This window comes from Sphingomonas hylomeconis (assembly GCF_025370105.1).
Lineage (GTDB): Bacteria > Pseudomonadota > Alphaproteobacteria > Sphingomonadales > Sphingomonadaceae > Sphingomonas > Sphingomonas hylomeconis.
The window spans coordinates 228,588-457,605 of record NZ_JANQBK010000003.1 but is presented as its reverse complement, the minus strand read 5'-3'; the positions used below and the strand labels follow the sequence as shown (position 1 = coordinate 457,605).

General features: G+C 66.9%; 210 protein-coding genes and 1 riboswitch (2 of these 211 only partly in view). Of the genes, 100 read left to right on the top strand and 110 right to left on the bottom strand.

Translation table 11 applies throughout. The features are described 5' to 3' along the window. The 4 genes from NV401_RS05935 to NV401_RS05920 all read left to right on the top strand — a co-directional run. Positions 1-699, top strand: the 3' portion of a protein-coding gene (locus tag NV401_RS05935) for an RluA family pseudouridine synthase (protein ID WP_261293468.1). It extends 507 nt beyond the left edge of the window; the window shows 699 of its 1,206 coding nt (coding positions 508-1,206); its start codon lies beyond the left edge, outside the window; it ends in the stop codon at positions 697-699. 144 nt (positions 700-843) lie between these two features. Then, positions 844-1,500 (top strand): HAD-IA family hydrolase, encoded by a 657-nt coding sequence (locus NV401_RS05930; RefSeq protein ID WP_261293467.1) that lies wholly within the window; start codon positions 844-846, stop codon positions 1,498-1,500. 1 nt (position 1,501) lies between these two features. Beyond that, a complete protein-coding gene (locus NV401_RS05925; RefSeq protein WP_261293466.1) occupies positions 1,502-1,720 on the top strand; it encodes a hypothetical protein in 219 nt (72 codons plus the stop codon). Positions 1,721-1,724: 4 nt separating this feature from the next. After that, entirely contained in the window at positions 1,725-2,408 is a 684-nt protein-coding gene (locus tag NV401_RS05920) for an ATP12 family chaperone protein (protein WP_261293465.1), read from the top strand. 120 nt (positions 2,409-2,528) lie between these two features. Here the strand turns inward: NV401_RS05920 and gmk are convergent, their stop codons facing one another. The 5 genes from gmk to NV401_RS05895 all read right to left on the bottom strand — a co-directional run bounded on the left by gmk (position 2,529) and on the right by NV401_RS05895 (position 5,941). After that, positions 2,529-3,131: a guanylate kinase gene (gmk, locus tag NV401_RS05915; RefSeq protein WP_261293464.1), complete on the bottom strand. Its 603-nt coding sequence runs from the start codon at positions 3,129-3,131 to the stop codon at positions 2,529-2,531. A gap of 150 nt (positions 3,132-3,281) precedes the next feature. Then, positions 3,282-3,488 (bottom strand): hypothetical protein, encoded by a 207-nt coding sequence (locus tag NV401_RS05910; protein WP_261293463.1) that lies wholly within the window; start codon positions 3,486-3,488, stop codon positions 3,282-3,284. Continuing rightward, the gene (locus NV401_RS05905; protein WP_261293462.1) at positions 3,485-3,712 is read right to left on the bottom strand and encodes a hypothetical protein; all 228 of its coding nucleotides are present in this window, start codon (positions 3,710-3,712) and stop codon (positions 3,485-3,487) included. The genes NV401_RS05910 and NV401_RS05905 overlap by 4 nt, the downstream gene beginning before the upstream one ends. 218 nt (positions 3,713-3,930) lie before the next feature. After that, a complete protein-coding gene (fumC, locus tag NV401_RS05900; RefSeq protein WP_261293461.1) occupies positions 3,931-5,316 on the bottom strand; it encodes a class II fumarate hydratase in 1,386 nt (461 codons plus the stop codon). A gap of 142 nt (positions 5,317-5,458) precedes the next feature. Further along, on the bottom strand, positions 5,459-5,941 hold the full coding sequence (locus tag NV401_RS05895) for an SspB family protein (RefSeq protein WP_261293460.1): 483 nt from the start codon (positions 5,939-5,941) through the stop codon (positions 5,459-5,461). A 71-nt stretch (positions 5,942-6,012) separates the two neighbouring features. Between NV401_RS05895 and hisB the strand changes: the two genes are divergently transcribed. From hisB to NV401_RS05855, 8 genes are all read left to right on the top strand, one after another. Continuing rightward, positions 6,013-6,600, top strand: a complete 588-nt coding sequence (hisB, locus tag NV401_RS05890) for an imidazoleglycerol-phosphate dehydratase HisB (RefSeq protein ID WP_261293459.1) — start codon at positions 6,013-6,015, stop codon at positions 6,598-6,600. A gap of 100 nt (positions 6,601-6,700) precedes the next feature. Then, a complete protein-coding gene (hisH, locus tag NV401_RS05885; RefSeq protein WP_261293458.1) occupies positions 6,701-7,306 on the top strand; it encodes an imidazole glycerol phosphate synthase subunit HisH in 606 nt (201 codons plus the stop codon). Then, the gene (gene hisA / locus NV401_RS05880; RefSeq protein ID WP_261293457.1) at positions 7,294-8,031 is read left to right on the top strand and encodes a 1-(5-phosphoribosyl)-5-[(5-phosphoribosylamino)methylideneamino]imidazole-4-carboxamide isomerase; all 738 of its coding nucleotides are present in this window, start codon (positions 7,294-7,296) and stop codon (positions 8,029-8,031) included. The genes hisH and hisA overlap by 13 nt, the downstream gene beginning before the upstream one ends. Before the next feature lie 111 nt (positions 8,032-8,142). After that, entirely contained in the window at positions 8,143-8,913 is a 771-nt protein-coding gene (gene hisF, locus NV401_RS05875) for an imidazole glycerol phosphate synthase subunit HisF (RefSeq protein WP_261293456.1), read from the top strand. A 111-nt stretch (positions 8,914-9,024) separates the two neighbouring features. Next, complete coding sequence (locus tag NV401_RS05870; RefSeq protein ID WP_261293455.1) at positions 9,025-9,240, top strand: hypothetical protein; 216 nt, start codon at positions 9,025-9,027, stop codon at positions 9,238-9,240. A 31-nt stretch (positions 9,241-9,271) separates the two neighbouring features. Continuing rightward, positions 9,272-9,592 carry a phosphoribosyl-ATP diphosphatase gene (locus NV401_RS05865; RefSeq protein WP_261293454.1) on the top strand — a complete coding sequence of 107 codons (321 nt, stop codon included), beginning with the start codon at positions 9,272-9,274 and terminating at the stop codon, positions 9,590-9,592. Positions 9,593-9,704: 112 nt separating this feature from the next. Beyond that, a complete protein-coding gene (locus NV401_RS05860; protein ID WP_261293453.1) occupies positions 9,705-10,082 on the top strand; it encodes a histidine triad nucleotide-binding protein in 378 nt (125 codons plus the stop codon). Positions 10,083-10,201: 119 nt separating this feature from the next. Continuing rightward, positions 10,202-11,767 (top strand): amino acid permease, encoded by a 1,566-nt coding sequence (locus NV401_RS05855; RefSeq protein WP_261293452.1) that lies wholly within the window; start codon positions 10,202-10,204, stop codon positions 11,765-11,767. A 178-nt stretch (positions 11,768-11,945) separates the two neighbouring features. Here the strand turns inward: NV401_RS05855 and NV401_RS05850 are convergent, their stop codons facing one another. After that, positions 11,946-12,941 carry an adenosine kinase gene (locus tag NV401_RS05850; protein WP_261293451.1) on the bottom strand — a complete coding sequence of 332 codons (996 nt, stop codon included), beginning with the start codon at positions 12,939-12,941 and terminating at the stop codon, positions 11,946-11,948. 252 nt (positions 12,942-13,193) lie between these two features. Between NV401_RS05850 and NV401_RS05845 the strand changes: the two genes are divergently transcribed. Beyond that, positions 13,194-13,874, top strand: a complete 681-nt coding sequence (locus NV401_RS05845; RefSeq protein ID WP_261293450.1) for an EI24 domain-containing protein — start codon at positions 13,194-13,196, stop codon at positions 13,872-13,874. After that, the gene (locus NV401_RS05840; RefSeq protein ID WP_261293449.1) at positions 13,871-14,242 is read left to right on the top strand and encodes a hypothetical protein; all 372 of its coding nucleotides are present in this window, start codon (positions 13,871-13,873) and stop codon (positions 14,240-14,242) included. Before NV401_RS05845 ends, NV401_RS05840 begins: the two co-directional genes overlap by 4 nt. Before the next feature lie 23 nt (positions 14,243-14,265). Here NV401_RS05840 and NV401_RS05835 read toward each other — a convergent pair whose 3' ends face one another. Together NV401_RS05835 and queG are read right to left on the bottom strand one after the other, a co-directional pair. Then, positions 14,266-14,850: a hypothetical protein gene (locus NV401_RS05835; RefSeq protein ID WP_261293448.1), complete on the bottom strand. Its 585-nt coding sequence runs from the start codon at positions 14,848-14,850 to the stop codon at positions 14,266-14,268. 49 nt (positions 14,851-14,899) lie between these two features. Then, entirely contained in the window at positions 14,900-15,955 is a 1,056-nt protein-coding gene (gene queG, locus NV401_RS05830; RefSeq protein WP_261293587.1) for a tRNA epoxyqueuosine(34) reductase QueG, read from the bottom strand. Positions 15,956-16,063: 108 nt separating this feature from the next. Here queG and NV401_RS05825 point away from each other — a divergent pair, with 108 nt between their 5' ends. The 4 genes from NV401_RS05825 (at position 16,064) to msrB (ending at position 20,174) form a co-directional block, all read left to right on the top strand. After that, entirely contained in the window at positions 16,064-17,005 is a 942-nt protein-coding gene (locus NV401_RS05825; RefSeq protein WP_261293447.1) for an ABC transporter ATP-binding protein, read from the top strand. Continuing rightward, complete coding sequence (locus tag NV401_RS05820; RefSeq protein ID WP_261293446.1) at positions 17,002-18,246, top strand: ABC transporter permease; 1,245 nt, start codon at positions 17,002-17,004, stop codon at positions 18,244-18,246. The genes NV401_RS05825 and NV401_RS05820 overlap by 4 nt, the downstream gene beginning before the upstream one ends. Before the next feature lie 89 nt (positions 18,247-18,335). Then, positions 18,336-19,571, top strand: coding sequence for a cytochrome P450 (locus tag NV401_RS05815; RefSeq protein ID WP_261293445.1), 1,236 nt, complete (start codon positions 18,336-18,338; stop codon positions 19,569-19,571). A 114-nt stretch (positions 19,572-19,685) separates the two neighbouring features. Next, on the top strand, positions 19,686-20,174 hold the full coding sequence (msrB, locus tag NV401_RS05810; protein ID WP_261293444.1) for a peptide-methionine (R)-S-oxide reductase MsrB: 489 nt from the start codon (positions 19,686-19,688) through the stop codon (positions 20,172-20,174). A gap of 89 nt (positions 20,175-20,263) precedes the next feature. Here the strand turns inward: msrB and NV401_RS05805 are convergent, their stop codons facing one another. The 3 genes from NV401_RS05805 to NV401_RS05795 all read right to left on the bottom strand — a co-directional run bounded on the left by NV401_RS05805 (position 20,264) and on the right by NV401_RS05795 (position 22,758). Then, positions 20,264-20,821 carry a CHAP domain-containing protein gene (locus NV401_RS05805; RefSeq protein ID WP_261293443.1) on the bottom strand — a complete coding sequence of 186 codons (558 nt, stop codon included), beginning with the start codon at positions 20,819-20,821 and terminating at the stop codon, positions 20,264-20,266. A 169-nt stretch (positions 20,822-20,990) separates the two neighbouring features. After that, positions 20,991-21,245 (bottom strand): DUF6356 family protein, encoded by a 255-nt coding sequence (locus NV401_RS05800; RefSeq protein ID WP_261293442.1) that lies wholly within the window; start codon positions 21,243-21,245, stop codon positions 20,991-20,993. A 91-nt stretch (positions 21,246-21,336) separates the two neighbouring features. Continuing rightward, the gene (locus NV401_RS05795; RefSeq protein ID WP_261293441.1) at positions 21,337-22,758 is read right to left on the bottom strand and encodes a UDP-N-acetylmuramate--L-alanine ligase; all 1,422 of its coding nucleotides are present in this window, start codon (positions 22,756-22,758) and stop codon (positions 21,337-21,339) included. A gap of 46 nt (positions 22,759-22,804) precedes the next feature. Here NV401_RS05795 and NV401_RS05790 point away from each other — a divergent pair, with 46 nt between their 5' ends. The 6 genes from NV401_RS05790 (at position 22,805) to NV401_RS05765 (ending at position 31,428) form a co-directional block, all read left to right on the top strand. Further along, positions 22,805-23,620, top strand: coding sequence for an LD-carboxypeptidase (locus NV401_RS05790; protein WP_261293440.1), 816 nt, complete (start codon positions 22,805-22,807; stop codon positions 23,618-23,620). A gap of 93 nt (positions 23,621-23,713) precedes the next feature. Next, positions 23,714-25,048 carry a methyl-accepting chemotaxis protein gene (locus tag NV401_RS05785; protein ID WP_261293439.1) on the top strand — a complete coding sequence of 445 codons (1,335 nt, stop codon included), beginning with the start codon at positions 23,714-23,716 and terminating at the stop codon, positions 25,046-25,048. Between the two features lie 159 nt (positions 25,049-25,207). Then, a complete protein-coding gene (thrS, locus tag NV401_RS05780) occupies positions 25,208-27,199 on the top strand; it encodes a threonine--tRNA ligase (RefSeq protein ID WP_261293438.1) in 1,992 nt (663 codons plus the stop codon). A gap of 13 nt (positions 27,200-27,212) precedes the next feature. Then, on the top strand, positions 27,213-27,782 hold the full coding sequence (locus NV401_RS05775; RefSeq protein WP_261293437.1) for a Uma2 family endonuclease: 570 nt from the start codon (positions 27,213-27,215) through the stop codon (positions 27,780-27,782). A 73-nt stretch (positions 27,783-27,855) separates the two neighbouring features. Next, positions 27,856-28,380 carry a translation initiation factor IF-3 gene (gene infC / locus NV401_RS05770; protein ID WP_261293436.1) on the top strand — a complete coding sequence of 175 codons (525 nt, stop codon included), beginning with the start codon at positions 27,856-27,858 and terminating at the stop codon, positions 28,378-28,380. Between the two features lie 252 nt (positions 28,381-28,632). Next, the gene (locus NV401_RS05765; RefSeq protein WP_261293435.1) at positions 28,633-31,428 is read left to right on the top strand and encodes a TonB-dependent receptor; all 2,796 of its coding nucleotides are present in this window, start codon (positions 28,633-28,635) and stop codon (positions 31,426-31,428) included. A gap of 160 nt (positions 31,429-31,588) precedes the next feature. Here NV401_RS05765 and NV401_RS05760 read toward each other — a convergent pair whose 3' ends face one another. The 3 genes from NV401_RS05760 to NV401_RS05750 form a co-directional block, all read right to left on the bottom strand. Beyond that, positions 31,589-32,209 carry a glycine-rich domain-containing protein gene (locus NV401_RS05760; protein ID WP_261293434.1) on the bottom strand — a complete coding sequence of 207 codons (621 nt, stop codon included), beginning with the start codon at positions 32,207-32,209 and terminating at the stop codon, positions 31,589-31,591. A 124-nt stretch (positions 32,210-32,333) separates the two neighbouring features. Next, a complete protein-coding gene (locus tag NV401_RS05755) occupies positions 32,334-32,717 on the bottom strand; it encodes a VOC family protein (RefSeq protein ID WP_261293433.1) in 384 nt (127 codons plus the stop codon). A gap of 13 nt (positions 32,718-32,730) precedes the next feature. Beyond that, a complete protein-coding gene (locus NV401_RS05750) occupies positions 32,731-35,475 on the bottom strand; it encodes a [protein-PII] uridylyltransferase (protein ID WP_261293432.1) in 2,745 nt (914 codons plus the stop codon). Positions 35,476-35,581: 106 nt separating this feature from the next. Here NV401_RS05750 and NV401_RS05745 point away from each other — a divergent pair, with 106 nt between their 5' ends. Together NV401_RS05745 and NV401_RS05740 are read left to right on the top strand one after the other, a co-directional pair. Then, positions 35,582-36,262 (top strand): GNAT family N-acetyltransferase, encoded by a 681-nt coding sequence (locus tag NV401_RS05745; protein ID WP_315369057.1) that lies wholly within the window; start codon positions 35,582-35,584, stop codon positions 36,260-36,262. 84 nt (positions 36,263-36,346) lie between these two features. Continuing rightward, positions 36,347-36,907: a glycine zipper 2TM domain-containing protein gene (locus NV401_RS05740; RefSeq protein ID WP_261293430.1), complete on the top strand. Its 561-nt coding sequence runs from the start codon at positions 36,347-36,349 to the stop codon at positions 36,905-36,907. Positions 36,908-36,919: 12 nt separating this feature from the next. Here NV401_RS05740 and mutS read toward each other — a convergent pair whose 3' ends face one another. Continuing rightward, on the bottom strand, positions 36,920-39,496 hold the full coding sequence (gene mutS / locus NV401_RS05735; RefSeq protein WP_261293586.1) for a DNA mismatch repair protein MutS: 2,577 nt from the start codon (positions 39,494-39,496) through the stop codon (positions 36,920-36,922). A gap of 210 nt (positions 39,497-39,706) precedes the next feature. Here mutS and NV401_RS05730 point away from each other — a divergent pair, with 210 nt between their 5' ends. Together NV401_RS05730 and NV401_RS05725 are read left to right on the top strand one after the other, a co-directional pair. Next, entirely contained in the window at positions 39,707-41,965 is a 2,259-nt protein-coding gene (locus NV401_RS05730; RefSeq protein WP_261293429.1) for an NADP-dependent malic enzyme, read from the top strand. 185 nt (positions 41,966-42,150) lie between these two features. After that, on the top strand, positions 42,151-42,768 hold the full coding sequence (locus NV401_RS05725) for a retropepsin-like aspartic protease family protein (RefSeq protein ID WP_261293428.1): 618 nt from the start codon (positions 42,151-42,153) through the stop codon (positions 42,766-42,768). A 133-nt stretch (positions 42,769-42,901) separates the two neighbouring features. Here the strand turns inward: NV401_RS05725 and NV401_RS05720 are convergent, their stop codons facing one another. Together NV401_RS05720 and NV401_RS05715 are read right to left on the bottom strand one after the other, a co-directional pair. Continuing rightward, positions 42,902-43,690, bottom strand: coding sequence for an SDR family oxidoreductase (locus NV401_RS05720; RefSeq protein ID WP_261293427.1), 789 nt, complete (start codon positions 43,688-43,690; stop codon positions 42,902-42,904). A 52-nt stretch (positions 43,691-43,742) separates the two neighbouring features. Then, entirely contained in the window at positions 43,743-44,888 is a 1,146-nt protein-coding gene (locus NV401_RS05715) for an acyl-CoA dehydrogenase family protein (RefSeq protein WP_261293426.1), read from the bottom strand. 227 nt (positions 44,889-45,115) lie between these two features. Here NV401_RS05715 and NV401_RS05710 point away from each other — a divergent pair, with 227 nt between their 5' ends. Both NV401_RS05710 and NV401_RS05705 read left to right on the top strand, forming a co-directional pair. Further along, positions 45,116-45,937, top strand: coding sequence for an SDR family NAD(P)-dependent oxidoreductase (locus NV401_RS05710; RefSeq protein WP_261293425.1), 822 nt, complete (start codon positions 45,116-45,118; stop codon positions 45,935-45,937). Further along, on the top strand, positions 45,934-47,394 hold the full coding sequence (locus tag NV401_RS05705; protein WP_315369056.1) for an MFS transporter: 1,461 nt from the start codon (positions 45,934-45,936) through the stop codon (positions 47,392-47,394). Before NV401_RS05710 ends, NV401_RS05705 begins: the two co-directional genes overlap by 4 nt. Before the next feature lie 4 nt (positions 47,395-47,398). Here NV401_RS05705 and NV401_RS05700 read toward each other — a convergent pair whose 3' ends face one another. Further along, entirely contained in the window at positions 47,399-47,857 is a 459-nt protein-coding gene (locus NV401_RS05700; protein ID WP_261293424.1) for a hypothetical protein, read from the bottom strand. A gap of 188 nt (positions 47,858-48,045) precedes the next feature. Between NV401_RS05700 and NV401_RS05695 the strand changes: the two genes are divergently transcribed. From NV401_RS05695 to NV401_RS05680, 4 genes are read left to right on the top strand one after another with little or no spacing between them, the layout of a single operon-like run. Continuing rightward, on the top strand, positions 48,046-49,128 hold the full coding sequence (locus tag NV401_RS05695) for a YjgN family protein (protein ID WP_261293423.1): 1,083 nt from the start codon (positions 48,046-48,048) through the stop codon (positions 49,126-49,128). Positions 49,129-49,132: 4 nt separating this feature from the next. Further along, positions 49,133-50,182 carry a M48 family metallopeptidase gene (locus tag NV401_RS05690; RefSeq protein ID WP_261293422.1) on the top strand — a complete coding sequence of 350 codons (1,050 nt, stop codon included), beginning with the start codon at positions 49,133-49,135 and terminating at the stop codon, positions 50,180-50,182. Positions 50,183-50,221: 39 nt separating this feature from the next. Beyond that, positions 50,222-50,962, top strand: a complete 741-nt coding sequence (locus NV401_RS05685; protein WP_261293421.1) for an alpha/beta hydrolase — start codon at positions 50,222-50,224, stop codon at positions 50,960-50,962. Then, on the top strand, positions 50,959-51,702 hold the full coding sequence (locus tag NV401_RS05680) for a tetratricopeptide repeat protein (RefSeq protein WP_261293420.1): 744 nt from the start codon (positions 50,959-50,961) through the stop codon (positions 51,700-51,702). The genes NV401_RS05685 and NV401_RS05680 overlap by 4 nt, the downstream gene beginning before the upstream one ends. Positions 51,703-51,734: 32 nt before the next feature. Here NV401_RS05680 and NV401_RS05675 read toward each other — a convergent pair whose 3' ends face one another. After that, a complete protein-coding gene (locus NV401_RS05675) occupies positions 51,735-52,337 on the bottom strand; it encodes a hypothetical protein (protein ID WP_261293419.1) in 603 nt (200 codons plus the stop codon). Positions 52,338-52,491: 154 nt separating this feature from the next. Here NV401_RS05675 and NV401_RS05670 point away from each other — a divergent pair, with 154 nt between their 5' ends. From NV401_RS05670 to NV401_RS05640, 7 genes are all read left to right on the top strand, one after another. Continuing rightward, positions 52,492-52,926, top strand: coding sequence for a VOC family protein (locus tag NV401_RS05670; RefSeq protein ID WP_261293584.1), 435 nt, complete (start codon positions 52,492-52,494; stop codon positions 52,924-52,926). Next, positions 52,920-53,975 carry an NAD(P)H-dependent flavin oxidoreductase gene (locus NV401_RS05665; protein WP_261293418.1) on the top strand — a complete coding sequence of 352 codons (1,056 nt, stop codon included), beginning with the start codon at positions 52,920-52,922 and terminating at the stop codon, positions 53,973-53,975. The genes NV401_RS05670 and NV401_RS05665 overlap by 7 nt, the downstream gene beginning before the upstream one ends. Then, on the top strand, positions 53,972-54,706 hold the full coding sequence (gene gloB / locus NV401_RS05660; RefSeq protein ID WP_261293417.1) for a hydroxyacylglutathione hydrolase: 735 nt from the start codon (positions 53,972-53,974) through the stop codon (positions 54,704-54,706). The genes NV401_RS05665 and gloB overlap by 4 nt, the downstream gene beginning before the upstream one ends. Before the next feature lie 40 nt (positions 54,707-54,746). Then, positions 54,747-55,169 carry a DUF6491 family protein gene (locus tag NV401_RS05655; protein WP_261293416.1) on the top strand — a complete coding sequence of 141 codons (423 nt, stop codon included), beginning with the start codon at positions 54,747-54,749 and terminating at the stop codon, positions 55,167-55,169. 36 nt (positions 55,170-55,205) lie between these two features. Beyond that, complete coding sequence (locus NV401_RS05650) at positions 55,206-55,814, top strand: hypothetical protein (RefSeq protein WP_261293415.1); 609 nt, start codon at positions 55,206-55,208, stop codon at positions 55,812-55,814. Between the two features lie 105 nt (positions 55,815-55,919). Next, on the top strand, positions 55,920-56,201 hold the full coding sequence (locus tag NV401_RS05645; protein ID WP_261293414.1) for a type II toxin-antitoxin system Phd/YefM family antitoxin: 282 nt from the start codon (positions 55,920-55,922) through the stop codon (positions 56,199-56,201). Further along, positions 56,110-56,601, top strand: coding sequence for a type II toxin-antitoxin system PemK/MazF family toxin (locus tag NV401_RS05640; protein ID WP_261293413.1), 492 nt, complete (start codon positions 56,110-56,112; stop codon positions 56,599-56,601). Before NV401_RS05645 ends, NV401_RS05640 begins: the two co-directional genes overlap by 92 nt. 15 nt (positions 56,602-56,616) lie before the next feature. Here NV401_RS05640 and NV401_RS05635 read toward each other — a convergent pair whose 3' ends face one another. Continuing rightward, complete coding sequence (locus NV401_RS05635; protein ID WP_261293412.1) at positions 56,617-58,278, bottom strand: anti-phage dCTP deaminase; 1,662 nt, start codon at positions 58,276-58,278, stop codon at positions 56,617-56,619. A 53-nt stretch (positions 58,279-58,331) separates the two neighbouring features. Next, a complete protein-coding gene (uvrA, locus tag NV401_RS05630) occupies positions 58,332-61,214 on the bottom strand; it encodes an excinuclease ABC subunit UvrA (protein WP_261293411.1) in 2,883 nt (960 codons plus the stop codon). A 268-nt stretch (positions 61,215-61,482) separates the two neighbouring features. On the opposite strand from uvrA, the gene NV401_RS05625 reads away from it, so the two are divergent. Continuing rightward, positions 61,483-62,337, top strand: coding sequence for an energy transducer TonB (locus NV401_RS05625; protein ID WP_261293410.1), 855 nt, complete (start codon positions 61,483-61,485; stop codon positions 62,335-62,337). Here the strand turns inward: NV401_RS05625 and NV401_RS05620 are convergent. From NV401_RS05620 to NV401_RS05610, 3 genes are read right to left on the bottom strand one after another with little or no spacing between them, the layout of a single operon-like run. Then, positions 62,334-62,882, bottom strand: a complete 549-nt coding sequence (locus tag NV401_RS05620; RefSeq protein ID WP_261293409.1) for a cytochrome b — start codon at positions 62,880-62,882, stop codon at positions 62,334-62,336. The genes NV401_RS05625 and NV401_RS05620 overlap by 4 nt on opposite strands. A 28-nt stretch (positions 62,883-62,910) precedes the next feature. Further along, the gene (locus NV401_RS05615; RefSeq protein ID WP_261293408.1) at positions 62,911-63,690 is read right to left on the bottom strand and encodes a SapC family protein; all 780 of its coding nucleotides are present in this window, start codon (positions 63,688-63,690) and stop codon (positions 62,911-62,913) included. A gap of 55 nt (positions 63,691-63,745) precedes the next feature. Beyond that, positions 63,746-65,194, bottom strand: a complete 1,449-nt coding sequence (locus tag NV401_RS05610; RefSeq protein WP_261293407.1) for an FAD-binding oxidoreductase — start codon at positions 65,192-65,194, stop codon at positions 63,746-63,748. Between the two features lie 106 nt (positions 65,195-65,300). Between NV401_RS05610 and NV401_RS05605 the strand changes: the two genes are divergently transcribed. The 6 genes from NV401_RS05605 (at position 65,301) to NV401_RS05580 (ending at position 70,275) form a co-directional block, all read left to right on the top strand. Next, complete coding sequence (locus NV401_RS05605) at positions 65,301-65,783, top strand: hypothetical protein (RefSeq protein WP_261293406.1); 483 nt, start codon at positions 65,301-65,303, stop codon at positions 65,781-65,783. A gap of 211 nt (positions 65,784-65,994) precedes the next feature. Then, complete coding sequence (locus tag NV401_RS05600; RefSeq protein ID WP_261293405.1) at positions 65,995-67,536, top strand: DEAD/DEAH box helicase; 1,542 nt, start codon at positions 65,995-65,997, stop codon at positions 67,534-67,536. A gap of 8 nt (positions 67,537-67,544) precedes the next feature. Beyond that, on the top strand, positions 67,545-67,745 hold the full coding sequence (locus tag NV401_RS05595; protein WP_261293404.1) for a DUF1289 domain-containing protein: 201 nt from the start codon (positions 67,545-67,547) through the stop codon (positions 67,743-67,745). A 99-nt stretch (positions 67,746-67,844) separates the two neighbouring features. Further along, positions 67,845-68,984, top strand: a complete 1,140-nt coding sequence (locus NV401_RS05590) for a sensor histidine kinase (RefSeq protein WP_261293403.1) — start codon at positions 67,845-67,847, stop codon at positions 68,982-68,984. After that, complete coding sequence (locus NV401_RS05585; protein ID WP_261293402.1) at positions 68,981-69,781, top strand: LytR/AlgR family response regulator transcription factor; 801 nt, start codon at positions 68,981-68,983, stop codon at positions 69,779-69,781. Before NV401_RS05590 ends, NV401_RS05585 begins: the two co-directional genes overlap by 4 nt. Positions 69,782-69,813: 32 nt before the next feature. Continuing rightward, the gene (locus NV401_RS05580) at positions 69,814-70,275 is read left to right on the top strand and encodes a hypothetical protein (RefSeq protein ID WP_261293401.1); all 462 of its coding nucleotides are present in this window, start codon (positions 69,814-69,816) and stop codon (positions 70,273-70,275) included. 35 nt (positions 70,276-70,310) lie between these two features. On the opposite strand, the gene NV401_RS05575 is transcribed toward NV401_RS05580, so the two are convergent. Both NV401_RS05575 and NV401_RS05570 read right to left on the bottom strand, forming a co-directional pair. Then, on the bottom strand, positions 70,311-70,589 hold the full coding sequence (locus tag NV401_RS05575; RefSeq protein WP_261293400.1) for a DUF3297 family protein: 279 nt from the start codon (positions 70,587-70,589) through the stop codon (positions 70,311-70,313). A 90-nt stretch (positions 70,590-70,679) separates the two neighbouring features. Next, positions 70,680-71,093, bottom strand: coding sequence for a hypothetical protein (locus NV401_RS05570; protein ID WP_261293399.1), 414 nt, complete (start codon positions 71,091-71,093; stop codon positions 70,680-70,682). A 275-nt stretch (positions 71,094-71,368) separates the two neighbouring features. Here NV401_RS05570 and NV401_RS05565 point away from each other — a divergent pair, with 275 nt between their 5' ends. The 3 genes from NV401_RS05565 to NV401_RS05555 are packed head-to-tail and all read left to right on the top strand — an operon-like array spanning position 71,369 to position 73,009. Further along, entirely contained in the window at positions 71,369-71,599 is a 231-nt protein-coding gene (locus NV401_RS05565) for a hypothetical protein (RefSeq protein ID WP_261293398.1), read from the top strand. After that, positions 71,596-72,813 carry a radical SAM/SPASM domain-containing protein gene (locus NV401_RS05560; RefSeq protein ID WP_261293397.1) on the top strand — a complete coding sequence of 406 codons (1,218 nt, stop codon included), beginning with the start codon at positions 71,596-71,598 and terminating at the stop codon, positions 72,811-72,813. The genes NV401_RS05565 and NV401_RS05560 overlap by 4 nt, the downstream gene beginning before the upstream one ends. After that, positions 72,806-73,009: a hypothetical protein gene (locus NV401_RS05555; RefSeq protein ID WP_261293396.1), complete on the top strand. Its 204-nt coding sequence runs from the start codon at positions 72,806-72,808 to the stop codon at positions 73,007-73,009. Before NV401_RS05560 ends, NV401_RS05555 begins: the two co-directional genes overlap by 8 nt. 137 nt (positions 73,010-73,146) lie before the next feature. Here NV401_RS05555 and typA read toward each other — a convergent pair whose 3' ends face one another. Further along, a complete protein-coding gene (typA, locus tag NV401_RS05550) occupies positions 73,147-74,988 on the bottom strand; it encodes a translational GTPase TypA (protein ID WP_261293395.1) in 1,842 nt (613 codons plus the stop codon). Positions 74,989-75,134: 146 nt separating this feature from the next. After that, a complete protein-coding gene (locus tag NV401_RS05545; protein ID WP_261293394.1) occupies positions 75,135-77,522 on the bottom strand; it encodes a TonB-dependent receptor in 2,388 nt (795 codons plus the stop codon). Between the two features lie 182 nt (positions 77,523-77,704). Here NV401_RS05545 and NV401_RS05540 point away from each other — a divergent pair, with 182 nt between their 5' ends. Together NV401_RS05540 and NV401_RS05535 are read left to right on the top strand one after the other, a co-directional pair. Further along, entirely contained in the window at positions 77,705-78,910 is a 1,206-nt protein-coding gene (locus tag NV401_RS05540; RefSeq protein ID WP_261293393.1) for a toxic anion resistance protein, read from the top strand. A gap of 1 nt (position 78,911) precedes the next feature. Continuing rightward, positions 78,912-79,619 carry a hypothetical protein gene (locus NV401_RS05535; protein ID WP_261293392.1) on the top strand — a complete coding sequence of 236 codons (708 nt, stop codon included), beginning with the start codon at positions 78,912-78,914 and terminating at the stop codon, positions 79,617-79,619. Positions 79,620-79,742: 123 nt separating this feature from the next. Here the strand turns inward: NV401_RS05535 and NV401_RS05530 are convergent, their stop codons facing one another. From NV401_RS05530 to NV401_RS05480, 11 genes are all read right to left on the bottom strand, one after another. Continuing rightward, a complete protein-coding gene (locus NV401_RS05530; RefSeq protein WP_261293391.1) occupies positions 79,743-80,516 on the bottom strand; it encodes a 3'(2'),5'-bisphosphate nucleotidase CysQ in 774 nt (257 codons plus the stop codon). Beyond that, positions 80,509-81,855 carry a TldD/PmbA family protein gene (locus tag NV401_RS05525; protein ID WP_261293390.1) on the bottom strand — a complete coding sequence of 449 codons (1,347 nt, stop codon included), beginning with the start codon at positions 81,853-81,855 and terminating at the stop codon, positions 80,509-80,511. Before NV401_RS05525 ends, NV401_RS05530 begins: the two co-directional genes overlap by 8 nt. Positions 81,856-81,887: 32 nt before the next feature. After that, on the bottom strand, positions 81,888-82,811 hold the full coding sequence (gene ubiA / locus NV401_RS05520; RefSeq protein ID WP_261293389.1) for a 4-hydroxybenzoate octaprenyltransferase: 924 nt from the start codon (positions 82,809-82,811) through the stop codon (positions 81,888-81,890). A 50-nt stretch (positions 82,812-82,861) separates the two neighbouring features. Then, on the bottom strand, positions 82,862-84,415 hold the full coding sequence (locus NV401_RS05515) for a family 43 glycosylhydrolase (RefSeq protein WP_261293388.1): 1,554 nt from the start codon (positions 84,413-84,415) through the stop codon (positions 82,862-82,864). Between the two features lie 2 nt (positions 84,416-84,417). After that, positions 84,418-86,187, bottom strand: a complete 1,770-nt coding sequence (locus tag NV401_RS05510; RefSeq protein ID WP_261293387.1) for a DUF885 domain-containing protein — start codon at positions 86,185-86,187, stop codon at positions 84,418-84,420. Continuing rightward, on the bottom strand, positions 86,187-87,218 hold the full coding sequence (locus NV401_RS05505) for an Ldh family oxidoreductase (protein WP_261293386.1): 1,032 nt from the start codon (positions 87,216-87,218) through the stop codon (positions 86,187-86,189). Before NV401_RS05505 ends, NV401_RS05510 begins: the two co-directional genes overlap by 1 nt. Beyond that, complete coding sequence (locus tag NV401_RS05500; RefSeq protein WP_261293385.1) at positions 87,215-89,587, bottom strand: glycoside hydrolase family 127 protein; 2,373 nt, start codon at positions 89,585-89,587, stop codon at positions 87,215-87,217. The genes NV401_RS05505 and NV401_RS05500 overlap by 4 nt, the downstream gene beginning before the upstream one ends. Before the next feature lie 52 nt (positions 89,588-89,639). After that, positions 89,640-90,563, bottom strand: coding sequence for a Gfo/Idh/MocA family protein (locus tag NV401_RS05495; RefSeq protein WP_261293384.1), 924 nt, complete (start codon positions 90,561-90,563; stop codon positions 89,640-89,642). Between the two features lie 2 nt (positions 90,564-90,565). Further along, positions 90,566-91,549, bottom strand: coding sequence for an AraD1 family protein (araD1, locus tag NV401_RS05490; RefSeq protein ID WP_261293383.1), 984 nt, complete (start codon positions 91,547-91,549; stop codon positions 90,566-90,568). Between the two features lie 43 nt (positions 91,550-91,592). Continuing rightward, on the bottom strand, positions 91,593-93,170 hold the full coding sequence (locus NV401_RS05485) for an aldehyde dehydrogenase (NADP(+)) (RefSeq protein ID WP_261293382.1): 1,578 nt from the start codon (positions 93,168-93,170) through the stop codon (positions 91,593-91,595). A gap of 188 nt (positions 93,171-93,358) precedes the next feature. Then, complete coding sequence (locus tag NV401_RS05480) at positions 93,359-94,687, bottom strand: sugar MFS transporter (RefSeq protein ID WP_261293381.1); 1,329 nt, start codon at positions 94,685-94,687, stop codon at positions 93,359-93,361. A 148-nt stretch (positions 94,688-94,835) separates the two neighbouring features. On the opposite strand from NV401_RS05480, the gene NV401_RS05475 reads away from it, so the two are divergent. Both NV401_RS05475 and NV401_RS05470 read left to right on the top strand, forming a co-directional pair. Beyond that, positions 94,836-95,939, top strand: a complete 1,104-nt coding sequence (locus NV401_RS05475) for an aldose epimerase family protein (RefSeq protein WP_261293380.1) — start codon at positions 94,836-94,838, stop codon at positions 95,937-95,939. 17 nt (positions 95,940-95,956) lie between these two features. Continuing rightward, a complete protein-coding gene (locus NV401_RS05470; RefSeq protein WP_261293379.1) occupies positions 95,957-97,756 on the top strand; it encodes an IlvD/Edd family dehydratase in 1,800 nt (599 codons plus the stop codon). Between the two features lie 54 nt (positions 97,757-97,810). Here NV401_RS05470 and NV401_RS05465 read toward each other — a convergent pair whose 3' ends face one another. Then, positions 97,811-99,490: a class I adenylate-forming enzyme family protein gene (locus tag NV401_RS05465; RefSeq protein ID WP_261293378.1), complete on the bottom strand. Its 1,680-nt coding sequence runs from the start codon at positions 99,488-99,490 to the stop codon at positions 97,811-97,813. A 38-nt stretch (positions 99,491-99,528) separates the two neighbouring features. Between NV401_RS05465 and lgt the strand changes: the two genes are divergently transcribed. From lgt to NV401_RS05430, 7 genes are all read left to right on the top strand, one after another. After that, on the top strand, positions 99,529-100,428 hold the full coding sequence (gene lgt / locus NV401_RS05460) for a prolipoprotein diacylglyceryl transferase (RefSeq protein WP_380816178.1): 900 nt from the start codon (positions 99,529-99,531) through the stop codon (positions 100,426-100,428). Positions 100,429-100,544: 116 nt separating this feature from the next. Continuing rightward, positions 100,545-101,651 (top strand): class I SAM-dependent methyltransferase, encoded by a 1,107-nt coding sequence (locus tag NV401_RS05455; protein WP_380816181.1) that lies wholly within the window; start codon positions 100,545-100,547, stop codon positions 101,649-101,651. Beyond that, complete coding sequence (locus NV401_RS05450) at positions 101,648-102,157, top strand: GNAT family N-acetyltransferase (RefSeq protein WP_261293376.1); 510 nt, start codon at positions 101,648-101,650, stop codon at positions 102,155-102,157. The genes NV401_RS05455 and NV401_RS05450 overlap by 4 nt, the downstream gene beginning before the upstream one ends. Then, positions 102,154-102,915, top strand: coding sequence for a peptidoglycan editing factor PgeF (pgeF, locus tag NV401_RS05445; RefSeq protein WP_261293375.1), 762 nt, complete (start codon positions 102,154-102,156; stop codon positions 102,913-102,915). Before NV401_RS05450 ends, pgeF begins: the two co-directional genes overlap by 4 nt. A 78-nt stretch (positions 102,916-102,993) precedes the next feature. Then, positions 102,994-104,319, top strand: coding sequence for a cystathionine gamma-synthase family protein (locus NV401_RS05440; RefSeq protein WP_261293374.1), 1,326 nt, complete (start codon positions 102,994-102,996; stop codon positions 104,317-104,319). A gap of 75 nt (positions 104,320-104,394) precedes the next feature. Further along, positions 104,395-105,408, top strand: a complete 1,014-nt coding sequence (locus NV401_RS05435; protein WP_261293373.1) for an adenosine deaminase — start codon at positions 104,395-104,397, stop codon at positions 105,406-105,408. Next, positions 105,405-105,920 (top strand): phosphoribosyltransferase, encoded by a 516-nt coding sequence (locus tag NV401_RS05430; protein ID WP_261293372.1) that lies wholly within the window; start codon positions 105,405-105,407, stop codon positions 105,918-105,920. Before NV401_RS05435 ends, NV401_RS05430 begins: the two co-directional genes overlap by 4 nt. 150 nt (positions 105,921-106,070) lie before the next feature. Here the strand turns inward: NV401_RS05430 and NV401_RS05425 are convergent, their stop codons facing one another. Beyond that, the gene (locus NV401_RS05425) at positions 106,071-108,140 is read right to left on the bottom strand and encodes a catalase (protein WP_261293371.1); all 2,070 of its coding nucleotides are present in this window, start codon (positions 108,138-108,140) and stop codon (positions 106,071-106,073) included. A gap of 91 nt (positions 108,141-108,231) precedes the next feature. After that, positions 108,232-109,515, bottom strand: a complete 1,284-nt coding sequence (gene murA, locus NV401_RS05420) for a UDP-N-acetylglucosamine 1-carboxyvinyltransferase (RefSeq protein WP_261293370.1) — start codon at positions 109,513-109,515, stop codon at positions 108,232-108,234. Between the two features lie 165 nt (positions 109,516-109,680). On the opposite strand from murA, the gene NV401_RS05415 reads away from it, so the two are divergent. Beyond that, positions 109,681-110,379: a Crp/Fnr family transcriptional regulator gene (locus NV401_RS05415; protein ID WP_261293582.1), complete on the top strand. Its 699-nt coding sequence runs from the start codon at positions 109,681-109,683 to the stop codon at positions 110,377-110,379. Between the two features lie 88 nt (positions 110,380-110,467). On the opposite strand, the gene clpS is transcribed toward NV401_RS05415, so the two are convergent. From clpS to NV401_RS05400, 3 genes are all read right to left on the bottom strand, one after another. Continuing rightward, a complete protein-coding gene (clpS, locus tag NV401_RS05410) occupies positions 110,468-110,803 on the bottom strand; it encodes an ATP-dependent Clp protease adapter ClpS (protein WP_261293581.1) in 336 nt (111 codons plus the stop codon). A gap of 308 nt (positions 110,804-111,111) precedes the next feature. After that, complete coding sequence (locus NV401_RS05405; RefSeq protein ID WP_261293369.1) at positions 111,112-112,068, bottom strand: phasin family protein; 957 nt, start codon at positions 112,066-112,068, stop codon at positions 111,112-111,114. 593 nt (positions 112,069-112,661) lie between these two features. Then, a complete protein-coding gene (locus NV401_RS05400) occupies positions 112,662-114,398 on the bottom strand; it encodes a PHA/PHB synthase family protein (RefSeq protein WP_261293368.1) in 1,737 nt (578 codons plus the stop codon). 140 nt (positions 114,399-114,538) lie between these two features. Between NV401_RS05400 and NV401_RS05395 the strand changes: the two genes are divergently transcribed. From NV401_RS05395 to NV401_RS05385, 3 genes are all read left to right on the top strand, one after another. Next, positions 114,539-115,744 carry an LL-diaminopimelate aminotransferase gene (locus NV401_RS05395; protein WP_261293367.1) on the top strand — a complete coding sequence of 402 codons (1,206 nt, stop codon included), beginning with the start codon at positions 114,539-114,541 and terminating at the stop codon, positions 115,742-115,744. A gap of 19 nt (positions 115,745-115,763) precedes the next feature. Then, entirely contained in the window at positions 115,764-116,225 is a 462-nt protein-coding gene (locus NV401_RS05390) for a RidA family protein (protein WP_261293366.1), read from the top strand. Positions 116,226-116,386: 161 nt separating this feature from the next. Further along, positions 116,387-117,523, top strand: coding sequence for a GNAT family N-acetyltransferase (locus NV401_RS05385; protein ID WP_261293365.1), 1,137 nt, complete (start codon positions 116,387-116,389; stop codon positions 117,521-117,523). Positions 117,524-117,526: 3 nt separating this feature from the next. Here the strand turns inward: NV401_RS05385 and NV401_RS05380 are convergent, their stop codons facing one another. Both NV401_RS05380 and NV401_RS05375 read right to left on the bottom strand, forming a co-directional pair. Beyond that, positions 117,527-119,164, bottom strand: coding sequence for a hypothetical protein (locus NV401_RS05380; protein ID WP_261293364.1), 1,638 nt, complete (start codon positions 119,162-119,164; stop codon positions 117,527-117,529). Between the two features lie 30 nt (positions 119,165-119,194). Continuing rightward, positions 119,195-120,988 (bottom strand): hypothetical protein, encoded by a 1,794-nt coding sequence (locus tag NV401_RS05375; protein WP_261293363.1) that lies wholly within the window; start codon positions 120,986-120,988, stop codon positions 119,195-119,197. Between the two features lie 100 nt (positions 120,989-121,088). Between NV401_RS05375 and NV401_RS05370 the strand changes: the two genes are divergently transcribed. After that, on the top strand, positions 121,089-122,312 hold the full coding sequence (locus NV401_RS05370) for a glycosyltransferase family 2 protein (protein ID WP_261293362.1): 1,224 nt from the start codon (positions 121,089-121,091) through the stop codon (positions 122,310-122,312). A gap of 72 nt (positions 122,313-122,384) precedes the next feature. On the opposite strand, the gene NV401_RS05365 is transcribed toward NV401_RS05370, so the two are convergent. Then, on the bottom strand, positions 122,385-122,975 hold the full coding sequence (locus NV401_RS05365; protein WP_261293361.1) for a class I SAM-dependent methyltransferase: 591 nt from the start codon (positions 122,973-122,975) through the stop codon (positions 122,385-122,387). A 69-nt stretch (positions 122,976-123,044) separates the two neighbouring features. Further along, the gene (locus NV401_RS05360) at positions 123,045-124,262 is read right to left on the bottom strand and encodes an argininosuccinate synthase (protein ID WP_261293360.1); all 1,218 of its coding nucleotides are present in this window, start codon (positions 124,260-124,262) and stop codon (positions 123,045-123,047) included. Between the two features lie 71 nt (positions 124,263-124,333). Here NV401_RS05360 and NV401_RS05355 point away from each other — a divergent pair, with 71 nt between their 5' ends. Beyond that, on the top strand, positions 124,334-124,765 hold the full coding sequence (locus tag NV401_RS05355) for a DUF1801 domain-containing protein (protein WP_261293359.1): 432 nt from the start codon (positions 124,334-124,336) through the stop codon (positions 124,763-124,765). Positions 124,766-124,795: 30 nt separating this feature from the next. Here the strand turns inward: NV401_RS05355 and NV401_RS05350 are convergent, their stop codons facing one another. The 3 genes from NV401_RS05350 to NV401_RS05340 are packed head-to-tail and all read right to left on the bottom strand — an operon-like array spanning position 124,796 to position 127,541. Continuing rightward, a complete protein-coding gene (locus NV401_RS05350; RefSeq protein WP_261293358.1) occupies positions 124,796-126,022 on the bottom strand; it encodes an SAM-dependent methyltransferase in 1,227 nt (408 codons plus the stop codon). A 17-nt stretch (positions 126,023-126,039) separates the two neighbouring features. Beyond that, positions 126,040-126,798: a molybdopterin-dependent oxidoreductase gene (locus NV401_RS05345; protein ID WP_261293357.1), complete on the bottom strand. Its 759-nt coding sequence runs from the start codon at positions 126,796-126,798 to the stop codon at positions 126,040-126,042. After that, positions 126,795-127,541, bottom strand: a complete 747-nt coding sequence (locus NV401_RS05340) for a cytochrome b/b6 domain-containing protein (protein WP_261293356.1) — start codon at positions 127,539-127,541, stop codon at positions 126,795-126,797. The genes NV401_RS05345 and NV401_RS05340 overlap by 4 nt, the downstream gene beginning before the upstream one ends. Before the next feature lie 66 nt (positions 127,542-127,607). On the opposite strand from NV401_RS05340, the gene NV401_RS05335 reads away from it, so the two are divergent. The 3 genes from NV401_RS05335 to NV401_RS05325 all read left to right on the top strand — a co-directional run bounded on the left by NV401_RS05335 (position 127,608) and on the right by NV401_RS05325 (position 133,438). After that, positions 127,608-128,216 (top strand): flavin reductase family protein, encoded by a 609-nt coding sequence (locus tag NV401_RS05335; RefSeq protein ID WP_261293355.1) that lies wholly within the window; start codon positions 127,608-127,610, stop codon positions 128,214-128,216. 132 nt (positions 128,217-128,348) lie between these two features. Then, positions 128,349-130,679, top strand: coding sequence for a S9 family peptidase (locus tag NV401_RS05330; RefSeq protein ID WP_261293354.1), 2,331 nt, complete (start codon positions 128,349-128,351; stop codon positions 130,677-130,679). An 8-nt stretch (positions 130,680-130,687) separates the two neighbouring features. After that, positions 130,688-133,438 carry a DUF5695 domain-containing protein gene (locus tag NV401_RS05325; RefSeq protein ID WP_261293353.1) on the top strand — a complete coding sequence of 917 codons (2,751 nt, stop codon included), beginning with the start codon at positions 130,688-130,690 and terminating at the stop codon, positions 133,436-133,438. 398 nt (positions 133,439-133,836) lie between these two features. Here the strand turns inward: NV401_RS05325 and NV401_RS05320 are convergent, their stop codons facing one another. Then, positions 133,837-136,584, bottom strand: coding sequence for a TonB-dependent receptor (locus NV401_RS05320; RefSeq protein ID WP_261293352.1), 2,748 nt, complete (start codon positions 136,582-136,584; stop codon positions 133,837-133,839). A 299-nt stretch (positions 136,585-136,883) separates the two neighbouring features. Between NV401_RS05320 and NV401_RS05315 the strand changes: the two genes are divergently transcribed. Then, entirely contained in the window at positions 136,884-138,176 is a 1,293-nt protein-coding gene (locus NV401_RS05315) for an Hsp70 family protein (protein ID WP_261293351.1), read from the top strand. Between the two features lie 52 nt (positions 138,177-138,228). Then, positions 138,229-139,101, top strand: a complete 873-nt coding sequence (locus tag NV401_RS05310; protein ID WP_261293350.1) for an ImmA/IrrE family metallo-endopeptidase — start codon at positions 138,229-138,231, stop codon at positions 139,099-139,101. Positions 139,102-139,121: 20 nt separating this feature from the next. On the opposite strand, the gene NV401_RS05305 is transcribed toward NV401_RS05310, so the two are convergent. The 6 genes from NV401_RS05305 to NV401_RS05280 form a co-directional block, all read right to left on the bottom strand. After that, entirely contained in the window at positions 139,122-141,569 is a 2,448-nt protein-coding gene (locus tag NV401_RS05305) for a TonB-dependent receptor (protein WP_261293349.1), read from the bottom strand. Between the two features lie 159 nt (positions 141,570-141,728). Next, a complete protein-coding gene (locus NV401_RS05300; protein WP_261293348.1) occupies positions 141,729-143,309 on the bottom strand; it encodes an alkaline phosphatase D family protein in 1,581 nt (526 codons plus the stop codon). Positions 143,310-143,384: 75 nt separating this feature from the next. Then, the gene (locus NV401_RS05295; RefSeq protein ID WP_261293347.1) at positions 143,385-144,512 is read right to left on the bottom strand and encodes a TonB-dependent receptor domain-containing protein; all 1,128 of its coding nucleotides are present in this window, start codon (positions 144,510-144,512) and stop codon (positions 143,385-143,387) included. Continuing rightward, positions 144,512-145,609, bottom strand: a complete 1,098-nt coding sequence (locus tag NV401_RS05290) for an endonuclease/exonuclease/phosphatase family protein (protein ID WP_261293346.1) — start codon at positions 145,607-145,609, stop codon at positions 144,512-144,514. Before NV401_RS05290 ends, NV401_RS05295 begins: the two co-directional genes overlap by 1 nt. 185 nt (positions 145,610-145,794) lie before the next feature. Then, positions 145,795-147,084 carry an OmpP1/FadL family transporter gene (locus NV401_RS05285; protein ID WP_261293345.1) on the bottom strand — a complete coding sequence of 430 codons (1,290 nt, stop codon included), beginning with the start codon at positions 147,082-147,084 and terminating at the stop codon, positions 145,795-145,797. Positions 147,085-147,130: 46 nt separating this feature from the next. Further along, complete coding sequence (locus tag NV401_RS05280) at positions 147,131-147,547, bottom strand: DUF2147 domain-containing protein (protein WP_261293344.1); 417 nt, start codon at positions 147,545-147,547, stop codon at positions 147,131-147,133. 334 nt (positions 147,548-147,881) lie between these two features. On the opposite strand from NV401_RS05280, the gene NV401_RS05275 reads away from it, so the two are divergent. Together NV401_RS05275 and NV401_RS05270 are read left to right on the top strand one after the other, a co-directional pair. Further along, the gene (locus tag NV401_RS05275) at positions 147,882-148,325 is read left to right on the top strand and encodes a MerR family transcriptional regulator (RefSeq protein WP_261293343.1); all 444 of its coding nucleotides are present in this window, start codon (positions 147,882-147,884) and stop codon (positions 148,323-148,325) included. A 327-nt stretch (positions 148,326-148,652) separates the two neighbouring features. Next, positions 148,653-149,960, top strand: a complete 1,308-nt coding sequence (locus NV401_RS05270; protein ID WP_261293342.1) for a sulfatase-like hydrolase/transferase — start codon at positions 148,653-148,655, stop codon at positions 149,958-149,960. A gap of 15 nt (positions 149,961-149,975) precedes the next feature. Here the strand turns inward: NV401_RS05270 and nudC are convergent, their stop codons facing one another. The 3 genes from nudC to NV401_RS05255 are packed head-to-tail and all read right to left on the bottom strand — an operon-like array spanning position 149,976 to position 153,320. Beyond that, positions 149,976-150,845: an NAD(+) diphosphatase gene (gene nudC, locus NV401_RS05265; RefSeq protein WP_261293341.1), complete on the bottom strand. Its 870-nt coding sequence runs from the start codon at positions 150,843-150,845 to the stop codon at positions 149,976-149,978. Continuing rightward, positions 150,842-152,257 (bottom strand): serine hydrolase domain-containing protein, encoded by a 1,416-nt coding sequence (locus NV401_RS05260; protein ID WP_261293340.1) that lies wholly within the window; start codon positions 152,255-152,257, stop codon positions 150,842-150,844. The genes nudC and NV401_RS05260 overlap by 4 nt, the downstream gene beginning before the upstream one ends. 1 nt (position 152,258) lies before the next feature. After that, complete coding sequence (locus NV401_RS05255) at positions 152,259-153,320, bottom strand: A/G-specific adenine glycosylase (protein WP_261293339.1); 1,062 nt, start codon at positions 153,318-153,320, stop codon at positions 152,259-152,261. 26 nt (positions 153,321-153,346) lie between these two features. Between NV401_RS05255 and NV401_RS05250 the strand changes: the two genes are divergently transcribed. From NV401_RS05250 to NV401_RS05235, 4 genes are read left to right on the top strand one after another with little or no spacing between them, the layout of a single operon-like run. Continuing rightward, positions 153,347-153,874, top strand: coding sequence for a DUF721 domain-containing protein (locus NV401_RS05250; protein WP_261293338.1), 528 nt, complete (start codon positions 153,347-153,349; stop codon positions 153,872-153,874). Beyond that, positions 153,871-154,566, top strand: coding sequence for a DsbA family protein (locus tag NV401_RS05245; protein ID WP_261293337.1), 696 nt, complete (start codon positions 153,871-153,873; stop codon positions 154,564-154,566). The genes NV401_RS05250 and NV401_RS05245 overlap by 4 nt, the downstream gene beginning before the upstream one ends. Positions 154,567-154,585: 19 nt before the next feature. Beyond that, positions 154,586-155,326 (top strand): DsbA family protein, encoded by a 741-nt coding sequence (locus NV401_RS05240; RefSeq protein WP_261293336.1) that lies wholly within the window; start codon positions 154,586-154,588, stop codon positions 155,324-155,326. A gap of 33 nt (positions 155,327-155,359) precedes the next feature. Beyond that, positions 155,360-158,761 (top strand): chromosome segregation SMC family protein, encoded by a 3,402-nt coding sequence (locus tag NV401_RS05235; protein WP_261293335.1) that lies wholly within the window; start codon positions 155,360-155,362, stop codon positions 158,759-158,761. Here the strand turns inward: NV401_RS05235 and NV401_RS05230 are convergent. Continuing rightward, positions 158,706-159,941, bottom strand: a complete 1,236-nt coding sequence (locus NV401_RS05230) for a hypothetical protein (protein ID WP_261293334.1) — start codon at positions 159,939-159,941, stop codon at positions 158,706-158,708. The genes NV401_RS05235 and NV401_RS05230 overlap by 56 nt on opposite strands. Positions 159,942-160,151: 210 nt before the next feature. Between NV401_RS05230 and NV401_RS05225 the strand changes: the two genes are divergently transcribed. From NV401_RS05225 to NV401_RS05210, 4 genes are all read left to right on the top strand, one after another. After that, positions 160,152-160,286 carry a hypothetical protein gene (locus tag NV401_RS05225; protein WP_261293333.1) on the top strand — a complete coding sequence of 45 codons (135 nt, stop codon included), beginning with the start codon at positions 160,152-160,154 and terminating at the stop codon, positions 160,284-160,286. Positions 160,287-160,369: 83 nt separating this feature from the next. Continuing rightward, positions 160,370-161,617: a putative DNA modification/repair radical SAM protein gene (locus tag NV401_RS05220; RefSeq protein WP_261293332.1), complete on the top strand. Its 1,248-nt coding sequence runs from the start codon at positions 160,370-160,372 to the stop codon at positions 161,615-161,617. Positions 161,618-161,682: 65 nt separating this feature from the next. Then, complete coding sequence (locus tag NV401_RS05215) at positions 161,683-162,168, top strand: hemerythrin domain-containing protein (protein ID WP_261293331.1); 486 nt, start codon at positions 161,683-161,685, stop codon at positions 162,166-162,168. Positions 162,169-162,285: 117 nt separating this feature from the next. Next, positions 162,286-163,683 (top strand): UdgX family uracil-DNA binding protein, encoded by a 1,398-nt coding sequence (locus NV401_RS05210; RefSeq protein ID WP_261293330.1) that lies wholly within the window; start codon positions 162,286-162,288, stop codon positions 163,681-163,683. A 128-nt stretch (positions 163,684-163,811) separates the two neighbouring features. Here NV401_RS05210 and NV401_RS05205 read toward each other — a convergent pair whose 3' ends face one another. Further along, positions 163,812-164,528 carry an energy transducer TonB gene (locus NV401_RS05205; RefSeq protein ID WP_261293329.1) on the bottom strand — a complete coding sequence of 239 codons (717 nt, stop codon included), beginning with the start codon at positions 164,526-164,528 and terminating at the stop codon, positions 163,812-163,814. 114 nt (positions 164,529-164,642) lie between these two features. Here NV401_RS05205 and NV401_RS05200 point away from each other — a divergent pair, with 114 nt between their 5' ends. Further along, positions 164,643-165,278, top strand: coding sequence for a DedA family protein (locus NV401_RS05200; protein WP_261293328.1), 636 nt, complete (start codon positions 164,643-164,645; stop codon positions 165,276-165,278). Here the strand turns inward: NV401_RS05200 and NV401_RS05195 are convergent. The 11 genes from NV401_RS05195 to NV401_RS05145 all read right to left on the bottom strand — a co-directional run bounded on the left by NV401_RS05195 (position 165,259) and on the right by NV401_RS05145 (position 174,643). After that, on the bottom strand, positions 165,259-165,963 hold the full coding sequence (locus NV401_RS05195) for a DJ-1/PfpI family protein (protein ID WP_261293327.1): 705 nt from the start codon (positions 165,961-165,963) through the stop codon (positions 165,259-165,261). The two genes, NV401_RS05200 and NV401_RS05195, sit on opposite strands and share 20 nt — an antisense overlap. A 21-nt stretch (positions 165,964-165,984) precedes the next feature. Then, positions 165,985-166,065, bottom strand: a riboswitch (ZMP/ZTP riboswitch). Next, positions 166,052-167,530, bottom strand: coding sequence for a hypothetical protein (locus NV401_RS05190; protein WP_261293326.1), 1,479 nt, complete (start codon positions 167,528-167,530; stop codon positions 166,052-166,054). It overlaps the preceding riboswitch by 14 nt. Before the next feature lie 79 nt (positions 167,531-167,609). Next, positions 167,610-168,017 carry a hypothetical protein gene (locus NV401_RS05185; protein ID WP_261293325.1) on the bottom strand — a complete coding sequence of 136 codons (408 nt, stop codon included), beginning with the start codon at positions 168,015-168,017 and terminating at the stop codon, positions 167,610-167,612. A 58-nt stretch (positions 168,018-168,075) separates the two neighbouring features. Then, on the bottom strand, positions 168,076-168,612 hold the full coding sequence (locus NV401_RS05180; RefSeq protein ID WP_261293324.1) for a demethoxyubiquinone hydroxylase family protein: 537 nt from the start codon (positions 168,610-168,612) through the stop codon (positions 168,076-168,078). Then, a complete protein-coding gene (locus NV401_RS05175; RefSeq protein ID WP_261293323.1) occupies positions 168,609-169,094 on the bottom strand; it encodes a disulfide bond formation protein B in 486 nt (161 codons plus the stop codon). Before NV401_RS05175 ends, NV401_RS05180 begins: the two co-directional genes overlap by 4 nt. Before the next feature lie 7 nt (positions 169,095-169,101). Beyond that, complete coding sequence (locus NV401_RS05170) at positions 169,102-170,418, bottom strand: S41 family peptidase (RefSeq protein ID WP_261293322.1); 1,317 nt, start codon at positions 170,416-170,418, stop codon at positions 169,102-169,104. A gap of 92 nt (positions 170,419-170,510) precedes the next feature. Next, the gene (locus NV401_RS05165; RefSeq protein ID WP_261293321.1) at positions 170,511-171,731 is read right to left on the bottom strand and encodes a murein hydrolase activator EnvC family protein; all 1,221 of its coding nucleotides are present in this window, start codon (positions 171,729-171,731) and stop codon (positions 170,511-170,513) included. Continuing rightward, on the bottom strand, positions 171,700-172,122 hold the full coding sequence (locus NV401_RS05160; RefSeq protein ID WP_261293320.1) for a 23S rRNA (pseudouridine(1915)-N(3))-methyltransferase RlmH: 423 nt from the start codon (positions 172,120-172,122) through the stop codon (positions 171,700-171,702). Before NV401_RS05160 ends, NV401_RS05165 begins: the two co-directional genes overlap by 32 nt. 207 nt (positions 172,123-172,329) lie before the next feature. After that, positions 172,330-172,770: a ribosome silencing factor gene (gene rsfS, locus NV401_RS05155; protein ID WP_261293319.1), complete on the bottom strand. Its 441-nt coding sequence runs from the start codon at positions 172,768-172,770 to the stop codon at positions 172,330-172,332. Positions 172,771-172,778: 8 nt separating this feature from the next. Then, positions 172,779-173,417: a nicotinate-nucleotide adenylyltransferase gene (locus NV401_RS05150; RefSeq protein WP_261293318.1), complete on the bottom strand. Its 639-nt coding sequence runs from the start codon at positions 173,415-173,417 to the stop codon at positions 172,779-172,781. Beyond that, positions 173,381-174,643 carry a glutamate-5-semialdehyde dehydrogenase gene (locus tag NV401_RS05145; protein WP_261293317.1) on the bottom strand — a complete coding sequence of 421 codons (1,263 nt, stop codon included), beginning with the start codon at positions 174,641-174,643 and terminating at the stop codon, positions 173,381-173,383. The genes NV401_RS05150 and NV401_RS05145 overlap by 37 nt, the downstream gene beginning before the upstream one ends. Positions 174,644-174,722: 79 nt before the next feature. Here NV401_RS05145 and NV401_RS05140 point away from each other — a divergent pair, with 79 nt between their 5' ends. After that, positions 174,723-175,781 (top strand): DUF3667 domain-containing protein, encoded by a 1,059-nt coding sequence (locus tag NV401_RS05140; protein WP_261293316.1) that lies wholly within the window; start codon positions 174,723-174,725, stop codon positions 175,779-175,781. Here the strand turns inward: NV401_RS05140 and NV401_RS05135 are convergent. The 13 genes from NV401_RS05135 to NV401_RS05075 form a co-directional block, all read right to left on the bottom strand. Further along, the gene (locus NV401_RS05135) at positions 175,771-176,190 is read right to left on the bottom strand and encodes a hypothetical protein (protein WP_261293315.1); all 420 of its coding nucleotides are present in this window, start codon (positions 176,188-176,190) and stop codon (positions 175,771-175,773) included. The genes NV401_RS05140 and NV401_RS05135 overlap by 11 nt on opposite strands. Before the next feature lie 68 nt (positions 176,191-176,258). Beyond that, a complete protein-coding gene (gene ftsH, locus NV401_RS05130) occupies positions 176,259-178,220 on the bottom strand; it encodes an ATP-dependent zinc metalloprotease FtsH (protein WP_315369055.1) in 1,962 nt (653 codons plus the stop codon). Positions 178,221-178,301: 81 nt separating this feature from the next. After that, positions 178,302-179,264: a tRNA lysidine(34) synthetase TilS gene (gene tilS / locus NV401_RS05125; RefSeq protein WP_261293314.1), complete on the bottom strand. Its 963-nt coding sequence runs from the start codon at positions 179,262-179,264 to the stop codon at positions 178,302-178,304. A gap of 63 nt (positions 179,265-179,327) precedes the next feature. Further along, complete coding sequence (locus NV401_RS05120) at positions 179,328-180,314, bottom strand: tetratricopeptide repeat protein (RefSeq protein ID WP_261293313.1); 987 nt, start codon at positions 180,312-180,314, stop codon at positions 179,328-179,330. Between the two features lie 61 nt (positions 180,315-180,375). After that, on the bottom strand, positions 180,376-181,377 hold the full coding sequence (locus NV401_RS05115) for a helix-turn-helix domain-containing protein (protein ID WP_261293312.1): 1,002 nt from the start codon (positions 181,375-181,377) through the stop codon (positions 180,376-180,378). A 111-nt stretch (positions 181,378-181,488) separates the two neighbouring features. Next, the gene (gene ptsP / locus NV401_RS05110) at positions 181,489-183,759 is read right to left on the bottom strand and encodes a phosphoenolpyruvate--protein phosphotransferase (RefSeq protein ID WP_261293311.1); all 2,271 of its coding nucleotides are present in this window, start codon (positions 183,757-183,759) and stop codon (positions 181,489-181,491) included. Positions 183,760-183,847: 88 nt separating this feature from the next. Next, entirely contained in the window at positions 183,848-184,870 is a 1,023-nt protein-coding gene (gene ruvB, locus NV401_RS05105; RefSeq protein ID WP_261293310.1) for a Holliday junction branch migration DNA helicase RuvB, read from the bottom strand. Between the two features lie 72 nt (positions 184,871-184,942). After that, positions 184,943-185,539 (bottom strand): Holliday junction branch migration protein RuvA, encoded by a 597-nt coding sequence (gene ruvA / locus NV401_RS05100; RefSeq protein ID WP_261293309.1) that lies wholly within the window; start codon positions 185,537-185,539, stop codon positions 184,943-184,945. Between the two features lie 41 nt (positions 185,540-185,580). Then, positions 185,581-186,066: a crossover junction endodeoxyribonuclease RuvC gene (gene ruvC / locus NV401_RS05095; RefSeq protein ID WP_261293308.1), complete on the bottom strand. Its 486-nt coding sequence runs from the start codon at positions 186,064-186,066 to the stop codon at positions 185,581-185,583. Positions 186,067-186,214: 148 nt separating this feature from the next. Continuing rightward, positions 186,215-186,958 carry a YebC/PmpR family DNA-binding transcriptional regulator gene (locus NV401_RS05090; protein WP_261293307.1) on the bottom strand — a complete coding sequence of 248 codons (744 nt, stop codon included), beginning with the start codon at positions 186,956-186,958 and terminating at the stop codon, positions 186,215-186,217. A 71-nt stretch (positions 186,959-187,029) separates the two neighbouring features. Beyond that, complete coding sequence (locus NV401_RS05085) at positions 187,030-187,269, bottom strand: DUF2312 domain-containing protein (protein ID WP_260597666.1); 240 nt, start codon at positions 187,267-187,269, stop codon at positions 187,030-187,032. Positions 187,270-187,330: 61 nt separating this feature from the next. Beyond that, the gene (locus NV401_RS05080) at positions 187,331-188,650 is read right to left on the bottom strand and encodes an amidohydrolase family protein (RefSeq protein WP_261293306.1); all 1,320 of its coding nucleotides are present in this window, start codon (positions 188,648-188,650) and stop codon (positions 187,331-187,333) included. A gap of 112 nt (positions 188,651-188,762) precedes the next feature. Further along, positions 188,763-189,059, bottom strand: a complete 297-nt coding sequence (locus NV401_RS05075; RefSeq protein ID WP_261293305.1) for a DUF1244 domain-containing protein — start codon at positions 189,057-189,059, stop codon at positions 188,763-188,765. A 70-nt stretch (positions 189,060-189,129) separates the two neighbouring features. Between NV401_RS05075 and pyk the strand changes: the two genes are divergently transcribed. Then, on the top strand, positions 189,130-190,587 hold the full coding sequence (gene pyk / locus NV401_RS05070) for a pyruvate kinase (RefSeq protein WP_261293304.1): 1,458 nt from the start codon (positions 189,130-189,132) through the stop codon (positions 190,585-190,587). On the opposite strand, the gene NV401_RS05065 is transcribed toward pyk, so the two are convergent. Genes NV401_RS05065 through ykgO form a run of 4 tightly spaced genes read right to left on the bottom strand, consistent with a single transcriptional unit; the run spans position 190,584 to position 192,049 of the window. Next, the gene (locus NV401_RS05065; protein WP_261293303.1) at positions 190,584-190,970 is read right to left on the bottom strand and encodes a type II toxin-antitoxin system VapC family toxin; all 387 of its coding nucleotides are present in this window, start codon (positions 190,968-190,970) and stop codon (positions 190,584-190,586) included. The genes pyk and NV401_RS05065 overlap by 4 nt on opposite strands. After that, complete coding sequence (locus NV401_RS05060; protein WP_261293302.1) at positions 190,967-191,254, bottom strand: type II toxin-antitoxin system Phd/YefM family antitoxin; 288 nt, start codon at positions 191,252-191,254, stop codon at positions 190,967-190,969. The genes NV401_RS05065 and NV401_RS05060 overlap by 4 nt, the downstream gene beginning before the upstream one ends. 52 nt (positions 191,255-191,306) lie before the next feature. Beyond that, positions 191,307-191,909 carry an HAD family hydrolase gene (locus NV401_RS05055; RefSeq protein WP_261293301.1) on the bottom strand — a complete coding sequence of 201 codons (603 nt, stop codon included), beginning with the start codon at positions 191,907-191,909 and terminating at the stop codon, positions 191,307-191,309. Positions 191,910-191,923: 14 nt separating this feature from the next. Further along, positions 191,924-192,049 carry a type B 50S ribosomal protein L36 gene (gene ykgO, locus NV401_RS05050; protein WP_003046794.1) on the bottom strand — a complete coding sequence of 42 codons (126 nt, stop codon included), beginning with the start codon at positions 192,047-192,049 and terminating at the stop codon, positions 191,924-191,926. A 153-nt stretch (positions 192,050-192,202) separates the two neighbouring features. On the opposite strand from ykgO, the gene NV401_RS05045 reads away from it, so the two are divergent. From NV401_RS05045 to NV401_RS05025, 5 genes are all read left to right on the top strand, one after another. Continuing rightward, entirely contained in the window at positions 192,203-192,811 is a 609-nt protein-coding gene (locus NV401_RS05045; protein WP_261293300.1) for a DUF4136 domain-containing protein, read from the top strand. Continuing rightward, positions 192,808-193,926 carry a M14 family metallopeptidase gene (locus NV401_RS05040; RefSeq protein ID WP_261293299.1) on the top strand — a complete coding sequence of 373 codons (1,119 nt, stop codon included), beginning with the start codon at positions 192,808-192,810 and terminating at the stop codon, positions 193,924-193,926. The genes NV401_RS05045 and NV401_RS05040 overlap by 4 nt, the downstream gene beginning before the upstream one ends. A 42-nt stretch (positions 193,927-193,968) precedes the next feature. After that, on the top strand, positions 193,969-194,655 hold the full coding sequence (gpmA, locus tag NV401_RS05035; RefSeq protein ID WP_261293298.1) for a 2,3-diphosphoglycerate-dependent phosphoglycerate mutase: 687 nt from the start codon (positions 193,969-193,971) through the stop codon (positions 194,653-194,655). A 199-nt stretch (positions 194,656-194,854) separates the two neighbouring features. After that, positions 194,855-195,337 (top strand): 5-(carboxyamino)imidazole ribonucleotide mutase, encoded by a 483-nt coding sequence (gene purE / locus NV401_RS05030; protein ID WP_261293297.1) that lies wholly within the window; start codon positions 194,855-194,857, stop codon positions 195,335-195,337. An 8-nt stretch (positions 195,338-195,345) separates the two neighbouring features. Next, entirely contained in the window at positions 195,346-196,410 is a 1,065-nt protein-coding gene (locus NV401_RS05025) for a 5-(carboxyamino)imidazole ribonucleotide synthase (RefSeq protein ID WP_261293579.1), read from the top strand. A 207-nt stretch (positions 196,411-196,617) separates the two neighbouring features. Here the strand turns inward: NV401_RS05025 and NV401_RS05020 are convergent, their stop codons facing one another. The 3 genes from NV401_RS05020 to NV401_RS05010 form a co-directional block, all read right to left on the bottom strand. After that, on the bottom strand, positions 196,618-196,920 hold the full coding sequence (locus tag NV401_RS05020; protein WP_261293296.1) for a hypothetical protein: 303 nt from the start codon (positions 196,918-196,920) through the stop codon (positions 196,618-196,620). Further along, entirely contained in the window at positions 196,920-199,754 is a 2,835-nt protein-coding gene (locus NV401_RS05015) for a M16 family metallopeptidase (RefSeq protein ID WP_261293295.1), read from the bottom strand. The genes NV401_RS05020 and NV401_RS05015 overlap by 1 nt, the downstream gene beginning before the upstream one ends. A 218-nt stretch (positions 199,755-199,972) precedes the next feature. Next, positions 199,973-202,120 carry a penicillin acylase family protein gene (locus NV401_RS05010; RefSeq protein ID WP_261293294.1) on the bottom strand — a complete coding sequence of 716 codons (2,148 nt, stop codon included), beginning with the start codon at positions 202,118-202,120 and terminating at the stop codon, positions 199,973-199,975. Positions 202,121-202,277: 157 nt separating this feature from the next. Between NV401_RS05010 and clpB the strand changes: the two genes are divergently transcribed. After that, the gene (clpB, locus tag NV401_RS05005; protein WP_261293293.1) at positions 202,278-204,860 is read left to right on the top strand and encodes an ATP-dependent chaperone ClpB; all 2,583 of its coding nucleotides are present in this window, start codon (positions 202,278-202,280) and stop codon (positions 204,858-204,860) included. A gap of 47 nt (positions 204,861-204,907) precedes the next feature. After that, positions 204,908-205,177, top strand: a complete 270-nt coding sequence (locus tag NV401_RS05000) for a hypothetical protein (RefSeq protein ID WP_261293292.1) — start codon at positions 204,908-204,910, stop codon at positions 205,175-205,177. Positions 205,178-205,276: 99 nt separating this feature from the next. Here the strand turns inward: NV401_RS05000 and NV401_RS04995 are convergent, their stop codons facing one another. The 3 genes from NV401_RS04995 to NV401_RS04985 form a co-directional block, all read right to left on the bottom strand. Continuing rightward, entirely contained in the window at positions 205,277-207,154 is a 1,878-nt protein-coding gene (locus tag NV401_RS04995) for a tetratricopeptide repeat-containing sulfotransferase family protein (protein ID WP_261293291.1), read from the bottom strand. A 2-nt stretch (positions 207,155-207,156) separates the two neighbouring features. Next, positions 207,157-208,701, bottom strand: a complete 1,545-nt coding sequence (locus NV401_RS04990; RefSeq protein ID WP_261293290.1) for a putative 2OG-Fe(II) oxygenase — start codon at positions 208,699-208,701, stop codon at positions 207,157-207,159. A gap of 84 nt (positions 208,702-208,785) precedes the next feature. Beyond that, entirely contained in the window at positions 208,786-211,914 is a 3,129-nt protein-coding gene (locus tag NV401_RS04985; protein WP_261293289.1) for a TonB-dependent receptor domain-containing protein, read from the bottom strand. 175 nt (positions 211,915-212,089) lie between these two features. Between NV401_RS04985 and NV401_RS04980 the strand changes: the two genes are divergently transcribed. Then, on the top strand, positions 212,090-212,623 hold the full coding sequence (locus NV401_RS04980) for a hypothetical protein (RefSeq protein ID WP_261293288.1): 534 nt from the start codon (positions 212,090-212,092) through the stop codon (positions 212,621-212,623). A gap of 5 nt (positions 212,624-212,628) precedes the next feature. Further along, positions 212,629-213,774, top strand: coding sequence for an aspartyl/asparaginyl beta-hydroxylase domain-containing protein (locus NV401_RS04975; RefSeq protein ID WP_261293287.1), 1,146 nt, complete (start codon positions 212,629-212,631; stop codon positions 213,772-213,774). Between the two features lie 12 nt (positions 213,775-213,786). Here NV401_RS04975 and NV401_RS04970 read toward each other — a convergent pair whose 3' ends face one another. The 3 genes from NV401_RS04970 to xseA are packed head-to-tail and all read right to left on the bottom strand — an operon-like array spanning position 213,787 to position 216,302. After that, a complete protein-coding gene (locus NV401_RS04970) occupies positions 213,787-214,668 on the bottom strand; it encodes a M23 family metallopeptidase (protein WP_261293578.1) in 882 nt (293 codons plus the stop codon). A gap of 47 nt (positions 214,669-214,715) precedes the next feature. Beyond that, positions 214,716-214,919, bottom strand: coding sequence for a DUF2093 domain-containing protein (locus NV401_RS04965; RefSeq protein WP_261293286.1), 204 nt, complete (start codon positions 214,917-214,919; stop codon positions 214,716-214,718). A gap of 15 nt (positions 214,920-214,934) precedes the next feature. Next, entirely contained in the window at positions 214,935-216,302 is a 1,368-nt protein-coding gene (xseA, locus tag NV401_RS04960) for an exodeoxyribonuclease VII large subunit (protein WP_261293285.1), read from the bottom strand. Between xseA and purD the strand changes: the two genes are divergently transcribed. Together purD and NV401_RS04950 are read left to right on the top strand one after the other, a co-directional pair. After that, the gene (purD, locus tag NV401_RS04955) at positions 216,301-217,563 is read left to right on the top strand and encodes a phosphoribosylamine--glycine ligase (protein WP_261293284.1); all 1,263 of its coding nucleotides are present in this window, start codon (positions 216,301-216,303) and stop codon (positions 217,561-217,563) included. The two genes, xseA and purD, sit on opposite strands and share 2 nt — an antisense overlap. A gap of 119 nt (positions 217,564-217,682) precedes the next feature. Next, positions 217,683-218,291: a hypothetical protein gene (locus tag NV401_RS04950; protein ID WP_261293283.1), complete on the top strand. Its 609-nt coding sequence runs from the start codon at positions 217,683-217,685 to the stop codon at positions 218,289-218,291. A 48-nt stretch (positions 218,292-218,339) separates the two neighbouring features. On the opposite strand, the gene NV401_RS04945 is transcribed toward NV401_RS04950, so the two are convergent. Further along, positions 218,340-219,650: a hemolysin family protein gene (locus NV401_RS04945; protein ID WP_261293282.1), complete on the bottom strand. Its 1,311-nt coding sequence runs from the start codon at positions 219,648-219,650 to the stop codon at positions 218,340-218,342. Positions 219,651-219,807: 157 nt separating this feature from the next. On the opposite strand from NV401_RS04945, the gene NV401_RS04940 reads away from it, so the two are divergent. Then, positions 219,808-220,479 carry an OmpA family protein gene (locus NV401_RS04940; RefSeq protein ID WP_261293281.1) on the top strand — a complete coding sequence of 224 codons (672 nt, stop codon included), beginning with the start codon at positions 219,808-219,810 and terminating at the stop codon, positions 220,477-220,479. 57 nt (positions 220,480-220,536) lie between these two features. Here NV401_RS04940 and NV401_RS04935 read toward each other — a convergent pair whose 3' ends face one another. Together NV401_RS04935 and NV401_RS04930 are read right to left on the bottom strand one after the other, a co-directional pair. After that, positions 220,537-220,968, bottom strand: coding sequence for a nucleoside deaminase (locus NV401_RS04935; protein ID WP_261293280.1), 432 nt, complete (start codon positions 220,966-220,968; stop codon positions 220,537-220,539). Between the two features lie 75 nt (positions 220,969-221,043). Continuing rightward, a complete protein-coding gene (locus NV401_RS04930) occupies positions 221,044-221,319 on the bottom strand; it encodes a hypothetical protein (RefSeq protein ID WP_261293279.1) in 276 nt (91 codons plus the stop codon). Between the two features lie 162 nt (positions 221,320-221,481). Here NV401_RS04930 and rpmB point away from each other — a divergent pair, with 162 nt between their 5' ends. Then, positions 221,482-221,775: a 50S ribosomal protein L28 gene (rpmB, locus tag NV401_RS04925; protein ID WP_261293278.1), complete on the top strand. Its 294-nt coding sequence runs from the start codon at positions 221,482-221,484 to the stop codon at positions 221,773-221,775. A 254-nt stretch (positions 221,776-222,029) separates the two neighbouring features. Here the strand turns inward: rpmB and NV401_RS04920 are convergent, their stop codons facing one another. Continuing rightward, entirely contained in the window at positions 222,030-223,013 is a 984-nt protein-coding gene (locus NV401_RS04920; RefSeq protein ID WP_261293277.1) for an esterase-like activity of phytase family protein, read from the bottom strand. A 152-nt stretch (positions 223,014-223,165) separates the two neighbouring features. Between NV401_RS04920 and NV401_RS04915 the strand changes: the two genes are divergently transcribed. Further along, a complete protein-coding gene (locus NV401_RS04915) occupies positions 223,166-223,555 on the top strand; it encodes a glycine zipper 2TM domain-containing protein (RefSeq protein ID WP_261293276.1) in 390 nt (129 codons plus the stop codon). A 363-nt stretch (positions 223,556-223,918) separates the two neighbouring features. Here NV401_RS04915 and phbB read toward each other — a convergent pair whose 3' ends face one another. The 5 genes from phbB to rlmN form a co-directional block, all read right to left on the bottom strand. Next, positions 223,919-224,641, bottom strand: coding sequence for an acetoacetyl-CoA reductase (phbB, locus tag NV401_RS04910; RefSeq protein WP_261293275.1), 723 nt, complete (start codon positions 224,639-224,641; stop codon positions 223,919-223,921). A 37-nt stretch (positions 224,642-224,678) separates the two neighbouring features. After that, entirely contained in the window at positions 224,679-225,686 is a 1,008-nt protein-coding gene (hemH, locus tag NV401_RS04905; RefSeq protein ID WP_261293274.1) for a ferrochelatase, read from the bottom strand. After that, positions 225,683-227,920 (bottom strand): xanthine dehydrogenase family protein molybdopterin-binding subunit, encoded by a 2,238-nt coding sequence (locus NV401_RS04900; RefSeq protein WP_261293273.1) that lies wholly within the window; start codon positions 227,918-227,920, stop codon positions 225,683-225,685. The genes hemH and NV401_RS04900 overlap by 4 nt, the downstream gene beginning before the upstream one ends. 87 nt (positions 227,921-228,007) lie before the next feature. After that, the gene (locus NV401_RS04895) at positions 228,008-228,772 is read right to left on the bottom strand and encodes a sulfite exporter TauE/SafE family protein (protein WP_261293272.1); all 765 of its coding nucleotides are present in this window, start codon (positions 228,770-228,772) and stop codon (positions 228,008-228,010) included. Continuing rightward, positions 228,765-229,018 carry the end of a 23S rRNA (adenine(2503)-C(2))-methyltransferase RlmN gene (rlmN, locus tag NV401_RS04890; RefSeq protein ID WP_261293577.1) on the bottom strand. Its footprint extends 931 nt past the window's final position, so only the last 254 of its 1,185 coding nucleotides appear in the window; its start codon lies beyond the right edge, outside the window — the gene reads right to left on this strand; its stop codon occupies positions 228,765-228,767. Before rlmN ends, NV401_RS04895 begins: the two co-directional genes overlap by 8 nt.

Sequence of the window (229,018 nt, the reverse complement as noted above, 5' to 3'; positions counted from 1 at the left end):
GCCAAGGCCTTCTCGTCGCGCACCGCCAAGAAGATCTATTGGGCGCTGATCGTCGGCGTGCCCTCGATCGAGGACGGCACGATCGACCTGCCGATCGGCAAGCAGCCGGGCAGCGGCGGCGAGAAGATGCATGTCGACGAAGCGGAAGGCTCCCCTGCCCGCACGCGCTACCGCGTGATCGAGCGCGCCGGCAACAATACCGCCTGGGTCGAGCTGATCCCGCATACCGGGCGGACGCACCAGTTGCGCGTGCATATGGCGGCGATCGGCCATCCGATCGTCGGCGATGGCAAATATGGCGGCCAGGCGGCGTTCCTGACCGGCGGCATCTCGCGGAAAATGCATCTGCACGCGCGGCGGCTGCGCATCGATCATCCCGATGGCGGCGAGATCGACGTGCAGGCCGAACTGCCGACGCATTTCGCCGAGAGCCTCAAGCATCTCGGCTTCGACGAGATGCTCGGCAACATGATGCCGCTCGACACGCCCCCGCCGCCCTCCAAGGCGGTGAAGAAGCAGCAGGCCAAGCAGCACGCCAAGAACGTGCGCAAGGATCGCAAGGGCGAGCGGCGCAACCGCGGCACCGAAGCGGCGGCGCGGCCGGGGGCGAAGCCGCCGCTCAAGGCGAAACCCAAGCCCAAACCGAAGACGCCCGGGGCGAAGCCTGCCCCCAAGTCCCGGCCGCGGACGCAATATTGATGCGCGACAGGGGGCACCACCCCGGCGGACGCCGGGGCCCAGGGGCGGAACGGCTGAGATCGTGCGTTGCGCGTCGTTACGGCAACCTTCGCGACTGGGCCCCGGCGTTCGCCGGGGTGGTCGGCGGTTCATGAGGTGGGCGCCATGAACAAGCTCGCCCTGTTCGATTGCGACGGCACGTTGGTCGATAGCCAGGCGAACATCTGCCAGGCGATGGAGACGGCGTTCGCGCTGCATGGGCTGGCGCCGCCGGTGCGACCGGCGATCCGGCGGATCGTGGGGCTGAGCCTGGTTGAGGCGATGCGCGGGCTGCTGCCCGATGCCGAGGAGGCGCAGCACCACGCGCTGGCCGAGGATTACAAGGCCGCGTTCCGCCGCATGCGCGAGAGCGGCACGATGACCGACGAGCCGCTGTTCGACGGCATGATCGCGGCGCTCGATGCGCTGGCGGCGGACGGCTGGCTGTTCGGCGTGGCGACGGGCAAGTCCGATCGCGGTCTGGCGCACGTGCTCGACGTGCACAATATCACCGCGCGCTTCGTGACGCTGCAGACCGCCGACCGCCACCCGTCCAAGCCGCACCCGTCGATGATCGAGACGGCGATGGCCGAGGCCGGCGCGGTGCCGGCGACGACGGTGATGATCGGCGATACGAGCTACGACATGCTGATGGCGCGGGCCGCGGGCGCGCGGGCGCTGGGCGTCGCCTGGGGCTATCATCCGGCCGACGAACTGCGCGCAGCGGGCGCGCATGCCGTGGCCGAGGACGTCGCCGATCTGCCCGCGCAGATGGAGCCGTGAGATGAGCGAGCCGGACCAGGCGCGGAACCGCTATTTCCTGATGACCGGCAGCCGGCTGCTCGGCGTGGCCGGCGCGTTGCTCGGGCTGGTGCTGATCGGGCGCGCGGTGGCGATGGAGCAGAAGCTGATCGGGCTGGCGCTGGTGCTGGCGGCGATGCTGTTCATCGCGGTGGTGCCGCGCGCGCTGGCGCGCCGCTGGCGCACCCCGCCCGAGGCGTGACGGCATGAAACGATTCTGGAGCGCGGTCGGCGTGGATGCCGCGGGGGTGGTGACGCTCGACGGCCGGCCGGTGCGCACGCCGGGGCGCCTGCCGCTGGCGATTCCCTATCCCGCGCTGGCCGAGGCGGTGGCGGACGAATGGCGCGCGGTAGAAGGGGAGATCGATCCGCGCACGATGCCGCTGACAGGCCTGGCCAATGCCGCGATCGAGCGTGTGCCGCAGGATCAGGCGCGCTTCGCCGCCACGCTGGCGCGGTTCGGCGAGACCGATCTGCTGTGCTACCGCGCCGACGCGCCGCCGGCCTTGGTCGCGCGCCAGGCCGAATTATGGGATCCGCTGCTCGCCTGGGCGCGGCGCCGCTATGACGTGCATGTCGAGGTGATCGCCGGGGTGATGCACCGCGCGCAGCCGGCGGCGACGATCGCGCGGCTGAGCGACGCGATCGCGGCGCGATCGGCATGGGAGCTGGCCGGCCTGTCGCCGGTGGTGACGATCGGCGGATCGCTGGTCGCCGGGCTGGCCCTACTCGAGCGCGCGGTGGATGCCGAGACGGCGTGGCGCGCGGTCGAGGCGGACGAGGACTGGCAGACCGAGCAATGGGGCCGCGACGAGGTGTCGCTGGCGGCGCTGGAGGCGCGGCGGCGAGACTTTTTCGGCGGGGCGGGGTTTCTGGCGCTGCTGGGCTAGGGGCGGACGCCCTTCCCCGCTGCCGTCATCCTGAACTTGATTCAGGATCCATTTCGCCGCTCGGGCGATCGAACGTGAGGCGCGATGGATCCTGACGTTCGTCAGGATGACGGGGGTGAATTAGCGCAGCAGCTTACGGATGAAGCCGATGATGCCGGTCTGGCGCGAGCGTTTCAGCCGTTCCGCAGCGAGGATCGTCTTGACGCAGTCGAAGCAGGTTTCGACATCGTCGTTGACCAGCACGTAATCATAGCCATCCCAATGGCTGACTTCGTTCGCGGCGCGATCCATGCGCGCGTTGATCACCTCGATCGAATCGGTGCGGCGGCCGATCAGCCGGTCGCGCAGGATCGGCATCGACGGCGGCAGGATGAACACGCGGACCACGTCGCCACCGGCCAGCTGGTGCAATTGCTGCGCGCCCTGCCAGTCGATGTCGAACAGGATGTCGTGCCCTTGTTCGAGCGCGTGCCACACCTGTGCCTTCGGCGTGCCGTAGCGATGATCGAAGACATGCGCCCATTCGAGAAATTCGTGGTTCGCGACCATCGCGCGAAACGTCTCGAGATCGGTGAAATGGTAGTGCACGCCGTCTACCTCGCCGGGGCGGATCGGACGCGTCGTATAGGAGACCGAGACCTGCAGCTCGGGATTGGATTCGAGCAATTTGCCGGCGATCGTCGACTTGCCCGCGCCCGACGGCGAGGACAGCACGAACATCATGCCGCGGCGCTTGAAGCCGTGGGGGTCGTCAGCGTTTTGGGGCGTTTCGGGCGTCGGCATGCGCGCTAGTGGCGTGGCGACGCCCGCCGCGTCAAGTCGCGGCAGGAGAATCGTGCGCGCCGGACGCCTTGCGCCCGGCCCGCGCCTGCCTCAGATGGACGTACCACGCTTCGCGTTGCGGCGCCGATCATAGGCCTTTTTCGCGACATAGGCGCCGCCGAGCGCCATGCCGAGCGGCCCCATGCGACTCAGCACGCGGCTGGCGACCAGCCCGATCGCCGCGCCCTTGACGCCGCCGCTGCCGTCACGGCGATCGATTTCACGCCCGACCAATGCACCGATAATACCGCGAATCATGCTCGTTCTCCGTCTGTGTTGTCGCTGCCAAATACGGCTGTCTTGAGTTCCGCCGCGCCGCGCAGCACGGCCCAGCCGACCGCGTAGGTGACGACCAGCGGGAGCGTGATCTTGAGCACGTTGGCGACGATCGCGCCCTTGATCGCGCCATCCGCCGCACCGTCGTCGCCGCTCATCGAATCGATCGCGCCACCGATCAGCGCGCCTATCGTCGTTGCACCCACGTCACGTCTCCCTGGTTCGAGGGCATAAAGCGGGACCGGCGATGTTGTTCCGCGATCCCCTGCGGTGCCGCTCTGGGTGAGACGCGGCACCTTCCCGCGGAATCGTCATCCTGAACTCGTTTCAGGATCCATCGTGCCTCATGGCCGATCGTCCGAGGGGCGACGTGGATCCTGAATCGAGTTCAGGATGACGGCGGCTATTAGGGTTGGGTCGCCCCTCAGACCATGTCTTCGGCGCGGACCAGGCGGTCGAAAGTGGGTTCGTCGACCAGACCGAGCGCGAGGCCGGCCTCTCTCAGCGTGAGCCCTTCGGCATGCGCGTGCTTGGCGATCTTGGCGGCATTGTCGTAGCCGATTGCGGGCGCGAGCGCGGTGACCAGCATCAGCGAGCGCGCGACGAGTTCGTCGATCCGCGCGCGGTTCGGCGCGATGCCATCGACGCAGCGCTCGGCGAAACTCGTCATGCCGCCGCTGAGCAGATGGATCGAACGCAGCACGTTCGCCCCGATCAGCGGCATGAACACGTTCAGCTCGAAATGCCCCTGCATCCCGCCGGCGGTCACCGCGCCGTTATTGCCGATCACCTGCGCGGCGACCATCGTCAGGCTCTCGCACTGCGTCGGGTTGACCTTGCCCGGCATGATCGAGCTGCCCGGCTCGTTCTCGGGTAGCGACAGCTCGCCCAGCCCCGAGCGCGGGCCGGAGCCGAGGAAGCGGATGTCGTTGGCGATCTTGGTTAGCGCCACCGCCAGCGTGGTGAGCGCGCCGTGGAAAAATACCAGGCCATCCTTGGCCGCGAGCTGCTCGAACTTGTTCGGCGCGCTTTCGAACTTTGTGCCGGCGATGTCGCTGATCGCGGCGGTCATGTCCTCCGCCCAGCCCGACGGCGCGTTCAACCCGGTGCCGACCGCGGTGCCGCCGATCGCCAGCTGGCGCAGATCGCCGTTCATGGCAGCGAGGATGCGGCGGCGGCAGCTCGCAATCTGCGCGGTATAGCCGCCGAATTCCTGCCCGAGCGTGATCGGCGTGGCATCCTGCGTGTGCGTGCGGCCGATCTTGACGATATCCGCCCAGCTCGCCGCCTTGGCGGACAACGCCGTTTCCAGCCGGTCGAGCGCGGGGAGCAGCGCCTGCTCGGTCGCCAGCACCGCCGCGACGTGCAAAGCGGTCGGGAAGCTGTCGTTGGACGACTGGCTCATATTGACGTGGTCGTTGGGGTGGACGGGTGCCTTGCCGCCGCGCGTGCCGGTGAGCGATTCGTTCGCGACGCCGGCGATGACCTCGTTGACGTTCATGTTGGTCTGGGTGCCCGAGCCGGTCTGCCAGATGACCAGCGGGAACTGATCGTCGAGCTTGCCGCTCGTTATCTCGCCCGCCGCGGCCTCGATCGCGTCGACGATCTCGCCGGCCAGGCCATGCTTGCGGTTCACCCGCGCCGCCGCCTGCTTCACGATCGCCTGGGCGTGGACGATGCCGAGCGGCATCCGTTCCCGCTCGCCGAACGGGAAATTCTCGATCGAACGCTGGGTCTGCGCACCCCAATAGGCAGTGGCGGGGACGGCGATGGGGCCGAACGAATCGGTTTCGGTGCGCGTGTCGGTCATGCAGCCTCCTTTACCCCTCTCCCATCGGGAGAGGGAGGGGCCCGCTTGGCGCAGCCAAGTGGGAGGGTGAGGGCGATGCGGCCGGTGTCGCCCTCACCCTTCCGCGCTTCGCGCTCCCTCCCTCTCCCGGTGGGAGAGGGAATTATTTCTTCCGTTTGAAATCGACCGCGACGACGTTCGAGCCGTCTTCGACCGGCACGGCGGTCGGGCCGTCATTCTCCGCTTCGTCATGCGGATCGGGGCCCTCGGGGCCGTCCTGCGCCTGGAAGCGCAGCTCGAAATTGACGCTGGGATCGTGGAAGCCGGTGACCGCCGAATAGGGGATGACGAGCTTGGAGGGCACCTGGTTGAAGCTCAGGCCGACCGAGAAGCGCTCGTCGTCGACCAGCAGATCCCAATAGCGGTTCTGCATGACGATGGTCATTTCGTCGGGGAAGCGCTCGATCAGGCGCTGCGGGATATCGACGCCGGGATTCTGCGTCTTGAACGTGATGTAGAAATGATGGTCGCCGGGCAGGCCGCCGTTTTCCGCGACCGAGCCGAGGACGCGGCCGACCACGGCGCGCAGGGCTTCCTGCACGATCTCGTCGTAAGGAATCAGGCTATCGGGCAGACCATCGCTCATGGCCCCTTGGGTAGCGCGCTTTGGGGGCGGGTCAAGATTGCATGCGCAGGGCAGCACGCTATTGGGAGGCGATGCGCACCGCCACGATCAACCGTTCGACCAGCGAAACCAGCATCGCTGTCTCCGTCAACCTCGACGGGACGGGGGCCTATACCGTCTCCACCGGCGTCGGCTTTTTCGATCACATGCTCGAGCAGCTCTCGCGCCATTCGCTGATCGATCTCGACGTGAAGACGGTCGGCGATCTGCATATCGACCAGCACCACACGGTCGAGGATACCGGCCTGGCGATCGGCGAGGCGATCGCCAAGGCGCTCGGCGACAAGCGCGGCATCCGGCGCTACGCCGACGCGCTGAGCCCGATGGACGAGACGCTGGCACGAGTCGCGATCGACATTTCCGGGCGGCCGTACCTCGTGTGGAAGACCGAGTTCAGCCAGAAGAAACTAGGCGAGATGGACACCGAAATGTTCGAGCATTTCTTCCATTCCTTCGCGCAGACCGCGGGCGTCACGCTGCACATCGAGACGCTGTACGGGCAGAACAACCACCATATCGCCGAGGCCGCATTCAAGGGCGTCGCGAGAGCGCTGCGCGAGGCGGTCGAGATCGATCCGCGCAAGGCCGGGGTCATCCCGAGCACCAAGGGGGTGTTGTGACCAACTCCCCTCCCGCTTGCGGGAGGGGTCGGGGGAGGGCCTGTCTCGGCCGCCCCTCGACATGCCCTCCCCTAGCCCCTCCCGCAAGCGGGAGGGGGATTTGAGCCTCGCCCTCATCGATTACGGCGCGGGCAACCTGCATTCGGTGCACAATGCGCTGAAGGCCGCGGGCGCCACCGATGCCGTGATCGCCGCGGATGCCGATGCGGTGGCGCGCGCCGATCGCATCGTGCTGCCCGGCGTCGGCGCGTTCGGCGCCTGCGCCGCGGCGCTGCGCGCGGTGCCCGGGATGATCGAGGCGCTGGAGCAGCGCGTGCGCATCGAGGGCGCGCCGTTTCTCGGCATCTGCGTCGGCATGCAGTTGATGGCCGAGACGGGCGAGGAGCACGGCGTGCACCAAGGGCTGGGCTGGATGCAGGGCACGGTCGCGCTGCTCGAGCCGGCCGATCCCGCGGCCAAGGTGCCGCATATGGGATGGAACGACGTGACCGCCCCCCTGCCCCACGCGCTGATCGAGCCGGGCGAGGCCTATTTCCTGCACTCCTATGCCTATCGCGGGCGCGACGTGATCGCGACCACCGATCACGCTGGCGCGGTCACCGCGGCGATCGGGCGCGACAATATGCTCGGCGTGCAATTTCATCCCGAAAAGAGCCAGCGCTACGGGCTGGCGCTCCTCGAAAGGTTTCTCGCATGGCGTCCCTGATCGTATTTCCCGCCATCGACCTCAAGGGCGGGCAGGTCGTGCGGCTGGCCGAGGGCGATATGGACCGGGCGACGGTCTATGGCGATGATCCCGCGGCACAGGCGATGCTGTTTTCAGGACAGGGCGCGGACTATCTGCATGTCGTGGATCTCGACGGGGCGTTTGCCGGCGCGTCGGTCAACGGCGATGCGGTGCGCGCGATCGTCGACCAGTTTCCCGGCCATGTGCAACTGGGCGGCGGGATCCGCGATCGCACCGCGATCGAGAAATGGTTCGATCTCGGCGTCTCGCGCGTGGTGATCGGCACCGCGGCGCTGGAAAATCCCGAACTGGTCAAACAGGCGGCGAACGATTTCCCCGGCGGGATCGTCGTCGCGGTCGACGCCAAGGACGGCATGGTCGCGACGCGCGGCTGGGCCGATGTCTCGACCGTCCCGGTAATCGACCTGGCGCGCCGCTTCGAGGATGCCGGCGTGGCGAGCCTGTTGTTCACCGATGTCGGGCGCGACGGGATGCTGAAGGGCTGCAACGTCGAGGCGACCGTCGATTTGGCGCGCGCGGTGCGCATTCCGGTCATCGCCAGCGGCGGCGTGGCCGGGATCGGCGAGATCCACATCCTCGCGCTGCACGCGCAGGATGGCGTGGAGGGCGTTATTACCGGACGCGCGCTGTATGACGGGCGGCTGGATCTGGCGGCGGCGATCAGCGTCGCGGCGGCGGCTTAGGCTTCTCCCCTCCCGCTTGCGGGAGGGGGCGGGGGAGGGCATGTCCCAAACGATGACCTGTTCTACGCTGACACGCCCTCCCCTAACCCCTCCCGCAAGCGGGAGGGGGATTTGACCGTCCGTGCCCGCGTCATCCCGTGTCTCGACGTGGCCAATGGCCGGGTCGTCAAAGGCGTCAATTTCGTCGATCTCAAGGATGCCGGCGATCCGGTCGAGCAGGCGCGCGCCTATGACGCCGCCGGGGCGGACGAATTGTGCTTCCTCGACATCACCGCGACGCACGAGGCGCGCGGGACGATCCTCGACGTCGTGCGGCGCACAGCAGAAGTGTGCTTCATGCCGGTGACGGTCGGCGGCGGGGTGCGCTCCGCCGAGGATGCGCGCGCGCTGCTGCTGGCGGGGGCGGACAAGGTGGCGGTCAATTCCGCTGCCGTCGCGCGGCCCGAGCTCGTCGCCGAGATCGCCGATCGCTTCGGCAGCCAGTGCTGCGTTGCCTCGGTCGATGCGCGGCGCAACGGCGAGCGCTGGGAGGTGTTCACGCATGGCGGCAGGCGGGCGACGGGGATCGATGCGATCGAGCATGCGCTCAATCTCGTGCGCCTGGGCGCGGGCGAATTGCTGGTCACCTCGATGGATCGCGACGGGACGCGCGGCGGCTACGATCTCGCGCTGATCCGCACGATCGCCGACCAGGTCGCGGTGCCGGTGGTCGCGTCGGGCGGGGTTGGCGGGCTGGACGATCTGGTCGCCGGCGTGATCGACGGCCATGCCAGCGCGGTGCTCGCGGCGAGCATCTTCCATTTCGGCGAGGCAAGCATCGCGGATGCGCATGCCGCGCTGGCGCAAGCGGGGGTGGCGGTGCGGCGGCCGTTGCCGCAATAATTGCCGTCATCCTGACGAAGGTCAGGATCCATTTCGCCTCGAGGGCGACGGGATTGCGGCGCGATGGATCCTGACTTTCGTCAGGATGACGGTGGGGGGTGAGGTTGCGGAATGTTAACCACTGCCGCCTATCGCCGCCCGATGCGCACGCTGTTCCTGCTTCTCCTGCTCATCGTGCCGACGGCGGTGTTCGCCGCGCATAGCGGCGTGACCAAGGTGCGGACCGGGCCGGAATGGTCCGACATCGCCTTGTTCGTGCTCGCCTGTATCGGCGTGTTCATCGTCCGCCGGGCGCTGCGCAAGCGCTTCACGTCGCGCAAGGATTGACCTCGGCGCGCGGCTGCGCCAGCGCGGGTGCATGGCCGAAGATTTCCTGAACACGCTGGAAGCGACGATCCGCGAGCGCCGCGGCGCCGATCCCACCACGTCCTATACCGCCAAATTGTTCGCCCGCGGCCGCGCCAAGATCGCGCAGAAAGTGGGCGAGGAAGCAGTCGAGACGGTGATCGCGGCGGTGGCCGACGATCGCGACGAACTGGTGTCCGAGGCGACCGACCTGCTGTTCCACCTGATGGTGCTGCTCGCCGATGCCGGGCTGAGCCTGGACGATATTCGCGCGGAAATGGTGCGGCGCGAGGGCGTTTCGGGGATCGACGAGAAGGCGGCACGCAAGCCATAACTCCCCTCCCGCTTGCGGGAGGGGCTGGGGGAGGGCATGTAACGCGACGACCGCCGGACGCTGGGACAGGCCCTCCCCTAGCCCCTCCCGCAGGCGGGAGGGGAATATTGCAATGCCGATCGACGCAACCAAGCCGTATGACGACCAGAACATCTTCGCCAAGATCCTGCGCGACGAGATCCCGTCGAGCCGCGTCTACGAGGACGAATGGGCGATCGCGTTCCACGACATCAACGCGCAGGCGCCGATCCACATCCTGGTGATCCCGCGCGGCCGCTATGTCTCATGGGACGATTTCAGCGCGCATGGCTCGGCCGAGGAGATTGCCGGCTTCATCCGCGCGGTCGGCACGGTGGCGCGCGATGCGGGGCTGGTGCCGCGCGGCTATCGCCTGCTCGCCAATACCGGGCGCCAGGCCGGGCAGGAAGTGCCGCACCTGCACGTCCACCTGTTCGCCGGCCAGCCGCTCGGGCCGATGCTGGCGCGGTAAACCGCGGCGATCCGCGCGATCCCCGCCCGATAAGGGATTGCACGTCTCCGTTTTGTCATTAGGCTCCGCCCCATAACGAGCCGGCCCATGCGCCGGCCGCTTTCGGGGAAAAGCACTACATGATATTTGGCCGTATCAAGCCACTCGACGCCATCCTGGCGACGGCGGAGAAGAAATCACTGCACCGATCACTCGGCTGGTTCCAGCTGACCCTGTTCGGCATCGGTTGCGTCATCGGCACCGGCATTTTCGTATTGACCGCGGCGGGCGCGCAGAAAGCGGGCCCCGGCCTGCTTCTCGCCTTCGCCATCGCCGGCGGCATCTGCATCATCGCCGCGCTCTGCTATGCCGAGATCGGCTCGATGATCCCGGTCGCCGGCTCCGCTTATACCTATACCTATACGACGATGGGCGAATTGCTCGCCTGGACGGTCGGCTGGGCGCTGATCCTCGAATATGCCGTTGCGGCGAGCGCGGTGTCGGTCGGCTGGTCCGGCTATTTCACCGGCACGATATTGAACCAGACATTGGGGATACATCTGCCGGCCTATCTGACCACCGCGCCGCTGGCGCTGGGCGGATCGCCGGGCGGGTTCATCAACCTGCCCGCCGTGGTGATCGCGCTGCTGGTCACCTGGCTGCTGATCATCGGCACCAGCGAGAGCGCCAAGGTCAATGCCGTGCTGGTGCTGATCAAGGTCACCGCGCTGACCGCGTTCATCGCCCTCACCCTGCCGTCCGACCAGTTCAATGCCGATAATTTCAATCCCTTCCTGCCGGCCGGCCTGTTCGGCGGGTTCGGCACCGGGGTCGGCGCGGTCGGCGCGGCGGCGACGATCTTCTTCGCCTATGTCGGCTTCGATGCGGTCTCGACCGCGGCCGAGGAAACCAAGAACCCGCAGCGCAACGTGCCGATCGGGCTGATCGGGTCGCTGCTGTTCTGCACCGTCTTCTACATGCTGGTCTCGGCCGGCGCGGTCGGCACGATCGGCGGCCAGCCGATCATGGGCCCGGGCGGCGTGCCCTTCCCGGCCGGTTCGGAAGAACTCGCCCGCCAGTGCGCGATGCCGCAATATGCCCAGCAGCTGGTCTGCTCGAACGAGGCGCTGGCGCATGTGCTGCGCCAGATCGGCTTCGGCACGATCGGCAATTTCCTCGGCTATGCCGCGTTCATCGCCCTGCCCTCGGTGATCCTGATCCTGATGTTCGGCCAGACGCGCATCTTCTTCGTGATGAGCCGTGACGGCCTGCTGCCGGAGCGGCTGTCGGCGGTGCATCCGAAATGGAAGACGCCGTATATCGTGACTGCGCTGACCGGCGCGGCGGTGGCCTTCGCAGCGGCGTTCCTGCCGGTCGGCAAGCTGGCCGACATCGCCAATGCCGGCACGCTCTACGCGTTCATGATGGTCGCCATCGCGGTGATGATCCTGCGCAAGACGGCGCCGAACGTGAAGCGCAGCTTCCGCACGCCGATCCTGTGGCTGATCGGGCCGGCGACGATCTTCGGCTGCGTGTTCCTGTTTTTCAACCTGCCGCTCGAGGCGATGCTGGTGCTGCCGGCCTGGGGCGTGATCGGGCTGGTGATCTATTATGCCTATAGCTACCGCGCGAGCCATGTCGGGCGCGGCATCATCGAGACGAACGAGGATCTGTCGGCCGACATGACGGGGATCCACCCGAACTGAGCCGGGCGAAACCGTCGGACAAAGAAAAGGCCGGGGAGCGATCCCCGGCCTTTTTCTATTCGGCACCCCGGACTTGGTCCGGGGTCCCCCGGGCCGCACGTGCGACGATGGGCCTCGGTGGGTATCGAAAGCCGCTTGGTGGACCCCGGACCAAGTCCGGGGTGACGACCTCGTTCTGTTACCCCAGCTTTGCCGCCAGCGCCTTCAGATCGACCTGCGGGCGGGCGCCGACATGGCTGATGATCTCCGCCGCACACAGCGCGCCGAGCTTGAGCGACTGTTCGACGCTCTTGCCGTTCGCCTGGCCCGACAGGAAGCCGGCGGCGAACAGATCGCCTGCGCCGGTCGTGTCGACGACGCGCTCGACCGGTGCGGCGGGCACCGCGACGGTCTTGCCGCCCGACACCGCGATCGCGCCCTGCTCGCTGCGCGTCACCACCAGCATCGGCACCTGCGCCGCTGCTGCCGCCACCGCCGCATCGAAATCCTCCGTCTCCATCAGCGCGAGGATTTCCGCTTCGTTGGCGAACATGATGTCGATCAGGCCGTCGGCCATCAGGCGGCGGAAATCGGCGCCGTGGCGCGAGATGCAGAACACGTCGCTCAGCGTGAAGGCGACCTTGCGCCCGGCCTTGCGCGATACCTCGATCGCCGCGCGCATCGCCTGGCGCGGTTCTTCCGGATCCCACAGATAGCCCTCGAGATAGAGGATCGCGGCATCGGCGATCAGATCGCGGTCGAGCGCCGCCTCGGGCAGGAACTGCGACGCGCCGAGAAAGGTGTTCATCGTGCGCTGGCCATCGGGGGTGACGAAAATCAGGCAGCGCGCGGTGGTCGGCTCGCCGTCACGGGCGACCGTGCCGAACGTCACGCCCATCGCGCGGATATCGTGCGCGAACACGTCGCCGAGCTGATCCTTGGCGACCTGGCCGATAAAGCCGCATTTGCCGCCCAGCGCCGCGATGCCGGCGACGGTGTTGGCCGCCGAGCCGCCCGACGCCTCGATGCCCGGGCCCATCTTGTCGTACAAAGCGTCGGCTTCTTCGGGCGAGAACATCAGCTGCATCGAGCCCTTGGCCATGTTCTCGGCGGCGAGGAAGGCGTCGTCGGAATGCGACAGGACATCGACGATGGCATTGCCGATCGCGACGACGTCATAAGTGGGGCTGGTCAAAGAATGCGCTCCTGAGCGGGAAATGTTGGCGTTGGCCGTAATGGGGCCAGACACGCGGCGCAACCAATGCCGAGTGCGGCGCCCCCCGCCCCACTGCCGTCATGCTGAACTCGTTTCAGCATCCAGCGTGCAACAACTCCTGCCCTTCCGGGTGGAGGGATGGATCCTGAAACGAGTTCAGGATGACGGTTGGCGAGAGGAGCCGCACAATACGCAGGTGGACTTGATGGCGGCACGCGATACACGTCGCGCATGATCCGCGCCTTCTTCCTCTCGCTTGCGCAACTCGGCGACCGGCGCATCATCGGCGTGTTCCTCAAATCGCTCGCGCTGACGCTCGTGCTGCTTGCCGCGCTCGGCGTGGGCGCGTGGTACGCGCTGACCTGGGCGGTCGCCTATTGGGGATTCGGCAGCGGGGCGCAGGGGATTGCCGGCGTCGCGGCGGTGATCCTCGCGCTGGTCACTGCCGGCGTGCTGTTTCGCGGTGTCGCGGTGCTGGTGATCGGCCTGTTCGCCGACGAGGTGGTGCAGGCGGTGGAGGCGAAACACTATCCACAGGCGCTGACGACCGCGCGCGCGGTGCCGCTGGCGCGCTCGATCGGCATGGGGCTCGGCTCGGTCGCGCGGTTCGCCGGGATCAACCTGCTGCTGGTGCCGGTCTATCTGCTCCTGCTGGTCACCGGGATCGGCCCGGCAATCCTGTTCTTCATCGTCAACGGCTGGCTGCTCGGGCGCGATCTCGGCGACATGGTCGCGGTGCGGCACATGGGCATGGCGGAGCTGAAGGGGTGGCGCGGCGCGACTGCGCTCAGCCGGTTCGTGCTTGGGCTGATCGGCACCGGATTGTTCGTCGTGCCGTTCGTCAATCTCGCCGCGCCGGTTATAGTCGCGGCGATGGCCACGCACTGGTTCCATCAGGGACGACGCAAATGAACCGTATCATGACGATCCTGGCACCGGGCCTGCTGCTCGCCGGCTGCGCCGCGGGCGGCACGACGGGCCCGGCGCGCGCGCCGTTCGTGCCGATCCCGACCGGCACGCTGGGGCTGGAAGGCGTGATCGGCCAGAATGCGCGCGGGCTGGTCGCTCGGCTCGGCACGCCGGTCGCCGACCTGACCGAGGGCAATGCGCGCAAACTGCAATTCGCCAGCGGCACCTGTGTACTCGACGCGTACCTCTATCCCAAGGGCAATGCCGAGCCGACCGTCACCTATCTCGACGCACGGCAGAGCGACGGCAGTCCGATCGACCGCGCAAGCTGCGTGTCGGCGCTGCAGATGAAGGCGCGCGGGGGGAAGTAATTCTAACGCAGTTGCCGTTTTGGCTAATGCGCTCGCGCGTACAGGATTTTCCGAATGGCGCGCGCTTGATCGCTGTCGACGTTAAAGATGAACGCACTCGAACAAGGTGCTTGGAGAATTGTCAGGGCATTGCGGTCCGGGCTGGGTATGATCGTGGCGCTCGGACCGCGAAGCGGAGGGCTGAGCGAGCCCGGCCGGCGCAGCGCGATCAGGTATTGCCCCGGCGCCATTCGGTCCGGTTCTCCAAAGGTGGAATTGTCCCAGGTGACCGAAATCCTAGCCCCTGCTTTGCCGAGGAGCACCTCGTCGACCTGAATGTCGAAATGCGCATAATCGGACAATAGCCCCTGCTTTGGATCTGCATACATCTTGCGCATGTCGGGCGACAAATGGGGCGACAGGAGCATCCGTCGGCGGGACGACTCGTCACGGATGATCCGGTACTTGTCGATACGACCTATCACTACGACATCCGCATAGCGCACGTCTTCAAGCGTTGGCGCGACGGTCATGCGGCAGGCATGCGCAGGGCCGGCGACCATCGTCGCCAATGCAGCCAAGGCCGCGCTCCAATGGCGCAGTGGACGAACCTTTGTGATCTGCTGCATCGAGTTTCAGCCAAGCAGTTCCTGTCGACCAAAAATAGCGCGGAACACCTTAACCGGTGGTTTCGAATGACAATTGGCGCTTGATTCGCGTTAGCGCCCAGCCCGCCGCATCGCGCACCACCGCCGACTCATCCTCCAGCAAGCGGGACAGCGGCGCGATCAGCGCCGCCGCGCCGCTATTCCCGGCCGCGATCGCCGCGTTGCGCACCATGCGATCGCGGCCGATGCGCTTGATCGGGGAGCCGGCGAACACCTGGCGGAAGGCGGCATCATCGAGCGCGAGCAGATCGGCCAGCGCCGGCGCGGCGAGCTCGGCGCGCGGGGCGAAGGCGAGGTTGGCGCTGGCCGCGGCGGCGAACTTGTTCCACGGGCAGACCGCCAGGCAATCGTCGCAGCCATAGATGCGGTTGCCGATGGCCGCGCGGAATTCCTCCGGGATCGGGCCGGCATGCTCGATCGTGAGATACGAGATGCAGCGCCGGGCATCGAGCCGGTAGGGCGCGGGGAAGGCGTCGGTCGGGCAGGCGCGCTGGCAGGCGTCGCACGAGCCGCACGTGTCCTGGCCCGGCGTATCGGGCGCCAGCTCGAGCTCGAGCGTGGTGTAGATCGCGCCGAGGAACAGCCAGCTGCCATGCGCGCGGCTGACGAGATTGGTGTGCTTGCCCTGCCAGCCGAGCCCCGCCGCCTCGGACAGCGGCTTTTCCATCACTGGTGCTGTATCGACGAACACCTTCAAGTCGTGCGGATAATCCCTGGGCAATTCGGCGACCAGCCAGCGCGCGAGCGCCTTCAGATTGCGCTTGATCACGTCGTGATAATCGCCGCCTTGCGCATAGACCGAGATGCGGCCCACCTCCCCCGCCCCGGCCAAGGCCAGCGGATCGGTCGCCGGCGCATAGCTCATGCCCAAAGCGATCACGCTCTTCACCTCGGGCCACAGGCCGGCGGGCGATTCGCGGTGATGGGCGCGTTCCTCCATCCAGATCATGTCGCCGTGTCGCCCCTCGGCCAGCCATTGCCGCAGCCGTGCCGCGGTCTGCGGCGCGGCATCGGCGCGCGCCACGCCGCACGCGACGAAGCCCAGTTCCGCCGCTTTCGCCTTCATTCGATCGGTGAGTGACTTGTCCTGATGCACCACAGCCCGCTACCACGTTCGCGAAGCGCCAACACCTCTGCCGTGCGGCCGGGGCGCAGGCGGCTATAAGGGACGCACGTGACGAGCGACACTCTGGCCATCAGCGCCACCGGCCTGATCAAGAATTTCGGCGGCCGCCGCGTCGTCGACGGGATCGACATCGCCGTGCCCAAGGGCGCGATCTACGGCGTGCTCGGGCCCAATGGCGCGGGCAAGACGACCACGCTCAGGATGCTGCTCGGCATCATCGAGCCCGATGGCGGCCACCGCACCCTGCTCGGCCACGAGCGGCCGCGCGAGGCGAGCGACCAGGTCGGCTATCTGCCGGAGGAACGCGGCCTCTATCCGGCGATGAAGGCCAAGGACGCGATCGCCTTTCTCGGCGCGCTGCGCGGGCTCGATCTCAAGACCGGGCGCAAGCGCGCGATCGACCTGCTCGAGGCCGCCGGGCTCGGCCATGCGGTGGATACCAAGATCCGCAAACTCTCCAAGGGCATGGCGCAGCTGGTGCAGCTGCTCGGCTCGGTCGTGCACCGGCCCGATCTGCTCGTGCTCGACGAGCCATTTTCCGGGCTCGACCCGGTCAACCAGGAGCGGCTCGAGGCGCTGATCGTCGCCGAGCGCGATCGTGGCGCGACGATCCTGTTTTCGACCCATGTGATGGCGCATGCCGAGCGGCTGTGCGACCGATTGTGCATCATCGCCGGGGGCAAGCGCCGATTCGAGGGCACGGTGGCGGATGCACGCGGCACGCTGCCGATGAAGGCGCATTACGTGCCGCACCATGACGGAGACGGCATCGCCGCGCTGCTGCCGGCGGATGCGGTGCGCGACGCCGACGGCTGGCGCTTCACCGTGCCCGAGGACGGCGCCGAGGCGATCCTGAAGCGCCTGATCGATGCCGGATTCGGCATTGCCGGCCTGTCGATCGAGCGGCCCGGGCTGCACGAGGCGTTCGTGCGCATCGTCGGCGCGGCGGCCCAGGACGACGAAGCGGACTCGCTGGAGCAGGCAGCATGAGCGCGCAGCAGAGCAATACGCGGCGGCTGATCCGCCAGACGCTGACCATCGCGCGGCGCGATTTCATCGCCACGGTGTTCACCCCCACCTTCCTGATCTTCCTGTTCGCGCCGCTGATCATGGGATCGTTCGGCGCGATCGGCGGCCTGGGCGCGTTGAGCATGAAACAGGGCAACGACACCAAGGACCGGATCGTCGCGATCGTTCCCCCCGCCGAGGCGGCGGCGATGGCCGCGATCGACACGCGGCTGCGCCGGATCTTCCGCGGCCGCGACGAACGCCCGCCGGCGCTGGTCACCGAAGCGCCGCGCGGCGATGCGGCGGCGCGCGCCCGCGCCGAGCTGCAGGCCAAGGATTACGACGTCTCGGCCGTGCTGTACGGCCCGCTCGCCACGCCGACGATCCTGTACGGCGCGCAAGGCGCGCGCACCGCCGACTATCTCGCCGAACTGGCCGAGGCGACCTTGCGTGCCGAACGCAGCGGCGGCAGCGCGGCGCTGAGCCGGCCAACCAAGCAATCGGTGGCGCGCACCAAGGTCTCCAATGGCGGCAAGAACCAGGCGGCGTTCTTCACCGTGTTCGGCATCTTCTTCCTGACGCTGCTGCTCGCCGGCCAGGCGGTCGGCACGATGGCGGAGGAGCGCAGCAACAAGGTGATCGAAGTACTCGCCGCCGCGGTGCCGCTCGAATCGGTGTTCCTCGGCAAATTGCTCGGCATGTTCGGCGTGGCGGTGCTGTTCGTCGGCTTCTGGGGCACGCTGGTGAGCCAGATCGCCGCGATCGCCCCGCCGGGGCTTGCCGCGGCGTTGGCGACGATCGGCCCGGCGGTCGGCATGCCCGTCTATGTCGTGCTGTTCTTCGCCTATTTCACCATGGCGTACATGCTGCTGGGCGCGGTGTTCCTGAGCGTCGGCGCGCAGGCCTCGACAATGCGCGAGATCCAGATGCTGTCGCTGCCGATCACCATCGTGCAGGTGGCGATGTTCGGCCTGGCCTCGGTCGCCGCGGCGCAGCCGGGCACCGCAGTGGCGACGTTCGCGGAATGGTTTCCCTTCTCCTCGCCGTTCGCGATGGCCGCGCGCGCCGCGAACCGGCCCGAGCTGTGGCCGCATCTGCTGGCGCTGGCATGGCAGTTGTTGTGGGTCGGCATCGTCATCACGATCGGTGCGCGCGCCTTCCGCCGCGGCGTGCTGCAATCGGGCAGCGGGAAGTTCAGCGTGAAGGCGTTGTTCGGGCGGTAATCTCATTCCCCCTCCCGATGGGAGAGGGAATTATCACTATTGACCTTGGTGTCAGTTAGCGCTCTTCTCCCCGCAAAGGAGAGGCAATCATGGCCACGATGCTGCACCCGGTGGAGTCGCGCGCGGATCCGCTCGACGTGAGCCGCGCCGAACTGTACCGCGACGATATCTGGCACGACCCGTTCCGTACGCTGCGCGCCACCGCCCCGGTCCACCGCGTGGAGGACAGCAGCTACGGCGCTTATTGGTCGATCTCCGCCTACAAGCCGATCATCGAGATCGAATCGCTGCCCGAAATCTTCTCCAGCGAGGCCGGCGGGATCACCATCGCCGACTTTATCGAGAGCGACGATACGGTGAAGATGCCGATGTTCATCGCCATGGACCGGCCCAAACATACCGGCCAGCGCCGCACCGTCGCCCCGGCCTTCACGCCCAGCGAAATGGTGCGGATGAGCGACGATATCCGGCGACGGACGGGCGAGATCCTCGATGGACTGCCGTGGGGCGAGGAGTTCGACTGGGTCGATCGCGTGTCGATCGAACTGACCACGCAGATGCTGGCGATCCTGTTCGATTTCCCGTGGGAGGACCGGCGCAAGCTGACCTTCTGGTCCGACTGGGCGGGCGACATCGAGCTGGTCAAGGACGAGAGCAAGCGCGCCGAGCGGCTCGGCTACATGTACGAATGCGGCGCCTATTTTAAGAAATTGTGGGACCAGAAGGTCGGCCAGCCGCCGACGCCCGATCTCATTTCGATGATGATCCATTCGGATGCGATGCGCGAGATGGATCATCTCGAATTCCTCGGCAATCTCATCCTGCTGATCGTCGGCGGCAACGATACGACGCGCAACACGATGACCGGCCTGGTCTATGCGCTCGACAAATTCCCCGACAGCCGCGCCAAGCTCGAGGCCGATCCGTCGCTGATCGGCAATACCGTGCAGGAGATCATCCGGTGGCAGACGCCGCTGGCGCATATGCGCCGCACCGCGACGCAGGATGCAATCGTCGGCGGGCAGCAGATCCGCGCCGGCGAGAAGCTGATCCTCTGGTATCTCTCGGCCAATCGCGACGAAAGCGTGTTCGAGGATGCCGATACGCTGCTGGTCGACCGGCCGAATGCGCGGCGGCACCTGGCGTTCGGGCACGGCATCCACCGCTGCGTCGGCGCGCGGCTGGCCGAGCTGCAGATCGCCACGCTGCTCGAGGAAATGGCCAAGCGACGGATGCGGGTCAACGTCATGCGCGAGCCGCAGCGCGTCGCGCAATGTTTCGTGCACGGCTACAAGTCGCTGCCGGTGACGCTCTCGAAATATTGACGCGCGTCGCCCCGGCGGTGGCCCCGGCCGCTGCGGGGCGGCACGACGCCTGCATCTCGCAACCGCCCCTCCGCGTACTTACATCCGAACCAGATGCCCGACGCGAGGACGCCCATGACCCACAATCGCCGCCATTTCCTGACGCTCGCCGGCACCGGCGCCGCCGCGTTCGCGCTGTTCGGCTGCCGTGGTGCCACCGCCGCGCCGGAAAAGTTCGACTATGTGCTGAGCGATGCGCAGTGGAAGGCCAAGCTGTCGCCGGCGGCCTATCAGACGCTGCGCCACGAGGCGACCGAGCGGCCGTATAGCAGCCCGCTCAACGCCGAGCATCGCGCCGGCACGTTCAGTTGCGCCGGCTGCGCGCTGCCGCTCTATGCGTCTTCCACCAAGTTCGAGAGCGGGACGGGCTGGCCGAGCTTCTGGCAGCCGCTGCCAAACGCGGTGCGCACGCGGCGCGACGGATCGTTGGGCTTCACGCGGACCGAAGTGCATTGCCGCAAATGCGGCGGGCATCTGGGCCATGTGTTCGACGACGGGCCGAAGCCGACGGGGAAGCGCTATTGTATGAACGGCGTGGCGATGACGTTCAGGCCGAAGGGGTGAAACCACGGCTCCCCGGCCTTGAGCCGGGGTCCGGCTTCTTCTTACCGGCGGTAAGCGGGCCCCGGCTCAAGGCCGGGATGACGAAGGGTTTAGAACGCCACCCGATCGACCATCGACAGCACGCCGACGGTCTTGCTCTTGGCGGCGGCCATCGTGACGGTCGGCAGCGGCGCGACATCGTCCGTCGCGGCGGCGCCGTCGGCATAGATGAAGCCGTTGGCCGGATAGGCCGAGGTGCCGAGATCGTGGTTGGCGGCATACCAGACCTTGACCATCGACCAGTCGCCTGCCGCCGAGACGTCGACCGCGCGCACATCGCGTTCGATCCCGCCGCGACGCGACCAGTTGGCATGGGTCAGCGTGACTTCACGGTCGCTGATCACACCCGAGACCATCGCGACATGGCCGAGCCGCATGCGGCCGCTCGACTGGAGCGAGAGGACCGCGCCGACCTTGGGCGCCTTGCCGCGGGCATAGCGGCCGGCGGCCTGCGCCCACCAGGTATTGGCATTGCCGTGGATGTTGATGCCGGAGATCGAGCGGGCATAGGGCGCGCACTGCCAGAACTGCGCTGCGGCTGGGGTCGCCCCCATCAGGACGCACGATACTGCCAGTGCACAACGCACTGCAAAAGCCCGGAATTTCATATGACCCCCTCAGGTCCGCTCGTTCAGTGAGGGTCACAAAGCAGGTCGGCGGCGGGGTGGAAACCCCCGCGCAGGTTTGTGCGGAACCTTTCAGGACGAAGTGAGTTGACCGTACGACGAGCCCCCTCACCCGTCCCGCGGACCGCCCGCCCCAGCCTCAGATCCAGCTTCAGATGACGTATTCGACCGTCAGCATCTGCGTCAGATCGGCGCGCTTGGCGGCGCGCTTGGCCAGCATCTCCTGGTGCAGCGCCTTGACCGTGTCACTGCCTGCGGTCTTGAAGGCGAACGGCAGCCAGGCGTGCAGCGCACAGCGCACGCCGCCCCAAATCATGCGAAAACCGAAACTGGAGGCGACGCCGAAATGCTCGGTGAAGCTCTCGCCGACGGATTTGGGGTGATCGAGAAACAGGCGGCGGATCATGGGCTTACTCTCGTGGCTGGTGCGGGGCTGGTCTATCACGGGAGGCGGCGGGTGTCAGCCGTGCGTCTGCTGCCTGCCCGGCAGAATGGCGTCAGGCCAGCTTTGCCAGCATCTCCGCGGCGAGCTGGCTCAGCGTATCGTCGCGCGCGCCCATCACCACGATGCGATCGCCCGGCCGCGCCAGCGCCACGAGGTGCGCCGCCGCGCCCGCCCGATCGGCGATATGCACCGCCTGCGCGCCGGTCGCGGCGATTTCGGCGACGATATCCGCGCTGGTCACGTCGCGCGATACCGTGCCGCCCTGATAGACCGGATCGGGCAGCACCAGCACGTCATCGGCGGCGAGCCGTTCGGCGAACATCGCCACCAGATCGTGCCGCATCACCTTCAGCGGGCCATAGCCATGTGGCTGGAACAGCACGAGCAGCCGCCCGGGAAAGGCGTGCAGCGTCTCCAGCGTGGCGGCGATCTTGTCCGGATTGTGCCCGAAATCGTCGATCACCGCGACGCCTCCGGCCGTGCCGACGCGCTCGAAGCGCCGCTTGAGGCCGACAAAACCCTCGATCGCCTGGATCGCCTCGGCCAGCGGCACGCCCGCCGCGCGCGCCGCGCCGAGCGCCGCCAGCGCGTTGGCCACATTGTGCCGCCCCGGCACCGACAGCCGCACCTTGTGACGCTCGCCACCCTTCACGAGATCGAAGCTGATCGCGAACGGCTCCGGCGCCAAATTCTCGGCGCGCAGATCGGCCGAGGCATCGATCGCGAAGGTGACGAGCCGGTCGCGCGGCAGGCTCATCGCCAGCGCGGCGGATTCGGCATCGCCGACATTGACCACCGTGGTCACCGCCTTGGCGGCGAAGGTGCCGAACAGGCTGCGCAATTCCTCGAGGCTCTTGTGATCGAGGCTGACATTGTTGAGCACCGCGATCTTGGGATGATAAAGCGCGATCGAGCCGTCGCTCTCGTCCACTTCCGAGACGAACGCCTCCCCCTCGCCGACCAGCGCGCTGGCGAAGGGCGCGTCCGGCGCCGCGAAATTCTTCATGACCGCGCCGTTCATTACCGTGGGCGCGCGCCCGCAGGCGTGCAGGATCCAGCCGATCATGCCCGTGACGGTCGATTTGCCGCTCGTCCCCGCGACGCCGATCGGCAGCACGCTGGCGTTGAACAACTGGCTGAGCAGTTCGGCCCGGCTCATCCGCGGCGCGCCGAGCGCGTCCGCCGCGACGATATCCGGCACGGTCGATTCGATTGCCGCGGAGGCGACGACGATCTGGTCCGCCGAGGTGACGCCCGATCCGTCCTGCGGAAACAGCGTCACGCCCTTGGCGGCGAGATCATCGAACTTGGCCGGCAGCCGCCCGGCATCGAGCGTCCGATCCGATCCCGCGACGGTCGCGCCGCGCCCGGCGAGTATCATCGCCAGTGGCATCATGCCGCTGCCGCCGATGCCGACGAAGAAATAGTGCGATGAGGCGTCGGGGGCGGGGAAGTAAGGTTTGCCGTTGGTCATTGCGCGGGGCTATCGCGGGTCAGCGCAAACCGCCACGGGAAATGTGATGAAGATCGGAGTGGTCGCCCCCGCGCGGGGGATTGACGAGGCATTGGCGGCACGCGCGCAGGGACTGGCGGCGATCATCGCGCCGGAGGTCGATCTGGTGATCGATCCGCAATGCTTCCTGGCCGAGGGGCATTTCGCGGGATCGGATGCGGTGCGCACCGCCGCGTTCGTCACGATGGCGAACGATCCGACGATCGACGCGATCTGGTTCGCGCGCGGTGGCTATGGCTCCAACCGCATCCTGCACGCGGCGATCCCCGCGCTCGGCGCGGCGGCGCGGCGCAAGACCTATCTCGGCTTTTCCGACATGGGGTTCGTGCTCGGCGCGCTCTATGCCGCGCGGATCGGGCAACCGGTGCATGGCCCGATGGTCTCGACCGCGGGCAGCGGCGACGGCGGGATCGGTTTCAGCCGCGCGCTGCTGTGGCTGACCAAGAAGGATCGCGCGGTGCTCGAACCGGGGCTCGACGGCCGCCCGGCGGCGGCGTTCAACCTCGCGATCCTGACCGCGCTGATCGGAACGCCCTGGCTGCCCGATTTGACCGATCACGTGCTGATCGTCGAGGACGTGTCCGAGCCGCTCTACCGGATCGACCGGATGCTGTTCACCATGGCGCACGCGACGCAGCTCAAGGGCATTGCCGGCGTCCGCCTGGGCCAGATCAGCGACGTCCAGGCGAACGAGCCGGAATGGGGCGAGACGATCGAGACGATGATCCAGCGCTGGTGCGGCGAGATGCGCGTGCCCTATCTGGGGCGCGCCGAGATCGGCCATACCCGCAGCAACCGCGTGGTGCCGTTCGGCATCGCCTGACGCGAATTCGTCCCCGTGGCGCCCCGCCCCCTCGGCCGCCGTCTATAATGGACAGCGCGTCATCGCACGCGATCCATAGCGCGGGGAAGATCGATGAACTGGTTTCGGGCCGATGCGCCCATTCGCTTGAAGATGCTGGTGTCCTACGGCAGCCTGGTCGGGCTGCTGGGCATCGTGACGCTGGCCACGCTATTGTCGCCCGCGGCAGCGCCGTGGGTCGCGCTGGGCGCGACCGGCCTGGGCGTCGTGCTGGCGCATCTGTTCCGCGAGGCGGTGTGCGTCCCCTATGTCACCACCGTGGTGCGGATGGAGGGGCTCGCGGCGGGCGATCTCGACAGTCCGATCCACTTTACCGACTATAAGGATTGCGTCGGCCGGATGACCAAGGCGATGTTCGCGTTCCGCGCGACCGCGCAGGAACAGATCGCGCTCAACGAACAATCGGCGCGCCATTCGGCGATCATCAAGCGGATGGCGGAAAATTTCGACTGCCTGTCCAATTGCGATCTGACTGCCGACATCACGGAGGATTATCCGGCCGAATATGCGCCGCTCAAGGCGAGCTTCAACCAGGCGCTAGCCAGCCTGCGCGGGCTGCTCGGATCGGTGATGGCCGGCACGAGCAACATCCGCAGCGGATCGAGCGAGATCGCGCAGGCCTCCAACGACCTCGCGCGGCGCACCGAAAGCAATGCGGCAAGCCTGGAGCAGACCGCCGCCGCGATCCAGCAGGTCGATTCCCGGCTGAAGGCGACCGCGCACGCCGCGACACAATCGGTCGAGACGTCGGAACAGGCCAAGACCGCGGTGCAGGCCGGGCGCGAGCGCACCGACGATGCGGTCAAGGCGATGACGCGCGTGCTGGAAAGCGCCAAGGGGATCGACGACGTGATCGAGGGGCTCGACAAGATCGCGTTCCAGACGCGCGTTCTGGCGATGAACGCCGCGGTCGAGGCGGGGCGCGCCGGCGATGCCGGGCGCGGCTTCGCGGTCGTCGCGGATCTGGTCAGCGCGCTGGCGATGCGCGCCGAGGAGGAAGCCAAGCGCGCGCGCGACCAGCTGAGCGTGACCCGGCTGGACATCGGCGCGGCGGTCGACGCCGTCCAGGAAGTCGACGATGCGTTCGGCGTGATCCTGACCTCGGGCGAACAGGCGGCGCGGCTTGCCGAGCAGATCGCCAACGACAATGCCGCGCAGGCCAGCGCGATCAGCGAGGTGAGCAGCGCGGTGCACGAAATGGATACGTCGACCCAGCAGAATGCGGCGATGGTCGAACAGACCTCGGCGGCGGCACGCAACCTGACCCACGAGGTGGCGCAGCTCGCCGCGCAGGCCGATCGCTTCCGGGTCGAGCGCACCGAGCGGACCGAGCGAGCCGAGCGAACCGGGCGGGCCGAGCGACTGTACGAGGCCGTCGGCCATTGCTGAGCGGCCGACGCGGCTGAACGGAGGCGGGTCGCTGGCCCGCCTCTTTGCCACGCGACTCATGCCCGTGCACGACAGGGTGACGGAACGGACGCGCTTGCCTATATCGGCGCACCCGGCTTAAGCCGGCCGTCCACTCCTCCACGGAAAGACCCTGTCCTCATGTCCGCGCTGTTCCGCATCTCGCTGCCCGACGGTTCCGTCCGCGAGGTAGCCCCGGGGACTACCCCGGCGGACATCGCCGCGGCGATCGGCCCCGGCCTCGCCAAGGCGGCGATCGCCGCGCGCGTCGATGGCGAGCTGCGCGATATCATGCGCCCGTTCGAGCGCGATTCGCAGCTTGCCCTGGTTACCGCGCGCGACGAAGCCGATGCGCTGGAGCTCGCGCGGCACGATTTCGCGCATGTCATGGCCGAAGCGGTGCAGCATCTGTTCCCCGGCACGCAGATCACCTTCGGCCCGGCGACGGACGACGGCTTCTATTACGATTTCGCGCCGAAGGACCGGCAGTTCACGGAAGAGGATTTGCCCGCGATCGAGGCGGAGATGCGCCGCATCATCGCCAAGAACGAGCCGTTCGTCCGCGAAGTGTGGAGCCGCCAGCAGCTGATCGAGACCTGGACCCGGCAGGGCGAGACGTTCAAGGCCGAATGGGCCGCCGAACTGCCCGAGGGCGAGGAACTGACGATCTATCGGCAAGGAGCCTGGCTCGACATGTGCCGCGGGCCGCACATGGTCTCGACCGGCAAGCTCGACCCGAACGCGTTCAAGCTGACGCGCGTCTCTGGCGCCTATTGGCGCGGCGACCAGAACAACGCGATGCTGAGCCGGATCTACGGCACGGCGTGGCTTAACAAGAAGCAGCTCGATGCGCATCTGACGATGCTCGAGGAGGCAGCCAAGCGCGACCACCGCAAGATCGGTCAGGAAATGGACCTGTTCCATCTCCAGTCCGAGGCGCAAGGGTCCGTGTTCTGGCACCCCAAGGGCTATATGATCTGGCGCCAGCTGGAGGCCTATATGCGCCGCCGGCTCGATGCCGCGGGCTATGAGGAAGTGAAGACGCCGCAGCTGATGGACGCGCGCCAGTGGGAGCAGTCCGGCCACTGGGGCAAATATCGCGAGAACATGTTCGTCGTGCCAGACGAGATTCCGAACACCGACGATGCGGCGGCGATCTTCAGCGGCACCGCCGACCTGATGGCGCTGAAGCCGATGAACTGCCCGGCGCACGTGCTGATCTTCCGCCAGGGGATCAAGAGCTACCGCGACCTGCCAATGCGCATGGCCGAATTCGGCTGCTGCCACCGCAACGAGCCGCACGGCGCGCTGCACGGCATCATGCGCGTGCGCCAGTTCACGCAGGACGACGCGCATATCTTCGTGCGCGAGGACCAGCTGGTCGCGGAAGTGCAGAGCTTCTGCGAACTGCTCGACAGCGTGTACCGCGATCTCGGCTTCGAGGATTATGCGGTCAAGCTGGCGCTGCGCCCCGACAAGCGTTTCGGCAGCGAAGAAATGTGGGACAAGGCCGAGCACGAGCTGCGCGAGGCGGTGCTGACCTCGAAGCTCAGCGATTCGATCAAGGCCAAGTTCGAGGAACTGCCGGGCGAAGGCGCCTTCTATGCGCCGAAGCTCGAATTCCACCTGACCGACGCGATCGGGCGGACCTGGCAGGTCGGCACGATCCAGTCCGATCGCGTGCTGCCCGAGCGGCTCGACGCCAGCTATGTCGGGCAGGATGGCGAGCGCCACCGCCCGGTGATGCTGCACCGCGCGATCCTCGGCACGTTCGAACGCTTTCTCGGCATCCTGATCGAGCATCATGCCGGGCGCTTCCCGCTCTGGCTGGCGCCGGTGCAGGCGGTGGTCGCGACGATCGTGTCGGATGCCGACGATTATGCGCAAGAGGTAGCCGAGAAGCTCAAGGCGGCGGGGATCCGCGTCGAGACCGACCTGCGCAACGAGAAGATCAACTACAAGGTACGCGAACATTCGCTCGCCAAGGTGCCCAATTTGCTGGTGGTGGGCAAGCGCGAGGCCGAGGAAGGCACCGTGGCGCTGCGCCAGTTGGGCAGCGAGCGGCAGCAATTCCTGTCGCTCGACGACGTGATCGCCAAGCTGGTCGAGGATGCCAAAGCGCCGGATTTGTGATATTTCACAGGCAATGACCGTCTTTCAGAATATCCGGAAGGGACTGATCCCGGCGCGACTGACCGTCGATGACGTCTACGCGCTGACGGAATCGGGCGTTTTGGCGGAAAGCGACAATTTCGAGCTGATCGACGGGGAGATCGTGCCGATGGCTGCGGCAAAGGCCAATTGCCACGAGATCATGAAATCGCGGTTGACCCGCATTCTGGTGCTTTCCCTTGCCGATGATGTCCGTCTGTTCGTCGAACCTTCGGTCAGCCTGGCACCAGACATTCTGGTTGAACCGGACCTTGCTGTCTGGCGCAAAGACGGCCTGCCGCGAGAAATGCGCGGCCCCGATCTGTCGATCGTCATCGAAGTGGCGGACAGTTCGCTCGGCTACGACCTGCGCATCAAATCACCGCTATACGCCAAGTACGGCGTCCGTGATTATTGGGTCGTCGATGCCGTTCGCCAGACGATCCGCGTCCACCGCCTGCCGGTCGATGGCCGCTATACCGATGTCGAGGAATATGAGGCGCACGACGCCGTAGCTGCCCTGCTGCTGCCCGGCGTCGTGATCCAGCTAGATTCATTGGACTGAACTTTCAATTTCACCGCTTCGGTATTATATCCGACCGTCAACAACCACAGGAGCTACACCTATCCGACCCCCAATGACCCGCCAGGCGCCGCCGATGAACGGCCCTCGCTTCAACGAATTCATCCTGTCGCCCAAGGTCCGCGTGATCGACGGAGAGGGCGAGAATCTCGGCGTGATGTACACCCGCGAAGCGATGGAGCAGGCGCGCGAGGTCGGTCTCGACCTGGTCGAGGTGTCGCCCAACGCCGATCCGCCGGTGGCCAAGTTCCTCGATGTCGGCAAGTTCAAGTACGAGGCGCAGAAGAAGGCGAATCTCGCCCGCAAGAGCCAGAAGACGCAGGAGATCAAAGAGATCAAGATGCGTCCGAACATCGACGACCACGATTACAACACCAAGATGAAGAAGGTCGCCGAGTTCATCGACGAGGGCGACAAGGTCAAGATCACGCTGCGCTTCCGCGGCCGCGAGCTGAGCCACGGCCAGCTCGGCATGGCGCTGCTGCAGCGCGTGCAGGCGGACATTGCCGAGACCGCGAAGGTCGAGGCCTATCCGCGCATGGAAGGCCGTCAGATGCTGATGGTGCTCTCGCCCAAATAATATCCCGCGGTCGGGCCGGTTGCAAAGATGACAATCATCATTGTTGCCGGCCCGTTGCTTCTCGCGCTTTCCGTAACGGAAAATGCGCTGACGATTGCGTAAAGCGCAATCACACCCTTCGACATAGAACCGATCCGGCCAAGAATGGCCGATTTCTAGTCATTTATTGGCTTTACCTCACGCGTTTGCGCTCTATGACACCGAGCCCCAATGGCAAATATGCCGGGCACGAAATTCCAGGAGAGGCTCGCTATGCGCAAAACCGCGTTACTGTTGTCCGTCGCTACGATGGCGATCACGTCCCCCGCTCTGGCGCAGGACGCCACCGCCAGCACGACCACCACCGAGACGACGACGCAGGACGCGCAGGTCGCCTCCGAAGCCACCGCCCCCGCCGATACCGCCGCCGACACGACCGAAGAGGTCTCCAGCCAGGGCGACATCATCGTCACCGCCACGCGCCGCAGCGAGCGCCTGTCCAACGTGCCGATCGCGGTGTCCGCGGTCAGCCAGGAAGCGCTGCAGAATTCCGGCGCGACCGATATCCGCCAGCTCAGCCAGCTCGCCCCGTCGCTGCTGGTCAGCTCGACCGGTAGCGAATCAAACGCCTCGGCGCGTATCCGCGGCATCGGCACGGTCGGCGACAATCCCGGCCTGGAAAGCTCGGTCGCGACGTTCATCGACGGCGTCTATCGCAGCCGCACCGGCTCCGGGCTCAACGATCTCGGCGAAGTCGATCGCATCGAAGTGCTGCGCGGCCCGCAGGGCACGCTGTCGGGTCGCAACGCCTCTGCCGGCACGATCAGCGTGATCACCAAGGCACCGGATCTGAACAAGTTCGGCGGCTATGCCGAGGGCACGTACGGCAATTACAACAATATCCGCCTTGCCGGCGCCATCACCGGCCCGATCAGCGAGACGCTGGGCTTCCGCATCGACGGCATCTACGCCAAGCGCGACGGCTATTATTACGACGTCGTCAACGACACCGATTACAACGATCGCAACCGCATCTTCGGGCGTGCGCAATTGCTGTGGGAGCCGTCGAGCGACATTCGCGTCCGCCTGATCGGCGATTACAGCCATCGCGACGAGAAGTGCTGCGGCGCGGTCTACACCGATCTGAACGAGAAGATCGATCCGACCCCGGGCGTTCCCGGCGACTATACCGTCAATCCGGCCGGCAACCGCATCGTCGATATCATGAAGGGCCTGGGCGCCGTGTTCCCCAGCGCCGGCGATCCGTATAACCGCCGCATCGCCAACTCCCCCGGCCGCGCCTATAGCAACAAGACGGTGGATTATGGCGGCTCGGGCCAGATCGACATCAATCTCGGCGGCGCCTCGCTGACCTCGATCACCGCGTATCGCGAATATAACGCCGAAGGCGCGGCGGACATCGATTATGGCAGCCTCGACATCGGCTACCGCCCCGACGACGGCAACAATTACCGCCAGTTCCACACCTTCACGCAGGAAGTGCGGCTGAACGGCGAAGCGCTCGGCGGCAAGCTCGACTGGCTGGTCGGCGGCTATTACAGCAACGAGCAGCTGCAGGTCGTCGACAACCTCAAGTTCGGTACGCAGTACGGCCAGTTCGCCGCGTGTCGCGTCGTCTCCGGGATCAGCGCGTCGCCGGCGCTGCGCGATCTCTCCGCCCCGGGCTGCCTGAGCGCGACCGGCATCGCGGCCGTCAATGCGACGTTCGGCGCCGCTGCGCCGCTGATCACCGGCAATCTGCGCCGTCTGAGCACGCTCAACGATCTCGGCAGCAGCCGCGACGTCTATAACCAGACGAGCAACAACTACGCCTTCTTCACGCACAATATCTTCAAGCTGACCGACCGGCTGAGCATCACCGCCGGCCTGCGCTACACGCGCGAGAAGAAGGATTTCGACGCCAGCTTCCAGAACAACAACACGGTCTGCCCGGCGCTGCAGGCCGGCTCCGCCGCGGGCGGGCTGGGCGGGCTGCTCGCCAACCCGGCGCTTGCCTCGGTCGCAGCCGGGATCATCACGCTGGGCTGCACGGGCAATTCCAGCTCGAACCTCAACAACGTGAAGCTCAACGACAGTCTGAGCGAAGGCGAGTTCACCGGCACCGGCGTGCTTTCCTGGAAGCCGGTCGATGCGCTGCTGACCTATGCCAGCTATTCGCGTGGCTATAAGGCCGGCGGCTACAATCTCGACCGTTCGGATCTCGGGCCGGCATTCCTTGCCTCGACGCTCGCCAACCCGGATGCGTCGCGCCTGCGCTTCGACGCCGAGACGGTGAACGCCTATGAGATCGGCCTGAAGTACAGCTCGCGCCAGTTCACCTTCAACGCCGCCGCGTTCCGCCAGGAATTCGCCAACTTCCAGCTCAACACGTTCAACGGCACCAACTTCGTCGTGCAGAACATCCAGTCGTGCAAGACCAGCCTGAACGGCGGCGATACCGATGCGAGTGCGACGACCGGGGCGTGCGCCAATGGCGATACGCAGTACGGCGTGGTCTCGCAGGGCGTCGAGCTGGAAGCGGGCTTCTATCCGGCGCGCAACTTCTCGGTGGCGATGGGCTATACCTTCTCCGACACCAAGTTCCGCAACAACCTGGTCGGCAGCAATTCGGGCGAGGCGCTCGACCCGGCCCTGTTCCTGCTCGCTGGCAAGCAGTTGTCGAACGCGCCGCGCAACGTGGTGACGAGCTCGGTCAGCTGGACGCCGGACATCGGCAGCAGCGGCCTCAGCGCATTGTTCTATGTCGATGGCCGCCTGTCGTCGGACTACAACACCGGCTCGGATCTGTTCGTCGAGAAGGAGCAGGACGCGTTCTTCGTGATGAACGCACGCGTCGGGCTGCGCGGCGCCGACAAGAAATGGGCGCTCGAGCTCTGGGCGCAGAACCTGCTCGACACCAACTATCAGCAGGTCGGCTTCAACGCCCCGTTCCAGGGCGCCGGTTCGCAGGCGCAGGTCCAGGCGTTCGGCGGCGTGGGCAACCAGATCTTCACCTCGTATCTGGCCGAGCCACGCACTTACGGCCTGACGCTGCGCTCGCGCTTCTGAGCCGAACCAGCTGACCCCAAAGCGGCCCGTCTCCGACCAGGAGGCGGGCCGTTTTCGTTATCACGACGCGCTTTCACCGGCGCAGGCCGGGCCCCGGCCGCGCAACGACCATGGAGTATTGCGGCGCCGCCTTACCGGGGCCAGCGCGACTGACGGACGTTCAGTCCCCGCCCCCGCCACAGCCGCCGCCGTGCCCGCCGCAGCCCGAATCGCCATGATGTCCGCCGCTGTCGCTGCTGCTGCAGCCGGATCCGCACCCGTCGCCCTCGCTCTGGCCGCGCCGGGTACGCCGGCCGTGCCGCCGACCGAAACCCACCGCCGCCGCGCCGATCGCCAGCACCACCAGCGGCACGAGGACTCCTGCGACAGTGCCACCGGTGGCGGCGATCAGCGCAACGCCTGCCGCCGGCGCCGCGACGCTGATCAGCGCCGCCCGCTTCGGCACCAGCCAGAGCGTCGCGCGATCGGCCCGCACGAACCGCGCCGCGAAGCGCCGTTCGACCGGCGGCCAGATCGCCGGCGGCGGCGGCGTGCCGAAGGCGGCCTCATACGCCACCAGCGTCGCGACATATTGTGCCTGGTAGCGCGTCTGCTCCTGCGCGCCGCCGGCGGTCGGCCCGTGATGCAGCGGCCGGCCCAGCACGCCGCCGCACAGATCGTCCCAATAGCTGCGCGTATAGGCCAGATGCAGGTGCCACGCCTGATCGACCGCATCGGACGGCGTTACCGCGCCCGCCGCCGTTGCCGCGAGGAACAGGAAGCGGCGATATTCCTGCACCACCGCGGCGGCATAGGCCGGATTCCAGTCATTCTCGCGCGCCAGCCGTGCGACGAAGGTCAGCCGCGCGCCTGGCGGATCGATCGCCAGCGCGGCGATCCTGGTCCACAGCGGGCATGGGCCGGCGTCATGCCACCGGCGGCTCCCACAGTTCGATCTCGTTGCCCTCGGGATCGTGGATGCGCGCGAACTGACCCGTCGTCGGGTCGTTCCATTCCGGCTTGGTGATCACCGCGATCCCCGCGGCGTGCAGCTGCTCGAGCAGCGAATCAAGATCGCGCACGCGCAGGTTGAGCATGAACTGCTTGTCCGCCGCGAAATAGTCGCTGTCCGCCTTGAACGGCGCGAACACCACCGGCCCGCCTTCCGCCTGCCAGCTCCATTCGTCCGGGGTTGCGCCCTCGGTCGCCACGCAACCGGCGCCGATGCCGAGATGCTCGCGGTACCAGGCGCTCAGCGCGTCCGGATCCGCCGCGCGAAAGAACAATCCCCCAATACCCAGTACCGGCATGTCGTATCCCCCCTCAGGCAGCCTCGATCATATCGATCCCTGCCGCAGCATCAAGCAGGCGCCGCTCGAGCGCCTTGAGCCGGGCAGCACTCTGGATCTTGTCGCCGGTCAGATCGGTCAGATAGAAGGTATCGACCGCGCGCTCGCCGTACGTCGCGACGTGCGAGGAATGGATCGTCACCTTCGACTGGAACAGCGTGTGCGCCAATTGGTGCAGCAGCGCCGGCCGGTCGCGCGCATTGACCTCGATCACGGTGAAGCGGTTCGAGGCCTTGTTGTCGATCAGCACGTTGGGCGCGATGTCGAACGCCTCGGCGCGCATCCGGGGCAGCGGCTTGGCGCGCAGGCGATCGGCCAGCCGCCCGCGATTGGCCAGCGCATCCTCGATCCCGGTGTGCAGGCGCTGCAACTGGCCTTCGTCGTCGAACGGGCGGCCGAGCGGATCCTGAACCAGGAAATTGTCCAGCGCCATGCCGTCGCGCGTGGTGTGGATGCGCGCGTCGATGATATTGCCGCCCGCCGCATGGATCGCGCCGGCGATGCGGTAGAACAGGCCGGGGTGATCGGCGGCATAGACCGTGACGAGCGTCGCGCCGCGCTCGGGATAGACCTGCGCGGCGATCGACAGCTGCGCCGCCCCCGCGGCGACGATCTGCCGCGCGTTGCGCGCCAGCACGTCGTCCGGCTCCGCTACCCAATAGGGCTCTGGCAGGCGCCGTACGAGATCGGCAAAGGTCGCATCGTCCCAGCCGAGCGTTGCCTGCAGCGCTTCCTGCTTGGTGGCGATGCGCTCGCTGCGGCCCTTCTGCTTGTGCCCCAGCCGCAGCACTTCCTCGGCCAATTCGTACAGATCGGAGAGCAATTGCCGCTTCCAGCCATTCCACACGCCAGGCCCGACCGCACGGATATCCACCACCGTCAGCGCGAGCAGCAGCCGCAGCCGCTCCGGGCTCTGCACGACTTCGCAGAAATCGAGGATCGTCTTGAAGTCGGACAGGTCGCGCTTGAACGCAGTGGCCGACATCAGCAGGTGATAGCGCACCAGCCACGCCGCCGTCTCGGTCTCGGCCGGCGTCAGCCCGAAGCGCGGGCCGAGCCGTTCCGCGACCTCGGCGCCGAGGATCGAGTGATCGCCGCCGCGCCCCTTGGCGATGTCGTGCAGCAGCACCGCGACATAGAGCACGCGGCGCGACACGATCTGCTTGCAGATCGCGGTGACCAGCGGATGGTCCTCGACCAGCGTGCCATGTTCGATCTTGCTAAGCAGTCCGAGCGCGCGGATCGTATGCTCGTCGACGGTATAATGATGATACATGTCGAACTGCATCTGCGCGACGATGCGGCCGAAATCGGGCACGAAGCGCCCCAGCACGCCGGCCTCGTTCATCCAGCGCAGCACGATCTCCGGATCGCGCGGGCTGGTCAGGATATCGAGGAACAGCGCGTTGGCCGCGGGATCGCGGCGCAGCTCGTCGGCCAGCTTGGCATCGCGCGCGGCGATGCGCATCGCCAGCGGATGGATTTCCAGGCCATGCTTGTCCGCCAGCGCGAACAGTTCGATCAACCGCAGCGGGTTTTGCGCCAGGAAATCGTCCGCCGGCAGCGCGAGCCGCCCGCGCACCAGCATGAAGCCGTTGAGCTTGCGCGGCGAGCGGCGCAGCATCGGCAGGCCGAAGCGCCGCCCGCGCGCGGCGAACTTCTCGTCGAGATGCGCGAGGAACACGCCGCTCAAATTGCCGACCGTCTTCGCCTGCAAAAAGTAGTATTGCATGAAGCGCTCGACGCTCGATTTGCCCGGCCGGTCGGCGAAACGCATGCGCTCGGCAATGTCACGCTGCAGATCGAAGGTCAGGCGATCCTCGCCGCGGCCAGCAAGGCTGTGCAGGTGGCAGCGCACCGCCCAGAGGAAATTGTCCGCGCGGTGGAACTGGCGATATTCGTTGGCGGTGAGCAGCCCGGCATCGACCAATTCGGCGGCGCGTTGCACGTTATAGGCGTATTTGCCGATCCAGAACAAAGTATGCAGATCGCGCAGGCCGCCCTTCCCTTCCTTGACGTTGGGCTCGACGACATAGCGCGTATCGCCCATCTTCTTGTGCCGCACCTCGCGCTCGGCGAGCTTGTCGGCGACGAAGCCCGCCGTATCGGTCTGCACCTCGGCCTTGAAGCGCCGCGACGCCTCTTCGTACAGGCCGGTATCGCCGCAGACGTAGCGCGCCTCGAGCAGCGCGGTGCGGATCGTGATGTCGCTCTTGGCCTGGCGCACCATATCGTCGAGCGAGCGGCTCGAATGGCCGACCTTGAGCCCCAGATCCCACAAGGTGTAGAGCATGGTCTCGATCATCTGCTCGGCCCAGCCGGTCTGCTTCCAGGGGGTGAGGAAGCCGATATCGAGATCGGAATAGGGCGCCATCTCGCCGCGCCCATAGCCGCCGACCGCGATCAGCGTGAGCCGCTCGCCGGTCGTGGCATTGCCCACCGGATAAAGCCGTTCGAGCGTGAAATCGTAGATCAGGCGCAGCAGCCGATCGGTCAGGAACGCCTGGCTGGCGGCGGATTCGAGCCCGCGCGAGGGATGCTCGATCAGCCGCCGCTCGATCTCGACGCGCCCGGCATCGAGCGCGGCCTTGAGGATCGGCACCGCGGCGCGGCGCAGCGCGACGCGATCCTCGCCGTCGATCGCCGCGAGTTGCTCGGCGATCCGGCCCCGATCGATGATCGCGCGGCGCTGCGGGAGGGTGTCGAAACGGTTGTGCATGCAATCAGCAGATAGGGGGTCGCGGCCATCGCGTCACCGCCCATCGTTCCGAAACAGGAAACGGGATGATCGTGCCGCCCGATCGGTCCAGTATCGGCACATGACGATGCGCGCCCATCCACTCGACCGCCCGATCTGGCATTCGCTGACCGGCGCCCATGCGCCGCTGGCGCTTGGCGACGACAGGGCGCGGCGCTACCAGCCCGCGGTCCACTTCTTCGCCGCCACGCCGGACGACAGCCCCGCCAGCCGCGCCGCGCTCGCCCGCCTGATGCCGTCCGACGGCACGCTCGGCCTGTTGCAAGCCGACGCGATCGCCGCCCCGCCCGGCACGCAAGTCCGGTCCTGCGCGACGATCAACCAGATGGTGCTCACCGCGCTGACGTCCGACGGTGCCCCAATCGAGTTCCTCGAGCTGACGGACACCGACGCTCCCGACATGCTCGCGCTCGCCACGCTGACTGCGCCGGGTCCGTTCTTTCCCGAGACGCATCGCCTGGGCGCGTTCATTGGCATTCGCCACGACGGCCAGTTGATCGCGATGGCCGGCGAGCGCACCCGGCCGACAGCTTTCACCGAAGTCAGCGCGGTCTGCACGCACCCCGATCATCGCGGCCGGGGCTATGCCCGCGCGCTGATGCACATCGTGATCGCCCGCATCCTGGCGCGCGGCGAGGCGGCGTTCCTGCATGTCTATGCCAGCAACACCGGCGCGATCGCGCTGTACGAAGCACTCGGCTTCCGCTTCCGCCGCGAGATGATCTACACCATTCTCGAACGTGCCTGAGGCGGCGCTGGCCAGCAATCTCCGGTTCACGCAACGAAGTGCAACAAGCGGTCGTTACGCTGCCATCATCACCGGAGAGTTGCCATGAAAACACGTGCTCTGTTGCCCGCCCTCGCCGCCGGTCTGGTGGCGCTCGCCGCACCGGCCGCCGCGCAGACCGCGCAGGAAAGCCAGCGTTTCGCCGCCGCGCAGAACCGCTTCAACAGCGAGATGCAGGTGTTCCGCGCCGAATTCGATCGCTACCAGGCGGCGGTGCAGCGCCGCGGCGGCAATGGCGGCTATCGCGATGCACCGTATATCGATCCGCGCAACGATCCGCGCTACAACGATTCCCGCTATAACGACGACGATTACTCGCGCCCCGAGCCGAATTATGACCCGCAACGCTATTACCGCGAGGGCAATTACCAGGAACGCACGCTGCGCGCCGACGAGCGCGTCTATGCCGGCAATGACGGGCGCTATTATTGCAAGCGCAGCGACGGCACGACCGGGCTGATCCTCGGCGCGGCCGGCGGCGGGATCCTCGGCAACGTGATCGACGGCGGCCGCTCGCGTGTCGTCGGCACGCTGCTCGGCGGTGCCTTGGGCGCGGTCGCCGGCAAGGCGGTCGACCAGAACCAGAGCCAGGTGCGCTGCCGCTAAGCCGATCGGCGCTCAGCCCGCGCGGCTGAGCGCCTTCAGCTTGTAGAGCACGTCCAGCGCCTCGCGCGGGGTGAGCGCATCGACGTCGATCGTTTCGACCTCGGCGCGGATCGCATCGCATTCCTCCTCGGTCGCTTCCTGCAACGCGGCGAACAGCGGCAGATCGTCCAGCCCGGCGGCGAGCCCACCGGTCTTGGCGCGGCCCGCCTCGAGCTTGGCGAGCACCGATTTGGCGCGCGCAATCGTCACTGGCGGCAGGCCGGCGAGCCGCGCCACCGCCAGGCCATAGGAGCGATCCGCCGGCCCTTCCGACACCTCGTGCAGCAGGACCAGTTCGCCCTTCCATTCGCGCGCACGGACATGGTGCAGCGTCAGCGCGTCGCAGCGCTCGGCAAGGCGGGTCAACTCGTGATAATGCGTCGCGAACAGGCAGCGGCAGCGATTGTCCTCGTGGATCGCCTCGACCACCGCCCAGGCGATCGCCAGACCGTCATAGGTGCTGGTGCCGCGCCCGACCTCGTCGAGGATGACGAACGATCGGGGCGTGGCCTGCGCCAGGATCGCCGCCGTCTCGACCATCTCGACCATGAAGGTCGAGCGCCCGCGGGCGAGATTATCCGACGCGCCGACGCGGCTGAACAGCCGGTCGACCAGACCGAGCGTCGCCGCGGTCGCCGGCACATAGGCGCCCGCCTGCGCCAGCACCGCGATCAGCGCATTCTGGCGCAGGAAGGTAGATTTACCGCCCATGTTCGGCCCGGTGACCAGCCACAGCCGCGAGTCCTCCGACAGGCGGCAGTCATTGGCCACAAACCGCTCGCCGCGCTTGGCCAGCGCATCCTCGACCACGGGATGCCGCCCGCCGACGATATCGAAACAGGCATGATCGACCAAAGCGGGCCGCGCCCAGCCGCCCTCGACCGCGCGTTCGGCGAGGCCCGCGGCGACATCGAGCCGCGCCAGCGCATCGGCCGTCGCGGCGATATTCTCGCGCTTGTCGAGCGCCGCAGCGATCAGATCCTCGAGATGCGCCGCCTCCGCCGCCAGCGCATGCGCCCCCGCCTGCGTCACCTTTGCGGCGACCTCGTGCAGTTCAGGCGCATTGAAGCGCACCGCGCCGGCCATCGTCTGGCGATGCGTGAAGCCGCTTTCCGGCTTCATCAACACGTCGGCATTCTTGGCCGCGACCTCGATATGATAGCCGAGCACATTGTTGTGGCGAATCTTGAGCTGCGCGATGCCGGTGCGCGCGCGATAGTCCGCCTCTAGCGCTGCGATCGCCCGCCGCCCGCCCGCACCGGCATCGCGCAGATCGTCGAGCGCCGCGTCATAGCCTTCGGCGATATAGCCCCCCGCACTGGCATCAATCGGCGGCGCCGGCACCAGTGCGCGGTTGAGCAGATCGATCAGCGCGCCGTGCCCGCGCAATTGCGGCGCCAGTCCGACGAGCAGGACCGGCGGCGTCGGGATCTTCTCCAGCCGCTCGCCCAGCCGCCAAGCGCCGTCGAGCCCGTCGCGCAATTGCCCGAGATCGCGTGGGCTCCCGCGCCCCGCCGCCAATCGCCCGAGCGCGCGGCCGATATCGGCGAGGCCACGCAGCGTCGTGCGCAGGGCATCGCGCAATGCCGCATCCTCGACCAGCAACTGCACCAGATCGAGCCGCGCCTCGATTTCCGGGCGCTGCATCAGCGGCGCGCCGAGATCGGCGGCGAGCAGGCGCGCGCCCGCGCCCGTTACGGTACGATCGACCGCATCGAGCAGGCTGCCCTTGCGTGCGCCCTGCGCGGTCTGCGTCAGTTCCAGGCTGTCGCGCGTCGCCGCGTCGATCGCCATGGCGTGCGCCGCCTGGTGCAACCGCGGCGGGCGCAGGAACGGCAGCGCGCCCTTGGCGGTATGCGCGAGATAGGCGATCAGCCCGCCTGCCGCGGCGAGCCCGGCGCGGCTGAACTGGCCGAACCCGTCGAGCGTGGCGACGCCGTACAGTTCCTTGATCCGCCGCTCGGCCGCCCCGCTGTCGAAATCCGCGCGCGGCCGGAGCATCGTCGCGGCGTCGGCAAAGGCGCTGCCGTCGGCGGCGATCGTCTCGGCCGGCGCCAGCCGCGCCAGTTCCGCGCCCAGCCCTGCCGCGCTGCACTCGATCAGTTCGAACCGCCCGGTCGAGACATCCGCCGCGGCGATCGCCACGCCGCCCGCCGCCTCGCCCAGCGCGACGCACCAGTTGGCGGCGCGCGCGTCGAGCAGCGCCTCCTCGGTCAAGGTGCCCGCGGTGACGAGCCGGACGATGCCGCGTTCGACCAGCGTCTTGCCGCCGCGCTTCTTGGCCTCGGCCGGGCTTTCGGTCTGCTCGGCGATGGCGACCCGATGCCCGGCCTTGATCAGCCGCGCGAGATAGGCCTCGGCCGCATGCACCGGCACGCCGCACATCGGGATCGGCACGCCTTCATGCTCGCCGCGCGCGGTGAGCGCGATATCGAGGCAGGCGGCGGCGACCTTCGCGTCCGCAAAGAACATCTCGAAGAAATCGCCCATCCGGTAGAACAGCAGGCAATCCTGCGCCTCGGCCTTGAGCGCGAGATATTGCGCCATCATCGGAGTCGGTGCGGAGGACATTGGCGGGGGTTAGCGAAAAGGTGCGCGACGTCAAAGCCCTGCAGCGCGCAGGCATGCCCCGCCGACGGTCGATTTGATACGCCGGCGCCGCCCCCGCCGCACCACTCCGACGCACAACAGCATGCCAAGCCGGTTCACTTCTTGGCCGCCACGCCGTAAGGGCAAGCGCGTAACGAGAAGGCCCTCCCCATGTCCGAAGATCTCAATCTGCAATTCTCCGAGCGCGAGGCGCTGCTGTTCCATTCGGAAGGCCGCCCGGGCAAGATCGAGATCATCGCCTCCAAGCCGATGGCGACGCAGCGCGATCTGGCGCTGGCCTATTCGCCCGGCGTCGCCGTGCCGGTGCAGGCGATCGCCGACGATCCCGCGATGGCGTACGATTATACCGCCAAGGGCAATCTCGTCGCGGTGATCTCCAACGGCACCGCGATCCTCGGCATGGGCAATCTCGGTGCACTGGCGTCCAAGCCGGTGATGGAAGGCAAGGCCGTCTTGTTCAAGCGCTTCGCCGATGTCGATTCGATCGATATCGAACTGAAGACCGAGGACGTGAACCGCTTCATTGACGCGGTCGAGCTGATGGAGCCGACGTTCGGCGGAATCAATCTCGAGGATATCAAGGCGCCGGAATGCTTCATAATCGAGCAGACCCTGCGCGAGCGCATGAACATCCCGGTGTTCCATGACGATCAGCACGGCACCGCGATCATCTGCGCCGCGGGCCTGATCAACGCGTGCCTGATCACCGGTCGCAAGCTCAGCGAGATCAAGCTCGTCGTCAACGGCGCGGGCGCCGCCGCCATCGCCTGCACCGAGTTGATGAAGGCAATGGGCGTGCGCCCCGACAACGTCATCATGTGCGATCGCACCGGCGTGATCTATCAGGGCCGCGACGATGTGAACCAGTGGCAGTCGGCACATGCCACCACGAGCGAAGCGCGCACGCTGACCGAGGCGCTGGTCGGCGCCGACGTGTTCCTCGGCCTGTCCGCCGCCGGCGCGTTGAAGCCCGAGATGGTCGAGCATATGAAGCCGGCACCGATCATCTTCGCGATGGCCAATCCCGAGCCGGAGATCCGCCCCGAACTGGCGATGGCCGCGCGCCCCGACGCGATCGTCGCCACCGGCCGCTCGGATTATCCCAACCAGGTCAACAACGTGCTGTGCTTCCCGTTCATCTTCCGCGGCGCGCTCGACGTGCGCGCGACGGGCATCAACGACGAGATGAAGATCGCCGCCGCCAACGCGATCGCCGAACTGGCGCGCGAGCGCGTGCCGGAGGAAGTCGCGCTGGTCTACGGCGTGCACCACAGCTTCGGCCCGACCTATATCATCCCCACCCCGTTCGATCCGCGGCTGATGGAGATCGTGCCGGTCGCGGTTGCCAAGGCGGCGATGGAATCGGGCGTGGCGACCAAGCCGATCCTCGACATGGAAGCGTATCGCCAGTCGCTGCGCGCGCGGCTCAACCCGACCACCTCGGTGCTGACGATGGCCTATGAAGGCGCACGCGCGCATCCCAAGCGCGTGATCTTTGCCGAGGGCGAAGAGGAAGTCGTGCTGCGCGCGGCGATCGCGTTCCGCGAGGGCGGCTACGGCACGCCGGTGCTGGTCGGGCGCGACGACGTACCCGATCGGCTGCGCGCGCTCGGCGTCACCGACCCGGAGAATTTCGAGCTGCACAACAGCCGCGTCTCGCCGCTCGTGCCCAAGATGGTCGATTTCCTCTACAGCCGGCTGCAGCGCCGCGGCTATCTGCGCCGCGATTGCGAGCGGATGGTCAACCAGGATCGCAACATCTTCGGCGCGCTGCTGCTGCAGCTCGGCGAAGGCGATGCGATGATCACCGGCATCACCCGCACGTACGGCGAGACGATGCGCCAGATCTACCGCGTGATCGATCCGGCGGCGGGCAAGACGCCGTTCGGCATCCACCTGCTGGTCGGGCAAAGCCATACCGTGTTCATCGCCGACACCACGGTCAACGAGCGTCCCACCGCCGAGCAGCTCGCCGATTTCGCCGAGCAGACCGCCGCCGTCGCCCGCCTGATGGGCCATGAGCCACGCGTGGCGTTCCTCAGCTATTCGAACTTCGGCAATCCCAAGGGCGAATGGCTCGACAATATCCGCGACGCCGTGACGGTGCTCGACGGCCGCCAGGTCGGCTTCGAATATGAAGGCGAAATGGCCCCCGACGTCGCGCTCAACCCCAAGCAGCTGGCCAACTATCCGTTCGCGCGCCTCTCCGGCCCGGCCAATGTGCTGATCATGCCGGGCCTTCAGTCCGCGCACATCTCGGCCAAATTGCTGCGCGAACTGGGTGGCGATTCGGTGATCGGGCCGATGCTGATCGGCATGGAAAAGCCGGTCCAGGTCGCGCCGATGACCAGCACGGCGAGCGAACTGGTGACGCTGGCGGTGCTCGCCGCGGGCGGCATCGCGCGGTAATCTAAACTACCTATAAGCAGATACTTCCCCGGCGGACGCCGGGGCCCAGTTGGAAAGGTCGAGGTAACGAGGCGCAACGCCCAAAACCTGCTGTCCGGCGACTGGACCCCGGCGTCCGCCGGGGAAGTGTCTTTGATGACTCGCCCTAGCAACGCCGCGCATCACACATACATATCGTTCGTCTCATGACCGATATCGTCACCCGCCTCACCGACATTCCCAACTTCTGGCTGATCGTGGCCGGCGTCGCGATCCTCGTCGTGCTCGCGCGCCGTATCCGCATCCTCGGCGCGCTGATGACCATCGGGCTGATCGCGATCTCGGTGGCGGTGTTCACGCAGCGCGCGAGCTTCGATCCTGGGCTGGACGGCGTTGCCAAGGCGCTCAACCTCGGCGATCAGGGCCAGCAGGTGGTCGGCAAGGAAATGCGCGTGCCCATGGCGCGCGACGGCCATTTCTGGGTGCGCGTCAAGGTCGGCGATACCGAGCAGCGCATGCTGGTCGATAGCGGCGCGACGGTCACCGCGCTGTCGAGCGCGGCGGCGCAGGCGATGCGCCTCAAGATCGAGACGCCGCTGTTCCCGGTCGTGCTGCAAACCGCGAACGGATCGATCAACGCGCAAACCGCGGTCATCCCCGAACTGCGCATCGGCAATGTCGTCGCGCGCGACCTGCCGGTGGTGGTGTCGCCCGCATTCGGCGAAATGAGCGTGGTGGGGATGAACTTCCTGTCGCGCCTCAAGAGCTGGCGCGTCGAGGGCAGAACGCTGATCCTCGAGCCGCATCACCCGCAGGCGACCTGATCCTCCCCGGAACGGGGAGGGGGACCAGCGCAGCTGGTGGAGGGGGTGTGCCGGCAACACGACGGTTGCGTTACTGGCCCGCCCCCTCCGTCATGCTGCGCATGCCACCTCCCCGTTCCGGGGAGGATATTCATCAAGCGTCGATGCTGGTTCCCAGCGCGGCGTTGACCAGCCCGCCGTCGACCGTGATCGTATCGCCGATCACATAATCCCCGGCGCGGCTGGCGAGGAAAATCGCCGCGCCCGCCATGTCCTCGTCGACGCCGATCCGGCCGGCCGGAATACCCTTGGCGATCGTCTCGCCATGATCGCGCGCAGCCTTGTTCATCTCGCTGGCGAACGCGCCCGGCGCGATCGAGGTGACGTTGATCGCATCCTTCACCAGCCGCGCCGCCATCCGCTTGGTGAGATAGATCAGCGCCGATTTGGACGCGTGATAGCTGTACGTCTCCCACGGATTGAGCCGCTGCCCGTCGATCGAGGTGATCATTATTACCTTGGACGGCCGATCGCGCCGCGCGGCAGTCTTGAGCGCGCCGTGCAGCGCCTGGGTCAGGAAGAAGGGCGATTTGACGTTGAGGTCCATCACCTTGTCCCAGCCCTTTTCGGGGAAATCCTCGAACGGCTCGCCCCAGGCGGCGCCGGCATTGTTGACCAGGATGTCGAGGCTGTCGGTATGTTCGGCGAGCTGCGCGGCGAGCGCCTTGCAGCCGGCGACGGTCGATACGTCCTGCGGCAGCGCGATGCACCTGTCGCCCAGTTCTTCCGCGGTGGCGAAGCAGACATCGGCCTTGCGCGCGGAAATATACACGGTCGCGCCCTGCGCGATGAAGCCGGCGGCGATCATCTTGCCGATCCCGCGCGAGCCGCCGGTGACGAGCGCGGTGCGCCCGTCGAGGCGGAAGAGGTTGGTCGTATCCATTATTTTCTCTCCTGTTGTTTCTCCCCCTCCGCAAGCGGGAGGGGGATTTCAGTCACCCGCCCCGCTTGATCGTCTCGCGCGCAATGATGATCTGCTGGATCTGGCTGGTGCCTTCGTAGATGCGGAACAGGCGCACGTCGCGGTACAGCCGCTCGATCCCGTAATCGGCGATATAACCCGCGCCGCCGAAGATCTGCACCGCGCGGTCCGCCACGCGGCCGACCATCTCGCTCGCGAAATATTTCGCCGCCGCCGATTCCATCACGACGTCCTTGCCCGCGTCCTTCGCCGCTGCCGTCTCCAGCACCATCGCCCGCGCGACGAGCGCCTCGGTCTTGGAATCCGCGATCATGCCCTGAATCAGCTGATGCTCGGCGATCGGCTTGCCGAATTGCTTGCGCTCCGTCGCATAGGCCACGCAGTCGGCGATCAGCCGCTCGGCCACGCCGACGCACACGGCGGAAATGTGCAGCCGCCCGCGATCGAGCACGCGCATCGCGATCTTGAACCCCTCGCCTTCCGCGCCGAGCCGGTTCTCCGCCGGCACCACGACATCGTCGAAATTGACGTCGGCGACCTTGGCGCCCTTTTGCCCCATCTTCTTTTCGGGCTCGCCGATCGACACGCCGGCGAGATCGCGCGGCACGAGAAACGCCGAGACGCCGCGCGCGCCGGGATCCTCGCTGGTCCGTGCCATCACGGTGAACAGATCGGCCTTGTCGGCATTGGTGATATAGCGCTTGGTGCCCGACAGCCGATACGACTGGCCGTCTAACGTGGCCCGCGTCTTCACCGCGCCCGAATCGCTGCCGACGTCCGGCTCGGTCAGCGCGAAGCTGGTGATGATCTCGCCACTGGCAATGCGCGGCAGCCACGCCGACTTTTGCGCGTCGTTGCCGGCCATCACCAACCCTTGCGAGCCGATCCCGACATTGGTGCCGAACGCGGAGCGGAATGCCGGCGTCGTGCGCCCGAGCTCGATCGCGACCCTGGCTTCCTCCGACATGGTCAGGCCAAGCCCGCCATAATCCTCGGCGATCGACAGGCCGAACAGGCCCATGTCGCGCATCTCCTGGATCACGTCGGCGGGAATCGCATCGGCTTCCTCGACCGCGCCTTCCAGCGGCCGCAACCGTTCGCTGACGAAGCGCCGCACCGTCTCGATCAAAGCGTCGAAGGTTTCCGGGTCGAGTGCCATTCTATCCTCTCCGTCATGCCGGAATTGGTCCGGCATCCAACGTGCCGCAAACGCATCCGCCGAGGCACTTGCGGCCCGGTGGATCCCGGATCAAGTCCGGGATGACGGGTAATGGCGGCAGCGCGGCACGGCAAGCCTCCAGCCTACCCGATTTTCAAAAATGGGCGGATTGACCAGCCGCAGCCCCATACTATGCTGTGCAAAACAGAGTGATCAGGAGAAACAGGATGCGCTTCCAGGGCAAACGCGCCGTCGTCACCGGCGGCGCTTCCGGAATCGGCAAGGCCACCGCGCTGCGCCTCGTCGGCGAAGGCGCCGAGGTGTGGATCGGCGATATCGACGAAGCCGGCGGGCGCGACCTTGCCGAGACCTCCAACGGCCGCATTCACTTCGTCCGCACCGATGTCACGCAAGCGGCCGATATCGAAGCGCTGATGACCACCGCCGATGCGCATGTCGTGTTCAACAATGCCGGCGGTGGCGGCTCGCGCAGCCCGATCCAGGAGATCAGCCCGGACGACTGGGACCGGACGCAGAGCCTGTTGCTGCGCTCGGTCGCGCTCGGCATCCGCTATGCTGCGCCGCTGATGATCGCGCGCGGAGAAGGCGGTGCGATCGTCAACACCGCCTCGATCGCCGCGTTGCAGACCGGCGCCGCGCCGACCGCTTACTCCGCCGCCAAGGCCGGCGTGCTGCACCTGACGACGATGGCCGCGGCGGACCTGGCGCGCTACGATATCCGCGTCAACGCGGTGTGCCCGGGCTTCATCACCACGAACATCTTCACTGCCACACTCGGGATCGACGGCGAGAAGCGCGACATGGCAAACGGCGCGATCCGCAAGATGGCGGCGCAGGCCCAGCCGCTGCAGCGCGCCGGCCGCGCGGAGGACATCGCTGCGGCGGTCGCCTATCTCGCCAGCGACGATGCGAGCTTCGTCACCGGCACGCACATCACGGTGGACGGCGGCATGACGATCGGCCCGCGGCACAGCTGGGATCCGACCGTGCCCTCGCTATTCGGCGCGCTGGAGGCCTTCACGGCGTGACCGCCGCCCCCGCCGGCGCCGCGCCCGCGCAACGCCGGCTCGCGCCGCGCACGATGCTCAGTTACGGGTTCGGCGCGGTCGCCTACGGGGTGAAGGACAACGGCTTCGGCACGTTCCTGCTGCTGTTCTACAACCAGGTGCTGGGGCTTCCCGCCGCCACGGTCGGCCTGGTCATCATGATCGCCTTGGTGGCCGATGCGGTCGTCGATATCTCGATCGGCTTCCTGTCCGATCGCACGCGCAGCCGCTGGGGCCGGCGCCATCCCTGGATGTACGGCTCGGCCGTGCCGATCGCGGTCGGCTGGCTGCTGATCTGGAACCCGCCCGCGCTATCGGAACCGCTGACGCTATTATGGCTGTTCGTCACCGCGGTGATCGTGCGCAGTGCGGTATCCGCCTATGAAGTGCCGAGCCAGGCGCTGACTGCCGAACTCACTTCCGATTATGACGAGCGCACGCGGATCACCGCCTATCGCTATCTGTTCGGCTGGGCCGGCGGGCTCGCCATGCTGCTCGCGGCCTATACGATCTTCCTGCCGACCGATGCGTCGCATCCCAAGGGGCTTCTCGAACGCGCGGGCTATACGCAGATGGCCTGGGTCGCCGCGCTGGTCATGCTGATCGCCATCCTCACCTCGGCGATCGGCACGCATCCCGAGATCAGGCGCCTGCCCAAATCCCCCGCCAACGGCACGCTGGGCGCCAGCCTCGGCGAGCTCGGCGCGACGCTGCGCAACCGCGGCTTCATCATGCTGATGGGGGCGGGGCTGATGGTCTATACCAATCAGGGAATCAGCTTCGCGCTCTCAAACTATCTCTACACCTATGTCTGGCAGTTCCAGAAGCTGGCCTTCGTCCTGCTGATCTTCGCGCTGTTCGCCGGCGCCACGCTCGCCTTCATCATGGCGCCGCGGATCGGCCGCCGGCTCGGCAAGCCGCGCGCCGCGGCGGGCGCGATGGTCGGCGCGGTGCTGCTGCTCACCCTGCCCTATTGGCTGCGGCTGGCCGGCTGGTTTCCGGCCCCGGGCGATGCGCGCATGTTGCCGGTGCTGCTGTCGATCTTCGTGCTCAACAACGCCTGCAGCGTCTCGTCTATGATCCTCGGCGCATCGATGATGGCCGATGTGGTGGAGGATTCCGAAGCCCGCACCGGGCGCCGTTCGGAAGGCGTGTTCTTCGCCGGCGGCTTCTTCATCCAGAAATGCACTAGCGGCTTCGGCATCGCGCTCGCCGGGCTGATCCTGGCGATCGCCAACTTCCCCGCCGCCGCGCGACCCGGCCAGGTGCCGCTCGCCGCGGTCGACCGGCTGACGATCGTGTTCATCCTGGCCTATACCCTGTTCGGCCTGACCGGCGCGTTCCTCTACAGCCGTTTCCCGTTCGGGCGGACCGAACATAATGCGCGGCTGGCGGGGCTGGCGGCGGCCGAGCGCGAGGGCGCGCCGCACGCGCCGTAATCGGCTAGTTCGCGGTCAGACGCACGAACGCGCTCGCCACCCAGCCGCTGCGACACGGCCCGTCATAGTCCCGCGCCGAGGCGACCGGCGCACGCACGCCGCAATCCGTGTCCGGCGCATCCGCAGGCGGCACGACCACGCCCTGCCAGCGCTGGTCGATCGAGCGCGAGCAGGCGAACAGGCGGGCGTCGTTCGGCAATTGCAGCACGACGTCCGCCTCCTGGAACGGCGCCTGGCGCACCGGCAGCGTCGGCTGCTCGGTGCTGCCGACATTTACCACGCGCGCGGTATAGGCACAGGCCTGGAACCCCGGCCCGCCTTCGCCGATGCGCACCGGTCGCACCCCGGGCCGCATCGGCTCGCCGCCCTGTTGCGCGGCAGTGGCGGCCAGATCGTTGCCCATGCCCTGATCGTTGGAACAGGCGGCAAGGAGCAGGCACAGCGCCGGAAGCAGGAGTTTCATGGCCGCGACAGTAAGCCGGGCGCGGGCCGTTGGCGAGGAGATACGACGCGCGCGCCGGCCGCGCCGACGGGAACTGCCGCCGCGTCGCGGCCCCGCCCCCGGGCAACAACCTTCGCGCCCGCGATGAGCGCGCTTGACCCGACCCGCGTCATCGGCTCCACAGCGTAAAACCGGGGGGCCGCAGACACGTGAACAAACAACCAGACAATAGCGGCGCGTTCGCCTTTCATGGCGACTGGCGGCAATTCGCGCCGATCGCGTTCACGAACCTTTTGCTGACCATCGTCACGCTGGGCCTCTATTCCTTCTGGGCACGGACGCGCGTGCGCCGCTATCTGTGGAGCGAGACGCGCTTCATCGACGATCGGCTGGAATGGACCGGCACGGGACTCGAACTGTTCATCGGCTATCTGCTCGCCTTCGTCCTGTTCGTGATCCCGTTCGGCGTGCTCAACCTAGTGCTGCAGGGCGTGCTGCTGCGCGGCCATCCGGGCGCCGCGCTCGCGATCTTCATTACCGTTTATCTGCTGCTGATGTATCTTGTTGGCATCGCGATCTTCCGCGCGCTGCGCTACCGGCTCAGCCGGACCTTCTGGCACGGCATTCGCGGCGGCAGCGACGATCAGGGCCTGGCCTATGGTTGGCAATATCTGTGGCGCACGATCGCCGGCACGCTGGCGCTGGGCCTGCTGATCCCCTGGTCGATGACCAGCCTGTGGAACGAGCGCTGGAACAAGATGAGCTTCGGCCCGCTGCGCTTCGAGGCCGCGGCGACCGCGGGATCGCTGACGCTGCGCTTCCTGCTCTTCTATCTCGTCCCGATCCTGATCCTCGTGCTTGGCGTGGTGATGGGCGTCATGTTCGGCGCGACCGGCTTTCGCGGCGGCGCGGGGCTGCCGCCGCCTGGCGGGATGATCGCCTTCCTGTTCGTCTTCGTCCTGCTCTTCTACGGCGTGCTCGGCGTGATCGCCCTGTTCTTCTATTCGGCCTATTTCCGCGAGGTCATCGGCACGCTCCGCCTGGGCGGGCTCGAATTCGAGTTCACCGCACGGACGATGGACTGGGTGAAGTTTGTGCTCGGCACGGTCGCGCTGGTCGTGTTCACCTTCGGCATCGGCTACATCTTCGTCGCCTATCGCAACTGGGCGTTCTTCATCCGCCATCTCAAGGCCTATGGCAGCGTCGACCTGCTCGACCTGACGCAATCGACCACGCGCGAACCCGGCCAGGGCGAAGGCCTGCTCGACGCGTTCGACATCGGCGCGTTCTGATCCCGTGACGTACCCGGTGTGGCATTATGACGGCGTCACCGCGGTGCGCCAGATGGCCGATCTGGTGATCGAGGGCGATCGCTTCCGCCTGTCGGACGGGGCGGACAGCCATGCCCTGGCCGATCTCGAGCCGCGCGACACCGTGGGCGGCGACGTGGTCTACGGGCTGCGCCGACGCCCCGGCTGGCGCATCGGCTTTGCCGGCGGCGTGCCCGACGAGCTCGCCCGGCTGCTGCCACGGCAATATCGCTACGGCCGCATCATCGACCGCTACGGCCTGTGGCCCTCGCTTGCCGTGTTCGCGCTGCTGGCGGCGGTCGCGGTCGTCGTGTTTCTGCGCACGCCGGCGCTGGTCGCGCGCGCCGTGCCGCCATCGGTCGAGCGGCAATTGGGCGATCTGATGGTCGGCGATCTCGGCGGGCGCACCTGCAACGGCGGCGACGGCCCCGCCGCGCTCGCCGCCTTGGTGCAGCGGATCGACGCCGACGACGCGGCGATCGACGTGCGCGTCGTCAACCTGCCGGTGGTCAACGCGGTGACCCTGCCCGGCGGCCGGATCGTGATCTTCGATGGCCTGCTGCGCGCCGCCAAATCGCCGGACGAACTCGCCGGCGTGCTCGGCCACGAGATCGGCCATGTGAAGAATCGCGACGTGATGGAATCGCTGCTGCGCCAGATGGGCCTCAGCGTCCTGCTCGGCGGGCTCGACGGCAATGTCGGCGGCTATACCCATGCGCTGCTCGCCTCGAGCTATTCGCGCAGCGCCGAATCCCGCGCCGACGACTTCGCCATCGGCATGCTGCGCGCGGCGACCGTTTCGCCGCTGCCGACCGCCGGTTTCTTCCGCCGGCTGGGCGGCAAGGAAGGCAAGGACGGCGTTGCGCAGGCATTGTCGTATCTCGCCAGCCATCCCGTCTCCAGCGGCCGTGCCAAGGCGTTCGCGGAATCGGCCAAGGGCACCTACCGCCCGGCGCTGACGCCGGAGCAATGGCGCGCGCTGCGCGGCATCTGCCCGTCCGACAAGGATGTCGAGAAGCCCGAATTCCGTTTCTAGGGCTGTAAAGTTCGCGCCCCATTGCCTAAGTCCGGCGCCATGACCGACACCGCCGCACCGCCGCCCGCCGCCCGCCCCGGGCTGGCCTATCACCTGACCGAGGGTACCGGCCCGACGATCGTGTTCCTGCCCGGCTATGCCAGCGACATGCAGGGCACCAAGGCACTGGCGCTGGAAGCCTGGGCCAAGGCCGCAGGGCGCGCGTTCCTGCGCTTCGATTATGGCGGCTGCGGCCAGAGCGAGGGTAATTTCGAGGACCAGACGCTGGCCGGCTGGCAATCGGATGTGGTGACGATGCTCGAGCATCTCGCGAACGGCCCGGCCGTGCTGGTCGGCTCGTCGCTGGGCGGCTGGCTGATGCTGCTCGTGGCGCGCGATCGCCCCGAGCTGGTCGCCGGGCTGGTCGGCGTGGCGCCGGCGCCCGATTTTACCGATTGGGGCTTCACCACCGACGAGAAGCTGGCGATCCTCTCCGCCGGCCGGCTCGAACGCGTGTCGCCTTATGGTCCTGCGCCGACCGTCTATACCAACGCCTTCTGGGCGTCGGGCGAAGCCAATCGGCTGATGTTCGGGCAGATCGCGGTCGATGGCCCGGTGCGGCTGGTACAGGGCCAGCTCGACAAGGACGTACCCTATCCGCGCACCACGCGGCTCGCCGAACTATTGCGTTCAGCCGACGTGCAGACGGTATTGATCAAGGACGGCGACCACCGCCTGTCGCGCGATGCCGATATCGCGGTGATCATCCGGGCGGTCGAGGATGTGATACACCGCTTATGATCCTGCCCCTGCTGTTGCTCGCCGCCCAGGCCGGCCCACCCGCCCCCTCGCTGCAGGAGCGGTTCGACGCCTGCGTCGATCTCGCCACCAAGGATCCGCGCGCGGCGGCCGCCGAGGCGGGCCGCTGGCGGCTGAACGGCGGTGGTGCGCTGGCGCGGCAATGCCTCGGCATGGCCTATGCAAATGACGGCAAATGGGCGGCGGCCGCCGGCGAATTCGAAGCCGCGGCGCGCGCGGCGGAACTGGCCAAGAACAAGCGCGCCGCTTTGTACTGGGCGCAGAGCGGCAATGCCTGGCTTGCCGCCAAGGACGCGACCAAGGCGCGGGCCGCGCTGGATGCGGCACTCGCCAGCAATACGCTGGAGGGGCTCGACCGCGGCGAGGCCCTGCTCGATCGCGCCCGCGCGCAGGTCGCCGCAGGCGATCTTGCCGGCGCGCGCAGCGATATCGATCCGGCGTTGCTCGACGCCGCCGCCGATCCGCTCGCCTGGCTGCTATCGGCGACGCTGGCGCGCCGGATGGACGATCTGCCGCGCGCGCGAAAGGACATTGCCGAGGCATTGCAACGCTCGCCCGACGATGCCTCGGTGCAGCTCGAGGCCGGCAATATCGCCGCCGTCGCCGGCGACGAGGCCGGTGCCAAGGCAGCGTGGCAACAGGCCGCGACCCGCGCGCCGGCGAGCGAGGCGGGCAAGCGCGCACAGGCCGCGCTGGCGCAGTTCGACACCGCCAAGCCGTAACGCGGCGCCGATGATCGGCACGGATGGGCTGGTTATTTGCGCACGAAGTACAGCGTGAAGGTCGAGCTGGCCGAACCGCCGCCAAACACCGCCGCTTCGTTCGACAGACCCTGCTTGCTCAGCGGATCCCGTAGCTGCGGGCCCTGCAGCGCTTGCATCGCGACGTTGACATTGGCCATGCTGGCGTCGCGCACCGTCTCGCCATAAAGTTCGCACAGGCTGGAGCGGCAGACGATCCGCGACGCGCCGGTGGCGACATAGGGGATCGGGACCAGCGCGGCCTTGATCGCCTGCTCCATGCGCGGCGCCCATTCGCTGTCGCGCGGCTCGGCGCGGATGCGCTCGTAGAAATCGCGCGGGGTCAGCCCCCTGGGCGGGAGCGACGCACCGATCGCCGGATCGTCTGGAAACGGCGCCACGGCCGTCACGGCCGGCGGCGCGGAGGAGGCGATCCGATCCTGAACCGGGCGCGCCACCGGCGGCATGGCCGGCGTCGTCGGTGCGGCAACCACATCGACCGCATTGCCGGGCGCGGCAGCCGGCGGGGGGGCAGGTTGCGACAGGAAGATGCCGGCCAGGACCGCGATCGAGGCGAACGCCACCGCTACCGCCACTATCGATCGGATGCGCATCATTGGTCCCCCTGCCCGGAACGATCGGCCACCCGCCCAGCGTTTCACGAATAGGACGCGCGCGCCATCATAATCGCCGCGGACTGGCGGCCGGGCGTGCCGGCCCCTATCTTGCGGCTATCATCTGCAGGAGCATCCCTTGATCTATCTCCACACCATGATCCGCGTGACCGATCCCGACGCGACGATCCGCTTCTTCGAGCTGCTCGGCCTCAAGGAAGTGCGCCGCATGGACAGCCAACAGGGCCGCTTCACGCTGATCTTCCTGGCGACGCCCGAGGACATGAAGGGTCCTGGCGAACGCGCGCGCGCCGAAGTCGAGCTGACCTACAACTGGCCGCCCGAGGACGGCAGCAGCGCCGAAACCTATAGCGGCGGGCGCAATTTCGGCCATCTCGCGTACCGCGTCGAGAATATCTACGAGACGTGCCAGCGGCTGATGGATGGCGGCGTGACGATCAACCGCCCGCCGCGCGACGGCCATATGGCGTTCGTCCGCAGCCCCGACAATATCTCGATCGAGCTGCTGCAGGACGGCGTGCTCGAGCCGGCCGAACCGTGGAAGTCGATGCCGAACACCGGCGAATGGTGACGGCGGCGATCGGCGCGTTCCTGGACCTGAGCGGCGCGCGGCTGCCGCTGGTCCAGGCGCCGATGGCAGGCTTTGGCGGCCGCGACCTGGCGATCGCCGCGATCGGCGCCGGCGCGGTCGGGTCGCTCGGCTGCGCGCTGCTCGATGCGGCGACGGTGATCGCCGAGGTAAAGGCGATCCGCGCCGCGGCGACCGGGCCGCTCAACCTCAACTTCTTCTGCCACACGCTGCCGCCGCCGCCCGACGAGACGGCGTGGCAGCAGGCGCTGGCGCCGTTCTACGCCGCGGAGGGCGTATCGCCGCCGACCGCCGCCGCGCCGCTGCGCCGGCCGTTCGATGCGGCGATGGCCGCGGCGGTCGAGACGATACGCCCCGAGATCGTCAGCTTCCATTTCGGCCTGCCCGACGAACCGCTGCTGGCGCGCGTGAAGGCGAGCGGCGCGCGGGTGTTTGGCAACGCCACCAATGTCGACGAGGCGCAGGCGCTGGCCGCGCGCGGCTGCGACGCGATCATCGCGCAGGGGCACGAGGCGGGCGGCCATGCCGGCTATTTCCTCGCCGGGCACCAGCCGATCGGGCTGGCGGCCCTGGTGCCGGCGATCGTCGATGCGGTCGACGTGCCGGTGATCGCGGCGGGCGGCATCGCCGATCCGCGCACCGTGGCCGCGGCGATCGCGCTCGGCGCCGCTGCGGTGCAAATCGGCACCGCCTATCTGCAATCGCCCGAGGCACTGACCGGCGCGGTCCACCGTGCGCGCCTGGCCGCGGCGATCGCCGACGACAGCGTATTCACCACGCTGTTCTCCGGCCGCCCGGCGCGGGCGCTGCGCAACCGGCTGATCGAGGCACTGGGGCCGAGCAACCCGGCAGCACCCCCCTTCCCCTATGCCAGCGCCGCGCTCGCCCCGTTGCGCGCCGTGGCCGAAGCGGACGGGCGCGGCGACTATTCCCCGCTTTGGGCCGGGCAGAGCGTGGCGCTCGCCCGCGCCGACCCCGCCGCCACGATCACCGCGCGGCTCGGCGCCGCCGCTTTAGGAACCCTGTCATGACCGACCTCGAGATCGTCCGCATCCCCGCGCTCAGCGACAATTACATCTGGCTGGTGCACGATCCCGTCGCCGCCGCGACGGTGGTGATCGACCCGTCCGAGGCGGCGCCGGTGCTGGCCGCGGCGGCGACGCGCGGCTGGACGATCGGGCAGATCTGGAACACGCACTGGCACCCCGATCACACCGCCGGCAATGCCGAGATCAAGGCGGCGCACGGCGCGATCGTCAGCGCCCCCGCCGCCGAAGCCGCGCGCATCCCGACGCTCGACGTCGCGCTGGCCGAGGGCGACACGGTGACGCTCGGCCGGCACGTCGCCACCGTGCTGGAGACGCCGGGCCATACCGCCGGCCATATCACCTTCACGCTGGCCGAGGACGGGCTGCTCTTCCCCGGCGACACGCTGTTCGCGATGGGCTGCGGGCGGCTGTTCGAAGGGACCGCCGCGCAGATGTTCGCCAACATGCAGCGCTTCGCCGCGCTGCCGCCCGAAACGATCGTCTACGGTGCGCACGAATATACCCAGAGCAACGGCCGCTACGCGCTGACCGCCGAGCCGGACAATGACGCGATCCGCGCGCGCATGACCGAGGTGAACGCGGCGCGCGCGGCGGGCCAGCCGACGCTGCCGACGACGATCGCCAAGGAACTGGCGACCAACCCGTTCCTGCGCGCCGCCTCGGCCGAGCAACTGGCCGAGCGGCGCGCGGCAAAGGATGCGTTTCGCGGCTAGCCGCAATCGGCTATGTCGATGAGACAATAGGAGAAAGACGATGCGTGCGCTGATCCTGCTGCCCCTGATCGCCGGCATCGCCGGGTGCAGCTCGCTGCCCGCCGACCCGTCGCGCGCGGATCGCGCGATGGCCGAGGCGCTGGCCGGGCGCAGCGCCGGCGCGCCGCAGCGCTGCATCGACCGATCGACCGTCAGCGGGCCGCAGATCGTCGACGATCATACGCTGATCTATACCCAGTCCGGGCGCCGCGTGTGGGTCAACACGCTGGCCAGCGCCTGCCCGTCACTGCGCACCGACTCGGTGCTGGTGGTCCGCGCGTTCGGCACGCAGATGTGTGAAAACGACCAGTTCCAGGCGCGCCAGCCGGGCGAACTGATCGGCGGCGCGATCTGCCGCCTGTCGACCTTCACGCCATATGACAAGCCGCGCCGGGAGAAGGAGCGCGCGACGCCGGCCGGATAGCCGCGCGGCCCGGGGGGGCGGCGCCACAGGGGGGAAATGATGAGTCCATTCGAACTGGTCTTCGCGGTTTACGGCCTGCTGCTCGGCCTCGCCTTTGCCGAGGTGCTGGGCGGCTTTTCGCGCACGGTGAAACTGAAACGCGGCAGCAAGCCGGTGCGGGTCGGCTGGATGACGCCGCTGCTCGGGCTGCTGGTGATGCTCGATCTGACCAGCTTCTGGCTGCTCGCCTGGGACGCGCGCGAGCAGATCAGCGCCAATTACATCACGCTGATCGGCGTGCTGGCGATGGTCGGCGTCTATTATCTCGCCGCGACGCTGATCTTCCCCGACGCGCCGGAGGAATGGCCCGATTTCGACGACTGGTACGACAAGCAGAACCGGCTGGTGATCGGCGGACTACTCGCGGCCAATGTGGCGAGCTGGATCGGCGGGATCGTGCTGGATGAGGTACATCCGCTGCCGGAAGTGCCGGCGACGGCGGGCGCGGACACGATGACGCTGATCTACCTGATCAGTGGCCTGACGATCATCGGCCTGTTCATCGCGCTGCTGCGGGTGGACGGGCGCAAGTGGAACGTGGCGCTGCTGGCGATGACGTGCGCGCTGCTGCTGGTGAGCGGGGTGGTGGAGCCTTGGGTGGTGTGAGAAAGCCCACTGACAGCTAGACAATCCGCGAAAGCCGTATTATGGCCAATTTACAGCTTTGCTGTCGTAACGTCAACCGACGAACCGTAACTCGGGATAACCGCCATGACCGAAACTCTTCTGGAGGTTTCGGCGAAAGAGGCCGCTAGCCGTTTTGGCTATTACACCGACGAGGCCATGCTTCGCCCGGTGGGTATCCAGCGGCACGGGCAGACGCGGATCGTGATGATCTCGCTGAACGAGTATGAGCGCCTTCTTCGCCGCGACCGTCAGGTAATCCGTACGGAGGACCTTGATGACGACACCCTCGACGCCATCCTCACCGCCGAACCCGGCGAGCGCTCGCGCGAGGCCGGGCGGCGGCTGGCCGATCCCGCAGCCGGGTGACGTCCTGTCCTTCGCCTATCTGTGGGCGCGCGAGGCGGCGGCGGGGCAGGAAGAAGGACTGAAGGACCGCCCGGCGGTAGTCGTGCTGGCGACGCAGGAGACGGGCGACCGGGTGCGCGTGCTGGTCGCACCCTTGACGCACAGCGCGCCCGAGCGCGCGGCGATGGCGGTGGAGATGCCGGCGACCGTCAAGCGCGACCTCGGGCTGGATCGCGACCGGAGCTGGATCGTGACCAGCGAGGTCAACAGCTTCCGCTGGCCGGGGCCGGATGTGCGCGTGCTGGACGATGGCACGCCGTTTTACGGAGCGATCCCGGATTGGCTGTTGTTGCGGGTGCGGGAGAGCGTTGGGGGCTGGTCCAGGCGCGGCGCGCTGCGGACTGCGCGCCGCACCGAGTAATCAGCGGTCATTACATCACGTTTCCGCCGGCAGAGAAATATCCTCTATCGCATCGTCATCAGCCTCATCACGTCTAATAACAAGCTTTTCGTAATCCAAGTAGGCGGGGGAAGACACTTCAACCATCGGCGCAGGTCCTCCATGCTGCCATCTCACAGCAACCCCGTCTCGTTTGCGCTTTGATTTTTGGAAAACGCTCTCATAGCGAGCCGGGGTAATTCCTAAAAATGGAACGAAGTTTACTTTGTCTCTGGATGAACCTTCGATTTCTATTTCGTTATTATGGAGTTCTTTTGCTTTACTTTTCGGATACGGCTCTAGAAAAACCACTTCCTTAATACCTGCCGCTAGAATATGCTTTGTGCAATTATGACAAGGAAATGTAGTCGTAAACAACTTTGAGGAGCGGAGCGCCACTCCAGTCCTCGCAGCGTCGCAGATAGAGTTCATTTCGGCATGAACAACTCGACCGTACTCGGTCAAATCCATCACTTTTGAGTTTTTGAGTGCGCCCCTAATACTCTCAAACTCTGGGATTCCAGCCTCTCGCCCTATCAAAAATCTAACAATTTGCATCGGCGACCCAGCTTTAGAGATTTTCTCGGACAAAAGACCGTGCTTTTTCATTATTTCAACTAAATCTGTTAGAACGTCCACCTTAAGTATATCGTTCGAGTCCTGCCCAATTTTTATATCTCGGAAATCGGGGCTTTCGCCATCCCAGTACGTACCGCCAAACGCTTTTGGAACTTCGTTGCACCCTTGAGCAATCAATTCTCCGGCATCTGTTAAAACGGCAGCCCCTACCTGCCTGGACAAATCGCTAGATCGCAACGAAGCCATGTAAGCAGCATTCATTCCGAACTCAGATTTTGTAGGAGCTATTTCGTTCAAGCCAAATACTGCGTTTATAAATCGTTCGGTATTGTTTTGCATTTTAGCTTTATTAACACCGTCGATCACAACATCAGCAAGATGAAATGCTTCTCTTGTATGCTGCCCAAATGAGTCTTGATCCTCGCTCATGTCCTGCTCAATAAGCTGACCGGCAAGATATGCCTCTCGGGCGTCGGTGAGCGTAGCAGAATCAGTCTGTTTTATCTTTGCTCTGAGAATCTTAGCGCGACTCTTCTCGCCACCGTACGCTGATATTAAAAAGAACTGCGCACCATACACCTTACGTAGCAATGCTACTTCTTCAGGTCTTTTAATTTGCCTGATTATATATGCAGATCTGTAAGATATCTCGTGACCTTCTCCCGACAACTGGATAAACGTCGATGGTAAATTTTCATCAATGTGGCTGACGACGCTCTTTTCTTCATCATCGTCGTTTTCGAGGTATTTTTCGGAGGTCTCAATCAACCGCGAACGCTCTCGAATGATCGCCGAAATGGCGAGACGCATCAAATAAGCGGGATCAGAATTATCGCGACATATGGCGCTTGCGTGAGCCATCTTGTAACGCATCATATTATAAAATGTAGGGTTTACCGGCTTCCCTACCTCTGATTCAATCGACGTAATTTCATCGGTTATTCGTATCAGTGCACTTCTGTACGCGACCGTGCTCAAAACGTCCTTAAGGGTTCTTACGATCGCATCGATATCTATACCGATCGGACCAGCAATACCAAATACAAGTTCTGGATACTTTAGCGCATGAATATCTTGCATCGCTCATCCCTAGAAATTTGCGATATCAAGCTACTTCATTACAATTTTTTACGCTACCTCTTCCCCAACAACGGCTTCAAATACCGCCCGGTAAAGCTCGCCGCGACCTTGACCACCTGCTCCGGCGTGCCCTGCGCGACGATCTCGCCGCCCTTTACGCCCCCCTCCGGCCCCAGATCGAGCACCCAGTCGGCCGTCTTGATCACATCCAGGTTATGCTCGATCACCACCACCGTATTGCCCTGCTCGACCAGCTGGTGGAGCACTTCGAGCAGCTTGCGCACGTCCTCGAAATGCAGGCCGGTGGTGGGTTCGTCGAGGATGTACAGCGTCTGGCCGGTGGCGCGGCGCGACAGTTCCTTGGCGAGTTTCACGCGCTGCGCCTCGCCGCCCGACAAAGTCGTCGCCTGCTGGCCGACCTTGACGTAGCCGAGGCCGACCTCGACCAGCATCGCCATCTTGTCGCGGATCGGCGGCACCGCCTTGAAGAATTCGACCGCATCCTCGACCGTCATGTCGAGCACGTCGGCGATGCTCTTGCCTTTGAACTTCACCTCCAGCGTCTCGCGATTGTAGCGCTGGCCGTGGCACACGTCGCAGGTGACGTAGACGTCGGGGAGGAAGTGCATCTCGATCTTGAGCAGGCCGTCGCCCTGGCACGCCTCGCAGCGGCCGCCCTTGACGTTGAAGCTGAAGCGGCCGGGCTTGTAGCCGCGCGCGGCGGATTCGGGGAGCCCCGCGAACCAGTCGCGGATCTGCGTGAAGGCGCCGGTATAAGTGGCGGGGTTGCTGCGCGGGGTGCGGCCGATCGGCGACTGATCGATGTCGATCACCTTGTCGAGATATTGCAGCCCGGTGATCTTGTCGTGCTTGCCCTGCACGATGCGCGCGCCGTTCAGCTCGCGCGCGGCGGCGGCGTATAGCGTGTCGATCGTGAAGCTCGATTTGCCGCTGCCGGAGACGCCGGTGATGCAGGTGAAGGTGCCGAGCGGCAGGCTGGCGGTGACGCCGCGCAGATTGTTGGCGACGGCATTGTGCACGGTGAGCTTCTTGCCGTTGCCCTTGCGGCGCGTCTTGGGGACGGCGACTTCGCGGCGGCCCATCAGATAATCGGCGGTGATGCTGCCTTCGGTATTGAGCACTTCCTCGAGCGTGCCCTGGGCGACGACCTGGCCGCCATGGACGCCGGCGCCCGGCCCCATGTCGATCACGTAATCGGCGGTGCGGATCGCGTCCTCGTCATGCTCGACGACGAGCACGGTGTTGCCGAGATCGCGCAGCCGGCGCAGCGTCTTCAAGAGCATGTCGTTGTCGCGCTGGTGCAGGCCGATGCTGGGCTCGTCGAGCACGTAGAGCACGCCCGACAGGCCGGAGCCGATCTGCGACGCGAGCCGGATGCGCTGCGATTCACCGCCCGAAAGCGTGCCGCTGGTGCGGTTGAGGTTGAGGTAATCGAGGCCCACGTTGTTGAGGAAGCCGATCCGCTCGAGGATTTCCTTGAGGATACGTTCGGCGATCGCGTTCTGCTGGTCGCCCAATTGGCTGGGCACCTGCTCGAACCAGGCGAGCGCATCGACCACCGAGAGGCGGGTGACCGACGAGATGTCGCGCATGCCGATCTTGACCGCCAGCGCCTCGGGCTTGAGGCGGGCGCCGTGGCACACTTCGCACGGGGCGCTCGACTGATACTTGCTCAGTTCCTCGCGCATCCAGGCGGATTCGGTCTGCATCAGGCGGCGGTTGAGATTGCCGATCACGCCTTCGAACGGCTTCTTGACGTCATACGACTTCTTGCCGTCGATGAAGGTCAGCGTGACGGGCTTGCCCTTGGTGCCGTAGAGGATCGCATCCTGCACCTGCGCGTCGAGATCGGCCCAGGCGGCGTCGAGATCGAACTTCAGTTCGCGCGCGAGGCTACCCAGCACCTGCATGTAATAGGGGCTCGGCGGATTGGACTTGGCCCAGGGGACGACCGCGCCCTTCTTGATGCTGAGGCCGTGATTGGGGACGACGAGATCGGCGTCGAACAGCATCTTCTCGCCCAGGCCGTCGCAGGCCGGGCAGGCGCCCTGCGGCGCGTTGAACGAGAACAGCCGCGGCTCGATCTCGGCGATGGTGAAGCCCGAGATCGGGCAGGCGAACTTCTCGCTGAACACGATGCGGCCCGGCGGCGCATTGTCGCCGAGCACTTCCTGCTTGGGCGTGTGCGCCTCGACCGGATCGGCCGGGTCGACATAGGCCAGACCTTCGGCGAGCTTCAGCGCCGCCTCGAAGCTCTCGGCCAGGCGCGTGGCGACGCCCTCGCCGACCACCAGGCGATCGACCACCACCTCGATGTCATGCTTGTATTTCTTGTCGATCGCCGGCGCCTCGTCGATCTCGTAGATCTCGCCATCGATGCGCACGCGCGTGAAGCCGGCTTTCTGCCACTCGAGCAGTTCCTTCTTATACTCACCCTTGCGGCCGCGCACGACCGGCGCGAGCAGGTACAGCCGCGTGCCCTCGGGCAGCGCCATGACGCGATCGACCATCTGGCTGACGGTCTGCGCGGCGATCGGCAGGCCGGTCGCCGGACTGTACGGAATGCCGACGCGCGCCCACAGCAGGCGCATGTAATCGTAGATCTCGGTGACGGTCGCCACCGTGGAGCGCGGGTTGCGGCTGGTCGTCTTCTGCTCGATCGAGATGGCGGGCGACAGACCCTCGATATGATCGACGTCCGGCTTCTGCATCAGCTCGAGGAACTGGCGCGCATAGGCCGAGAGCGATTCGACGTAGCGGCGCTGGCCCTCGGCATAGATCGTGTCGAATGCGAGGCTCGACTTGCCGCTGCCGGACAGGCCGGTGATCACCGTCAGCGTATCGCGCGGGATGTCGATCGAGACATCCTTGAGGTTATGTTCGCGCGCGCCGCGCACGGAGATATGGGTCAGCATGCGGGGACGTGTTCCATATTTGTTCGGATCGGGCAAGATCGCGATCGGTCCAGTGCCAAGTCGGCAGGCACCCCGACGATTGCAACCCCGGGGTGGCGAGAACGATCGATCGCCGCTTGCGTTGCGTCGCCGCGTACCATCGTTCGACCAGCCGCCGCGACGGGCGCGAAAACCCTCTGCCTGACGCAAGATACCGTATACCATCGGGCATCATGGCGGGGGCCATGGGGGAAAGACAATGTGGCGACACGCAGCTTCACTGTTGGCGATGATCGGCGCCGCCGACGCTGCGCCGGCGGCCGACGCCCCCGTGCTCGAGCCGACGGGCAAATGGCTGGTGATGTTCGTCGGCGATCGCTGCCTGCTGACGCGTGATTACGGCACGGGCGCGGACGCAGTGACGCTGGCCTATCGCCCCCTGCCGCTCAGCGATTCCGCCGAATGGCGCTTGCTGACCAATACTCAGAAGAAGAGCTATGTCGTCGGCGAGGGCAAGGTCCGGCTGTTGCCCGGCGGCACCGAGGCGGTGGGCACGTCGTTCGGCCGGCGCTTCGACGATGGCGCGAGGCGGGCAACCACGATGGGGGTGCGGCAAAGCGAAATGGCCGCATTGCTGCACGCCAGCGAACTCGAAATGCGCGTTAGCGGCGAGCGCATGGTGCGCGTCCGGCTGGTGCGCATCGCGCCGGCGTTACGTGCGCTCAAGACCTGCAACGATGAAGTGATCGAAACCTGGGGCGTGGATCTGGCCGTGCAGGCCCGCGTCGCGACACCGGCCGACGGCAGTACCGGTGGCTTCATCAAGTCGGAAGATTTTCCGGCGGCGGGCAGAATGGCCGCTGCCGGCGCCAACAGTACCTACCTGTTCAAGGTCGATATCGACGGCCGCGTGACGGACTGCAAGGTGATCAACGGCGAAGATGCCCTGTTCGATGAAGCAGGACGCGCGGCCATTCTCAAGCGCGGGCGCTACAGACGGCCGGCGCTGGATGCTGCCGGCGTGCCGATCGCGTCATACCAGACGGTCAACGTCAAATGGCGCTCGCTCCAAGTCTATGAGGGCCGCCCGCTGCCGACCGCGGCGGACATACCGCTGACGCAGCCCGTGCCCTATCCCTATTAACGGCGAGGCGCGAGCCCTGGCACCATCCCCGCCAGCACGCCATCGCGCAGCAGGAAGTGATGGCGCAGCGCGGCGCCGACGTGGAGCAGGACGAGCGCCAGCATGACCCAGCCGAGCAGGCCGTGGGCATTGCCCGCGGCGCTGCCGACCGAAGGGCCGACCGGCAAATACGGCACGTCGAACAGGCCGAAGAAATCGAGCGGGCGGCGCTTGGCCGAGCCCGAGACCATCGCCCAGCCGCTGAGCGGCAGCGCCAGCATCAGTACGTAGAACAGGAAGTGCGTGGTGCCGGCGGCGGTGCGCTCCCACGCCGGCATGGTCGAGGGATGCGCCGGCGCGCGGTGCGTGAGGCGCCAGGCGATCCGGCCGAGCGTCAGCGCGAGTACGGTGAGGCCGATCGACTTGTGGATCGGCATCACCCAGCGCAGCCCCTCGAACAGGCTTTCGTGCAGCAGCCCGAGCGCGAGATTGGCGAGCACGAGCAGCGCGATGCTCCAGTGGAACCAGATCGCCACCCGGTTGTAGCGTTCGACCTGCGCGCTCATGCTCCCGTCTCCCTGTTGCCCCGGTTGATTACTGGAGCGCGATTTCCGGCTTGGGCATCTTGCCCTGCGCCATCTGCCGGCCGAACACGTCGCGCATCAGCGACAACGAGAAGAGATGCGCGTAGATCAGCGGCAGCATGCCGTTCTTGTGGATCTTGCGCAATTGATCGCCGCGCAGATCGGCCAGCTTCTCCTCATTGACCATCTGGAAGCCGCGATAGACGAACGGCTGCTCGGCGCCCTCCGGCTGGATCGTGATTTCGCCGTCCATCAACAGCCCCATTTCCTTGAGGTCGTTCATGAAATTGCCGGTGCGCACGCCGGCTTCCTCGAACGATTCGTTAAAGCTCAGGATGTTGGTGACAATTTCGGTCGGCTTGCCATCGGCGAACAGCGGAATGCCGTCTTCGAACGCGCCGAGCGTCTCGGTCGTCGGATCGAAGCACAGCGACAATTCCTGCGCCTCGGGGCGCAGCTTGGCGAGCAGATAGGGATAGCGGCGGATATAAGCGGGGAGATAGATCGTCCCGTCGAGCAGGCGGCCGTTCTCGTCGAAGAACACGTTGACGCCCTCGTTCATGCCCATCAGCGCGATCGGCACGGCTTCATCGCCGAGCGTGAAGACGATCGGCATGTGCCGCTGGACCAGCGGGAATTCCTCGACCGTGACGGGCACGGCATGCTGATCGACGACGAACGGCGCGCTGTCCGCCTCGCGGACCTTGAAATTGGCATGTGCCTCGGACGAGAGCGGCTCGAGCGCCTTGTAGAAAAGCGGGAGCTGGACGTTCTGCGGCGCGCTGGCCATCGGTATCTCCATCGACAAACAGCCGCCCCCCCGGCGGCCTAACAGGTGTGCCGCTCTATGGCGTGGCGGGGCCACGCGCAAGCGCGAGCAACTTGCCGGGATTGAGCAATCCGTGCGGATCGAGCCCGGCCTTGATCGCGCGGAGCGCGGCCATGCGCGCCGGCGCGGCCAGCCGCTGCAGCTCGGCCAGCTTCATCTGGCCGATGCCGTGTTCGGCCGATATCGAGCCGCCCGCCGCGGTGACGAGATCGTGGACGTAAGACGTGACGACGGGGGCGAGATCGCCGTACCATTCCGCCGCGTCCATGCCGGCGGGGGCGCGGACGTGGAAATGCACGTTGCCGTCGCCGAGATGGCCAAAGCCGCTGGCCTGCGTGCCGGGAAAGCGCGCGTCGCAGGCGGCGGCGGCATCGAGCATGAAATCGGGCATCCGCTCGACCGGGACGGAAATGTCGTGCTGCGCGGCGGGGCCGAGCGCGCGTTCGGATTCCGACAGCGAATCGCGGATGCGCCAGAACGCCTCGGCCTGCGCTTCGCTGGCGGCGATCACCGCATCGGCGGCGAGGCCCGCGGCAAGCGCGGGGGCGAGCAGCCGTTCGAGCAATTGCGCCGGTGGTTCGGCGCCGGCATCGCTGGCCACCGCCTCGATCAGCACGTGCCAGCGATGCGCGCCGGCGAGCGGCGCGCGGGTGGCGGGGATATGGCGCAGCACCGCGGCGAGCGATTCGGCGGGGAGCAGCTCGAAGCTCTCGATCGCATCGGTGGTGGATTCCAGCGCGTGCAACAGGCGCAGCGCATCGTGCGGGCTGCTCAGGCCGACCCAGGCGACAGCACGGGCGGCGATCGCCGGGACCAGCCGCACGGTGACGGCGGTGATGACGCCCAGCGTGCCTTCGGCGCCGACCAGCAGATGATCGAGGTCGTAGCCGCGATTGTCCTTCTTGAGCGCGGCCAGGCCGTCATGGATCTGGCCGTCTGGGAGCACCGCCTCGATCCCGGCGACCAGGCTGCGCATCGTGCCGAAGCGCAGCACCTGCGTGCCGCCGGCATTGGTCGAGGCGAGCCCGCCGAGCGTGGCGCTGCCGCGCGCACCGAGCGTGAGCGGGAAGCGGCGCCCCTGCGCCAGCGCCGCATCGTGCAGATCGGCGAGGATCACGCCGGCCTCGGCCACGGCGAGATTGGCGGTAGGATCAACGTGGCGGATGCGCTTCAGCCGACGCAGCGACAGGATCAGCGCGCTGCCATCCGCCGGCGGGGTGGCGCCGCCGACCATCGAGGTGTTGCCGCCCTGCGGCACGAGCGGGACGCCGTGTGCGGCCGCCAGCGTGATGATCTGCGCGACGCCGGCGGTGCTGTCCGGCGCGAGGATGGCGGGTGTCGCGCCGTGGTAGCGGCCGCGCCAATCGTGCAGCCAGGGCTCGATATCGTGCGCGTCGTCGATCACCGCCTTGTCGCCCAAGGCGGTGCGGACGGCCTGGATCATGCTGGATTGCGCCGGTGTCATGCACGCCGCGCTACCACGCACGCGTCCGGCACGACAGGTTCGATGACGATCCGGCCGTCAACAATTCATCGCGCGTTCAACCGTTTCGGCTAGGCTGCCCGGATCGATGCCGAATCCCCTGCCCCCCGCACTGCTGCTGATGCTCGTGGCGCCCGGCGCCGCCGATCCGCCGCGCGGCAGCGCGCCCGCGCCGCGCGGCTGGGGCATGACGCAACTCACCATCCGCCAGCGCATCATCATCCGCACGCAGAAAGCACCGGCGCGCGTCAGCCGCCCGCTCGACGCCGCGCCGACCACCTTCCCGGTGTCACCGCGCGTGAGCGAAAAGAAGGGCCCCAAATGCGTGCCGATCGAGCGGCTGGCCGGGACCGGCGTGGCGCGCAAGGACAATGTCGATCTGCTGCTGACCGACGGCACGATGCTGCGGGCGCGATTGGGCGGCGATTGCCCGACGCTGGATTTCTACGCCGGCATCTATCTGCGGCAGACGCCCGATGGGCAGTTGTGCAGCGACCGCGACGTGATCCGCGCGCGATCGGGGCGTGCCTGCCCGATCTCCACGTTCAAGCGGCTGAAGCCGAAGAAATAGCAATCGAGCTCTGCCCCGGCGCAGACCGGGGCCCGTTGTGCAGGCCACCCCGACGAGGCGGCAGCCGGCAAGCTTCCCTTCCCCCTGCCCCCGGCCCGGATCGGCGCAGGGCCCAAAACGCCCTTTACCTTGACATTTGGCCGCCAATCCGCAAGCGCTTTGCCGGTTGGCACGGTGGCTTCCCCCCTGCCCCTTTATATCCGGATACTGCATGACCTTCGCCGATCTCGGCCTTTCCGACCCGCTTTTGAAAGCCATCGGCGAATCCGGCTACACCGAGCCGACGCCGATCCAGGCGAGCGCGATCCCCAGCGTGCTGATGATGCGCGATCTCGTCGCGATCGCGCAGACCGGAACGGGCAAGACCGCCGCGTTCGTGCTGCCGATGATCGACATCCTGGGTGAGGGCCGCAGCCGCGCCCGCATGCCGCGCAGCCTGATCCTCGAGCCGACGCGCGAACTCGCCGCACAGGTGGCGGAGAATTTCGAGAAATACGGCAAGTATCACAAGCTGAGCATGGCGCTGCTGATCGGTGGCGTCTCGATGGGTGACCAGCAGAAGGCGCTGGAAAAGGGCGTCGACGTGCTGATCGCCACGCCCGGCCGGCTGATGGACCTGTTCGGGCGCGGCAAGATCCTGCTCACCGGCTGCGAATTGCTGGTGATCGACGAGGCCGATCGCATGCTCGACATGGGGTTCATCCCCGACATCGAGGAAATCTGCACCAAGCTGCCCAAGACGCGCCAGACGCTGCTGTTCTCGGCGACGATGCCGCCGCCGATCAAGAAGCTGGCCGACAAGTTCCTCAGCAACCCCAAGACGATCGAAGTGGCGCGGCCGGCGACGGCCAACGTCAATATCAAGCAGTGGATCGTGCCGGTATCCGGCGCGAAGAAGCGCGACAAATTGACCCAGCTGCTGCGCGCGGAAGACGTGAAGACCGCGATCATCTTCTCCAACCGCAAGACGACGGTGCGCGAGCTCAACAAGTCGCTGCAGAAGATGGGCTTCCGCTCCTCCGAGATCCACGGCGACATGGAGCAATCGCAGCGCATCGCCGAGCTCGAGCGGTTCAAGGCCGGCGACGTCAACATCCTGGTGGCGAGCGACGTCGCGGCGCGCGGATTGGACATCAAGGGTGTCAGCCATGTGTTCAATTTTGACGCGCCCTGGCATCCCGACGATTACGTGCACCGGATCGGCCGCACCGGCCGGGCCGGCGCGACGGGCGTCGCCTTCACGCTGGTCACGCCAGACGATGCCGAGAATATCGAGAATATCGAAAAGCTGACCGGCATGAAGATTGAACGCTACGGCGCGGTCGACGCGCCGGTCGATGCGGTCGACGACAGCGCGCCGGCTGCGGACGCACCGCGCGAGGAGCGCAGCCCGCGCGGTCGTCGTCGGCCGGCGGCACGCGACGCCGTGGCAGCCACGCCCGAACCGGCACGCGCGCCACGCGCCGCGCGTGACGAGCGGCCGGCCCGTGATGAGCGGCCGGCACGCGAAGAACGGCCAGCACGCGAGGCACGCCCGGCGCGGGAAGAGCGGCCCGAGCGCGAGGCACGCCCTGCGCGCGACGAGCGGCCGCAGCGCGAGGAGCGCGCCGCCCGCCCGCCACGCGACAGCCGCCCGCCGCGCAACGAGCAACCGCGCAACGATCCGCCGCGCGCGCCGCAGGACGAGCCGGACGATGGCGGCTGGAACGGCCCGCTGCCGAGCTTCCTCAACGCCCGGCTGACCGTCGACTGAGCAGCCCGGTGCGCGGCGGGGACGAGGGGTTCGAGACGGTACCGCTGGTACGGATCGACAGCCCGTGCATCAATATCTGCGATATCGATGCGGCGAGCGGCCGGTGCGCCGGATGCCGGCGGACGCTGGACGAGATCGCCGGCTGGAGCAGCGGCACGCCCGAATGGCGCGCGGCGGTGATGGCGTCATTGCCCACGCGCCGTCCCTGATCGGCAGGCGCCGCCGCACGATCATCCGCGCGCGACGATCCACGATACCGCGCCCGCCGTGCTTTGCGCTGTATGGGCACTCCCTGTAAGGCCTGGGGGATGGCCACCCCGCACCCACCCGCCCGCGCGATCAAGAAGCCCGACATCTTCTCGCGCCCCTTCTTCGAAGAGAAGAGCCGCGCCTTCTGGACGCTGCAGGCGGCGGGCTGGAGCGGCTATCTGATCCTGCGCAGCGTCTCCAGCATCTCCAACGGCCCGTCGCTCGACGTGCTGATCCCGGTGATCATCGAATCGATCGTCGGCTATTGCATCACGCTGCTGCTTTCCACGCTGTACGGCTATTATCGCGGCCTGCCGCGGATCAGCGGCGTGCTGCTCACCATCATCACGCTGGCGGCGGCGACCCTGCTCTATTCGGTGCTCAACGCCTTCTCCTTCTCGTTCATCAAGCTCGACAATCCCGGGCTCAACCTGAACCTCGTGCTGGGCACGATCTTCCTCAGCTTCACCGTGCTCGCCGGCTGGTCGGCGCTGTATTTCGGGATCAATTTCTATCTGATCGTCGAGGAGCAGATCGATCAGCTCGAAACGCTCGGCAACCAGGCCAGCTCGGCGCAGCTGGCCATGCTGCGCTACCAGCTCAACCCGCATTTCCTGTTCAACACGCTCAACTCGATCTCCACCCTGGTGCTGCTCAAGCAGACCGAGCGCGCCAACACGATGCTCAGCCGCCTGTCCTCGTTCCTGCGCTATACGCTGGCCAACGAGGCGACCGCCAACGTCACGCTGCAGCAGGAAGTGGAGACGCTGAAACTGTATCTCGAGATCGAGAAGATGCGCTTCGAGGACCGGCTGCGCCCCACCTTCGAGATCGACATGCGCGTCGAAAGGGCCCGCCTGCCGTCGCTGCTGCTGCAGCCGCTGGTCGAGAATGCGATCAAATATGCCGTCACGCCGAAGGAGGAAGGCGCGGAAATCTGCGTTGCCGCGCGGCTCGCCGGAGATCGCGTGCAGATCAGCGTATCCGATACCGGTCCGGGCTTGCATGAAATGAAAGCGCGTCCAAGCCTTTCAACCGGGGTCGGGCTTGCCAATATCAGAGAACGTCTGGCGCAGGCGTTCGGGCCTGACCACAGCTTCGAAGCAAGGAGCCGGCCGCAAGGCGGGTTCGAAGTGGAGATCGAAATACCGTTCCAGCTCGACGAGCCGTCGAGAGGGTTGGCAAGAGAGGTTTCATGACGATTAGAACGATTTTGGTGGATGACGAGTCACTGGCGATCCAGGGCTTGGAACTCCGCCTCGCCGCGCACGAGGATGTCGAGATCATCGACCGCTGCCAGAATGGCCGCGAGGCGATCCGCAGCATCAAGACGCACAAGCCGGATCTGGTCTTCCTCGACATCCAGATGCCCGGCTTCGACGGCTTCTCGGTCGTCCAGGGCCTGATGGAAGTCGAGCCGCCCCTGTTCGTCTTTGTGACCGCATATAGCGATCATGCGCTCAAGGCGTTCGAGGCGCAGGCAGTGGATTATCTGCTCAAGCCGGTCGAGGAATCGCGCCTGGCCGACACGCTGGACCGCGTGCGGCAGCGGCTGGCCGAGAAACGCGGCGTGGAGGAAGTGGATCGGCTGAAGGAAGTGCTGGCCGAAGTCTCGCCGGATACCGTCACCGAGCTCGGCGAGGGCGGCGAGCAGGTCTCCGCCAACCGCTTCGAGAAGCTCATCAACATCAAGGATCGCGGGCAGATTTTCCGCGTCGACGTCGACACGATCGAGCGCATCGACGCGGCCGGCGATTACATGTGCATCTATACCGGCGACAACACGCTGATCCTGCGCGAGACGATGAAGGATCTGGAGAAGCGGCTCGATCCGCGCCGTTTCCAGCGCGTGCACCGCTCGACGATCGTCAATCTCGACCTGGTGAAAGAGGTGAAGCCGCACACCAACGGCGAATGCTTCCTGGTGCTGCAGTCGAACGCGCAGGTGAAGGTGTCGCGCAGCTATCGCGACGTCGTTGCGCGGTTCGTGCACTGAAGCCGCTGACGCTGCTTGCGCTGGCCGCGCCCTTGACGCTGGCGCCGCTCCACGCGGCGCCGGTGGCCAAGCCGGTAAGCTTGTGCACGCCCGCCGAGACGGTCATTTTCGAATGCCGCACCAAGCGGCGGCTGGTCGCGGTCTGCGCCGGCCAAGGCGGCACGCAGTATCGCGCCGGCCTGCCGGGCAAGCTCGAACTTGTCTCGCCCGCCGGCTCCGCCGGATTGACCTATGCCAATCGTGCTTATTCTGGCGGGGGCGAAAGCCAGGTGCGGTTTGCCAGCGGCGATTATGGCTATGTCGTCTATAGCAGCACGATCCGCACCCGCTTCGGCGACGGGCCGAACGATCCGGCATTCGGCGCGGGCATCATAGTGACGAAAGGCGGCACCGCGGTGTCGCAGGACCGCTGCATCGCGCCTGCCGACGCGATCCTCGACCTCACCACGGCGCAGCAGCGCCTGCCGGAAGGCGAATTCGTCGATCACGATTGACCCCGACAGGATTACCGCCTGCCGGGACCGGTCGATCAACTCTCGTCGACGGCGACCGCATCGCCCGCGCCATCGGCGGGGCGCTCGTACCAGGCCTCGACCGGGCCGCTATATTTGATCGTCAGCGGATTGCCCTTGCGATCGACCTTCTTGCCGAGCGCGACGCGGATCCAGCCTTCGGACAGGCAATATTCCTCGACGTCATGGCGCTCGCGCTCCTTGAAGCGGATGCCGATGCCGCGGGCCAGCTTCTCCTCGTCGAAGAACGGGCTGCGCGGGTTGGAGGACAGGCGGTCTGGGGGCGTATCGGTCATGGGCCGAGCCTTTGGCGCAAAATCCCCGCAATTGCCAGACACGAAAACGGCGCCGGATCGCTCCGGCGCCGCTCCCGCACGATCATCGGATCAGTAGCAGACGCGCACGCGCACGCGTTGCCCGTAATACGGATCCCAGCGCCGCTCGACCCGGCACCCGCCATAGCCGCGCCCGCGATAGCGCTGCGCATAATAGCCGTCATTGGGGTAATAGCCGCGCCGCTGATAGTAATTGTAATCGTAGTTCCGCGGATAGCCGCGATCGCGGTAATAATCGTCACGGTAGCGATCGCGCCCGTTGGAGGCGATCGCCGCGCCGATCGCGAGACCGGCAATGCCCGCGACGATCGCCGGCCCGGCGCTGTCGTGGTGGCGATCATAGCCGCGGCCATAGCCACCGCCCCAGCCGCCGCGATAGCGCTGCGCATCGGCCGGCGCCGCCGCCGTGAGCGCCGTGGCGGCGAGTGCCACGCCCAGACCCGCTTTCTTCATCAAGCTGTTCATGTTCATACTCCTCATGCCAGCAAGCCCAATCCGCTTCGGTCCGATAAACGCGCACCCTGCCGAGCTTGTTTCCTCGGATTAAGCGAGTCGGCCTTAACCCACTTGGAATGCGCCATTTAGCCGCCGTTCAGCTGCGCCTTCCGGCAGCCTTCACCTGCTCCGCGAATACTATGCCTATAGTTTATCCCCGGGCAATATATCCGCATTTTGCACAGACGTATATTTATAGTATTGTTTTACAGCGACTCGACTGTCGCACGATGGGGAGACAGGAAATGGCAATTCCTAAGGTACGCCTCGAAGCATTGACCCTCGATCGACTGCATCGCCTTCTTGATCCGGGCCGTGTATACTATCGCCCCGTTGTATTCGACATTCTCGAGCGCGCCGACACCGTAGAACTTAATGCGCTGATCAAGGGTGCGCAGGAGCTCAAGGCCGAATATGGCGACTTTGACGGCCTGATCAAAGCGGCCCAGGGCGTGGCGCGGAAAGCGAGCGCGTGATCGAGGGGCAGCACGACATCGCGCTGCCCGTTCGCTATTCGGGGCTGGACGACATCCTGCGACGCGTTCCGGTGAGCGTGGTGTGGGAGATCACGCTGGCCTGCGACCTGGCCTGCACGCACTGCGGATCGCGGGCCGGGCGGCGCCGGCGCGACGAGCTGTCGACCGAAGAGGCGCTCGATCTGGTCGATCAGATCGCCGAGCTGGGCGCCCGCAGCGTCGGGCTGATCGGCGGCGAAGCCTATCTGCGCAAGGACTGGCTGCAGATCATCGCCGCAATCCGCGCCAGGGGGATGGAATGCGATCTGCAGACCGGCGGGCGCAACCTGAGCGACGCGCGCGTCGCACAGGCGGCGGCGGCGGGGCTCAACGCGGTGGGCATCTCGATCGACGGGATCGGCGCGACGCACGATCGGCTGCGCGGCGTGATCGGCTCGTTCGAAATGGCACTGACGGCGATGGCGAATGTCCGCCGGCACGGGCTGGAGGTCGGCGTCAACACGCAGATCAACGCCCATACGCTGCCGGAACTGCGCACGCTGATGGACATCATCATCGATGCCGGCTGCCACAATTGGCAATTGGCGATCACCACGGCGATGGGCAACGCCGCCGACCACCCGGACATGTTGCTGCAACCCTGGCAGATGCTGGACGTGATGCCGCTGCTCGCCGAGCTGGCGGTCGAGGGGCGCGAGCGCGGGCTGTTCATTCAGCCGGCGAGCAATATCGGCTATTTCGGGCCGCACGAATCCGCGCTGCGCAACGTGATGAACGACGAGATCCACTTCCACGGCTGCAATGCCGGCGATACCGTGATGGGGATCGAGGCGGACGGCACGATCAAGTCCTGCCCCGGCCTGCCCAGCCCCTATGCCGGCGGCAATATCCGCGCACGGCGCCTGCGCGACATCTGGGAAAATGCCGAGCCGATCGCGTTCAATAGGCGCCGCACGGTAGACGACCTATGGGGCTATTGCCGGGGCTGTTATTATGCCGAAACGTGCCTGGCGGGCTGCACCTGGACAGCGCATGCGCTGATGGGGCGCGCGGGCAACAATCCGATGTGCCATCATCGCGCGCTCGATTTTGCCGCACGCGGCCTGCGCGAGCGGCTGGTCAAGGTGAAGGATGCGGACGGGCGTTCGTTCGATCACGGCGAGTTCGCGATCGTCGTGGAGGCGGCCATGCCCGCCGTCTTGGCCGATGCCTGAGCCCGGGCGCATTCCGGTGCCGCTGCGCCTGTGTCGCGGCTGTCGCCGCTTCGTGCGGATCGAACATGCTGATTGCGACTTTTGCGGCGGTGATCTGGCGGCGCTGGAGGCGGCGCATGCCGAGTCCGCGGCGGCCGTGCGCGCGGCGACGGCCGAGCTGCGCACGGCGATGGGACGGCTGCTGGGGCTGCCGTGACCTGCACGCCGGACGGTGCCGCATACCGGAACGGCGCAGCCTAGACCGCCGTCGATCCTCGCCCGAGCGAGGCTGGCCGGGCGGGCGTCAGGCGCGCCGCAGCTTGCGCTGCGGCTCGCCCGACCCGCCCATCCGCCTTACGACTGCTTCGCGCGGCTCGCGCGCTTGCGCTCGTTGGCGTCCAGATAGCGCTTGCGCAGGCGGATCGACTTCGGCGTCACTTCGACCATCTCGTCGTCGTCGATATAGGCGATCGCCTGCTCGAGCGTCGCGCGCTTCGGCGGCGACAGGCGGACCTGATCGTCCTTGCCGCCCGAGGCGCGGAAGTTGGTCAGCGCCTTGGTCTTCATCGGGTTGACTTCGAGATCGTCAGGCTTGGCATTCTCGCCGACGATCATGCCCTCGTACAGCGCCTCGCCATGGCCGACGAACAGGATGCCGCGCTCCTCGAGCGGACCCAGTGCGTAGTTGTTCGCTTCGCCCGCGCCGTTCGAGATCAGCACGCCGTTCTTGCGGCCTTCGATCTGGCCCTTGTGCGGGCCGTACTTCTCGAACAGCCGGTTCATGATGCCGGTGCCGCGCGTGTCCGACAGGAACTCGCCGTGATAGCCGATCATCCCGCGCGACGGCGCCGAGAAGGTGATGCGGGTCTTGCCGCCGACCGACGGACGCATGTCGGTCATCTCGGCCTTGCGGATGTTCATCTTCTCGACGACCGTGCCCGAATATTCATCGTCGACGTCGATGATGACGGTTTCGTACGGCTCGGTCTTCTTGCCCTCTTCGTCCTCACCGAACAGCACGCGCGGACGCGAGATGCCGAGTTCGAAGCCCTCGCGGCGCATCGTCTCGATCAGCACGCCGAGCTGGAGCTCGCCGCGGCCGGCGACTTCGAAGCTGTCCTTGTCAGCCGCCTCGGTGACCTTCACGGCAACGTTGGATTCGGCCTCGCGGAACAGGCGCTCGCGGATCATGCGGCTGGTCACCTTGGTGCCCTCGCGGCCGGCCATCGGCGAATCGTTCACCGCGAACCGCATCGACAGCGTCGGCGGATCGATCGGCTGGGCGTGCAGCGGCTCGGAGACGGTCACGTCGGCGATCGTGTCGGCAACAGTCGCGACCGAAAGCCCGGCCAGGCTGATGATGTCGCCGGCCTTGGCTTCGTCGACCGGCACGCGATCGAGCCCGCGGAACGACATGATCTTGGAGGCGCGACCCGTCTCGATGATCTTGCCATCGTTATCGAGCGCGTGGATCGGCTGGTTGAGCTTGACCACCCCCGAATTGACCCGGCCGGTGAGGATGCGGCCGAGGAACGGATCGCGGTCGAGCAAGGTCACGAGGAAGGTGAACGGCACACCGGCGACTTCCACCTTGGGGGCGGGAACATGGCTGACGATCGTCTCGAACATCGGGATCAGCGTGCCTTCGCGCGCGTCCATGTCGGTCGAGGCATAGCCGTTGCGGCCCGAGGCATAGAGCACGGGGAAGTCGAGCTGCTCGTCATTCGCGTCGAGGCTGACGAACAGATCGAACACTTCGTCGAGCACTTCCTGAATGCGCGCATCCGAGCGATCGACCTTATTGACGACGACGATCGGCTTCAGGCCCAGCGCCAGCGCCTTGCCGGTGACGAACTTGGTCTGCGGCATGGCGCCTTCGGACGAATCGACCAGCAGCACGACGCCGTCGACCATCGACAGGATGCGCTCGACTTCGCCGCCGAAATCGGCGTGGCCTGGCGTGTCGACGATGTTGATGCGGATGCTCTCGGATTCGCCCGGCGGCGTCCAGTCGACCGAGGTCGGCTTGGCGAGAATGGTGATGCCACGCTCTTTTTCGAGATCGTTCGAATCCATCGCGCGCTCTTCGATGCGCTGGTTGTCGCGGAACGTGCCGGACTGACGGAACAGCTGATCGACGAGGGTCGTCTTGCCGTGATCGACGTGCGCGATGATCGCCACATTGCGGAGGGCCATGAGTGTATCCGGTGCTTTAGCTTGGGGAATGATTAGCGCGCGCCCCTAGCCTACTTGTCGCAGCGCAACAAGGGCGGCGCGAAACAAGACCGGCGCGCGGGTCATGTCCACCCGCGCGCCCGGCCTCTGTTCGTCTTCGCCGTGGATCAGAATTTGCCGCCGATTTCCACGCCATACATGCGCGGCTCACCCGAAATGTAGGTCGGGACGCCAAAGCCGCCGCCGGTATTGCCGGCATCGATCAGATAGCGTTCGTTGGTCGCGTTGCGCACGAAGCCACCGATCCGGTAGCGACCTTGCGCAAACTCGACGCCGGCGCGGGCGTTGACCAGCGTGTAGCCGCCCTGGCTGATCGCATCGTTGTTGGGCAGTTCGAAGAACACCTTGCTCTGATAGGTCGCCGAGGGAACGGCATAGAGCGTGACGCTGTCGTTCAGCGGCACGCGGACGTTGATGCCGCCCGAGGCGCTGATCTTCGGCTGCAGACGGAAACGATCGCCCGAGAAATTCCCGAACGCCGCGTCTTCGTTCAACTTGCCGTCGATATAGGCGAAGTTGCCGAACAGGGAGACCATCTGCCCGAGCCGCAGATTGGCCTCGGCCTCGACGCCCAGATTCTTGGCATCGGCGCTTTGCGTGGTGGTGACGGCGTTCTGCGTGACCGAGAACTGGAAGCCCTTGTAGGTCTGATAGAACACGCCGAGCGAGCCGGTGAACGGACCGGCGCTGCCCTTGATGCCGCCTTCATAGTTCCACACGATTTCGTTCGGAATGATCTGCAGATTGGGAACGACCGTGCCGCCGACCGATGCTGCGGCGAGCTGGACCACCGGCGAGCGGCGTCCCTTGCTGACCGTGCCGTAGATGTTGACGCGATCGGTGACGCGGTACAGCACGTTGAAGCGCGGCAGGAAGGCCGAAAAGCTGCGCTCAGCCTCGAGCTTGCGCCCGCCGGTGCTGACCGTGCCAAGCAGGCTGGTGTTGATGCCGAGCCCGGCGAGCAGCACCGAATTGGGCTGCACCGAACTATAGCCCGACTGGCGATCCTCGATCAGCACGCGCGCACCCGCCGTGACCTCGAGCGCGGGCACCGGCGTCCAGGTCGCGTCGGCGAATACCGAATAAGTGTCGTTGTTACCGAAATTGGTGAATTCCGAGGCATAGGCCTGCTGCGTGAGACGGCCGCCGCTGAGCAGCCGGGTGGCGAGCGTGGCGGCAGGGATCGTGCCGTTGGCGGCGACGCAGCCCGTGCCGGTCGGCACGCCAGCGGCGGTCAGGCCTGCGCGCACCGGGGCATAGGCGCCGGCGACCGAGCAGGCGATGTATGTGCCCTCTTCGGTCGAGAAGGGCACGCGCTGGCTGTTATTCTCGAAGAAAGCGTTCCAGCCGAACGAGGCGCGGAGCTTGTCGCCGGTGAAGTTGAAGCGGCCTTCGTGGCTCCACTGGTCGCCCTTCGCATCCTCGGCGAATTCGAGATACCAGGCCGGGCCGCCATCGGCGTCGAACACCTCGTTGGCGTCGAAGCGGCGATAGCCGTTGACCGTGGTGAAGGTGACGCCCGGCGCGACGTCGATCGCGACGGTCAGATTGGCGTCATACACGTTGCGCTTGAGGCCCAGCTTGCGGTCACCGAGCACCTGTTCGCTGAACGGCGAGCCCGACAGTTCAGCATCGCCATAATCGCCGGTCTGCCCGCCGGTCGGCGCGAAGGCACGACTCTTGAACGCGGTGCCGGGATTGCGCTGCCCGTCATAGGTCAGCACGAGATCGGCGGTGACGCTGTCCGACGGCGTGAAGCGCAGCGAACCGCGCACGCCGCGCTGGTCCTGCCCGTTGAGATCGTCCTGGTCGATGCGGCCCTGGTTCTGGTTGGCGCGATCCGGATCGCCGGCGATGTTGCGGACATAGCCGTCGCGATATTTGTAGGCGAACGCCAGGCGACCGGCGAGCACGTCGTTGCCCGCGTTGAGGAAGCCCGACACCTGTGTGCGGTTGTAATTGCCGTACGACGCGGTGATCCCGCCCGACGTGCCGGCGACCGGGCGCGCCGAGATGATCGAGACCGCGCCGACCGCCGAGGCGGTGCCGAACAGCGTCGCCTGCGGGCCCTTCACCACCTCGACGCGCTCGAGATCGTAGAGATCCTGGTACGCGCCGCGCGTGCGCGAGATGTCCACGCCGTTATAATAGAGCGTGACGCGCGCGCCCTGCTGCGAGGAGCCGCTGTCCGAGGTGATGCCGCGGATCACGAAGCCCGGATTGTTCGCGCTCTGCTCCTGAATACGCAGGCCCGGAATGTACATCGCCACTTCGGTCAGCGAATTGACGCCCAGCTCGGCCATCCGCGCGCCGGTCACCGCGGTGACGGTCAGCGGCACGTCCTGGATGCGCTGCTCGCGCTTCTGGGCGGTGACGACGATATCCTCGCTGCCGAGTTCGGCCTGATCGGGCTGGACATCGGCTTGCGCCATCGCGACGTTCGACGTGCAGGCGAGCAGCGCGGCAACCGTGCCGCGGATGAATAGGTTTTGCATGAGACCCCCTTGTTTGCTGCGCCGCAGCTAGGCGGACTCCGTTGCGGCTTCGCGTCGGTACCGTGCGATTCGTGTGACAATCGTCCCCGCCGGTTCGTTTTTCGCGTGTTATTTGCATAACACACTTGAACGCATCGGCGTTCGCGCCCAAAATCGGGATCACTGTTCTGGAGATCCTGACGATGGCGACCGCTTCCGATGCTGCGATTGAAGAACAGGGCCTGGTGCTGACCCCGCCCGAGCCCGTCCCGGTTGTGGCGGCGGAAAAGGCGGTCGGGCTGGTGCCGGTCGACGACGCCAAGCGCAGCGAGCTGCAGAAGCGCGTCGAGAGCTTCATCGACGATCTCGTCGCGCAGGACGTCAACAGCCCCGAATTCGGCAAGCGCGTCGATGCGATCAGCGCGATGGGGCAGAAGGAGATCCGCGAGGCGGCCGGGCAGTCCAATCGCTTCCTCGATCGCCCGACCCGGGCGATGGATCAGGAGACGGGCGTGGGCAAGGATCTCGCCGAGCTGCGCCGCACGGTCGAGGATCTCGATCCGGGCAAGCGCGGCAATCTGACCGCGCCCAAGAAGCTGTTCGGGCTGATCCCGTTCGGCGGCGGCCTGCGCAACTATTTCGACAGCTACAAGTCGTCGCAGACGCATATCGCCTCGATCCTGAAATCGCTGACCAGCGGCAAAGACGAGCTGCTGATGGACAATGCCGCGATCGACGTGGAGCGCGCCAATCTGTGGAGCGCGATGGGGCGGCTCGAACAGATGATCGTGCTGTCCAAGGAAATGGATACGCGGCTCGAGGACAAGGCCAACGAGCTGGATCACAGCGATCCGGCAAAGGCCAAGGCGATCCGCGAGAGTGCATTGTTCTACGTGCGCCAGCGCACCCAAGACCTTCTTACCCAGATGGCGGTGACGGTGCAGGGCTATCTCGCGCTCGATCTGGTCAAGAAGAACAATGTCGAGCTGGTCAAGGGCGTGGATCGCGCGTCGACCACCACCGTATCGGCGCTGCGCACCGCAGTGACGGTGGCGCAGGCGCTGACCAACCAGAAACTGGTGCTCGAACAGATCACCGCGCTCAACACGACCACCGCGAACATCATCGATTCGACCGGCAAGCTGCTCCGCAGCCAGACCGCGACGATCCACGAACAGGCGGCGAGCGCGACGATCCCGATCGAGGTGCTGCAGCGCGCGTTCCAGAACATCTACGACACGATGGATGCAATCGACACGTTCAAGCTGAAAGCGCTCGACAGCATGAAGACCACCGTCAACACGCTCGGCAACGAGGTCGAGAAGTCGCGCGGCTATATCGCGCGGGCGGAAGGCGCGACGCAGAATGCCGGCGCCGGCGCCGAGACGTTCAAGCTGGAGGCGCTGTAGCGTGACCGACGTCGATCGCCAGATCGCGCGCAGCACCGAATATCTCGATCGCACGCGCGAGCGCAGCAAATCGCTGAGCGCCAGGCGGCGCAAGCGGCAAGGCACCGAGATCATCACGCGACTGACGCGGATCGGCTTCGCGCTGTTCGCGATCCTGATGAGCGCGATGGTGCTCGGCTGGTTCGCGCCGCTCGGGATCGGCGGCGCGATGCTGGTGATGGCGGCGCTGATTGCGGCAACGCTGATCCTGGCGATCTTCCCGCTCACCCCTGAGGTGAAGCCCGAGGCGCTGGTGCAGGTGCCGCTCAAGCACTTGTCGCTCAAGACCGAACAATGGCTGGAGACGCAGCGCCCCGCCCTCCCCGCCCCGGCACAGACATTGGTCGATGGGATCGGCGTGCGGCTGGAGGGGCTGGCACCGCAACTGGCGACGCTGAACGAGGCCGAACCGGCCGCGGCGGAAGTGCGCAAGCTGGTCGGCGAACAACTGCCCGAACTGCTCAAAGGCTATGCGCGCGTGCCGGTCGCGCTGCGCGGCGTGGAACGCAACGGCAAGACGCCCGATGCGCAACTCGCCGACGGGCTCAAGGTGATCGACGAGCAGATCGCCGGCATGTCGGCGCAACTGGCGGAAGGCGATCTCAATCTGCTCGCCACGCGCGGGCGCTATCTGGAGATCAAGTACCGCGAGGATGGGTTGGGCGGCTGATCCTCCCCGGCACGGGGAGGGGTACCATTGGCTTCTTCAGCAAATGGTGGAGGGGGCTCCGCACAGGCGATAGCGCTGCCGCCCCCAGGCTTCGCCTGCCACCTCCCCGTTCCGGGGAGGACGTTATTGGGAAAGGCGGAGCGCCCTTTCGCTCAGTCGGTCGATGCCGGCCTGATGGATTCCCGGCGTCGAGATCAGCACCCCGAACGCTTGGGCACTCGGCGTGTTGAACGCCAGTTTCTGGCCAAGCGCGTCGCTGACCGTCGCCCCGGCTTCGGCGGCGATCAGCACCGCAGCGGCGATGTCCCATTCGTGCCCCCAGCGCAGCGTGGCGACGAGATCGGCCTGGTCGGCGGCGACCATCGCGATGCGCAGCGCGATCGAATTGGGCTTGTCGACGGGAACCAGATCGCTGTCGATCTTGGGCAGCGCGTCGGTCGGCACGCGCGCGCCGGAGAAATCGCGGCGATCGCCGACACGGATCGGTGCGCCGTTCAGCGTCGCCCCCTGCCCCGCCCCGGCCAGCCACACTTCGCCGCGCGCCGGCGCATCGAGCACCGCGATCACCGGCTGGCCCCTTTCGACCAGCGCGATCGAGATCGCCCAGCCGGGGCGGCCGCGGATATAATCGCGCGTGCCATCGATCGGATCGACCACCCACACGCGATCGGCGCCCAGGCGATCGGCATTGTCGGCGGTTTCCTCGGACAGCCAGCCGGCGTCGGGCACCAGCGCCTCGAGCCGCCGGCGCAGCAACGTATTCACCTCGAGATCGACGTCGCATACCGGATGGCCGGGCACCTTTTCCCAGCGCGCGAAATCGGTGCGCCATTTGCCCAGTGCGAGCGCGCCGGCCTCGGCAGCGATCGCGGCAATGGCGCCGGGCAAATCAGGCACCGGCGACCATCATCCCGTCGATCCGCAGCGTCGGCACGTTGCTGCCATAGCGGAATTCGAGGTCGTTGGCCGGGGTCAGCGCCAGGAACATGTCCTTGATGTTGCCGGCGATGGTGAATTCCGCGATCGGCGTGGTGATCTCGCCCTTCTCGATGCGGAAGCCGGCCGCGCCGCGGCTGTAATCGCCGGTCACGCCATTGGCCCCGCCGCCGAGCATCTCCGTGACGTAGATGCCGTCGGCAATATCCTCGATCAGCGTCGCCACGGGCAGATGCCCCGCCGCCATGAACAGGTTGCTGGTCGCGACGCCGGGATTGCCACCGACGCCGCGCGCGGCATGGCCGGTCGGCTCGAGACCCAGCTGCCGCGCCGAGGCGCTGTCGAGCAGCCAGGTCTCAAGCATACCATCGCGCACGAATTCGGTCGGCGAGACAGGCAGGCCCTCGCCGTCGAACGGCCGCGAGCGCAGCCCGTGCGGGCGGTGCGGATCGTCGGCGATCGTCACGCCCTCGGCGAAGATGCGCTTGCCGAGCGAATCGAGCAGGAAGCTGGTCCGGCGGGTGATCGACGAACCCGAGATCGCGCCGATCAGATGGCTGAGCATCGACGAGCCGACGCGGGGATCGAACACGATCGGCATCGCACCGCTCTTCACCATGCCGGGATTGACGCGCGCGACGGTGCGCTCGCCGGCGCCGCGCCCGATCTCGGCCGGCGACATCAGCCGGTGGCGATGCCGCGCGCCATGATGGTCGTAATCGCGGACCATCTGCCCGCCCTCGCCCGCCAGCACGCTGGCCGAAATGCCGTAGCCGGTCGCGGCATAGGCGGCGGCAAAGCCGTGGCTGGTGGCGAGTGCCCAGATGCTGCGCGAGGCGGAAGCGCTGCCGCCTTCGCTGTTGGTGACGCCGGACACGGCGCGCGCGGCATCCTCTGCTTCCAGCGCCGCTTCCTTGAGCGCAGCCGGCTCCACGTCGCCGCCGTCATCGAGATCGAGCTGCGGCGGCGCGCCGTGCAGCAGCCGCTCCTGCGGAGCGAGCCCGGCCCATTCGTCCTCCGGCGCCTCGCGCGCCATGGCGATCGCGCGGTCGACCAGGGCGGCAAGCGCATCGACCGACAGATCGGAGGTCGAGACGCTGGCGGATTGCTTGCCGACGAACACGCGCAGGCCCAGCTCGGCGCTTTCCGAGCGACCGACATCCTCCAGCGCGCCGAGGCGGACGGAGACGTCGAGCGCGGTATCTGCGGCATAAACGGCATCGGCGGCGTCGGCCCCGGCGGCGGTCGACAGGGCGACGATATCGGCGGCGCGCATCTGCGCCTGTTCGGTGGTCAGCATGGGAGAGGACTTAGGTACGCCAAGCCCCAAGGTCAAAGCGTCGCTGCGGTTCCCACCACGAAACAGGCGGCAAACATCAGCAGCCCGGCAAAGCGGTTGCTGCGGAACCGGTGCAGCGCGCTGGCGCCGTCCGCCAGATCGAGCGTGGCGATCTGCCAGGCGAAGTGCAGCGCCAGCGGCAGCAACGCAAGCAAGGCGAGCACGTCCGGCCGCACCAGCCAGATGGCCGCGACCCAGAAGGCCAGGGCGATCGCATAGAACGCCCCCACGCCGCCCTTTACATGCGCGCCCAGGCGCAGCGCCGACGACCGCACGCCGATCAGGGCATCATCCTCGCGGTCCTGCAGCGCGTAGATCGTGTCATAGCCGATCACCCAGGCGATCGATCCGGCATAAAGCAGCAGCCCCGGCAGCGTCAGCGCGCCCGCCACCTCGCTCCAGCCGACCAGGGCGGCCCAGCTGAACACCAGGCCGAGCCATGCCTGCGGCCACCAGGTGATGCGCTTCATGAACGGATAGGCCGCGACCAGCGCGATGCTGAGCACGGCGACCACCGCGGCATAGACGCGCAATTGCAGCAGCACCGCCAGCCCGACCAGGCACAGCAGCAGCAGCCAGGCCCAGGCCGCCTTGAGCGACACCGCGCCGCTCGCCAGCGGCCGGCTGCGCGTGCGCGCGACCTGCGCGTCGAGATCGCGATCGACGATGTCGTTATACACGCAGCCCGCGCCGCGCATCGCGATCGCCCCGGCGAGCAGCCACAGCAGCAGATCCCAGCGCGCGATCGCGCCGCCGGCCAGCGCCACCGCCCAGGCGCCGGGCCAGAACAGCAGCCACCAGCCGATCGGCCGATCGAACCGGGCAAGCAGCGCGAACGGGCGGATGCGCGGCGGGAGCGCGCCGATCGCCCCGCGATGTTCGGTGTCCGGCGTGGCAGCGAGGTTGTCAGCGTTCATCGCCGTTTCGTAGCGCCATCGGCCGCCGCGGAACAGCGCTCGATCGCGCCTCAGTCGCAGCCCGCTTTGCCGCCGCCCTGCGCCGGCACCGGCACCCGCGCGACGGGCGCTAGCACTTCCCATTCCTGCACCGCGACACCGGCATAGCTGCCGGCGTGCGACGCATCGAACGTCGCGCGCAGGCAGCGCGTGGTGACCGGCGCGAAGCGCGTCTCCTGGAACACATTCGGCGCGGTGCCATAGCCGCTGGCCTTGGGCACCGGCTTCCAGCCCTTATGCCAATATTCCAGCCGCCAGCGCGCCGGCGGGGCGACGCCGACGCCCGACCCGGCCGGCTGATCACCCCAGAACATGATCCGCGAACCGTTGACCGTCACCGGCTTGGCCCAGCGATATTCGATCCATTGCTGCGGCGGATTGTTGCCCGTCCAGCTGCCCCACAGATCGGGCGGCAGCGGCGCGCCGCGGACCTTGCCGTCGTTGAGTGCCCTGATCCAATATTGCAGCGGGATCGGCTCGTTCGACGCGCTCGGCACGGCGGCGGCGGCGATGTTGCGCGTCGGCTTCGGCGCCGGCTGCGGCGAGCGGGTCGGCGTGACGACGCGCATTCGCGCCGGGCTGACGCTGTCGTCCCATTCGATCCGGTCGAGCGCCACGCTGCGGCGGAAATGCCCGCCGCCCGCCGCATCGGCGGTGTGATAGGCGAGATACCATTGCCCCTTGAATTCCACCGCGCCGGAATGCGACGTGGTCGAGGATACGGGCTTCAGCACCACGCCGCGATAGGTCCAGGGGCCAAGTGGCGACGTCGCCGTGCCGTAGGCGATGCAGGCATAATAGACCGCCGGCGTGCACTCCGATGTCGGCCCGGCGCGGTTGCCGGCATAGAGCATGTAATAGACGCCCTTGCGCTTCATCAGCCATGGCGCCTCGAAGAAGCCGGGCAAGGTGGTGACGCTGACCGGCTTGCCCTTGGGCGTGACCATGTCGCGCTCCAGCTCGATGCCGCGCAACTGCCCGAACGTGCCCCAATAGAGAAACACGCGGCCGTCATCGTCGACCAGCACGGTGGGATCGATATTCTGGATCTCGTTGGGCACCGGCGTGCGCTGCGAGACGATCGGGCCGGCAGGATGCGCATCGACCCACGGCCCGGTCGGGCTGTCCGCCACCGCGACGCCGATCGAGAAGCGATCCTTGGCCGGGCTGTCGGCCTCCATCACCGGGGCATACATATAGAGCCGTTTGTCCGCGCCCTTCACGATCTGCGCGGCATAGGCGCGGTTGGGCTCGGCCCATTTGAACAGCTGGTTCGAGGTCGCGATCGTCGGATAATGCGTCCATTTGCCGGATGCCGGATCGGCCGTTTCGAGCAATTGCCATTCGCCCATGACGAAATCGTTGACGTCGGGCGGCGCCGCATCGCGCCCGGCCAGAATCCACAATTTGCCGTCGATCACCACCGGCGCCGGATCGGTCGAGTAATAGCGTCCATCGGCCAGGATCGGATTGCCCGTGCTGTGGATGGGCTCGCCCTTCGGCGTATCGGCCAGCGCGGCAAACGGCAGCGCGGCGAGCGCCGCGCCGGATAGCAGGTGCTTCATCGTCATTCCTCGTCCGGATAGGGGCCCTTGCCGCCCGCTGCGATCAGCCGATCGATCCGCGCGTCGATCACCGGCAGCGGCACCGCGCCCAGTTCGAGCACGGCATCATGGAAGGCGCGGATGTTGAACTTCGGTCCCAGCGCCTGTTCGGCCCGCGCGCGGGCGCGCTGGATCGCCAGCTGGCCCATATAATAAGACAGTGCCTGGCCCGGCCAGGCGATGTAGCGATCGACCTCGGTGGTGATCTCGTGATCCGACAGCGCGGTGTTGTCGCGGAAATATTGTTGTGCGCGCTCGCGGCTCCAGCCCTGCGTGTGGATGCCGGTATCGACCACCAGCCGCGCCGCGCGCCACATCTGGTAACTCAGCATGCCGAAGCGATCATAGGGCGTCTCGTACATCCCCATTTCCTCGCCCAGCGCCTCGCAATACAGCGCCCAGCCCTCGCCATAGGCCGAGAGATAGCCGTCGCGGCGGAACTGCGGCAGATCCTTGTTCTCCATCGCCAGCGGCATCTGCATGGCATGGCCCGGCGCGCTCTCGTGCAGCGTCAATGCGATCTGCGAATAGAAGGGCCGCGCGGGCAGATTGTACGTGTTGACCAGATAGATACCGGGACCGCCGCGCCCGCCGGTATAGAAAGGCGCGATATCGTCCGGCACCGGCACGACCTTGAAGCGGCTGCGCGGCAGACGGCCGAAATATTGCGATGCCTTGCCGTCGAACGTCTTGGCGATCCACGCCGCGCGGTACAGCAGCTCCTGCGCGGTCTTGGGATAGAATTGCGGATCGGTGCGCAGATGCTCGAGAAAGGCTTTCAGATCACCCTTGAAGCCGACCTCCTTCATCACGTCCAGCATCCGAGCGCGGATCTTGGCCACCTCGGCGAGGCCGGTGGCATGGATCTCCTCTGCGCTGACATCGAGCGTGACGAATTCGCGGATCTTGGAGCGGTAATAGGCCTTGCCGTCGGGCAGGTCGTACGCCGCCAGTCCGGTGCGCGCGCCGGGCATGTAGTCGGTGCGCAGGAAAGCGAGCAACTTGGCGTGCGCCGGCGTCGCCGCCTCGGCGATCGCGGCCAGCCCTTCGGCGCGCAAGCGCGCCTGGGTCGCCGCGGGGATCACCGCCGGGAAGGTCTTGAACGGCGCATAGAAGGGCGAATCCGCCGGCGTCTTGGCCTCAGCGACCTGCGCCACGCCGATGTCACGGCCTGCGAGCGTGACACGCGACGGCGTGAAACCGCGCTTCAGCCCGGCGCGCATATTGACGATCTGCTGATCGAAATAGCGCGGCACTTCGCGCAGCATGGCGATATAGTTGCGGTAATCGGCCTCGGTGCGGAACGTGCCGCGCGACCATTCGGTCACGTCGCCCCAAAAGCTCGTGTCCGAATTGAGCGGCTTTTCATATTCGCGGTAGCGCTGCTCGGCGAGCAGGCTGTCGATCTGCTGGCGATAGACGGCGAAATCGATCTGCACCTTGGGCGACAGCGTGGTGGGGTTGATCGCGGCCAGTTGCTTGTCCACTGCGGTCCAGCGCGCCAGCTTGGCCGCCTGCGTCGCCGGCCCGACATCGGGCAATTTGCTGCCTGCGTCCTTTGGGCTGTCCTCGCCGGGTGCCTGCTGATGCTGACGCCAGGCGTATTCGGACGTGTAGATCGCCTTGAAACGCGCATCGGCGCTCTTTGCCGCGCTGATCTTCGCGGGTGCGGCGACCGCAACGCTGCCTGCCGTCGTCGTCAGCAGTGCCATCACCAAAAGGCTGCGTTTCATCATTTCTCTCCACCCGGCAGCGCCAGGATATCGGCATATAAGGCGCCCGGAATAATCACGCCTTCGGCCAGGCTGCGCTGCCGGGCATCGTAGCGGCGCTGCGATGGGAGGCGCGCGCCCTGCCCTTCGATCGCGTCGAACAAGGCTTCGGCGCGCTGCAGATGGCCCGCGACGCCGAGCCCGAGGAACCCGGCGGGATCGATCGCCACGATCAGTTCACCGCCGATCGGGGATCCGCCGCGGCCATCGTCGAGCGCGATCGATTCCCGGCTGGTCATGTCGCCGATCAGCGGCCCGGCGAGCAATTCGACCATCGCCGCCAGCGCCGATCCCTTATGCCCGCCGAACGTGCGCATCGCCCCCGCCAGCACGGCCTCGGCATCGGTCGTCGGTGCGCCGGCTGCGTCATAGCCCCAATCGTCGGGAACCGGTTTGCCGGCGCGGCGGTGCAGCTCGATCTCGCCGCGCGCCACCGCGCTGGTCGCGAAATCGAACACGAACGGGTGCGCGCCGGGCCGCGGCCAGCCGAACGCGATCGGATTGGTGCCGAACACCGGCTGCGTGCCGCCGGTCGGCGCGACCCAGGCATGGCTCGGCGTAAACGCCAAAGCGACCAGCCCGTCCTCGGCCAGTGCCTCGACCTCCGGCCACAAGGCGGCGAAATGCACGACATGGTTCAGCGCCAGCGCAGCGATGCCATAGCGGCGCGCTTTCTCTGCCAACAGCGGCCGCCCGGTCTCGAACGCCAGCTGCGCGAAACCGCCACCGCCATCGACCTGCACCAGCGCGGGCGCCGGCTCGCTGACGGCCGGCACGGCATCGGTCACCACCACGCCGGCGGCAATGCTGCGCGCCGCGACGAGCAGGCGATAGATGCCGTGCGAGGCGCAACCGTCGCGCTCGCCCGCCACCATCGTCTCCGCGACGGCGAACGCGTGCGGCGCGGCGAGACCGGCGGCGAGCAACACGCGCCGCGCGAGCGCGCGCACCTCTTCCAGCGTCAGCCGCACATCGGCCGGCGCACCGCTCACTTCGCGGCGGGCTTGGCCGTGAACAGGCGCACGCCGAACACCGGCCCGGCGGAGCTGCGATCATGCGGCACGAAGCGCACCTTGAGCGCGTCCTTCTTGCTGGTCAGCGCCTGTGGCAGGACATATTCGACATCGAAGAACTTGCCCGGGCGATCCTCGCCGAGATGCTGCGTGGCGATCTTGACGTTGTCGACCATGATGTCGAAATCGCGGCCGCGCTCCCCGCCCCAATAGGTCGCCTGCAGGATCAGCGGGCCGGGCTTGGCCTTCAGCGTGAATTCGAAGAAGCCGCCCGAGCGCGCGTCGCGGCCGCTGCGGCCGCGATAATTGGTCGGGAAGGATATCTCAGACACGAGGTTGTGATCGCGCTCGGGCTGCATTTCGCCGAGATACATGACGTCGACCGAGCGGCTGGCGATATCCTTGATCCGCGCCTGCTCGAGATTGAACGCCGCCTCCTCGGTCTTCCAGGCGCTTTCGCTGAAGCGCTTGAAATAGACCGCGCTGCGCCGATCATATTGACGATAGAACGGCACGAAGCCGAGATCCGCCGGGCGCACCACGCCGCGGGTGGCGAAGCTGGCATCGCCCGCCACAGGCGTGAACGAGGCGAGCAGATTTTCGCCGACCAGCGCGGGATCGGCGCTGGTCCACGGGGTCTCCTTGGACCCGAGATCGGCGGCCAGCACCAGCGGCCCGCGCAGGATCGCGATCGTGTCGGCATCGCCCGGCGTGGATTCGATGCGCAGCTCGAGCGGCAGGCTGATCGCCAGCACGTCGCCCGTCTTCCACTTGCGCGTCACCACCGCATAACCGCCGGCATATTGCGGCTCCAGCGGTTGTCCGTTCAGGGTCAGCACGGCCTTGCCCGTAGCCCAGCCGGGCACACGCAGGGCGACGGGGAACTTGCCCGCGCGGCCGAGCCTGGCGAAGGTCAGCCGCGATTCCGGCTCGAAGGGATAGTTGGTGTCGAGCTTGAGCTCCGCGCCGCGCGTCTTCCAGGTCGCGCTGGCCGGAATGTAGAGATTGACGATCAGCGTCCCCTCACCTTCCCAGAAGATCGCCTCGCCATGCTTCGAATGGCTCTCCATGCCGGAGCCGACGCAGCACCAGAAGGCATCGTCATCGACGGTGGAGAAGCCGCGCGCCGATCCGGTCATCAGCGGCGTCATATAGGTGAAGCCGCCGGTCTTGGGATGTTGCGCCGACAGCGTGTGGTTGAGATGCGCGCGCTCGTAGAAATCGAACAGCGCGCCATCCGGCTGCCAGCTGTACAGTTTCTGCGTCAGCTTGAGCATATTGTACGTGTTGCAATGCTCGCAGGTCTGCTCGGTGATGTGATCGGCGAGCGTATCGGGCGCAGAGAAATATTCGCGATCGGCATTGCCGCCGATCGCATAGGAATGATGCTGCGTCACCGTATCCCAGAAGAAGCGCGCGGCGGTCGCCTGTGCGGGCTTGCCGGTCAGCTCGTGCAGCCGTGCCAGGCCGATCAGCTTGGGCACCTGCGTGTTGGCGTGGAAATTGGCCAGCTTGTCCTCGCGCGCGACGAGCGGATCGAGCACCTTGTTGTCGTACAGCCGCTCGGCCACCACCAGCCAGCGCTTGTCGCGCGTGCGCGCGTACAGTTCGGCGAAGCTCTCGTTGAGGCCGCCATATTCGCACGACAACAGCTGCTGCATCTGCTTGTCGTCCAGCGCGGCGAACACGCGCTCGAAATAGGTCGCCAGGCCGAGCGTGACCTGCAGCGCCTGCGTGTTGCCCCAGGCCTGATGAACGTCGAGCAGGCCGGCGAACAATTTGTGCACAGTGTACAGCGGCGACCAGGCGCCGTTGAGATCGAACCCGCCCGAGCGGATTTCGCCGCGCATCACTTCGGGGAAGATTTCCTCGCCGTCGACGACGGTGAGATCCTTCCGCTTGCGCTGCAGCGCGCCGACATAACCGGTGCCGCGCTTGGCCTGCGCGGTCGCCAGTTCGCCGACGATGTAATCGGCGCGGCGGCGGCATTCGGCATCGCCGGTTTGCGCGTTCATCAGCGCCAGCGCGGTGAGATAATGGCCGAGCGTATGGCCGGCGATCGTATCGCCTTCCCAGCCGCCATAGATCGGCGCCTTCGGCTCCATGCCGGCGAATTTGACGAAATTATGCAGCAGCCGATCGGGCTGAAGGCGCAGCAGATAGGTGCGATTGACCTCGACGGCGTTGGCGAAGTCGGACGGGGCCAGGCGCACTGCCGACAGCGGGAGCGGCTGCGCGGTGCGCGGCAGGATCGTCGATCCCTTGGCGGCCATTGCCGCGGGCGCCCGCGCCGCGACCGCGATCGCCGCCGCGCCAAGCATTAGTTCGCGCCTATTGGCCTGAAACATAATATCGATCCTCTTCGAATACGGTATACGATATGAAGGCCCCCAGGCGAAGTCAATCCATGAACGGTGCCGTCGCGATATGGCGGCTGCGCAGGAAGGCGTCCGCCACCAGCCGCAACGGGCTGCGATCGGTATCGCTCTTGCCGGTGCGGATCAGCTGCGCGAAATCCGCGTAGACCGCCGGATATTCGCTGCGTTCGGGCAATGGCTGTGCCACCCCGTCGATCACCAGAGCGCTACCGCCCCTGGTCAGCAGCAGCGTGCCCGTGGTGGTCGTCACGCTGATTTCCCAGCTTTGCGGGCCGGTCTGGCGCCAGTCGAACTCGGCGGTGATCTTCGCCCCCTGCGTATCGGCCAGCGTCATGCGCGCAGCGATCGGCGCGGCGCGATTGCTGGGAATTTCCATTTCGCCATCGGCGAGATGGATGAAATCGGGCATGATCCTGGTCAGGATCGACAGGCCGTTAATGCCCGGATCGAATACGCCCAGCCCGCCCGGCTGCCAGATCCATTGCTGGCCGGGATGCCAGCGCCGGACATCCTCCTTCCAGATCATCTCCGCAGACACGACCTGTTGCCCGGCGAGCCAGGCGCGTGCCGGTTCGACGGCCGGCGCGTAACGCGAATGCCAGGCGGCGAACAATGTCGTGCCGTGCTCGTCGGCGAAGCGCACCAGCCCTTCGACCTCCGCCAGCGTCGCGCCGGGCGGCTTTTCGAGCAGCACGTGCTTGCCCGCCCGGATCGCCTTGGCGGCCGTGATGTAGCGCACCTGCGGCGGCTGGCACATCGCGATGGCATCGAACGCGATGCCCGACGCCAGCAAGCCGTCGATATCCTTGAACACCGGTACGCCTTCGGCGGTGCCTTCCGGGCTCGCCGCGGCGACAAGCGTGAAATCATCGGATGCGGCGATCGCCGGCAGATGCTGGTCGTGCGCGATCTTGCCGAGCCCGACCACGGCAATGGTAATCGCCACGCTCAGAGCGCCCGCACGGCGACGGGGGCCGGCGCCGCGATGGCGATCGGGTTGCTAACGGGCAGGCGGAACGGCGCCGCGGCGATCTCGAACACGTCACCCGCCTCAGTGCGCACCTCGTCGCTGAACGACAGCGTGGCGGTGCCGAAGAAATGCACGTGCACGTCGCCCGGGCGGCGGAACAGCGCGTATTTGAAGTGGTGATGTTCGAGATTGGCGATGCTGTGCGACATGTTCGCCTCGCCGGAGACGAACGGCTTCTCCCAGATCGTCTCGCCGCCGCGCACGATGCGGCTGGTGCCCTCGACGCTGGCGGGCAGATCGCCGATCAGCAGCTCGGGGCCGAGCGCGGCGGGGCGCAGCTTGGAATGCGCGAGCCACAGATAATTGCCGCGCTCCGTCACGTGATCGGAGAATTCGTTGGCCAGTGCAAAGCCGATGCGGACCGGCGCGCCATCGGCATCGATCAGATAGATGCCGGCAATCTCCGGCTCCTCGCCCGCATCGAGCGCGAAGGCCGGCGATGGCAGCGCGTCGCCGGGCGCGATCAGCGCGCTGCCGTCGCCCTTGTAGAACCATTCCGGCTGCGCGCCGGGCTGGCCATCGGCGGGCTTGCCGCCCTCGACGCCCATCAGGAACATCTTCATCGAATCGGTCTGCGTCGCGGCGGAATCGATCGCGCGGTGCATCTTGTCGCGCCCCTCGGCCGAGCCGAGATGCGTGAGGCCGGTGCCGGTCATCAGCAGATGCGCGCTATCGGCGTGGTCGATCGGGGCGAGCAAAGTGACCGTGCTCAGGTCGATCGCCTGGCCCTGCCCGGCATTCGCCACCACGTCGCGCAGCGACCGGCGATCCGCGATCGCCTGTTGTGCCAGCGCCAACGTCGTCGTCGCACCGGGCACGACCCGTACCGCATCGTCGTCGCCAATGACTGCCACGCCGCGCGCGCCATCGGCACCGCGGAACTGAACCAGGGATATCGTCACGTGAATTCCTTGTCTGCACGCCGCCAGCGGCGCGGTTAATGGCTCAGCCGCGCTCGATCGTGCCGTCGACGCGGCGCGCGAGCTGCCACGGATTGCCCGACTGGATCGCCGCCGGCAGCAGCGATTCCGGCAGGCCCTGATAGCAGACCGGGCGGAGGAAGCGGTCGATCGCCAGCGCGCCGACCGAGGTCGTGCGCGAATCGCTGGTCGCCGGGAACGGCCCGCCATGCACCATCGCATGGCTGACCTCGACGCCGGTCGGCCAGCCATTGGCGAGGATCCGTCCCGCCTTGCGGGCGAGGATCGGGATCAGCGGCGCGACCAAGGCTTCGTCCGAGTCGTCGAACAGGATCGTCGCGGTCAGCTGGCCTTCCAGCCCTTCGAGCAACGTCGCCACCTCGGCCATGTCGCGCGCCTGGACCAGGATCGAGGATGAGCCGAACACTTCGTGCCCGAGCGCAGGATCGGCCAGGAACTTGTCCACGGTGGTGCAGAACAGGGCGCCTTGCGCTTGGCTTTGCCCCTCGCCGACCAGCCCGCGTGCGAGCAGCTCGACCGAGGGATGCGCGGCGAGCGCGCCGACGCCGTGCTTAAAGCTGCCATGGATTCCCGGGGTCAGCATCTGCTGTGCCGGGCTGACCGCAAGCGCCGCCTTGGCAGCGTCGATAAAGGCATCGAGTTCGGGGCCTTCGAGCGCGATGACCAGGCCGGGATTGGTGCAGAACTGCCCCGCGCCCATCGTCAGCGAGCCGATGAACGCCGTGCCGAGCGCCGCGCCGCGCGCTGCCGCCGCGCCGGGGAACAGGATCACCGGGTTGATGCTGCTCATCTCGGCATAGACCGGGATCGGCTCGTCGCGATTGGCGGCGATGCGCACCAGCGCCAGGCCGCCGCCGCGCGAGCCGGTAAAGCCGACCGCCTTGATCCGCGGATCGGCGACCAGCGCGCCGCCGAGATCGTTGGTCGTGCCGGGCAGATAGGAAAAGACGCCCTCGGGCAGGCCCTCGGCCGCCACCGCGGCGCGGATCGCGCGCGCGACAAGCTCGCCGGTGCCGGGATGCGCCGGATGGCCCTTCACGACCACCGGGCAGCCGGCCGCGAAGGCCGATGCGGTGTCGCCGCCGGCAACCGAGAAAGCGAGCGGGAAGTTGGATGCGCCGAACACCGCGACCGGGCCGACCGCGATATTGCGACGGCGCAGATCGGGCCGGGGCAGCGGCGCGCGATCGGGCTGCGCCGGGTCGATCGTCGCGTCGATCCAGTCGCCCTGCCGGACGACTGCGGCGAACAGCTTCAGCTGACCGATCGTACGGCCCCGCTCGCCTTCAAGCCGCGCGCGCGGCAGACCGCTTTCGGCCATCGCGCGTTCGATCAGTGCATCGCCGAGCGCGGTGATTTGCTCGGCCACCGCTTCGAGGAAGCGGGCGCGCTTTTCGGGTTCCAGATCGCTGAACACCGTGAAGGCATCGGCGGCGAGCGCGCAAGCGGCAGCAACGTCGTCGGCGCCGGCCTCGGCAAAGGCGGGCGCGAGCGCCACGCCGGTGGCGGGATTGATTGCGTCGAACGTCGCCCCGTCGTTGCGGTCGGCAGCGCCGATCAGGATTGCTCCGATGATATCCATCGCCCTGTGATCCTTTAGTCTGACAGTATACTATTCGTCTGGCGCGGTCGGTTGGCAAATCCCCTGCGCAAAAGCAAGGGCGGGCAGGACCGACGCCCGCGCCGATATCGATACGCAAACGCCCGCCGCCATGCGGCGACGGGCGCTCTTGAAACCGGCGTACCGCCCGTCGTGCATCGCGACCGGCGTCAGCCGGCGGTGCTCGTCTCGGTCGTGACGAGCTTGCCGTTGACCACCGGCTTCGAGCCCCACACGGCATAGAACAGCACGTACAATTCACACGCCGCGGTGAGCAGGAACGACGCCTGCAACCCGTATTGATCGGCCAGCCAGCCCTGCACGATGACCAGCGCGCCACCGGCGATCGCCATGATCAGCAGGCCAGAGCCTTCCTCGGTGAGCGGGCCCAGACCGCGGATGCCCAGCGTGAAGATCGTCGGGAACATGATCGAGTGGAACAGGCCAACCGAGATCAGCGCCCACATCGCGACATGGCCGGTGGTGGAGGCGGCGATCAGCATCACGATCGTGGCACCGATGCTGGCGAACGCAAGCACCTTGCTGGCATCGACCTTCTGCATGACGAACGCGCCGATCAGCCGGCCGACCATCATTCCGCCCCACAACAGGAACAGATAGTCCGAGGCCTGCTGGTGCGTCAGATTGCCGATATCCGGCTGCGACACGAAGTTGATGAACAGGTTACCCACGCCGATTTCGGCAATCAGGTAGATGAAGATCGCCGGGATGCCGAACACCAGGTTGCGGTGCGCCCAGAGCGAATGGCCCTTGCGCTCTTCCTTGGCATGACGCTGCGTCGCCGCGCCCATGGCAGGAAGCGGGAAACGCGCGATGACGATCGCAAGCACCGCCAGCACGACGGCGACGATGACATAGGGCAGCACGACCGACTGTGCGTCGGCGAGGCGCTCGGCCGGGGTCAGCGCCGCGGCGCCGGCAGCCGCCGTGCCCGAGGTTGTACGGCCGAGGATGAGATAGCCGCCGAACAAGGGCGCCAGCGTCGCGCCGGCCGAATTGAATGCCTGTACCAGGTTGAGCCGCGACGACGCCGTTTCCGGCTTGCCGACCACCGCGACATACGGATTGGCCGCGACCTGCAGCAGCGTGATGCCGCTGGCGATCACGAACAGCGCGAACAGCGTCACGCCGTAGGACGGCAACCTCGCCGCCGGCACCATGACCAGCGCGCCGACCGCCATCATTGCCAGACCGATGACCATCGAGCGCTGATAGCCGACCCGTTCGATCAGCTTGGCCGAGGGAATCGAGGCGAAGAAATACGCGATGAACCAGACGGATTCGATCAACGTGGTCTGCGTGTAGGAGAGTTCGAACACGCTGCGCAGATGCGGCAGCAGCGTGCCGTTGATGACGGTGATGAAGCCCCACATGAAGAACAGGCTGGCGAGCAAGGTCAGCGCGGCGCGGTAGTTGGTGGCGGGTCCGCCGTCCGATTGGCTATGGGACGTGGCGCCGGCGCCGGGGGGCAATGCCATTTCAAAACTCTCCCTCGAGCCGGGCGAACCGGCTATCATTTGTCTATTGTCTGACTATATATGGAAACAGATCGGGTCAACGACGTAAGGATTCTGGGGGATGGATAGCGTTAGGAAGACGGGCGGGGCAATCGCCATCGGCATTACCATGACATTGATCGCAGCCCAGCCGGCAAACGCCGCGACCGCGAAGCGCGAGCAGTTCGGCACAATGACCGACGGCACGATGGTCGATGCGGTGACGCTGAGCAACGGCAAGGGCATCAGCGCGCGGATCATCGCTTATGGTGCGACATTGCAGTCGCTGTCCGGCCCGGACAAGACCGGCCGGATCGCCGATGTCATGCTCGGCTATGACGATCTCGCGAGCTTCGTCGATCACCCCAATTATTTCGGCGTGACCGTTGGCCGCTATGCCAACCGGATCGCCGGCGGGCGCTTTCTGCTGGACGGGAAGACCTACAAACTGCCGCTCAACGACAAGACCAATTCGCTGCATGGCGGCCTCAAGGGCTTCGACAAGCGCGTGTGGCGGATCGTCTCGGTCAAGCAGGGCCCGACGGCCAGTGTCACGCTCGCCACCACCAGCATCGACGGCGACCAGGGCTATCCCGGCAAGCTCGAGGTCCAGGTGACCTACTCGATGGACGACAAGGGCGCGCTGGCGATCGATTTCGACGCGACCACCGACAAGCCGACCGTCGTCAACATGACCAACCACGGCATCTTTAACCTCGCCGGCGAGGGCTCCCCGCTCGGCGTGCTGGCGCACCGGCTGACGATCCCGGCATCGCGCTACACGCCGGTCAACGCCGCGCTGATCCCGACCGGCGCCCTGACGCCCGTCACCGGCACGGTGTTCGATTTCACGCGCGGCCGGCAGATCGGCAAGGATCTGCGCGACGGCCGCGATCCGCAGATCGTCGCCGGGCTCGGCTATGATCACAATTTCGCGATCGATGCGGGCCTGACCGCGCAGCCCAAGCTCGTCGCCCGGCTCAGCGACCCCGCCTCGGGCCGCGTGCTGGACGTGCTTTCCACAGAGCCCGGCGTGCAGGTCTATACCGGCAACTTCCTCGACGGCAGCTATATCGGCAAGCAGGGGCATCGCTATCGCATGGGCGACGGCATCGCGCTCGAACCACAGAAATTCCCGGATTCGCCAAACCAGCCGGCGTTCGCGTCGGCCCGGGTCGACCCGGGCAAGCCTTATCACCATCGCATGGTCTATCGTCTGACCGTCGCGCGTTAATCCGGAGCCACAACTATATGTCAGCCCCCACTGCCGCCCCCAAGCTGCGCAGCCGCGCCTGGTTCGACAACCCGGCCAATATCGACATGACCGCGCTGTATCTCGAGCGCTATCTCAACTTCGGCCTCAGCCTCGACGAGCTCCGCTCGGGCAAGCCGATCATCGGTATCGCGCAGACCGGCAGCGATCTTTCCCCCTGCAACCGTCATCACCTCGTCCTGGCCGAGCGGCTGCGCGACGGCATTCGCGAGATGGGTGGCATCCCGCTCGAATTCCCGGTCCACCCGATCCAGGAAACCGGCAAGCGGCCGACCGCCGGGCTCGATCGCAACCTCGCCTATCTCGCGCTGGTCGAAGTGCTGTACGGCTATCCGCTCGACGGCGTGGTGCTGACGATCGGCTGCGACAAGACCACCCCGGCCTGCCTGATGGCCGCCGCCACGGTGAACATCCCGGCGATCGCCTTGTCGGTGGGCCCGATGCTCAACGGCTGGCACAAGGGCGAGCGCACCGGTTCGGGCACGATCGTGTGGAAAGCGCGCGAACTGCTCGCGACCGGCGCAATCGATGACGAGGGCTTCATCAAGCTCGTCGCCTCTTCCGCGCCGTCGACCGGCTATTGCAACACGATGGGCACCGCGACGACGATGAACTCGCTCGCCGAAGCGCTCGGTATGCAGCTGCCCGGCTCGGCCGCGATCCCGGCGCCGTACCGCGATCGCCAGGAAGTCGCCTATTTCACCGGCAAGCGCATCGTCGAGATGGTCGCCGAGGATCTGAAACCCTCGGACATCATGACGCGCGAAGCGTTCCTCAACGCGATCGTGGTCAATTCGGCGATCGGCGGCTCGACCAACGCACCGATCCATCTCGCGGCGATCGCGCGCCATGTCGGCGCCGATCTCGCGCTCGACGACTGGCAGACGCACGGCCACAAGGTGCCGCTGATGGTCAACCTGCAGCCGGCCGGCGAATATCTCGGCGAGGATTTCTATCATGCCGGCGGCGTGCCCGCGGTGGTCGCAGAACTGATGAAGCAAGGTCTGATCCACGAGGACGTGATCACCGCCAACGGCAAGACGATCGGCGACAATTGCCGCGACGCGACGATCGAGGACGACAAGGTCATCCGCCCGTTCGCCACGCCGCTCAAGGAAGAAGCCGGCTTCATCGTGCTGCGCGGCAATCTGTTCGATTCGGCGATCATGAAGACCAGCGTGATCAGCCCCGAATTCCGCGCACGCTATCTCTCCAACCCCGACGATCCCGAGGCGTTCGAGGGCCCGGCCGTGGTGTTCGACGGCCCGGAAGATTATCATCACCGTATCGACGATCCATCGCTCGGCATCACCGACAGCCATTTGCTGTTCATGCGCGGCGCCGGGCCGATCGGCTATCCGGGCGCCGCCGAAGTCGTCAACATGCGCGCACCAGCCTATCTGATCCGCGAAGGCGTGCATGCGCTGCCGTGCATCGGTGACGGCCGCCAGTCGGGCACGAGCGGTAGCCCGTCGATCCTCAACGCTTCACCCGAAGCGGCGGCAATGGGCGGTCTCGCTTTGCTCAAGACCGGCGACCGCGTGCGCGTCGATCTCAACAAGGGCTCGGCCGACGTGCTGATCGACGATGCCGAACTGGCCGAGCGCCGCCGCGTGCTGACCGAAGCGGGCGGCTATGCCTATCCCGCGTCGCAGACGCCGTGGCAGGAAATCCAGCGCGCCACGGTCGGCCAGCTGCAGACCGGCGCAATCCTCGAGGGTGCGGAAAAGTACCAGCGCATCGCCCAGACGATGGGCCTGCCGCGCGACAACCACTGAGACCCGGCGGGGCGGCGCCCAAACGGCACCGCCCCGCCCCCGCACCCCGCGCGATCAGGCCAGCGCGCGATATTTGGCTTTCAGCGTCACCTTGTCGATCTTCTCGGTGCCCAGTCGCGGCAAGGGCTCGGTCGAGGTCCAGATGCGCTGCGGCACCTTGAACGCGGCGATATGTGCGAAGAGATAGGCGCACAGGTCGTCCGCACTCATCTCCTCGCCCGGGCGAAACACGACCACGGCGCCGGGAACCTCACCGAACCGCTCGTCGGCGAGACCGAACACTGCGGCTTCGGCGACGCGCGGGTTCTGGTAGATCGCGGCTTCCACTTCCAGACAGGAGATATTCTCGCCGCCGCGGATGATGATGTCCTTCTTGCGATCGACGATGAACAGATAGCCCTCGTCATCGAGATAGCCGATATCGCCGGTGAGGAAGTAGCGATCGGGCGTGAACGCCGCTTCGGTGGCGTCAGGCCGTCCCCAATATTCCTTGAAATTGCACACCGAGCGGATGCCGACCTCGCCGCGTTGCCCAGCTTCGACCGGGTGGCCGGCCGCATCGAGGATGGCGAGATCGACCAGCGGCGCCGAGGCGCGGCCAGTGGAATTGGGCTTGGCGAGATAATTGCTCCGCCAATTGCCGCAGCCGACGCCGTTGGTCTCGGTCAGGCCATAGCCAAGCAACGGCGCACCCCCGCCCATTTCCTCGTTAAGCCGGCGGACATGCTCGACCGGCCGCGGCGCGCCGCCGGCGGCGAAATCGGTGACGGTCGAGAGATCGTACTTCGCCCGGTTCGGATGCGTGAGAATCTCGAAGCTCATCAGCGGCACGCCGACGAAATAGGTCACGCCCTCCGCCTGGATCAGCCGCATCGCTTCCTCCGCATCCCATTTCGGCATCAGCACCAATTTGCGGCCCATGGCGAAGCTCTGCAGGAAGACCGGCACTTCGGCGGTGACGTGGAACAGCGGCACGTTGAGCAACGTCGCCGGCTGCGTCGTCGGCGGATTGCCGTCCTCGGTCGAGATGCCGAGCATCACCAAGGCCTGAGCGAGATAATTGAACACCGCCTGGATCACCGCACGATGATCGCTGAGCGCGCCCTTCGACTGTCCGGTCGAGCCGCTGGTGAACAGGATCGTCGCCGCATCATCGGGCCCGATCTGGGGCAAGGCGATATCGGCCCAGCGATCGGTGACCTCCGACAACGCATCGGCCAGGGGCCTGGTGTCGTCGACCTCGATCACCGGTACGGCGAATCCGTCGATCGCAGCCAACCGCCTGGCGCGGGGCGGATCGGCGAAGATCAGCCCGCAATCGACCTCGGCGATGGCATCGGCCAGTTCCTCCGATTGCCACCAGCCGTTGAGCAGGCAGGCGATTCCACCGGCCATGGTGATGCCCATGTACAAGGTGATCCAGCTCGGCGAATTGCGCATCGCGATGCCGACGCGATCGCCCTTGGCCAGCTTGCCCGCGCTCGCCAGGGACTGGGCAACCTTGGTCGCTTCCGCATAGACCTGGGCAAAGGTCAGCCGCTCGTCGCCGGCGACGAGGAAGGTCTTGTCGCTGTGCTCGTTGCTGTAATGCGCGAAATAGCCGGGCAGGCTGGGCGGCGCGGCGGCGATCATCGGCAGCGTCACGCCGTTGAGCGTGATCGATCCCAGCGGCAGCGCGGTGCCGGCAAGCGCGGCAAGGCCGTCGTCCATCCGCTGGTCGAGCTCGGTGCGCATTTATCTCTCTCCGCTTGGTCTTGTGCCTTGTCCCCCTTATGGAGGCGACAAAGCCTGGGGAAAAGCCTTTGATCCTGTCCGCCATCACGGCCGCAACGCCGCACCTTCGTTTCACCGATCTCGGGCTCGATCCGATCGCGCTCGATCTCGGCTTCTTCCAGATTAAATGGTATTCGCTCGCCTATATCACCGGCATCCTGCTCGGCTGGTGGTATCTGCTTAAACTGCTCGCGCAGCCCGGCGCACCGATGGCGCGGCGCCATGCCGACGATCTGGTCTTCTACGCCACGCTGGGCATCATTCTCGGCGGGCGGATCGGCTATGTGCTGTTCTACGCCACCGACATGCTGGCCAATCCGCTGCGCATCCTGCGCCTGTGGGACGGCGGCATGTCGTTCCATGGCGGGGTGATCGGCACCAGCCTGGCGCTCATCCTGTTCGCCAGGAAGCACAAGCTGAACTGGTTGCGGGTGCACGATTATGTCGCGTGTGTGGTGCCGTTCGGCCTGTTCTTCGGCCGGCTGGCGAATTTCGTGAACGGCGAATTGTGGGGCAAGCCGAGCAACGTCGCCTGGGCGATCATCTTCCCGCGCACCGGCGAGGATGTCGCGCGCCATCCGAGCCAGCTGTACGAGGCCGGGCTGGAGGGACTGCTGCTGTTCGCCCTCCTGTGGTTCGCCTTCTGGAAAACCAAGGCGCGCTATGCGCCGGGCCGCCTGGTCGGCCTGTTCGTGCTCGGCTACGGCATGGCGCGCTTCGTGGTCGAATTCTTCCGCGAGCCGGATTCGCAGCTGGTCGAGTTCGCGCAGGCGACCGGGCTGCACATGGGCCAGTGGCTGTGCGTGCCGATGATCCTGGGCGGCGCCTATCTCGTCGCCACCTCGGCCGGGCGCCGCCAGCGGATCGAGCCGATCGCCGGATCGGAAAGCGTGGCCTGACTCCTCCACCCTCCCGCTTGCAGGAGGACACCTAACTCCTCCCGCTTGCGGGAGGACACCTGACTCCCCCCTCCCGCTTGCGGGAGGGGCTGGGGGAGGGCATGTGAGCACCGCCCATGACCAACGCCAATCCCACTCCTGCCGACACGCCCTCCCCCAGCCCCTCCGGCACGCGGGAGGGAAGTGGCGACGCCCCGCTTCCCGAACGCCTCGCGCGCGCGATCACGCTCGCCGGGCCGATCCCGATCGCGCATTATATGGCGGCGGCGAACGCGCAGTATTATGCGACGCGCGATCCGCTGGGCGCTGCCGGCGATTTCACCACCAGCCCCGAGATCAGCCAGATGTTCGGCGAATTGATCGGCCTGTGGTGCGCCGATCTGTGGGATCGCGCCGGGCGGCCGGACGTCGCCTGGGTCGAGCTCGGCCCCGGCCGCGGTACGCTGGCGGCCGATGCGTTGCGCGCGATGGCCAAGGCAGGCCTCACCCCGGCAGTCCATTTCATCGAGACCAGCCCGACGTTGCGCGCGGCGCAGGCCGAGCGCGTGCCCAACGCCACCTGGCATGACGACACCACCAGCCTGCCCAGCGACCTTCCCCTGATCGCCGTCGCCAACGAATTCTTCGACGCGCTGCCGATCCGGCAATTGGTGCGCACGGCCGGCGGCTGGCACGAGCGGCTCGTCGCCTGCCAGGACCTGCTGTTCCTGCCGATCGCGGGCAAGCCGGTGCCGGACGATCTGCTGCCGCCGCACCTGCACGACGCGCCGCCGGGATCGATCGTCGAGACCTCGCCGGCGAGCGTCGCGATCATGCGCGATCTCGCCACCCGCATCGCCGCGCAGGGCGGCGCCGCGCTGGTGATCGATTACGGCTATATGGGGCCGGCGATCGGCGACACGTTCCAGGCGATGCGCGCGCACGCCTTCGTCAATCCGTTCGAGCATCCCGGCGAGCACGATTTGACCGCGCATGTCGACATGGCGACCTTGCTGGCGGCGGCGATCACCGCGCGCGCCACGCCGCACGGCCCGGCGACGCAGGGCGCGTTCCTGACCGCGCTCGGCATCGATGCGCGGGCCGCCGCGCTCTCCAGCGCAGCGGCCGAGCGGGCGACCGCCGTCGCCGCCGATCGCGACCGGCTGGTCGCGGCGATGGGCGATCTGTTCAAGGTGATCGCCATTACCGCCCCCACCTGGCCGTCGCCGGAGGGCCTGGCATGATCACCTATCGCGATGCGCGCACGATCGACGGGCCGGCGCTCTCGGCGATGGCCCGGCGCAGCTTCACCGAGACGTTCGGCACGCTCTATCGCCAGTCCGATCTCGCCGCGTTCCTCGATCAGGCGTTCGGCGCGAACGGGCTTGCCGCGCAGCTCTCCGAGCCCGATTTCGCGATCCGCCTCGCGCTGGCGGACGACCAGATCATCGGCTTCGTCAAGATGGGGCCGGTCACCTTCCCCGGCGAATGGCGCCCCGACGCGATCGAACTGTATCAATTCTACGTGCTCAGCCCGTGGCATGGCAGCGGCGTCGCGCAGGAAATGATGGCCTGGGCGCTCGAGCATGCACGCAGCCACGGCGCGCGCGAGGTCATCCTCAGCGTCTATGTCGACAATCACCGCGCGCACCGTTTCTACGAGCGTTACGGTTTCCGCGACATCGGCCGTATCGCCTTCCGCGTCGGCGAGACGGTCGACGACGACAATCTTATGCGGCTCGTGTTGTGAGCGGCATCGAGGCGATCCGCGCGCGCGCGCTCGGCGATGTTGCGCACGGCTTTCTCGGGCGCCGTGGCGGCGTGTCGACCGGTATTCTCAGCGGGCTCGACATGGGGCGGCGGGGGCAGGAACCGACGCCGGAACTGATCGAAAACCGCGCCCGCGCGATTGCGGCGGTGCGGCCCGGCGCACGGTTGCTGACCGTGCATCAGGTGCATTCGGCGCATGTCGCCACGGTGACCGAAGCCTATGACGAGAATGCGCGCCCGCATGCCGATGCGCTGGTCACCGATCGCCCCGGCCTTGCGCTCGGCATCCTGACCGCGGATTGCGCGCCCGTGCTGTTCGCCGATGCGCAGGCGGGGGTGATCGGCGCGGCGCATGCCGGGTGGAAAGGCGCGCTGGCCGGCGTGACCGATGCGACGATCGCGGCGATGGAGCAGCTGGGCGCGAGGCGCGAACGCATCGCCGCCGCGATCGGCCCGTGCATCGCGCGCGCCAGCTACGAGGTCGATGACGGGTTTGCGCGCACGTTCGGCGCGCAGGATCCCGCCAACGAGCGTTTCTTCGCGCCCGGCAAGCCCGGCCATCACCAGTTCGATCTCGAAGCCTATGTCGTCCACCGCCTTGCCGGTGCCGGGCTGACGCGGATCGAAGCGCTGGGGCTCGACACCTATGCCGATGCGGCGCGCTTCTTCAGCTTCCGTCGCGCGACGCACGCCAATGAGCCGGATTACGGCCGGCAGATCTCGATCATCGCGCTTTAACGCCTACTCTACGGTCCGAGATAGTATAGAACGATACCAGTTGGCCTGCGTCAGACAGGCGCCTCGTAGGAGTTTCTCATGCCCGATTTTCCCACCGAAGACGATCTCACCGGCGGCGCGCCCGTCCCCGCCGGCCGCAAGAGCGTCGAGAAGATCGGTGATCGCAAGCTCAAGCCCTCCACCATGATGATGGGGCACGGCTATGATCCGATGCTGTCCGAAGGCGCGCTGAAGCCGCCGATCTTCGCCACCTCGACCTATGTCTTTCCCAATGCCGCGGCGGGCAAGCGCCACTTCGAAGGCGTGACCGGCAAGCGCCCCGGCGGCTCGGCCGGCCTGGTCTATTCACGCTTCAACGGCCCCAATCAGGAAATCCTCGAGGATCGCCTCGGCGTGTGGGAAGAGGCCGAGGATGCTTTGGTCTTCTCCAGCGGCATGTCGGCGATCGCCACCCTGTTCCTGTCGATGGTCAAGCCCGGCGACACGATCGTCCATTCCGGCCCGCTCTATGCCGCCACCGAAACGCTGATCGCCCGCATCCTCGGCAAGTTCGGCGTCAACTATCTCGATTTCCCGGCCGGCGCGACGCGCGCGGAAATCGATGCGGTGCTGACGCAGGCCTCGGCCGCCGGCAACGTCGCGCTGATCTATCTTGAAAGCCCGGCCAATCCGACCAACGCTTTGGTCGATATCGAGGCCGTGGCCGCCAGCCGTGACGCAATCTTCACCGGCGAGGAAAAGCCGCCGATCGCGATCGACAACACGTTTCTCGGTCCGCTCTGGCTGCAGCCGCTCAAGCATGGCGCGGATCTGGTCGTTTACAGCCTGACCAAATATGCCGGCGGGCATAGCGACCTCGTCGCCGGCGGCCTGCTCGGTTCGAAGGCGCACATCAACACGATCCGCTCGATGCGCAACACGATCGGCACGATCTGCGATCCCAACACCGCCTGGATGCTGATGCGCAGCCTGGAGACGCTGGAACTGCGCATGAGCCGCGCCGGCGAGAATGCGGTGAAGGTATGCGAGTATCTGCGCACGCATCCCAAGGTCGAGCGCGTCGGCTATCTCGGCTTTCTTGCCGACACGCCCGGCATGGAGCGCCAGGCCGATATCTATCGCCGCCACTGCACCGGCGCGGGCAGCACCTTCTCGCTGATCGTCAAGGGCGGCGAGACGGAAGCGTTCGCGTTTCTCGACGCGCTCAAGATCGCCAAGCTGGCGGTCAGCCTGGGCGGCACCGAGACGCTGGCCTCGCATCCGGCGGCGATGACGCATCTGTCGGTGCCCGAAGAACGCAAGCAGGCCTTGGGCATCACCGACAATCTGGTGCGCATCTCGATCGGTGTCGAGGATGCCGACGATCTGATCGCCGACTTCACCCAGGCGCTCGATTCGATCTGACCTTCCCGTCGCCCCGGCCGCCGCCGGGGCGACGACTCGCTTGCCCGCCGCCGCGTATGTCGCGATGATAGGGGCATGACCGATAGCGACTTTATCTCGGGCCTGCCCAAGGCCGAACTCCACCTGCATATCGAAGGCAGCCTCGAACCCGAACTGATGTTCGCGCTGGCCGAGCGCAACGGCGTGGCGATCCCGTTCGCCAGCGTGGAGGACGTCCGCGCGGCCTATGACTTCTCGAACCTGCAGGACTTCCTCGACATCTATTATGCCGGTGCCGACGTGCTGCGCACCGAGGCCGATTTCCGCGATCTGGCCGTCGCCTATTTCGATCGCGCGGCCGCCGATGGGGTGGTCCATGCCGAGATCATGTTCGATCCCCAGACGCATACCGCGCGCGGCATCGCGTTCGGCACGGTGATCGAGGGGCTGCTGGCCGGCATGGCCGAGGCTGAGGCGCGCCACGGCATGACCAGCAAGCTTATCATGTCGTTCCTGCGCCATCTCGACGAGGACGACGCCTTCGCCACGCTGGAGGCGGCGCGGCCGTGGCTCGACCGGATCGACGCGGTCGGGCTCGATTCGTCGGAAATGGGTCACCCGCCGAGCAAGTTCGCGCGCGTCTTCGCCGCCGCCCGCGCCGAGGGGCTCAAGCTCGTCGCGCATGCCGGCGAGGAAGGGCCGCCGGAATATGTCTACGAAGCGCTCGATCTGCTCGATGTCGACCGGCTCGATCACGGCAATCGCAGCCTGGAGGATCCGGTGCTGACCGCGCGGCTTGCCCGCACCTCGATGACGCTGACGGTGTGCCCGCTGTCCAACCTCAAGCTGTGCGTGGTCGACGACATGAACGATCACCCGATCGACCGCATGCTGCGCGAAGGGCTGCGCGCGACGATCAATTCGGACGATCCGGCCTATTTCGGCGGCTATATCGCGGACAATTACCGCGCCGCCGCGGCCGGCCGCGCGCTGACGCGCGCCGATCTGGCGTTGCTGGCGCGCAATTCGTTCCTTGGTTCGTTCCTGCCCGACGATACGGTTGCCCAGCATCTGGCGACGCTCGACGCCTATGTGGCGCAAGCGGCATGACGGTCTTCACGCACATTCCGCATGACGACTTCGTCGCCGCGATCCGCACGCTCGCCGACTTGCTGGCAGCGGACACGTGGAAGCCGGATTTCATCATCGGCGTCGGCCGCGGCGGGCTCGCGCCCGCGGTCTATCTCAGCCATGCCACCGGGCTGCCGATGTTGTCGGTGGATTATTCGAGCCAGGTGAAGGATTTTGCCGATGCGCCGCTGGAGCGATTGGCGGCACGGACGCAGGATGGCGCGCGGCTGCTGTTCCTCGATGACATCAACGATTCGGGGCGGACGATCGCGCATCTGCGCGAGAAGCTGGCAGCCGGCGGCGCCGCGCAGGGAAGCATCCGTTTCGCCACGCTGATCGACAATGTCAGTTCGGTGCAGACGGTCGATTACCGCGCGCGGACGATCGACCGGACGGTGACCAAAGACTGGTTCATCTTCCCCTGGGAAGCGGTGGCCCCAGACTTGGCAATCCAAGCCGACGCCGCGGCGGTGCCGGAGCGGATTGCGTAAGCTGGAAGCACCGTCATCCTGACGAACGTCAGGATCCATCTAGCGGCTTGGTTCGACGCCCATAATGAGCGCCGCCCGTGCGGCATGATGGATCCTGAATCGCGTTCAGGATGACGGGACTGGGGGAGGGCATCGCCCTCCCCCCTCGCCTCAGGCCAGCGTGCGCAAGCCCGGTTCGCGCGCGTAGAAGCGCTTCTTGGCCGCGGCGATGAAGTCGTCGCCGATCCCGGTCACGCCCTCGTCATCCTCGACGCCGGCCTTGTCGAGCAACGGCTGTGCGGCATCGGTCGCGCCGATCGCCTTGAGATGGCCGAAGGCGTTCATCACGAAATCGACCGCGGCAGCTTCCTTCAGCAATGCCGCGCAGCCCTCCTCGGACAGCAGGATCGCCACTGCGTCGAAGATCTGCGACGGCGATCCGGCAAGCTGCCCGTCGGCCTTGAACATGTCGCCGTCCGACAACCGCGCGCCGCCGACCTTGGGCGCCACGATCACTGCCTTGGCATCGGCCGCTTCGATCGCCTCGATCAGCGCATCGAGCTCGTCGGCATCGGTGCCGTCGGCAATAAGGATGCCGATCGCACGCCCCTCCAGCGTGTCCTTCATGTTCTTGTGGATCGACAGTGCATCGGATGCCGGCATGTCGACGGGCTCCTTAGCCGCCTCGGCCTTTTCCGGCAGATCGAGGCCGAGCCCGTCGGCGACGCGCTGCGCCAGATCCTCGTCGACGTTCCGCAGATTGGCGAGCATCCGCGGCGGCACCTGATCGAGCAGCCCGACCTTGGACAGTTCGAACACGAACGACGAGGCGATGTGCGCCTGCTCGTTCTCAGTCTGCGACTTATAGAAGAGCCGCGCCTGGCTGTAATGGTCCGCGAACGTGCCTGCGCGGACGCGGAGCTTGTCGCCCTGCTCGTCCGGCCCGGTCGCGGCGTTGGTGGTGGCAAAGCCTGCCTTGCTTTCGCGTGGGCCGCCTTCCTCGCCATGATCGGCGAGGCTGTTGGGCTCGTAATTGGCGCGGCCCTTGGGCACCATCGTCTGCATCAGCCCGTCGCGCTGGAAATTGCCGAACGGGCAGCGCGGCGTGTTGATCGGAATCTGATGGAAGTTGGTCGTGCCGAGCCGCGACTTCTGCGTGTCGAGATAGGAGAACAGCCGCCCCTGGAGCAGCGGATCGTTCGAGAAATCGATCCCCGGCACGATGTTGGTCGGCAGGAAGGCGACCTGCTCGGTCTCGGCGAAGAAATTGTCGACGTTGCGATTGAGCGTCAGCTTGCCGATGATGCGGACGGGCACGTCCTCTTCCGGAATGAGCTTGGTCGCATCGAGCACGTCATACGGCTGCGCCTCGGCAAATTCCTGGTCGAACACCTGGATCCCCAGTTCCCATTCGGGAAACGCGCCGGTATCGATCGCTTCGAACAGATCGCGGCGATGATAGTCGTTGTCGGCCGCCTGCAGCTTGAGCGCCTCGTCCCAGATCGTCGATTGCAGCCCGAGCTTGGGCTTCCAATGGAACTTCACGAAGCTCGATTTGCCGGCGTCGTTGACCAGCCGGAAGGTGTGAACTCCAAAACCTTCCATCATCCGCAGCGAGCGCGGCAGGGTACGATCGGACATCGCCCACATCAGCATGTGCGTGGTTTCGGGCATCAGCGACGCCCAGTCCCAGAACGTATCGTGTGCGCTGCCCGCCTGCGGATAGCCGCGATCGGCCTCCATCTTCACCGCATGGACGAGATCGGGAAACTTGATCGCGTCCTGGATGAAGAACACCGGGATATTGTTGCCGACCAGATCCCAATTGCCTTCGCGCGTATAGAATTTCACCGCGAAGCCGCGCACGTCGCGCGGCGTATCGACCGAACCGGCGCCGCCCGCGACGGTCGAGAAGCGCACGAACACTTCGGTCTTCTCGCCCTTGGTGAACACCGCGGCCGAACTGAGATCGGAAATGTCGTCCGTCGCTTCGAACACGCCGTGCGCGCCCGAGCCACGCGCGTGGACGATCCGCTCCGGAATGCGCTCGTGATCGAAGTGGAAGATCTTCTCCCGCAGCACAAAATCCTCGAGCAGCGTGGGGCCGCGCGCGCCGGATTTCAGGCTGTTCTGGTTGTCGGAGACGGGGACGCCGTGATTGGTCGTCAGCACCGGCGTGTCGTCGCCGGCCTGCTGATGGGTCTCGCCACCGTTGCCGGGGTTACGCGTGGTATCGGTCATCTTGGATCCTTCGGGTGGAGGCGTTAGCGCTCCAACGGCCGGGATCGGGAGTGGGTCCGTTCGTTGATCGGGATCAGTGCTAAATACGGGCTCAGCCGTCGCCGGCGCGCTCGATATCCGCGCCGACCGCGCTCAATTTCTCTTCGAGCCGCTCGTATCCGCGATCGAGATGATAGACCCGACCGACCTCAGTCTCGCCGTCCGCGACCAGCCCGGCGATGATCAGGCTCATCGACGCACGCAGATCGGTGGCCATCACCGGCGCGCCGGTCAGCCGCTGCACGCCGCGCACGATCGCGGTGCGCCCGCTGACCTGGATGTCCGCCCCCATCCGCGCCAGTTCCGGCACGTGCATGTAGCGATTCTCGAAGATCGTCTCGGTCAGCACGCTGGCGCCGTCGGCCATCGTCAGCATCGCCATGAACTGCGCCTGCATGTCGGTGGCGAAGCCGGGGAACGGGGCAGTGGAGAGCGTCAGCGGGCCGAGACGATCGGGCGCGTCGACGAACAGGCTGCCGCCGCGTTCCTCGACCTTGACACCCGCCTCGATCAGCCCCGCGACGGTGGCGCGCATGTTATCCATGCCGACCCCGACCAGCTCGACCGAGCCGCCGGTGATCGCCGCGGCGCAGGCATAGCTGCCGGCCTCGATCCGATCCGGCATGACGGCATAAGTCGCGCCGTGCAGCCGATCCCGGCCTTCGATCGTCAGCGTCTCGGTGCCGATGCCATCGATCTTGGCGCCCATCGCCACCAGGCAATTGCACAGATCGACGATCTCCGGCTCGCGCGCGGCATTCTCGATCACCGATGTGCCGCGTGCCAGCACCGCCGCCATCACGACATTCTCGGTCGCGCCGACCGAGACGATCGGGAAGGTATAATTGCCGCCCGGCAGTCGCCCGCCCGGCGCCGTCGCCTTGACGTAACCCGCCGCCAGCTCGATCTCCGCGCCGATCGCTTCAAGCGCCTTGAGGTGGAGATCGATCGGGCGATTGCCGATCGCGCAGCCACCCGGCAGCGACACCGTCGCCTCGCCGGCGCGCGCGACCAGCGGCCCGAGCACCAGGATCGACGCGCGCATCTTGCGCACGATGTCGTACGGCGCCTCGGTCGAGCTGAGCTTGCCGGCGCGGATCGTCATCACCCGGCCGAAATCTTCCGGTCGGCTCCCCTCGATCTGCGTCGACGCACCGAGCTGATTGAGCAGATGCCCGAAACTGTCGACATCGGCGAGCCGCGGCAGGTTGCGCAGCGTCAGCGGCTCGTCGGTCAGCAAAGCGCACGGCATCAGCGTGAGCGCGGCATTCTTGGCTCCTGAGATCGGCAGCCGGCCGGAAAGGCGATTGCCACCGCGAATGAGAATTCTATCCATCGGATGGCTTTATCGCTTGGGCGGGGGCGCGCAAGTATGTGCGTATCACCGAACGGTGCTTGATCGACTTTAATGCAGTGATTTCCGAGCGATGCTCTGGGTGTGCGCTACCTGGGGGGGAAGTGCTGCGTGACAGTAAGTTGTTTTGCCGAGCGCTTAAATAGCCTGGTTCCGTTGACACCAGGCGAACGGGCAGCGCTGGACCGCCTCGAGGAGCGCGAGCGATCGCTGCGCCGCGGGGCGACATTGGTCCGCGAAAAGGACCATGGCGGCGAAATGTTCGTGCTGCGCAAGGGCACGGTGATGAGTTCGGTGCTGCTCGATGACGGCAGCCGGCAGATCCTGCGCTTCATGTTTCCGGGCGACCTGCTCGCGGGCTCTGCGCTGGTCTATCGCGAAGCCACCGAGACGCTGACCGCGCTGACCGACTGTACGGTGAGCCCGTTCGAGCGGCCCTTGCTCGCCAAACTGATTACCGACCATCCGCGGCTCGCCGCCGTGATCATGGTCTATAGCCAGATCGAACGCGCCGCGCTGACCGACCGGCTCGCTGCATTGGGCCGCACCTCGGCCAAGGCGCGCGTCGCCGCGATCCTGATCGAGATCCGCAACCGCCAGCGCATGATGAACCCGGCGCTCGGCAGCAGCTTCGTGCTCGGGCTGACGCAGGAGGAGATCGGCGACGCGACGGGCCTCACCGCGGTGCATGTCAACCGCATGCTGCGACAGCTCGAAGAAGAGCATCTGATCGCGCGCGAAACCGGCCGGATGATCCTCAAGGACGAACGCGCGCTCAGCCGCGCGGCGAACTACGTCGATCGCTATACCGGGCTCGACCTGGCTTGGCTGCCCGATCCGCGCTGACGCCACTCACCCTCTTTCGCCACGGCGGGAGAGGGTGAGACCCGGGGCCGACGCCAAACCGCACGCGCGGCCTAACGAGTCCCGCCGCTCAGGCCTTCTCCAATGTGCATTGCAGCGGATGCTGATGCTGGCGGGCGAATTCGGTGACCTGCGCCACCTTGGTCTCGGCGACCTCGTAGCTGAACGTGCCGCACACGCCGACGCCCTTCTGATGGACGTGAAGCATCACCCGCGTCGCCGCCTCCATATCCATGCGAAAGAAACGCTGCAGCACCAGCACGACGAATTCCATCGGCGTGTAATCATCGTTGAGCAGCAGCACGCGGTACGGCGTCGGCTGCTTGGTCTTGGCGCGCGTGCGGGTGGCGATGCCGAGACCGGTGCCGTCTTCATCGCTGCCCTCGCCATTGCGGCGGTCGGCCATGGCCGTGGGGTTGTGCTGTTCGATCATGTGTCCGCAAAATATGGCATGCCGGGGCGTCAGGGCAAGGGGTGTGTCGGGGGTGGCGGCGGATAAGTGGCAACTTATCGCATGCCTGGCGCCACGGCCGAGCCTTGCCGGCAGGCCCCGCCCCCCAGCGGTGCGGGCCGACCGTGGCGGTCGTCGCGCATCGGTACCGCAGCCGGCCCGGCGCAAACCCGGCGCGCGCCCGCGGCACCGCCGTGCATGCTAAACGAAAAGGGCGGCGCCTTGCGGCACCGCCCTCTCGCTACGCTTGACCGTATCGACGCTTATGCGGCGACCTTGGCCTTTTCGACTGCCACCGCGACGCGGTTCTGGATCGGCTGGGCGACCTCGCCGGCCAGCTTGAGCATCGTCTCGGTGTTCTTCGAGGTCTGCGCGACGAGCGAGTCGAACGACGCGCGGATATAATCGCTCTGCAGCTTGAAGAAATCGGTCGGCGACTTGACGCTCGACAGGCTCTTCAGCGCGGCGGTCGCGCTTTCGATCTGGCGACGGCCATAATCGGCCGTATCCTGGCCGAATGCCTCGACGCCCTTGACGGCGATCTTGCTGCTTTCGACGAGCGCTTCGATGTTGCCCTTGCCGAAATCGTTGATGTCGGCGAACGCCTGCTGGCTCTTGGTGCCGGCTTCGGCGAACATCGTCTTGGCCTTGTCGGCGAACTGCGTGGCGCCGGCATTGGTGAACGGAGTTTCCATTTTCTTTTCCTCGACTGGCGCGGCCGGCGTCATGATGACGGGCGGCACGCTGGGTTTCACTGCGGTGATAGTGGCGACGTCAGGGGCCGCCTTCGGTGCGACCCTCTTCTTGGCCACCGGCGCGGGCGCCGGGGCGGCAACGGGACGGGACTTGGCAATCTTGGCCGGCTTGGCCGTGATCGGCGCGGCGGCGAACGGCGCCACGACGTCGGGTGCGGCGGGCTTTTTCGTCACCGCCTGAGTCGGCACGAAGGCCGGCGGGGCGTCGGCGACGACCGCGGCGGCAGGCAGATCAACGGCCACGGATTCAGCCTTCAAGGGCTTCGGTTCGGCAGGAGTCTTGCTGGCCATAATGGCCTCCTCGATCGGTTCGTTGTGCACTGCAATATAATGCATATCAAACGGCTCGCAAGACTTTTCTTGCTGCACTGCAACATGACGGTGCGCGACCGCGCTGCGCAGGTCATGTGGCTGCTTTCCCGAACAATTTCGGCGGTTTGCGGTCAGGCGAGACGGCAGCGCCAACGCTCTTACAGCCGTGCAAAAGCCAATTTTCAGGCGGCCGGATATCGCGTGCTGAGCTAACCTGCGCGGTTCGCAATTGGCTCCGTCAGCTTATTCGGGCGATTTGTATTCGTACTTCCCTGGCTTCGGTTTGGCGAAACTGCCGCGACGTGGATTGGAGATCGCTTTCCCCCTCGATTGGCTCGTTACGACGGTATCCGGCTGCGCGCCTTGCGATGGGGCCTCCGGCTGTCGACTGCACGCCGTCAATGCCAGCGCGGCAACGATGCTGATGTGAAGCACGGGAAGCATGAGGCGAGCTGTCAGCATTTTTTCGGTTCTCGAGTCTGCCTGGGTTTCCGCTGCGTCGGTATGTCAGTCGCGATCCGGTCCGTGCAACCGATTGATTGATTGCCGGAATTCGGGCCGCCTCCTTTTTCGACCGTATTGCCGGTCGCTTTCGAGGGCATAGCCAGCCCCCGCTTAAGGCATGGTTTCGGCGTGAGCGCACAGACAGCGCTCACCCCGGCTTGGGGTAAAAGCGGGCACCCTAATCATTCCCGGATGATCAAAGCCGGGCAGGATCAAGTCTACCCTGAGACGAGACCGGATGATCAGCGGGCGCGGACATAGCTCCCCGGGGCATCCTCGATCGCGGCCAAAGCGCCCTGGCCGGGCACGCGGTTCGCGCTGGCCGGGACCATCGCTTCATCCTGCTGGCGCAGCCACTCGATCCAGTCCGGCCACCAGCTGCCCTTGGTCTCGGTCGCGCCGGCGACGAAGTCGGCGAGTGTTTCGACCGGGTTCGGATTGAGCCAATATTGGTATTTCTGCTGCGACGGCGGATTGACCACGCCGGCGATATGCCCGGAGCCCGCGAGCACGAACTTGATCGGCCCGGTGAAATGCCGCGTGATCTGCCACACGCTTTCGACCGGCGCGATATGATCCTCCTTGCCGGCCTGGATATAGGCCGGAGTCGCGACCCTGGTCAGATCGATCGGCGTGCCGCCGACCGACAGCGCGTTCGGCGTGGCCAGCAGATTGTCGCGGTACAGATCGGTAAGATAGGACAGGTGCCATTTGGCCGGCAGGTTGGTGGTGTCGCCGTTCCAGTGCAGCAGATCGAACGGCACATAATCCTGACCCAGCAGGTAATTGTTGGTGACGTAGTTCCAGATCAGATCGCGACCGCGCAGCATGTTGAAGGTCAGCGCCATGTAGCGCCCGTCGAGGAAACCGTCGGGCGACAATTTGGCGATCGAGGCGAGTTGCTCGTCGTCGATGAAGTTGAGCAGTTCCCCGGCGTTCGCGAAATCGACCTGCGCAGTGAAGAAGGTCGCGCTCTTGACCTTCTCGGCCTCGCCTTTCGCGGCCAGCACGGCAAGCGTCGCGGCGAGCGTGGTGCCCGCGACGCAATAGCCGATCGTGTGCACCGCAGGCACGTCGAGCGCGGCGCGGATCACGTCGATCGCCTCGATCTGCGCGGCGACATAATCGTCCCACTGCACGTCCTTGAGGCTGGCATCGGCCGATTTCCACGACACCATGAAGACGGTGACGCCCTGCTCCACCGCCCAGCGGATGAAGCTCTTTTCGGGCGTCAGATCGAGGATGTAGAAGCGGTTGATCCAGGGCGGGAAGATCACCAGCGGCACGGCAAGCACGCTCTCGGTGGTCGGCGTATATTGGATCAGTTCGTAGAGCGGGGTGCGGTGGACGACCTTGCCCGGCGTCATCGCGAGGTTGCGCCCGACCTCGAACGCATTGGGATCGGTGTGCGTCAGCTGGCCCTTGGCGATATCGGCGAGCATGTTCTGCAGGCCCTTGAGCAGATTCTCGCCGCCGGTCTCGAGCGTCTTTTCGAGCACCACCGGGTTGGTGGCGGGGAAGTTGCTCGGGCTCATCGCTTCGAGGAAACCGCGCGCGGCGAAGCGCATGCGCTCCTTCTGCTTTGCGTCGACGCCGTCGAGCGCGTCGATCCCCTGCAGCAGGTGATCCGAGATCAGGAAATAGCTCTGCCGGATCCAGTCGAACAGCGGGTTTTCCCAGGCCGAATCCTTGAAGCGCTTGTCGCGGGCGTGCGCCGGCGCCACGTCCGCGGCTGGCGCCTTGGCGGGATCGAGAAAGCGCTGCCACAGCGCCAGATTATCGCTCCAGAAGCTTTGCGCGCGGGCCAGAGTGGCGGGATCGGTCAGGCCGGGAATGGCAGGCAGCGCGGCAGCCTGCGGCGCCATCGCGCCGAGGCCCTGTTCCAGCATCATCTGCTGCGTGCGGCCGAGCACCCAGGTCCAGTGCTGCATGTCCTCGAGGCTGGGCAGCGTCGGGATCGCGGGGTCGGGCTTAGCCATCTGCATCCTCACTCTTTTTGCCAACCTAGCGCATCCCGGCGGCGCTTTCACCCCTCTCGCCCCCAAGGACCGGGAAAGTAGGGATGACGACGGGAGGTCGGTGACGTAAGGATAAAGCTTCCTCAAACCGGAAACGCCCCATGTCCGAAGAATTCTACCGCATGAAACGCCTGCCCCCCTATGTGATCGCGGAAGTGAACGCGATGCGGGCGGCGGCGCGCGCGGGCGGGGAGGACATTATCGATCTCGGCATGGGCAATCCCGATCTGCCGCCGCCGCCGCACGTGATCGAGAAGCTGATCGAGGTCGCGCGCAAGCCCGATGCGCACGGCTATTCGCAATCGAAGGGCATTCCCGGGCTGCGCCGCGCGCAGGCGAATTATTACGGCCGCCGCTTCGGCGTCGACATCGATCCCGAGACCGAAGTCGTCGTGACGATGGGCTCGAAGGAAGGGCTTGCCAGCCTGGCGACGGCGATCACCGCACCGGGCGACGTCGTGCTCGCGCCCAACCCGTCCTACCCGATCCACACGTTCGGCTTCATCATCGCCGGCGCGACGATCCGCGCCGTGCCGACCACCCCGGACGAGCATTATTTCGAATCGCTCGAGCGCGCGATGGCGTTCACCGTGCCACGCCCGTCGATCCTGGTGGTGAACTATCCGTCCAATCCGACCGCCGAGACGGTCGATCTCGCTTTCTACGAGCGGCTGGTCGCCTGGGCGAAGGAGAATCAGGTGTGGATCATTTCCGATCTGGCCTATTCGGAACTCTATTATGACGGCAAGCCGACGGTTTCGATCCTGCAGGTGAAGGGCGCGAAGGACATTGCGGTGGAATTCACCTCGCTCAGCAAGACCTATTCGATGGCCGGCTGGCGGATCGGCTTCGCGGTCGGCAACAAGACGTTGATCGCCGCCATGAGCCGGGTGAAGTCGTATCTCGATTACGGCGCGTTCACGCCGATCCAGGCGGCGGCCTGCGCCGCGCTGAACGGCCCGCAGGATATCGTCGAGACCAACCGGCTGCTCTACCACAAGCGCCGTGACGTGCTGGTCGAGAGCTTCGGCCGTGCGGGCTGGGATATTCCCAGCCCTCGCGCATCCATGTTCGCCTGGGCGCCGCTGCCGCCGGCACTGGCGCATCTCGGCAGCCTCGAATTCTCCAAGCAGATGCTGCAGCACGCCAAGGTCGCGGTCGCGCCGGGCGTCGGCTACGGCGAGAATGGCGAAGGCTTCGTGCGCATCGCGATGGTCGAGAACGAGCAACGCCTGCGCCAGGCGGCGCGCAACGTGCGCAAATATCTGCAGAGCAGGGGCGTCAACACGCCTGCCCGCTCTGCCTGACCCCAAGAGAGAGACTGACATGACCGACCGCGTCGATACCAAGCTGGCCGAACTGGGCCTTACCCTGCCGCAGGCCGCCGCGCCGATCGCTTCCTATGTCCCGGCGGTGGAAGCCGGTGGCCTGCTGCACGTTTCCGGGCAGCTGCCGTTCAAGCAGGGCGCGGTGATGACCGGCCGTCTCGGCGACGACCGCGATGTCGCGTTCGGGCAGGAGGCAGCGCAGGCCTGCGCGCTGATGGTCGTGGCGCAGGTCAAGGCGGCGCTCGGCGACCTGTCGCGCGTCAAGCGCATCGTGAAGCTTGGCGTGTTCATCAATTCGGCCGGCGATTTCACCGACCAGCCGAAAGTGGCGAACGGCGCGAGCGATTTGATGGTCGCCCTGTTCGGCGACGCCGGCAAGCATGCGCGTGCCGCCGTCGGCGTGCCGGCGCTGCCGCTCGGCGCGGCGGTTGAAATCGACGCGATCGTCGAGATTGGCTGAACTCGCCCCATCTACCGTCATCCTGACGAACGTCAGGATCCATCCCTCCGCTCGGACGATCGCACCTGAGGCGCGATGGATCCCGGATCAAGTCCGGGATGACGGCAGCTTATGTGGGTGACGCCTTGGCCTACGTCCCCGGCCACCCTACCTGTACGGCAATGACCGCCGTCACCGCCCGAATCGCCGACGGCGTCGCCGCCATTCCCGCGGGCGATTGGGACGCCTGTGCCGGCGCGGACAATCCGTTCCTCAGCCACGCCTTCCTCTCGATCGTCGAGCAATCCGGCAGCGCCAGCCCGCGTACCGGCTGGCAGCCGATCCCGATCGTGATCGACGGCGCCGATGGCCGCCCGGCGGCGATCGCGCCGGCCTATGCCAAGAGCCACAGCCAGGGCGAATATGTCTTCGATCATGGCTGGGCCGATGCGTGGGAGCGCGCCGGCGGGCGCTATTACCCCAAGCTGCAGATCGCCGCGCCGTTCACCCCCGTGCCCGGGCCGCGGCTGCTGCTGCGCGATCCGGCGATGGCCGCACCGCTGCTTGCCGCGATCGAGGCGGTCACCGACCAGCACGGCCTGTCCTCCGCGCACGCCACGTTCATCGCGCCCGATCAGGTGCCGCTGTTCGAGGCGGCAGGCTGGCTGGTCCGCGCGGGCACGCAATTCCACTGGCACAATGACGGCTACCGGAGCTTCGACGACTTCCTCGCGGCCTTGGCCAGCCGCAAGCGCAAGGCGATCCGCAAGGAGCGCGCCGCCGCGGTCGAGGGGCTGACGATCCGCCACATCAGCGGCGCCGACATTACGGAGGCGGATTGGGACGCGTTCTGGGTATTCTACCAGGACACCGGCAGCCGCAAATGGGGCAAGCCGTATCTCACCCGCGCGTTCTTCTCGCTGCTCGGGCAGCAGATGGCCGATCGCGTGCTGCTGATCATGGCGGAGCGCGACGGCGTACCGATCGCCGGCGCGCTCAACCTGATCGGCGCGGACACGCTCTACGGCCGCTATTGGGGCTGCACCGAGGACGTGCCGTTCCTGCATTTCGAACTGTGCTATTACCAAGCGATCGACGCCGCGATCGCGCGTGGCCTGGTAACGGTCGAGGCCGGCGCGCAGGGCGAACACAAGCTCGCGCGTGGCTATGCCCCGGTCACCACCTGGTCGGCGCATTATATCCCGGACCCGAACTTCCGCCGCGCGATCGCCGATTTCCTGGAACGCGAGCGGGAGTCGGTCGCTTCGGACCAGGATTATCTGGCGGAACTGACGCCGTTCAAGAAGGCTGCGACCTAGCCCTTAGAATGGCGCGCGCCAGATGATCTTGGGGTGGATCTCCGCATCGCTGACGAACACGCCCGGCTTCGTGTGATCGATGCGGTAGAGCACGCTGGTGCCGTCGCGCCATACCTCGACCAGCCCCTGGTTGAACTTCGGGTCATAGGCCGGCGGCGCGACCAGCCAGACATAGTCGAACGCGTTGCGCGGGAAGCGCGCCAGCGCACGGTTGATCGGACGCCACCATTCGCGCGGACACTGGATGCTGGTGACGATCTGCGACGGATCGTGCGCGAAACGCCCGGCGGGGAGATATTTCGCGGTAAGCAACTGCGCGCCGGCCATCGACCATTGATCGTTCGAATAGGCCAGCCGCCGCTCCAGCGCGAGTGCCGGGAAATGCTCGACGCGGGTCATCAGCCACTTGTTGCCGCATGTCTCGCCGACAAAGGTGATCAGCCGCGCGCCGATCGGTACGTGCTCCAGTGCCTTGAGTTCGCGATCATAGCGCTGGTCGAACATCCAGTAGCTCACTGTGCCCGCGCCGATGCGGACCAGGAAGAAGGCGCAGCCCAGCACCGCCAGCATCGTCGCACCGCGCACCGACAGGCCAGGGCGCGGGCGCAGCGCGATCACCGCAACCGCGATCATGAACGGCACGAGCCGCATATCGGCATAGGCCGAGCCGAACACGATCCGCGGCAGCGCGATGAACACGGCAAGCAGGAACAACGCCGACAGCGCCAGATTGCGCGAATAGCCGATCGTCGGACTGCGCAGGCCCTTTGCGAGGATCACCAGCAGCAATGCGATCGACGCGATGTCGAACGTCTGCCAGCGATCCTTGAGCACCATCGTCACCCAGCCGAACTTGGCGCGCCAGTTGAACCAGTCGCCGGTCTGCCCGGTAACGTGATCGCCCGAGCGCCACACGATCATCAGCACCATCGGTAGCGCCAGCGGCAGGCAGTGCAGCCCGGCCTTGCACCAGGCGGCGATCCAATGGCCGCGACGAATCCGCTCCCACAGCGTGGCATCGCCGCGCCGCTCGGTCATCAGATCATGCTGGCGGATCATCTCCGCCGAGAAAGCGAGCACGCCGAGCACGCCCCAGCCGAACGTGTGGCACAGCCAGACGAGGCAGGAGAGCGGCACGAACAGGATCGCGCGCAGCCTGAGCCGGCCCAGCCGCGCGAGCCGCAGCCACAAGGCGAAGGCGTTGAGCGCGAGCGCCATCGACAGCGCGAAATTGACGAAGCCGAACTGGAACGGGAAGCTGTAGGCCAAGGGCAGCGCGAACAGGGCGGTCGGCGGGATGCGCCCGTGCACCTCGCGCGCGATCCACAGCAGCCCGAGCACGGTGAGCGCAGGAATGGCGATGACGATCAGCTTGACCGCCAGTTCAAGCCCGAACACCGGCGCCAGCGGAATGATCAGCAGATCGACGCCGAGATTGCCGATCAGCGACCAGTTGAAATCATACCAGTCGCCGAGCCACGGCACCTGCCCGATCTCGAGCTGGACCCGGTACCGGCCCATATGGCCGGGCAGATCGACCAGGGGCGGGATATCCGGCTTGAGCAGCGGGATGATCGAGACGAGCACCATCAACGCCACGAACCAGCGCGTCTGCCACCAGTGAACTGTATCGCCGGTCATCCACGCTTACCCTGTTCGCCACGTCGGCATTCAATATCGTTTGATCCGATAAAGCCGTAAGCGGGCTCCATGCAAGGGAAGTCGTTCGAGCCAGGGCGGCGGGCGATCATTCTGCAACCGAGTTGCCAGGCTATTGGGAAAGCGGCGAAAGGCATCCATCTCGCCGAAATCGTCCGGGCAGAACATCACGTAATCGGCCTGCCACTTCGCCGCGATCGGCCTGCCCCGTCCAGGATCGCTGAGGAAATAGCGATACATGTCCATATTGGCGGCGTCGTTGCGATGATAGCCCGCCCCCACCGTCGCCATGTGCGTCGCACCGATCGAATAGGACGCCAAATTGGTCGGCGACAGGATGATGCCGCGCGGATAGCGGTCGAGCTGCTGCCAAACGTCGCCATTCTGACAACTGCCGACCGGCGGCACGGCGTGCTGCTGCGCCGGGGTCACGGTGGCGAGTGCCGCGACCGTGGGTGCCACGCCATAGGTCACCCCGGCCGAGACCAGCCAGGCGCCGATCAGCGTCGGCGCGCGCCACGTGGTGCGTGCGCGCGCCGCGAGCACCAGCCCGGCGAGGATCGGTGCGCTGAGCGGCGTGCCGATATAGGTGCCGCGGATCTGGAACAGCGTGATGATCCCGGACACCAGCACGATCGCCGCGGCCGGCGCGAGCAGCGGCCATTCCCGCGGCCGGCGCCACAGCATCCACAGGCTGGCCGCCACGCCGGCCGCCATCAGCCCCCCCATGGCAATGCGGCGTGTGACCAACACCTGTTTGAACAGCCCGTTCGCCTCGTCGATATGGGTCAGGAATTCGCGTTGCAGGAACGGGCTCATCGCACCGTACGGCCCCGACAGGCAGGCCGGAAAGGCCAGCAGCACGCCGCCCACCGCCACGCCGCCAATCACTGCGCCGACGCCGAGCCGGATGCGCCAGTCGTGCAGATGCGGTGTGGCCAGCGCCATTGCCGCCAGCGCGGCGGCGACCGCCAGCGCGGCGCTCGCCGATGCCGGGGTGAAGGCATCGCACAAGCCGGCCGACCAATAGGCCGGGCGTAGAAAGGCAAGACACAGAAACGTGCCCGCCGCGATCCCGCCGGCGAACCCGGCCAAACGGACGCGCTCGTCCATCCCGCGCCATGCCCAGATTGCCCCCATCACCGCAACCAGCACCGCGACATGCGGCGCGGTTTCCAGGCCGATCACCAGGCTGATCGCGATGGCGAGCCCGGCACCGACGCCGCTCGCCAAGCTCGGGCACCGCACCATCGCCAGCACCGCCAGTTCGATTACCACAGTCTGCAGCGCATGATGATCGATCCGCCCGGGCGCGAACAATTTGTCGCCGGGATAGGCCAGCGCGGCGATCACCGCCGCGACCCAGGCGGCCTCCGCCGACCATAGCCGGCGCGCGATCCGCGCGGCCAGGAACAGGCACAGCACGAACAGGATCGCGGGATAGCTCAACACCGCAGCCATCTCGGCACCGTGCCGGCCAACCACCGGCGTGGCGGCAAGGATGATCGCCGCAAGGCCGAAATCGTTGATGCGCGACCAGTGCATCGGCGCGCCGTGCGGCGGGGCCATGCGATATTGCGTCCAATCATTGAACGCCTGCCCGTTAAGCCAGTCGCGCACCTGCGCCAGGCGCATCATGTCGTCGGCATCGGGCAGCGTGAGATAGTGCAGACGCCCCCAATCCTGCACCGTCCAGGCGATGGTCAGCAGCGCGGCCAGCACGAAGGCCACGAGCAGATCCGGCAGCATGCCGCGCCGCGCAGCGACGGCGCGCTCGATCGGAGCCGGGGGCGTTGGCGGCAGCATGCAGGAGGGCTCCTCGGGAAATGACCAGGGGGGCCTAGCAGGCAATGGTTAACCTTCTTTTCAAGCTTGGATCGTAGCACGGTGTCGAGGAGGGCCATCGATGCACATGTCCACGGCTGTCGATCTGAGTAACGTCCACGACGTGACACCGGCTGATCGGCGTCCGCTCGCGCTGCCCGCGATCGAATTGTCGATAGTCATGCCCTGCCTCAACGAGGCGGAGACGCTGGCGGTGTGCATCCGCAAGGCGCAGCGCTTTATCCAGGACAGCGGCATCAGCGGCGAAGTGGTGATCGCCGACAATGGCTCGACCGACGGATCGCGGCAGATCGCCAACGCGCTCGGCGCGCGGATCGTCGCGGTCGAGGCGCGCGGCTATGGCGCGGCGCTGATCGGGGGGATCGCCGCGGCGCGCGGCACCTATGTGATCATGGGCGATGCCGATGACAGTTACGATTTCCTGTCGCTGCAGCCGTTCGTCGATGCACTGCGCGCCGGCGGCGAGCTGGTGATGGGCGATCGCTTTCTCGGCGGGATCGCCAGCGGCGCGATGCCGCCGCTGCACCGCTATCTCGGCAATCCGGTGCTCAGCTTCCTTGGCCGACTGTTGTTCGACAACAAGATCAGCGACTTCCATTGTGGCCTGCGCGGATTTCGCCGCGACGCGATCCTCGATCTCGGACTGCGCTCGACCGGCATGGAATTCGCCAGCGAGATGGTCGTCAAGGCAGTGATGCACCGGCTCGACGTGCGGCAGGTCGCCACCACCTTGTCGCCCGACGGCCGCAGCCGCGCGCCGCATCTGCGCACCTGGCGCGACGGCTGGCGCCACCTGCGCTTCCTGCTGACCTATGCGCCGCGCTTCCTGTTCGTCTATCCGGGCATGGCCTGCGCCGCGATCGGCACGATCGGCGTGGCGACGCTCGCCTCGGGCAGCGTCACGCTCGGCCGCGTCGAGCTGAGCATCACGACCATGTTGTTCGCCGCGATGCTGCTGCTGCTGGGCTGCCAGCTGGTCAGCTTCGGAATCGTCGCGCGCCTTTACGGCGTCGCCAGCAAGCTGTGGCCGACCAGCCGCCGGGTCGAGCTGTTCCGCGCGCGCTTCAGCGTCGAACGCGGCGCGATCGCCGGCGGCCTCTTGTCGCTACTGGGCGTGGTTGGCATCGTCCTGCTGGTCGGCGGCTGGGCGACGACCGGCTTCGGGGCGATGGACGGCATCGCGCTGATGCGGCTCGCCATTCCGGCCATGGTCGCCACGCTGCTCGGGCTGCAGGCCGTGTTCACCAGCTTCCTGATCGGGCTGGTCGATACGCGCACCGGCTGAAGCTGCCACAGCCACGAACGACAAAAATGGCGCGCCGCGAGGCGCGCCCTTTTTGTTTGACGATCGGGCCGCTTAGCGGGACAGGATCGTGACGAAATGAAGCTGGCGGTCGAACAGCCAGCTGAATGGCCGCGGATAGAGCGCCAGCCTGGTGGTGAACTGCCGCGTGTGCAGCCCCAATTTCCCCCAGATGCCGGTCCATTCGCGCCGCGACAGATAATTGTACGGCAGCCGCACGCCGTGCGCGGCATTGCCGACCCAATCCATGAAACTGAGCGTCAGGTTCGCGGCGATGCCGTCGCGCAGGTGATCCTTGATGATCACCACCGGGGCGACCCGCGCGATCTCCCGCATCACCGCCGCCGGATCGTCGGTATGATGCAGCACGTCGACGACGATCGCGGCATCGAACGCATTGTCGCCGAACGGGATCGTCTGCCCGTCATATTCGTGCACGACGATCGCAGTGCCGGGGCGAACGAGCACGTCGATCCCCTCGATCGTCACGTCGGGGCGCAATTGCATCAGCAGCGCGGCGAGATCGCCGCTGCCGCAGCCGACATCGAGCACGCGCGCATTGGCGGGCAGGCGTTCGGCGATCACGCGCCCCAATGTGCGGATGCGCCGGCCGAAGACCAGTTTGTCGTGAACAGCACCAAGCATCGTTTCGTACCCCAAGGATCGGACCGGCCGACCTTGGGGGCATCCGACTGATATTTGGTTAACGCAAGGTCACCGGTCCCGCCGCCCCAGCAGCCGCAGCCTGAGCGCCTGCAGCTTGATGAAGCCCGCCGCGTCGCGCTGGTCGTAGGCGCCCTGATCGTCCTCGAACGTCACGACCTTTTCCGAATAGAGCGAGAAGGGCGATTTGCGCCCGGTGACCGAGACATTGCCCTTGTAGAGCTTCAGCCGCACCGTGCCGGTGACCTTGTCCTGGCTGTGATCGATCGCCGCCTGCAGCATCTCGCGCTCGGGGCTGAACCAGAAGCCGTTATAGATCAGTTCGGCATAACGCGGCGCGAGCTCGTCCTTGAGATGCGCGGCGCCGCGGTCGAGCGTCAATTGCTCGATGCCGCGATGCGCGAGATTGTAGATCGTGCCGCCCGGCGTCTCGTACATGCCGCGCGACTTCATGCCGACGAAGCGGTTCTCGACCAGATCGAGCCGGCCGATGCCGTGGCGGCGGCCCATCTCGTTGAGCGTCTCGAGCAAGGTCGCCGGCGACATGCCCACGCCGTTGACCGCCACGCCGTCGCCACGCTCGAAATCGATCGTGATCACTTCCGGCTCGTTCGGCGCATCCTCGGGGTTCACGGTGCGCGAATAGACGTAATCCGGCACCTCGACCCAGGGATCCTCGAGCACCAGGCCCTCGGACGAGGTGTGCAGCATGTTGGCGTCGGTCGAGAACGGCGCTTCGCCGCGCTTGTCCTTGCTCACCGGAATCTGGTGCTGCTCGGCGAATTCGATCAGCTTGGATCGGCTGGTCAGATCCCATTCGCGCCACGGTGCGATCACCTTGATATCGGGTGCCAGCGCATAATAGCCGAGCTCGAAGCGCACCTGATCGTTGCCCTTGCCGGTCGCGCCGTGGCTGACCGCGTCGGCGTTCAGCATCCGGGCGATCTCGATCTGCCGCTTGGCGATCAGCGGGCGCGCGATCGAGGTGCCGAGCAGGTACAGGCCTTCGTACATCGCGTTGGCGCGCATCATCGGGAAGACATAATCGCGGACGAATTCTTCGCGCAGATCGTCGATGAAGATATGCTCGGGCTTCACGCCGGCGGCCTCGGCTTTCTTGCGCGCCGGCTCGAGCTCCTCGCCCTGGCCGAGATCGGCGGTGAAGGTCACCACTTCGCAATTGTAGGTCTGTTGCAGCCATTTGAGGATGACGCTGGTATCCAGCCCGCCCGAATAGGCCAGCACGACACGATTGATTTTGTCGGTCATCGAATCCATCCTCAATTACAGGCCCCGCGCCCTATGCGAGCGCGGAAGCGCGCGCAACCGGAAGAGGTATCGTGGCGGAGAACAAGACCCAGGCGACCGAGACGAACGTCGACGACTTCCTCGCCACCGTCGAACCCGCGCAGCGCCGCGAGGATGCGCGGGCGATCTGCGCCATGCTCGCCCGGGTGACCGGCGAACCGGCGCGGATGTGGGGCGCGGCGATTGTCGGCTTCGGCACGTATCACTATCGCTACGATAGCGGCCGCGAAGGCGATATGTGCCGCATCGGCTTTTCGCCGCGTAAGGCGCAGACCGTATTGTACATCCCCGGTGGTTTCTCGCGTTACGAGACGCTGCTGGCCAGGTTGGGCAAGCATTCGACCGGCGCGGGCTGTCTCTACATCAAGAAGCTTGGCGAGGTGGATGCGGGCGTACTGGAGACGCTGGCAAGCGAAGCGTTCGACTATATGCGCACGGCCTATCCCGGAGTGAGTGGCCAATAAGCCCCTTCCGTGGAGGAAGGGGTTTAGAGATTAGCCCCGCAACCGCCGCTCTTCCTCGATCATGTAATCGCGCGTGATCGGCAGCTCGGTGCGCGAGCGCGACATCTGCAGCTGGTAATTGACCAGGCCGCCGAAGCGGAACGCCTGGGCGGCGCCGGCGAGGTAGAAGGTCCACATGCGATAGAAGCGCTCGTCATACAGTGCGACGATCTGTGCCTTCGCGGCCACCGTGCGGTCGTACCATTGATCGCAGGTATAGGCGTAATGCAGCCGCAGCACCTCGATGTCGGTCGGGAACATCTTGAGGCCTTCATAGCCGCGCACGATTTCCGACAGCGCCGGGTTATAGCCGCCGGGAAAGATGTATTTGGCGGTGAAATCGTCGGTCACGCCGGGATTGCCCATGCGGCCGATCGTGTGGATCAGCATCACGCCTTCGCTGGTCAGCAGTTCGCGACACTTGCGGAAGAACGCCTTGTAGTGCGCCGGGCCGACATGTTCGAACATGCCGACCGAGACGATGCGGTCGAACTGCCCGGTGACGTGGCGGTAATCGATCAGTTCGAATTTCACCTTGTCGGCCACGCCGGCGTCCTCGGCGCGCCGCCGGGCAACCTTGATCTGCTCCTCCGACAGCGTGACGCCGAGCACCTCGGCACCGGTCTTGGCATGCAGGTACAGCGCCATCCCGCCCCAGCCGCAGCCGATATCGAGCACGCGCATGCCGGGCTTCAGCGCCAGCTTGGCGGCGATATGCGCCTTCTTGTCGTCCTGCGCCTGTTCCAGGCTGTTGTCCGGATCGGTGAAGTAGGCGCAGCTATATTGCCGGTCGGCATCGAGAAACAGATCGTACAGGCGGTCGCTGAGATCATAATGATGCGCGACATTCTGTTTCGATTTGCGCGTCATGTTGATGCGGTTGAGCCGGTGCGTCACCGCGGCGACCGCTTCGCGCAGCGGATGCGGCTTCAGCGTGCGCTTGCCCGCTTCCCACTTGCCGTTGCCCGAAAGCAGATTGACGAGATCGCGGATATCGCCCTGCTCGACGATCAGCCGCCCGTCCATGAACGCCTCTGCCGCGCCAAGCCCGGGATTGCGCACGATGAAGTTCGCCGCCCCCTTGTCGGTGAAGCGGATCGTGACGTCGCGAAAGGCCGGATCGGGCGTGCCGAACTGCGTGGTCTTGCCGTCGGCATGGTGGACGGTGAGCTGCCCCTGCGTGACGCGGCGGGCGAGGAAAAGGTCGATCAGTGCCATGCCGCCCACGTAATGACTTAAATGCCGGCGTACCAATCGTAATCGACCGTATCTTCCCAAAAACCGCCTTTGCCGCGGCCGATCCCGGCGAGGCTGGCGACCGCATCGACGCGCATGACATATTTGGCGTGCTTGTAGCCGAGCTGGCGTTCGACGCGCAGCCGAAGCGGCGCGCCATGGCCGATATCGAGCAGCGCATCGTTCATCATCCAGGCGAGGATCGTCTGCGGATGGCGCGCATCGACCAGGTCGATCGATTCGTAATAGGGCGCGCCATTGTAGAGATCGGCGCAGGTGAACACGATGTAGCGGGCGCGATCGCTGAGCCCCGCGGCGTCGAGCACGGTCGAGAGCTGCGGCCCGCCCCATTTGCCGATTGCGCTCCAGCCTTCGACGCAATCGTGCCGCGTGATCTGCGTGCGCGCCGGCAATTGCCGGATGTCGGCCATCGACAGCGACAGCGGCCGCGCGACCAGCCCCTGCACCTGCAGCCGCCAATTGGCGAAGCGCGCCGCCGCCTGCCCATTGTAATCGGGCGTGTTGGGATCTCGCGTGCCGTTGGTGCGGAAGCGCGGCGACATCTGATCGGGGCGGAATTCCGGTGCCAGCGCACCGCGATTGGTCAGCGCGCGCTGCAGCCCCTGGTTCATCTTCTCGCCGGAGAAGAGGATTTTGCGGAATTCCTCGTTCTGCGCGAGCTTGTCGCACCCGGACAGCAGCACCCCGGCCGAGGCGGCGGCGCCGCCGATCAGCCCGCGCCTGGTGATCAGCGTCATGAATCGTCTCCCGGCACGCGCCAGCGCCCGGTGATCATCGAGCGCAGCTCGTTGATCGGCCCTGCCAGAATCACCAGCACGAGATGCACGACGATGAACAAGGTGATGCCGAACGCGGCAATGAAGTGGATCGAGCGCGCCGATTGCCGCCCGCCGAACAGATCCAGCAGCCAGGGCCAGGCTGCGTTCAGGGCGGGCGACATGGTGAGCCCGGTGAGGATCAGCAGCGGAATCAGCACGAAGATCACGCCGACATAGGAGAGCTTCTGGAAGATATTATAGGCGCTGGGATCGGCCGGATCGTGGAAGCGAAAGGCGAGATGTTCCTTCAGATCGTGCAGCACGTTGCGCGGGGCGAGTTCTCCGGCGCGCACGCGCAGCTGGCGCTGGAAATGCCGGTTGACGAGACTGACGATCATGAAGGCGAGAAGCGCAAACGCCAGCACCAGCGCAAACAGCAGATGCCAGCGCCGCGACAGCGCGAGATTGTAATTGGTCGGGAGGGTCAGGATGTTGAGCCCGGTGCTCACCCAGCCGGGCATCCAGCTCAGCGACAACCAGGGCGAGTCGAAATTCGCCCCGTAGCGCCCCCAATAGAGATGCGGATGCGCTTTCAGGATGCCAATCCCGCTGCCGATCATGATGAACATCGCGATCGCGGTGACCCAGTGCCACAGCCGCGTGGCCAGCGCGTGCCGATGGATCATGGTGCCGGGCGCGGCAGGGGGAGATTGCTCGACCATGCTGGTTGCTTATCCCTTTCTGCGGCGTTCTAGAACCGCAATCGCACCGATCAGGAACAACGCCGCATGTCCGACCCGCATTTCTACGAGCCCGCGCAGGGCCACGGCCTGGCGCACGATCCGCTCAACGCGATCGTCGCGCCGCGCCCGATTGGCTGGATCAGCACGGTGAGCGCCGCGGGCGTGCGCAATCTCGCGCCCTATTCCTTCTTCAATGTGTTCAATTATCGCCCGCCGCTGATCGGCTTCTCGTCCATGGGATGGAAGGACAGTGTCGCCAACATCGCCGAAACTAAGGAGTTCGTGTGGAATCTCGTTACCCGCCCGCTGGCGGAGGCGATGAACGCCAGCGCGACCGATGCCAAGGTCGACGAATTCACCGCCGCCGGGCTGGAGACGCGCGCCTCACGTCTCGTCGCGCCGGACCGCGTCGCGGCCAGCCCGGTCACGTTCGAATGCCGGCTGACGCAATTGATCCGGCTGCAGACCAAGGAGGGTCGCGAGCTCGACCAGTGGCTGGTGATCGGCGAGGCGATCGGCATCCATATCGACCGCGCGATGCTGGAAGACGGTGTGTACCAAACCGCCCGCGCGCACCCGATCATGCGCGGCGGCGGGCCGGCGGATTATTTCGAGCTCGGCGAATTGTTCAGGATGCGGCGCCCCACGAGCTGACGATCCCCCAACCAAACCAGTCGGAATTATATACCGTATAATATTGTTGACCCGGTGGACGCGGCTTGCTGTATGGTCGGCGAAGGGGAGCGCCGTGACCAATCATCGTCCAGCAATTTCGAGCGGCATCTGATGGCCGCATTCCCGCTCCTAATTGCAGCGCAACTGGTCGCCGCCCCAGCGCCGACACTGCGCGCGCCGGTGGTCGCCCCCGCTCCCGCCCAAATGCCGATCGCCGCGCGCTATCGTCTGGCGGACCGGTACCTTAATGATATCGACAAGCTGGTCGTCGACCGTGATCTGCGCGCATCCTTCTCGCGCGACGGCAAGCAGGTGATCTATCGCCGCGGTGCGCTGGGGCAGCGCATGATCATGCTGCTCGATCCCGCCATCGGCCAGCCGCGCGAGATCGTCGCCGAGGACGTGCTGCGCGAGTTGCTGGCCAAGGCCGTGGGCAAGCCGATCAAGCCGGGCGAACTGTCGTTCCGCCGCCCCGAGGTCGACGCTACGGGGGCGCTCAGCTTCGAGGCGTTCGACAAGCGCTGGACCTATCAGACGGGCGCGTTACGCGTGGCGGACGAGCAGCCGGACAAGGATGACGAAGGTCTGTCGCCCGACGGCCGCCTGCGCGTCATCGCCCGCGATTACAATCTGTACGCCGTCCCCGCCAAGGGCGGCCGCGAGGTCGCGCTGACCAGCGACGGCACGCGCGAGCAGCCCTATGGCCGCGGCATTCCGCAGATGGACGAGATCCTCAAGCAGGGCACCGAGGAACCGACCATGCCCGTCTCGGTGCGCTGGTCGCCCGACGGCAGCAAGATCCTGACCTGGCGGCTCGACACGCGCGGCGTCCACCCGCTGTCGTTCACGCAACAGAATGTCCCGGGCAGCCCCTATCCGCGCAGCTTCCGCTATATCTATCCGCTGGCCGGCGCGGCCAAATTGCCCACCGCTACGCGGCTGGTGATCGACGTCGCCGAGGCGCTGAAGCGTGGCAAGGCGCGCATCGTGCCGGTGCAGGTGCCGGCGGAAGAACTGCTCTACCCGGCCGATCCCGACATGGGCTGGCAGGGCAAGCGCATCCGCATCCAGCGCACCGATCGCGGCTACGGCGCGCTCACCGTCTACGACGTCGATCCGGCGACGGGCGCCGCGACGGTTACCGCGCGCGAGGCGATGAAGCCGATCGTCACCGTCACCTCGAGCAGCCTGCGCCCCGCTCCCGAACTCGGCGGCGAACTCGATATTTCCGAGCGCAGCGGCTGGGCGCAACTGTATCTCGTCCAGCCGAACGCGCCGGACGATGCGCTGCCGCTGACGCGTGGCGACTGGGAAGTACTGTCGGTCGAGCATGTCGATGACGCGCGCCGCTCGCTCCTGCTGACCGGCATCGGGCGCGAAGCGGATCGCAATCCCTATTGGCGCGGACTCTACCGTGTCGATCTCGATGGCTCGCAGCCCAAATTGCTGACCCCCGAACCGCTCGACCATGACGTGACCGTCTCGTCGGACGGGCGCTATGCGATCGACGCCATGTCCAGCCCGACCACGCCGACTGTGACCGTGCTGCGCGACGCGCGCGACGGCCATATCGTCACCGAGCTCGGCCGCGCCGATCCCACCGCGCTCTACGCCAGCGGCTTCACCAAGCCCGAACCGTTCCAGGGCGTGGCGGCGGACGGCAAGACGCCGATCTACGGCATGATCTTCCGTCCGGCCAATTTCGATCCCTCGCGCCGCTATCCGGTGATCGACAATGTCTATACCGGCCCGACCACGACGCAGGTGCCCGCATCGTGGAACGCGGCGATCGGGGTCAACCCCAACAGCGTCGCGCAACTGGGCGCGGTGGTCGTGACGATCGACGGGCGTGGCACGTCGCGCCGCGGCCAGGCGTTCCGCCTGCCGGCCTATCAAAATCTCGGCGAGGTCGGGATAGACGATCACATCGCGCTGATCGAGCAGATGGCGAAACGCTATCCGTACATGGATACGACGCGGGTCGGCGTTTATGGCGGCTCGGCCGGCGGCTATGATGCCGCGCGCTTCATCCTGCGCCGCCCAAAATTCTTCAAGGTCGCGGTCGCCTCGTCGGGCAATCACGATCTCCGGCTCGACAAGGCGTGGTGGCCGGAAGTGTCGATGGGCAATCCCGCGCCCGAGGTGTGGGAGCGCAATTCGAACATGTCGGTGGCCGGCAATCTCGAAGGCAAGCTGCTGCTGATCCACGGCGATATCGACGACAACGTGCCGGTGACCGAAAGCATGCATCTTGCCAATGCGCTGATCCGCGCTGAGCGCGACGTCGATCTGGTGATCCTGCCCAACACCACGCACCGCGTGTCGCAGCCGTTCTTCTGGAAAAAATTCCGCGACTATTTCACGCGTAACTTGCTCGACGAAGCACCGCCCCCCCTGCCCCCCGTGGCCCCCGCGCCGGCCCCGGCCGCCCAGAGCCAGTGAGAAATATCATGACCTTGTCCCGCACGCTGACCCCGATCGCCCTGCTGCTTGCCGGCGGTTCGATCACCGCATTGACGCCTGCCTTGTTCGCGCAGGAAGCGCAGGCGCCCAAAAAGGTGTATCCGCCGATCGCCACCACGCCGTTCACCATCGGCGCATTCGAGGCGGCATTGCGGAGCGACACGCAGACGTTGGCGCGCCTCTCGCCCAAGACCGATCCGAAATTCGATTTCACCCCCGGCGGGCGCGAGGCGGAGCGCCAGGGCGATGGCTATCAGCATATCGGCGATCTCAACATCCGGCTGAAGAGCGGCGCGGGCGACTGGCAGGATTTCGCCTCCGCGCATGCCCGCAAGGCGATCCGCGTCCTGCCCAAGGGCGGCAGGACGATCGCCGCGGCGGACATCACCGCCTCGATGGGCGCCGGCATCCCGCTCAAGGTCGAGCGCCGCTGGGTCGACGAGAAGGGCGTATTGGCGCTGCGCTTCGTGCTGACCAACACGTCCAAGGCGCCGGTCGAAGTTGGCGCGCTCGGCCTGCCGATGGTGTTCGACAATATCATCAGCGATCGCAATCTCGATCAGGCGCATGAAAGCGCCAGCTTCGTCGATCCCTATATCGGCCGCGATGCCGGTTATCTGCAGGTCACGCGGCTGAGCGGCAAGGGCGCGGCGTTGCTCGTCCTGCCCGAGAAGGGCACGCCGCTCGAGGCCTATCGCCCCAATCTCGAGCCGCGCGACAAATCCGCCGTGTCGATCTTCACCGACAAGAGCCAGCGTGGCCAGACTTCTGAAGGCTTTTACGACTGGACCGTGGCGAGCAAGGGCTTTGCCGAGAAGGAATGGCGCAAGGCCGGCGAACAGTGGAACGCGCCGACCAGCTTCACCATTGCCCCCGGCGCCTCGCGCGCGATCGGCGTGCGGTTCGTGGCAGCACCGTCGATCCGCGGCATCGAGGCGACGCTGACCGCGCAGGCACGGCCCGTCGCGGTCGGCGTGCCCGGTTATGTCGTGCCGACCGATCTGGAGGCCAGCCTGTTCCTCAAGGCGCCGCAGAAGGTCCGCAAGATCGAGAGCTATCCGGCTGGCGCGCTGACCGTCACGGCCGCCGGCTCGGCCAAGGGCTGGGCCAAGTACAACGTGCGCGGCGTGGCCTGGGGCCAGGCGCGGCTGTCGATTACCTATGCCGATGGCAGCGTGCAGACGGTGAGCTATTTCGTCACCAAGCCGCTCGATCAGACGATGGCCGATCTCGGCCGCTTCGCCACCACCAAGCAATTCTTCGACGACAAGAGCGATCCGTTCAAGCGTGCGCCGGCGATCCTCAGCTATGACCGCGAAGCCGACAAGATCATCACGCAGGAACCGCGCGTGTGGATCGCCGGGATGAGCGACGAGGGCGGCGGCGGCGCCTGGGTCGCGGCGATGATCAAGCAGCTCGACAATCCGGTGCCGGCGGAAGTCGCCAAGCTGGAGCGCGTCGTCAACGAAACCGTGATCGGCAAGCTGCAGGTTGCCGACGGCCCGACCGCCGGCGCGGTGAAGAAGAGCATCTTCTATTATGAGCCGAGCGAATTCCCCGCCTATTACGACAAGGCCAGCAACTGGAAATCCTGGACCTCCTGGTCGAAGAAGGATTCGGGCGATCTCGGCCGCGCGTACAATTACCCGCACGTCGCCATCGGCCACTGGGTGCTGTACCGCGTCGCGCGCAACCATCCCGGGCTGGTCACGCAGCACGACTGGCGCTTCTATCTCGGCCGCGCCTATCAGACGACCGTCGCGATGATGCGCGACGCGCCCTATTACACGCAGTTCGGGCTGATGGAGGGCGACGTGTTCGTCGACATCCTGAAGGACCTGAAGCGCGAGAAGATGACCGCCGAGGCGACCGAGATGGAGCGGCTGATGAAGGGCCGCGCCGATCACTGGGCGTCGCTCCCCTACCCGTTCGGCAGCGAGATGGCGTGGGATTCGACCGGCCAGCCCGAAGTCTATGCCTGGCTGCGCTATTTCGGCTATCAGAAGCAGGCCGATCAGACGCGCGAAGTGATCCTGGGCTACGATCCCACGATCCCGAGCTGGGGCTATAACGGCAATGCCCGGCGCTATTGGGATTTCCTGTACGGCGGCAAATATCCGCGCATCGAACGGCAGATCCACCATTACGGCTCGGCGCTCAACGCCGTGCCGCTGTTCGACGCCTACCGCGCCAACCCGGCCGACGCGCATCTGCTGCGCGTCGCCTATGGCGGGTTGATGGGCGGGATCACCAATATCGATCAGAACGGCTTCTCGTCCGCCGCCTTCCACAGCTGGCCCGACATGATGTCCTGGGATCCCTATACCGGCGATTACGGCATGGGCTTTTTCGGCCACGCCTATGCCGCGGCGACCTATGTCGTGCAGGACCCGCAGTTCGGCTGGATCAGCTATGGCGGAAACCTCCGCCAGACGGGCGGGCAGATCACCGTCACGCCCAAGGACGGCGCCCGCTCGCGCCTGTTCGTCGCGCCGGCCGGCACCTGGATCACGCTCGCGTCGGGCAAGATCAGTTCGGCCAGCTATACGCCGACCAGCGGCCGGATCACGCTGACGCTCGATCCCGCCACCGCCGCGACGCCGGTCGCGCGCGTCTCGGTCGAGACGACGATCCAGGGCGGGCGGCAGTACACGATCGGCAGCGGCACCGCCGAACGCGGCGCCAAGGCGATCCCGCTCGGCGCGGCACCGACGACGGTCGAGCTGACGCCGAACTGAGGCACGAGCGGCGCGCCAGCAAGAGCGGGCGCGCCGCTGATGATGCGCCAGATCATCGTTCTCCTGCGAAAGCAGGAGCCTAGAGCTGCAAGCGGCACCGCCCGCATCCTGCGCTCTTGCCTGCGCACGAGCACGCGCCCGCATGATCGGCACCCGTCGCCGAGGCACGCGCCCGAGCGGCCTGCGTGCCCCTCCCGGCGCCGTGAACCAGGCATCCGTGCTCCTGCGAAAGCAGGAGCCAAGCGCCACAAGCGACCCCGCCCACCACCCTGGGCTCCTGCCTGCGCAGGAGCACACGCTTGCGGGGCGCTACCGCCCACAAACCAAGCGGGGCCGCGGCATCTGCCGCGACCCCGCAGGTCGTCCTACCTCTTGCGCCGGTTCGGCGCGAGGTCACCTCAGAAGCGGAACCGCGCGCTCAGCTGCGCAGTGCGCGCCTGCAACCGCACGCCGAGCGGCAGGAGATTATCCTGGCCGAAATAACGCCGCGCATTGTTGCCCGTCAGGTTGGTGCCTTCCAGCGACAGCGTCATGAACTTCACCGGCGTGACGTTGATCGCCGCATCTAGCCGCTCGGTTGCGCCGTTATAAGGCGAATAGGCGGGATTGTCGGTAAAGACGCCGAGTCGATAGCTCGAGCGGTAATTGTAGGCGACACGCGCGCTGAACACCGGCGTATCGTAATACAGCGCTGCATTGGCGGTGTATTTTGACGTGCCGGGTGAATCGAACGCGCCGGGGAAATCTTCCGGATAGGGATATTCGATCCGCGCCGTTGCCAGATAGCTGAAGTTCGCGCTGGCGCCGAAGTTATGCCAGAAGCCGGGCAGGAAATCGAAGAAGCTCTGCGCGCTCGCCTCGATGCCTTTGAAGGTGCCCTTACCCGCGTTGCGCAATTGCTCGACGAAGCCCGTCTGGCCCGGAAGGCCGTAGGCATCGAGCGCCTGGCCGCCGATCCGGCTGTAATAGAGATAGCCGTCGGCACTCTTGATGTAGCCCGCCAGCGAGACCTGCCCTGCACGCCCGAAATAATATTCGAGCGACGCATCCCAGTTGGCGCCCTTCTGCGCCTTGAGGTTTGGGTTGCCCGCGAACACGATTACCGGGTTCGCGCGTGTTTCCACGAAGGCGAACGGGCGGAGATCGTAGAAGCCCGGGCGCTGGACGTTTTTGGTATAGGCCACGCGCAGCTGAAGCTTTGGCGCAAAATGCACGATCGCATTGATGCTCGGCAGAATGTCGACATAGTTGCCGCGCCCAGTGGCCTCCTGGACAATATCCTGGTTGTTGGTCGATGCGTTGCCCGGCCGATAGTCGAAGCTGTTCACCGAGCCATAGGTATTGACGTAGCGCACGCCTGCCACACCGTCGATCGGGAAGCCCAGGTTGAAGCTGTAGTTAAGCTGTGCATAGGCCGCGAAATTGTTTTCGTTGGTCGTGAAGGTCTGGCCCTGGTCACTTGGCGGAAATTCGCTCGCGAAGCGTGCCGCACTGCCCGGATCGTTCTGCTGAATATAGGTGCGGATCGCACCGATATTGTCGAGCAGCGTGGCGCCCGGAATCTGATACCAAGCCGGTGTCGTCACGCCGTCGATCTGCGGCGAAACGAGCGATGCGTTGCTCCCGCCGGGGAATGCCGACAACGGCGTGCGCTGGCCGCCGATCCGCGGCAGACCGTCACGATAGCCGTAATAGCGCTCGGCATCGCGGGTCGAGAAACGGAACCCCGTCTGCAGCGAGCGCAGGAGGCTGGCCTCGCTTAGTTTCAACGTGAGATCGACTTGTGCGGCGAATTCGCTGTTGTTCGATCCGCCACGATTGTCCTGGAAGCGATCGACCACGTAATTGCCGATATTGCTCAGATCGGTGCTGCCGAAGCTGATAAACGGCGCGCCGCCGGGAACCTGGTCGGAATTGAAGTCGATGCTGGCCGAGGTCTGGTTGCGGAACCGCAGCACTTGTTCGACGAAATAATAGCCTTCGTCGCTCTTGTTATACTGGACGCTCGCGTTGATCTGCGCGCGTTCGCCGCGCCAGTGCGCCTCGAAATTGCTCGTGTAGAGATTGGAGCGAAGCGTATTGTAGATCGAATCGACCCCGGCGTTCACGCCGTTGGGATTGTTGATCGTCAGCGATTGCGCGGTGCGACCGTCCTCGCCGAGCACCAGGTTCGAGATCGTCCCGCCCTCGCGCGCGAAGATGAACAGACGGCTGGTGTCGCGCTTCTCACGCGTCCCAAGATAGCCACCCTCAAGCACGAAATCGAGTTCGTCGCTGGCGCGCCATTGCAGCACGCCGTTTATCGCCGGACGCGTGACCTCCCCGCGCTCGAGGCCGTAAAAGGCGCGATAAGGAATGATTGCGCCGCGCTGCGCCGCCGGCAGTGAGCCTAGCGCCGTGGTCGGATCGGTTGCCGAGCCGACCGCCAGATACGGCGATTCGCTCTCGATATAATTCTCGAAATATTTGGTCTTGGTCCACGATGCGTTGACCAGGATGCCCATCTCACCGATCCCGGTGTCGAACCGGTCACCGACCAGCAAGCTGGCATAGGGGCTGATCTTCTCGGAGATATCCTCGTAGACGCCCCGCACGCTGCCCGCGACCGTGAGCCCCTTCTTCAGATCCAGCGGACGGCGCAGTTCGACGTTGACCGTGCCGGCGATGCTGCCTTCGACCTGGTCGGCGGTGCGCGTCTTGTACACCTCGACCGACTTGAGCAGTTCGGCCGGAATGTCGGCGAGGTTGATCGAGCGGCCATCGCCGAGATTGGTGTTGTTGCCGTTGACCGTGGTCTGCACGCCGCCCTGGCCGCGGATCGTGACGTTCTGGCCCTGGCCGCGCTCGCGATCGATCTGCACGCCGGTGACGCGCGAGATCGCTTCGGTGACGTTGTTGTCGGGCAGCTTGCCGACATCCTCGGAAACGATGACGTCCTTGATCTGCGCGGCGTTGCGCTTGCGCTCGGCCGCCGCGGTCAGGCTGCCGCGCACGCCGACGACGACGACATCGCTCTCGTCGACGGCGGCTTCATCGCTGATCGGTGCTTCGGTCGGCACGGTCTGGGCAAACGAATGGGTTGGCGCGATGCCCACCAGCACTGCCGTCAGGCCCGTGGTCGCGCGCAGCAAAGTCCTTGTGTTCATTGTACCCCCCTTAGATGTGGTGTCGCGCTCGGCGACCATCCCGACCCAGGCCTTTTGACCTACAATATACGGTATACCGTTTTGTCACGGACATGCAATCCCCCGGAAACATGCCGTTAAGCTACTGTTTTTTATAGATAGTGTGACGTTTGGTAAGCGATGGGCGCGGTTACAAAGGGGAATTGTCCGAGCAATACCGGGCGCGCTCACGCGCGATTCGTTTGCGTATTGCCAAGTTCCGCACACAGACGACGCCAGTGTTTGCGCAACTGCGGCGCGGCGTGTAGCGGCGTCGGCCCATGTCGGACCCCACCCCCTTTTCGCTCGGCCTCGATTTCGGCACGACCAACTCGGTTGCCGCCGTCGCGCGCGGCGATGTTGCCGACCTCATCGCGCTGGAATCGCCCACCGGAACCGATGCGGTGTTCCGCTCCGCCTTGTGCTTCTGGGAAGACGAGGATGTGCGCGGGGGCATCGCCGCGGAGGCAGGCCCTTGGGCGATCGCCGAATATCTCGATTTTCCGCAGGGCAGCCGGTTCATCCAGTCGTTCAAATCGGTCGCCGCCAGCGCCGCGTTCGAGACCGCCTCGGTCTTCGAGCGGCGCTATCGCTTCGAGGAACTCGGCGCGGCGTTTCTCGACAAGATGATCGCCCGGTCGGGCGGCGCGATGCGGGGTGCGGCCACCGTCGTGGTCGGCCGCCCGGTCGAATATGCCGGGCACCGCCCCAACGAGGCGCTGGCGCGCAGCCGCTACGATGCGATGTTCGCCGCGCTCGGTGCCAAGGTCCATTACGTCTACGAGCCGCTCGGTGCCGCCTATAGCTATGCCGCGCGCATCACCGCACCGGCGACGGTGCTAGTGGCGGATTTCGGCGGCGGCACGAGCGACTTCTCGATCGTCCGCATCGCCGCGCCGGGCGCGGCGCAGCGCTGCGTGCCGCTGGCGCATGCCGGCGTCGGCATTGCCGGCGATCGTTTCGACTATCGCCTGGTCGACCATCTCGTCCTGCCGCTGCTCGGCAAGGGCGGCTCGTATCGTTCGTTCGACAAGGTGCTGGATATTCCCGGCGGCCATTTCGCCGAATTCGCCGATTGGTCGCGGCTCGCGCTGATGCGCAACCGCCGCACGCTCGCCGAACTGGAAAAGCTGCGCCACAACGCGCTCGATCCCGCGGCGATCGGCCGGATGATCGCGGTGATCGAGCAGGAACTGGGCTATACGTTGTACGATGCGGTCGGCCGGGTGAAACGCGACCTGTCCACCGCCGAGACCGCGCATTTCCACTTCAGCGGCGCCGACCTGACCGTGGAGGCGGAGGTCACGCGCGCCGATTTCGAGCGCTGGATCGCGCCCGATATCGTGCGGATCGGGGCGGCGATCGATCGCGCGCTGGTCTCGGCCGGCGTCGAGGCGGCGGCGATCGACCGCGTGTTCCTGACCGGCGGCTCCTCGCTGATGCCGCGCATCCGCCGCCTGTTCGTCGATCGGTTCGGCGAGCAACGGCTGGCGACCGGCGGGGAGCTCACCTCGATCGCGCACGGCCTGGCGCTGATCGGCCAACAGGAAGACGTCGCCGCCTGGGCGGCCTGAACCGCCGTTCTCCGGCGTCGCGCGGGCGATCGTTTTGCGATAGGCGGGCGCGATGCAGAACGATGCCCTATCGACCGAACTGGCGGCCTGCACCTCGCCCGAAACGCTGCTCGCGACGATCTTCAAGTACCATCCGGACCTGCAGGCGCCCGTGCCGGTGGAGCCGCTCGCGCTTGAGCTCGGCATCGTCGCGCTGCGCGATCTGGATCGCGACGCAGCTTCCGGCGCCCCGATCGCGGCGCTCGACAAGCCCGGCGGCATCATCCGCACCGCGCCGGGCCTGCCGCCGCAGCGCCGGCGCTTCGCCATCGCGCACGCGCTCGGTCATCACCTCCTCGCCGCGCATACTGGTGCGCGCGACTGCACCATGCGCGACCTGGCCGAGAACCGCCGCGACACCGCCCACCGCAAGGAGGAAATGCAGGCCAACCGCTTCGCCGCCGGCCTGCTGATGCCCAAGCCGCTGTTCGCGGCGTTCGTCGCCGGGCTGGGCAAGCCCGCCGTCGCGCATCTGCCGGTGATCGCCACGGCCTATGACGTTACGCTCGACGCTGCCGCTAGCCGCTATGCCGATCTAACCCAGGCGATGTGCGCGCTGGTGTTTATCAAGGACGGCATGGTGCGGCTGGTACGGCCATCGCGCTCCTTTCCGCCGCTCGCGATCACGCGCGGCGATCCCGCGCCGCCGACGCCGCCGTCGGGCACCAAGAGCAAAGCGTCGTGGGTGCCGGCCGAAACACGCGATTGGCTGGTGACGACGCGCGACAAGCGGCCGCCCAAGCTGTCGTTGCAGACGCTTGCCCTGGCGGGCGGCGGCGCACTCATCATGCTGTTCGTCAATGCCGCGGCCGAGCGACGCGCCGACGAGGAAGCGGAAAAGTTCGCCACCGAGCGGCCGAAATTCGGCGATGGCCGGCGTGGATAGCCGGCCATCGCCAGGCGCGGTTAGAAGCGCACCCGGTCAGTGACGCCGTAGGTGCGCGGCGTGCCGGCATAGCCGGTGACGATGCCGGTCGCCTTGGTCAGGCCGAGCAGGTTGGAATAATAGGCCTTGTCGAACAGGTTCTCGACCCACAGCTGCAGATCGAGTTTGTCGTCCTGCAGCAGCGTGCCGACGCGCACGCTGGCCAGCGCATAGCCCTTGATCTCGGCCGCGGGATCGAGCGTGATCGTGGTGTTCTGCTTCGAACGCCAGTTGACGTCGACCAGGCCGTAGACCTTCACGTCGTCGGTGACGGCGGTGGTATAGTCGGCCGTGAAATCGGCGGTCCATTTCGGTGCCCAGGCGACCTGCCGGCCGGTGAGATTGCAGGTCGGCGTGGTGAACTGGGTCTGCGCGGGGCAGACCGAGTTGGGGAAGGACGAATAGACCGCCTTGTTATAGGCGACGAAGCCCTTGGTATGGAAACCGTCGAACAGCCAGGTCTGCGCCTCGAGCTCGACGCCCTTCGAGGTCAGCGAGCCGACATTGGCGAGGAAGCGGATCGCGTTGCTGCCCTGGCCAACTGCCTGGTTGGCCTGATAGTTCTTCACCTTGGTGTGGAACGCGGTGAGATTGATCAGCAGCTTGCGATCGAAGAATTCGCTCTTGAAACCGGCCTCGAAATTGTCCGCGGTCTCGCCCTTTACAGTCTGCTGCGCGCCGAGCCCGATCGCCGAGGCGACGCCGGTATCGGGGTTCGAACTGTTATACGGCAGCAGGTTGAAGCCGGCGGATTTGTTGCCACGGGCATATTTGCCATAGACGAACACGTCCGGCGTGACCTTGTAGCTGGCGCCGATTTCGCCCGACAGCGACTTGTCCTTCAGGCTGGTATCGACATGGCCAAGCTGCGCATTGGCGCCGCTCGGCGACAGCGCGTTGAGCTGCGCGGTGGTGAGGTTGCCGGGGTTCGAGGCCACCACGCCATCATACAATTGCGAGCGACGCTCCCAGGTCTGGCGCAGGCCGATATCGATCGCCAGGCGGCGCGCCGCATCCGGATGCCAGGTGACGTTGCCGAACAGCGCATCGGTATCGGTATGGAAGATCGCCTGGCTGCGGAAGCCGGCGCCGGTCAGCTTGTCGGCATAGGCCCCCTGCGCCCAGGTCTTGCCAGCGATCGGCGTGAACACGGTCGCCGAAGGGTTGGCCGCCCAGATATGATATTGCGTGCCGAAGCGGATGCGGGAATCGACCTGCAACCGCTGACGGCTGAGAAAGCCGCCGATCGTCGCCTCGATCGGCTGGTCCTTCGGGCTGGACCAGCGCAATTCCTGGCTGAACTGCCGTTCCTTGTTGCACGAACCGTAATCGTTGACCGCGTCGAGCTGCGTGAAATCATTGTCGTTGTTGGTGAAGCACGACCATTTTTCATAGGCCGTGATCGAGGTCAGGTCGCCGAGCCCGCCGAGCGCATAATTGACCTCCGCGCTCGCCGAATCGAGCTTGGTCTTGGCGTCGAGCCGGCTATCGATATTGACGTTGCGATCTTCCTTGGTGGTCGTCAGCAGCGTGTAGCCGGCGGTTTTCATGCGCGCCTGCAACGCCGCCGGGTTGTAGATCGACAGGATCAGCGGCGAGATCGTCGGGAAGCTCTGGCGGCCATGCGTGCCGATCAGGCGGATCGTCAGATCCTCGGTCGGCGTGGCGAGCAATTGCGCGCGCACGCCCCAGCCCTGGCGGCCGTTCTGAAAGTTGCCGTTATACAGATTCTTGTAGTTGCCGTCGCGGTCGCTGTAGAAAGCCGACACGCGCAGCGCGAGCTTGTCCTTGATCAGCGGGCCAGTGACGCTGCCCTTGAATTCCTTGAAATCGTAATTGCCGTAGGTCGCCTCGCCGCTGGCGCCGAACGTCATGCTGGGCTTCAGCGTGTTGATGATCACCGCGCCCGCCGTGGTGTTCTTGCCGAACAGCGTGCCCTGCGGGCCGCGCAGCAATTCGACATCGGCGATATCGTTGAAGTCGCTCGACACCATGCCCTGGCGGCCGGTGTAGACTCCATCGACGAAGATGCCGACCGAGCCGTCGATCCCGTCGGTGTTGAAGCCGTTATTGCCGATCCCGCGAATGCCCAGATTCAGCTGCTTGGGGTTGGTCAGATAGACCGAGAAGGACGGGAACTTGTACTGGAAGTTGGTGAAGTTGACGAGGTTCTGCCGCGTCAGCTCGGTCGCGGTGATGACGGTGACGGGGATCGGCACCTGCTGCACGTTTTCGGCGCGCTTGCGCGCGACGACGGTGATTTCCTGCCCGTCCGGCGCGGCGGAATCGTCCGCCACCGCCGGTTCCGCGGCAGCGCGCGGCGCCTCGTCCGCAGCCTGCGCCGCCGTTGCGATCGACAACAGGCTGGTCGTCAACAGAAGCAGCGTGCCGCCACGCGCCAGCGACCGTCGAACCGAAAATGCACGCATGAAATTCCCCCTGAAAAACGCGCGTCGATACGCCCCCCATCCCGCACGGATGGTGGTGAAGAACGACATCGTTCCAGGAGCGTATCGACGATGGCTATCGTCGGGAGCCGGGTAGGTGCAGCTCGTGTAGTTATTGTGACAAAATGTTGCCGAATACGATTAAGTTGGCAGCCCGGGTCGATTGGGCTCGAGCGGGAAGTGCGCGATGTCGGCGATCGCGGAGCCGAGCAGGCGCGAATCCGCCAGGCCGCGAAACGTCACCGCGCCGCCGGCAGGCGTCAGATCGAGCCGGCCATAGCCGCGCTGCGCATCCTCCGCGAAGCCCAGGCCATTGGCGGCGGCGAGTTGCTTGAAGCCCTTGTCGGCCAGCAGCGAAGTGATCGACCCGCCGACGAATTCCGCGGCGATCGGCGCGCCATCGGGCCTGGCCGGATCGCGGATGTCGGCGGCGGCGAACGCGTGGATATCACCGCCCAGCGCGAGCGGATTGCGGGTGCGCGCTTCCGCCCAGCGCCGGAAGATGCGGTCGCGCGCGGCGGGGAAGCCGGACCAGGTATCGGCGCCATATTGCTTGCCGCGCTCTGGATGCGCGGCATCGATGCGCGCCTGCTGGTGCATCAGCGTCTGCTGCGCGAGCACGTTCCACTGCGCCGCGCTGTCGCCGAGCCGCGCCATCAGCCACTGTTCCTGCGCGCGGCCCAGCATCGTCCGCTGGGGATCGCCCAATTCGGGGCACGCATCGATCAGGCTGCGATATCGCTGGTGGCTGGCGGCGAGACCGTCCGGCTGGCATGCGGGCAGTCCGCGATATTGGCGGTCGTCGAGGATTTGGAACTGCGCCAGGCTGCCCCAGTCGAGCGTGCGGTAGATGCGCCGTTCTTCGCCCCAGGCGCGCGTCGCGGCGCGCAGCGGCAGATGCTCGTAATAGGCCTGGTAGGCAGCGGCGCGGCGCAGCAGGAACCGGACCGGATCACCGTTATTCTCGTCGCGCGCAGCGCCATAATCGTTAGCGACTTCGTGATCGTCCCAGGTCAGCGCCCAGGGTGCGGCGTGGTGCGCGGCCTGCAGCAGCGGATCGCTTTTGTAGGTCGCATACCGCACGCGGTAGCCGGCCAGGTCGAGCGGCTCGGGGTTCTGGTGCAGCCGCACGGCGTTCCTGGCGCTCGGCGCGCCTTCGTAGATATAGTCGCCGAGGAACAGGATCAGGTCCGGATCCTCCGCGATCATGTGGCGGTACGCGGCATACTGCCCCGCCTCGTATTTCTGGCACGATCCGAAACACACACGCAGCCGATCGACCGGCGCGCCCGGCTCGGGCGCGGTGCGCGTGCGGCCGACCGGGCTGGTCTCGCCGCCGGCAATGAAGCGGTAGAAATAGCGCCGCGCCGGGCGCAGCCCGGCCGCATCGATATGCACGGCATGGCCCCGCGCCGGCTGCGCCAGCACGACGCCGGCACGCACGATCCGCGCGAAGCGCGCGTCCTCCGCCACTTCCCAGCGCACCTCGATCGCCACCGGCGGCATCCCACCGTCGCCGGCCAGCGGCACCGGCGCGAGCCGGGTCCACAAGACCACCCGGTCGGCCATCGGATCGCCCGATGCGACGCCCAGGGAGAACAGACCCGGCGGCAGCCGGGTCGCCCCCCGCGCACCGATCGACAGGATCGCCGCGGCGGCAGCGGCGCCGGTCAGCAGCGTGCGTCGGGTCGGATGAAGATCGGCGCGGTACGACATGGTCATCAAGGCCCTCGGGGTTTGGGCCGCCATCGGCGCCGGACGTTACCGGTCGATGACACATGCATGGCCGGTGCCGGTCTACCAGGCCATCGTCGCCCCGACCATCACGGCGCGCGCGCGATCCGCGGCGCGCACTGCCCCGGTATCTTCCATCAGCCGCACGCTGGCCAGCCGGCTGGGATCCGTGAGCCGCGCCGACAGGCGCAGCGGGCGGCCCGCGACCGGCGCCACATCATATTCGACTCCCGCCTCGATGCGTGCGGCGGGCGCGCTCGCCCACGCGCCCGAGGACAGGGCGACCGCGCGCCGTGCGGCGACCGTGGCGCGCCAGGCACCGTCGCGCCACGCACCGCCGATCACCAGCTCGTCCTCGCGCAGCGCGCCCGCTACCAGGCTATGGCCACGGGCGCGGCGATAGCGCGCCGACCAGGCCAGACGCGGCGTCAGCTGGTGCTCGATCGCGCCGCTCATGCCGGAAAGCGCCACCGCGCCGCTATTCACGGGCATGTACGATCGGCCGGCAAAACCCAGCGCATCGCGCGCATCGACATGGAAGCCGCCGAACGACAGGTTCACATCGTGCACTGTCCATTGCCCGTCGAGCCGCACCTGACGCGATTGCTCCGGCCGCAGCGTGGCGCGCAGCGTATCGAAACCGGCGCGCGTGAGGCCCATCGCGCCGACCGAGCCCGCGCCTTCGAACGCGCGCAACGTTTCGCGGTAGCCGAGCGACAGCGTCAGGTCCGCGCCGGCGCGATAGGCCAGGCTCGCCTGCGGCAGGAACCAGTCATGCGCCGCCAGCCGGTCGGCGCCGGCCATCGTGGCATTGGCATTGCGATTGCTGACCTTGTAGCCACGCCAGCCGATCCCGGCGGTCAGCCCGTCGGCGATCGCGAAACGGTCCTCGACGCGCATCGCGGTCACCCGGCTGCGCGCCCGCACGTCATAGGACAGCGTGCCGGTCTCGCCCCGCGCCGACCAGGATGGCGTTGCGCCCATGCGCGTGGTGCGGCGCTGCAGCGCGATCGCCAGATCGTGATCACGGTCGCGCACGCCGCGGGGCGCCTCACCCAGTGCCGTCGCGCGGTAGCGAAAGGCATCGTCGGTGCGGGCCGGCGCGACGGCAGCGCCGATGGTCTGCGCATCGGCGGCACCCATGCCGGCCGCCAGCGCCGCGCACGCCGCGGCCGATCGCAGCGCCTGCATCAGTGCATCCCCCCGCCCGGCAGGGCGCGATCGTTCATCGCCAGCGCAACGGGGCTCGGCGCTGCATAATCGACGACATAACCGACATGATCGGACAGCGGCGCGCCCGTGCGTTCCGTTCCGAACGGTACCTGGACCTGCGTCACCGCCATTGCCGTGCCGCCGGGCGTGCGCGCAAACACCCAATCCTTGCGTCGCCGGCTGGAGCGCAGCAGGTCGCGGTGCACGCGCGGATCGCTGATCGTCGTTTGGTCGAGCGCGCGTTGCGCGCCGCCCAGCGCCGGTGCGACGAAGCGCAGGGCACGCGCGTCGAACGCCGCGAAGAAGCTGCGGCTGCGGGCGGCATCCGATCCGATATTCATGTCGCCGCCGATCAGCAGCGCCTGATCGGGCGCGACATGCGCCGCCACGAAGCCCGCGAACAGCGCGACCTGCCGCGCATAGGCGCGTTGCGAGCGGGCGATCGGCACGCCCGCCGCCTTGCGCGCATTGAGATGCGTGTTGACCACCGCCACCGGCGCGGCCTGGCCCGGCACGCGCAGATGCGCGATCACCACGCCCTTGTTGGCGAGGCAATCGAACCCGGCGCAGGCGAAATCGGGGAAGGCCATCCGGTCGACGCGCGCGATCGGATAATCGGACAGGATGATCAGCCCGCTGCCGAGCTGCTTGCCCCATTGCTCGCCGCGATCCCAGCGCGCATCCTGCAGATAGCGACGATCGCCATGCGACGGCCGGATCGGCGAGCGCAGCGCGGCATCGGGGCCGAACGCGGCATGGGCATAGCCGGCGGTTTGCGCGATCGCCGCCGCCGCGGGCGTGAACGCTTCCTGCAGCACGACGATATGGGGTTGGCGCCGCACCCGGCGCAGCGCCGCCAGCCGCGCGGCGATCTGCGCCAGCGCCTGCGGCCGGCCACTCGCGACCGGCCAGGGCAGGCCCGCGACATTGTACGTCATCAGCGACAGCGACGCGGCGCTGGTGCCGGCGGCGCCGCTCGGCAGATCGACGGAAAGCGCGGCGGTGTTGCTGGTCGATCCGCTCGTCGCGAGCAGCATGGACCCGGCGGCAATGATCGCGCGTACTGCTGTGCTCATGATCACGGCCCCCCGGGTGATCGAGCCGATAGCAGTGCAATGAGTCGGCGCGGTTGCGCGGCGCGGACATATTGATGAAGCTTAGGTGGCACCACCGTCATCGAACCGACACGGTATCGTCACGCCGGCGGCGGTGCGGCCAGGCCGGGTGGTCGGGGGCGAAGCATTGCTCCGCCCCCGGATCGTCAGAAGTTTACGCGACCGCCCAGCGACAGCACGATGGCGTGCGCATTCTCGAGCCGCCCGCTGGTCAGGATCGTCGACTGCGCGGCGATCGTCGCGCGATCGATCGTCGATTCGGCGAAATCGACATAATTGGCGCCCGCATCGATGCCGATATTCTTGCTCAGCTGATAGCTGCCGCCGACCGCATAGACCCAGCGATTGGCATCCGGCACGCGCGCATCACGCAGGCCGTCCTGGGTCGGCGTCACGGCGCGCTTCACGCCGGCACGGAAGGTCGCCTTCGGGCTCACCGCATAATCGAAGCCGCCGGCCAGGCTCCAGCTGTCGCGGTAGTTTTCCGGGATCTGCAGGTTGACCGGTGCGCCGAGGTCGATCGTGTCGAACTTGCCCCAGCTATACGCCACGACCTGCGCATTGAGCGTCAGCGCGCGCGTTGCGCGGAACCGCCCGGCAACGATCACCTGACCCGGCGTGTTGAACTGCGCCTTCACGCCCGAGAGCGATTCGTTGCCCACCGCCAGCGGCCCGACCAGGCCGGTGACGTTGAGATCGCCCTTCAGCGTGTGCTGGATGCTCGACTTGTAGCTGATGCCCACCGTGGCGAAATCATTGTGCAGCTGCACGCCCGCGGTCCAGCCGAAATCCCAGCCGTTGCCCTTCAGTTCCTGCCGGCCATCGGCCTGCGAGGCGAGGATGTTGGGCAGCGCGTTGCTCAGCGTCGCATCGGTATATTCGACGTTGAGCGCGCCGCCGACGCGCAGCCAATCGGTCACCACCACGCCGATCGACGGCTGGATGTCGATCGTGATCAGCTTGGTCTTGTCCGCGCTGTAGCGCGTCCAGCTGTCGGCATCGTAATCGGTGGTGAAGCTGAACGGCGAAGTCACCGCCATGCCGACCGCGACGCGGTCGCCGAGCCGGAATGCGAACGCGCCGGACGGCACCACGCCGTTGTTGATCGGGTTGCGCGCGCGGCGGTTGCCGGTGATCGGCACGAACGTCTGGCCCGGGCGGCGGATCAGCGTGCCGGTGTCGATCACGTCGCCCTTGGGCAGCACTGCCGAGGCGGCGATCGTCGCTTCACTCTGCTCGATGCCGGCGATCGACGCCGGATTCCACCACAGCGAGTCAGGCCCGGTATCGGCGCCCTCGCCGGAAAAGGCGCGCCCCGCGCCGCGCGCCGACTGCTCCTCGAGATAGAAGGCGTTGGCGTGCGCCGTGCCCTGCAGGCCGAAAGCGGAGACAAGCGTAGCGGTGGCCAGCAACGGGGCCTTGGTACGAAACGACATTTGGGTAACTTCCTAGGTGGGGAGGGTCAGGTAAAAAGGGGGCGCCTCAGCGCACGCGCGTCCAGGTCTGCGTCTTGCACAGCGGGAAGAACACGCAGCCGCGCAGCTTGAGCTGGGTCGCGCCGACAGGGGTGATCTTGCCGCTATAGGTCTTGCCGTCCTCGGCATTGTAGACCTGGCCGGCGCTCCACACGCCGGCGCCGTCATGCTTGAAGCCGCTCAGCATCTGCATGCCCTGGATCGGGCGGCTGCGCAGCGTGGGCACGGCATTCTTGCTGTCCTTCATCGCCGGGTTCGCACGCAATGCATCCGAGGTGACGATGCGACCGCAGATCGAGGCGCCGCAGCGGCTGATCTCGACGATGGCATTATGGGTTTCGGTGCGCCAGCGGCCGAGCACGGTATCGGCGGTGGCGGGCGTGGCGGCGGCGGCCAGCAGGGCGGCGACAATCATCAGGGACATATTTTCCTCTCCCGCCCGACCAACGGGCATTAGGCCATCGCATATCGCGCCAACGCCGTATGATACGGTCTTGCTAACGCGCCCCGAACCAGCTCATCGCGCGGGTCGGTTGACGTATACGGCATCGGGTGTGTCCCGTAGAAACATCGCCCGGCAAGTCAAGCGCGATGCCGCGCCCGCGACACGATTGTACGACAATAAGGCGCTTCCCCACCGCCCCGAAATACGCGACACTTCACCCGAAAACGATGCGCGGCCGCCGATCCACAACGGAAATCGGCCGACGGATCTGCCAGGGCAATGGCAGGCAACCGCATCGCGCGAAGGGGGACGGATGACCGAGCAAGAGGATCTGACAGGTATCAACGATGTCGCGCGGATGCTGGACATCACGCCGCGCACGTTGCGCTTCTACGAGGACAAGGGGCTGATCACGCCATGTCGCGTCGGCGCGATCCGCGTCTACACCAAGAAGCAGATCGCGCGCATGCAGCTGATCCTGCGCGGCAAGCGGCTGGGCTTTTCGCTCCGCGACATCGAACAGTTCCTCGACCTCTACGACGCCGATCCGCAGCATGTCGAACAGATGCGCGCTTTGGCCGAACGCTGCCGCCAGCGCATCGACCTGCTCGATCGCCAGCGCGAAGCGATCGCCGAGACGCTGGCGGAACTGGAGACGATCGAATGCCAGGCGCTGGCGCGAATCCCGGCATCACGACGGAAACCAGCGCGGACGCGAGACGGCGCCGTGCCGCAGACCAGCGCCAGGCCGGCATGAGGTCGACGCTTTCCTGGCGATGACGGCCCGAACAGAACAGCAGGCTTACCATGAACGTGCCAACGCCCGGGCCGGACCCTATCCCAGCGCAACAAAAAATGTTCAAAGATCAGATGTGATATACTTACTTGATAAATTTCATTGACTTATGTTCTTTGGTTTTAATGGCCACTTTTACTTATGATTAAATACGTTTGACTATTTTCTGCTGCTTCTGAGAGGAAGCGGTAGAACGTGAATGGGTCCCGGCAATACCTCCTGTATCCAGGACTGACCGGCGCCCAGATTGCCGCCCGCGCTGCACCACCCGACAAAACCCTCCCCATTGTGGCAAAGCGCGAATGGGCGCGGTTGCGGGCGTGGCTGTTTCTCTGGATCCTGCTCGCGAATGCCGGGATTTCGCTGCTGTGGCTGTTCGGCAGCCCGCCGCGCTCGGCCGTCATCCTGGTGACCAGCGCCATCGGCTTGCTCGTCCGGGGCTGGCCTGCGCTGATCAAGCGCATGGGCTTCATCGCCGCACTGCTGGCATCCGTGATCGTGTTCGTGGCTCAGCTCTTCAGCCTCACCCCGGCCACGATCCTGTCATCGCTCGACGTGCTGCCGGAAATGCGTCCTACGGCAGCGCCGGAATATCTGGTCGCCGCTGCCGGGCTGATCGCGATCATGGTCCTCGGCTGGTGGAGCGCCCGGCGCGACATGGCGTTTGAAACCGGCACGTCGTTATCGATCGCGCTGGGCCTGACCCTGGCATGGTCGGTGACCGATGCGATGGTCACGATCAGCGACAAAGGCAGCTATCAACGCGACGCACGCGATGCGGTTTTCCAGTCGGCGGTGCAATCGAGCGGCTTTGCCCGCCATGATGGCGACCGCCGCAACCTGGTGCTGATCGACGTGGAGGCGATGGGCTTGCCGCGCGATCCCACCCTGCTCCGCACGCTGTTCAAGCACCTGACCAGCGGCGCGATGCGACAGCGCTACGAGGTTCGGCAGGGGGCGACCCGCTTCTACGGCTCGACCGTGACGTCGGAGGTGCGCGAACTGTGCGGGCGCTGGGGCGGATATGACGAGCTTCTTGTCCATGCCGATCCGACCTGCCTGCCGATGGCGTTGCGCAGAGACGGCTATGAAACCACCGCCATGCACGGGTTCACGCCGCAATTCTACGACCGCGCCCGTTGGTATCCCAATGCCGGGCTGGACCGCCTGCTGTTCCGCCGCGAACTGATGGCGCTTGGTGCGGGAAAGTGCCCCGGACTGTTTCCCGGCGCGTGCGATCGGGATATCCCGACGATTATCGCACGCCAGTTGAAGGGCGCACACCGCCCCCAGTTCATCCACTGGGTGACGCTGAATTCCCACTTTCCGGTGCCGAGCATTGCCGCCCTCCACACCGACCGCTGCGAGCGGTTCGATCCTGATCTGGCCGAACAGGGGCCGATGGCCTGCCGCATGGTCCAGATCTGGAGCGACATCTTCGCCCGGCTGGCGACCGAAATGACGGCAGTGGATTTCCCCTCCACCGACGTGCTGATCGTCGGCGACCACCGCCCGCCCTTTTACGACCGCCGACAGCGGGCGATGTTTTCGGCCGATCAGGTCCCCTGGATCATGTTGCGTCACCGCGGCCGTTGATTCGCTGACGCCGCCCTAGCCTTTCGCCCATTCCATCAGCAGCGTATGGGCGATCGCATAAGGCGGCGGTGCGAGGAACGGCCCGGGCTCGCCTGCCAGCACTGCGCGGACCGTGTCGCGCGGGACCCAGATCGCGTCTTCCAGCTCGTTGGTGTCGAGCGTGATCGCATCGTCCGCCGCGGTCGCGACGCAGGCCATCATCAGCGACGAGGGAAATGGCCAGGGTTGGCTGGCGACATAGCGTACGTCGTTCACGTGCACGCCGGCCTCCTCGTGGATCTCGCGCGCCACCGCCTCCTCGATCGATTCGCCGGGCTCCAGGAAGCCGGCCAGCGCGGAATAGCGGCCTGCCGGCCAGTTCTTGCCGCGGCCGAGCAGCGCGCGGCCATCATGTTCGGCGATCATGATCACCACCGGATCGACCCGCGGAAAGTGTTCCGCGGCGCAATTCGGGCATTGCCGGGCCCATCCGGCACGAATGACGGCAGTGGCCGTCCCGCAATTGGCGCAGAAGCCGTGCCGCGCATGCCAATCGATCAGGCTCCGCGCCGCGGCATAGATCGCCGCCTCGCCCGGCGCGAGGCTAGCGAGCATGGTCATCAGCGCAGGGCTGCGCATCGCCGGCGCAGTGCTCGGCCTGAACCCCGGCAGATAGGCGGCGAAATGCGGCCGCCCCTCGTCCAGCCCGAGCAGGATCAGTTGCGCATCGTCGGGCAGGTCGGCCAGCGTAGTCCATGCCAGCCGCCCGTCGTCGCTCACCTCCGGCAGCAATCCGTCGAGCTTGAGCAGCCGTGCGCGCCAGTCGCCCGCCGCCGCTGCGAACGCCTCCGGATCGTGCCGCAGGCCGTCGGCGCGGTCGAGCGTGTTGCCGGTGAAGCCGATCACTTCTGGTAGCGCGCCATGTCGCCGATCAGGGCAGGCAGCACTTCCTGGCGCAGCGGATAGGTTTCGCCCGGGAAGTAATTGACCATGATCGTGCCGCGCGTGCGGCGCCCGGCATCGACGAACGCCACCGTCCCGGCCGCCCCGCCCCAGCCATAGGTGCCCTTGCCCGCACCGCCGGGGAAATCCTCGAGATAGACCGATCCGCCCGCGCCGAAGCCCATCTTCGGGCCGGCCGTATTGCCGCCGGTGCTCGCGACCGTGCCGGAGAAGACCACGCCTGGCGGCAACAGGTTGGACATGGCGAGCTTGGCCGTCTCGGTCTTCATCACGCGCTTGCCGTTCAATTCGCCGTAATTCTGCAGCATGTGCAGGAACGCGTCATAATCGCGCGCCGACATGACGAGGCCTGCGCCGCCATAAGGGAAGCTCGGCGCCTTCAACCATACCGAGGTCGTCGCGGCATCGAGCGGCATGCGCGCCTTGTCGTCGATCTTCGACGTGTCGAACGCCGGATTGATCTGCGCCATGCTTGCCTTGGTGAAGGCATAGTTGGTCGAGAAGCGCGAAATCTCGCTCGACGGCACGGTCCAGTAGCTCGATGTCATGCCGAGCGGATCGAAGATGCGCTGCTGCACGAAGCCGTCGAAGCTCATGCCGCTGGCCACCTCGATCACGCGGCCCATCACGTCGAGCCCGATCGAATAGCTCCACTTGGTGCCGGGCTCGTAGGCCAAAGGCACGCTGGCGACGGTGTTGGCGAACGCCTCCAGCGTCGCCGGGCGGGTCTTGCGCGCCTCGGCCTCGAACTGGTTGTTGACCTGCGCCGGATTGATGCCGAGCCGATCATATTCCGCCTTGAGTGCGCCCTTGGTGATGATGCTGTAGCCAAGGCCCGCACTGTGCGTGAGCAGCATGCGGATCGTGATCGGCGTCTTGGCCGGATGGCTCTTGAGCGAATCGGGGCTGTCCAGCACGGTCATGTTCTTGAACGCCGGGATGAACTTGCTCACCGGATCGTCGAGCTTGATCTTGCCGTCCTCGACCAGCAGCATCGCCGCGATGCCGGTGATCGGCTTGGTCATCGAATAGACGCGCCACAGACTGTCCGGCCCGGCCTTGGCGCCAGTCGCGTCGTCGTTAATCTTTCCGGCGGCGAGGAAGGTCGTCGGCATGTCGGCGACGCCGAACGCGCCGACGATGCCAGGCATCTTATTGTCGCGCACATAGCCCTCGAACATCGCCTGCGTGGTCGGCAGCAGTGCGGGGACGGCGCTGATCGGAGCGCGAGCCGATGCAACGGCGGCTTGCGCCGCCGGGTGCGGCGCCTGCGGTGCAGCCTGCTGCGCCACGCCCGCGCTGGCCAGCAAGGTGGCCAGTGCACCGGCCGATACCAAAAGCTTGAAGGACTTCATGTCACTCTCCCGATCCCGGCCCCGCGATCGCGGCTGCGGCCTTGGCGAAAACCGTCGGTAGCCCTGCCGATTCGATGTCGGCGATCGGCCACCATTCCCCGGCGTTCGAATGCCTGTCCGCAGGCGCCACGGCAAGCGCCAGTTCGAGCCGGAAGTGGGTAAAGACATGGGCGACCGTCGCGTCCAGCAGGCGCCAGTCGGCCGCGAGCGGCGCATCGGCCAGCCCCGGCGCGGCATCGGCCCATGGCCCGGTCGGCAGGGCGCGCATCCCGCCCAGCAGCCCGCGCGGCGGGCGGCGCACGAGCAGCACCTGCCCGCCGCGCTCCGCCCAGAAGATCGTGCCGTAACGTTGCGGCTTGGCTGCCTTGGCCGCCTTGACCGGAAAGGCCTCCGGTGCGCCGCTGGCGAACCCTGCGCAGTCCTGGTTCAGCGGACAGGCCAGACATTTCGGATTGCGTGGCGTGCAGATGCTCGCGCCCAAATCCATCATCGCCTGCGCGAAATCCCCCGAGCGCTGGTCCGGCACGATCGTGTCGGCCGCCGCGCGGATCGCCGGACGTCCTGCGGGCAGCGGCGTAGCGATCGCGAACAGCCGCGCCACCACGCGCTCGACATTGGTATCGATCACCACCGCGCGTTCGCCGAACGCGATGCTGGCGATCGCCGCCGCGGTATAATCGCCGATCCCCGGCAGCGTACGCAGTGCCGCTTCGCTGCCCGGGAACTGCCCGCCATGCTCAGCCACGACCATTTTGGCGCAGGCGATCAGGTTGCGCGCCCGTGCATAATAACCGAGCCCCGCCCAGGCGCTCATCACCTCGTGCTCGTCTGCCGCCGCAAGCGCGGCAAAATCGGGCCAGCGGCGGGTGAACAGCGCGAATTTCGGGCGCACCGTGGCGACGGTGGTCTGCTGCAGCATGATTTCGGACAGCCACACGCGGTACGGGTCGGGTGCCGGTTCGCCCGGCGCGGCGCGCCACGGCAGGATGCGGGCATGCGCGTCATACCAGGCAAGAAGCGGGCCCGATATAGTGGGGGCGATGGATCGGGGCTTTGCGGGCACCGCGCCGCTATGGCATGGGTACCGCGATGAGCAAGCGCGCCGTTCCTCCCTCCAAGATCGAGCATGTCCGCGGCGGCCGTGCGCGCAGCGTGGCCGAGCTGCTGCCCGATGCCGGCCGCGCCGCATTCCGGCGATTCGGCTTCGTACAGAGCGCGGTGGTCACGCGCTGGGCGGAGATCGTCGGCCCGCGCTATGCCGGCGTGTCGGCGCCCGAATCGATCCGCTTCCCGCCGGGCAAGCGCGCGGAAGGCACGCTCAACCTGGTGGTGCGCGGCGCGCATGGCACGATGATGCAGCATATCGCGCCCGAGATCATCGATCGCGTCAACCGCTTCTTCGGCTATGCCGCGATCGCGCGCGTGCAGATGCGCCAGGGCGATGTGCCCGCGCCGCGCGTCCGCGCCGCGCCGCCGTCGCTGAAACCGATTCCGGCCGAACTGGGCGAGAGCCTGCGCACGATCGCCGATCCCGAACTTAAGGCGGTGCTCGAGGCGCTCGCCGCCGGCGTCGCCGCCACCAGCGGTCCCCCTGTCATCGGAAGCCACGACGAATGATCCGCCTGCTGCTCGCGTTCCTGATGCTACCATTGCTGGCCGGCGCCGCGCCCGCCCCGCGCGACTGGACCAAGACCGTCACGCGGACGGCCGATGGCGCGTACCGGATCGGCAATCCGGCAGCGAAGGTGAAGCTGGTCGAATATCTCAGCTACACCTGCCCGCATTGCGCGCATTATGCCGGCCAGTCGGGTCCGACGCTGCGCGAGAAATTCATTCGCTCGGGCTCGACCAGTGTCGAACTGCGGCATGCGACGCGCGACCGGCTCGATCTCGCGGCGACGGTGATCGCGCGCTGCGCCGGACCGGCAGGCTTTCTCGGCACCAGCGAACAGCTGTTCGCCAAGCAGGACGACTGGTATCCGCAGGGCATGCGCTTCGAACAGAGCAATGCCCAGCGCATGGCGCTGTATCCGCAGGGCGCGCAGGTTCGTGCGCTGGCGTACGGCGCGGGGCTGGCCGATATCGGCAAGGCGCGCGGCCTGAGCGATGCCGCGCTGACCGCCTGTTTCGACGACGATGCCGCGATCCTGCAGATCGCCGCGATGAGCGACAAGAGCTGGAAGGCGATCGCCGCCGCCGCCGCGCCGCAGCCGGGCGGCACGCCGACCTTCGTCGTCAACGGCAAAGCCTATGCCTCGCTCGACTGGGCGAAGTTGGAAAAGATCCTGCGCGCCGCCGGCGCCAAATAATCCCCTGGAGTAGCCCTCAATGAAACTGCCTATCGCCTGCCTCATCCTGCCGCTCGCCCTCGCCGCCTGCGGTGACGACAGCAGCAGCAACGTATCCGCCGGATCGCCGGCCAAGCCGGTCGCCGCCGTCGCCGCGCCAGCCGGGCAGAATTGGGAAGAGACCGTCGCCGTGACGCCCGAGGGCGGACATGTGATGGGCAATCCCAATGCGCCGATCAAGCTGATCGAATATGGCTCGCGCTCCTGCCCAACCTGCGGCCAGTTCGGCCGCGAAGGCATGCGCCCGCTGATCGACGGTTACGTGAAGACCGGCAAGGTATCCTATGAATTCCGCGATTTCTTCGTGCACGGCGCGCCCGATCTGGCGCTCGGCCTGCTCGGCAATTGCTCCGGCCCGCAGACCTTCTTCCCGATCCTCGAACAGATGTACCAGAACCAGCAGAGCTATCTCGACAAGCTGCAGAGCATGTCCTCGGCGGTGCAGGCGCAGCTGCAGAGCCAGACGCCGAGCCAGCAGCTCACCACCCTGGCCGAACAGATGGGCATGATCGACTTCGTCAAGCAGCGCGGCATTTCCGAGCCGCAGGCGCGCGCCTGCCTCGCCGACAAGGCCAAGACCGATGCGCTCGCCAAGTTCAGCGATACCGCCACGCAGGAGGGCGGCGTGACCGGCACCCCGACCTTCCTGATCAACGGCACCAAGGCCGATGCGGTCGGCTGGTCGTCGCTCGAGCCGCTGCTCAAGGCAGCGGGCGGCTGATCGCTCGGTTCTGAGCGGGGGCGCGGGACTTCAGTGCAGATCAAACGGCTTCGATTGTCGGGCTTCAAGAGCTTCGTCGATGCCGCCGATCTGCGGATCGAACCCGGGCTGACCGGGATCGTCGGGCCCAATGGGTGCGGCAAATCGAACCTGCTCGAGGCGCTGCGCTGGACGATGGGCGAGACCTCCGCGCGCTCGCTGCGCGGCGCCGGCATGCAAGACGTGATCTTCGCCGGCACCGCGACGCGGCCCGCGCGCGAATTCGCCGAGGTCTCGATGCTGATCGAGGATGCCGCGGCGACCGAGATCGAGATCGTGCGCCGGATCGAACGCGGCGCCGGCTCCGCCTATCGCATCGACGGGCGCGACGTGCGCGCCAAGGATGTGGCGCTGCTGTTCGCCGATGCGGCGACCGGCGCGCATAGCCCGGCATTGGTCAGCCAGGGGCGGATCAGCGCGGTGATCTCGGCCAAGCCGACCGAGCGGCGCGCGATGCTCGAGGAAGCGGCGGGCATTGCCGGGCTGCATGTGCGGCGCAAGGATGCCGAGCAGAAACTGCGCGCGACCGAGGCCAATCTGCTCCGGCTCGACGAGGTGATCGCCGATCAGGATGCGCGCGCCGCGGCGCTCAAACGGCAGGCGCGGCAGGCGGAGCGCTACCGCACGCTGTCCGAGCAGATCCGCGTCGCCGAGGCACGGATGATCTTCGCGCGCTGGCGCGATGCGGCGGCGGCGGCGGATCTCGCCAAGGCCGAGGCGGCGGCGGCAGAGACGCGCGTCACCGACACCGCCGAGCAGCAGCGCGCGGCGGCGGCCTATCAGCAGCAGGCGGCGGAAAACCTGGCAGGCGCGCGGGCGGCGGCGCTGGCCGCACGCGACGTGGCGAGCGAGGCCGGCCACCAGCTGGCGGCGTTGCGCACCGAGCGCGCCGCGGTGGACCGCCGGCTGCGCGACCTCGGCGATACCCGTCTGCGGCTGGCCGACGACCGCCAGCGCGAAGGCGCACTGGCGCATGACGCGGCGGAGGCGCTGGCGCGGCTGGCAGCGGAAGCCAAGGCGCTGGAGGCGCGCATCGCCGACGCCGCAGCGCAGGTGCCCGGGATGGCCGCGGCGCTGGCCGAGGCCGAGCAGGCGGCGCGCGACGCGGAAGTCGCGCTGGCCCAGGCACTGGCGGCGCAAGCCAGCGAAGCGGCCGAGGCGCGCGTGGCGGATGCGGCGCTGGCCGCGGCACGGGCGCGGACCGAGCGCAGCGAGCGCGATCTCGCGCGCGTCACGGCAGAGGTCAGCGCGATCGGCGACGCGGCACCACTGGCCAGCGAGCGCAGCGCCGCGGCGGCGCGCCGCGCGCAGGCGTTGCGCGACGGCGACGCGGCACGGACCAATCTTGCCGCCGCCGAGACGCAGGAACGTGCCGCCGTCGACGAACGCGACGGCGCGCAGGCGCGGCGCGGCGCGGCGCGCGCGGATCTCTCCGCGCTGGACAGCGAGGCGGCGGCGCTGACCCGCGCGACGCAGCGCAGCGGGCGCGATCGGCTGCTCGATCATCTGCGCGCCGATGCCGGGTTCGAACGCGCGCTGGCCGCGGCGCTGGGCGACGATCTCGAAGCCGGGCTGGATGCGAGCGCCGAACGCTTCTGGGCTGGCGCTGCGGCGCTGCCCGGCGATCCCCCTGCCCCGCCGGGCACGGTCGCGCTTGGCGGCCATGTCGCCGCGCCGGACCTGCTCGGCCGGCGGCTGGCGCAGATCTTCGTCGCCGAGGCGGATGACGGTCAGCCGCTCGCGGTCGGGCAGCGGCTGGTGACGCTCGCCGGCGTGCTGCGGCGCTGGGACGGCTATGTCGCCAAATCGGGCGGCGCGGCGGCGGCGGAGCGGCTCGAACGGCTCAACCGGCTGCGCGCCATCGACGCGGAACGGCCCGCGGCGGCCAGCGCCCTCGCAGCCGCGGAAGCGGATCTGGCCCGCATCGAGGCTGCGATCGCCGCCGCCAAGCGGCTGGGCAGCGACGCGCGACGCGCGCTCGAGACGGCCGAGGCGCAGGCGCGCGATGCGGCCAAGGCCGAGGATCGCGCCGCCGCTGCGCTGGAGCGGATCGCCACGCAGCGCGCCGATCTCGATGCGCGCCGCGCGCGGATCGCCACCGATCTTACCGAAGCGCAGGTCGAGTTCGAAGCGGCCGGCCGCGCCAAGGCCGCCCTGCCGGACGGTAGCGCGACGCGTGACCGCGTGGCTGCGCTGTCGTCGCAGGCCGAGACGCGGCGCACCGCCGTCGCCAGCGCGCGCGCCGATCGCGCCACGCTGGATCGGGCGCTGGCGCAGGATCGCGATCGGCTGGCGAGCGGATCGGGCGAGGCCAAAGGCTGGCGCGCGCGCGCCGGCGAGGCCGCGCGGCGCATCACCGACATGGACAAGCGCGAAGCGGCACTCGCGCAGGAAATCGACGCGCTGGCGGACAAGCCGGGCGAAATCGATGCCGCGATCGGCACGCTGGAGGCAGCGCATCAGGCGGCGCGCGCCGAAGCCGACACGGCGCAGGCCGCCGAACGCAATGCCGAGGGTGTGCTGCGCGAAACCGAAACCGTCGCGCGCATGGCGAGCGAAGCGCTCGCGCAAGCCCGCGAAGTGCGTGCCGGCGCGCTGGCGCGGACGGAAAACCAGGAATTGCGCCGCGTCGAAATGGGCCGCCTGTCGGGCGAACGCTTTGCCTGCCCGGCGCCAGTATTGCCGGAACGCGTCGGCTTCGCGGTCGATACGGTGCGCAGCCCGCAAGACGAAGGCCAGGCGCACGAACGCCTGTCGCTCGATCGCGAGCGGATTGGGCCGGTCAATCTCGTCGCCGAGAGCGAGCTTGCCGAACTCGAATCCGCGAGCAGCGGCAATGCCGCCGAGCGCGAGGAGCTGGGCCTGGCGGTCAACCGCCTGCGCGGCTCGATCGGCACGCTCAACCGCGAGGGGCGGCAGCGCCTGCTCGCCGCGTTCGAGGCGGTCAACGGCCATTTCCAGCGGCTGTTCACCACCCTGTTCAACGGTGGCGCCGCGCATCTCGAACTGATCGATTCGGACGATCCGCTGGAGGCCGGGCTCGAGATCATGGCGCAGCCGCCGGGCAAGCGGCTGCAATCACTCACCCTGCTGTCGGGCGGCGAGCAGGCGCTGACCGCGGTCGCGTTGATCTTCGGCCTGTTCCTGACCAACCCGGCGCCGATCTGCGTGCTCGACGAGGTCGACGCGCCGCTCGACGACGCCAATATCGAGCGCTTCTGCGGCCTGCTCGACGCGATGACGCGCGAGACGCAGACGCGCTACCTGATCGTCACGCACAATGCGGTGACGATGAGCCGCATGCACCGCCTGTTCGGCGTGACGATGATCGAACAGGGCGTCAGCCGGCTGGTGTCGGTCGATCTGGGTGGCGCGGAGAGTCTGCTGGCGGCGTGATCCAGGCCGGCGCCGGCTGGCGCAGCGCGGCGACGATGATCCACAGCATCGCCGCGCCGCGGATTGCCGCGGCCAGCGCGATGTCGCCGGGGGTGGCGGAGGGCGTCCTGCCCTCCATCCCGGCAAACCACCAGAATTCCGCGAAGTAGGCAGCGAGGTCGCCGAGCGCGAACCACAGCAGCGGCCATAGCCGGTAGCTGGTCAGCACCAGGAACGGATACAGCCACAGGTCGAATTGCGGCGAATAGACCTTGTTGGTGAGCAGGAACCAGGCGAGCACCGGGGTAAACAGCAGCCACGACTGCGCGCCGTGCCGCCGCCAGCCGAGCAGCACGATGGCCAGGGCGCCGATCGCGAAGGCGGCGAAGCTCGCCATGTTGCGCAGCGGGATCGGCGCGTTCCACACACCGAACGTGGCGAGCAATTCCCAGATCGACGCCGCCGTGCCGCTGCGCTCCCCGGAAAAGGCGTAGAATTCCGACCAGTTGGTGAAGGCGACCGCCGCGACCGGCAGGTTCACCGCCCCCCAGGCCAGCACCGCGGCGATCGCCAGCAGGACGGTGGTGACGATGCGCTCGCGCCACAGGGCATCGCGGCGGAACAAGGCACCCAGGCCGATCAACGGCAGCATCAGCACCGGGAACAGCTTGGCCGCCGCGCCGAACGCGGCGAGCTGCACTGCCCGGAATGCCGCGCCGCGCCGCGCCGCAAGCAGGGCCGCCACCGCCAGCGCCACCGCCAGCATGTCCCAATTATGCCCGAGATACAGGATGAGCGGCGGCGCCGCGGCCCAGGCATAAAGCCGCGCCCGGTCCACGGAAGCGCGCTCCATCAGCCACAGGACCAGGAAAGCAAGGCCGGCATTGACCGCGCTGACCACCAGCAGGAAGGTCGCGGCGTTCGCTCCCGCGCCCCCCAGCGTCCGCGCGATCACGCCCTCCACCCAGATCAGCGCACCGGTCAGCACCGGATATTCCATGCGCGCCTGCAGATAGGGCAAGGCCCCGTCGGCCACGCCGCGCAGCCCCCAGAAGGGAACGGCATCGCTGTAACAGCCGCTGGTATATTGGATTCCGTTCACCCAGCCGGGGCCGCAATGCGCCTTGAAGATGTAGCCGAGCAGGCAGGTGAGGCCGAGCAGGATGTAGGGAAGGCGGCGGGATCGCTCCGAGATGGTCAATGCATCGCCCCCAACTCGTCACCCCGGACCTGGTCCGGGACCCACCCCACGGCTTTCGCCACGCGTCGCCAATCCGTGCCCTTCCTTTGCGGCATGGAGGACCCCGGAACAAGTCCAGGGTGACGGCAGGGAGGACGTTAATCATTTCCAACGCGGAACAACAATTCCCGCTCGCCGGTTGACGCGCCACGGAAACCAGGGAGCACCATTATGTCAGAAATCAATTCCGACGAACGCGTCGTCGTCGCCAAGAGCAGCTTCAACGTCGCCAACATCATCCTCGCGATCACCGTGTTGATCGTGGCGATCGGCGTGCTGAAATATTTCGGCATGATGCCGTTCTGATCGATCCCGGCCGGCCCGATCGTTTCGGGCCGGCTTGAGCGTGATCTATCGACATTGACCGATATAGAACATATGTCGAACACATGGCTCAACTCGACGTCCAGCAAAAGCTCGAAATCCTGGCCGACGCCGCGAAATACGATGCGTCCTGCTCTTCCTCCGGCACTGCCAAGCGCACCTCGCGCGATGGCAAGGGGATTGGATCGACCGATGGCGGGATGGGCATCTGCCATGCCTATGCGCCGGACGGTCGCTGCATCAGCCTGCTCAAAATCCTGCTGACCAACAGCTGCATCTTCGATTGCCATTTCTGCATCAACCGCAAGAGCAGCAATGTGCGGCGCGCGCGCTTCACTGCGCAGGAAGTGGTCAATCTGACGCTCGCTTTCTACCGTCGTAATTATATCGAGGGGCTGTTCCTCTCGTCCGGCATCATCGCATCGTCCAATTACACGATGGAGCAGATCGTCGAGGTCGCGCGCAGCTTGCGCGAGGATCACCATTTTCGCGGCTATATCCATCTCAAGACGATCCCCGATGCCGATCCCGAGCTGGTTCACCAGGCCGGCCTCTATGCCGATCGCGTCTCGATCAACGTCGAACTGCCGACCGCATCCGGGCTCAAGCGGCTCGCGCCGGAGAAATCCGAAGGCCGAATCGAAACGGCGATGCAGGAGATGAAGACGGCGATCGTCGACACGGCGGACGCCAAGAAACGCTACAAATCCGCGCCGCGCTTCGCGCCTGCCGGGCAATCGACGCAGATGATCGTCGGCGCCGATGCCGCGACCGACGGCGATATCGTCGCCAAGGCCTCGACACTCTATGATCGCTTCAACCTGCGGCGCGTCTATTATTCCGCTTTCTCGCCGATCCCGGACGCCAGCACGATCCTGCCCTTGAAGCGCCCGCCGCTGATGCGCGAACATCGCCTCTACCAGTCCGACTGGCTGATGCGCTTCTACGATTACACGCCGGCCGATGTGGTCGCGGCGACCGATCAGGCGACCGGCATGCTGCCGCTGGATATCGATCCCAAGCTCGCCTGGGCGCTCAAGTTTCGCGGCTCCTTCCCGGTCGACGTCAATCGCGCGCCGCGCGAGATGCTGCTGCGCGTGCCCGGCCTGGGGGTGAAGGCCGTCGGCAATATCCTGTCCGCGCGGCGCTGGCGGCGGCTGAGCCTGGCCGATGTCGGGCGGCTGACCCAGTCGATCGCCAAGGTGCGCCCGTTCCTGATCGCCGACGACTGGCGCCCGCTGGCGCTCAGCGATCGCGCCGATCTGCGCCCGGTGGTGGCGCCGAAGAAGGAGCAGCTCGAGCTGTTTGCGTGAAAGCGAGTCGCAACTGAAACAACGCGGCGCACGATCGGTTCTGCTTCCAACCACAGGAGCATATCATGGCCGACGCCCGCATTTTCGCCGACCTCAAGGCCGATCACGACCGCCACCGCGAGCTGCTCGCGCAGATCGCCAGCACCGCCCCCGGCGATGCCGAGCGCGACCGGCTGTTCGAGGCATTCCGCATCGAGGTATCCGCGCATGCTGCGGCCGAGGAGGAATCGCTCTATGCGATGATGCTCGGCAAGCCCGATCTGCGCGACGATGCGCGCCATTCGGTGTCCGAGCACAAGGAGATCGACGATTTCTTCGGCGAAATGGCCGAGATGGATTCGGCCAGCGACACATGGCGCAAGATGTTCGACAAGATGCGCCACCGCTATGAGCATCATATCGACGAGGAAGAGCAGGACATGTTCCCGGCGGCGGCGGAAGAGCTGTCCGACGACGAGGAAGCGAAGCTTGCGCAGGTCTTCGAGGAGCGCAAGCCGGCCGAGCTGGAACGCGCCGAGGCAGAGCCGGCGGGTGGCGACGCGCGCGAGTGATGATTCCCCTGGCCCGTCACCACTGCGCAGGCAGGGGCCTATCGCTGCTTCCACATGCGGTAGCGCTGGAGGATAAAGCGATAGGCCCCTGCCTGCGCAGGGGTGACGGGTAAGCTGGTGCGGCGCGTAACTCTCGCCGACGAAGACGATTTCGACGGCTGGCGCGACGCCGCCCGTGGTCTGGCCGCAGAGGCCATCCCCGCATCCGACGTCGTCTGGCAAGTCGGTAACGGTCCAGGCGACCTTTTCGCCGCCGACGCCCCGCCACCCCCCGCCCCGCCCGCAGGCGGCGGCTTCTCGGTGCCCCGCGCCTTTCTCGATCTCGCCCGCAACGTCGTGCTGCACAGCGATCCGACGCGGTTCAGCCTGCTCTACACCCTGCTCGCCCGCCTGCGCACCGAGCCCAAATTGATGGAGGACCATGCCGACCCGCTGCTGCGCCGGCTCGACCTGCTGGCCAAGGACGTGCGTCGCGATATCCACAAGATGCGCGCCTTCGTGCGGTTCCGCGAACTGGACGATGGCGGCACGCCCCGCTTCGTCGCCTGGTTCGAGCCTGATCATCACATCGTGCGCGCCAATGCCTCGTTCTTCATCGATCGCTTCGCCAGCATGCGCTGGTCGATCCTGACGCCCGACATCTCGATCCATTGGGACGGCAAGACGCTCGAGGAAGGCCCCGGTGCGGCCAAAAGCGATGCGCCGGGCGGCGATCCGATCGAGGACGTGTGGAAGACCTATTACGCCTCGATCTTTAATCCGGCGCGGCTGAAGGTCGGCGCGATGCTCAAGGAAATGCCGCGGCGCTACTGGAAGAACATGCCCGAGACGGCGCTGGTCCCGGCGATGATCGCGGGTGCGCAGGCACGGGAGGCTGGCATGATTACGACGGCACGCGACGCGGTAGGCGGCAATATCGAACTTGCCTGGGCGGCGCTGCGCGACGAAGCGGCAGGCTGCACGCGCTGCCCGCTGTACAAGCCGGCGACGCAGACGGTGTTCGGAGAAGGGCCGGTCGACGCGCAGCTGATGTTCGTCGGCGAACAGCCGGGCGATCAGGAGGATCTCGCCGGCCGCCCGTTCGTCGGCCCGGCGGGGCAGGTGTTCGATCGCGCGATCGCCGAGGCGGGGATCGATCGCACCGCGGTCTATGTCACCAATGCGGTGAAGCATTTCAAGTTCGAGCAGCGCGGCAAGCGCCGCATCCATTCCAAGCCCGGCGCGGGCGAGATCGAGGCGTGCCGCTGGTGGATCGATCAGGAACGCATGCTGGTGAAACCCGCGGTGACGGTGGCTTTGGGGGCCACCGCGGCACGCAGCCTGTTCGGGCGCGTGGTTACGATCGGGCGGGAGCGCGGACGCGCCTTGGAACTGCCGGACGGCGGCGGGGAAGCGTGGATCACGGTGCATCCGAGCTTTTTGCTCAGGTTGCCGGACGAGGCGGCGCGGGCGGCGGAATATGCGCGGTTCGTGGAGGATCTGCGGGTGGCGGCGGCGAGGGTCGGGGCGGACTGACGCTCCCCATTCCATCATCCCCGACTTGATCCGGGATCCATCAAGCGGCTTGGGAAGATACAAGAGAGGCGAGCACCGCCTTGCCGGCGCGTTGGATTCCGGACCAAGTCCGGGTTGACGGCGGGGGGTCAGTAATCCTCATCCCCGATCACCCAGACATGATCCTCCTCCACCACCGAGGACACGAACCGCCCGGCCGCATCCGTCCCCGGCCGATAGCGAAACCGCTTGGTCACCAGCCGGCACGTCACCGCATCCAGCTCGGCATTGCCGCTGCTGCGCGTGACGCGGCAATCCTGCGCGCGGCCCTGCACCGTGACCGTATAGCGCACCCACACCGTCCCGCCGATGCCAGCGCGGGCGGCGGATCGCGGATAGTCGTCGTCGCGGATTTGCCCCGATATCTTCCGCGCGAACGTGCCCCGGCCGCCCCCGCCCTGCCCGTCACCATAGCCACCGCTGCCGGTGCCACTGCCGAGCCCGCCGCCCCCGGTGCCGGGCCCTGGCACCGGCGCCGCGCCCGATGTCGCCGCGACCTCCGGCCCTGCCACCGGCGCCGCGACCACCGGCGGCGGCAGCGGTGGCGGCAGCACCGGCGCGACGATCTCGGTCGGCCGCGCGTCGCGAGCGGCCGGGGCCGCGGCGCCGCTCTTGCGCGGGTCGGCAAGCGGCGGCGGTGGGGGCTGCGGGAGATCGAACAGCTGCAGGCTTTCCGACACCTGGCGCACCATCGATGGCTGCAGCCCCGCGACCAGCGCCCAGCCGATCGCCAGATGCACCAGCGCCACGCCCGCACCGGCAATCCAGCGGTCGCGCCCGCGCTCATCCCGATATCGTCCGCTCACGCGCCCGTCCTGCCCGTCCACGCCTGAACCTGTCGTGACGAATCGTTGCCGCCTGCGCGCGTGCGAACGTTTTCAGCTTCCCTTAGCGGCGCGCATCGCGCATCTGGCCGGCCCATGGTCGAACATATCCTGGGCATCCTCGCCACCTTCGTCATCTCGATCATCGAGGCGACCGGCTATCTCGGCGTGATGCTGCTGATGGCGATCGAGAGCATGTGCGTGCCGCTGCCCTCCGAACTGATCATGCCGTTCGCCGGCTATCTCGTGTCGCAGGACAAGATGAACCTGTATCTTGCCGCCACTGCCGGTGCGCTGGGCTGCAATCTCGGCTCGATCGTCGCCTACGAAGCGGGCAAGCGCGGCGGGCGGCCGATCGTCGAACGCTGGGGCAAGTTCCTGCTGATCGGCCCCGACGAACTCGATGCCGCCGATCGCTTCTTCGCGCGCTGGGGCAAGTCCGCGGTGTTCGTCGGCCGGCTGCTGCCGGTGATCCGCACCTTCATCGCCTTCCCCGCCGGCGTTGCGCGCATGCCCTTGGTGCCGTTCCACATCTATACCTTTGCCGGCTCCTGGCCGTTCTGCTTCGCGCTGACCTGGCTCGGCATGAAACTGGGCGAGGCATGGGACAGCGATCCGCGCGTCAAGGCGGCGTTCCATAGCGCGGACGCAGTGATCGGCGTGGTGCTGGTGGTCGCGATCGTCTGGTACGTGCGGCACCGGCTGCGCGCGATCAGGAAGGCGCGGGCCTGAGTCGCGCCGCGGCGGCCATGATCCGCGCGTCGCGCGCGGCCGCGGCCGATTTTCCCATCGCCTGAAAGCGCACCAGCGTCGCGGCATCGGCACGTTCGGGCGCGCCGCTGTCGAACGGCGGGGCAGGATCATATTCGAGCGCCAGCTGCACCAGTTTCGCATGCGCCTCGCCGCGGATTGCCGCGACCAGGGTGAGCCCGAAATCGATCCCCGCGGTCACCCCGCCGCCGGTCGCGCGGTTGCGATCGATCACCACGCGCTGCTTGACCGGGATCGCGCCGAACGCGGCGAGATGATGATGCTGCGCCCAGTGGCAGGTCGCGCGATAGCCTTCGAGCAGCCCCGCGGCGCCGAGCAGCAAAGAACCGGTGCACACGCTGGTGACCCAGTCCGCGCCGGCCGCCGCGCGCTGCACCCAACCGAGCGTATCGGCATCCTCCATCGCATCGTTCACCCCCATTCCGCCCGGCACGCACAGGATGTCGGGCGGCAACGCGCTCTCGAACGTCGCGGTCGGCAACAGCGCGAAACCGGCATCGGCCATCACCGGATCCAGCGTCTGCGCGACGAGATCGATCGTCGTATTGCCGAGCCGCGACAGCATCTGCGCCGGGCCGGTCAGATCGAGTTGCGTGACATCGGGAAAGAGCAGGAAGGCGACACGGATCGGCGACAGATCGGACATGGGAACACTCCTTCAGGACGGGAGAGGTGCCCAGGCGAGCGGCGCTGTCATGGTCGGCGCTTCCCTGTGGTGTCCCACGATTCGCCAGTCACGCGACCAATGCGGTGGTACCGCGCGGCGCCCGCTCGGACAAGCCGGCGGCGCGGAACAGGAACCACAAGGCGGGCAGCGCCAGCACCAGATACAGCGCCAGCGCGCGTGCCGCCGACCAGCCCCACCATTCGCCCGCCACGGTGCGGATCTCGAGCAGCAGGAATTTGCGCAGCACCGGATCGAGCAATGGGAACGGATCGACATCCGATGCGGTGATCTCGACCGCCGCGATCGCCAGGTTGATCGCCAGGGTGAGCGCGAGCAGCACGACGATCAGCGCACGGCCCTGCCCGCGCCAGTCGCGCCACAGCGGCGAGATGCCCAGCGCAAGGAACGCCATCGCCGGCATCGCATGGCGCGGGCCGGTGGAATAGCCACCATGCCAATAGAAATAGGAGGCGTTGTAGAGCAATACGGTGACGACCAAGGCGCTCGCCATGATGCCGAGATCGCGCGTCGCCGGCGCGCGGACCAGCCGCGCGAGCCCGAGCGGCGCGAGCACCAGCAAGGGCGCAACGAACAGCAGCCCGCGGCGCGCGCCGAACAGGATCTGCAGCAGCACATCGGGATGCGGATAGGTCAGGCCAAACAGCCCCTGGTTCATGCCGTCATAGCCGACCACCCCCTGATAGCCGACCCGGAACACGGTGCCGAACGCGATCAGATTATAGGCCAGCATCGGCAGCAGCGCGACGATCCCGGCGGCGGCGGTCGTCGCGCCCAGCCGCAGCAGCGCCGCCGTGGGCAAAGCCCGCACGCGCCACATTGCCCAGAGCGCGATCACCGTGCCCGGCAGCACCGCCGACAATTCGATCACCAGCGCCCAGCCCAGGCTCAGCCCGAGCAGCAAAGGATAGCGCCAGCGCGCCAGTTCGCGCGGCCCGCTGCTGCCGCGCCATGCCGCCCAGGCAGCGATCGTCAGCAAGGCGCTGACCGGCGCATGGCCGAACAGCGTGGTCGACCAGCCCCAGATCGGCGTGCCCAGCGCATAGGCCAAGGCGGTGATCAGCCCGGCGCGCGGGCTGCCGGTGATGCCGGTCGCCAGATCGAGCAGCAGCACGCTGGCCAGCGCGACGATCAGCGCGATCATCGCCACCGCGATTTCCATGCGCAGGCTGAGAAAACGCCCGAACCCGGCATCGGTAAAGGCGATCGGATGATCGCGCGCCGTATCGCCCGCCACGGCGTCGCCGATCCACACTGCGGGTAGCGTCATCAGCGTGACGCCGGGATTCTTGTCGGTATAGAAATGCCCGCCGAATGTGGCCTTGTCCCCGGCCAGCGCCTCGAACTCGTCGATCGTCGCGTCATGATCCTCGACCAGCGAGATCGCCGCGAACAGGCGCGTGGCATTGTTGGGGTTGTACGTGTTCGACCCGAACCAGACGCACGACAGCCAGACGAGCAGGAACAGCACGAGCGCGACGCCGTGCGGCCCGCGCGCCGGCGGCACTGCTGCGGTCATCGTCGCCATCGATCCCCCCGAATATCCGGCACGCCGCCAATTGGGTCGTCACCGCGGACCGGTCCGCGGGGCGCGCCCGTGAATGCTCTTACGGCAGCGTATCCTCGACCTGCTTGGCGTCGGCTGCCCTCTTCTTCTTGTACGCACGGTACTGATCGGCATTCTGCGCGAAGCAGCCGGTCGCGCCGCCAACCCCGACGGTCGAGCAGGTGCCGATGCCGCTCGCACCGGCAGTGTCGTTGCTCTTGGCACGGACCGCCCAGCTTTCATTTTCCGGCGTCACTTCCAGCTCGCGCAATTCCTTGGGGATGCGGAATTGCTCGCTCGCCTTGCGCCGCACGCAGACGACGACCTCGTCGCCGTCCTGCGTAGTCGGGCATTTCTGCTCGCCATAGATCACCAGCACGCCGTTCTGCGGCGCGTTCTGCGCCTGGGCGGGTAGCGCCAGGCCGGCAAGCAAGGTTGCAGCCAGGCCCGCGCCGATCGTGATCTTCATGTTGTTACTCCCATCCCCGTGGCCAACGCCCGGGCGCCGCCGCAATATCCATCGTCCGTCATATCCGCTGCGCCGTGGCGATCGCCACGCGGCAGCCGAAGCGGATCACCGCGCTCAGGATCGGATAGCCGATCGCGCTTTCCGCGCCTGCGGCCAGCGCCGTCTCGCGATGCTCGACTTCCTCGGCCTGGAAATCCAGGATCGCTGCGCTGAGCTCGGGATCGCTATCACCCAAGGCGATCAGCTGATCCTCATAATGCTTGTCGATCTCGGTCTCGACCGCAACCGTGCAGGCCATCGCCGCCGCCGGGCCGATTGCCGCGGTCACTGCGCCAAGCGCGAAGCCGGCAATCTTCCAGGCCGGTTGCAGCAAGGTCGGACGCACGCCGCGCCGCGCCATCATCGCGTCGAAAAAGGCGCGGTGGCGCTCCTCCTGCACCGCCATGCCGGCAATCTGCCGCGCCGCCGGGCTGCGATCGCCCATCACCGCGAGCTGCCCGCCATAGATGCGGATCGCGCCATATTCGCCCGCCTGGTCGACGCGCACCATTGGCGCGGCGGCGCGCTTGGGGTCACCCGGTTTCCAGCGTGTCATTTGCGGCCTCCGAACAGCAGCGCGAGGATCGCGCCGGCGCCGCCCAGCGAGAGGAGGGCGTTGAACCCGGCGAGCGAGATGCCGAACAGGCTCCACTGCGCGACGTCGCAGCGGATGATCGGCGCGTTCATGATCCGCGCCAGCATGTCCTCGGCCGAGCCGCCGCTACCCGAGACGTTGGAGGTGCAGGCGGTGATGCCGTCCCACCAATGATATTCCACCCCGGCATGGAACACTGCGATCGCGCCGCTCACGGCGATCGCCACCGCCGCCGAAAAAACCAGGGCGCGCTTGGCCGGCACGCCAGGCACGGCGAAGGCCAGCGCGGCGAGCGCCACGGCGGCATAATGCGGCCAGCGCTGCCAGTGGCACATCTCGCACGGATAGAGATGCCCAATCAGCTGGGAGCCCCAGGCGCCGGCGAGCAAAACGGTGGGCAACAGGAGCGCAATCAGGCGCGCGGTGCGGAACGAACGGGTCAACGGACGCTCACTTCGCCGCCGTCTTCGCCACCGGCCCGAGCCGCGCCAGCGTCTTGAGCGCGTAATCGAGCTGGAAATCCTCCACACCGCGGGCCTTCAGCTGCTCGGGCGTCGCGGTGAAGCGCGGATCGTCCTTGGTATCTTCCTCGAGCACCTTGTCGTCGGCCTTGACCTCGTTGATCAGGTGGCGGCGCAGATCGGCCTCGCGGAACACCGGGCGCGTCTTGAAATCGGGATCGGTGATCTGCGGCACGCGGATATCCGGCTCGATCCCGCCTTCCTGCACCGAGCGGCCCGACGGCGTATAGTAACGCGACGTGGTGAGGCGCAGCGCGGTATTGTTGCCGAGATCGAGCACGGTCTGCACCGAGCCCTTGCCGAACGACTTGACCCCCATGACCAGCGCGCGGTGATGATCCTGCAGCGCGCCGGCGACGATCTCGGACGCTGAGGCGGAGCCGGAATTGACCAGCACGATCGTCGGCAGCCCGCGCGAGGGATCGCCGTTCTTGGCGTAGAAACGCTCGATATCGTTCTTCTCGCGGCCGCGCTCGGAGACGATCTCGCCATAATTGAGGAACTGATCGGAGACGGTGATCGCCTCGTCGCGCAAGCCCCCGCCATTGTCGCGCAGATCGACGATCCACCCCAAGGGCGGACGGCCGAGCGACTTCTCGACGCTCATCATGCCCGCGCGCACCGCCGCGCCGGTGCCTTCGGAGAAGGTGTTGATGTTGAGGATGCCGATGCCGTTCTTGACCTCCCATTTCACCGGGCGCTGCACGATCTTCTCGCGCACCATGGCAAGCTCGATCGGCTTGTCGCGGCCGGGCCGCACGATCGTCAGGTTGATCTTGCTCCCGGGCGTGCCGCGCATCTGCGTGATCGCCTCGTCCAGCGTCAGGCCGTAGATCAGCTTGCCGTCGATATGCGTGATGTAATCGCCCGACTTGATCCCGGCGCGATAGCCCGGCGTGTCTTCCTGCGGCGAGATCACCTTCACCGCACCATCCTCGGCCGTCACGGTCAGGCCCAGCCCGCCATAGCTGCCCAGCGTCTGGATGCGCAGATTGTCGTAATCGAGCCCCGCCTCGAACCCGCTATGCGGATCGAGCGCGGCGAGCATCCCGTCGATCGCGCCCTTGATCAGCGTCTTGTCATCGACCTTGTCGACATAGGTCGCCTTGATCCGCGCGAACACGTCCATAAACTGGTCGAGCTCGCGATACGCGTTGGTATCGACCTGCGCCATCGCCGCGGTGCCGGCGGGGACGAGCGCCAGCACCAAAGCGATCGCGCTGGCCTGGAGGAAGGGACGAGCCATGTCGGGTGGTTACCTGTAAGCGTTGAACGGTGACACTAGCGGGTTATGCCGCGCGATCAAAGCGGATCGACGGTGAATGGTTGATGAGCGGTTCAGCCGATCAGCGGCGTCATGTCGACCGCACGGCCGCGGCGGCGCAACTCGACCGTGATGCGCGCCTCGTCGCTCGGCGCCGCGCGGCCAAGCGGCGCACCCTGCGCGATGCTGTCGCCGACCTTGACCGCGGTCGCGCCGAGCCCGGCGACGAGCGAGGTCCAGCCGTCGCCATGATCGAGGATGACAATCCGGCCATAGCCGCGGAACGGGCCGGCAAAGGCGACCCGCCCCGCCGCCGGCGCGACCGCCGTCGCTTCGCTGGCGCAGGCCAGCGTCAGCCCGCGCGAGCGCACGCCGGCATCGGACAATTCGCCCAACCCGGTGACGACGCGGCCGACCACCGGCAGGCGATACGGCGCGGCGCCGGCCGACCAGGACACGCTGTCGATCGGCGCGGCGACCTGGCCCGGCCGCGGCGGGCGCGGCACCGGGCCGGGCAGCGATTCGAGCCGTGCGCGCAGGCTGGCCTGATCGCCCAACTGATCCATCAGGTCGACGATGTCGCGCGCGCGTTCGCCGAGCGCGATCGCGCGATCGGATTCGAACAGGGCGTCACGCCCCAAAGCGCGCGAGCGCAGCCGGTGCGCCGCCTCGAGCCGGGTCAGCGCCAGCCGCTGCGTTTCGAGCTCGGCCCGCGCGCCGGCCAGATTCTGCGTGGCGAGCGCCGCATCCGCCTGCAACCGGCGCGACCGCACCAGTTCGGCGCGGATGTCGGCCGTGCGCGCCTTGATCACCGGCAACGTGCTGGCCAGCACCGCGCGGACATGGACGATGTCACTGACCGAACCGGGCTGGACGATGCTGATCAGCACCGGGCGCCGCGCCAGCGACTGCAACGCCGCGACGAGCCGCACCACCGGCCCCTGTTTCTCGTCGAGTCGGGCGCGCTGCGCGGCGACCAGCTGCCGGATGATCTCGATCCGCGCCTGGCCCGCGGCGATATCCGCCTCGGCCTGCTGGATCCGCGCCGCAACCGCTGCTTCCTGCGCGCGCGCCTGGCGTGCCTGATCGCGCTCGCCCGCCGCCCGCCGGTCGAGCGCGGCGGAGCGCGCCGCCGCGGCGATCGATTGCGCCTTGGCATCGGCAAGCCGCTTCTGCTGGTCCTGCGACGGCGCGGCGGCGGCGAGCAGCCCGCCGCCCGCCAGCGCGATCGCCGTCCACCGTATTGCCCCCGCGCCCATGCCGTCACCCTTCGCGGTGATACGGATGGTTGGCAAGAATGCTCGCCGCGCGCCACACCTGCTCGGCAAGCATCGCGCGGGCGAGGATGTGCGGCCAGGTCGCGCGGCCGAACGACAGCAGCAGATCGGCCTGCGCGCGATCCGCATCGTCGAACCCGTCCGCCGCACCGATCATGAAGCGCAGCTCGCGCACGCCATCGTCGCGCCAGCGCCCGATCCTGTCGGCCAGCGCCTTGGAGGGCAGCACTTCGCCGGTTTCGTCGAGCATGACGATACGGGTCTGCGGCTCGAGCGCGGGCATCTTGCCGCCCGTATCGGGCAGTTCGGTGATCCGCGTCGGCCACGGCACGCGCTTGAGATACCGCTCGACCAGCTCCGCCTCGGGGCTACGCCCGATCCGCCCGCGCGCGACGATATGGATCAGCATCGGCGCGGTTCAGTCGTGCAGGATACGAAGACGGCATCAGCTGGCGGCTTAAACAGGCAATCACGCCCAGCCCCACCACCGTCATCCTGAACCGGATTCAGGATCCATCGGGCGGCTAAGCCCCGGACACGATGGTGCGCTTCGTCATCCCGGCACAGTGGATCCTGAAACAAGTTCAGGATGGCGGCGGTTATTTGGCGACCGACTTCAATCGTCGGAATCGTCGTCGTCTTCGAAGGCCGCATAGTCTTCGTGCTTGGCCGGCGTCGCCGGTGCTTCAGGTGCATCGCCGAACGCCCACATCCGCTCGAGATTGTAGAAGCTGCGCACTTCCGGGCGGAACAGGTGGACGATTACGTCGCCGGCGTCGATCAGCACCCAGTCCGCGGTCGGCAGGCCCTCAATGCGGGTCTGGCGGCCGAGATCGGCCTTGATCTTCTGCTGCAGCTTCTGCGCCATCGACGCCACCTGGCGGGTCGATCGACCGCTGGCGATGACCATGAAATCGGCGATGCTGGATTTGCCGGCCAGCGGGATCGAGATCGTCTCGACCGCCTGGTCGTCGTCGAGCGAGGCGAGAATCAGCGCATGCAGGGCCGCTACTTCTTCGGGGTCGGTCGCACGGATAACGGGGAGAGTTGAGGCCAAGACGATTCCTAGGTTGATCGGGTTGTCGGCATGAAACGCCGCTGCCAGGCGGGATCGGCCCTGCGCAGGCCGCTCGCGGAGGTCGGGTCAAGGCGGAATCGCAACAGCACGAGGGCCGGCAGTCTCCACGTCGTCCAGCTCTTCGCCTGGTGTGCGGGCCGCTGCCAGCGCCGCAACCAACCCATCGCGACGCCCGCGTGGGCCGCATGCTCATAGCCCGGACGCGCGACAACCGCAATCGGAACCTCGCGGGCGATTCCGCGCCAGTCGCGCCAGCGGTGGAACTGCGCGAGATTGTCGCCCCCCATCAGCCAGATGAAGCGGTTGTCGGGGTAACGGCGGACCAGCTTGCGCAGCGTATCGACGGTGTAGCGCGTGCCCAGGCGCGTCTCGATATCGCTCGGCCGGATCGGCGCATTGCGGCTCATCGCGCGCGCCGAGGCGAGCCGGATAACCAGCGGCGCCATATCCGTCGCGCCGTCCTTGAGCGGATTGCCCGGCGACACCAGCCACCATACTTCGTCGAGCCCGAGCGCGCGGATCGCCGCCAGGCTGATCGCGCGATGCCCCGAATGCGCCGGATTGAACGAGCCGCCGAGCAGGCCGACCTTCAAGGCCTGACCTGCCCCGTGCCGCGCCCGACCCATTTGTACGTCGTCAGCCCTTCCAGCGCGACCGGCCCGCGCGCGTGGAGCCGGCCGGTGGCGATGCCGATTTCGCCCCCCAGCCCGAACTCGCCGCCATCGGCGAATTGCGTCGAGGCGTTCCACAGCACGATCGCGCTGTCGACCGCGGCGATGAAGCGCTCGGCGATGCGCTCGTCCTCCGCGATGATCGCGTCGGTGTGATGCGATCCGTGCGCAGCGATATGCGCGATCGCCGCCTCCACCCCGTCCACGATCGCGACCGAGGCTATCGCATCGAGATATTCGGTATCCCAGTCGGCATTGTCGGCCGCGGCGATCGACGGATCCAGCACACGCGCGGCGGCATCGCCGCGCACTTCGCAGCCCGCTTCTGCAAGAGCGGTGATCAACGCGCTCGCCTGGGGGTAGGCGCGGTCGATCAGTAGGGTTTCCATCGCCCCGCACACGCCGGTGCGGCGCAGTTTCGCGTTGACGGCGATCGCCGCGGCCATCGCCGGCGCGGCCGATCCATCGACATAGACGTGATTGATGCCGTCGAGATGCGCCAGCACCGGCACCCGGGCTTCGGCCTGCACGCGCGCGACAAGGCTCTTGCCGCCGCGCGGCACGACCAGATCGATCACCCCGTCGGCGGCCAGCATCGCCCCAACCGCCGCCCGATCCGTCGTCGGCACGAGCAGGGCGATATCGGCGGGCAGCCCTGCCTCGACGAAGCCGGCGACCAGCGCGGCATGGATCGCGCGATTGCTGTGCTGCGCTTCCGATCCGCCGCGCAGGATCACCGCATTGCCCGCCTTGACGCAAAGGGCGGCGGCATCGGCGGTAACGTTCGGCCGGCTTTCATAGATGATCCCGATCACGCCGATCGGCACGCGTATGCGTGACAGCTGCAGGCCGTTGGGCCGCGCGCTGCGATCGATCACCGTGCCGATCGGATCGGGCAGATCGGCGATCGCCGCAACGCCCGCGGCCATGCCCTCGATCCTCGTGTCGTCGAGCATCAGGCGATCGAGCATCGCCCCGGACAGGCCGATCTCGCGCCCGTGCGCCATATCCCGGGCATTGGCAGCGAGGATCGCCGGTGCGGCGGCGCGCAGCGCATCCGCCGCCGCTGCCAGCGCCGCCCGTCGCGCGTCGCTCGGCAAGCCGGCGACAATCGCCCCGGCGGCGCGCGCGCGGCGCCCCATGTCGGCGATCAGGGCCAGCGGATCGATCGTGTCGGTCATGCCCAACCCGCTATCACGCGGGCCCGATCACGCCAAATAGCTATCGCTTTATCGCGTCCCGGTGATAGGCATGGTGTCGATGACGGGGGGAATCGAAGCGGTCGGCGATATCGCCACCGGCACCATGCTGGGCCGGGCGGTCGAGCCGTGCGCGGGCGACGCCCATATGCGCCACGCCGATCACGGCCTGTGCCTCAATTGCGGCACGGCGCTGATCGGCGATTATTGCCACGCCTGCGGGCAGGCGGAGCATGTCCACCGTACGCTGGGATCGATCGGGCACGATCTGCTGCACGGCGTGTTCCACTTCGAAGGCAAGATCTGGCGCACGCTGCCGATGCTGGTGTTTCATCCCGGCGACCTGACGCGGCGCTATATCGCCGGCGAACGCGCGCGCTTCGTGTCGCCGCTCGCGCTGTTCCTGTTCATGGTGTTCCTGATGTTCGCCTCGATCCACACCTTCAATGGGGATCTGGGCAGCGACATGCCCCCTGCGGCACGCGCATCGGCGATCAGGAATATCGACAAGGAAATCGCCGACACCAAGGCCAGGCTGGCGCAGGCGACGGTGCAGCCGCGCGCTGCGACATCGACCGCGGAGGACCTGCAACGCGAACTCGCCGGTCTGCAGACCGCACGTAGCGTAATGAGCGGCAAGCGGATGCTCGGCGATCCCGATTTCGCCTTTTCCAACGGCACCACGCCCTGGCCCGCGCTCAACAAGGGCCTTGCCAAGGCCAATGCCAATCCGGGGCTGATGCTCTACAAGCTGCAATCGAGCGCGTATAAATATAGCTGGGCGCTGATCCCGATCTCGACGCCGTTCGTGGCGCTGCTGTTCCTGTGGCGGCGGCGCTACAAATTGTACGATCACGCGATCTTCGTGACCTATTCGCTCGCCTTCATGATGATCATGGTCGTCGTGCTCAGCGGGATGATCAGGCTGAATGCCTCAGAGACCCTGATCAGCAGCATCGCGTTGCTGCTGCCGCCGCTGCACATGTTCGTGCAGCTGCGCGGCGCCTACGAATTGCGCAAGCGCTCGGCGCTGTGGCGCACGATCGCGCTGATCAGCTTCGCCTGGATCGCCTTGCTGACCTTCGTCATGCTGCTGCTGGCGGTCGGGCTCAGCGGCTGACGCGGCGCGGCGCGGCCGCCGCCCCCTGCGGGCACGGATATTTCGCGACGATCACGCGCGACAGGCCGTCCTTCATGCTCATGCCGCGCTGTGCCGGGGGAATCGTCCGGAGCGCTGTAAGAAATTCCTCGCTGCCCATCTTGTTCTTGCCGTCGGACTTGGGCGGGCAGGCGAGCGGCGGCTTGCCGGCCGCCTCGCGCGCCTTCTTCTCGGCCTGCAGCTGTGCCGCGACGGTCGCCATCTCGGCCTTGAGCAGCTTCACGTCGGGCGAGAACATCGCCATCATGCCCTTGGCCTTGAGCGCCTCGACCTTGCTGAGAAACGTCTGCACGCTCATCGGCGCGCGCACCTGTGCGGTGGCCGCGGCCGGCACGGCGAGCGCCGCCGCCAGCATGATCATTCGTTTCATCAAAAACCCTCCCGCAACGGCTGTCGCGGGAGGGTTATGAAGGCCGGCATGAACCGGGAATGACCGGGTCAGGCGCCGAGCGGGCTCGGCGTGCCGAACGGGCCCTTGGGGCGCCGCGTCTTGGGGATCGAGGTGCCGCCTGCCGGCACGACCGGCGTCTTGGGGCCGCTGTCGCGGTCGATCTGCTCGCCGGCGATCAGCGCCTTGATCTCGTCGCCGGACAGCGTCTCATATTCGAGCAGCGCCTCGGCCAGCAGATGCAGCTGGTCGATATGCTTGTTGAGCAGCTCCTTGGCGCGGTTGAGCCCGCCCTCGACGATGCGCTTGATCTCGCCGTCGATCAGCTCGGCGGTCTGGTTCGACATGCGCGCCGGACGACCCGACGAGTAACCGAGGAAGCTCTCGCCTTCCGGCTCGCCATATTCGAGCGGCCCGACCACGTCCGACATGCCCCAGCGCGTGACCATGTCGCGCGCCAGATTGGTGGCGTACTGAATGTCCGACGACGCGCCCGACGAGACCTTGTCATAGCCGAAGATCACTTCCTCGGCGACGCGACCGCCCATCGACACGGCAAGGTTGGCGTACATCTTGTCGCGGTGATAGCTGTAACTGTCCCGCTCCGGCAGCCGCATGACCATGCCGAGCGCACGGCCGCGCGGGATGATCGTCGCCTTGTGGATCGGATCCGAGGCCGCCTCGTGCACCGAGACGATCGCGTGGCCGGCCTCGTGATAGGCGGTCATGCGCTTTTCGTCGTCGGTCATCACCATCGAGCGCCGCTCCGCGCCCATCATGACCTTGTCCTTGGCTTCCTCGAACTCGCTCATCGCGACCAGCCGCTTGCCCTTGCGCGCGGCGAGCAGCGCCGCCTCGTTGACGAGGTTGGCGAGATCTGCGCCCGAAAAGCCCGGCGTGCCGCGCGCGATCACGCGCCCGTCGACGTCGGGTGCCAGCGGCACCTTCTTCATATGCACTTCGAGGATCTTGATGCGGCCCTCGATATCCGGCCGCGGCACGACGACCTGGCGATCGAAGCGACCCGGACGCAGCAAGGCGGGATCGAGCACGTCAGGACGGTTGGTCGCGGCGATGATGATGATGCCTTCGTTCGCCTCGAACCCGTCCATCTCGACCAGCAGCTGGTTGAGCGTCTGCTCGCGTTCGTCATTGCCGTTGCCGAGACCGGCACCACGATGGCGGCCGACCGCATCGATCTCGTCGATGAAGACGATGCACGGGGCAGACTTCTTGGCCTGTTCGAACATGTCGCGCACGCGGCTCGCGCCGACGCCGACGAACATCTCGACAAAGTCCGAGCCCGAGATGGTGAAGAACGGCACGCCGGCCTCACCCGCGATCGCGCGGGCGAGCAGCGTCTTGCCGGTGCCCGGCGAGCCGACCAGCAGCGCGCCCTTGGGGATCTTGCCGCCGAGACGCGCGAACTTGGTCGGGTCCTTCAGGAACTCAACGATCTCCTCGAGCTCCTCGCGTGCCTCGTCGATGCCGGCGACATCCTGGAAGGTCACGCGGCCTTCCTTTTGCGTCAGCATCTTCGCGCGGCTCTTGCCGAAGCCCATTGCGCCGGAGCCGGAATTCTTCTGCATCTGGCGCAACACGAAGAAGGCGATGCCGAGGAACAGCAGGAACGGCAGCGAATTGATCAGCATGACCTGCCACAGCGCCGGGCCCTCCTCGGGCTTGGCGGTGATCACGACGTTCTTCGTGCGCAGCCGTTCGATCAGCTGCGGATCGGGGATGGCATAGGTCTTGAAGCGATTGTCGTCGGTCAGCGTGCCGGAAATGACATCGCCCGACACGTTCACTTCACGCACCGTGCCTTCCTCGACCTTATCGAGGAACGAGGAATAGGCGATCGCCGTGCCGGCCGGCTGGCGGCCGGGCGAATCGAACAGCGCGACAAACATCGCCAGCGCAAGCAGAATGCCGACCCAGATCAGCAGGCTCTTCATCCACGGATTGGGCTCGTTGCCATCCGGACCGGGCTGCGGCTTGTCGTTGTCGTTCATGAGGCTTCGGGTACCTTTCGTCCCCCATAAGATAAGCGCGCGCGGGTTAATGGCAATGGAACAGAATCGAGATTGCGTCCGTCAGCCCGCGCGACGCGGTGGCGCGGCGGTAAAATGCCAGGTTTCGCCCCGCGCGCTGGCCATGACACCGGCCTGCGTCGCCCGCCCGCCCGCCGCCAGCGCATCGAGCAGCGGCTCGATATTCGCCGCGTCGCTCCACGCCGGCGCGATGATCGCGCGGTCCTCGCGCACGCGCGCGATCGCGCCGCGGGCGAGGCGGCGGCACAGTTCGCGCGGCAATCCGGCCATGTCGATCGTGCAGTCGCCGGGCGCGCTGGGCCGACGCCGCGTGTCCAGCAGCCACGCCTCGAACGCGCGCAGCTCGCGATCGGTTTCCGCGAGATAGCCCGCCGAACGCGCGATCGCCGCCGCATCCAGCCACGGCGCCTGGCGCAGCAGCGCGCGAAACTGCGTGCGATCGTAGCGCGCGCTGGCATTGCTCGGATCGTCAACGAACGGCAGCGCCCAGTCTTCGGCCAGCGCGCGCAGCTCGGCGCAGCGCCAGCCGAGCAGCGGGCGGAGCAAGGTCAGCGTGTCGCTGAGCGGGCGGCGCGGGCGGATGCCCGCCAGGCCGGCCAGCCCCGATCCGCGCGCGGCGCGCATCAGAAAGGTCTCGGCCTGATCGTCGGCATGATGCGCGGTAAGCAGGATCGCGGCACCCGCCTGCGCCGCCCAGTCGGTGAGCAGCGCGTAGCGCGCGGCACGGGCGGCGGCCTGGAGGTTTGCCGTGGCGAGCGGGGTGGCGGGGCGGAGCGTCGCATGCGGCACGCCCGCCCCGAGCGTCGCGCAAAAGCCGGCGACCATCGCTGCCTCGGCCGCCGCCGCCGCGCGCAGCCCGTGATCGACCGTCGCCGCGATCACCTGCCCCGGCCAGGCGCGGGCGGCCAGCGCGAGCAGCGCGATACTGTCCGGCCCGCCCGACACGGCGATCGCAATGATATCGTCCGGTCGGACCGCTCGCCCGAGCGCCGTCGCGGCGTCCACGCGCAAGCGCTCGACAGGATCGCCGCGCCCGGTCATCCGGCCGTCAGGCCGCGATGGGCGATGCTATTTCCCGCATTTCTGCGCCGTCCGCCCCTTGGTGACGCCGGCCTTCATCGCCTCCGACAATTTATCCGGATAGACATCGGTCAGTTCGTCATAGACCTTGCAGATCTCGCTCGACGGCTTCTTCAGCACGGTCAGCGCCTGGGCGAGATAATAGAGGCTTTCGTGCGCGCGATCGCCCTTCGGATTGGCGCGGTAATTGTCGTAAAAGGCCAGCACCGCGAGATTGGGCTTGCCCTCGTCGAGCAGCGACCGGCCGAGCATGTTCTGCGCGCGGCTGACGCGGCGGTGCTGCGGATAGGTCTTTACCAGTGCCTTGAACTGCGTTTCCGCCTCGGGATACAATTTCGCATCCCACAGCCGATAGCCGTAATTGTAGATGTCCTCGCCGGCATCGTCGGTCTCCGGCTTCTCGACCGCCGCGATCCGCTGCGCGCGCGCCGGATCCTTGCTCGTCGTTGCCGTGGTCGGCGGCGGCGTCACGGGCCTAGCCGTTCCGGTCCCCGTCCCCACCGGCTTCGACGCGCCTGGCCGCGGCGTCGCACGGATCGGTGCCGGCTCTTCGCCCACGTCGCCCGCCCCGACGCGCGGCCCGGTCGAGGCGGTGGTATCCTCCAGCGCCTTCAACCGCGCATCGGTGCTGCGCTTGTAGGCGGCGAACGCATCCTCCACCTGGCGCATCTTGAACTGGTTCTGCTCGACCTGCCCGGTCATCGTGCGCAGCTGCGATTCCAGCGCATCGACGCGCGCGATCAGATCGGTCACCGCGCTGTTCGACGGCGTTCCGATGTCGCTGACGGCATCGGTCCCGGTGATCTCGGGCTGGATCAGCTTGCCCCCGGCGGTCGGGAATACCTTGCGCTGCACCGCGCGCATCTGGCCCTCGAGCCGGTCGACCCGCACCTCGACACCCGACTGTGCCGTCGCCGGACAGGCCAGCGTCGCCGTGCCGATCATCAACCCCGCTATCGTCAGTAACTTACGCATGACACCCCCCGGTGCAGATGGATGGAATACTCTAGCTGACATCGTCGTCCTGTCGCCAGCCTTAAGGTGTCGGGGTCGACGCGGCCGCCGGTGCCGGCGTGGTCGGTGCCGGCGGATTGGTCACTGCCGGCGGCGTGGTGCTGGTGCGGGTCTGCTGCGCCGGGGCTGCCCGGCGCTCGGGCTGCGCGCTGGCGGAGGGCGCTCGGAAAGCGGGCGGCACGGCATCGCCGGTGCGCGCGGCTGGCGCCGTGGCCGCCGCCGGCGCAGCTGCCGGGGTTGGCGTCGGCGCAGTACCGGCGCCGCGCCCGGTCAGCGCCGCGGCGCTGATCCCGACATCCTTGATCGCGAGCCGGCCATCGCCGAGCGCCGGCAGCGCGGAGCCGTTCAGCGTTACCGACAATTTGTCCGGCCGGCCGACATTGATCATCGGCCCGTTGGCGTCGGACGGCACTTCATAGCGTTCGCCGGGCTTCAGCGTGTCCTGGAACAGCGTCTTGCCGGCGGCGTCGTAGACCCGCATCCACACCTCGTCGGTCGCGGTGAGCACGACCTGCCCGCTGGTCGGCGCGACCGGCGCCGGCACGTCGATCACCGCGGCGGGCTGCACGCTATTTTCGGCCACCGGCATCCCCGCACCGTCATCGCCGCGGAACAGGTTGGTGCCATACCACAGGCCGACCGCGATCAGCAGCAGCACGACGACGACGATGCTGCCGACCACCACGCCGCCAGTCGGCGTGCGCTTGGGATCGTCGATCTCGTACATCTCGTAATTGGTGCGCTGCACGGTCTGGTCGCTGGCGCCGCGAACATCGCGCGCGATCGCCACTTCGTCCGCGCCGACCGCGCGGGCATAGGCCTTGGCGAAGCCGACCGCATAGGTCACCGACGGAAGGCCGGAATAATCGTCCTTCTCGATCGCTTCCAGCTGGCGCAGCGGGACACGCGTGCGCGCGCCGATTTCGGCCAGCGACAGGCCTTGCGCCTCGCGCGCCGCGCGCAGCCTTTCCCCCACCGTCTTGGGGAACAAGGTGGCGTCGTCGGCCGGGACGGTATCGGTCATGAAGCTCTCCGGCAGGAATGGTGCGACCTGTTGGTCCTGCGTGTCTTGGCCGCTCGTGTCTCAAAGGGGGACCGTGCTGTCAACGCCTAGGCCGGGCGGCACGGCACGGGATCAGGCCAGTTCGACGCCATTGTCCGCCGCCCAGGCGGTCAGCGCGGCGCGCAGATCGCGGGGCGGGGTTTTCAGCAGCGCGGCCATGTGCGCCATCAGGGCGGCACGATCGAGCGAGCGGACCATCGCCTTGATCGGGCCGACCGCGGCCGGCGTGATCGACAGCCGCTCGATCCCGAGCCCGATCAGCGCCATCGCCTCGAGCGGCCGACCGCCCATTTCGCCGCATACCGCCAGCGGCTTGCCCGCCGCACGGACCGGCGCCTCGACCCGCGCGAGGAAGCGCAGGATCGCCGGGCTCAGCCAATCGTAGCGTTCGGCGAGCTTGGGATGCGCGCGATCGGCGGCAAACAGGAACTGCGTCAGATCGTTGGTGCCGATCGACAGGAAATCGAGCCGCGGCAGCAGCACGTCGAGCATTTCGGCGAGCGCCGGCACTTCGAGCATCGCACCATAGCGGATCTCGGTCGGCAGTCTTTTGCCGCGTGCGTGCATCCATTCGCGCTGCGCCGCGAACAAGGCCTGTGCCTCGTCGAACTCCCACGGCTCGGACACCATCGGGAACATCACGTTGAGCGTGCGCCCCGCCGCCGCCTCGAGCAGCGCGCGCGCCTGCACCTTCATCAGCCCGCCGCGATCGAGCGCGAGGCGCAGCGCGCGCCAGCCCATCGCCGGATTTTCCTCCTCCTCGTCCGCTCGGTTGAGATAGGGCAAGGCCTTGTCGCCGCCGATATCGACCGTGCGGAAGATCACCGGGCGGTCGCCCGCGGCGTCCAGCACCTCGCGGTACAGCCGCTGCTGTTGCGCCTTGGCCGGCAAGGTGGCCGAGACCAGGAACTGGAATTCGGTGCGGAACAGGCCGATCCCGTCCGCCCCGGTCACGTCGAGCGCGGCGACATCGTCGCGCAACCCGGCATTGACCATCACCGTGATGCGGTGCCCGTCCTTGGTGATCGGCAGTTCGCCCTTCAGCGCGGCGAACACCGCGCGGCGCTTCTGGCGCAGATCGAGTTTGGCCTCGAACGCCTCCTCCATGCCCGCCGCCGGCCGCGCGAGGACATTGCCCGCCGTCACGTCGAGCAGCAGCAGATCGCCCTCGGCAACGGCGCGGCGCACGCCCTTGACGCGGCCCAGCACCGGCACGCCCATCGCGCGCGCGACGATCGTGACGTGCGCGGTCAGCGATCCTTCTTCGAGCACCACGCCCTTCAGGCGGCGGCGATCATATTCGAGCAGTTCGGCCGGGCCGAGATTGCGCGCGATCAGGATCGTGTCCTGGCGCAGCCCGCCCTGCGCGGCCGTGCCCATCTGGCCCGAGACGATGCGCAGCAGCCGGTTCGACAGATCCTCCAGATCGTGCATGCGATCGGCCAGCAGCGGATCGTCGATCTGGCGCATTCTCGCGCGCGTGCGCTGCTGGACGCGCTCGATCGCCGCTTCGGCGGTCAGCCCGGAATCGATCGCCTCGTTGATGCGCCGCGCCCAGCCCTCGTCATAGGCGAACATCTTGTAGGTCTGCAGCACCTCGTCATGCTCGCCGCCGACGCCGAATTCGGCCTGGCTGGCGATGCGCTCGATCTGCTCGCGCATCTTGTCGAACGCGGCATAGACGCGGTGGCGTTCGGCCTCGGTGTCTTCCGCGACGGTATGTTCGATCGTCACGCGCGGTTGGTGATAGACGGCGTAACCGCTGGCCATCCCCTCGACGAGCTTGAGCCCCGGGATCCGCATCGTCGCGGTCGATTGCGGGCGCAGACTGGCGGCCGAGCTGGCATCGACCAGATCGGCATTGGCGATCAGCTCGCTCAGCACCATCGCCACCGTCTGCAGCGCCTCGATCTCGACATCGTCATAACGGTGCGGATCGGCATGCTGCACGCACAGCACGCCGACCGAGCGTTCGCGGCGGATGATCGGCACGCCGGCAAAGCTGTGGAACTTCTCCTCGCCGGTTTCGGGGCGATAGGCGAAATCGGGATGGCTCGCCGCCTCGTCGAGATTGAGCGTTTCGCCCTGCTCGGCGATCGTGCCGACCAGCCCCTCGCCCAGCGCCAGCGTGGTGACGTGCACCGCCTCTTCCGCCAGGCCGCGAGTGGCGTACAGTTCGAGCACGCCGTCGCGCAGCAGATAGATCGAACAGACCTCGCTCGACATCGCTTCGCCGACGATGCCGACCACGGCGTTGAGCTTGGCCTGGGCCGGCGTGCGCGACGCCATCACGTCGTGCAGTCGAACCAGGATTTCACGGGCGGAGGCGACGGCGGAGGGCATCGGGATTGGCTAGCAGGTTGCAGGCGATCGGGCCATAACCCGACGGCGAAAGCAATTCTGTTTCCCGCCCAAGGCCGGGGCCACCGAATCAGGCATCGAACAGCCCTTCCTGTACGCCCGCCGGCGGATTGAGCCCGAGATGCTTCCAGCCGCCGGCGTTGAGGCAGCGGCCGCGCGCGGTGCGCGCGATCAGCCCCAATTGGATGAGATAGGGCTCGATCACTTCCTCGACCGTGTCGCGCGGCTCGCTCAGGCCCGCGGCAAGCGTCTCGACCCCGACCGGGCCGCCGCGATAGATGTCGGCGATCATCATCAGATAGCGCCGGTCCATTGCATCGAGCCCGAGCTTGTCGACTTCGAGCCGGTTGAGCGCCGAATCCGCCGCCACCGCATCGACCAGATCATGCCCCGCGGCATGCGCGAAGTCGCGCACCCGGCGCAGCAGCCGCCCGGCGATGCGCGGCGTGCCGCGGCTGCGCCGCGCGACCTCGGTCGCGCCGTCGGGCGAGATGGCGAGACCAAGCAGCCCGGCGGCGCGGGTCACGACGCGCTGCAATTCCTCGACCGTGTAGAAGGTAAGCCGCACCGGGATGCCGAAGCGATCGCGCAGCGGCGTGGTCAGCAACCCCTGCCGCGTCGTCGCGCCGACCAGGGTAAAGCGCGGCAGATCGATCCTGACCGAGCGCGCCGATGGCCCCTCGCCGATCATCAGATCGAGTGCGCGGTCCTCCATTGCCGGATACAGCACTTCCTCGACCGCCGGCTGGAGCCGATGGATCTCGTCGATGAACAGCACATCGCCATCCTCGAGATTGGTGAGGAGTGCGGCGAGATCGCCCGACTTGGCGATCACCGGGCCCGACGTGGCGCGGAACCCCACCCCCATCTCGCGCGCGATGATCTGCGCCAGCGTGGTCTTGCCGAGCCCCGGGGGGCCGAAGAACAGCACGTGATCGAGCGCATCGCCACGCGCGCGCGCGGCGGCGATGAACACGCGCAGATTCTCGCGCGCCGCCTTCTGCCCGACAAAGTCGTCGAGCGACTTGGGGCGCAGCGCGGCATCGACATCGTCGGGGGTGCGCGCAGGGGTCAGGAGGCGGTCGTCGGTCACCTCCGTTCCCTACACGTTCCCGGTCGACGCTGTCGAGCCGGGACCGCGCGCCGCCCGGGCCGCGTCACCGCGTCAGGGCTTGGCCGCCTTGCGCAGCGCAAGACGCACCAGTGCATCCAGCGTCGACCCGGCGCCGAGCTCCTCCTCCGCCGCGGCCACCGCACCCGCGGCTTCGGCCGGGCGGAAGCCGAGGTTGAGCAGCGCCGAGACGGCATCGGCGCCCGCCCCGCTCGGCGCGATGCTCGTGCCTGCCGGGCCGAGCACGATGCCGCCGGTCTTGTCCTTCAGTTCGCGCACGATGCGCTCGGCGAGCTTCGGGCCGACGCCGTTGGCGCGCGCGACCATCGCCTTGTCCTGGCTGGCGATCGCGCGGGCAAGATCGGTGGGTTCGAGCGCGGAGAGGATCGCCAGCGCGACCCGCGCGCCGACCCCCTGCACGCCGGTCAGCAGCCGGAACCAGTCACGCTCGCCCGCCGTGGCGAAGCCGACCAGGCGGATGAAATCCTCCGCCACCAGCATCTCGGTGTGCAGCATGCACGCCTCCCCCACCGGCCCGATCGCCGCCAGCGTGCGCGACGAGGCGCCGACGAGATAGCCGACGCCGCCGACCTCGATCACTGCATGGTCGATATCGGTGGCCGCGAGGATGCCCTTGAGATGTGCGATCATCGCCGCTTGCTAGCAGGTCCGCCCGGCCGCGGGGAGGGGGATCAGGGCAGGCGTCGTGCGCTGGCCAGATGGTGCGCGTGGCAGATCGCCACCGCCAGCGCATCGGCGGCGTCGGCGCCGTCGATCTTCACGCCGGGCAGCAATCGCGCGACCATCGCATGGACCTGCGCCTTCTCGGCGCTGCCGGTGCCGACCACCGCCTTCTTGACGAGGCGCGGGGCATATTCGCCGGGCGCAATACCATGGCGCGCCACCGCGCACAGCGCCACGCCGCGGGCATGCGCGAGCTTCAGCGTCGATTGCGGGTTGGTGTTGACGAACACTTCCTCGACCGCCGCACCTTGCGGGTCGTGATCGGCGATCAGCGCGGCGATCATCGTATCGAGATGCGCCAGCCGCCGGGCCAGCGGCGCGGCGGTATCGGTCTTCAGCTTGCCGTTGGCGAGATGCGACAGGCGGTTGCCCTCGGCGCGGATCAGCCCCCAGCCGGTCGTGCCGAGGCCGGGATCGAGGCCGAGGATGATCACTTAATTCCTCCCCGGAACGGGGAGGTGGCAGCCTGCAAGGCTGACGGAGGGGGTGAGCCGGCAACGCTGCGCTTGCGGAGAGCCCCCTCCACCATTTGCCGAAAGAGGCAAATGGTCCCCCTCCCCGTCCCGGGGAGGAGCTTATGCCTCAACCCAGTTTCTCCATGACCTCGTCGGAGATTTCGTAATTGCCCCACACGGTCTGCACGTCGTCGTCATCGTCGAGCGTGTCGAGCAGCTTGAACAAGGTCGCGGCATCGCCCTCGCCCACGTCGACCATGATCTGCGGGCGCCAGGCGAGCTTCGCACCGTCCGGCTCGCCCAATACCGGGGTCAGCGCCTTGACGACCTCGTGCAGCGATTCGTTCGAGGTCCAGATCTCATGCCCGTCCTCGTTCGACGTCACGTCGTCCGCGCCGGCCTCGAGCGCCGCCTCGAACACCGTGTCGGCGTCGCCCGCGCTCGCCGGATAATTAATCAGCCCCAGGCGATCGAACGCATGGCTGACCGACCCGCCGGCGCCGAGATTGCCGCCATTCTTGGCCACCGCGGTGCGCACGTTGGTCGCCGTACGGTTGCGATTGTCGGTCAGTGCCTCGATGATGAGGGACACGCCGCCGGGGCCGAAGCCCTCGTAGCGGATTTCCTCGTACGTCTCGGCATCGCCGCGGCTCGCTTTGTCGATCGAGCGCTGGATATTGTCCTTGGGCAGCGACGCCGCCTTGGCCGCATTGACCGCCATGCGCAGCCGCGGGTTCATGTCCGGATCGGGCAGGCCCATCTTCGCCGCGACGGTGATTTCGCGGCTGAGCTTGGAGAAGAGCGACGAACGCTTCTTATCCTGCGCACCCTTGCGGTGCATGATGTTCTTGAATTTTGAATGGCCTGCCATCGTCCGTCTCTATCCGTTACCGCCAAATCAGGCCAGCCCGGGCGCCGCAGCGCCCAGGCCGATGCCCCGCATCATGCCAGGCCGAGTGCCGCCTTATACGTCTCGAGCAAGGCCTCTGCCTCGTCGCGATGATGCTTTTCCATCCGGCGCAGGCGGACGATCGCACGCATCGTCTTGGTATCGTAGCCGTTCGATTTCGATTCGGCATAGACGTCCTTGATGTCGTCGGCGATGCCCTTCTTTTCTTCTTCCAAGCGCTCGATCCGCTCGATCAGAAGGCGCAACTGCTCCGCGCCGATAACGTCACTCATCATGGTCTCCGAATTGGGGTTGGGCAGAGCCTCTAGGCGGTTCGGCCCGTTCGCTCAACCGTCACTTGGCAACGGCGACCACGCCGCGGTGCATGACGAAGTCGACCCGTTCGAGCGCGCGGACATCGTCGAGCGGTGAGCCGGCGACGGCGATGATGTCGGCGGTCTTGCCGATGGCGAGCGTGCCGACATCGTCGCGCCCGAGCAGATCGGCGCTGCCCACGGTGGCCGCACGGATCGCCTGCATCGGCGTCATGCCGGCGGCGACCATCAGCGCGAACTCCTGCGCATTGTCGCCATGTTTGGAAACGCCGGTATCGGTGCCGAACGCGATCTTCACGCCGGCGGCGATCGCCTTGCTGTGGCTGGCGCGCATCGCTGCCGCCGCCGCTTCCGCCTTGGGGATCGTCGCCGCGGGCAGCGCGCCGCTGCGCGCCTGGGCGAGCGCGGCGACCGGCGCCATCTCGGTCATCACCAGATAGGCGCCGGTGCGCTTGAACAGGGCGATCGCCTCGTCGTCGAGGAAGGTGCCGTGATCGATCGAATCGACCCCGGCGGCGAGCGCGGCCTTGCTGCCCTCTGCGGCATGGCTGTGCGCGGCGACCTTGCGGCCCATCGCATGCGCGGTATCGATGATCGCCTTCATCTCCTCCGGCGTCATCGCGCGGCCGAGCCCGCCGGCGACGTTGGAGAGCACCCCGCCGGTGGCGGCGAACTTGATCACCTTGGCGCCGAGCCCGATCTGCGCGCGCACCGCGCGGCGGCAATCGTCGGGGCCGTCGCACAGGTTGATCTCGGTCTTGTGTACCGCATCGGCGAAGGTTTCGGCCAGGCCGTTGCCGCCATCGCCGTGCCCGCCGGTGACCGAGACCATCTCGCCGGCATTGGTGATCGTCGGCCCCGCGATCGTGCCGGCGTCGATCGCGTCACGCAGGGAGCGGATCCCGCGCGGATCGCCGCCCAGATCGCGCACCGAGGTGAAGCCGGCGTCCAGCGTGGTGCGGGCGTTGACCACCGCGGTCATCATGTCGTCGAAGCGGTCGCGGTTTAGCGCCTCGAGCCGGCTGCGCAGCGGATCGCCGCCGATGCCCCACAGATGGACATGCGCGTCGATCAGCCCGGGGAGGACGAACTTGCGCGACAGATCGACCAGCCTGGCGCCCGCTTCCGGCGCAGCGAAGCCGTCGCGGATTTCGGCGATCTTGCCGTCGCGGATCACGATCGTGCTGTTGCCACGGGGCTTGTCGCCCGGGCGGTCGAGCAACGTGCCGGCATGGATATAGGTGACGGCGGATGTCGCGGCGCTGGTCGGCACGGCGGTCTGGGCGCCGGCGGCGGTCGTCGATAGCAGCGCAAGCGCCGCGAGCATGGCGAACTTCATTTCACTCTCCCCTGTTGTCGACGGTGTCGCGTGGGCGGGGAAAAGGGTCAAGGGTAGCCGGCGCAAGCGTCACCCCAGCGGTCGCTGGGATGACGCATTTCTTGAAGCGGGCTCAGCCCGGATTCTTCTTCATGCTCTCCGCCATCCGCGCGAGCTGTTCGGGCGTCGCCTCGGCCTGATGCGCGTCCTTCCACTGCGCATAGGGCATGCCGTAGATGATTTCGCGCGCCTCCTCCTTGCTCAGCGACGGATCTGCGTCCTGCGTCCATTCCGACAGGCAGTTGCGGCAGAAGCCGGCCAGGCCCATCAGGTCGATATTCTCGGCATCGTCGCGGTGGCGCAGATGCAGGACGAGCCGGCGAAACGCGGCGGCGGCGACCTTGTCGTCGAGAGTGTCCAGCGTTGCCATTTTTGCGTCTCCAAGGTTGATCGGGCCGAGATAGGCTTTAGAGCCGGCGCGGCAAGGCGAGGACCCGAAGATGACCAAGGCAATCAGCCCACGATCGCGCAAGGTACGCATTCTCGCGACGCTCGGCCCGGCGAGCAGCACGCCCGAAATGATCGGCCGGTTGTTCGAGGCGGGGGCGGATGCGTTCCGCGTCAACATGAGCCATGGCGATCAGGAATCGAAGATCGCGGTGATCAAGGCGATCCGCGGCCTGGAAAAGGTCTATGGTCGCCCGACGACGATCCTGGCCGATCTGCAGGGGCCCAAGCTGCGCGTCGGCAAATTTGCCGCAGGCAAGGTCGAGCTGGTCACCGGCAGCATCTTCGTGCTCGACCGTGACGTGACGCCCGGCGACGCGACGCGCGTCGAATTGCCGCACAAGGAGATCTTCGCGGCGATCGAGCCCAATGCCCGGCTGCTGCTCGACGACGGCAAGCTGGTGCTGCGCGTGATCGAGCATGAGGCCGACCGCATCACGACGCGCGTCGAGGTCGGCGGGCCGCTGTCGAACAACAAGGGGCTGAACGTCCCCGACGTGGTCATCCCGATGGCCGCGCTGACGCCCAAGGATCGCAGCGATCTCGCCTTCGCGGTCGATCAGGGGGTCGACTGGATTGCGCTCAGCTTCGTCCAGCGCCCGGAGGATCTCGCCGAGGCGCGCACGCTGATCCGCGGCAAGGCGGCATTGCTGGCCAAGATCGAGAAGCCGTCGGCGATCGATCGCCTGGAGGAGATTATCGAGAATTGCGACGGCGTGATGGTCGCGCGCGGCGATCTCGGCGTGGAACTGCCGCCCGAGACGGTCCCGCCGCTGCAGAAGCGCATCGTCGAGGTATCGCGCCGGCTCGGCCGGCCGGTGGTGGTGGCGACGCAGATGCTCGAATCGATGATCGTCTCGCCCTCCCCGACCCGCGCCGAAGTGTCCGACGTGGCGACCGCCATCTATGACGGCGCCGATGCGATCATGCTGTCGGCGGAAAGCGCGGCGGGCGCCTGGCCGATCGAATCGGTGGCGATGATGAATTCGATCGGCAATTCGGTGGAAAGCGATCCAACGCATGGCGACCGCGTCCACTTCACCGTGACGCGCGCGGACCCGACCACCGCGGACGCGCTGGCCGAGGCGGCGAAGAACATTGCCGCGACCGTCGGCGCGAAGGCGATCGTCTGTTTCACGACCTCCGGCTCGACCGCCCGGCGCGTCGCGCGCGAACGGCCGGGCGTGCCGCTGATGGTGCTGACTCCCCGGCTGGAGACGGCACGGCGGCTCGGGCTTCTGTGGGGCACGCATGCGGTGCACACGCGCGACGTTGAATCGTTCGAGGAGATGGTCGCCAAGTCGAAGCGGATGGTGCTGCGGCACAATCTCGCAGGGCCGGGCGACAGCGTGATCCTGATGGCCGGCGTCCCGTTCCGCACGCCGGGATCGACCAACGTGCTGCACGTGGTGCGCATCATCGGCGACGAACTGAAGGGCCGCGACGGCTAGGCGGAGATCGCCAGCGGGTGATCGAGCAGCCTGGTGTCGCGCGTAAGCAGCCTGGCACCGAGACATTGCGCGTGGACCAGAAGCATCACATCGAACGGATCATGATGGTCGATCGCCACGTCGAGGCTGGCGGCGCAATCCGTACCCGTTAGCGGTGCGAGTTCCATCTCGTTATCAATGACGAATTGCAGCGCCTTGTGGGGATCCAGCAGGTCGCGGCGCCGCATCCCGCCATGCTTGTCCCATTTGATGCGAAACTCCCAGATCGACACGGACGACACAACGAGATCGTTACGTGACATCAGCGCATGTTCGGACCGACTGATCTTGGTCGGCTCAGCCACGAGCCGCTGCACGAAGTGCGTATCGAGCAGGATCCTCACTCGTCGGCGAACTTCTTGTCGAGCCGATCCAGATACTCACCCCAAACTTCACGCGTCCATTCAGGACCCGTGAACGGAATGTCGTCGTCCGCTCCGCTTTCGAAGGTATCGAGCCCCAGTTCGATACGGACCCGCTCGGCGCGGTCCCAATCAAAGCCGGACTTTTTCCGTGGCGGCCCGAGTTCGGCGACCGTCTTGCCGTTACGGGTGATCGACACCTGTTCGCCGCGTTCCGCCGCGTCGAGCGCGTGGGCAAAATTGGCGCGGGCCTCGCGGACGGACATTTTCATGGGACCGACTCCAGATTGTGTACGCGTTGTACACAAACCGGTCGATTCAGGCAAGAATGCCCAGATCGGCCAGATCGCGGCGCAGCGTCTCGGCATCGGTGAACAGCAATGCGTGCATGCCCACCGACTCGGCGCCGGCGACGTTGTCGGCGCGGTCGTCGATGAACACCGCGTCGTCCGCCACCAGCCCGAATCGCTCCAGCGCCAGATGATAGATCGCGGCATCGGGCTTGGTCAGCTTCTCGTCGCCCGACACGACGATGCCGCGGAAGCGATCGAACACGGCCGCTTCGCGCGCGCGGAACGGCGCCCAGAACTCGCCGGAGAAATTGGTGATCGCGTAGAGCGGCACGCCGCCGGCATCGAGATCGGCCACCACCGCATCCATCCCCGGCATCATGCCGGTGATGCTGTCGCCGAAATGCGATCCCCAGCGCGCGATCAGATCGGCGTGCTGCGGATGTTGCGCGCTAAGCTCGGCGGATGTCTCGGCGAACGGACGGCCGGCATCATGCTGGAAATGCCAGTCCAGCGTGGTCACGTCGCGCAGGAATGCATCGAGCGCCCGATCGTCCTCGATCAGGCGCTCGTACAGAACCCGGGGGTTCCACGCATACAGGACGTTGCCGACGTCGAAGACGACGGCCAACGGCCGAGGCAAGATCAGCCCTGGCGTGCCTTGAAGCGACGGTTGGTCTTGTTGATCACGTACGTGCGGCCGCGACGACGGATCACGCGGTTGTCGCGATGGCGGTCCTTGAGGGACTTCAGGCTGTTACGAATCTTCATGATCTGGAATCGCTTCTTGATTCTGGTGTTCGGAAATGACGTGTGCGCCTATAGTCGGGCCGCTATCAAGTCAACCCGCGCGCCCCACGGATCGTCGCGCGGGATGAAGCGTTACACCCTGGCAACAAGATTGCCCTGCGGAGCATATAACAGATGAAAATTGCGGCATTAGGTTTGGCTTTGGCCGCAGCGGCGCTGGCCGGCTGCACGACGACGAGCGCCAGCGGCCCGGTGAGCGTGACGCGCTTCCACCTCGGCGCGCCACTCGAGCGCGGCTCGGTGACGGTCGAACCGCTGCCCGGCGGCGCGGGGCCGAGCCTCGAATTCCAGACCTATGCCGATGCGGTGCGCGAGCAGCTGCTCGCCTCGGGCTATAGCGCGCCGGCCGCTGGCCCCGCGCAATATCTTGCGGTGGTGAGCTTCGCGCGCGCCAGCCGCGAGATCGAGCCGCGCCGCTCGCCGGTATCGATCGGGCTCGGCGGCGGCGGCTTCAGCGGCGGGCGCCGTGGCGGCGGGCTCGGGCTGGGCGGCGGGGTCTCCTTCCCGATCGGCAAGGCCAAGGCACGCTCGGCGGTGGCGTCCGAACTCGCCGTGCAGATCCGCCGGCGCAGCGACGGCACGGTGATCTGGGAAGGCCGTGCGCAGACCGATGCGCCCGAAACCGCGCCCGATGCGCAGGCCAATGTTGCCGCGGGGAAATTGGCGCGCGCGTTGTTCCAGGGGTTTCCGGGTGAATCTGGGCGTTCTATCACGGTGAGATGAGCATCACCATCAACGCCGCCTTCGACAGCGGCAATATCGACCTCGTTTCCGTGACCGGCGACGTGGTCGATCTCAAAATCCGCCGCGACCGGGAATCGGACTTCTTCCAGTGGTTCTATTTCCGCGTCGCCGGTGCGGCAGGCCGCACGCTGACCTTCCGCGTCGTCAACGCCGGCGACTCCGCCTATCCGCAGGGCTGGCCCGGCTATAGCGCGCGCGCTTCGACCGATCGGCTGGCCTGGCGTCAGACGCCGACGCGCTATGCCGATGGCGTGCTCGAATGGGACTGGGACGGCAGCGACGCGCTGGTCTGGTTCGCCTATTTCGCGCCTTATACGATGGAGCAGCACGAGGCGCTGATCGCGCGTACCGCCGCGTTGCCTGGCGTCACCCACCGCGAACTCGGCCAGTCGCTCGACGGTCAAGCGATCGATTGCCTGACGATTGGCAACGGGCCCAAGCCGGTGTGGCTCTATGCCCGCCAGCATCCCGGTGAATCGATGGCCGAATGGTGGATGGAAGGCGCGCTAGAGCGGCTGACCGACACGGCCGATCCGGTGACGCAGGCCTTGCTCGCCAAGGCCACCTTCCACGTCGTGCCCAACATGAACCCGGACGGCACGCGCCGCGGGCATCTGCGCACCAATGCCGCGGGGGTGAACCTCAACCGCGAATGGCATGAACCGACGCCCGAGCGCAGCCCCGAAGTGCTGTGCGTGCGGAACGCGATGGATGCCAGCGGCGTAGCGTTCGCGATGGACGTGCATGGCGACGAGGCAATCCCGGCCAATTTCTTTGCCGGGTTCGAAGGCATCCCCAACTGGTCCGATGCGCAGGGCGAGAAATTCTACGATTTCGGCCGCCGGCTGGAAGCGCACACGCAAGATTTCCAGACGGCGCAGGGCTACGGCAAGTCCGCACCGGGCAAGGCCAATCTCAGCATGTCGACCAATCAGGTCGCCAATCGCTTCGGCGCATTGTCCTTCACGTTGGAGATGCCGTTCAAGGATCACGATCTGAATGCCGATGCCGAGTTTGGCTGGTCGCCCGAGCGGAGCAAGCAACTGGCGCATAGCTGCCTGGAAGTGCTCGCCGACGTGATCGACACGCTTTAGGAAAACCGTTCCCCGGCCTGCGCGGGGAACCAAGGAGACACCATGCCCACCCTAGTCCTGATCCGCCACGGCCAATCCAGCTGGAACCTAGAGAACCGCTTTACCGGCTGGTGGGACGTCGACGTGACCGACAAGGGCGTCGAGGAAGCGCGCGCGGCCGGGCGGCTGATGGCAGAGAAGGGCCTGGATTTCGACCAGACCTTCACAAGCCTGCAGAGCCGCGCGATCAAGACGCTCAACCTGGCGCTCGAGGAAATGGGCCGGCTGTGGCTGCCGGTGGAGAAGGACTGGCGGCTCAACGAGCGGCATTATGGCGGGCTGACCGGACTCAACAAGGCCGAGACGGCGGCCAAGCATGGCGACGCGCAGGTGCATATCTGGCGCCGCAGCTTCGACATCCCCCCGCCACCGCTGGAAGCGGGTAGCGCGTACGATCTGTCGCAGGATCGCCGCTATGCCGGCATCGCCATTCCCGCGACCGAAAGCCTGAAGGACACGATCGCCCGCGTCCTGCCCTATTGGGAAGGCCGCATCGCGCCGGCACTGAAGGACGGCCAGCGCGTGCTGATCTCCGCGCACGGCAATTCGCTGCGCGCGCTGGTCAAGCATCTGTCGAACATTCCCGACGACGAGATCACGTCGCTCGAGATCCCGACCGGCCAGCCGATCGTGTACGAGCTGGACGCGCAGCTGAACGCAACGGATCGCTATTATCTCAGCGAGCGCTGACCGCGCTACCGCCTCCCAATCGTCACCCCGGGCTTGTTCCCGGGTCCACCGCGGGGCTTTCGGCACCGTAACTTGTCGATTGCAAGATTCGCGGCATGGTGGACCCCGGAACAAGTCCGGGGTGACGTTCAGATAGGGCGGCGTGCAACAGCGCGACATCGCCGTTGCCCTTGCTGCCCTGCCCCGCTAACCGCAGAGCATGACGCACCCCCTTGTCGGCATCATCATGGGCAGCACTTCCGATTGGGAGACGATGCGCCATGCCGCCGAGGCGCTCGATGCGCTCGCCGTGCCCTATGAGACACGCGTCGTCTCCGCGCATCGCACGCCGCATCGGCTGTACGATTATGCCGAACAGGCGGGCGTCCGGGGCCTCAAGGTGATCATCGCGGGCGCGGGCGGCGCGGCGCATCTGCCGGGGATGGCGGCGTCGATGACGCATCTGCCGGTGCTCGGCGTACCGGTCGAATCCAAGGCGCTGAAAGGCATGGATAGCCTGCTGTCGATCGTCCAGATGCCCGGCGGCATTCCCGTCGGCACGCTGGCGATCGGCCCGGCCGGCGCGAAGAATGCCGGTCTGCTCGCGGCGGCGATCCTCGCCACGTCGGACGCGATCCTGGCCGAGCGGCTGAAAGCGTGGCGCCAGGCGCAGACCGATAGCGTGGCGAACGACCCGGCATGAAGACGGCGATGACGGTGCTGCCGCCGGGCTCGACGATCGGCATCCTGGGCGGCGGCCAGCTCGGCCGCATGCTGGCCAGCGCGGCGGCCGAACTCGGCTATCGCACGCATGTGCTGGCGCCCGACCGGCAGAGCGTGGCGGCGCAGACCGCCTCCAGCCTGACGCGCGCGGATTATCACAACCGCATCGTGCTCAAGGATTTCGCCGCCGCGTGCGACGTGGTGACGTACGAGTTCGAGAATATCGATGTCGTACCGGTCGAATGGCTGGCGACGCATGTCCCGGTTCATCCCGGTCCCAAGGCATTGCGCGTGTCGCAGGAGCGCGCCGCGGAGAAGAGGTTCGTCGAGAGCCTGGGCGGGCGGCCGGCGCGCTGGGCGGCGGTCAACAGCCGCGAGGAGCTCGAAGCGGGGCTTGCGCATACCGGGACCCCGGCGGTGCTGAAGACCGCGCGCTTCGGCTATGACGGCAAGGGCCAGATGGTCATCGCGACGCCGGCCGATGCCGACGCGGCATGGGAGGCGATCGGCGGACCGGCCGTGCTCGAGGCGTTCGTCGATTTCAGTCACGAATTTTCCGTACTGATCGCGCGTCGCGCCGATGGCGTGGTTGCGCGGTACCCGGTGCCGCATAACGTGCACGAGCATGCCGTCCTGCGCACCTCCACCCTGCCCGCGCCGGCCGAGGTGTTGGCACAGGCAGAGGAAGCGACCGAACTCGCCGTGCGAATTGCCGAGGCGCTCGACTATGTCGGCGTGCTGGCGTGCGAATTCTTCGTCGGCCGTGATGGCCCGGTGTTCAACGAAATGGCGCCGCGTGTGCACAATTCCGGGCATTGGACGATCGAGGGCGCCGTGACCTCGCAGTTCGAGAATCACATTCGCGCGATCTGCGGCTTGCCGCTCGGCGATACCGCGATGACTGCGGCAGGCGTCGCGATGGACAATCTGATCGGCGAGGATGCCGAGCGCTGGGCCGAGATCCTGGCCGAGCCGGGCGCGCATCTGCACCTGTACGGCAAGGATATCCGCCCCGGCCGCAAGATGGGGCATGTCACGCGACTGACGCGCTGATCTGCTCCTCCCCGGCACGGGGAGGGGGACCGCTCGGCTTCTTCAGCCGAGTGGTGGAGGGGGTTAGCCGGCAACGCTGCCCTCGCGCTGCCGGCCCACCCCCTCCACCAGCTTCGCTGGTCCCCCTCCCCGTTCCGGGGAGGAATAAGAAAAGGCCCGCCTCCTCATCGGAAGCGGGCCCTTTCTAGTCGCAATGATCGGTGTGGCTTACGCCACCCGCGTACCCGACATCGGGAAGCTGCCGAACGCGCCGGCGCCGACGCTGCCGGTGATCGTGTCGCCGTCGATCGTCGCGGTGCAATCCAGCGTCATCGGCATCGGCACCGTCATGTTCATCTTCCAGGCGATCGTGTTGCCATCGACCGTGCCGTCGGTGATGTCGACCGAGCCCATCGCGCCGGCATTGGTGCCGGTGAAGGTGGCGCCGTCGCTCTTGACGGTCAGCGTGCTCTTCTGGTCGCCAAGCGGCGACTTGACGATCGTTTCGTAGGTGCCATCGACATCGGCCATCATTTCTCTCCCGAAGCTGGTGCGCCCGCCACGGACGCTGCGGTGATTACCTCCACGGGCAGGCCGACGCTGTCAAGCTGCGGCCGGACCGTCTTGGCATCGCCGACCACCACCCAGACGATCTTCTTCGGGTCGATTGCCGCGCGTGCCGCAGCGTCAAGCTGATCGCGCGTCAGCCCACGATATTTTTGCGTGATCGTCGCATAATAATCGTCCGGCCGCTTGTAGAGATCGTTCGACTGCATTGCGCTCAGCACATCGCTGGACGTTTCGAACGTGCCGGACAGCGCGCGCGTCGCGCCGTTGATCGAGCGCTCGAACTCGGCCTGGGTGAGCGGCTTGGCGCCGACGAACTCGGCGATGTCCTGGCGCAGTGCCTTGATCGATTCGCCGGTCTTGTCGGCCTGCACCGGCGCGCTGATGACATAGGGCGCGCCATTTTCGCTACGCTGGAAATTGCCGCTGACGCCGTACGACCAATGCTTGCCCTCGCGCAGATCCATGTTGATCCGGCTGAGGAAGCTGCCACCCAGCGCATCGTTGGCGGTGATCACCGCGAGCAGATCGTCACTGCCGTTGAGCCCGGTGACGAGCCCGGCCGAAATCTGCGACTGCGGCGAATCCGGGCGATCGACCAGGATGATCTTCGGCGCCGACGTGCCGGTGATCGGGCCGAACGTCTTGGTGCCGGCCGGGCCGACACCCGTCCAGTCACCGAAGCGCCGGTCGAGCGCGGTCTTGACGGTGGCCAGCGGCAGATCGCTGACGACGAAGATCTTGGCCTTTTCCGGACGCAGCCAGGCGTGCTGGAACGCGACCAGATCACCCGGCGTCAGCGTCGCCACCGCGGCGGGATCGCCGCCGCCCGACGATTTGGCATAAGGCGAGGCCGGGCCGTAGATCAGCTTGGGCAGGACGCGCCCGGCAAGACCGCCGGGGCTGGTCAGCTCCTGCGCGATGCCGGCCAGCTGCACGTTCTTGACGCGCGCCACTTCGGCCGGCGCGAACGCCGGGTTGCGCGTGATATCGGCGAACAGTTCGGTCGCCGCGCCGAGATTGGCGCTCGGCGCCGACATCGAGACAAAGGTGCGATCAAGGCTCGCCCCGGTGCCGATATCCATGCCGATCCGCTCGCGCGCCTCGGCGAGCTTGGTCGAATCGAGCGTCCGCGTGCCTTCGTCCATCATGCTGAGCGTCAGCTGCTGCGTGCCGAGCTTGCCCGCCACGTCGGCGGCCACGCCAGCATCGAAGCTGATCACCGCCTGGGTGATCGGCACTGCGGCGCGCTGGGCATAGATAAGCTCAATGCCGTTCTTGAGCCGCGTGCGTTCGACTGCCGGGAAGGTCAGACCGGCGACATCGCCGACCATTGGCAGTGCGCCGCGCGTGCCCTTGGGCGCGGCCGGGGCGGCCTCGACGATCTTCACCTCGGCCGGCACTTCCGCTTCGGCATAGGCGTCGCGCGGGCCGTTGACGACCGACAGGCTGTAGGACGGCCGGGTCAGCCAGGCCGCGGTCGCCGCCTTGACGCTCGCCGGGGTCTGCGCGGCGAGTTGCGCCAGCTGCTTCTTGTAGAAGCCGGGATCGTTCGAATAGAGCGCGCCCTCGGCCAAGGCGACCGCCTTGCCGCCGAACCCGCCGACCGATTCCAGCCCCTCGATCCGATCGACCGTGGTCTTGGTGACATAACGGCGCACTTCGTCTGCGCTCGGCCCGGTCTTGATGAAGTCGGCGACGATCTCGTCAACGCGCTTGGCCACGGCCGCCGCGTCGACGCCTGGGCGCACGACCGTGTAGATGTCGAACGTGCCGACCTGCGCGAAGCTGGAATTGTTGACGCTGACCTGCACCGCGAGCTTTTCCTGGCGCACCAGGATATTCTGCAGCCGCGAGCTGGAGAGGCCGCCGAGCACGCCGGCGGCGACATCGAGCGCGGTCGAATCCTTGTCGTTCAGCCCCGGCACCGGCCAGGAGCGCACCAGCAAGGTCGCAGCGACACGGTCCTTCATGATCTCGGCCTTGGGCGCGGCAAGCTTCGGCACTGGCGCGGTCGGCCGCACGGATTGGGGGCCGCGCGCGATCGCCGCGAAATTCTTTTCGACCAATTGCTTGGCGGTGGCCAGATCGACGTCGCCAGCCAGCACCAGCACGGCGTTGTTCGGGCCGTAATGATCCTTGAACCAGCCCTTCACGTCAGACAGCTTGGCATTGTCGAGATCGGCCATCGAGCCGATCGTCGTGTGGCCGTACGGATGATCGGCCGGGAACAGGCCTTCGTTGAGCTTATACTCGATAAGGCCGTAGGGCTGATTGTCGCCCGAGCGCTTCTCGTTCTGCACCACGCCGCGCTGTTCATCGAGCACGCCCTGGGTGATCGCGCCGGTCAGATAGCCCATGCGATCGGATTCGAGGAACAGCGCACGGTCCAGCGCAGCGGTCGGCACGGTCTCGAAATAATTGGTGCGGTCGAAATAGGTCGTGCCGTTGAAGTCGGTCGCGCCGACCTGCTTCAGGGGTTCGAAGAAATCGTTCGGCGCGTTCTCGCTGCCGTTGAACATCAGATGTTCGAACAGATGCGCGAAACCCGATTTGCCCTTGGGCTCGTGCTTCGAGCCGACATCGTACCATACCGACACGGCGACGACCGGCGCCTTGCGATCGGTGTGCACGATGACGCGGAGGCCGTTGGCGAGCGTGAACGTCTCGTAGGGAATATCGACCTGCTTGACGAGCGCAGACACCGGCGCGGGGGCGGCCGCCTTGGGCGCCGCAAGCGCGGGCGACGCGAGTGCGAACAGCGCCACGCCGGACAGGGCGATGATCTTCGAGGTCATTGGAAAGTTCCTTGAACACATACGATGATGACAGACTGTAGCAGTGACCCGGCGCGGCGCAATTTCTGTATGCGCCGGGTTTTCAAATTCCGTCATCCTGACGCAAGTCAGGATCCATCGTGCCTCATGTCCGGTGGTCCGCGACGCGCGATGGATCCTGAATCGAGTTCAGGATGACGGATGTTCGAGAGGTGCGGCCGGTGCCCCCAGCCGATCGCTCAAGGCCGATAGACCCGCTCGACATTGCGCCGCAGATCCGCCGGCCAGAAGTTCACCGGCTTGGTCTTGTGCGCCACGAACAAGGCCGCCTGATCGGCATAATGCGGCGAATCCGGCCGCGTCGTCGCCGCGCCGTAGGGCTGGATCGAGGTCGATGAGACGCGGCCAGCCTTGTCCCACGTCATGAACATGATGAAACTGTCGCCGTGATTGACCACCAGCCGCCCGTCATCGGCCTCGGTCCAGGTCGAGGCGGCGCGCAGCACGTCCGGCGCGCCGTCGAGCGGCAGATCGATCTTGCCGTGGCGCAGACGCAGCACCGTGCCGAGCGGTGGATCGATCCGCCCGAAATGCTTGGTCAGATAGGCCGCGGCCTTGGCCAGTTCCTCGCGCGGATCCTTCTTCGCCTTGCGCGGATAATGCCAGGCCTGTCCGGCGCGCAGCAGGATCGCGGCGAGCGCCTCGGCCGGATCGTTGCCGTCGAAGCGCCGGTTCCATTTCGCCAGCAATGCCTGCGCCGCGATCAGCGCCCGATCGCCCTTCGGATCGGCCGCCGCAATGTCATCATACCAGCGGGCGGCCCAGCCGAGCTTGCTGATCCCGGTATCATATTTGATGCGATCGAGATCGGCGGCACTGATCGATCCGTCCTGCCCCATCAGCTCCACCGAGCGCGTGCCGCGGTTGGTCGTGTCGGTCTCGATCCCGAGCAGCGGCGAATAATCGCCCGGCTTGAGCTCCGCGCCCGCCCCTGCCGCCTGGAACGGCGTGTTGTTGGCGTTGACCAGGAAGCCGGACGCCGGGTTCACGTTGCGCGGGATCTGCGCCCAGGGCACCGTTCCCGCGGCGAGATCGCGCGACGTGTCGCCGGGCAGCACGGTGCGGTAATCGTAGCCGGGTTTGCGGTTGGGGAAGGCGGCATTGTAGAAATAGGCGATATTGCCCTTGGCATCGCCGTACAGGAAATTGGTCGCCGAGATGCCCTGCAGGCTCATCGCCTGCTGCCACTGCGCGAAATCCTGCGCCCTGGTCAGGCGGTAATATTGCTCGACCATCCGCACCTGATCCGCGCCGCCATAGCGCAGCGCGAACGCGCCGCTCTTGTTGACGATCACCGGCCCCTGCACCGCGCGGTACACGGTCTTGGGAATCGGCAGCACGAACGGCCCCATCTTGACCCGCAGCCAGACGCGCGTCGCCTGCAGCGGCAATTGCCGGCCGTCGAACGCATAGTGATCGCCGGCGGCGTTCAGCTTGAGCTTGTAGACATCGACGAGATCGGGGCGGTTGACCGTGTTGGTCCAGCCGAGATGCTCGTTATGCCCGAGCACCGGGAACGGCACGCCGGGGAAGGTCGCGCCGGCAAAATTCCAGCCGGTGCCGGAATGGACGACGAGTTCGTACCACGCCACCGGCCCGGCCCAGGGCTGGTGCGAATTGGAGACGACGCGGGTGAAGCCATCGGCCGAGCGTTTCGGCGCGACGACGAAGGCGTTGGAGCCGTTCATATTGCCCTCGCCAACCGCGTCCTGCCCCGCCGGCACTGCCAGCGGGCCCGGAGCATCGGGCGTCGGCCCGGCGGTCTCGCGCGGCAGCGGCGTATCGCCGGAAAGCGCGCCCAGCACCTGATCGAGCCCGAAGAAGAACGGGGTCCGCAGCACGAAACCGGTGGCGATGTCCTGCCCGTTGACCGGGAACAGCCGGGACAGGCGCACTTCGCCCGGATGCCGCGCGGCATAGGCGTTGAGCCCGGAGGCATAGCCATCGAGCAGCGCGCGCACGTCGGCCGGCTGCTTCAGGTAATCGCGATTGACCGTCGCGCGAGCGCCGAGCAGGTGCAGCGCATAATCGACCTTGGCGCCGTCCGCGCCGGTCATCGCGCCCAGCCGCCCGCGCGACATCGCGACGGCCTCCTGCAACGTCGCGAAATCGTCCTCGGCATGCGCATAGGCCACGCCGTAGGCGACATCGGGATCGGTCTTGCCGAACACATGGGGCACGCCGAATGTGTCGCGCGCGACGACGCTGTCGTAGCGATGTGCGGGCGGCGGCGCGGCGGCGCTGGCGGAAAGCGGCTCCCATACGATCAGCCCGATGGCCACGAGCACGATCAGCCCGACAAGACCCAGCAACGCCCTGCGTATCATCCCTCATCCTCTTGTCTTGACGTCTTTTGTTTGTCCGTGTGGTACACCAAGCCGACGCCGGCGCCAGCGCAGAACCGTCACGTCTGTCAGTAACCTCCACAGCTTGTGTGACAGAATTACCACACTACATTGCGGTCACAGACTATTGGGGCGACCAATGAACATCGAAAAATTCACCGACCGCGCGAAGGGCTTCCTGCAATCGGCGCAGACCGTCGCGATCCGCCTGAGCCACCAGCGCATCGCGCCCGACCATATGCTGAAGGCATTGCTCGAGGACGAACAGGGCATGGCTGCCGGCCTGATCACTGCGGCGGGCGGCGACGCCAAGCGCGCCGTGACCGAGACCGATCTTGCCTTGTCGAAGATCCCCGCCGTGTCCGGCGGTGGCGCGCAACAGACGCCCGGCCTCGACAACGACGCAGTGCGCGTGCTCGACCAGGCCGAGCAGATCGCGACCAAGGCAGGCGACAGTTTCGTTACCGTCGAGCGGCTGCTCGTCGCGCTGGCGCTTTCGCTCAATACCAGCGCGGGCAAGGCGCTGAAGACCGCCGGCGTGACGCCGGAAGCGCTGAACGCGGCGATCAATCAGGTGCGCAACGGCCGCACCGCCGACAGCGCCGGCGCCGAGGACAAGTTCGACGCGCTCAAGAAATTCGCCCGCGACCTCACCCAGGCGGCGCGCGACGGCAAGCTCGATCCGGTGATTGGCCGCGACGAAGAAATCCGCCGCACGATCCAGATCCTCGCGCGCCGCACCAAGAACAATCCCGTGCTGATCGGCGAACCGGGCGTCGGCAAGACCGCGATCGCCGAAGGCCTCGCGCTGCGCATCGCCAATGGCGACGTGCCCGATACGCTCAAAGGCCGGCGGCTGATGTCGCTCGACATGGGCAGCCTGATCGCGGGCGCGAAATATCGCGGCGAATTCGAGGAGCGCCTAAAGGGCGTGCTCGACGAAGTGAAGGCAGCCGAAGGCGACATCATCCTGTTTATCGACGAGATGCACACATTGGTCGGCGCGGGCAAAGGCGAAGGCGCGATGGACGCGTCCAACCTGCTCAAGCCGGCGCTCGCCCGCGGCGAACTGCATTGCATCGGCGCGACCACGCTCGATGAATATCGCAAGCATGTCGAGAAGGATCCGGCACTGCAGCGGCGCTTCCAGCCGGTCTTCGCCGACGAACCGACCGTCGAGGACACGATCTCGATCCTGCGTGGGCTCAAGGAGAAATACGAGCTGCACCACGGCGTGCGCATCACCGATGGCGCGATCGTCGCCTCGGCGACCTTGTCGAACCGCTACATCACTGATCGTTTCCTGCCCGACAAGGCGATCGATCTGATGGACGAGGCGGCGAGCCGGATCCGCATGGAAGTGGAAAGCAAGCCCGAGGAGATCGAGACTCTCGATCGCCGCATCATCCAGCTCAAGATCGAGCGCGAGGCGCTGAAACGCGAAAGCGACCAGGCCTCGCAGGATCGGCTGACGACGCTCGAGGGCGAGCTCGCCAATCTCGAACAGCAATCGGCCGAGCTGACGACGCGCTGGCAGGCCGAGAAGGACAAGATCGCCGCTGAGGGCAAGCTCAAGGAGCAGCTCGACGCCGCGCGGCTCGAGCTCGAACAGGCGCAGCGCGCCGGCGATTTGGCCAAGGCAGGCGAGCTGTCCTACGGCCGCATCCCCGACCTACAACGTCAGCTCGACGACGCCGCGGGCGTCGCCAAGGGCGCGATGCTACGCGAGGAAGTGACCGCCGACGATATCGCCGGCGTGGTCAGCCGCTGGACCGGCATCCCGGTCGATCGCATGCTCGAGGGAGAACGCGCCAAATTGCTCGGCATGGAAGAAGCGATCGGCAAGCGCGTGATCGGCCAGCAGCAGGCGGTGCGCGCGGTTTCCACCGCGGTGCGCCGTGCGCGCGCGGGGCTTCAGGAAGCGAACCGCCCGCTCGGCTCCTTCCTGTTCCTCGGGCCAACCGGCGTCGGCAAGACCGAGCTGACCAAGGCGCTGGCCGAATTCCTGTTCGACGATCCGAGCGCAATGGTGCGCATCGACATGAGCGAATTCATGGAGAAGCACGCCGTCGCCCGGCTGATCGGCGCCCCTCCCGGCTATGTCGGTTACGAGGAAGGCGGCGTGCTGACCGAGGCGGTGCGGCGTCGGCCGTATCAGGTGGTGTTGTTCGACGAGGTCGAGAAGGCACACGGCGATGTGTTCAACATCCTGCTGCAGGTGCTCGACGACGGGCGGCTGACCGATGGCCAGGGTCGCACGGTGGATTTCAGCAACACGCTGATCATCCTGACGAGCAATCTCGGCAGCCAGTATCTGACCGCGATGCCGGACGGCGCGGATGTCTCGACGGTCGAACCGCAGGTGATGGAGGTGGTGCGCGGGCATTTCCGGCCGGAATTCCTCAACCGGCTGGACGAGATCATCCTGTTCCACCGCTTGGGGCAGAGCGAGATGGCGCCGATCGTCGACATCCAGGTCGGCCGCATCGGCAAGCTGCTCGCGGACCGCAAGATCACGCTCGACCTGACCGATGGTGCGCGGACATGGCTCGGCCGCGTCGGCTACGATCCGGTCTATGGCGCGCGCCCGCTGAAGCGCGCCGTACAGCGCTATCTGCAGGATCCGCTGGCCGACATGATCCTGCGCGGCGAGATCAAGGATGGCGCGACCGTCAGCGTCGATGAAGGGGATGGGAAGCTTGCGCTGACGCTGCGGGGCTGACAAGCTACGGTCGTGTCCAACCAATCCGAACCTTGTGGAGTCGAGCGATGCGTTTGACGAATATTTGTTTTGCTGCCGTTTTACTTGGTGCGACGGGTGCTGCCAATGCTCAGACTTCTGCTCCGGCAGTGGCCGCCGCGCCATCCGGCAAGGTGGTCAAAGATCCAAACCGGATGATCTGCCGGACGCTCGACACGACCGGCAGCCGCCTGAAGCCCGTTCGTGACTGCCGCACGGCGAAGGCCTGGGCCGACGCCCAGGAGCTCGATCGCCGGGACATCGATCGGATACAGGCCAATCGCTACAAGAACGAATGACCGTGGGGCCGGCTTGCCCGGCACGCGGCGCGCCGTGTCGGGAAGCGGCACGATGGTCCGCCGCCCCCGGCAAGTCGGCTCACCGCAGGCGACGTCGGCTCAACACGGATAGCCGAAGCGGGTCGCCCAAGGTGCAAGGATGTCGCGCACCGGAGCGAGTTGATCACGGTACCGTTCCCACCGCGCCACCGAACGCTGGTAGATCGGCTGGGCCACCTGGGCATAACTCGCGGTACGCACATGGCCGCGCATCTTGGCCGCGGCGGCAGTATCCAGGATGGCGGGGTCGTAATCCGCGCCGATAAAGGACAGCGCCGGCCGCATCTCTTCTTCGGAAGAGACGACCAGCCGCTCGTAACGGACCGCATGCACGTGCAGATCGAGCGTTTCGCGCGCCAGTGACCAGGCCGTCAGGACCGCGTCATAGGTTCGCGCGGCTTCCTCGATATCGGTGAAACTGCGCATGGCCTGGTTCAAGCGGAAGTTCGAGAAGAAGCAGCTCAACACGACATCGTAAGGATGCCGTTCGACGAACAGGATCCGGGCTTGCGGGAAGAGCGCGTTTAGCAGCGGCATGCGGGCCATATGCAGCGGATGCTTGTCGATGATGCGTTTGCCCGCGGCATCGGGCGCGATGGCCCGAAGGCCGGCGAGATAGTCCTGCCGATATGCCGCGATCGCCTTCGGATCGAGCGCTGCGATCCGCTCCGGCGCGCCGATGCGCTGCTCGATATTGGGGATGAGCGGCTGTTCCTCGAGCACATGCGTGTTCGGCAATCGTCCCAGGATCGTATCGAGCAGGGTGGTTCCCGAGCGGGGAAAGCCGACGATGAACACCGGCGTCGGCACCCCATCGGGCATCGCCACCGCGCGATCCGCCGGCGTCGCGGCCCGCTGCACGTCGATCGCCTCGACCACCTTCGCGCGATAGCTTGGCCCGGGCCGCGGGACGGGGGCGGCGGCGAGCGATGCGGCGTTCATCCGAGCAAACGCATCGAACGCCGCCGCCGCGTCGCCGCACCGGTCCGCGGCCTCGCCCTGCAGGTGGAAGCGGCGGATCGGATTGAGCGTCTCCGGCAGCGATGCGGCGATCGCGCGCGCCTCGTCGAAGCGATGCCGACGGAACGCCACCCAGGCATCGAGCAACGCAAGCTCGGGAAGCCCCTGCGGCCCGGTCGCGATCAGCGCCTCCAGATCGTCGATCCGGTTGTTGTTCTCCAGCAACAGGCCGAGCTCGAGCCGCGCATCGCTTCGTTCCGGCGCTACGGCGAGCGATCGCCGCAAGGCCGCCTCGGCGGCGGCGGTGTCTTCCATCGCCGCCTCCGCCAGACCAAGCGCAAGCTGGACGTCGGGATCTTCCGGACGCGCCGCGGCAGCATCGCGCATCACTTTCCGGCGTGCGGCGCCGCGATCCGCGCGTTCGAGGATGCCTGCCAGCGTAAGGTGAAAGCGCACATCCGCCGGGCGCAACGTGATGGCCCGTTCGAACGCCGCGATGGCGGCGTCCGATTCGCCCAGGGCATCGTGGACGTTCCCGAGATTGGCCCAGCTATCGGCATCGTCGGCAAGGCGCGCAAGCACCTGCCTGTACAGCGTCGAGGCCCGCACCAGATCGCCGAGCTGATGCACCGCAAAGGCGACCAACCGGTCGACGCCGGGATCGCCGGCCAGCGGCGCGCATAACGGCTCGATACGCTCGAACCGTCCCAAGGCCAGCAATGCCTGCGCCAGGTTGATCCGCGCCGCGCGGTCGTCGGGCCGAAGCGCCACGAGTTGTTCGAGATGCCCGGCGGCGGCGGCGGGATCGTTGCCTTGCGCTGCAAGCATTGCTGCCAGGCCCAGCAACGCCTCGGAACGATCGCCCTCGGCCAGCGCCGCCTCACTCGCCACGCGCGCCTCCGCCAGCCGCCCGCCGCGCATCAGATCGCTGATCGCGCGCAGGGTCGCATCGTTTCGCGCCGTGTGTTGGGAAGTCATCGTCATATCAGTCGGGCCACGTCGAAGGCGACCGTCAGCCGCTCGCCGGCGGGAAAGCGGTTGGTGCCGTGCCACATCGTCGAGGGGAACAGGACCAGCCGGCCGGGCTTGGGCTCGATCAGGCGCACCGGCGCGAGCCCCGGCAGCAGCGCTTGCGACGCACCGAGCGTCAGCCAGCCGGCATGATCGCCGCCATCCAGCCCCGGCGGCAGCGCGACGTACAAGGCCGAGCTGATCCAGCCCTGGCCGTGGATATGATCGGCATGATGGCCGCCGCCGGTCAGCCGCACCGACCAGCTGCCGGCGAAGCGGATCGGCCGGCGCCGCGCGCCGAGCAGGGGATGCGCCGCATCGGGCGGCGGCAGCGCGGCAACATAGGCCGCCACCGCTTTCTGCACTGCTGCGCGGAGCCGGCCGATCTCCGGATCGAGCCGCGAGAACAAGGCGCCATCGGTCTGCGTGCCGCCCCGCACCGACTGGTCGAGCGGCTGTGCCGTGGCGATATGCAGTTTGCGCAGATGTGCCGCCAAGGCCGCCAAGTCGCCGATCTGGTCGCCGATATCGTGGACCTGCACGAAGCTCGGGTCACCCTCCAGCCACGTCCAGCGCGGATCGTCGAGCAGCCGCCAGGCGAGCGCGACATACGGCCATAGCCCGTTGCCGCCTGCCAAAGCCGTGCCGGATTCAGCCAGTGCCGCGGCCTCGGTCGGGCGCCCGCGGCGCAGCAGGGATCGCACCTTGCGGATGATGATCGCGGCGTCGTCATGATACGGCAGGCGATCGAGGATCGCGCCGGCGCGATCGACATCGCCGGTCTCGTCTGCCGCCACGGCATCGTACAGTTCGAGGCCCGGCGTGGCCGGCGCGGCGCGGCGTGCGGCCGCCACCACCATCGCCATGTCGGAAAACCGCTCCGCTGCCGCAAGGGTTGCAAGCCAGGCCTGCCACAAAGCGGCGGCTTGGGGGAGCTTGGTCACCGCCTCGCGATAGCTCGCCATATCATCGTCGCGCCCGACCATCCCGCGCAGCCGGGCGAGCGTGGCATGGCCGTCAAGCCACAAAGGCTGTTGCGCGACGATCCCCGCGATATGATCGATCGCGCCGTCCACGTCGCGTTCCGCGAAGCGCGCGGCGGCAAGGCCGAGGATCACGGCGCTCTCGGCCGGCGCCAGTTTGAGCGCGCGTCGATAATCGTCGATCGCCGGATATCCGGCTTCGATCCGCGCGCGCGCCAGGCCATGAGCGATCAGCGCGTCGGCAGGCGCGCGCTGATGCGCGCGGGCAAGCGCGGCGCAGGCGGTTTTCATATCGCCGAGATTGCGGGCGACCAGCCCGAAAACTTGTGACAGCGTCGCATGGCCGCAGTGACGATCCGCCGCCGCCCGCAGCAGATCGACTGCCTCTTCCTCGAGATGCGCGCGCATCGCGAGGATCCCGCAGCGCGTCGCCGCATCCGGATCGCCCTTCACCGCGCGGCGCAGCGTTGCGATGATATCGGAGGAATCGATCGTCGATCGAGGGATCGGGCGGGGCACCGTCGCGGACATGACCTTCCCTATCGCAGCAGCGCGCAAAAGAAAAACGGCGGGCGTTTCCGCCCGCCGTTTCAATAGTCTCGACGTGCGTTCAGCTTAGAATTCGAGCGTCACACCCGCATAGATGTAGCGACCGATGGCATCGTACGTGCCCGGGAACGTGTTGCCGTTGCACGGACCGGCCGGGCAGGACTGCGACCCCGTAAGCGGCGGCTGCTTGTCGAGCAGGTTGTTGGCGCCGATGCGGAAGTTGTAGTTCTCCGCGATACGCGCCGTCAGTGCCAGATCGAAGTAGCTGACCGAGTCCAGCTTGGCGACGCCTGGACGTGCGCCGGTTGCCGGAGCGCTCAGGTTCGGGTTCGAATCGAGCGCCTCGTTGGTCACACCGTCCTGGTAGCGCCAGCGCAGCGATGCGCCGAGCCCGAATGGAGCGGTGTAGCTCACGCGCGCCTGATGACGCCATTTGGGGTTCGGAATGCCGCAGACGTTGCCGTACAGGCCGGTGCAGTCATACTTGCCGTTATTGCCCGGAACGACGACGCCGGTATCGGTTTCGAGCTTGTCGAGATACGTACCGACGAAGCTCAACCCGACGCTGCCCGCGCTGCCCAGACCGACGGTGTAGCTCGCGTTGACGTCGATACCGCTGGTGGCAACACCACCGATGTTACGCGTCACGTCCGTCACGAAGCCCTGGTTCGAGCGCCAGATCGAGCCCGTATTGTCGCGCTGGATCAGGCCGCAATAGAACGGGTCGGCCGTCTGGGTGCAGACCGCCAGGATGGTGTCCTGACCGATGCCCTGGATCGCGCTCTTCAACTTGATGTTGAAATAGTCGACCGAGATGGCCAGCCCCGGGACGAACCGCGGCTGCAACACCACGCCAGCGGTGTAGGTATCGGCGACTTCCGGGTTGAGCGTCGCCGTGCCACCGATCAGACCGTTATACTGCTCGGCCGGGTTGAGGGCCACGACCTGACCAACGGTCAGCCCCTGTGCCAGACACCCGACGTTCGCCGCGGTGATCGCGAAACCGGCGCAGGGATCGCTCGAACCGTTGAGCGCGACACGATTGGGAGCGAACAGATCCTGGATCGTTGGTGCGCGGACGGCGCGGTTGTATCCGCCGCGGAAGCGGATGTCGCGGATCGGGGCGAATTCGCCTTCGATCTTATAGGTGTCCGTGCTGAACGTGTTGCCGGCCGAGTTGCTGTACGACGAGTAGCGATAACCGCCGGTGAGCGTCAGATCGTAGAAGAAGCTCTGGCTGACGATCGGCAGGCGGGCCTCGGTGAAGACTTCCTTCACGTCGAAGCTGCCCGAGACGGGAAGCGTTGCCGCACCCTGCCCGGCCAGATCACCGGCCTGGAACGCTGCGTCCGAGAAGAACTCGAGCGTTTCACGACGATATTCGCCGCCGATCACGATCCCGAGACCTTCGCTCGACCATGGCGACTGAACGCCATACTGGCCGAGCTGACCGGTGATCGAGCCGTTGATGACCGTCTCGCCGTTAACGCCACGCTGGAAGCCCGGCACCTGCAGATAGTTGATCGCGGCCTGCGACACGCCGCCCGGGGTGAAGATGTCGTAAGGGACGCAGTTCGTATCGGTACCATCGAGCACCGAACGGCAGACCGGAGCGCCCGTCGTCGGGCTGGTCACGACGTCGAGTGCACGACCGAGGCGCGACACCGAGAAATCGTTGAAATACGTCTCGGAGAAGTTCGTACGGCCATACTGATAGAAGGCATCGTAGCTCCACACGGGGCTGACATCGCCCTTCACGCCGGCCACGAAGCGGTAGCTGGTGTGCTGCAGGTCGTCGCGGCGCGGGCCGCCTTCGACGTTACGACGCAGTGGCTGCAGGAAGCCACGGTTGTACGTGCCGCCGGTCAGCGGATCGATGAAGTTGAACGGCGCGAGACCGGTCTGGCCCACCGTCTGCGACGGTGCGTTGAGCGGCGGGTTCACGAGATTGCCGTCCGGATCCTCGTTCAGCGTCAGCAGGTTGTTGGCGGCGCACACGATGCCGCGCTGCTGCGCGGACAAGAGCGGGTTGTCGCAGTTGATGTTGAACGTGTTGCCGAAATTGCCCGACGGCGCGATCTGCGCGACGGTGCGATCGTCCATGAACATGAATTCGGCATAAGGCTTGATCGAATCCGAGATCTCGTAATTCGCGAAGAAGCCGGCCGTGTAACGCTCGTCAGGGCGCTGATAGTAGTTGGTCGGCGCGAAGTTATAGGGCGTCGACCCGGGAACGAAGGTGCGGCCGCTGCCGACCTGGAAGGCGGCTGAATCGCCCGTGAAGAATGTGCCGTTAGCCGAGGTACCCGAGCCACCGCAGTTATACTTGCGTCCCAACGACGTCGCATCAGCCGCGGTATTCGCACTGAGCGAGCAGGCCGAGTAATCACGACGATCCTGGGTCACCGCGTTGATCTTGCGATAGCCGGCATAGGCAGTCAGGTGACCACGATCGTCGCCGAACTTGGTGCCGAACGCCAGGGTCGCGTCGATCGTGCCGCCATCGGCGGTCTGGCCATCTGGATAGCCGAAGCGGCGCGCGTTGAGCGCTCCCGTCACGTCGTTACCGGCGCGATTGTTGTGGTTGTAGAACGAATACTGGCCGTCGAGGCGCAGGCCTTCGAAATCGGTATCCATCACGAAGTTGACGACGCCGGCAACGGCATCGGCGCCGTACACCGAGGATGCACCACCGGTCAGCACGTCGACGCGCTTCACCAGTGCGCCCGGGATCGCGTTGATATCGGCAGCCGAGGTCGTCGGATCGCCCGGCAGCAGGCGGCGGCCGTTGACCAGCACGAGGTTGCGCTCCGAGCCGAGGCCGCGAAGGTTGACGTTCGCGGTGCCCGACGAGCCGTTGGAATAGCCCGAGTTCTGACCGGCGAATACCTGCGGCAGCGAGTTCAGCAGATCCTCGACGCGCGTCGTGCCGGTCTGCTTCAGTTCGACCGCGGTCAGCACGGTGACCGGGCTGGCGCCTTCGAGGTTCGGCGAGCGCAGACGCGAACCGGTGACGACGATGTCGCTGGCGGCTTCGGTTTCGCCATCGGCGCTGGCCTGCGTGACCTGACCTTCGACCGGGCCTACGCCGGGATCCGGCGCAACCTGTGCATAGGACGGCGAGGCGAATACGGCGGCACCGATGAACATCGGCGCAACACCACGCAACAAAGCGCTCTTCGTTTTGCTGATCACTGTTATGATTCCTTCCCTTTTCTAAACGCCTGGGCACCCCATGCCCGTGCGGTCGTTCAGACTAGGGTAAGCTTGCAACCCTGCGGGAGAGTTGTAAACGCAGTTCAATGCCCGGGATGGCAGTTCGCAACATCATGTAGCAGAATTGCAACAGGGCGTAATCGGGGCGGAAGACATGACGAAGATTGCGTGCGGGGCAGCCGGGATAGCGGTGGCGACGTTACTATTGACGAGTGCGCAACCGGCAGGGGCGGAGGACAAGCCGTCGACCGCCGCGGCGATCGGCAAACTGGCGGCCTGCCGCGCGATCACCGAGGATGCGGCGCGCCTTGCCTGTTTCGATCGCGAAGTCGGCGCGTTCGACACAGCGGTGCGCGAACGCCGGATCGCCGTGGTCGACCAGGCCGAGATCCGCAAGACGCGGCGCACTTTGTTCGGCATTGCCCTCCCCAATATCAAGCTGTTCGACAGCAGTGGCGAGCCCGAGATCAAGGAGCTGACCGCGACGATCAAATCGACCCGTCAGGGCGAAGGCGGCCGGATCGTCTTCACGCTGGAAGACGGCGCGGTGTGGACCCAGACCGATGATTTCCCAGTCTTCTTTTCGGTCAAGCCGGGGCAAAAAGTGATCTTGAAGCGCGGCGCGCTCAGTTCTTTCTTCGCCGACTTCGAGAAAGCGGTGACCGTGCGCGCCAAGCGGCTCCGCTAGGCGCGATGGACGCTCGCGAGCGCGACGCCGATGCGTTGGCCGCGCGCGGCGATGTCGCCGGTGCGCTGGCGTTGCTCGAACGGGTCGTCACCGCGACACCCGAACATGCCGAAGCCTGGATGAAAGTCGCAGCGCTGCGCCGCGCGCAGGGCAAACTGGAAGAGGCGCAGGACGCGATCGGTGTCGTGCTGCGGATCGACCCGTTGCATTTCATGGCATTGATCAGCCGTGCGCGGCTGTTCGAGATGCAGGGCAACAGCGCCGATGCGGCGCGCTTCTACAACCGTGCACTGGCGCAACTGCCTGACGGCGCGGTGCCGGCACATCTGACCGCAATGATCGACCACGCCCGCCGCGTCGGCACCGCCTATCAGGACGCGATTGCCGCGCGCTGGGCCGGCATCGCCGCCGCGCAGGACGATCTCGACGACACGATGCGTCGCCGCGTCGCGCGCCTCGCCAGCAACGCACTGCACCGCACGCGGGTCTATCATTCGGAGCCGACGCATTACCATTATCCGGGACTGGCCGAGCGCGAGTTCCACGATCGCGACGCCTTTCCATGGCTCGCAGCCCTGGAAGCGCAGACGGACACCATACGCGACGAATATCTGGCGCTGCAGCAGCGCCAGGGCGCGCGCGCCGAACCCTATGTGCAATACGATCCGGGTCTGCCGGTTCGGCAGTGGGCGGCGCTGAACCATTCGCTCGACTGGACCGCATTTCATCTGCTGCAGAACGGCGCAGCAATCGGATCGAACGCCGCGACCTGCCCGCGGACAATCGCCGCCCTCGGCCCGATCGGTCAGCCGAGCATTGCGGGGCGCTCGCCCAATGCAATGTTCTCGCTACTGAAACCGCACACCCGCATTCCGCCGCACACCGGCGTCGCCAATACGCGCCTGGTCTGCCATCTGCCGCTGATCGTGCCGGACGGATGCTGGTTCCGCGTCGGCGCGGAAACCCGCGCATGGCGCATCGGCGAGGCGTTCGTGTTCGACGACACGATCGAGCACGAAGCGGCCAATGACAGCGATGCGCCGCGGGTCGTGCTGATCTTCGACGTGTGGCATCCGGGGCTCGCGCCGGCCGAGCGCACCGCCGTTGCGCGCCTGATGGAAGCGGACGATTCGGACGGCGCGCCGCTATAGGCGAACGCGGTCTCAGTCGACTGGCATCGGCCCCGCGACCAGCAGCGGATCGATCCGCGCCTCGCGCCACTTCATGCCCCAGTGCAGATGCGGGCCGGTCGCGCGGCCGCTCCTGCCGACCGCCCCCACCACCTGCCCGCGCGTGACCCGCGCGCCGACTCGCACGTCGATCCGCGACAGATGCAGGAACGCACTGCTGAGGCCCATGCCGTGATCGATCATCAGCAGATTGCCCTCCAGCGTGAAGGGATGGTCCGCGGCCAGGATCACCACGCCGTCGGCCGGTGCCAGCACCGGCGTGCCGGTGGCGCGCGCGATATCGATGCCGGAATGGTAGGAGCCGGCCTCGCCATTCTTGTAGATCCGCTGCGACCCGAACAGCGTCGAGATGCGCCCGGTGGACGGCCATAGAAAGGCCTGACGCCAGCCGTTCGACTGGACCTGCGTGCGACGGGCGGCGGCGATCTGGGCCAGCTCGGCGGGGCGCAGGCGGGTGAATTCGGCCTCGGGCACGGGATATTTGGGCAGCGTGCCAAGCCGCGAAATGTTCCACGCGCGCGGCGCGACGGCCAGCGTGTCGCGCACCTGCCGCCCGTCCTCGAGCGTCGCGAGCAGGGTCGCGGCGGGCCCCGCGTCGCGATCGAACGCGATCAGGAAACGACCGTCGGCGGTAACCGGCACGGCCACGCCGTCCAAGGTCAACAGGCTGGTGCCGGCCGGCGCGATACCGACCACCGTGCCACCCTGGATGCGCGACCCGCTATAGCCGAACGTGACAGGCCCGACAGGTCGGTTTGGCCGGGCGCTGGGCGTCGCCCGCTGCGTCGCGGTCGCGATCGGCGGGGCTTGCGGCGGGAGCGCGGCGCACCCGGCAAGTAACGCGAGGCCGAGCATCACGCCGCCGTTCCGGCCGCGAGCCGGCGCGCGGCGCGCAGGCGGCATCAGCGCCCCGGGCTCATCGCGGCGGTGGCGATCTCGGCGGTGGCATAAGGCTGCTGTGCGGCCACGCTCCAATAACGCAGATCCTCCAGCGCGAGCCGCTCGCCCGACACCGCGCACACCACGTGATCGCCGGGCGAGAGCACACGGAAGCCATTGGCCATATAATGGAGCCGCGCGGGGCGATCGGTGTTCGACATCAACATGGGGAAAGGTCCGGGCTATAACAGGGTCGGCTGGTCGACCACCGGCTTGTCATATGCCTTGGCGCCCGATCGCTCAACCCGCGCGTCGACGGCCCCGTCGCGGAAGTGGAGCGTGACGGCCCCCGCCCCGCGCGCCGCCGCCGCGGTGGAAATCACCTTGCCGCCGGGCCGCCCCTCGACCCAGGCATAGCCGCGCTCGAGCGGGCGGTTGGGATGGACCGAATCGAGCAGCCGGCGCACGCCTTCCAGCCGTTCGGTCGCGCGCAGCAGGCGTTGTTCGAGGATCGCCGGGCGCAGCGCACCACCGGCGCGGTCGAGCTGGCTGCGCGCGCTGCCGATGCGCCGCTCCAGCCCGCGATCGAGCCTGGCGCCGGCATCGTCGGCGCGCTGCCGCTGGGGTCCGAGCAGGGCATCCCGCTTGGGCAGCACGCGGACCAGCGCCTCGAGCCGCTCGCGCCCGCGATCGTGATAGCGTCGCGCGCAGCGCTCGGTGCGCTGGGCATGCGCATCGAGCGTCAGGCGCAGATCGGCGAGCACCGGCACGGCCATTTCGGCAGCAGCAGTCGGCGTCGGCGCGCGGAGATCGGCGGCGAAATCGCACAAGGTGGTGTCGGTCTCGTGGCCGACGGCGGAGATGATCGGAATGCTGCACGCCGCGACCGCGCGCACCACGACTTCCTCGTTGAACGCCCACAGATCCTCGATCGAGCCACCGCCGCGCGCGACGATCACCAGATCGGGGCGCGTCTCGGCCGGCATGGCATCGAAGCCGCCAATCGCCCGCGCGACCTCCTGCGCCGCGCCGTCGCCCTGCACCTTGACCGGCCAGACCAGCACATGGCTGGGGCAGCGATCGGCCAGGCGGTGGAGAATGTCACGGATCACCGCGCCGGTCGGCGAGGTAACCACGCCGATCGTGCGCGGCAGGAACGGCAGGCGCTTTTTCCGTGCGCTCTCGAACAGCCCCTCGCCCGCCAGCTTTGCTTTCAATTTTTCGAGCAGCGCCATCAACGCGCCCTCGCCGGCCAGTTCCATGCGATCGATGATGATCTGGTATTTCGAGCGGCCGGGATAGGTGGTGATCTTGCCGGTGGCGATCACCTCGATCCCGTCCTGCGGCTGGAACGGCAGCATGTTGACCTGCCCCTTCCAGATCACGCCGTCCAACACCGCACTGTCATCCTTCAACGACAGATAGGCGTGGCCGGACGCCACGCGCTTGTAACCGGAGATCTCGCCACGCAGCCGCACGTGACCGAACTCGCCTTCCACGACACGCTTGAGTTTCTGGGCGAGTTCGCCGACGCCCATCGCGGCGGCGTTGTCGCCGGGAGTCTCCTCGGCTACCAGCCGGTGGTTGGTATCGAAAAAGGGGTCGGCCATGAATGTCCTGCTGATCGGCTCCGGGGGCCGTGAACATGCGCTTGCCTGGCGGCTGGCGCAATCGAAAGGGATCAGCACGCTGTATGCGGCGCCGGGCAATCCGGGAATAGCCGAGCATGCCACGCTGGTGACGCTCGATCCGGCGGATCACCGCGCGGTGATCGATTTCTGCCATCGCCACTCGATCGGCTTCGTGGTGATCGGGCCGGAAGCGCCGCTGGTCGATGGCCTGGCGGACAATATCCGCACGATGGGCCTGCCGGTGTTCGGGCCGAACAAGGCGGCAGCGCAGCTCGAGGGCTCGAAGGGCTTTACCAAGGATATCTGCACGCGGGCAAAGATCCCCACCGCCGCTTACGCCAAGGTAACCTCGCGCGACGGCGCGATGGCCGCGCTCGCCGACTTCGGCCTGCCGGTGGTGATCAAGGCCGACGGCCTCGCCGCGGGCAAGGGCGTCACCGTGGCGATGACGCGCGCCGAAGCGGAAGACGCGATCGCCGATCTGTTCTCGGTGCCAAAGGCCGAAGCGGTGATCGAGGAATTCCTCGACGGCGAGGAGGTCAGCCTGTTCGTACTGACCGACGGCACTGCCTTGATGCCGTTCGGCACCGCGCAGGATCACAAGCGCGTCGGCGATGGCGATACCGGCCCCAATACCGGTGGGATGGGCGCATACAGCCCGGCGCCGGTGCTGACCCCGGAACTGCAGCAGCAGGCGATCGACGCGATCGTCGCGCCGACGATTGCGGCGATGGCGGCGGCGGGCATGCCGTTTTCGGGCGTGCTCTATGCCGGGCTGATGCTGACGGCCGAGGGGCCGAAGCTGATCGAATATAATGCGCGGTTCGGCGATCCCGAATGCCAGGTGCTGATGCTGCGCTACCAGGGAGACCTGCTCGAACTGCTGCTGGCGGTGGCCAACGGCACGCTGGGCGACCAGCCGGCACCGGACTTTGCCGACGAGACCGCACTCACCGTGGTGATGGCGGCGAACGGCTATCCCGGCACACCGGAAGCGGGCGGCAGCATCGCCGGGATCGACGCCGCGGAAGCGGACGGCGCGCGCGTGTTCCAGGCCGGGACCCGGCGCAACGGCAAAACGCTGGTGGCGAGCGGCGGGCGCGTGCTGGCGGTGACGGCGATGGCACCGACGATCGCCGCGGCACAGGCTGCAGCCTATGATGCGGTAGCGAAGATCGACTTCCCGAGCGGGTTCAACCGCAAGGATATCGGCTGGCGCGAGATCGCGCGGCAGGGGTGACCACCGCCACCCAAAAAAACGCTACGGCCGCGGGGCCGAACCGCGATCGCGATAGTTGATGGACGCGATATGCGATCCTCGCGATACTCGCCTGCAATCTTTTCGCGTTGGAGTAATCGATGACGGCAACGACCACGGACATGACGTCCTTCACCGTCGCGCAATTCGTGGTGATGGCGATTTTCGCGCTGCTCGCCGTGGCGGGTATCGTGTTCGGCATGCGGCTCAAGCGCCGGCGGCTGGCGGCGCAGGAACAGACCGAAGAACATCGCGAGGCGGCAGGCGTGCCGGCGGCACCGCTGGAGCGTGCAGCGGCGGACGAGACGATTGTGGCGGCGGCCACACCGCCGGCAGCCACCCCACCGGTCGCTCCTGCACCGCCACCGCTGGGCGATCCAATCGCCGACGTACCGGCACCAATAGCCGAGCCGGCACCGGTGGCAGAACCGGCGACCGCCGCGCCGCAGGCCGCTGCAGCACCGCTGGCAAGCGATATCCGCCAGTTGAAGGGACTTGGCCCCAAGCTCGCGGCTACCCTGGCCGAGCTCGGCATCACCCGCGTCGAGCAGATCGCGGCGATGAGCCCGGCGGATCTGGAGGAGCTGGACAGCCGGCTGGGAAGCTTCCGCGGGCGCCCGGCGCGGGATCGCTGGGCGGAGCAGGCGCGACTGCTGAAGGCAGGCGACAAGGCGGCCTATGAAGCCGAGTTCGGCAAACTGGGCGGCTGATCCGCCGCCCGTGACAATAACAGGGCGGTGTGGGTTCGGGTGCGGCGCTCAGCCGCCGCGCGTCGTGCTGACCAGCAATTTGTCGATCCGGCGGCCGTCGAGATCGACCACTTCGAACTTCCAGCCCTGCTGCACGAAGCTTTCGCCCTCGCCCGGCAGATGGCGGAACACCGCTAGGGCAAGGCCGGCGACGGTGGCGTAGTCGCGGTCCTCGGGCAGATCGAGCCCGAGCCGCTCGGCCAGCGCATCGACCGCCATCTGGCCCGAGACGAGCAGCGAGCCATCGTCGCGCTCGACCACCGAGGGGCTGTCCTCGGGATTGCTGTCGGAGGCGAATTCGCCGGCGATCGCGGCGAGCAGGTCGGTGGGCGTGACGATGCCTTCGAAATGACCATATTCGTCGTGCAGCAGCGCCATCGGCACTTCCGCCTCGCGCAGCGCGACCAGCGCATCGAGCGCGTCGAGCTGATCGAGCACCACCGGCGCCTGGCGCATCAGCGCACGCAGATCGAGATCGTGACCGCCGAGCAAGGCCGCGGCGATATCGCGCGCCTGGACCACGCCGATCACCGCATCGACCGAGCCTTCGGCAACCGGCAGGCGGCTGTGCGGGGCGGCGAGCAAGGCGGCGCGGATGCCATCCGAATCGAGCCCGACATCGATCCACACGATATCGGTGCGCGGCGTCATCACCTCGCGCACCGGGCGATCGGCGAGCCGCACCACGCCCGAGATGATCGAGCGTTCATGCTCCTCGATCACGCCGGACTTGCTCGCCTCGGCGACGATCAGGTGCAGTTCCTCGGCCGTCACGTGATCCTCGGTCTCGCGCTGCAGCCGCATCAGCCGGAACAGCAAGGCGCTGGTCGAATCGAGCAGCCACACGATCGGTGCGGTGCCCCAGGCGAGCCAGCGCATCGGCGCCGCCATGAATGCGGCGATCGGTTCGGGCGCGCGCAGCGCGATCTGCTTGGGGACCAGTTCGCCGATAATCAGCGAGGCATAGGTGGTCAGGCTGATCACCAGGATGAAGCCGACCGTCTGCGTCGTTTCGGTCGGCAGGCCGAGCCAGCCGAGCCGCGCCGCGACCGGGCCGCCCAGGCTCGCGCCCGAATAGGCGCCGGCCAGGATGCCGATCAACGTGATGCCGATCTGGACGGTGGACAGGAACTTGCCGGGATCGGCGGCGAGCAGGATCGCCGCGCGCGCGCCGCGCTTGTGCGCCCGCGCCATCGCCTCGAGCCGCGCCTTGCGCGCCGACACGATGGCGAGTTCGGACATCGCGAAGACGCCATTCAACGCGATCAGCGCGAAGATGATCGCCACGTCGATCCAGGGGAAGGGGGGAAGCGGTGCCATGTCGCTGGATCGTCCTTGCCGCACATCGCCGCGCTTCACAACCGCCATCGCGACTCGGGCGGTCAAATCGCTGCCGGAACAATCTTTGCACGGGCTGGTTAGACTGCCGATACAAGAGGGGGCGCAGGAACCGCGCCGCAACGACAGGAGTGAAGACATGCGATCGAAGTTCATGCTGGGCGCCGCGCTGGCCGCGCTCGTCACCACCAGCGCTTGCGTCACCGATCCGGAAACCGGACGGCAGACGATCTCCAAGACGGCGATCGGCGGCCTGGGTGGCGCGCTCGGCGGCTATCTGCTCGGCGACATCGTCGGCGGGCGCAACGATCGCACCGCGAAGATCGTCGGGGCAGGCCTTGGCGGCATCGCCGGCGCGGGCATCGGCGCGTACATGGACAAGCAGGAGCGTGATCTGCGTGCCCGCACCGCCGGCACCGACGTGCAGGTGATCCGCCAGGGCGACGACCTGATCCTCAACATCCCGTCGGGCATCAACTTCGCGTACAACAGCGCCGCGGTGGCGCCGCAATTCCAGCGCACGCTCGATCAGGTCGGCAGCGTGCTCGGCCAATATCGCGACACCTATATCGACATCTATGGCCATACCGATTCGACCGGCTCGGACGATTACAACCAGGGCCTGTCGGAGCGGCGCGCGGTATCGGTCGCTGATTATCTGTCGGGCCACGGCGTCCAGTCGGCACGCATCGCGACGCGCGGCTTCGGCGAATCGCAGCCGATCGCATCCAATGCCACGCCCGAAGGTCAGGCGGCGAACCGCCGTGTGGAAATCAAGATCGTGCCGATCTCGCAGGACGACCTGCGCTAATACAATCGGCCAACCCCTGCCGTCATCCCGGATCAGGTCCGGGATGACGGGAACGGGTTAAGCGCGTCGCGCGGCGAAGAACGCCCGTAACAGGCCCGCCGCCTCGTCCTCGCCGATTCCAGAATATATCTCCGGCCGATGATGGCAGGTCGGTTGCGCGAAGAAGCGCGGCCCGTGTGCCACTGCGCCACCCTTCGCATCCTCCGCGCCGTAATAGAGCCTGGCGATCCGTGCGTGCGCTATCGCGCCGGCGCACATCGCGCATGGCTCGAGCGTGACCCAGAGATCGCAATCTTCCAGCCGATCGCTGCCCAGCAGTTCGGCGGCGGCGCGAATCGCGCGAATTTCGGCATGGGCGGTGGGGTCGCGCAACGTGCGCGGCGCGTTGGCCGCGACCGCGATGATCGCGCCTTTCGACACCACCACCGCGCCGACCGGCACTTCGCCGGCATCAGCGGCAGCGCGCGCAGCGTCTAGCGCGGCGCGCATCGGGGCGGGCATCGGGAACATCGCACCTTTATGCCCGCCAGACGCCGCCCGGACCAGTCCGGGCGGACATGGCTGTTACTGCGCGGTGGAATTGCCCTCCGGGCGGTTGAGCTGGACGGTCGGCACGGTAATCGTCTTCTGCGTCGTGCCGACGGTGGGCACGTCGACCGTCTTGTTCTCGGTGCCAACCGACAGAGTCGCCATATCGGCCTTGACGGTCGGCGCGTTGCCCCCCTGCACGGCGACGCTGGGCAGCGAGCCGGGCGTGGTATTCAGTTTCAGCAGCCCGACCGACATCAGGCCGACGACGACGAGGGCGGCGAGCCCAATCAGGATCAAGAGCGCGCGCATCAACATTCTCCACAGCATTCGGATCGTTTGCGTAATAACGTCGCTGCGCGGTGCTTGGTTGCACGCAAAAGCCTGAATCGGTTGACGCCCAGCCCGGAGCGGGCTATCCGCGCCGCCTTTACGGGACACCGAACAGGGGTCCGAAATTCAGGATTAGCGAACATGTCGCGCATTTGCGAACTGACCGGCAAGGGCCGGATGGTGGGTAACAACGTTTCCCACGCGAACAACAAGACCAAGCGGACGTTCCTGCCGAATCTGCAGAACGTGACGCTGATGTCCGAAGCGCTCGGCACCAGCGTCAAGCTGCGCGTCTCGACGCACGGCCTGCGCTCGGTCGAGCATGTCGGCGGGCTGGACAACTGGCTGGTCAAGACCGGCGACGACAAGCTGTCGCTCAAGGCACGTCGCCTGAAGCGCGACGTGCGCAAGAAGCTGGTTCCCGTCGCCGCGTAAATCCCGTTCGGGATTGACGGTTTGATCGGCCCGCACTTCGCCGGAAGTGCGGGCCGTCGGCGTTTGGATTCTCGGCATCCCGCAACGGGGGCAACAACCCTTCCCGAACGATCGCCATCATCCTGAGCCTGTTTCGGGATCCTGCGCGCCACACGTCCGGTCGCCCGAACGGCGACAGGTATCCTGAAGCGAGTTCAGGATGACGGAATCGGGAGAGGCGGCGCGGATTGCCGCGAAATCCCGAGGTCCTTTGCTTAGCGCGTCGGTGGCTCTAGGCGGAACTTGAGCAGCAGCGTGCGCTCGAGAAAGAACTGGTTGTCGTCGGAAACGAGCCAGAGGACGGTCGCCCTGCCCTCCCGGGCCACGACCAGCCCTTCGAAATTGTCGCGCGTCAGCGGCGTGTCGATCGTGGCGATCTCCTGCCCCCGCACGATCGCGCCGGGGCGGATCGCGCGCGGATCGATGATCGTCAACGTCGCGGAAAAATCGAACGGCGCGTCGAATCGACGGTTGAGCACGAGGATGCGGCCATCGGGCAACAAGGCGGCGTCGCTCGGATCGTGATGGGCGGGCGGCAGATAGGTGAAGCGAAAGCCGCGCGCCGGTGCACGGGTCGGATCTCCGGCGAAGCTCAGCGCCTGCCTGCCTGGCTTGTGCTTGGGGCGGGTCGATTCGGCAAACACGATCGTGCGGCCATCGGCGAGACGCACCATCGCCTCCGGCCCGCCATTCTCGTCCCAGCGCCGCATCGCCTTGGGCGCGCTATGGCGGATCGCCCGCGTGAAGCCGGCATCGTAGCGCCAGATCTCGTTGACGCGCTCGAGCCCGACGATTCGCTCGCCGGTGACCGGATCGACGATCATCGATTCGCTGTCGCGATCGCGCTTTTCCCATCCCGTCGCCGGGCCGGCGGGGAGCTCGCCGATCTGCTGCTCGCTGATCCGGCCGCGCGCATCGAGCCGGAAACGAACCACGCCACCGCCGTCGCTGAGCAACGTGAAGCGATCGCCCTGCAGCGACATCGCCGAAAAGCCGCCGAACACCGGATCCTTGCTGGTGAGTTCGACGCCGCCGAGATAGGTGAGCCGGCCGACCCGCACCCGGCGCGGATCGGCAGGATCGAGCGGCACGCGTGTCGCGCTGATCGTCGCGGTCGGATCGAGCAGGCCGAGCCGCTCCGGACCGGCCCATTGCGGCGCGATGATCAACAGGATGAGGATGGAGAACCAGGCGCGCACGCGCCCTCTTAGCGGCACGCGCGGTGATCGCCAGCCGCCTTGCGCGATGAACGCAGGATAACGGCGGCATTCAGGCTCGGCTCAATCCGACTCGCCTAGAAGGGCATCAACGAGGAAGTGAAGCCGCTCCTCTGATTCGAAGGAGATACGCCATGTTCAAGAAAGTAACGCTTGCCCTTACCGCCCTCGCCATGGGCTCCACCGCCATCGTTGCGACGCCGGCCGCGGCGCAGCGCTATGACCGTGGCTACAGCCAGTACGACCGCGGCGACCGCGGCTATGACAATCGCAATTATCGCAACGACCGCCGCTACTATAACGACGACCGTCGCTATTATCGCAACAACCGCGTCAGCCGCAACGACCGCTGCGACGCCGTGGGTGGCACCGTGATCGGCGCGATTGCCGGCGGGCTGCTCGGCAATACGGTTGCCGGCCGTGGCGACCGGACACTGGGCGCGGTGCTGGGTGCCGGTGCCGGCGCCCTGGCCGGACGGGCGATCGATAAGTCGGACGATCCGCGCTACTGCCGCCGGCGCTAAGCGCGGCCACGCCCGCGCATTGCGGCGCTAGCCGCATAGCCCGGCGCGGCCGGCGGGGCGCCCATGGGCGCCCCGTCCGACGGTGGCTTCGCCGCCGTCCTGGCTTGCAGGCTCCAATAGTTTCACGAGATCCCCCCAGTTGCTTAACCGGGGGTTAGGGCCGGCTCCTTCGGGGGCCGGCCTGTTCGTTTCAGCATGCCTGTCGCACAGCACCACCTACGCGCAGGCGGGGACCCAATTGTGGAGTACCTGCAATGCCGACGGCAAAGCCGTCGGCCGGATCGGGGCTGCACCCCGTCCGCCGGCCGTGCCGGGCGCTGCGGCCATGCCGCGGCGGCGCGGTCGTGGCCGCGCCTGCGCCTGTCAGTACATATGCTGCCCGCCATTGATGCTCAGCGTCGAGCCGGTGACGAACCCGCCCTCTTCCGAGACCAGAAACGTCACGCCGCGCGCAATTTCGCTGGCCTGACCCAGCCGCCCGACCGGAATCTTGGCGACGATCTTCTCCAGCACATCGGCCGGCACCGCCGCGACCATATCGGTATCGATATAGCCCGGCGCGATCGCGTTGACCGTGACGCCGGCGCGCGCGCCTTCCTGTGCCAATGCCTTGGTGAATCCGTGAATGCCGGACTTGGCGGCGGCATAATTGACCTGGCCATATTGCCCGGCCTGGCCGTTGATCGAACCGATATTGACGATCCGCCCCCATTTGCGCGTGCGCATGCCGGGAAACACCGCCTTGGCCATGTTGAAACAGCCACCGAGATTGGTGTCGATCACATCTTTCCAATCCTGGTAGCTCATCTTCAGGATGGTGCCGTCGCGCGTGATGCCGGCATTGTTGACGACGATATCGACATCGCCGAGATCGGCGGCAACCTGCGCGCAGCCCGCCTGGCAGGCGTCGTAATCGCCCACATCCCATTGATAGGCGGGAATGCCCGTGCGTTCGGTAAATTCGGCGGCGCGCTGCGCGTTGCCAGCATAGCTTGCCGCGACGGTAATGCCCTGTTCCTGGAGCGCGAGGCTGATCGCCTCGCCGATCCCGCGCGTGCCCCCGGTGACGATCGCGACGCGTGCCATGTCTCTCTCCTAGATCTGCTATCCTTGGAGCATGACGCTACGGCGTGGCGACCCAGCCTTCAAGCTCCCGCGCGAGCAGGATGCGTAACATTTCAATGCCGAGCGGGCCGTCGTTGAGGCACGGCAGATAGGCGAAGTGCGTGCCGCCCGCCTCGACGAAGCTCTCCCGCCCGCGGATTGCCAGTTCCTCCAGCGTCTCGAGGCAATCGGCCGAGAAGCCCGGCGCCAGGATCGCGACCTTCTTCACGCCCTTGCCCGGTAATTCCTCGAGCATCGTATCGGTTGCCGGGCCCAGCCACTTGGCGCGGCCGAAGCGCGACTGGAACGATATGATCACCTCGCGGCCCAGCGCCTCGGACAGCAAGCGCGCGGTCTTCTGGCAATGGCAGTGATAGGGATCGCCGAGTTCCAACGTGCGCTCGGGCATGCCGTGAAAGCTCGCGACGATCGTGTCGGGCGCGAAATCGAGCGCCGACAGGCCCTGCTCGATCGAACTTTTCAGCGCGCCGATATAGGCGGGATCGTCATGATAGGGCGGCAGCGTGCGCAGCGCAGGCTGCCAGCGCATCCCGGCCAGCGCGGCGAACGCCTTGTCGTTGGCCGTCGCGGTCGTCGCCGCGCAATATTGCGGATAGAGCGGCGCAACCAGGATGCGCTCGCACCCGGCGGCCTTCATCGCCGCAAGCCGATCGGGAATCGACGGATTGCCGTAGCGCATCGCCCAATCGACCAGCACGGCGGGCCCGAAGGCATCCTTCAGCGCCGCCGCCTGTGCCCTAGTAATCGCGGCGAGCGGCGAGCCATCCTCGCGCCAGACGAGACTATAGGCCTCGGCGGATTTCTTCGGCCGCGTGTTGAGGATGATGCCGCGCAGGATCGGCTGCCACGCGATCGGCGGGATTTCCACCACGCGACGATCGGACAGGAATTCGCCGAGATAGCGCTTTACCGATTTGACGTCCGGCCCGTCGGGCGTGCCGAGATTGGTCAGCAACACGCCGATCTTGGGGTTCGGGATGGGCGGGTGGCCCGCGGGCAACATCATCGGTCTCCAGGCCTGAGCGGCAGGCTGCGTATGCGAAAACCGGTAGCCGATTGCAGCGCATTCGCAATGGCCGGCGCAACCGGCGGCACGGCGAGTTCGCTGACGCCGCCGGGATCCGCCTCGCTGCGGATCAGCTCGACGGTGATGTCGGGCGTCGTCGCGAGCCGCGGCAGCGCAAGATCGCCGAAGCCGCGCGCGTCGGCGAGATTCTCGGTGAAGCCGGTCGTCGCCCCCAACGCCTGCGCCATGCCGAAGATCAGCCCGCCCTCGATCGCCTGGCGCACGACATCGGGATTGACCTGCCGCCCGCAATCGACCGCGGCGACGAGCCGGTCGACCTGCGGGCGCTGCCCCGCGCCGATGCTCGCCTCGGCCAGCACAGCGATATAGCTGCCGCGAAAGGCGTGGCAGGCAATGCCCTGTCCGCTGCCGGCCACGCCGCCTTCCCACCCGCCGAGCGACGCCGCGGTCGACAGGCAGCGGGCGAGTCGCGCATTGCCGCCGAGCATGCCGATCCGGTACGACAGCGGCTCGCTGGACGAGGCGTGCGCAAGCTCGTCGAGGAAGGATTCGGTGAAGAAGCAGGTGTAGCTGTGCGCGCCGGAGCGCCAATGACCGGTCGGCACGCCGATCTCCGCCGGGTGGTGATCAACCGCGAAACTGGGGATATTGTAGAACGGGCGGGCGCCGGCGACGGCATAGCGATCGCCCGAACCGCTGGCGGCAAGCGCGCCCCGCGCCGCCGCATCGCCGGCGAGCAGGCGGGCGGCAAGCTCGTGGCCGGTCGCGGGCGCGGCAATCTTGGCAAGCCAGCCGCGGATCTGACCGTTGCGGCCGAGCCGCGCGGTCATCCGCGCCACGGCCGGCGGGCGGTAGCGATCGTGCAGCAGATCCTCGCTGCGCGACCAGACGAGCTGCACCGGACGGCGGATCTCACGTGCGATCAGCGCGGCCTGTTCGGCGGCAAGCGATTCGAGATTGGCGCCGAACGACCCGCCAACGAGCATCGGGTAGATCGTCACCGCATCTTCCGCGATGCCCAGCACCGCCGCCGCCGCGGCGCGCGCCACGCCCGGCGCCTGGGTCGGCAGCCACAGTTCGAGCTTGCCGTCCTTGAACTGCGCGGTTGCCGTCTGCGTTTCGATCGCGGCATGCACCGCCAGGCCGGCACGATATTCGGCGGTGATCACCTCGGCGCCCTTGAACGCGGCGGACAGATCGCCCTGCGCCGCCAAGCGTTTTCCCGGGCCGTCGAGCGCGGCCATCAGCGCGGCGTCGATCGACCCGCTGGAGATGATCGCGCCGGTCGTCGCGAAGCGCGGCGCCAGCGCGTCGAGCGCCTTGTTCGCCGCCCACCAATTGTTGGCGATCGCCGCGACCCAGCGATCGTTGGTCACCACCTGGCTGACGCCGCGGATGCGATCGGCGGCGGCGCGATCCACGCGGATCAGCTTGGAATCGCCGGTCGGGCCCTGGCGAATGCTGGCATAAACCATGTCGGGCAGGCGGATATCGCCGGCGAAATTGGCCGAGCCATCGACCTTGGCGGGCACGTCGAGCCGCGGCAGCGACTGGCCGTACAGCCGGCTGTCATCATTGGCGCGCAGCGGGATGGGATCGGGCACGCTGCCGCCCGCCGCCTCGGCAGCGAGCGCGGCGAAGCGCAGCTTCTTGGTGCCATGCGTGACGAACCCCGCCGCCGCACCGCATGCCTGCCAGTCGACGCCCCAGCGCGCCGCCGCCGCCTTGGTCAACAGGATTCGCGCCGCCGCGCCGGCCGCGCGGAGCGGCGCCTCGAACGCGCGCACCGAGGTCGAGCCGCCGGTCAGCATCAGCGCGGTGCGCTGCGCATGGCCGGCGCGCAAGGGCGCCGGCCATGCATCGAACGCGCCTTCGAACAGATCGTCGAGCGCCAGCGCATTGGCATAAAGCGGGTTGAGCGGCGCGGGCTGCACGCCGACGGTGCGCCAATCCGCGCCGAGCTCGTCGGCCAGGATCTGCGGCAGCGTGGTATACACGCCCTGGCCGTGTTCGGCCTGCGGCACCGCGACGGTGACATGCCCGTCCTCGCCGATCTTGAGCCAGGCGCCGAACACCGTCTCGCCCGGCGCCGCGGTGAGATTGGCGGCATAATCGCGCGGCCAGAGCGCCAGCGCGACGACCAGGCCGACGCCCACGCCGCCGCCGATGAGAAGCGTGCGTCGATCGAGGTTCAGGGTGTCGCGCGCCGCCATCTGCGCTGCTCTATCGCGGGGCCGGGACTTGGGGAAGGGTCGGCGGCAGGCAGCGGCGCGGGCCGCGTCCGCCGGCCGCGGCCATGGTCAGACGTAGGCCCGCCAGAAGAATACCAGGGTCGTCGCCCCGGTGACGCACAGGGTCCACGCCTTGACCGCGCCAGCCGGCAACTTCTTGCCCAGCCTGGCGCCCAGCCATCCGCCGAGGATCGCCCCGACCAGCATCGGCACGCCCGCCGCCCAATAGACCAGCCCGGCCCAGACGAACACGATCGCCGCGGCGGCATTGGCCAGCGCCAGCATCAGCGTGCGCGGCGCGAACAGCGCGCGCGGGCTGACATTGGCCAGCAGCCCGTACATCGCGGTGGTCATCATCCCCACGCCGCCGCCGAAATAGCCGCCATAGATGCCGAGCAGCACCTGACCCGCGACCAGGCTGCGCCGCCCGATCGACACATGCGCGTGCAGCCAGCGCGCGCCGCCCGCGCCGAACGCGATCACCACAAAGGCGAGCAGCAGCAGCCAGGGAATGATCAGGTCGAACGCATTGCTCGGCGTGACGACGAGCAATGCGCTGCCCGCCAGTCCACCGAGAAAGGTGATCCCGCCGAGCAACCGGACATCGACGCCGCCGACCGGGCCCAGCTCATCGCGAAACCCCCAGGCACTGGTCGCCGCCCCCGGCAACAACGCGACATTGGAGGTCGAATTCGCGACATTGGCCGGCAGCCCGAGCGCGATCAGCGCGGGCAAGGTGGCAAAGGTGCCGCCCCCGGCCAGCGCGTTCATCGCGCCGCCGACGAGACCGGCACCGGCCATCAGCGCAGCCGTCGCCACTGAAGGATCAGCCAAGCGCGGCCAGCTTTTCCTCGGCCTGCCGATCGAGCTCGGCACGCGACAGCTTCTCGCTCGCGGTCTTCAGCTGCCCGCACGCGGCATCGATGTCGCGCCCGCGCGGGGTGCGGATCGGCGCGGAGATCCCGGCATCGAAGATGATGTTGGAGAAGGACTTGATCCGCTCCGGGGTCGAGCAGTCGTACGGCGCGCCGGGCCAGGGATTGAACGGGATCAGATTGACCTTGGCCGGCAGGTCGTAAT

What these genes read in the sequence shown, in the direction of transcription:
- NV401_RS05865 (WP_261293454.1), top strand. Translation starts at nt 9,272, where the DNA reads ATGGCCGAAGATTTCCTGAACACGCTGGAAGCGACGATCCGCGAGCGC.
- NV401_RS05120 (WP_261293313.1), bottom strand. Translation starts at nt 180,314, where the DNA reads ATGCGTAAGTTACTGACGATAGCGGGGTTGATGATCGGCACGGCGACG.
- NV401_RS05000 (WP_261293292.1), top strand. Translation starts at nt 204,908, where the DNA reads ATGCGTTTGACGAATATTTGTTTTGCTGCCGTTTTACTTGGTGCGACG.
- NV401_RS05670 (WP_261293584.1), top strand. Translation starts at nt 52,492, where the DNA reads ATGATCCGCGTGACCGATCCCGACGCGACGATCCGCTTCTTCGAGCTG.
- NV401_RS05240 (WP_261293336.1), top strand. Translation starts at nt 154,586, where the DNA reads ATGAAACTGCCTATCGCCTGCCTCATCCTGCCGCTCGCCCTCGCCGCC.
- NV401_RS05570 (WP_261293399.1), bottom strand. Translation starts at nt 71,093, where the DNA reads ATGAACAGCTTGATGAAGAAAGCGGGTCTGGGCGTGGCACTCGCCGCC.
- NV401_RS04970 (WP_261293578.1), bottom strand. Translation starts at nt 214,668, where the DNA reads ATGCTCGGCCTCGCGTTACTTGCCGGGTGCGCCGCGCTCCCGCCGCAA.
- NV401_RS05920 (WP_261293465.1), top strand. Translation starts at nt 1,725, where the DNA reads ATGAAACGATTCTGGAGCGCGGTCGGCGTGGATGCCGCGGGGGTGGTG.
- NV401_RS05475 (WP_261293380.1), top strand. Translation starts at nt 94,836, where the DNA reads ATGACATTGATCGCAGCCCAGCCGGCAAACGCCGCGACCGCGAAGCGC.
- NV401_RS05525 (WP_261293390.1), bottom strand. Translation starts at nt 81,855, where the DNA reads ATGCTGACCACCGAACAGGCGCAGATGCGCGCCGCCGATATCGTCGCC.
- NV401_RS05325 (WP_261293353.1), top strand. Translation starts at nt 130,688, where the DNA reads ATGACCTTGTCCCGCACGCTGACCCCGATCGCCCTGCTGCTTGCCGGC.
- NV401_RS04900 (WP_261293273.1), bottom strand. Translation starts at nt 227,920, where the DNA reads ATGGCGGCGCGCGACACCCTGAACCTCGATCGACGCACGCTTCTCATC.
- NV401_RS05650 (WP_261293415.1), top strand. Translation starts at nt 55,206, where the DNA reads ATGATGAGTCCATTCGAACTGGTCTTCGCGGTTTACGGCCTGCTGCTC.
- NV401_RS05115 (WP_261293312.1), bottom strand. Translation starts at nt 181,377, where the DNA reads ATGACCGATACCGTCCCGGCCGACGACGCCACCTTGTTCCCCAAGACG.
- NV401_RS05440 (WP_261293374.1), top strand. Translation starts at nt 102,994, where the DNA reads ATGCCCGATTTTCCCACCGAAGACGATCTCACCGGCGGCGCGCCCGTC.
- NV401_RS05350 (WP_261293358.1), bottom strand. Translation starts at nt 126,022, where the DNA reads ATGGCACTGATCGACCTTTTCCTCGCCCGCCGCGTCACGCAGGGGCAG.
- NV401_RS05060 (WP_261293302.1), bottom strand. Translation starts at nt 191,254, where the DNA reads ATGTCCGTCCGCGAGGCCCGCGCCAATTTTGCCCACGCGCTCGACGCG.
- ubiA (WP_261293389.1), bottom strand. Translation starts at nt 82,811, where the DNA reads ATGAACGCTGACAACCTCGCTGCCACGCCGGACACCGAACATCGCGGG.
- NV401_RS05470 (WP_261293379.1), top strand. Translation starts at nt 95,957, where the DNA reads ATGTCAGCCCCCACTGCCGCCCCCAAGCTGCGCAGCCGCGCCTGGTTC.
- NV401_RS05330 (WP_261293354.1), top strand. Translation starts at nt 128,349, where the DNA reads ATGGCCGCATTCCCGCTCCTAATTGCAGCGCAACTGGTCGCCGCCCCA.
- NV401_RS05260 (WP_261293340.1), bottom strand. Translation starts at nt 152,257, where the DNA reads ATGAAGTCCTTCAAGCTTTTGGTATCGGCCGGTGCACTGGCCACCTTG.
- ftsH (WP_315369055.1), bottom strand. Translation starts at nt 178,220, where the DNA reads ATGAACGACAACGACAAGCCGCAGCCCGGTCCGGATGGCAACGAGCCC.
- NV401_RS05555 (WP_261293396.1), top strand. Translation starts at nt 72,806, where the DNA reads ATGCCTGAGCCCGGGCGCATTCCGGTGCCGCTGCGCCTGTGTCGCGGC.
- NV401_RS05755 (WP_261293433.1), bottom strand. Translation starts at nt 32,717, where the DNA reads ATGCCGGTACTGGGTATTGGGGGATTGTTCTTTCGCGCGGCGGATCCG.
- NV401_RS05395 (WP_261293367.1), top strand. Translation starts at nt 114,539, where the DNA reads ATGTCCGAAGAATTCTACCGCATGAAACGCCTGCCCCCCTATGTGATC.
- murA (WP_261293370.1), bottom strand. Translation starts at nt 109,515, where the DNA reads ATGGATAGAATTCTCATTCGCGGTGGCAATCGCCTTTCCGGCCGGCTG.
- NV401_RS05715 (WP_261293426.1), bottom strand. Translation starts at nt 44,888, where the DNA reads ATGGCACTCGACCCGGAAACCTTCGACGCTTTGATCGAGACGGTGCGG.
- NV401_RS05745 (WP_315369057.1), top strand. Translation starts at nt 35,582, where the DNA reads ATGCGCGCCCATCCACTCGACCGCCCGATCTGGCATTCGCTGACCGGC.
- NV401_RS05140 (WP_261293316.1), top strand. Translation starts at nt 174,723, where the DNA reads ATGACGGGGGGAATCGAAGCGGTCGGCGATATCGCCACCGGCACCATG.
- uvrA (WP_261293411.1), bottom strand. Translation starts at nt 61,214, where the DNA reads ATGCTGACCCATATCTCCGTGCGCGGCGCGCGCGAACATAACCTCAAG.
- NV401_RS04965 (WP_261293286.1), bottom strand. Translation starts at nt 214,919, where the DNA reads ATGTTGATGTCGAACACCGATCGCCCCGCGCGGCTCCATTATATGGCC.
- NV401_RS05320 (WP_261293352.1), bottom strand. Translation starts at nt 136,584, where the DNA reads ATGAACACAAGGACTTTGCTGCGCGCGACCACGGGCCTGACGGCAGTG.
- NV401_RS04950 (WP_261293283.1), top strand. Translation starts at nt 217,683, where the DNA reads ATGACGGCAACGACCACGGACATGACGTCCTTCACCGTCGCGCAATTC.
- NV401_RS05315 (WP_261293351.1), top strand. Translation starts at nt 136,884, where the DNA reads ATGTCGGACCCCACCCCCTTTTCGCTCGGCCTCGATTTCGGCACGACC.
- NV401_RS05215 (WP_261293331.1), top strand. Translation starts at nt 161,683, where the DNA reads ATGGCCGACGCCCGCATTTTCGCCGACCTCAAGGCCGATCACGACCGC.
- NV401_RS05185 (WP_261293325.1), bottom strand. Translation starts at nt 168,017, where the DNA reads ATGAAGATCACGATCGGCGCGGGCCTGGCTGCAACCTTGCTTGCCGGC.
- NV401_RS05820 (WP_261293446.1), top strand. Translation starts at nt 17,002, where the DNA reads ATGAGCGCGCAGCAGAGCAATACGCGGCGGCTGATCCGCCAGACGCTG.
- NV401_RS05075 (WP_261293305.1), bottom strand. Translation starts at nt 189,059, where the DNA reads ATGGCAACGCTGGACACTCTCGACGACAAGGTCGCCGCCGCCGCGTTT.
- ykgO (WP_003046794.1), bottom strand. Translation starts at nt 192,049, where the DNA reads ATGAAGATTCGTAACAGCCTGAAGTCCCTCAAGGACCGCCATCGCGAC.
- NV401_RS05585 (WP_261293402.1), top strand. Translation starts at nt 68,981, where the DNA reads ATGACGATTAGAACGATTTTGGTGGATGACGAGTCACTGGCGATCCAG.
- NV401_RS05295 (WP_261293347.1), bottom strand. Translation starts at nt 144,512, where the DNA reads ATGCAGGCGCTGCGATCGGCCGCGGCGTGCGCGGCGCTGGCGGCCGGC.
- NV401_RS05015 (WP_261293295.1), bottom strand. Translation starts at nt 199,754, where the DNA reads ATGACCTCGAAGATCATCGCCCTGTCCGGCGTGGCGCTGTTCGCACTC.
- NV401_RS05860 (WP_261293453.1), top strand. Translation starts at nt 9,705, where the DNA reads ATGCCGATCGACGCAACCAAGCCGTATGACGACCAGAACATCTTCGCC.
- NV401_RS05480 (WP_261293381.1), bottom strand. Translation starts at nt 94,687, where the DNA reads ATGGCATTGCCCCCCGGCGCCGGCGCCACGTCCCATAGCCAATCGGAC.
- NV401_RS05085 (WP_260597666.1), bottom strand. Translation starts at nt 187,269, where the DNA reads ATGAGTGACGTTATCGGCGCGGAGCAGTTGCGCCTTCTGATCGAGCGG.
- NV401_RS05725 (WP_261293428.1), top strand. Translation starts at nt 42,151, where the DNA reads ATGACCGATATCGTCACCCGCCTCACCGACATTCCCAACTTCTGGCTG.
- NV401_RS05080 (WP_261293306.1), bottom strand. Translation starts at nt 188,650, where the DNA reads ATGAAGTTCGCCATGCTCGCGGCGCTTGCGCTGCTATCGACGACCGCC.
- NV401_RS05840 (WP_261293449.1), top strand. Translation starts at nt 13,871, where the DNA reads ATGAACCGTATCATGACGATCCTGGCACCGGGCCTGCTGCTCGCCGGC.
- NV401_RS05835 (WP_261293448.1), bottom strand. Translation starts at nt 14,850, where the DNA reads ATGCAGCAGATCACAAAGGTTCGTCCACTGCGCCATTGGAGCGCGGCC.
- NV401_RS05245 (WP_261293337.1), top strand. Translation starts at nt 153,871, where the DNA reads ATGATCCGCCTGCTGCTCGCGTTCCTGATGCTACCATTGCTGGCCGGC.
- NV401_RS04915 (WP_261293276.1), top strand. Translation starts at nt 223,166, where the DNA reads ATGTTCAAGAAAGTAACGCTTGCCCTTACCGCCCTCGCCATGGGCTCC.
- NV401_RS05620 (WP_261293409.1), bottom strand. Translation starts at nt 62,882, where the DNA reads ATGAGCGCGCAGGTCGAACGCTACAACCGGGTGGCGATCTGGTTCCAC.
- NV401_RS05435 (WP_261293373.1), top strand. Translation starts at nt 104,395, where the DNA reads ATGACCGATAGCGACTTTATCTCGGGCCTGCCCAAGGCCGAACTCCAC.
- NV401_RS05565 (WP_261293398.1), top strand. Translation starts at nt 71,369, where the DNA reads ATGGCAATTCCTAAGGTACGCCTCGAAGCATTGACCCTCGATCGACTG.
- hisB (WP_261293459.1), top strand. Translation starts at nt 6,013, where the DNA reads ATGCGCACCGCCACGATCAACCGTTCGACCAGCGAAACCAGCATCGCT.
- ptsP (WP_261293311.1), bottom strand. Translation starts at nt 183,759, where the DNA reads ATGCCCTCCGCCGTCGCCTCCGCCCGTGAAATCCTGGTTCGACTGCAC.
- NV401_RS05425 (WP_261293371.1), bottom strand. Translation starts at nt 108,140, where the DNA reads ATGACCGATACCACGCGTAACCCCGGCAACGGTGGCGAGACCCATCAG.
- NV401_RS05765 (WP_261293435.1), top strand. Translation starts at nt 28,633, where the DNA reads ATGCGCAAAACCGCGTTACTGTTGTCCGTCGCTACGATGGCGATCACG.
- NV401_RS05275 (WP_261293343.1), top strand. Translation starts at nt 147,882, where the DNA reads ATGACCGAGCAAGAGGATCTGACAGGTATCAACGATGTCGCGCGGATG.
- NV401_RS05590 (WP_261293403.1), top strand. Translation starts at nt 67,845, where the DNA reads ATGGCCACCCCGCACCCACCCGCCCGCGCGATCAAGAAGCCCGACATC.
- clpB (WP_261293293.1), top strand. Translation starts at nt 202,278, where the DNA reads ATGAACATCGAAAAATTCACCGACCGCGCGAAGGGCTTCCTGCAATCG.
- NV401_RS05855 (WP_261293452.1), top strand. Translation starts at nt 10,202, where the DNA reads ATGATATTTGGCCGTATCAAGCCACTCGACGCCATCCTGGCGACGGCG.
- NV401_RS05450 (WP_261293376.1), top strand. Translation starts at nt 101,648, where the DNA reads ATGATCACCTATCGCGATGCGCGCACGATCGACGGGCCGGCGCTCTCG.
- NV401_RS05045 (WP_261293300.1), top strand. Translation starts at nt 192,203, where the DNA reads ATGAAAATTGCGGCATTAGGTTTGGCTTTGGCCGCAGCGGCGCTGGCC.
- hemH (WP_261293274.1), bottom strand. Translation starts at nt 225,686, where the DNA reads ATGATGTTGCCCGCGGGCCACCCGCCCATCCCGAACCCCAAGATCGGC.
- NV401_RS05795 (WP_261293441.1), bottom strand. Translation starts at nt 22,758, where the DNA reads ATGACCAACGGCAAACCTTACTTCCCCGCCCCCGACGCCTCATCGCAC.
- NV401_RS05370 (WP_261293362.1), top strand. Translation starts at nt 121,089, where the DNA reads ATGCACATGTCCACGGCTGTCGATCTGAGTAACGTCCACGACGTGACA.
- NV401_RS05455 (WP_380816181.1), top strand. Translation starts at nt 100,545, where the DNA reads ATGACCAACGCCAATCCCACTCCTGCCGACACGCCCTCCCCCAGCCCC.
- purE (WP_261293297.1), top strand. Translation starts at nt 194,855, where the DNA reads ATGACGCACCCCCTTGTCGGCATCATCATGGGCAGCACTTCCGATTGG.
- NV401_RS05375 (WP_261293363.1), bottom strand. Translation starts at nt 120,988, where the DNA reads ATGCTGCCGCCAACGCCCCCGGCTCCGATCGAGCGCGCCGTCGCTGCG.
- NV401_RS04930 (WP_261293279.1), bottom strand. Translation starts at nt 221,319, where the DNA reads ATGCGCGCGCTCTTGATCCTGATTGGGCTCGCCGCCCTCGTCGTCGTC.
- NV401_RS05305 (WP_261293349.1), bottom strand. Translation starts at nt 141,569, where the DNA reads ATGCGTGCATTTTCGGTTCGACGGTCGCTGGCGCGTGGCGGCACGCTG.
- NV401_RS05910 (WP_261293463.1), bottom strand. Translation starts at nt 3,488, where the DNA reads ATGATTCGCGGTATTATCGGTGCATTGGTCGGGCGTGAAATCGATCGC.
- NV401_RS05020 (WP_261293296.1), bottom strand. Translation starts at nt 196,920, where the DNA reads ATGGCCGATGTCGATGGCACCTACGAAACGATCGTCAAGTCGCCGCTT.
- NV401_RS05290 (WP_261293346.1), bottom strand. Translation starts at nt 145,609, where the DNA reads ATGAGCACAGCAGTACGCGCGATCATTGCCGCCGGGTCCATGCTGCTC.
- NV401_RS05610 (WP_261293407.1), bottom strand. Translation starts at nt 65,194, where the DNA reads ATGACACCGGCGCAATCCAGCATGATCCAGGCCGTCCGCACCGCCTTG.
- NV401_RS05135 (WP_261293315.1), bottom strand. Translation starts at nt 176,190, where the DNA reads ATGAAACGAATGATCATGCTGGCGGCGGCGCTCGCCGTGCCGGCCGCG.
- NV401_RS05010 (WP_261293294.1), bottom strand. Translation starts at nt 202,120, where the DNA reads ATGATACGCAGGGCGTTGCTGGGTCTTGTCGGGCTGATCGTGCTCGTG.
- NV401_RS05220 (WP_261293332.1), top strand. Translation starts at nt 160,370, where the DNA reads ATGGCTCAACTCGACGTCCAGCAAAAGCTCGAAATCCTGGCCGACGCC.
- NV401_RS05805 (WP_261293443.1), bottom strand. Translation starts at nt 20,821, where the DNA reads ATGAAATTCCGGGCTTTTGCAGTGCGTTGTGCACTGGCAGTATCGTGC.
- NV401_RS05195 (WP_261293327.1), bottom strand. Translation starts at nt 165,963, where the DNA reads ATGTCCGATCTGTCGCCGATCCGTGTCGCCTTCCTGCTCTTTCCCGAT.
- NV401_RS05845 (WP_261293450.1), top strand. Translation starts at nt 13,194, where the DNA reads ATGATCCGCGCCTTCTTCCTCTCGCTTGCGCAACTCGGCGACCGGCGC.
- NV401_RS05400 (WP_261293368.1), bottom strand. Translation starts at nt 114,398, where the DNA reads ATGGCTAAGCCCGACCCCGCGATCCCGACGCTGCCCAGCCTCGAGGAC.
- NV401_RS05645 (WP_261293414.1), top strand. Translation starts at nt 55,920, where the DNA reads ATGACCGAAACTCTTCTGGAGGTTTCGGCGAAAGAGGCCGCTAGCCGT.
- NV401_RS05200 (WP_261293328.1), top strand. Translation starts at nt 164,643, where the DNA reads ATGGTCGAACATATCCTGGGCATCCTCGCCACCTTCGTCATCTCGATC.
- gpmA (WP_261293298.1), top strand. Translation starts at nt 193,969, where the DNA reads ATGCCCACCCTAGTCCTGATCCGCCACGGCCAATCCAGCTGGAACCTA.
- clpS (WP_261293581.1), bottom strand. Translation starts at nt 110,803, where the DNA reads ATGGCCGACCGCCGCAATGGCGAGGGCAGCGATGAAGACGGCACCGGT.
- NV401_RS05040 (WP_261293299.1), top strand. Translation starts at nt 192,808, where the DNA reads ATGAGCATCACCATCAACGCCGCCTTCGACAGCGGCAATATCGACCTC.
- NV401_RS05180 (WP_261293324.1), bottom strand. Translation starts at nt 168,612, where the DNA reads ATGACACGCTGGAAACCGGGTGACCCCAAGCGCGCCGCCGCGCCAATG.
- NV401_RS05700 (WP_261293424.1), bottom strand. Translation starts at nt 47,857, where the DNA reads ATGAAACTCCTGCTTCCGGCGCTGTGCCTGCTCCTTGCCGCCTGTTCC.
- NV401_RS05090 (WP_261293307.1), bottom strand. Translation starts at nt 186,958, where the DNA reads ATGGCAGGCCATTCAAAATTCAAGAACATCATGCACCGCAAGGGTGCG.
- NV401_RS04940 (WP_261293281.1), top strand. Translation starts at nt 219,808, where the DNA reads ATGCGATCGAAGTTCATGCTGGGCGCCGCGCTGGCCGCGCTCGTCACC.
- NV401_RS05785 (WP_261293439.1), top strand. Translation starts at nt 23,714, where the DNA reads ATGAACTGGTTTCGGGCCGATGCGCCCATTCGCTTGAAGATGCTGGTG.
- NV401_RS05730 (WP_261293429.1), top strand. Translation starts at nt 39,707, where the DNA reads ATGTCCGAAGATCTCAATCTGCAATTCTCCGAGCGCGAGGCGCTGCTG.
- purD (WP_261293284.1), top strand. Translation starts at nt 216,301, where the DNA reads ATGAATGTCCTGCTGATCGGCTCCGGGGGCCGTGAACATGCGCTTGCC.
- NV401_RS05250 (WP_261293338.1), top strand. Translation starts at nt 153,347, where the DNA reads ATGAGCAAGCGCGCCGTTCCTCCCTCCAAGATCGAGCATGTCCGCGGC.
- NV401_RS05720 (WP_261293427.1), bottom strand. Translation starts at nt 43,690, where the DNA reads ATGGATACGACCAACCTCTTCCGCCTCGACGGGCGCACCGCGCTCGTC.
- NV401_RS05385 (WP_261293365.1), top strand. Translation starts at nt 116,387, where the DNA reads ATGACCGCCGTCACCGCCCGAATCGCCGACGGCGTCGCCGCCATTCCC.
- NV401_RS05310 (WP_261293350.1), top strand. Translation starts at nt 138,229, where the DNA reads ATGCAGAACGATGCCCTATCGACCGAACTGGCGGCCTGCACCTCGCCC.
- NV401_RS05360 (WP_261293360.1), bottom strand. Translation starts at nt 124,262, where the DNA reads ATGACCGACAAAATCAATCGTGTCGTGCTGGCCTATTCGGGCGGGCTG.
- typA (WP_261293395.1), bottom strand. Translation starts at nt 74,988, where the DNA reads ATGGCCCTCCGCAATGTGGCGATCATCGCGCACGTCGATCACGGCAAG.
- phbB (WP_261293275.1), bottom strand. Translation starts at nt 224,641, where the DNA reads ATGGCACGCGTCGCGATCGTCACCGGGGGCACGCGCGGGATCGGCGAG.
- NV401_RS05380 (WP_261293364.1), bottom strand. Translation starts at nt 119,164, where the DNA reads ATGACCGGCGATACAGTTCACTGGTGGCAGACGCGCTGGTTCGTGGCG.
- NV401_RS05170 (WP_261293322.1), bottom strand. Translation starts at nt 170,418, where the DNA reads ATGGCTCGTCCCTTCCTCCAGGCCAGCGCGATCGCTTTGGTGCTGGCG.
- NV401_RS05500 (WP_261293385.1), bottom strand. Translation starts at nt 89,587, where the DNA reads ATGTTTCAGGCCAATAGGCGCGAACTAATGCTTGGCGCGGCGGCGATC.
- NV401_RS05600 (WP_261293405.1), top strand. Translation starts at nt 65,995, where the DNA reads ATGACCTTCGCCGATCTCGGCCTTTCCGACCCGCTTTTGAAAGCCATC.
- NV401_RS05160 (WP_261293320.1), bottom strand. Translation starts at nt 172,122, where the DNA reads ATGCTGATCCATATCGTCGCGCGCGGGCGGATCGGGCGTAGCCCCGAG.
- NV401_RS05485 (WP_261293382.1), bottom strand. Translation starts at nt 93,170, where the DNA reads ATGGATATCATCGGAGCAATCCTGATCGGCGCTGCCGACCGCAACGAC.
- NV401_RS05025 (WP_261293579.1), top strand. Translation starts at nt 195,346, where the DNA reads ATGACGGTGCTGCCGCCGGGCTCGACGATCGGCATCCTGGGCGGCGGC.
- NV401_RS05870 (WP_261293455.1), top strand. Translation starts at nt 9,025, where the DNA reads ATGTTAACCACTGCCGCCTATCGCCGCCCGATGCGCACGCTGTTCCTG.
- NV401_RS04995 (WP_261293291.1), bottom strand. Translation starts at nt 207,154, where the DNA reads ATGACTTCCCAACACACGGCGCGAAACGATGCGACCCTGCGCGCGATC.
- NV401_RS04945 (WP_261293282.1), bottom strand. Translation starts at nt 219,650, where the DNA reads ATGGCACCGCTTCCCCCCTTCCCCTGGATCGACGTGGCGATCATCTTC.
- NV401_RS05225 (WP_261293333.1), top strand. Translation starts at nt 160,152, where the DNA reads ATGTCAGAAATCAATTCCGACGAACGCGTCGTCGTCGCCAAGAGCAGC.
- gloB (WP_261293417.1), top strand. Translation starts at nt 53,972, where the DNA reads ATGACCGACCTCGAGATCGTCCGCATCCCCGCGCTCAGCGACAATTAC.
- NV401_RS05145 (WP_261293317.1), bottom strand. Translation starts at nt 174,643, where the DNA reads ATGACCGACACGATCGATCCGCTGGCCCTGATCGCCGACATGGGGCGC.
- NV401_RS05285 (WP_261293345.1), bottom strand. Translation starts at nt 147,084, where the DNA reads ATGTCGTTTCGTACCAAGGCCCCGTTGCTGGCCACCGCTACGCTTGTC.
- NV401_RS05390 (WP_261293366.1), top strand. Translation starts at nt 115,764, where the DNA reads ATGACCGACCGCGTCGATACCAAGCTGGCCGAACTGGGCCTTACCCTG.
- NV401_RS05575 (WP_261293400.1), bottom strand. Translation starts at nt 70,589, where the DNA reads ATGACCGATACGCCCCCAGACCGCCTGTCCTCCAACCCGCGCAGCCCG.
- NV401_RS05685 (WP_261293421.1), top strand. Translation starts at nt 50,222, where the DNA reads ATGACCGACACCGCCGCACCGCCGCCCGCCGCCCGCCCCGGGCTGGCC.
- NV401_RS05430 (WP_261293372.1), top strand. Translation starts at nt 105,405, where the DNA reads ATGACGGTCTTCACGCACATTCCGCATGACGACTTCGTCGCCGCGATC.
- ruvA (WP_261293309.1), bottom strand. Translation starts at nt 185,539, where the DNA reads ATGATCGCACATCTCAAGGGCATCCTCGCGGCCACCGATATCGACCAT.
- NV401_RS05340 (WP_261293356.1), bottom strand. Translation starts at nt 127,541, where the DNA reads ATGGTCGAGCAATCTCCCCCTGCCGCGCCCGGCACCATGATCCATCGG.
- NV401_RS05800 (WP_261293442.1), bottom strand. Translation starts at nt 21,245, where the DNA reads ATGATCCGCCGCCTGTTTCTCGATCACCCCAAATCCGTCGGCGAGAGC.
- mutS (WP_261293586.1), bottom strand. Translation starts at nt 39,496, where the DNA reads ATGATGGCGCAATATCTCGCGCTCAAGGCCGAGGCGCAGGATTGCCTG.
- NV401_RS05605 (WP_261293406.1), top strand. Translation starts at nt 65,301, where the DNA reads ATGCCGAATCCCCTGCCCCCCGCACTGCTGCTGATGCTCGTGGCGCCC.
- NV401_RS05540 (WP_261293393.1), top strand. Translation starts at nt 77,705, where the DNA reads ATGGCGACCGCTTCCGATGCTGCGATTGAAGAACAGGGCCTGGTGCTG.
- NV401_RS04980 (WP_261293288.1), top strand. Translation starts at nt 212,090, where the DNA reads ATGACGAAGATTGCGTGCGGGGCAGCCGGGATAGCGGTGGCGACGTTA.
- NV401_RS05465 (WP_261293378.1), bottom strand. Translation starts at nt 99,490, where the DNA reads ATGCGCACCGAGCTCGACCAGCGGATGGACGACGGCCTTGCCGCGCTT.
- NV401_RS04990 (WP_261293290.1), bottom strand. Translation starts at nt 208,701, where the DNA reads ATGTCCGCGACGGTGCCCCGCCCGATCCCTCGATCGACGATCGATTCC.
- NV401_RS05750 (WP_261293432.1), bottom strand. Translation starts at nt 35,475, where the DNA reads ATGCACAACCGTTTCGACACCCTCCCGCAGCGCCGCGCGATCATCGAT.
- NV401_RS05655 (WP_261293416.1), top strand. Translation starts at nt 54,747, where the DNA reads ATGCGTGCGCTGATCCTGCTGCCCCTGATCGCCGGCATCGCCGGGTGC.
- NV401_RS05680 (WP_261293420.1), top strand. Translation starts at nt 50,959, where the DNA reads ATGATCCTGCCCCTGCTGTTGCTCGCCGCCCAGGCCGGCCCACCCGCC.
- NV401_RS05790 (WP_261293440.1), top strand. Translation starts at nt 22,805, where the DNA reads ATGAAGATCGGAGTGGTCGCCCCCGCGCGGGGGATTGACGAGGCATTG.
- hisA (WP_261293457.1), top strand. Translation starts at nt 7,294, where the DNA reads ATGGCGTCCCTGATCGTATTTCCCGCCATCGACCTCAAGGGCGGGCAG.
- NV401_RS05775 (WP_261293437.1), top strand. Translation starts at nt 27,213, where the DNA reads ATGACCGTCTTTCAGAATATCCGGAAGGGACTGATCCCGGCGCGACTG.
- msrB (WP_261293444.1), top strand. Translation starts at nt 19,686, where the DNA reads ATGACCCACAATCGCCGCCATTTCCTGACGCTCGCCGGCACCGGCGCC.
- NV401_RS05675 (WP_261293419.1), bottom strand. Translation starts at nt 52,337, where the DNA reads ATGATGCGCATCCGATCGATAGTGGCGGTAGCGGTGGCGTTCGCCTCG.
- NV401_RS05665 (WP_261293418.1), top strand. Translation starts at nt 52,920, where the DNA reads ATGGTGACGGCGGCGATCGGCGCGTTCCTGGACCTGAGCGGCGCGCGG.
- gmk (WP_261293464.1), bottom strand. Translation starts at nt 3,131, where the DNA reads ATGATGTTCGTGCTGTCCTCGCCGTCGGGCGCGGGCAAGTCGACGATC.
- NV401_RS05545 (WP_261293394.1), bottom strand. Translation starts at nt 77,522, where the DNA reads ATGCAAAACCTATTCATCCGCGGCACGGTTGCCGCGCTGCTCGCCTGC.
- rpmB (WP_261293278.1), top strand. Translation starts at nt 221,482, where the DNA reads ATGTCGCGCATTTGCGAACTGACCGGCAAGGGCCGGATGGTGGGTAAC.
- NV401_RS05190 (WP_261293326.1), bottom strand. Translation starts at nt 167,530, where the DNA reads ATGGCGACGATGACCGCAGCAGTGCCGCCGGCGCGCGGGCCGCACGGC.
- NV401_RS05515 (WP_261293388.1), bottom strand. Translation starts at nt 84,415, where the DNA reads ATGAAGCACCTGCTATCCGGCGCGGCGCTCGCCGCGCTGCCGTTTGCC.
- pyk (WP_261293304.1), top strand. Translation starts at nt 189,130, where the DNA reads ATGACCAAGGCAATCAGCCCACGATCGCGCAAGGTACGCATTCTCGCG.
- NV401_RS05635 (WP_261293412.1), bottom strand. Translation starts at nt 58,278, where the DNA reads ATGCAAGATATTCATGCGCTAAAGTATCCAGAACTTGTATTTGGTATT.
- NV401_RS05150 (WP_261293318.1), bottom strand. Translation starts at nt 173,417, where the DNA reads ATGGGTCGGGCGCGGCACGGGGCAGGTCAGGCCTTGAAGGTCGGCCTG.
- NV401_RS05815 (WP_261293445.1), top strand. Translation starts at nt 18,336, where the DNA reads ATGGCCACGATGCTGCACCCGGTGGAGTCGCGCGCGGATCCGCTCGAC.
- NV401_RS05925 (WP_261293466.1), top strand. Translation starts at nt 1,502, where the DNA reads ATGAGCGAGCCGGACCAGGCGCGGAACCGCTATTTCCTGATGACCGGC.
- NV401_RS05335 (WP_261293355.1), top strand. Translation starts at nt 127,608, where the DNA reads ATGTCCGACCCGCATTTCTACGAGCCCGCGCAGGGCCACGGCCTGGCG.
- NV401_RS04975 (WP_261293287.1), top strand. Translation starts at nt 212,629, where the DNA reads ATGGACGCTCGCGAGCGCGACGCCGATGCGTTGGCCGCGCGCGGCGAT.
- NV401_RS05640 (WP_261293413.1), top strand. Translation starts at nt 56,110, where the DNA reads ATGACGACACCCTCGACGCCATCCTCACCGCCGAACCCGGCGAGCGCT.
- NV401_RS05615 (WP_261293408.1), bottom strand. Translation starts at nt 63,690, where the DNA reads ATGGCCAGCGCGCCGCAGAACGTCCAGCTCCCGCTTTTCTACAAGGCG.
- NV401_RS04935 (WP_261293280.1), bottom strand. Translation starts at nt 220,968, where the DNA reads ATGCGCGCCGCGCTAGACGCTGCGCGCGCTGCCGCTGATGCCGGCGAA.
- xseA (WP_261293285.1), bottom strand. Translation starts at nt 216,302, where the DNA reads ATGGCCGACCCCTTTTTCGATACCAACCACCGGCTGGTAGCCGAGGAG.
- thrS (WP_261293438.1), top strand. Translation starts at nt 25,208, where the DNA reads ATGTCCGCGCTGTTCCGCATCTCGCTGCCCGACGGTTCCGTCCGCGAG.
- queG (WP_261293587.1), bottom strand. Translation starts at nt 15,955, where the DNA reads ATGAAGGCGAAAGCGGCGGAACTGGGCTTCGTCGCGTGCGGCGTGGCG.
- infC (WP_261293436.1), top strand. Translation starts at nt 27,856, where the DNA reads ATGACCCGCCAGGCGCCGCCGATGAACGGCCCTCGCTTCAACGAATTC.
- lgt (WP_380816178.1), top strand. Translation starts at nt 99,529, where the DNA reads ATGGAGGCGACAAAGCCTGGGGAAAAGCCTTTGATCCTGTCCGCCATC.
- NV401_RS05930 (WP_261293467.1), top strand. Translation starts at nt 844, where the DNA reads ATGAACAAGCTCGCCCTGTTCGATTGCGACGGCACGTTGGTCGATAGC.
- NV401_RS05625 (WP_261293410.1), top strand. Translation starts at nt 61,483, where the DNA reads ATGATCGGCGCCGCCGACGCTGCGCCGGCGGCCGACGCCCCCGTGCTC.
- NV401_RS05280 (WP_261293344.1), bottom strand. Translation starts at nt 147,547, where the DNA reads ATGTCCCTGATGATTGTCGCCGCCCTGCTGGCCGCCGCCGCCACGCCC.
- NV401_RS05510 (WP_261293387.1), bottom strand. Translation starts at nt 86,187, where the DNA reads ATGAAACGCAGCCTTTTGGTGATGGCACTGCTGACGACGACGGCAGGC.
- NV401_RS05300 (WP_261293348.1), bottom strand. Translation starts at nt 143,309, where the DNA reads ATGACCATGTCGTACCGCGCCGATCTTCATCCGACCCGACGCACGCTG.
- NV401_RS05740 (WP_261293430.1), top strand. Translation starts at nt 36,347, where the DNA reads ATGAAAACACGTGCTCTGTTGCCCGCCCTCGCCGCCGGTCTGGTGGCG.
- NV401_RS05895 (WP_261293460.1), bottom strand. Translation starts at nt 5,941, where the DNA reads ATGAGCGATGGTCTGCCCGATAGCCTGATTCCTTACGACGAGATCGTG.
- NV401_RS05710 (WP_261293425.1), top strand. Translation starts at nt 45,116, where the DNA reads ATGCGCTTCCAGGGCAAACGCGCCGTCGTCACCGGCGGCGCTTCCGGA.
- NV401_RS05365 (WP_261293361.1), bottom strand. Translation starts at nt 122,975, where the DNA reads ATGCTTGGTGCTGTTCACGACAAACTGGTCTTCGGCCGGCGCATCCGC.
- NV401_RS05345 (WP_261293357.1), bottom strand. Translation starts at nt 126,798, where the DNA reads ATGACGCTGATCACCAGGCGCGGGCTGATCGGCGGCGCCGCCGCCTCG.
- fumC (WP_261293461.1), bottom strand. Translation starts at nt 5,316, where the DNA reads ATGACCGACACGCGCACCGAAACCGATTCGTTCGGCCCCATCGCCGTC.